Below are 167,486 nucleotides of genomic sequence, written 5' to 3' on the forward strand. Positions count from 1 at the left end.
CGTACCTTGTATTGTCCATGTTCGGGTCAAGCACCTCGATCCATGCATCCGCCGCCCGTTTGATGAGGCCATGCAACAGGATGTAATGCCCGCCCAGCGTAAAATGCCCCGGCCGCATCGAGGCGATGACAAGATGGCCGTCCTGCGCGAGCGCACGCTTGGCGTCCTCCCAGTCCGATGTCTGGACGCAGCGTACGCCGTGGACAGGGGCGATTTTGCCGAAAAAACCCCATGCTGTCCCGCTGTCCATCGTCCGAAAGCCATGGTCGACTGCGAATTTCGCCAATACTGGCGGAAGCAGTTGGTTGCCCGTAAGCGTACTAATCGCCATTGCCGCACAGGTCGGGCCACAGCCAGAGGTTCCGACGGTCTGGCTCGCATCCCGTCGATTGGAGTAGAGCAGATTGCGCCAACGCGCATCTTCCTGATTGTAATACACCAGCTTTCTGGCTGGGGTTGCTGGTGAGTCGCCACCGGTCCGGACGCCATCCGCATTCAACGCATCCGGCGAGAACAGTGCCTTCCATGTCTGCGGCCCGACTTTCCCCTGCGAAGCGCCGGTGTTGCCCAGCTTGTTAACGCCCTTGAAGGCGTTCACCGCATAGAGCGTGTTCGGCCCGAACTTGCCGTCGGCGACGAGCGCCTTCTGTGTCGAGCCCTTATAGCCCAAAACATTAAGCTGATTCTGAAGCTGCTGTACCTCCAGCTTGAACGTGCCGGGATCAAGCGACAGTACGCCTTCAGGCGGGTTATGCTCCGGTCGGTGAGGCATAGGCGACACTCCTTTTTCAATAAAAAATTAGGATTAGAGGCCGTTGAACTTATAATCTTTGCCATAGAGCAGCTTGAGCGCTTGCTCCGGTTCGCCTTTATTCAATCGGTAATACACGCCAGCCTGCATGGCCGCACCGTTTCTGGAAAAATGCTTCATATATTTCCCGTCAACCTCGTCGGCCATCGCTTTTACATTCTTTTCTTTGCTCTTCTTAATCGTATCCCCGTCCATCTTGTTGCTGGAGTCCGACGGCTTATCTGACGTCATTTTGCCGCTTTCCTTATAAATCGCCCGGATGATCTGCTCGTCGTTGGCGGTCGTTAGATCCATGCCCTCGAAGGAAGTAATGAGAATTTTGAGCAGTCCCTTATTCTTATTCCCGACGCCGTGCTGGACAGCCCTGGACCAGATCACATTTTTGAGCGCAAAGCTCCGTGAATTGATATCGAGCCCGAATTGGCTCTTAATGCTCGCGACCGACTTGTCGTAATACATTTCCTTCGTATATTCATGCTGCAGCTTCAAGAACGCTTTAGGCTGGTCTTGCCCCAGCTTCTCGAACGCCTCGTTAAATTTATCCCCGATCTTGTTGCCATCCGCTTTAAACCCGGCTTCCAGTATTGCGTAGGTTTCGGAATCATGGTTTTTGACCCAGGCATAGAAGTCGTCGATAACCTTGAACTTCGAGCTAAACTGATACGCGCCGTAAGAGCGGCCGCCGGAATCCCCAGCTCCGCTGGAGATTAGGCCCGGCTTGCCGTTCGACTCATACTTGGAGGACAGGACGCCAAGCTCCTGCTCATCGCCGCCGGCGGATTGCTTCGCAGCTGGCGCTGCGCCTGAAGCCGTCTTGCTCGCTTGATCGGCCGACACGACCGGCGATGACCTTGTTTCAGGCGCTTTCTTCGCCTCATGCTGCCCTTCATCACTGAGGAATGATTTCAAATATTTCACTACCGAGTTGTTCCCAATATAACGCTGCATCTGCTCCAGAACAGACGGCTCTGTCGCCTGCGGCAACGCTTCAGCTTTCTTCTGGGGGGTCGCTGCTTTCTGGGCTGTGCTTTTCGCCTTCGCTGCTGCGGCTGGCTTTTTCTTGCGTTTGCGCTTCGGCTTCTCGGCTACGCTCTTTACCATTTTATCAGCTCCGATCGTCTACCTTATGACTCAGCCGGCGGATCGCCCGGTGCAGGCTGCGTTGTTTCCTTCACTACTGGCTTGCGGACTCGCTTCGTTGTCTCCGGTGCAGGTTCAGTCAGCTTGATTTCGTCCGCTAACTTGTTATCCGCAACCGTCTCTTCCGAAACCTTCAGATCCGTCAGCCTCGCACTGGAAACACCGCCAACCAGGCTCGTATCGATGCCTCCAGAGCCTGTTCCTCCCCCTTGCACAACGATACCGCCTGTTTGGACCGTGCCAGCGAACGCCCACCATGTCACAATCCAATCGACAGATTCGTTCAACCCGGAGACAAATCGGCGATCCTGAAGCGTGATGGAGAAGCTGGACGACGAATTCGTTCGGTAAGAAGCAACAACAAGCGGCGATTCCGGCTCAAGCTCGGCAACATTTCCCATCTGCATGAGCGGGAATAAGCCAGGGAAGCTCGGCGGCACCGGACCTCCTGGACCTGGATCCGGATCGGGCTGGACAATGATCGGCGGGGTTGTACCGGTTCCGCCCCCTGTGCTAAGCGATGCCGAGAAGCTCTCGGCTGCATCCAGCTTTTCCACAGAGCCAAGCTTATCGATCCCTTCGGAAGATTGAACAAGCTGCGAGGACTCAATCCCGCCCCCGGACAAGAAGGATTGGGCCACGCCCAGTACGATGCCCACATTATTGGACAGCAGCTGATGCGAAATGGCAGGAGAGGTAAGCATTTGGCCCGGCGCGACGCCTTGGAATGTAACCGAGCCGAACGAAATAATCGCACCCGAACCGCCGCCTGATCCGCCGCCTGCAATAGTGACATTGATCCGATTGTTCGTCGGGTCATCCGTTGCAATGACGCCAGCGCCCGTAAAGTTGATTTTCGGCCGCGCCGTGAGCGCATTGCCTTCATCTTGGACAAGCACTTTCTGCGGATCGGCAAGCACACCGGACAAGTTATTTACGTTTAATTCATCGGCTCCGCCGTCTTGATGCGTCGCCGCATGGCTCAGTGAGGCGCCGCTGATCGAAACATTGATCCGGCTATTCGTTGGATCATCCGTAGCCGTTACGCCCGGCCCAACAAAATTGATTTTGGTGCGCGGCGTCAGTGCAACGCCCTCTTCCTGCACCGTAACCTTCTGCGGGTCAGCAAGCGTTCCGGACAGATTGTTCACGTTAATCTTATCCGCTCCGCCATCCTGATGGGATGCCGCATGGCTGGTCATGCCTGCGATCGTCACGTTCGTACGGTTGTTGACCGTGTCATCTGATGCCGTAACGCCAGCCCCGACAAAATTGATCTTGGTGCGCACCGTCAGTGAAGTCCCCTCATCCTGCACGGCAACCTTCTGCGGGTCGGCAAGCGTACCGGACAGATTGCTGACATTCAGCTCATCCGGCCCGCCGCTGCGGTGGGTCGCCGCATGCGTCGGCAACACTGGAGGACGCTGCTTCTCGCTAAGCAACAGCTGGAACAGCAGCTCGTTGTTGTACACGAACGGGCGGACCGATTCATCAATTTCCGTAATCAGCCCTTTGTTGCTAATAGTCAGTGCTGCGAGCACAATAGTTTCTTCGCTTGAACCACCGTTGCCTAGCTGCTTGTCAAAATACTGCTCCGCCAGCAATCGAATAACTGACCGGTCTGCCACAACAGCCAATTCAGACTCATGCTGCGAATTGAACAACACGCTATTAATGAAGACATTGCCCCCGATCGCCCCTCCGGCAGGCAGTTCCCCTGCACGCGCGTAGTAACGCTGCGTCCGGGTCGTATTCATCGGCAATCCCGTCATCACGAACGGAATTTTGTTATCCTTCCAGCTGCTCAGCTGGGTGAACAGGCTCGGCAGGCTTTCGACGATATCGACCTGCAGCATACCGCTCGGCGCCAGCTTAGTCGTCACGCTCAGCACAACCTCGATAATATCGCCCGGGTTAACGACGCGCGGCACGGAACGGTTAACAATAATTTGATCATTTTCAAAAATCGTAACGGCCTTCCGATACACAGCATCCAGATTAACAGAAGCTGCCGGAGCTTCCGTCGTCAGTGCGAAGCGGAACGTCTCACGTATCTTGTTCGTCTCGATGCCGTCCTGCCCAGGAATGGCGTTCGCAACTGCCGGAACAGGCTCCCGCGCGGTCTCGTCATACGATAGCGTTGCATACAGCACGCCACCGCCATAGACAGGAGGATACCCCGCAAGCTTGCTAATATCGGCAATATCCACGTTCGCAGCAACGACGATCTCGCGGCCGTTAGCATCAATAGCTGTGCCCGGCGTCAGCCGAATGCCCGTGCCATCGATGGGAGCCAGATGCAAGCCGCCGATTACGCCCGTGCCATGCACGAACCGATTGAGCAGATTGCGTTTTTCGTTCATGTAGCTCTGTTCTAGCTGGAAATCCCTTACTGTTAGAAGCTTGCCATAAAAATAATGATTGCGCTCAAATTGCTGCAGCTGCAGCTGACTATTCGTCACGACTCCATGCCCCCTATCATCACTCTCGATTAAACTAGCCTTGTATCTGCCCCTATGCCGGATCGGACTTGCACTTGCCCGAATGGCGTGCAGTCGGTCAACATCGTATCCCGCTGCAGGATCGAATCCTCATCCAATCGGGAAGACGGCTTGGTTAATAGGGTGTTCATCCCCAAATACGTGTGCCCGCCTAAGTAAATCCACGGCTGCAGCCACGTCACATCCGCGACGGTATGCGCCGGTTTGTCGAGCTCGATCATCCGCTTCACTGCCGTTAGCTCCGTTAACCCCGCAAGCTGTTCCGGCTTCAGCAGCACGCAAAACCGATAAGGATCATCACCGAACAGCTCCGCGTACACCTTCTTGGCTTCGGGATCCGGAATCGCGTTCAATTGATGGTTCTCGACGATGATCGGGCGCTCGCCCGTGTAGATTTCGACCAGTTGCTCCAGTCCCGCCTTCGTGCCCCGTTTACGATGCAGCTCCGGCATCTGCTTGATCAGCTTGCGAAGCTTTGCCTCCGGCCAACCAGGATCCGCTACTGCACCGATCCATGTCGCAAGCCATCGCAAGTAGTCGCCCTGCATCGCATCGACATCAAGCCAGCGAGGGGAGGAAGCGATTTTGCCATCTAGATCAGTCATGAACGATTCGACCAAAGCAAGGAACCTTTCCAACAAATCGCGGCTCGCCGCATCCTCCTGGTATACCGCGGGCAAATACCGCAAATACGATAATCGTGGAAAATCTGCGCGAATGCCTGCCACGCTTGGCGTCAGCTTATCGCTGCCATACAGCTGGATGCGCACCCACATATACCGTCCCGGCTCAGCACGGACAAGCACCTCTTGCGGGTTCACGCTAGGCTCTGACCAAGGCAGCTGCGATAGCGCCGCCACCTTCTCGCTTGACCGTAGCAGTGGATCCGCCAAATAATCATCAAGGCTGCGATCCGTCCCATCGATCTGGAACACCCGCTTGTCGGATATCAAATACGTGACACGGATGAGCGTATTATCCGGTATGCTCCGGTCTAACGCCAGCTTATGCCAGCGAATGCCTTCCTCCGTGCTGTCGAGACTATGCGAGATAAACTCACCTTTGGAAATCGGCGACCCGCTCTCGCGGAACAATGCTTCCTTGCGCTGCAGCAGCGTAATCGTTTGATTATCCCGGTGAAACAGATACATTCGCTCACGGCTAAACACGATGCGATGGGCAGCGCCGTGGTAAGCCGTCATCGGCCCGATCGGATCGCCTTGCGCGTTGAACAGGTGCAGCATCGGCTGTTGCATGCCTTCCAATGCTTCATTTTCCCCAATGTAGATCACGCCTCGGTTATCCACTGCGACGGCGTTTGGATTCATCGATGAATCCAACACAGCCTCGCGAAGCAGCTCGCCCTCCGGCGAATAAAGCCTCAGCACTTTAGCGTCGATGTCCAGTAACGCCAATGTGCCGTCATCGGCAGTTGCTGCCGTTAGCCGCCTGCCAGCTGGTTGGCCAAGTGAAGGCTCATCGGAAGGAGCTTCGGCCAGATTTGCAGCTTGCTCCCCGACTAGGCCGCCGAACCGCCCTCCAGGATCGAAACGTACGGCGAAAGCACCTTCCGCTTGCGTCACGAAACTCCAGCCCTTGCGGTCAATCGCGATGCCGTAAGGGGACCAGCTAACCGCTCCTCCTTGCTCCTGGGGCCCAACCGCCTGATGGTCTGCGATCCAAACTAACTGCCCCGTAACTTCGGAGTAAGCCGCTAACCGGAGCTGCTGCGCATCATCACGTTCCAGCACATAGATCAAGCCGTTCGTGCCTCGAGCCATGCGATACCCCGCACCCAGCAGCCTTAGCGTCCCTTCCGGCCGATCCAATTGCATCGTTAAAGGGTTAAAAGCATACACTTTGCGCGTCGCTTCATCCAATAGGAGCAGCATGCCGCTGGGCCCTTCCGCAATATCGGTAATGCGTGCGCCGCCAGGCAGCAGCGTTTCCAGTTGTATAGCCAGCTCCGTACTGTAATCGTTAGCCGATTGAATCCGAATGCCGGAATCGCTAAACTCCAACTGATGCAGCATTCCTTGGCGCCAGCTTAGTGGCGAGCGAATGACATGGTAGTGCTGTTCGTTACGGTCCAATGCGGGCATATGCGGCTCCTTCCGCCGCCGGGCGCCATGACCACGGAAGCTCAATTTCCACTTGATGATAATCTGAATACACAAGCGCGTTCGCGGCTATCACGACATTCCCCTGTTCGTCGAGCACTCCGCCACCGCCACCAGCCGTGAATAACTGCAGCCGCTCCACACTATCGACTCCTGGCACTTGATCAATCAAGGCATATAACTCAGAACGATAAACCGCTTGGCCAAAAGCCCAGCCCTTCCCGGCTGCGCCCCCCTCCAGCGGGTGAAGAAAACGCCCTAGCGCTGCCGTAACATCCTGCTGCACATTCACGCTGTCATATCCGTTTCGCATCGTAATAAGTGCATTAACCTGAACCTTCACATACTGCGGGGCAACGACTGTAACCCGCGTCGTCAGCAACCGATGCTGATCCAGATGCCTTGCCACCGTTTGCCGATACCCGATGCTTGGCTGCGGGTTAGGCTTATCGCTATATGGCACAACAACGACGGAAACGGCATTATCGTCCAACAGCAGCGCTTTGGCCCGGGCAACTCGAAGCCCCGGCGTCTGGCAGGCGAGCATCTCATAGTCACGGTCTGTAACCGCTCTTGTCAGTTGCTTCAATTCTTTGCCCGCACGGGTAACCGCGTCATCCAAACGCTCGGCATTCGCGCCTCCAGCTGCAGGCAACCGATGGTCGATCCGCAGTATCGATTCAAGCCCATTATCGCGATCAGCGAAACGGCGAATCGTTCCCGCTCCAACGTTGCTTGCGAGCCCTGCTGTTCGCTGGCAGGACACCCGGATGCTTTGCTCCTGCTCCGAGGCAGGCGGCACCATCCCGCGCAAGCCATCACCGAACTGAATCGAATGATTGTCGAGATCGAAGACAAAATGCCGGTCATCCGGCGCCGAAGCGTCCCAATCCTCCACACGTTTCCATGCCTGCCACGAGCCGGATAATGGCTCGAACACTTCAACCGCCATGCTTTCCGGCACAATTCCATCGCCGCTGCGAAGCGTATATGATTGGTTGCCAAGCCCATTGGACCTGCCCAGCCATTCCAACGAGGAAGCCAGCTGCACAGTAGATACTGCATTTAACGTAACGCTGTCGACTCGCGGAACTAGCTCGTAGCCGGCCTCTACGATCGTGCAGCGGAACCAGCAGCATGCTGCCGCCATAATCGGGAATACGCGCTGCAAGCCGCACTTCTCCGGCGTGCGAAACAATATTCTGCCGGTACGGGTTAGCATGGCCGTTTCATCCCGCTCCACTTGTAGCGGCTCCCACTCCGAATCTTCGTTCATATACTCCCAAACAAGCTTGACGGGCGGCGTCACTTCTCCCACACGCTCGTCGGCCATTGCTGCAATCGGAACAGGGTACTGGTCGTACAGCCGGAATAAAATCGAAAGCGGCATTTGTGGTGCCAACTTCCGGTCAAAGCCGAGGTAAAGGCTGCTGCCTGCCTCCGCTTTGTCCCCAAAAGCCATAAACGTCAGTCCCTCATGCCCCGCCGCTTCCGTCTGGTCCAACATTGCCGACCCGGCTAATGTCACGATTGCAGTGAGCGATGCTGCCGTAACCGCCAGCTCCTCCTCTGTCTCGAACGCCAGCTCGCCAGCCATCATCCGTGTGCCTGCTGGCACTTGAACGGGTTCATCCGTTGTGGCGCTCAAGCCGGCAAATGGCGATGTCGCCTCATCTTTAAACGAAAAAGACACCTCAGCCCGGGCCGGTTTTGGAGGAAGCGGCGCTGTGCCCAGCAGCTTCAAATATTTGCGGATATGGTCATCGCGCACCTGATCCAAGTAAAAGCGCTGGCTTTCGGCCAGCCAAGCGAACAGCTCCAGCATCGTAATGCCAGGATCATGCGCGTTATAATCGGTCCAATCCGGCGCATACCGCGGGATCTGCTTCTTCGCATCCTCGATCAGCTGCGCGAACGTCTTATCATCCAGATTAGGAATGGGCAGCATCGCGTTCACCTCCTCAGCTTCTGTGCTGCTTGCATATTTGTTAAATTAGTTTCCAGTTAGCCAAGCCGGTCCCAACCAGCTGCCTGTTGTTAGCTTGGTACTTGCCACCTGCCGGTCCCCATTGCAGTTTGTACAATGGCATCCATCGTTTCTGCTCGCTGGAGCGTTTCCCATTGCAATCTGTGCAATGAGTTTCCACGAAATAGCTCCTATACGAGTAAAATCAGCATTGTCAGCCGTATCCCATTGTACAGAATGCAATGGGTGCACTCGCTACTACCGGTTCACGCGGCCTCATTGTACAAATTGCAATGGGGAGACTTTTCCAAGTGTGTGGGCGTGCACTAAACTGCTCCATGCATCTGGTTTCTTGTAACTATGTACCAAACAACTTTACGCACCTAGCTGCTCCCATGAACCTAATTACTCCACACACTTGGATGCCACCTAGACGAAACGATTCCATTCACCTGAACTTACCAACTGTTGCTCCTAACGACTACCTGATGCTCCCCGCTGTAAATGAGCATATGCTGCGGAAAAGCGGCAATTGGCGCCGGTTGCGACGCATTAATCGTAATCTCATTGCCCTCGCTGTCGCGTATGAGCATCTCAAGCCGATCCACGTAGGCTAGGCCCGGCACTCCGCTTAACAGCGCGTATAGATCGGACAGTGCGGGCACTCTTCCGAACTCCCAGCCTTGGCCAACCGGGCCGCCTGTGAGCGGATGCAGGAACGATTGCAACCGCCCGAAAGCAAGCCGCTCTGCTTCGGGCACGCCTTCCATGCCATTGGCAACTAGAACGGCGTGAACGGCAACCTCAGCATACGCTGGTCCACGCACATGAATATGTCCACGGCCTGCGACGACATTCGCTGCCCGCTCCTGAATATAGTCCGTAACCAACTGCCGCAACGCAGCGCTCGGCTGTGGCAGTTGGCCTACTGACTGCGGCACGATCACGAGCGTCATTCGTCCCGGGTGCGGGAGCCCTTGCTCATTTACATTAGGCAAACATTTGACCCTCGCAATACCCCGCGCCGCCTCAAAAGCAAGGCTTTCATAATCAGCGGCCGTCACCGCCCGATTGCGATGATGAATCATCAACGGCCCCCGCGCCTTAGCAGCTTCAGTACCCTCGGTATCATAACCCCCAGCAGCAGCAACAGGGTTTATGACGCCATCTACATACGCGATCGAAGACTTCAGCATCGTAATGGCTCCTGCCGGCACATTGCCTCTTGCGCCGCCCCCGCAGCGATAATGCAGCATAACGTTGTTCGTGCCGATTGGCGGAATCATGCCATGCACGCCATCGCCGAATTGAATGCGGCCCGAGGTCCGGTCAATCGCATAACACCGCTCCTCTGAACCCGCAGCTGCCAGGGCGTCTGCCGCTTTCCAACGTACCCAAAAGCGCGTTACATTTCCTTTCTCATCCTTCTCTTCAACAAAAACCGCGCCAGTGTCCTGCAGCAGCAGCCGTTCGCGATCAGTGATCGACGACAGCTCGTCGATAAACAGCTCCTCGGCCGCGACAGGAACCTTAGGTACCGTAAATAGAGCATTCGGCGTACCGCTTGATGAACCAATTACTTCGTCCCGATAGCTTTCGGCTTGGTCGACCAAGGCCGTATTCCGATACAGCCCTTGAATAACTGGTGCCGGTGCGCCACTATTGCCCTCCGAATCCGCCGTATGAAACACGCCTAACGTATCGACTCCACGCAGCCAGTAACGCTGCCGGCCGAACAATGGCGCTTCCGTCCAATCCGGCAAACCGATGAACGCCAAGCAGCCGCTCTTGGCCAAATGGTCCGTGCCATCGCTCACATCCAGCTTCATCCATCGCGAACCGCCGCGCTTCTCTGCGTAATACTGCCACTCGATAAGCGGATGCCGATCCGGGTTATAGACTTGATCAGCCAAGTCTAGATATAAACTAATCGGCCCGCGCAGCGGCGCACGGTCAAAGCCGATATAGACCGCCTGTGTATCATCCGGTTCCGGCTCAAAGCCCAATTCCCGTCCCGAACCTGCCGTCCAATCCGAGTACTGCAGGTTGCGATACGCCAACACACGCTCAGGCGTTGCTTTAACCGCGTATGAAACAGCAACATCGCTAACCGCAAGCCGCTTGCCCGTTACTTCCAGCTCGCCGCTAGCATTGAACGCAATGAGCCGGCAACGTACCCAGTAGTTTTCTTGCCCTTGTACGGATGCAAGCGCAACGTCATCGCTATTGCGGAACCGAATTCGGCATATGCCCGCCGACTCCTCATAGTCTACCGATTGGCGCTCCCAGCGCAGCCAGCCGCCGCCGTTCCAATATTCCCAGGACACCGCTTCCGTCATGATCGACTCCACTTCCGACTCAAGCGACTCCTCGCCAATCACAAAGCTTAACGTTACCTCGCCGCCCCGCTTGGATAGCGCCTCCGCACTCGCTAGATAAAACGTGTCGCCCGTACGCGGGCTAGGGCCGAATAGATAGAACCCGCCGCTGCCGCCTTCGGCCGGCTCCACCGGATTATTGTTGCTGAACAACAAATCCGGCGGTACCGCATCTCCAGCCGTCTCGATCTGCCATTGCCGCATGCTTCGCGTGCCACCGCCGCCCGCAACGATGATCTGCCCACGCAGCCACCGGTTCGTTTCGCCGTTCACGGCTGTCATCCCAATCTGCATGGTGCCGGGCTTCACTCTAAAACGATCGCCATCGGGCAGCAGATCCTCCCAGCCTTCATTCCAATACTGCCAGCGAATGCGCACATCCGCTGCCGCCGGGGCTTCACCTGCTTCATTCACCAGCCGAATCGCGGTGCTTCTGCCGCAGCCAAGCACATTCCCATGCGCCAAATACAGCACATTGTCCTGTTTGTTCACGCCTTCGAACAGCTGGAATGACGTTACTCTGCTGATCTCAGTTCCGGCAGCATAGACCGCTTGCAGCGGAGACGCCAATGTAATCGTCTCTCCCTTGGCAGCTTGCACTTCCGCATATCCGCCCTCAACGCCAAGCGACAATAAATCGCCTGGCGCCAGCCCTTTGGCGTTATCGACAAGCAGCACAATATCCCCTTGACGAGCCGGCGCTGTAAGCACCGCCCACAATGGAGCAACCGGCTGCTCCGCCATGTTAGGCGGCGCCGGATAGATGCCGCCGCTTGCGGTTACGCTCAGCAGATCCGTGATGCGAGCAGGCGTCGCCAGCATCGGCTGGCCGGTCTCGAACACGATCGGCTTGCCGCCGTCCGATGGCGGCGCCGCTACTTGCGTCCGCGCTGGAATCAGCACCGCGTCCTTCAAGCCCGCGCTCAGCCTGAACGTAACCGGGGCGCGCGCTTGCGTCGCGGGAAGCAGCGAGATGCCGAGCTTGCTGAGGAATACGATGAAATTTTTGTCTGGAACCCGATTAAGGCGCTCCAATGTATCCACGTACTGGCCCGCAAAAATACGCAATACCGCGGCCGCAGGATCGCGCTCGTTGCGCATATTCCATTCCGGCACGTAATAGGGAGCCAGCTCCAGCAGCTGCTCGATAATCTGGCCGACATCCCGGCCATCCATGAGCGGAGCACGCATCGCAATACCCTCCTGACGCTATCCTTCTCGCAAATAAAACGGATAGACCAAATTGAATTCATTGTTCGTGGAACGAACCCGATAACGTATGGCAATGCCTAGCCTGCCAACCGTGCCGCGTTCAGGCTGCACCTCGACGGACAGCGTCTCAATTCGCGGCTCCCATCGGTTCAAAGCGTCGCGAACGCTCGCTTCCATCTGCCCCGCCGTCGAGACGCTCATCGTCTCGAACACAAAGTCGTGAATGCCGCAGCCAAAGTCAGGGCGCATAACGCGCTCCCCCTTTGCCGTAAACAAAATGATGCGAATCGCCTCCTGGATATCCGCCTCATCCGCCGACATTGCGAATGCGCCTGACCCTGGCTCTAGAGCGACAGGAAATTTCCACCCTGTACCTAGAAACGATTGATTCATGAATCTCCGCCACCTTCAACCGTTTTATGTAAATCGGTGAGCCATCTATCCAATCAGCACGGTCGGCTCGCCCATCATGATTGCATTGGGCCCTCCTGCTTCGGTAATCGTATCGCCCATCCGCACAGCGGGAAGCCCATTGATAAACACCGTCGCCGATCCAACCGCAACTACGCCCCCGGCATGCGGATTCGGGGTTGCCAACGGGCAAGCATGAAAATCCGAAGCAGCCCGCCAAGCTGGCTTGCCTCCGATTAGAACGTTCGCGCTGCCCGGTCCCGGGCTAAGCGGCGTGCCGTGGCTTGTCGGATCCCCCATTCTTGCTGCAGGCGGCATCACGCCACGCTCCTCTCTTTTTGCGAATAGGGCTGCATTAGTTAATCTGAACGATCGAGCCTTGGATCTTGAGCGTGCCACTGGACTTCAGCGTCATTGACGCATTCGCCTCCAGCTGCACCTCATTCGACTTGATCGTAATCTTCTGGCTGCTCTTGAGCATAATCGCATTGCTGGAACCGTCGATCACAACCTCATTGCCGTTGGCATCCTTCAGCTCGATAGCCGGGCCATCCGAGCCATCCGCTAACTTGATTGTCTGCCCGTCCTTGCTCGTAATCGTAATATTCTCCTTGCCATCTGTATCGTCAAGCACGATCTCATGCCCGCTGCGCGACTTGATGATGCGCTTATTGTTATTGCCATCGTCGTTGCTGCCGGGCGGCGTATCCTTGCCATTCCAGAGCGACCCGAGCACGTAAGGGTAGTTGATATCGCCATTTTCGAAAGCGACGAGCACTTCATCATCCACTTCAGGCAAAAAATAAAACCCTCGCGCCTTGCCTGCACTCGGCACTGCAATGCGCGCCCAATTGCTCTCGTCAGATGCGCCGCTCCCGCCGGTCCCTCCGCGCCAAGGGTACATCAGCTTCACTCTGCCTATCCCTTCGGGGTCCTGATTGTTCGTAACGATCGCAATCATGACGCCGTAGATACGCGTTCGATCCTGGCCGCTGCCTCCAAGCAGCCCCCCCAGATCCATGGTCATATCATGTTCCCCTTTACTTTAATCGTCGTCCGGTAACCTGAGGCATCCATGCTATGGCTTGTTTCTTCAATATAGTAAACCGTGCTGAACATTCGCCCGAGCCCCTGCAATGCAATTCGCGAGCCCGGCAGCAGATCGGGAATGCCAATCGCCTCCGCTCGTCCTGTGACAAATTGTTCCGCACGCTTATTCAGCATTGAACGGGCAATCCGGTCCGCTTCTGCCTGCGAAAAGACAGGGCGACGCACCGTTTCGACGACTTTGCCCCGGTGCAGCTGCTTCATATAAGCGCTTCCGCTCTTACGCCCTTTGCCGTCATCCGCAAGCTGTTCATCCCCTGATCGCGCCGTCCCGATGATCTCTTTCTTCTCCTTCGGGTCCCAGCCGCGAACCTCCACCTCCGACACTTGGCCGGTTAGATTGACATTAGGATGGAAGCTAAGGAGCGACTTGCGCCATTCCAGCGTGAGCATTGGTTCTGCCTTGATTGCCGGCGTTTTGAACATGAGCTTATCGCCTGCTATGTATAGGTCGTAATAATTTTGCTCGGCAAGCGACTTAAGAAACTGGTAATCGCTCTGCCCTTCCTGCTTAGCCAGCTTCGGATGAGTAACCGGCGTTGCTTCGCAATCAGCTTGGAGCCCATAATCGCTAGCAATTGCCGACGCAATATCGCTGTGCTTGATATTGTCCCACGACCGTGCTTCATTTCCTTTCATCATGGCATAGGTCGTGTCATACCCGCTGACCGTCATTTGGGGCGTGCCCGATTCGCCAAAATCAACCGAGATCGCCGTCACATGGCCGATCAGCATCACCTTCATCGCGTCTGCGTAACCGAATTTGATTTCGATTTTTCGGCCAAATGAAAACAAAGACTCCACGCTCCGCAAATCCTGGCGTACGTGATCAAACGCATCGTCGATGGTGAACGAGAAGTAGCCTGCCTCCTCTAGTGAATGCTCAATACTAATGCCAGCAATGACCATCCCTTGGCGAAGCAGGTCTTCGCCCTCGACCCGGATTTCAAAGCGCGGCGCGTAAAAATTGCGATACTGCTTCTCTAGCTGTTGAAATTCCATTTCATGCCTCCTGCGGCGGCAAAATGAGCGTTCGGCCCGCAGGCACCTTGCGCGGATCAGCGATGCCGTTCGCACGCGCAATCGTCCGCCATTTTCCCGGGTCACCATATACGCGGCCTGAAATCGACCATAACGTCTCGCCTTGCTTGACGGTTACCTGCTTTGTTTGATCCGCCTGATTCGTCGTCCGCTGCTGCTGCTCCGTTATCGTCCGATACTCCCGGAACGTGACGCTAAGCGTCGCCCGCACGGGAATGCCTGAATCCAGAAACATCGTAAATCGCTGCCCGACACGCTCAACGACGGCTTTGAACTGCATTTTGCCCCAGATCACCATACAAACTGGCGGCGCATGCAGATCCGGGTTCATGTCCATCAGCCCGGTTACTTGCCCTGTATGCTGCCGTACATCTACGCCCTGCTCATACGTATCGAAGAAGAGCTCCATCGACAGCGTCTGCCCGCCGCCCCCGATGAATTGCGTCACTGGCGCGGGCAAGCCCGGAATGACCGTGCTCTGCAGCTGATTGCTCTTATCGATGGCATACTCCGTCGGGTTGAACAGCACTTTGACCGCTTCGCCCTTCGGATTGCCCTCGTAATCGAGCGGCTGAATAAGCGCCTTCTCCAATGCCATGGCTTGCTCTCCCTTCTATTTCCCAACTAAATCATAAAGCTACAAACCCCGGCGTTCCTTCGCAACTGCAAGCTTTCGCTCCAACAGCCGGTACACCTGTTCCGTCAGCCGTTTCATATCTGCCGCAGATAGCCCGGCGCTTGGCTGTTGTGAACCCGCTTGGGGAGAAAATGGCGATGCGAAGTCGTTGCCGTTCGCAGATGCTTGCTGCGTAGGCGATGCTCCTGCCCCGGTTAGCTGCCCGCTATCGCGATTGCCAGCACTGCTTGATTGCTGTAGCGATTGCGGCTGCTGCGCTGGATGGTGGAGCTCCACGGCCGAATTTCCCCTGCCAGGAGCAGCCGACACTGCCGACGGCGATGGAGCCTTTAGTTCAGGTGCCGCTGCCCCGTGTTGCAAATGTGCTTGCGTTTGTGATTGTGATTGTAATTGCGCTCTATTCACATGTGCCGATGAAGCTAGTGCAGCCTGCGGCACTGCAGCATATAAGGGCAGTGATCCAGTATGTGCTGCCGTATGTGGAGCTGAAGTGCGTGATATTGCTGCTGCGGCATTTGTTGCTGCCGTATTAGTTGCTGTCGCATTTGATACGGGCGTATGCGATAGCGATGTTGCATCTGGACGCGATGCTGAAGTACGCGGCATTAACGTACGCGAAGTTGAAACGCCATGTGCTGCAGGTGGACCTGCTGCATTTGCCGCCGGGGCATTGGCTGGAACAGATGCTGTAGAAGCAACCGGGCGTGAATCAGCCGTACGCGACAGGCTGTGCTGCTGTACTAATGGCGAACGTGGCCTTAGCATGCCAACTTGTTTCTTCGATGTTGCCACACGCCTAGGTGCCGCATTTTGCGCTGGTGTGCGCTGGCCCCTTTCATTAGGAGCAGGCTGCATTGCATGCATAGATTCAGGCAATTGCTGCTGGCCTTGCACTGGTGCAAGCTGCGCCACGAGTGGCAAAGGCGATAGAAACGCAGAAACACGTTGCTGCATCTGAATCGTTCCTATAGCCCTACGGTGTGAAGCCAGCGCTGCGGCAGGTTGTTGCCGCTGTACTGGCGCTGCTGATTGCCACACGCCTGCCCCCGGTACACTTTCTCTCGATAGATGTTGTAAGCCATTTGGCTGTAATGTGACCGGCACTTGTTGCACTTGCTGTGCCTGCAACACGTGGGAAAGAGACATTGGCCAAGCTGCGCGTTCGTGCCTTGCGCTTGATGCCGCCATCGCCCCATTGAAGGGTGCATGCAGAGCGGATTGCTGCGGTGTTGCCGCGAATAAAAGCTGCGCAGTAACCTTAAGAGCGCTCGCCTCTGGCGTCACGCTCCCTGCCTTGCTAACCCTTGCTAGGTTCACCTGTGGCATATTCTCGTGCTGGATGTTCGCCCGTGACATGTTCGCCCCTGACATGTTCACCTGTGGCATGCGCGCCCGGTGCGCGGCTGGCTCATCACGTGCTTGCTCTCCTTGCAGCCCAGCAGCTGCATTCACATGCATTAACGCAGCCGCCGGTGCCGATACGGTTGGCGCTTGCTGAACCCGCGTTGCACGTAGTGTGCCAGCGCTTCGCGGCGCCAATGGGGCCGACTCAGGAACAGCAAATTGCCCATTTCTTTGCGCTGGCAACGCCGAGAGTGAACCCGCTAGCTCCTGCCTCCCCCGCGTCCCCACTGCTGCGCTTGATGCATGCTGCGCTTCCGATAAGCGTTTCGGTTGCGGAAGCCCGCGCAATTCACTCCACTTCTGCTGATGATGCAGGCCAAGCTGGCTAATCATCGGAAACTGCGAAGCATTGCCCACTTTCACGTAGGCTGCGCGTTCCGAATGCGGCTGGACCGCTGGCAACAGCAGCTTCGCATCACCCGCATCTAATTCGTTCCGCCTCATTACGCTCCTATATTGCGCCGAGAGCGAGCGCTCCGATGGTCCAGGCTGAGCTACAGGTCCAATTGCAACTGCAGCCCTAGCTCTAGTTGGCTCTTCGGCTTGCTCCCTCAACTTCGCAATCCCAGCCGCACCTTCCGCGGCAGGTCCCCCCGCTACCAATGCCGAACTTGGCTGCACCGCCCCCCGCCTCTGCAGTGCACTCCGCCCTTGTGGCAAGCCGTCATTTCCCATTGGCGTATGGGTTTGATTTGGCAACAACAGTTGCCTCATAGACAAACCGCTTGCAGCAGCGGCAACAAGTTGTGCTGCAAGCGAGTTGTCCTCTCGCATGCTTGCAAAACGGACAGCAGAAGCTGCCCTAGACAACACTGGCGAATGCTTCCCCGTATGCCTGGCATCCGCAGTTGCTGCATGCAGCCTAGTCCCCCGATTGCGTTGATCGGAAGAAGGTCGCCGGCCAGCATCTGCAGCTGCAGCTGCACCCGCTTGCTTCCTATCTTCTTGCACGGATCTCGGCGAAGCCAACAGTACCGAGGAAGGCAGCTCGCGTACCACTACCGTTCGTTCAATCTGGCGTTCCACCACCCGCTCAATAACCTTCTCGGTGCCCGAGGGTTGCTCCGAATCGTCCATCTCGTTCATCAAATAAACGAGTGCACGCATTGCCGGCGTACGACTGGCTTTGCCATCCGCATGCTTTTCAACCAACGCAGCAGCAAAGCCAGGGTCGCTAATAAGCCGCAACCGGCCGATCATAGCCCGAACACCGACAGGCCTTGATGGGCAAGCTCAATCGATTCGACAGCAATGCTGCTGCTGTCTGCGCGCAGCTCGGGACCGGTCCATTTGACAGGGTAAGCGCCGGCAAAATTCCACCGCCACGCTTCCTCGCCATGCTCATCGAGCAAGATGATGGAGCCGTCACGGCGGGACACCCAGCCATCGGACGCATCCTTGAACCAGAACCATAAGACGTCTGAGCCGGTCAAGCCGCGCTTCAGCGTCAAATTCGACTGGCGCGTCATTTTGGGCAGCCGATGAATGAATCCATTGACCCCACCTTCCCGATACTCCTCCGTCTCAATCTCCGCTTCAAGCCCCTGCACCTCGCTGAAGCCTCCGGCAATGAGCCCATCGAGCTCTACCAGAAACCGGAACCCCGCCAGCGGGTCTCGCCTCGCTCCTGTCGGCATGAACCGCCCCTCCTCTACGCACATCATCTGATGTCAAAAATATTTTTGGGCTCCTTGCTCACCTTCCGGTGAATGCGCGATACCTCCTCGCACCAGCGCTGGCGCTCACGATGGTCCATCGCCATAATGTCGTCATGCGGCCAATGCAAGTAATACGCAATGAAGGCTACCTCTTCATAGAGCCGATCTACTGGGTAGCTGCTTAGAACTCCCCCGCTGCCGCTACCTCCAGATGAAACTGGTGCTCGCATTTCGGGCATTCCGCCTCGATAGTCGCGCTGCCGTCATCGTTAATGCGTTTGTACAATTGCTGCAGAAAAGCGAGATCCGAAGAGAACAGCCCTTCGATAACCGCAGGGTTTATCATCTGCACATCGCCAAGCTTCGTAATGACGCGGGATAACAAAATAATCGTTAAGTAGGCCGGGTTTTGCTGAACGCGCGGGTCCTTGAGCGGCAAAATTTCATCCGCAGCAGTCGACAGCCGCATCGTCCCCTCACGGTGGAGGGTGCCTTGCTTATCGACGTACCCTTTGGGCAATACAAATTCAAATTCGGTTACAAATGCCATCGATGATCCATCCTCTCATTGCTGTTAATCAATCCGAATCGCTCGATTAGCTCTCGCGCGTCATGCCCTCATGCACGATCTCAAGCGATTCGATGCCGACATCGCTGCTCTTCGCGCTAAAGTCAGGCGCATCATACTTGGACGGCCAAGCATTAATGAAGTTCCAGCGCGACTTGTCGCTGCCCGTTTCATCCACAAGCACGATCGAAATGTTTTTTCGCTGTACATTGCCGTTCGCCACTTCGTTGTACCAGTTATAAATTTCAGCCGAATCGGTAATGCCCCACTTTAAGCTGATGTTGCCGTACTTCGTTAAGCCCGTCAGCTTGCGCGTCGTCGGCACCTCGTTGCCTTCGCGGTATTCAATGACGTCCACCGACGAATCAAACCCCGATACATCCGTAAATCCAGCCTGCTGCAAGCCATCAATTTCCACCCGGAACCGGAAGTTGCGGTATGGATCCTTTCTTTGCCCCGTTGCCATTGCTTGCTCTCCCCCATTCGATTAGATAAAAGTAACGTTCAACAATCTTACTCGGCTGCGTCTGCTCCGCCGGATACTTGTGCGATGCGGAAAATAACAAACTCTGCCGGCTTCACCGGCGCAACGCCGATCAGCACGATCAAACGCCCATTGTTGATATCATCCTGCGTCATCGTCGAACGGTCGACCTTCACGAAGAACGCCTCTTCTGGCTTGCGGCCTTGAAGCGCGCCATCGCGCCATAAGCGGGTAAGGAATTCCGTCACCGTGCGGCGAACGCGCGCCCACAGCTTATCATCGTTTGGCTCGAAGACGACCCATTGCGTGCCGTTGAAGACCGACTCTTCCAAGTACAGGAACAACCGGCGAACGTTTACGTATTTCCAAAGCGGATCGCTCGATAATGTGCGTGCGCCCCATACGCGTATGCCACGGCCAGGGAATGCACGAATGACGTTGACGCCCTTCGGATTCAGCACATCCTGCTCGCCTTTCGTAATCTGGAATTCCAGATCGACCGCACCGCGAACCGTATCGTTAGCAGGCGCCTTATGCACACCGCGCTCCACATCCGTGCGCGCATACAAGCCAAGCACATGCCCGCCCGGAGGCACGACGCGCAGCAAGCCGGATTCCGGATTAACGACCTTAATCCATGGATAGTAGAAGGCTGCATATTTCGTTTCATTCGCACTGCGAGGGTCAAGCGAGTCCACCTTCGCGTTCACTGGCGAATCGAGAATAACGAACCGGTCTCTCAGCCGCTCGCTATGCGAGATCAGCTCGCCGACCAAGCCTGTTACAACCGAAGCATTCGGTGAATAAAGCAGCGAAATGTCGTCAATCGCATCGAGCGCCGTCAAGCCTTTACGTTGCCCTGGCTGGTTCGAGTCTGAACGGATGAAATCCGCAAGCACAAGCTTGTTGGAGACGATCCGGTAGACCGATCCCGTCGTAGGCGTTGCCGATGCATCCCAGTTGCCGCCCGATACCGTCGCTACCTTCGTCGATCCGACATAGCCGGTAATCGTCCGCACTTGCCCTTTGGCAGGGCCATCGATAATGCGAAGCTCCATGCCGACATAGTCGCCATCCTTCGCGGAAGCCTCTGCGCTCAGCGTAATCGTATTGTCCTTAGCTGCCGTAGGGGAGCCATCCGCCTCATCCGAATCTGCGCCGCTTGCCAAATACGCAATCGCGCTCACATCGGGAATTTGAATCGTTTTGCCAGGAACAGCGCCTAGCGTAATGAGATTCGAAATGCCGTTTACTTTCTTCTCGTAATAGTCCGGCGATGCCGAATCGAGCGAGAGATTATCATATTGCTCTGCAACGGCTGGGCGCGGCAGCTTCTTCGTATCCGTCTCTGGATCGAACACGGCAATCTCTTGTTTCCAATAATAGACGGACAATTTAAAGCCGGAGAACGTGCCTTTCACGACTTTAACCGCGATACGGTTGCCCCATGAGCCTTCGCCTATCGCCTCTACTAGGAGCGCTTCAGCCGAGCCTTTCTTGAGGCGCAGCTCCGACCGGACAGCCGTCGCTCTCGTAACTCTAGCAATATATGCGCGTTGGCCGCCGTTATCGAAGAAGCCTTGCACCGAATAAGGCAAATAACCGGTGTCGCCAAAATACCCGCCGTACACACGCTGATAGTCAAGCCAGCTCGTTACAAATTGCGGCGTCGTCGGCCCCCGCTCCGTCTCTCCTAGAAAACCTGCTGTACTCGTCGACACGCCCTCAACGGGCTTGCTGCCGATCTCGATTTCTTCCACATAGACCCCTGGAGACAAATATTCAGGCATCGTCATTTCCTCCTCAACATGAATGAATGATGAATGGCAATTGCTAGTGCTATATAGACAACAGTGTAATGAGGCCTAACGAAGCCGTTCGGCCCTCGTCACACTGAATATCTCGTTCATATGGCAGATATCCCTCTTGCTTCACCAACAGCGACACTCGCGTTCGGCTAAGCGGCATGCGGGCAATCGGAAGCGCGACATCGCCCCGGCTATCTGTGCGGGATACGACGGTTCCAGCTTGTTTCACTGGATACACCGTTGTTCCGGCGGGATGCGCATACTGGAGGGGCTCCGCCAGCGGATAGCCATCCGCAGCAGGATCTGCAGGCAGTGTCTGTGCGAGCTGAACGTATTCCAGCCGCTCAACGTTATTGTTCTTGAGCAGCCATACCGAACCTGGAGCCGGCAGGTCGCCCTGCATCCCGTTCAAGTAGATGCGTGCTGCCCCCTGCACCACAGCAGCCGCCAACATGGCTGTATAGCTGTCGGCTGGCTCCAACCGTATCGCCTCTACTGCGGCGTTGTTTACCGGCGCTCCCGCTTGGTCTTTCACGACTCCCCTCAGCAGCGTCGCATGCGTGTCGAAAGGATAGCTGCTTCTTGGCAGCAGCGGCACATCAAGTGCAGAAGGATCAGAAGCAGGCTGGACCGTAACGGGCACTGCCGCATCCAAGTAATAGTCCGAAACGATCCGCGCCGTATAACTCCCGCTAGGCAAATCAACGAACACTTGCCAGCCGCCTCGGTTACGAATCGGCTTATGTACCGTGCCTTCCAGCGTAACCTGCACCTGCCCGATAGGCATTCGGTCCGCCACTAGCTCGTCAATTGGCCGAATCGCCACAGACACGCGGCTAACGAACGACTCGCCCTGTCCCGCCGAAGATAGGATGCTCATAAGTGCACCCCGCTGTTAACCGGATTAAACGCCAGCGAACGCTCTTTAACGGCCGCGGCTTGTGAATCAATGGCGGAGTCGAGCTTCACCGGCGAAACGACATAGCCGATGGATGGACGGTAATGCTGCTTTGGAATCGCATGCCAGATCGAGGTTAACTCGGTTAGCGCAAGTGGATTCATCGTAATGCGCAGCGTTTCGTCCGTTCCCCGCAGCGAGCCTTGCAGCCGCGAGCCGTGCAGCAAGCTGTTATCGTAGAGCAGCCTCATGGCACGGCCCAGTACGCGCTGCTCCTCCAGCGTCCGCTGCTGAATATCTTGCACCGGCGTGTATGCAGTAAGCAGATAGTACAGGTCGAGCGCTAGCGGCGGACGGTCCCTGCCGCTGAAGGGCTGATCATTTTTGAGATGGGGATTCTCTGCGATGTAGTAGAGGAAGAGCGTCAGGCTGACGTTCTGGCCCTCAACATCCGCTGGCGAGAGCAGCACGATCGAGCTTGGCTGGACCAAGTCGCTCATCCCCTCGCGCAGAAGCCGAAGCAATGAATCGCCGACATCGGCGATAGCTGTATCCGACGCCACTAGCACACCCTCCTTGAGATTGATAGTTTTGCAGCTGCAATATCGCAGTTTAACCCGCGTCTAGCAGTTACTCTAGTTAATCCAATCATAGTACGGGCCAAAATCCGAACGCAGGCAAAGCTTGCCGAGCTTATCCAGCTCCTGCTTGGAAGCGCGAATGAGATGGCGCATGCCGATTGGCGCGTCCTCTTCCGAAGCCAGATAAGCAGCTGCCAGCACCGCGTTCTTAATGTTGCCGCCTGCAAGCTGCAGGCTTCTTGCAAGAAACGAATAATCGATATCATCACTCCGTGGTGCCTCTGATGGAAACATCGCTTGCCACAGGCGGAACCGGTGCTGCTCTTCAGGAATCGGAAACTCAATTCGAAATGCCATCCGGCGCGCAAAGGCTTCGTCCATGTTATGCTGCAGGTTCGTGGCCAGAATCGACATGCCATCGTACTCCTCCATCTTCTGGAGCAAATACGCGACCTCCGTATTGGCGTGGCGGTCATGTGAATCTTTGACCTCGGAACGCTTGCCGAACAGTGCATCCGCTTCGTCGAACAATAGAATCGCATTGCTGTTCTCGGCTTCCGCGAACAATCTTCCGAGGTTTTTCTCCGTCTCCCCGATATACTTGCTGATGATCTGCGATAGGTCAATCCGGTACAAATCAAGCCCAAGCTCGCCTGCAATCGCCTCCGCTGCCATCGTCTTGCCGGTGCCAGGAGGCCCAGCGAAGAGCACGTTCGTGCCTTTGCCCCGAGACAGCTTGCCGTGAAAATTCCACTCCGTCAGCACGCGATGCCGCTGCTGAAGCTGCGCGATGATTTGCTGAATTTTGAGCGTCTGCTCAATCGGCAGAACGAGCTGGCCGACGCGGTGCTGCGGAATAATTCGCGTCGCGATGCCATCCAATCCATGGTGGCTCTGACGCTGGCAAGCTTCGCGAAGGTCCGCTTCGGTGATGCGAGCCACCCCTTGCTCATTGCCGCTAAGTTCTGCTGGCGTTGACGGCATGCTGCGCCACTGTGCCAAAGCGTGTGCAAGCTGCCATGCTTTGCCGATGCCGCCCGCCGTCAGCTTATATTGCTCGGCGATCGCCATCCATCGAACAGGCTCCGCTAAAGGAATGCCTCCAGCATGTTCCGGCTGCTGCTGCCAGAGTACGGCTCGCTCGCGAACATCCGGCAGCCGCATCGGCAGCTCGATCAGCGGCGCTGGGAAAGCTTCCCCGTTCGGCACGACACGCAGTGTGCTGAGCAGCAGCATCGGCAGCGTACCTGCCATCCTATGCGTGTACAGGAGCCGCCATTCCATCCTTTTATCCCCGTCTGCACGTTCTTGCAGCAGCTCTGCATGCATCAGGCCAAGCACGGCCGAACGGAGCATCGCTTCCCGGCAAGCGAGTTCCAGCAGCGCAGCACGCGGCGCCTCCTCATCCGGTAACTGGCTAAGATCAACCAGTACTAACGGCGCATTCGCTCTCTTGCATGCAGCAGCCGCTAAGGCGAGGCGCCCGCAGCCCGGCTGGCCGAGCAACAGGAAGGCTAGCTGTGATGGTGACGGGAGCATCTCCCTGTTCGCCACAATCGGTTGGGCCAACGCCGCGGCAAGCTTTTGCTCTAGCTTCACATGGTCTTGGCTCCACCGAAATTCGGCTGAAGAGGCGGCTGCCATCGTACGGCTATCCTCTGTAGCCAAGCGGGCAACGCCCCGGACACGCCCTTCCAGCTGGCCAGGCTGCATAAGAAACTGCATCACGCCTTCGTCCAGCTTCACATACGAAGCGAGCAAGGGTTCGCCGCCTATATCCGATTGGCGGGGCAACAGCGTGACAAGCCCATGCTGCCGAAGCCGGCCATTGGGCAGCCAGTAGGGCAACTGCCTGACGAGTTCCGAATCGCCTGTCCCTAGCAGCCTAAGCGTTAACGCAACGGTTGGCTGCCGGCTTGTCGCGTCGTCGAGCAAAAATCCGTACAATTTGCTGTACTTTTCATCCACCTGAACTGCCGCAGCGATGATGACCGCATCCCGCTCAAACCGATCCAATCCGTAACATTCGGCAAGCCGCTCAAGCGGCAACGCTAAACCCTCCGCAGCCGTTGCTCGCACCCGTTCGCGAATGTTTCGCTCTAGCGCTTGCAGCTCTTCCTCGATATCGAGCAGCCTCATCCGTTCATGTGCTGAAAGCTGCCCATTGAGTGGGCCGGCCTCATCCAGAAGCCGAGCCATCTCTTCGCGAGTCAATGCAATGCCCGCATATTGGCGTGTCAGCTCATCTTGGGACTCTTCCCGAATCGCCATCCGTTCCATCTCAATTCGAATGCGCAGATCCAACCTGCCCAGCTCATCAAGCAGATGCTCCCAATGGTCGGCATATGGCCTTATCTGAACCATACAGCCGGCACTCCTTGTGGGCACAATAAATAGCGCCGCACGCTATGTGTATACCACCTTGCCACGTTTCCTAACAAGCTGTAATTTGCCTCCTTATGGCAATTTTTTGTACAAATTGTATCACGAACCCTATAGGTAGGCAATGCAAAAACCGCCTTGTTTTTTCCAATTAAAGCGCTTCCAATCTAAAGTGTTTTTAAAGAGATTTTCCATGAGTGTCCTAATGCGTTGTGGGGTAACCTATAACAGCAGTTGGAACCTCTATCTTTATTATGCAAAAGGCGGCGATTACCAGTGAAGCGCAGAGATCCTGATTACGATGAAACGTATAACGAAACATCCAATACGGCGGCGGGCATTAATACCCCGAAGAACCATGAAGATTCAGGCCCGATCGACATGATTAGCGATGCCATCGAAGAAATTGTCGACAACGTGCAGCATACGTTCGATCACAAGGAGCATGGGCGGCATTAGCCTGCTTTCTTCACTAAAATAAAGGGCGGCGCAACAGTTTGCGCCGCCCTTTATTTCCATTTAAATGCCCCTCCATCTGACTTAACTTGCTTGCAATCGGCCTGCTATTCCGGATGGTTAACTGTCCCGCTTCCCACCTCATATGGGCTCGTAATGCCCTCATACATCAGGTGCATCGACATGCCTGCAGCCGCATGCTCTAGGTTGTGGCAGTGGTCCATCCATAAGCCGGGATTATCAGCACGAAACGCGAGCTCATAAGTTTCCCCCGGCTGCACGTCGAGCGTATCCGACCACCACGGGCTGCCATCAACATTGTCGCCGTTACGGGAAAGCACAAGCATATGATGGCCATGCAAATGCATCGGATGGTCTACGATGCTGCGATTAATGATTGTTGTATGAACGAGATCGCCCTCTTGCACCATGAACATTGGCGTATCAGGAAATACTTTGCCGTTAATCGTATATAGCTGGTTGAATGCTCCGTTATAAAAGCCTAGTTTGTTGTCCAGCAGCATCGTAAACTGCCGGTCAAAGATGCTGTCCGCGCCAAACGCCGTCGCAGTTGGCTTGCCATAGTGCGTCGGGATGAATACGTCCTCGCTTGAAGGCAACTCGCTCGGCGCTTCACCTTTTCCATCCGGCGTCATGAGCAGCCCTGTCTTCGTGCCGTTGCCTATTGCTAGAAATACGGGCTGATTCGGCATCGTGAAGCTAAGATCGTACCGTCCGCCTGTCGTTAATTCGAGCCTTGTTGCTGCCAACAAACCCGGTTCATTCACATCAGTGCCGTCTATTGCAACCACCCGGAACGATGTACCGATCACCGAGTAGCTCTGCCGTACCCAATCGTCAGTATTGATCAGCCGCAGGCGAACCTCCGTACCGGGCACGACCGTTTCTTTGCGCACGCCGGTCCAGCCATCAACAGCAAGGCCGACACGATCCCATATATGCGTCATGGCCGTGAATTCCTTTGCTTCAGGCGGCTCCCCTAATTCAGCATGCGCCTCCTGGCCGCCTCCCGTATTCAGTGGGACCGCGCCTTCTTCACTTGCTGGCTCAACGACCAATGGCCCGAACAACCCTCGGCTCACCGCCTCCTGAGAATCTTGATGCGAGTGATACCAATAGGTCCCTGTCTGCTCCGCCACAAATCGATACGTGTATGACTGGCCTGGCATGACCGCGTTTTGTGTAACACCAGCTACGCCATCCTCCGCATTCGGCACGTCTAGCCCATGCCAATGGAGCGTCACGCCTTCATCGACATTCTGGTTCACGAGCTTTACCTCGATCAGCTCGCCCTTCTTCATTCGAAGCTCCGGTCCCGGCAATTCGCCATTGAAAGCCCATGCATCCTTGATAACTTCACCCGATGCGAGCCTCACATCTTGGCGCTGCGCTACGAGGGTAAAGGTCCGGTCAGGCTTGCCATCTTGCGGTCCCGTGAGTTGGTCGAGCGAAACTGTCCCTACACCTCCCACATGCCGCACATCATGTTTCCTCATGCCGGCTGCTGTACTAGCGCCCTCTCCAACTCGCAATGCGGCTGCCGTCACCTCTACTGAACCTACCGCAGCCGCTTCTGTTGCAGCGATATGCCCGCCATGCTCACTGTGCGCATGCACAATCTCCGTCCCTATTGGCTGCTGCCCGCCTCCCCAATCCATCTCGCCAGCCATCATGCTCATCCGGGCTGGCAGCTTGCTGCTCTGTTGTTCAATGGCAATGCCGACCGCAGCAATCGCGCCAACCGCAGCTACAGTTCCCGCGAACCGTCCGAATCGTCCCCAAGCGTGATAACGCAACGGGGCAGCCAGCACGCTCACCTTCCGCCAGCGGTGAAGATGCCGAACATATAACAAACCGAGCACTCCGCCATAAGCTAGCAAGGGCATGATGGCATCTATGAACCGAAATGGAACGGGGGGCTCCATCGCGTAATAAAACGCTGTTAACGCACCTAAGGCTGATGCATGAAACGGCAGCACAATGCCTGGATGCGCTGCCTCCGCCCTTACCTCATAAGGCAGAGCGCCATCCAGCCCCTTCGCTTTAAGGCGCAGCTTGCGCAGCCGAGGCACCGTCACGAACCCTAGCATAGCTGTGGGCAGTACGGCCAGCGGCACTTGAAGCGCCAATCGGTCGACCCAGAATACAGGCGCCCTCGCCGCCGATAGCATTAAAGTAACAGCAGCGACTGCCCACGATGCAATGGCCGCGTATGCCGCCCATGCAATTAGCTTGCGTGAACGGCGCGCCAACTGCCCTGCTGACCCTGCATAAACAAGGCGGAACGCCTTCGTCCCTCCTGCCCATGCTAATATAGCGAGCAGCGGCAAGAGCCCCAGCCCGATTCCCGTTAACATGCCATACATGACAATAACCTCCCGAATGTTTCTGATACCCTCATCATAGGGGAAGCCGGTAACGATGCGGAACAGCCTCAAGGGCAATAGCATCCCCGACCGTAGACCGGGGAAGGCTCCACCCCAAAACCAAAAAAACGCCCACGCAAGCAGCCGATGAACGGCAATTGCGTGGGCGTTGTGGATCGCATATGATTTACACTTGCTCGATTTTGATCAGGTTCGTTGCGCCAGACTTGCCGCTTGGCACGCCCGCCGTAATGACGACCGTGTCGCCCGATTCGATCAGGCCAGCTGCACGGCCCGCTTCGATGGACGAGGAGAACAGTGCGTCTGTCGACTCGGATTTGGTGCCTTTGATTGCTGTTACGCCCCATACGAGTGCAAGGCGGCGTTGAATGCGCTCGTCCGACGTGATCGCAACGATTGGCGCTTTCGGGCGATATTTGGATACCATGCGCGCTGTAAAGCCGCCCTCTGTCGGCGACAGAATCGCTTTCGCTTCGAGCTCGAGCGACGAGCTTACAACCGCTTGGCTAATAACTTCCGTAATGGAAGAAGATTGGCCGAAGCCTTTCTTATGCAGGTTGCTGCCGTATTCAATCAGCGACTCCGCTTTGATTGCGATCGTGGACATCGTGCGGATCGATTCTACCGGGTATTTGCCGGCAGCCGTCTCGCCCGACAGCATAACTGCGTCTGTGCCTTGCAGTACAGCGTTCGCTACGTCCGTTACTTCTGCACGCGTTGGGCGTGGGTTTACTTGCATCGACTCGAGCATATGCGTAGCAACGATTACTGGCTTGCCAGCTGCATTACATTTGTCGATCATTTCTTTTTGGATCAATGGAACGTCTTCAACTGGAATTTCTACGCCGAGGTCACCGCGGGCAACCATGATGCCGTCGGACGCTTCGATGATCGCATCCAAGTTTTCAACGCCTTCTTGGTTCTCGATTTTCGACACGATTTGAATGTGGCCAGCGCCGCCCTCTTCCAAGAGGCGACGAATTTCGAGCACGTCTTCTGCACGGCGAACGAACGATGCAGCTACAATGTCTACACCCTCGCCGATACCGAACTCGATATGTTTCACGTCACGGTCCGTTACGCCTGGAAGCGTCGTGCGAACGCCTGGCAAGTTAACGCCTTTGCGCGGTTTGATCACGCCGCCGTTGATGATTGTGCAATATACGTTTGTTGCGTCTACCGAGTCTACACGCAGCTCGATCAAGCCGTCATCCAGCAAAATTACGCCGCCTGGCTCCATCACTTTCGGCAGGTCCGCATAATTAACCCACAGCTTCTCGCCGTCGCCGAGCTGCTCTTCCGTTACAAGCGCCAGCTTGTTGCCTGCTTTGAGCTCGTACGAAGCTTCCTTCAGCTTGCCGATACGGATTTCAGGCCCTTTAATGTCCATCAAAATCGACACGTTCGCGCCCGTTGCTGCTGCTGCTTCACGGATTTTGGCGATACGGTCGCTATGGTCTTCCAATTCGCCGTGCGCCATGTTCAAGCGCGCAACGTTCATGCCTTCATTCATCATTTCTTTCAAAGTGTCTACGGCTTCACAAGCCGGGCCCATCGTACATACGATTTTGGTTCTGCGCATTATTCTTTTTCTCCTCCTGATGTATGCTCTATGGTCCAATTGTACTGCTGAACCTTTCTTTCGCATATGAACTATAGTATTCTAAATGTACTATAGTATGATTCATTGATCGGAGGATTCGACATGCTGGAGCTGCTGGATGTAACGCTGGACCGGGGGATGAATTGGTATGGGCAGTGCGATGATTCAGATGATTCAAACGGAGTGTACACGCTCGTTCTAGTCAGCTACGGCAAGTGCGTCTACTGGATCAATGCGGACAAGCTTATTCTCGAAAAAGGCGACGTGCTCTTAATCCCGCCGCGTGCCGCCTTTTATGGCAAATCTGTGCCAACTGTGTTCCACGAGAAGCTCGTGGCCCAATTCAAAGTTGGTCCCGTCGCGATTCGTGAACTGCCGCTGCTGGCAAGGCAAGAGCCCGCCCAAGGCAGGCCCGGACGGTTCGAATGGATGCTGGAACGGCTTCGCGTGCTCCATGCCGAATGGTCAGATCGCACGCCCTATGCCGAAATCCGCGGCGCGGCGATTATCACGGAGCTGGTCGCGCTCTGGAACCGCGAATTCGATCAAGCGCCCATGGCGCCGGGCACGCACAAGCTTGTCGAGCGCATGAAGCAGCACATCCAGCTTAACTACAGGGACAAAGTGACCAAGGATGAGCTAGGCGCCTGCATTAACCGCACGCCCAATTATGCTGCAGCGCTGTTCCGCCGGGCGACCGGCCAGACGATCAGCGAGGCGGTTAACGCCGCGAGGATGAAGACGGCCATCTATATGCTGACAGACTCGCTGCTCACGGTGAATGAGATATCCGATTACCTTGGCTACCGCGATGTTTCCTACTTCCAGCGCGTATTCAAGCGGACGACTGGGCGTACGCCCTCTTCTTTCTTGCGTTAAATATACCCGCGGCTAACAAGCGTTTCATGAATGGGGAAGGCTTTAATGAATTTCTCGAGCATGCCGTTAACGGACTTAATTTCTTGATCCGTTAACAGTTGGTTGATGTAGCGGTACGCGTCTTCTTCAATTTCCTTGATGCGCTTTGCGATTGCCTGCCCTTCCGCTGTTAAGCGAAGCAATACGGCCCTTGAATCATCGGGGTGAACGACCTTTTCGATGATCCCATCTGCGACCATCCGGTCTACTAATCGGGACGGGCTTCCCGCTTCGCATATTAATAAGTTCCCCAGTTCCTTCAACGTTAAGGGCTGCCTGCTCTCTAGTATGCTTATAGCCTCCGCTTGCGAAGCCGTAATTCCCGTTTTTTCAAAATAATCATTCAATAAACGGCCGCCTTGCCGCTGGACCGCTAACATTAGATAACGGAACCTCTCCACTTCATTAGCAGCGAAATTCACCCATATCCTCTCCTGACTTACCCCACACAGTGTGGAATGATCTCAGGGTCATGATTCGTCAGCACCGCCCAACAATCCTCTCGTTTAGCGAAATCTCTTGCCCAATCTAACGAATGCTGCGCCTCTCGCTTGCTCGTGGTTACGCCTGGCAAAATGTTCTCCTCCAACGACCTTGCCGCATAGCCAACATCACCAGCTATTAGGACCCATCCTTGCAGCGTGCGAACCAACACCGAACAATGCCCCTTGCTATGCCCCGGCGTATACACCATGTATACCGATCCATCTTCAAAAAGATCAAGCCCGAGCTTGTAAGGCCCGTGCGGAATAGGCGCCAGCTCAAACGGCGTAATCGAAACATTCCGCCACATGGATGGAACGTAGCCTAGCTCTTTATGCGCCGCCTTCCATTCTGGTTGGCTGGCCAGTATTCGGCGAGCCTGCGATAATTGCTCTAGCCCGCTAACATGATCGTTATGCATATGTGTAAGCAGTACGTAATCGATGTCACTAGGCTGCAGCCCGTGGCTCGCCAACTGCTCGTGGACTGCTTTACCTTGGCTCAGCCTAGCTTTGCATAAGGAATAACCTAACCAACCTAAATGCTTCTTTTGGTTTTTCCTTACTTCGTCATGCCAGCCCGCATCTACAACGATGTTCCCTTTCGGATGCTCGATGAGGTACGCCGACACCGGAAACCAGCTTTTATACGATTGCGGCCTAAGCCAGCCCGTATAGGGCATCGGATGCCAGGATCTCTCGCGGAATGCGAGCGCACGGTCCATGTACACTTCTCCGGTATGCCACACATGCACTTTCGAATGAACCATCAGCTTCCCCTCCATTAAATGACATGTCATCAATAATAGATGTCACGTCATCTAATGTCAACATCTTTCATTTTTGCTAAAATCAATCCCATTCACCAATCCGCATCAACTAGCGCACGATTAATGGCGACGCCTGCTTCATAGCCTTCTCCCACTGCACCAGCGATGCCTGTGAATCCATGCTTCGCATCACCTACGATATAAAGCCCTTGGATTCGGGTGCGCCCGTGCCCTTTCGTTCGGTACTGGCCGGATTTATCCATCGTTATGCCTAGCTGAAGAGGAATGCCGCTCGCCTGATAAGCACCAGTATCAGCCATAAACCCGCCGCTTCTAGCCACTTTCTTCCCATCCGCAAACACGATATGCGCTAATTGCCCCTCGATCGACTCAAGTGCAGCAATAGGCTGCTCGATGAGATCGATCCCCCGCTGCGCGAGCTGCTCCCGTTCTTCCGCTTTCAATTCAGCCGGGCCATCCGAGCATACGATGAGATCATTTGTCCAGTTGTGGATAAGCTTAATATGCGCGAGCAGGCTTGCCCCTCCACCGAATAAAGCTAACGGTGCGTTGCGCATTTCCCATCCATCACAATAGGGGCAAGGAAATACCGAACGCCCATACACGTCCGCAAGCCCCGGCCACTCTGGCAGCCGCTCTTTCATCCCTGTCGCAAAAACGGCCACACGGCTATTCGCCACGCTCCCGTTGCTGGCCCTTACTTGAAACCTTCCCTCAATCAGCCGGACCTCCTCAACGGCATCATGCCAAATCTCTACCAACTCGTATCGGCGCAGCTCCTCCCTTGCAAGCGAACGCAGCGCCTCCGGCTCGATTCCGTCCCGCGATAGAAACCCGTGCGATCGCTTCGCGGCTGCATTTCGCGGGTTTCCAGCATCGACCACAAGAACCCGCCGCAACGCACGTCCCAGCACTAGCGCTGCGCTCAGCCCCGCCGGCCCTCCACCAATAATGGCGACGTCAACCGTCACCTGATCTCCCGTATTTTGACCCATTTCGCGGCGCCGCCCCTTTCCATCTCACATTAGCGTGCGCCAATTTTCGCTATTTCGTGCATGGATTTGCAAATAAAACGGCAAAACAAGGCGCACCCGCAGGTGGGTACGCCCAAATAGTTAGAGAAACCCGCGTTTTTTGAAACGGCGTGTTTCTCTTTTGTTATGAATCATGCTATAGCGCGTTTACGAGCTGAATAGGGCAAGGTTTTCTTCCCTATTCGTGCTCTAGTGCGCTAACGAGCTGAATAGGGTAGATTTTTCTTCCCTATTCGTGCTCTAGCGCGCTAACGAGCTGTATAGGGTACATTTTTCTTCCCTATTCGTGCTCTAGTGCGCTAACGAGCTGAATAGGGCAGATTTTTCTTCCCTATTCGTGCTCTAGCGCGCTAACGAGCTGTATAGGGTACATTTTTCTTCCCTATTCGTGCTCTAGCGCGCTAACCGGCTGAATAAGGCAGGTTTTTCTTCCCTATTCTCGCTATAGCTCGTTAACCGGCAAAATAGGGCAGGTATTTCTGCTCTGCAGACATAAAGCAGGCTGTCGAGATTTTCTCGACGGCCTCCCGGGGGTACACGCTTGCATGATTACAACTTGTTAGTTTATGTTTCACTGATCAACAAGCCATTTGGAAAAATTCACTTTTATTCACATCTGAGTTTAATTATACAGAACTCATCCACAGCCTTGTGTGTGAATAATGTGGATAAGTTGTGCAAAAGCTAGCATAACTATGCCTCAGCATCCACGCGATTACAATGAATGTGCATAGCCTCCCGCATAAACGAAGCAAGCCCTGGTGCGTACTTGTCGATATTTTTCGTAAACCTCGGGTCATTTACGTACATATCCCCAAGCCCCCGGTAGATCTGGGTGGAGCAAGCATAATAGTTATCCGTAATATGCTGGCGATGGCTTGCTATGATCGATTGCGCTTGCCCATCGTCTGGCCCATATGGCATACGCTCGATCAACCCCTCATAAATGCGCTGCTCTGATGCCTTAATTCGTTTCCAATCCTCTTCCTTATACTGCGCAGTCTTGCGGGCTGATTCCTTATAAGCGTCCGTATTGCCCCAACGCTGCTGCACCTCTTGCTCGTATTTCTTCTGATGCTCTTCGATTTCTGTCCTATCAAATGGCTCAAACATATCTTGCTTGCTCATCGCGTAGCCTCCTTCAATCGATTGAAGCGACTGCTCCACCGATTGGATGATTTGTTCGAGGCGATGCTTTTTCTTGCATAGAAGCTCCTTATGAAGGATCAAGGCCTGCTTGCGGTCATACCGCGAATCGTCCAATATGGCCCGCACCTCCTGCAGCGGAAGCTCCAGCTCCTTGAAAAACAAAATTTGCTGCAGCCGCTCAAGATCCGCTTCACTGTATAGCCGATACCCATTATCTCCAATCGCAGCTGGCTTCAGCAGCCCGATCTCATCATAATGGTGCAGCGCCCGAACGCTGACTCCAGCTAATGCCGCGACTTCCTTCACTTTGTACATCTTGCATCACCTCTTAGTTGCATCGTAAAGGATCACGTAACGTGAGAGTCAACTCTATTTTGCGCCACCCGCACCCGATATTCCTCAGGCGACATGCCTACTGCCGTCTTGAAGGCGTGGATGAAGTGCGCCTGATCATAATAGCCCAGCTCCATCGCCAAGGCGGGCCAGTCCAGCTCTGCGCCAACGGCCAGCTTCTCAATCGCTTCATGCAGCCTGTACCGTTGAATAACCCATTTCGGCCCGACGCCAACATATTGGCTGAACAGCCGCTGCAGCGACCTTTTGTTCATCGCTAGATCGCCCATCACTTGGCCAACCTTCGTAATGGACCGATCGGTCATCATCCGTTCTGCGATGTCTTGAATAACAGCGAGATTAGGGTCAGGCTCTGGCAATATCCCCAGTAAAAAACGGTCCACACATGCCGCCCTCTCCGAAGGGTGCTGCTGGCTGAACACCTCCGACTCCATCTGGCGGCTGTCGAAGCCAAATGCAGCCTCGAATGGAATGAACGTATCGGTCAACTCGCTAACTGGCTTGCGCCAGAACGGATAAAATCCGCCAGGCTGGAACAAAACGCCGACGACACTGCCCTTCCCTTGCAGCACTTGAGCCGTGCGTTGGTTCGAAATGCCTTGAACGCTCGTCGCCCCTGGCATGAACACGAGATTCACGCACGGAGGCTGAATCACTTCCTGCTTGAACGGATGCTGGTCCTCCAAATCCCATTCCACCACCCAATAATGCCGTACGAAAGGGGCAAGCGCTTCCGAGGGGAAGTGCCTCGTTATCGAAAATTTCTGCTTCCCTTCGCTCAGGTGCAGAATCGCTTTATCCGTTACGCTCAGATCATTCGCACTGTTGCTGTTGCGCAAGGCTGCTCCTCCTCTGTCCACTATCCTTATAGCTATAGTTAAACCAGAATGAGGAAACATTAGCAAGCTGGTTATACAGATGTTGTCCACAACTTGTTCTGTGAATACTGTGGATAAAATTCGGGATAACTTTCCTTTTTAGTTGAAGCTAGAAAAACAAAAAAGGAACTTGCTAGGCGAAGCAAGCTCCTTGATGTATAAGTTAAAATTTCATGCACATATAGCTGAGCGAGCCCATCTCATAGCTGCGGTGGATAATTTCCGGCTGCCGATCAGGATCACCACTGCCATATGCAATATACATGGGTACAAAATGCTCCGGCCGTGGAACGGCTAACCGCCCGTTAGGCGCCTGCGTATCATAGTGGAACAACGCCTCTAGATCGCGTTTGGCCATATGGTCGACCAGCCAATCGTCAAAATCGATCGCCCACTGCTCCGGCTCGCCGCCGCCCCAGCGAAGCTGCTGGAAGTTATGCACCGTCGCTCCGCTGCCGATAAGCAGCACATCCTCTTCACCAATGCCACGAAGCGCTTCGCCGACGCGATATTGGTACTCCGCCGTCTGGAACGGCTGAACGGATACTTGCACCACTGGAATATCTGCGTCTGGGAACAACCGGGACAGCACGACCCATGAACCGTGGTCGAGGCCACGTTTTTGATCATATTGAACAGGAATGCCATGCTCGCTCAGTCGGCGTCCTACGTCCTCAGCGAGCGAGGGCGAGCCCGGTGCTGGATAAGTTTTCTCAAACAGTTCGCGCGGGAAACCGCCAAAATCATAAATCGTATCGTAAGGGCCTTCCGTAGATGAAATCGTCAATACATCAGTTTCCCAATGCGCGGTAAAAATAACGATAGCCTTCGGCCGCCCAATCGTTGCACCATAGGAGGACAAAAACAGTCCGCATTCATTATCCTCAATCGCCATCATAGGTGAGCCATGTCCAATAAACAGTGCTGGCATCATGATTGTGAATCCCCCTCACTAATAGATAACTAATTACTTTATGTAAGTTAGTTTAGAATATGAACCACATTAAAGTCAACGGTGTCCTGATGAAACTAACTATATTTTCTTTAGTAAACTTGCTATAATACACATATCGAGGTGATAAGAGGATGAACGGGACCGCCCTATGCCCCCGCTTTGAGAAAGCTGTCAGCATGTTGAGCAAACGTTGGGTTTCGCTTATCGTATTTCAATTGCTTCCCGGACCGCGCAGGTTCTGTGCGCTTGAAGCCTCCCTTCCCAATATTAGCGGCCGGCTGCTGTCGGAACGGCTGAAGGAACTGGAGCAGGAAGGGATCGTTCGAAGAGAAGTATTCCCCGAAACGCCCGTTCGAATCGAATATTCGTTAACGAGCAAGGGACAAGCGCTTGCTCCTATACTCAATGAAATCGGCCACTGGTCCTCCAGTTGGCTGTAAGGGATTCATCACAAACTCCAAAAAGCCGTCCTCTTAGCTGATCGCATCAGCAGAGGACGGCTTTTTCACTCAAATGGCATAGCGTTGCGTTACAATGACACTTTCAGTGGGCCAAATGATTCGCCATGGAGCACAAGCATCAGTTCGTCCCCATCCTTAACCGAGCCAACCCCTGCGGGCGTACCCGTATAAATAATATCGCCTTCTCCCAAGCCGAACGTTTCGCCAATATACGTGACCAGCCGTTCAATCGGGAAAATCATATCGCGCGGGCTGCCTGCCTGCACCGTCTCCCCGTTGCACAGCAGTTGGAAATTCAGCGAAGCGAATGCTTCTGCGCCCGGGAACGGCTGAAACGGCGATAACACCGCCGAATGCTTAAATCCTTTGGCTAGCAGCCATGGATGCCGCTTCTCCTTCAATACAGACTGAACATCACGCGCCGTCCAATCGATGCCGATTGCAAGCCCATCGACAATTTGGCCGACTGGCACCCCCGGCTCATAAGCACGTCCAATGCGGACGACTAACTCTGCCTCATAATGAATCGCCCCAATTCCAGCGGGCAGCCTCAGCTCCCCTTCAGCCGGATGCAGCGCATGCGTCGGCTTAGAGAAAATCATTGGCTCCTCCGGCACATCATTGCCCAGCTCTTGGGCATGAAGTGCGTAATTGCGCCCTACGCAATAGATGTTTCGAATCGCCTCGAATGTGTTCGCCATGTTCGTCCAGCCCTTCCTTCCTTATTTAACAGATAATATCGAAGATAAACTATTGTAATAGGGTAAGTATGGCTCAGATCCACGACGTATAAACACGGGACATTTGGTACTTGTCAGAAACTAATAACCCCCTAGTGGCACGAGTTTCGATAAATTTAGGCATGATCTTAAAAAAGAAAATAAGTAAAAATTTACATATGTACCTATAAAGATAAGTATTGTAAAATTAATACAAATTCAGTAAATTTGTACTCAGGTCACAGATACTCCTTTATATGGACTCGAGTGACGAACTAAAATAGTTGTTGTGATGGGTGTGACGAGTAGGAATCCGGATATGAAATGGTGACCACTTGAAAAACAAAAATGTTGAATAGCTGGCCAGCTAACATAATCCCCACAACCACTATTAATTTGGGAGGAATTAAGTTATTATGAATAAAATGAAAAGTTTGTTACTTTCTGCCTTTGTTGCTGTAAGTGTTTTATCGGTATCTTCCTCTGCATTTGCTGCTACCTATACCTATAGCAGCAGCAATATTGGCTTTGCTCATGATTGGGAGTTAACAGCATCAGGTGGCAGCGGGGCTGCTACCTGGGAAATCGAGTATGGTTACGATACAGCTTGGACCAACGAAGACTATACTCATACTTACCATAATTCCCTGTCACATACAGCAAAAGTTCTAAATGGTGCTACCGCTAGTAATGAACATACGGACTCTGACAGTGCTGGAAGCTGGGCTGGCATTGAAGTTAAGCATTCAGGTAGTCTTGTTTACTACAAAATCGTCTTTTAATTAAAAGACTACAATCATGAGTTAATTCTATGTTGAAGATGTTACCGTTCAGTTGCCTTGCAATTGAACGGTAACATCTTGTTCTCTGGAGGTTACACTTTGAAAACAATCAAGTATATCATAAGCTTTTTTATTCTATTTGTAGGCTTACTGATTATAGGAGAGAGCCATACCTTTCGCCTTAACAACTTTTATACTGCCTTTGATTCTACTACTTTGTATTTGCAACCCAATACGACAGAAGAAGAAATGATTCAGGATACGCTCCAATCTGCTCGTCGAAATAACGTTGAAGTATTCACATATACAATGCAGCCTCGCAGTGCGAATTTAACGGAATTCGAGATTTACGCCACCACAGGCGTCCAAGCCTATTTCAAAAAAAATCTAGACATTGTGGCCAAAGAGTATCCCAGTCTGTTACTAGGAAATATAAGCTTCAAATTTCATGAACTTAGCAGCTTAAAGGACGTTGCGAATGTTCATGATTATTATGTGATTGGAAGCCATGATAAAGCAAAGCAGTTCAAAATTGATTTGATCAATAAATATGCTGGCAATCACCCTATACAAGGTTATGAAAGCAACGAGCTTAGAAATACGATCATCGGCATTTGGGTTTTAATCATTGCGATCATTTTACTATTATCCTTCTATGACGTGATCTATCAAAAGAAAGAAAGCTTAATCCGTGTCTCAATGGGCGAGCCGATCAGTAGAATCGTTTGGAAAAACATTGCCTATGATTCTATTGGTTTTATATTGATATTCGGATTGATTGTATATACCTTATCAAACTATACCCACGTTTATTTTGAATTTAAACTCTCTCTGCTATTCCTTCTCATCTTGCTCGTCACCAATGCCTTATTGTACGTCAACTTATATTTTTATAATCTCAAGGAAGTTTTCTCGAATGCAAAAGCCAGCTCAAATAAACTGCTAACGCTTAACTACGGCCTTAAGTTCGTCACGATTGTAATCACGATTTTGGTCATATCGGGCAATATAGCGTTGATGATTGAATCGTATCAACTTTATAAGCAAAAATCGTTTTTTGAGGATCATAAAGACTACTCTTATATAAGATTAGCATATAAACCACTTACTTCTAGCGATGGTACTGTCAATTTCAGAGACGGCGAAAAGGAACGGGTGAATTATGCCTTCTACAAACAGTTTTTCGAAAAATCTGATGGTATTTTGTTATCGACGACCGAAGGAATGACAAAGAATCGGGGAGGCATCTACGCCAACCGTAATGCCTTGGGCTATTTATCCGGCAAAATTGATAAAATAAAAAATATGGAACTAACGAAAGATATTTATTTCTTCCTGCCCAAAAAGCGTTCTACTGAAGCAGGTGTACTCGATGAGTTAAAGCTAACGGTTCGACAATTTGAAGGCGATCAATTTTCGTATACGTACGACATTATTTATTACGAGAGCAATATCGAAATGCTTCGAATTAATGAGGATTCGCTTTACGGCAGTGAACTTATTGAAAACCCAACAGTAATTTATAATAATCTACCCGCAAATAAGCTCGGATCTCATCCAAAATTCACATACCACTCTACCGAAATCATGTATAACATTACGGATCAAGAATTTAATCAATTCGTTCAAAATAACCAGTTGTCTGGTCTATCAGCAACAAAAACGAACGTACTAGATTACTTTAACAAAGGCTGGAATGCAGCAAAACGTATTTTATATATGAACCTTATCTTTAGTATGTTGGTATTATTTTTAGAATTCATTATTATTTCATCCATCATCAAATTGGAGTATGAGGTTAATGCCATTGAACTATCGATTAAGAAAGTATTGGGATATAGCGTATGCGCGAAAAACAGAAAAATTATTCTCATGACCATTATTACGACCATTTTAAGTATCATATCGGCTGTAATTGCCGCTCTTCTATCGGGGTTGCATGATGTGCAGTATTTAGCAGCGGGGGGAATTGTCATACTCGTGTTGGAACTGGCAGTTATCGGTTTCCGTATACGTCGAATTGAAAATGTGATGATCCAAAAGATTTTGAAAGGAGGAGGCTTATGATTGCGATTACGAATCTCACCAAAACATTTGAAGATAAAACACTGTTCTCAGATCTTAACTTAACGATCGAGGATGGCGATTTTGTCGTCTTCTCCGGACCGAGCGGTTGCGGGAAAACAACTCTGCTGAATATGATCGGTGCTATTGAGAAAATAGAGAAAGGCACCATTCTTGTTGATGGTGTCGATATCAAGTTAAAAAAGAACCATCTGCAGTATTTCAGAACAAAGATCGGCTTCTTATTTCAAAACTTCGCTCTCGTTGACAATAAGACTGTAAAGGACAATTTGAAGCTAATACGTAAGGACTGCAAAACCAGCCTCTCTATCGAAGAGGCACTGCGAATTGTAGGGTTAGAGGACAAGCTAAACAAAAAAGTGTTCACCCTCTCAGGCGGAGAGCAGCAAAGGATCGCCTTGGCACGACTGATGTTAAAGAAATGCGACATCATTCTAGCAGATGAACCAACCGGCTCTCTCGATCGCAATAACGCAGAAATTGTCATGAATAACTTAAAGCAATTAAACCAACAAGGCAAAACGATCATACTTGTAACCCATGATGAAGAACTTAAACGACAAGGAAACCGGGTGGTGAATTTATGCGCAAATTAATCAGGAACAAGTTTGTTATAGTCTTGCTAGTCGCCCTCCTCTTATTCGGCGCTTGGAATTTGGTCTGGCTTATTATGACGAAGAATCGCTATCATGGCTTTTTAGAGGCTGTACCTAAAAATGAAAGGGGAACTCACGTCATCTCTGATGATGAGGGATACTCCTATAATGTAAAAACCCCAGATTACTTACATTTTACCGGAAATTTAGGAGTCTCAAATTTCGAAAAGGGAGAAGCCCTAATTATATGGCCTTTAATTAATGGCGGCTATGAATTTGGATTCAGGCTGCAAAAAGACGGAAAAGCATTCGAAATATACGTAGACGAACATATGAATCCAATCGATACTTCAGATGAGAACATGGTCGAACTTGTCAAAAAATATAAAGCCGAAATCGATGCAATGTACGCAAGGGCCGAGAAAGTTTGGGACCTATAGCTCGCGTTCTATATTTCCATACGAAAGCAAATGGACGTAACTACTGTTACGTCCATTTGCTTATTTCTGCTAAACCTTAAAACTTTAATGCTCCTATGCCTTCAGTTTTACCTTAATATCAATAATCTCCGAGCGGCTGAGCAGCCGAATCGGCGGTCCCCATGAGCCGAAGCCTGATGATACGATAACGTGCATGAGACCTTTGCGCATATAGCCCCAGTCCAGTTCGAACAGCCGGCGGGTGAAGAAGTGGTTCGGGAAAAATTGTCCCCGGTGCGTATGCCCGCATACGAGCAAATCCACGCCTGCCTCTGCCGCTTGCGCGAAGCCATACGGCTGGTGGTCCATTGCGAGGATTGGCAGGGACGGGTCCAGCTTCTCGACAAGCTGCCCCATCGACAGCCGGCCCGGCCTTGCTTCCGCCGTCTTGTCCTTTCGGCCCGCCACATGGAATAATCCTGGCAGCGTCACCGTCTCATCTTGCAGCACTTGAATGCCAATCTGCTCCATCGCCTGTACATATTGTTCAATATGCCCGCCATAATATTCATGGTTGCCAAGCACGGCATAAATGCCATGCTTCGCCTTCAGTTGCTTCAACGTGTCTGCCATCCGGTTACGCAAGAAAGGCTCGATCACATCATCAAGGACATCGCCCGCGAGCAGCACCACATCAGGCTCCATCGCATTCATATGATGGACGAGCTTGCGCAGATGCCGATTGCCGACCATCGTGCCTAGATGCAGATCGGAAGCCATCGCGACGCGCAGCTCCTGCGGACCGCCTTCCTGCGCCGGTTTATCCACTTGCAGCACATGTTTGCGCACGATTGGAGACCATGCGTTATAGGAGCCTCTAACCATCAGCACAGCGATTATGGCAAGCACCGTTCCCGATAACAGCTGAATAACCGTGCCCGTTTCCATGCCCGACAGCTTCATAATCCATCCTGCCAGATCGGCAAATGGCAGCAGCAGCACTGCGAACTCGAAGAATGCAAGATAATATGCGCCGATATTTTTTAAGAGCCTGCCAGCAGCCCCTAACTTGGACACTCTGCCTGTCAAATAACCGAATGCAATAATAACGAACAACACCCAGTAAAGCACCGAAGGAATCCCGAAGCCTGAATGGCCAACAGCAAGCATGCCATGCCAACCGACATAGCCATTTAACAATAGAAAGATTGAGATCATGATAACGAATCGTTTGGCCATTGCGTACTCTCCTCTATGATCCTATCAAATTAGTTGTCTATTAAGAATGTATCATAGGAGGCTTCGTTATCCAAACAGGTGCCTGTTAATGGGTTTGATCCGAATACGCCTTCTGTCCCTGCTGGGGAATCCGCATCGCAACAGCGCGCATCGCTACCGTAATGCCTGCCGTCACGAGCAGCGTTCCTGTGGCAACGAATAGCCATTGGATGCCGAGAAACTTGCCGAGGCCTCCGCCGATTAACGGACCAAGCAGCGAGCCGAGCTGGTTCGCACTCGTCGTCATTCCGAAAGAACGGCCGCGGAATGCGGTATCGGTGCTCCTGACGACAAGGGTATTAACGACAGGAACGATCCCTGCGAGGAATAATCCGAATGTAAATTGAACGATCGTGAACAGCCACAGCTCGTGGACAAAATATTGCAAGCTAATGACGCAGCCCGACGCGATAAGGCAAATAATTAATACGCGCAAATAACCGCTCTTCTCGCCCATCTTGCCCCATTGCGGCGAAGCGAGGATGCCCGCGATTCCAATTAAGGACAGGACGAAGCCCGCTGTTGCTGCAACATCCTGCACATTGCCCCGCATATCTGCGATATGAAGCGTCAAAAGCGGCTGCACCATGTTGACCGACAACTGGAACAATAACAACAGCAAGAGCAGGTTTATCAATTGCCGATTATGCAGCGCTGCGCGGTAAGCCCCTCGTACGGCCGGCTCGGGAGAATTTGTTGATGGCGTCCCCGCCTTCCCCTCCTTGACGAACAGCATAACCGCGATTGTAGCTAGCAAAATAAAGCTTGCCGCAACGATAAACGATTGCCGTTGCCCAAAAGCGTGAGACAGCAACCCGCCCAGCAGCGGTCCCATAATGCTGCCTGTCATTGTCGCAGCCTGCATCATGCCAAGGCTCCAGCCCATCCGCCGCTCAGGCGCGATGGAAGCCACAATGGCCATCGATGCTGGCACGAAGCCGCCGACAAAGCCGTGCAGCAGCCGAATGCCAACAAGCTCCCACGGGCTGTGCACGAGCGCAGTTAAGGCATAGACGACGGATAAGCTTAGTCCGGCGCGAATGACCATTTTTCGTTTCCCATACTTATCTGCCATCGATCCCCATAACGGCGCCATGACCGCCCCTACCAAGAAAGCGGAGGACTGAACGACGCCAGCCCACCAATAAATCGAATCGTTCTCCACCCCAAGCTCAGGCAAGAACAGCGGCAGCAGCGGGATTACCATCGTATAGCTTGAGCTGCATAACAATACGCCAACCCACAAAATCCACATTTGGCGCTGCCAATTTTCCATTCACCACTCACTTCCATTCATTAAGTTTCCGTAAACACTGCGATGTTTCGAATATACGCCTGTTTATCGATTCAAACAACGGCATAACAAAAAAGACTTCCGCCACTCTTGTGCATAAAAGAGCATACGGAAGTCTCCAAAGGCATGGTCGACCACTTCTATTTTGATAAAACCAAGTAAGTTGATTATAATTATTTGCTTTAGAAAGCATAGCATGCGCTAAATTACACTGTCAAACATGTCGATTAGACAGCGTCTGAACCTGCCGTTAGGACTAGATGCCCGCCAACTTGGCGATACCAATATAATAAGCTGCTACGCAAACGTAGCCGGCGCCTTCTTAAGCATGCCTGCATAGGATGAAGGGCAGAGGTGAATGACGCGTGAATATAAAATTAAAGCATGCCAACGCCACGATGTTCGAGCTGTTTTTGCAGCATCAACGTGGCGAGGCACTAGAAGCCCGCTCGATTCGGGACCTTGAGCTGCAAAAGCTCGATATCTCACAGCCTAGCGACCTCATCGCCAATTCGCCCGTTTTACAACGGCTAGTGAGGAAACATTGGCAGTCGATGATCGTGCCGCTGCTTCGAAAATAATGAATCGAGAGTGAAAAAAAGCTCCCTATCGCGAAGCCATTCGCAGGGAGCTTATTGTATGAGTGCGATTAAATTAAAATCGTTTCGTATGATGGCATCTACTTCGACGCGTATCTTTTCACGAGCGGATCGTCTCTCTCGACTGTCACGTTTTTCATGGCATCCTTAGCCGTCTTCGCCGGAACGCGGGGTCCGGACAGAATGGCAGATGCGCGTTTGATTACGTCGGCGGCATTAATCGGCTTGCCTTTTTTGGCCATGTCCTGATCCCTCCATTCTTACCACTATTGTACCCACAGCCGGACAAGCTGGTCAACCGCCTTGCCCAGCCCAGATTGGAATAAGCTATGACAAATATTTGTCTATCCTGAGTGAAATGCCTATATGTGAGTTTGATCTCCCAGTTGCGCATGGAATTGCGATATAGGCATTTCACTCAGGGAAAAAGCTTTGTTGCAATAGGGAGGCCTGTTGGGCTCCTTGCCATGAAATCTCTCCTATCTTGTACCGCCGCGGGCATCCGGTGGATTCGGCGGGCTTGGTGGATTGGGCGGGCTTGGCGGGTTCGGTGGGTTCGTTGCGACGACCATCAGCTCGATGGACTCGATGTTTTTGCTAATCACGTTGTGAAGCAGGGGAAGCACATGCTTGTCGAACGCATCGAATTGGGTAGCGTAGCTGCTGAGGGCGGTAAGGATGAAGTTTGTATCGTTTAATGGATAGTAATAGACCATTTTATTCGTTTTGAAAGGATGATCATTCTCTGGCTTATTCCATAACGCCGATTGGCCCGTTTCCTTCGAATGCTGTGCCATGCGCATATATTTGGGCGGCACTTCGTCTTCGAACACTTCAATCGTAAAGCCTGCGTTGAACGTGTCGCGGTAGGCCGTTTGGATATCGTCGAGCAGCACTCGGAGCACATCCGTGAAGGTGATGACGTTCCCGTGCATGCAACCCAATGTTTTAATAAATGCATCCCTGCCCGTCAAATATTCCATCAACGAGGCTTTGCTTGTCGTAATGATCGCACGCTGAATGGCCGCACGCTCTCCCTCGACCTCGAACTCCACGTTGAAAAACTTGAACCGTTTCAGCCGCAAGAACGCGACAGGCACGACGAGGAACAGCATAACCCAGATAAACAGATAGAACAGGCAGCGAAAAATAATGCGGTTCACCTGCGAAGTGACGATCGGCTTAATAATAAGCGAGGTCATCGTATCGCTGGCTGGTGCACCCGCATTTCCTTGGTTGATCGATGGCGCCGGAACAGCCAAATGGGCCAGCGACCAAATGCCGTGCGCGATTATGAGGGCTATTCCAATGATATAGAGAGCCTGCATATATTTGATGCGCCCGAACATGATCTTCACCCGCCTGCCATTCTATGTATTTTTCAACCTAAACATGATGAGTTTACCACTTCCATCCTTCTTGCGTCTTGATGCTTACGTCACGATCCGAACCGCTATTCGTGTCGAAATAGGGGCTGCACCTTTGGGCAAATGCCGCATACGATGAAAGCGACAACTTTATCCGGAAAGGGTGTTTTGCCCCAATGCCGTGTTCATGTGAATCGCCGCGCATGCAGCCCGTTGTTTACTACTACGACCCACGCGCGTTTCAATTGCCAACTATGCCTGGCCAGGGCGGCGGTGGCGTTATGCCGATGCCGATGCCGGGCCAAGGTGGCGGCGGCGTTATGCCAATGCCTATGCCGGGCCAAGGCGGTGGCGGCGTCTTCCCTATGCCTCCGATGCCCGGCCAGGGTGGTGGCGGCATCATGCCGATGCCGATGCCAGGCCAAGGTGGCGGCGGCGTTCCAGCCCAGCTATCACCGGCTAACCTGCCGAGTGTGCTCGCCCAACATCCGCGCCCGGTCGGTCAGCCTCCGGCGGAAATGCTCCTCATTTATAATTATTTGCGGAGCAACCCGCGCATGCTTCAAGCTTTTATTCAGCAGCGGCCACAATCGCTGCAGCAAGCGGTCCAATTCGCGCAATTCGGCACGATGGGCCCTCGCGAATCGGTTGATCGGTTGCTGCCGGGCATTTGCTATAACCGCTGGTCATTAATTTTCACGTTCAATAACGTCTACTTGATGTTCCCGGTCACGAATCTGTTCGGCTTCGTCATCGGCTATTGCCACCCATTAACGCCTTGCATCGTGCCTGACTTCCAAATCCTATTCGCTTTCTGCTGAGGCAAGCTGCCCGGGGCAGCAATTCGCTCCCTATGCAGCAACAAGCCCGCTCCTTCTCCATTGCTGGGGAAAGGCAGCGGGCTTGCGTGTGTTAATAGAGTGTCTTCCACATATAGAAAGTAGCGTACGACTCCCAGCCGCTCCATCCCGTCGTTATTTCCCTGATTTGCTTGACAGGCGGCTTATCTGGGAGCCCCAGACGATGCTTAATGGCTAAGTGCAGCCCTACATCATCGATTGGAAAAGCGTTCGTCATCCGCAAGCAGCGCATAAGCGCATAATTCGCCGTCCACGGCCCGATTCCGCGAATGCAGACCAGCTGCTTCTCCGCTTCCCGCAAACCGCCCGCAGCAATAAGCGCTGATTTGGACAACTCGCCTGCTTCCATCAGCCCAGCGACGCCGATCATGTACTCCGCTTTGCGCGTCGTAATTTGCATCGCAGTCAAATCTTCTATTTGCAGCTCCATGACAACCGAAGGCTTAGGAAACAGCCATAGCGTATGCCCCTCCCACTCCGTATGGGCGCCGAAACGTTCGACGAATCTCTTTTTCAACGTGTAAGCAAACTTCAAATTGATCTGCTGCCCAAGAATGCCCCAGCAAACCGCCTCGAATAAGTCCGGTATGCCGATGAGGCGCAGCCCCTCAAACCGAACGGCCGCTTCCTGAAGCAAATGGTCCTGCCGCGCCATCGCATAGAACGGCGCCAAATCGCGGTCCATATCGAACCATTCCCGAATGAAACGAATGGCGCCCTCCCGCCCGGCGGGCGAAGGCTGTTCCCGAAAACGGATGCGCAAGGCTGCTTCGCCAGCCGCCTCGCTTATTTCAACTGCTATATGCTCGCCACCGGCATCAATCCATCGATAAATGGAGCCATTTTCGATGCGGTACAAGCATTCATCGGCTGAACGGGCTAAGTAGCTTAAATTTTGGGAGAAGGAGAAAAAGGGTGGAGTGGCTAAGATTACGTCTTCCATCGGCAACGCCTCCTTGCTTGATTCTACAAAAAAAAATAACATAATACGGCGGCTGGCCGCTTTCGTATTGTTGCTTTTATATTCTTGCGCCCTTTTATCTGGGTTAACCAGAAGCGTATACTAAAAACCGTGGAGGCGATAGAGCGTGCTAAGTGACCAACATTGGAATGCAATTGTGAGCAGCGATAGCTCATTCGACGGCTTGTTCTATTATGCGGTGAAAACGACCGGCATTTACTGTCGCCCTTCTTGCCGTTCCCGCGTGCCCAATCGGGCGCATGTCACGATTTTCCTACAAGCTGAACAAGCTATAGCTAGCGGATTTCGCGCTTGCAAACGCTGCAGGCCGGAGGGCCGGAAGCTGCCGGATGAAGAATGGGTCGACCAAATCATGCGGATCATCGAATCACGCTACGCGGAGCCTTTGACGCTAGACGTGCTAGCTGATGCGGTTCATGGCAGCCGATATCATCTCCAGCGAACGTTCAAGCGCGTGATGGGCCAATCGCCCGCAGCTTGCCTGCGGCAAATTAGATTGGCGGAAGCGAAGCGGCTGCTGGCAAACACGGATATGCCAATGGCGGGCATCGCTTCAGCGATCGGGCTGCCGAGCGCGGCGCATTTTGCCACATGGTTTCATAAAGAAGTTGAAGCTCCCCCTAGCGAGTATCGCCGAAATTACAGGAACTTAACAATAGATCAGCAGGAAGGAGCACCAGGCCATGAATAACGCAGCTACTAGCCATTCTAACGCCAACGCATCATTCGGAGCCGACAGCACGGAAGGCGTGGTTTACTGGAGCCCAGTGAAAGCAGGCCCTTGGACGCTGCATCTGGCCGCGACGGCACAGGGCATATGTTATATCGGCTCGGCCGATCAGCCACTTGATGAAGTGAAGGCGTGGCTCAGCCGCCGCCTCCCTAAGCATAGGTTAGTGCGTGATGACGATGCGCTTGTTCCATACGCCGAAGTGATCGGGCACTATTTGGCTGGCAAGCGGGAAGCACTGGATGTTCTCCAAATGGACCTGCATGGAACGCCGTTCCAGCAGGCCGTATGGCAAGCGCTTCGCGAGCTTCCGTATGGCTGCATCTCGACCTACTCGGACATCGCCTTGCGCATCGGGAAACCTCAAGCCGTCCGCGCGGTTGGCACCGCCATTGGGGCCAATCCCGTACTGATGGGCGTACCCTGCCACCGCGTGATCGGCAAGTCAGGCGCGTTGACCGGCTTCCGCGGCGGGCTCGCGATGAAGCGAGTGCTGCTGGAGCTGGAGGGAGTCGCCGTCGGCAAAACGTAGCGATAACAGCACACGGCGTTACAACTCAGGCGCTACTAGCACTAGTTCGCATCGATTCGCTAAGCTCGGCCGCATCCTCTGGGCGCTGTGATTGTATTCTGTGCAATGGCGAATCCAGCAGCACATAAAAAAGAGCTATAGCAGGCAACGCCCGCTATAGCTCTTCTTCACTCTTATCCACAATTGCAGCCGGCCATCAGGCCTGCCTTGACTGCCTCCAGGCGTTGCTGCCTAGAAACTAGCCGTAATATTGCCGATGTAGTTCGCTTTGAACGACGTCAACGTCGTGTTCATCGTTTTTACTGGCTGCGCCCATGTCCAGTAGTCGAAGGTCACTTTGTCATTCGCTTCGTCGACCGTGATCGGTCCTTCGAGCGTGATGACATGCGTGCCGTCGCCTGGCTGGAGCAGCGCTGTTTTGATCCAAAGCACGATATGGTTGTTGGCGTTCTTGGTGATCGCTTTGATCGCTGCTACGCTCTTATCCGTACTATTGGTTGCCGATTTGTAGAAGCCGGTGTCGGTGTACCACTCGCACAGTTCCTTGGTCGGCGTCTCGATTGCGGTGGACTCATCCGGCGCGCCCTCGTAATCGAAGAACCAGTTCTCGCTATCGCGCAGCGAGGACATAAGCATCCAATCTGCCTGCGGCGGCATGCCTGGGAATTTGGCAGCGAGCGCACTGTAATCCGCGTTGCGCAAGTCGGTGCCCGGCGCGACCTTCAGCTTGCCGAGGAAGCCGATGCCTCCGCCGAACAACGCCTTCGCGAATGACTCAAACTGCGCGGCGTCTTTTTGAATGATGTGATGATAGAAGCAAGCGGTCGTACACAGCCCGACGACGCCCTGATTAAACAAGTTCGCATCGCCCTTGAGATTGTTAATGCGCGTCAACACCGTATTGCTGTCGAGCTTCGGCCATGCTTTGCGCGTGTCTAGCGGGCTGCTCGAAGGGGATGCATCATCCCCGCCAGTCGCACCGGATACTTTATCAAGTATCCGGTTGACGACATTGGATCGCGGCTCGCTATCGCCCCATGTCGCGGCAAGCGCTGCTGGATTTTGCGAATAGCCGCCGCCTCCGCTGCTTCCTCCACTGCCGCCGGAGCCCGCACCGCCGCCAGACCCACCAACTGCACCGCCTCCGCCGCTGGATCCGCCGCCGCCAACAGGCGATACTGCCCCGCCGCTGCCGCCAGAGCCTGAACCGCCACTGCCGGATTGTCCCTGCGATTTATCAAAGTAGTTGATCTTCGCGCCATCCTGCGAATGGTTTCCCCCTCCGCTGATGCCGCCTCCACCGCCGCCTGCCAGGCCGCCGGTATATACAGATGCCGCTGTCTTGGCAAGGCTCGTGATCATCTCCGCCGCAATGCGCTGGCGCTCCGTATTCGCCGTCAGCAGGCTGTTCATATTGGTGCCTGCCTGCTGGCCTGCGGTAGCTGCTCCAGCCGATGTCGCCTGCAGCGCAGACTGCGCCAAGCCGATCGTGCCTTGCAATCCGCTCATATCGCGGAACATGTTGCCGTTCTGAATCGCTGCAAGAATTGCCGCCGTACCGCTTGGATCGGGCAAAGTCGTCGGTGACGTAATGTTAACGATTGGCGTGCTAAGCTGCCCAGGCTTCACGTCCTCATTCGTCGCTCGGCTGCCCGTCTGGATCGCCGCGATCTCGGTCGCTTGCATCGGAATCGGCGAGTCTTGCCAGTTCCAGAACCGTGTAATGTCGAGCTTCTCCGCACTGTTCGAGCGTCCCAGCACCGCTTCGGCGAACGTGCCGCCCGACGGCAGTGGAACGATATCCTCTTTGGCGCTGCCAAGCTGGATGCCATGCTCGCGCAGCCACTTCGCCCACGTCTCGTCGCTGGACGAGTCCGTGTTCATTTTGAAAGCGAGATAGTTGCCAATATACCGAATCGGCCTTGGCTCAACCACCTGCGAAACGGGCACGAGCTCCCCATTCAACTCCACGCCATAGCCCGATAACAGAAGCGCCAACTGCGTGCTGTCGAGCGAACGGAATACCGCTTGGCTGTAGTGCATTCGATTTTCCATCAAATGCGACTTCAAATTCGCATCTACGCCGCCAGGCTTGATTTGGACTACCAGCGTCTCCACGACTGAGCCTTTAGCAATTGTCACCTTCGGCAGCTCCAGCGGGAAACGTACGCCGTTGCGGTTGAGCGTAAGCACGAGCGTCGCCGACACGTTTACTTCCGGGCTGCTGCCAATCACGCCAATTCGGCTCACATCGCTCATCGCGAGCGGATGCGCTGCATCCACCGTCGTCACGGTTCCGCCCGACAACGTATGAAACACGAACTTCACAGCCGTGCCGCCTGCCCATACGACGCCGCCTTCGATGATGACGTCGGTCGGAATGAACATCGACGCACTGTTCTGGCGGAGCACCGCCCGGTTCAACAGGCGCGAGATGCGAGCCGATTGGTCGATCGACCACAAAGCATCGTTCACTTGCTGATAAACGGGAATCGTATACGACAGCTGGAATGATGTGCTCATGTTCATATTCATCGACGCATTGTTCGTTGGCTGGTTAGCGGCATTCGCATTCGTAGCATTGGCGGCCGCATCCGTTTCCTTATTCACCGCCAAATTAGGCTGCGTGCGTGACGGAATAGTCGGCGGCGGAGCCGCAAAGCCGGTTCGCGTAATCATCGCATCACGGATCAGAATGCTCAGCCGGTTCCCGATGGCGGTGAAATGCGTATCCTTCTCTGGAATAATTTCCAGTACATCGAGGTTCATAAGCGCTTCCCGAATCGGGTACGTCAACGCCGCACGCGACAGCACGCTGCGGAAACGGCGGACGAGCGCATCGTTTAGAAAATCGATTAGCTGAATCGGGATAAAGACGACCTTATCCGCCTTCACGATTGCAACCTCGACACGATAGACTTGCACAACCTCATAATATTGGATCGTTAGCGCATGCATATGGTTATAGTTGGCGATGACGCGCGTGCTGACGCCCTCATGCTCGCTTTGCGAAACTTCCTTCACGACAGAAGCGCGGCGGCTGCGGCTGCTATGGGCATGCTGATGCGTACGGTCATTCACATTTTGCATCATCGTGCTGCCGATATCGCGATGCCCGAACGACGTAGAATAGCTGTCCGCATGCGAGCTCGTCGATGCTGAGCTGCTCGTCTGGCCAAACGATGCGCTTGGGCCGCCGAACAACCCGCCTAGAGGAGCGGACAGCTCCTCCGCGGAGGATGAGCCTTCCGCACTCGATTTACTCTTCGCATTCGATTCGGAGAAGCCACTCTGCGCCTCGTTGGCTACCGCTTGCGTCACTTCGTTGATCGACCGGTTATGCGAAGCGTCATTGGTCAAGTCATCAATTTCGCTGATTACTTCGGTTTCGCCTGCACGGCTTTTGCGCGACCAATCCACGACGGCTATGCGCGTGCTCTCGCCCGGCGCGAGCGCCGTGCTGTGCAGCAATTGGCCGAGCGTGACGCCCTGTGCATACCACGATTGGTTGAAAGTGAGCAGTGCGCCAAAGGCGATTTTCTTAAATCCGGCATCGCTTGCTGCCAGAATGCCGATGTCGATCGGCTTGAAGATCGGGCTTACGATATCAATGATTTTCTCATCATCGCCCACGTGAATCTGATCCATCAGCAGCGTCGTATATTGAACACGCTCCGTCGGATATTCCCCCGTCTTAGGCAGCAAATCCGGCGGGCGTTCAGGGTCATAGGTCGAAACATTTTCGGGAAAGTACACAGCAGTCAGCAGCTTCGTCGCAGCGCGGTAAGGTGGATACAGCGCCAAATCCCGTACTGTCTGCACGTCCAGCACCTCGGAAATCGCATCTACCCGTCCCTCAGGCACGCTTTGCAAAACGCCAATCGCCAAAAACTGCAGCTCATTGACCTTCTTGCCTGCTGCTACCGCCTCCCGTACGAGATCAGCCGTAGGCGTTCCGTGCTGGTTCAGCGCAGAATGAATGTCCGAAGCAGCATTGAGCAGCTTCGTCGCAGCGTCGAACACGCCGGATGTAGCCAAGTCGAATACGGTCGTGATTTCCAGTTCCTTCAAAATGTCGGCAGCCTGTGGACTGACGCCAAGCAGAACATGGGGCGATAAGCGCAGCAGCTCGCGCAGCGGCAAATTGCGATATTCCGTTCGAACCAATACGAGTAGTTCATCGAGTGCATTTTGATTAATAATGGCGGACATGACACCTCTCCTTAATTCATCGTTTAGGATGAAGAAAGCACTGCTAATCCGTCTTGCCTACCTTGCTCCCGCAATGCGATACGTATTGTATCACGGAGTTTGCCCGGCTACAAGCGCCGTACGATAGGGGCCAAGACCCGAGTTTTGCTGCTGCGAAGCAGCCTTAAGGAACTATGCCGCTGGTCTTGCCAGCAGTGCTTGGCATGCTACAATAACATCACACCTAGCATCCGAACGTTTAAGCCCTTGCTCAGGGCGCGTTCAGCGAAGGTTCAGTTTGGCGGCGGATAATAACAGTCATAATAGAAGCAAGCTTTTGCACTTATACACCGTGATTCGTGCGATTAAGGAGGGCTTATGATGAAGCCAACACCTGGCATTCGAATAATGCTCGTCGATGACGAGCCTCATATTTTGCAATTTCTCGAACTTGGCCTGACGAATGAGGGCTTCGATGTCCGCACCGCGCCCGGCGGCATGGCTGCTATTAATCTGGCACAGGAGTTTGCGCCGCATGTCATCGTTCTCGATGTGATGATGCCAGGCATGGATGGGTTCGAAACTTGCCGGATGATCAAAAAAGGCGGCAGCGAGGTTGCGGTTATTATGCTGACCGCGAAGGACGAGGTCGATGACCGCGTGAAGGGCTTGACGCTAGGCGCCGATGATTACCTCGTGAAGCCGTTCAGCTTCGATGAGCTGCTCGCCCGCATTCGCGCTCGGCTGCGCAATCAATTTCCGATGCTGTTCGGCGAGGTTAAGCTCGGGCCGTTCAGCATTGATGACCGGCGCAAAGAAATCCAGTACGAAGGGCAGCCGCTGGAGCTTTCGCCAACCGAATATGAGCTGCTGAAGTACATGGTCGCCAATCACGGCATTGTGCTTAGCAAGTCCACTATTTTGGACAAGGTGTGGGGATATGATTTTGGCGGGGAGGAAAATATTGTCGAGGTGTATGTACGCTCCCTGCGCGATAAATTAGGGGACAAGGAGCATCGGCTTATTCGGACGCTGCGCGGCGCCGGCTACCGGGTTGACTTGTCATGAAACGCCTGATAAACCTTCAGGCATTCAAACGGCTCTTCCTCCCCCGCTCCCTTCGGTCGCAGCTGCTTGCACGGTCGTTATTCATTCTTGCTGCGCTGCTTATTCTAATTGGCGCGTTCCAGTACGTCATCATGCGAGACTTCTTGTACAAAAATCAAGCGGAGACGATGATGTCCGAGCTGCGCGGCATGCCTAAGGAGATTTTCGGGGAAAACCCTAATTTCCCTCGGCAGCCCCACGGGGAAGGACCGGACAAGGGCAATTATGGCCATGACAACGGCGGTTACTACGGCGGCCCTCTTCTGTTTATGCTGGATAAGTCGCTTGCGCTTATCGGCAGCGATGGCACGTTCACCGACGTGACGGCGGACAAGGGGATTGCAGCCCCTGAGCTCACGCAAGCGGAATATGCAGCTATTAGCGAGAAGGCGGGACAACGTGCACGCGGGCGCATCCCTTATCAAGTCGAAACCGCAGCCGACGGAACCGAGCAGTTGCTTGTCTTCGCCGATACTGTCCCTGGCCAAGACGCCATGCTGCAGCTCGGGCAAAAAACAGCGCCGCTCAAGGAGCTGCTGCTTCGCCAGCTCTCCATCTTCGCTGGGCTGTCGCTGATCGCGCTCGCAGGGGGGCTGCTGTTGTACTTGCCGGTCTTGCGGCGGACGCTGCGCCCACTAAACCGGATGGTTCGCGCCGTGGAGCAGACCGATGCCGGCAGCTTGAATGAACGGTTCCCCGCCAGCCAAGGGCAGCTGGAAATCGATCTGCTCGCCGAATCGTTCAACGGCATGCTGGAGCGGCTCGAAACCTCCTTCGAGGCGGAACGCGAAGCGAAGGAACATATGCGAAGGTTCATCGCCGACGCTTCACATGAGTTAAGGACGCCGCTGACGTCCATCCACGGCTTCATCGAAGTGCTGCTGCGCGGCGCGGCTGACAAGCGTGAGCAGTTGTACCCGGCGCTAAACAGCATGCATGGCGAATCGACGCGAATGAAGAAGCTCGTCGAGGATCTGCTAACGCTCGCCAAGATGGATCGTGCGGCGCAGTTGCGCATGTCGCCCATCATGCTCGATGAGCTGATGGAAGAGATGGAGCCACACCTACGAATGCTCGCTGGCGAGCGCACCGTCCAGTTCAAGCTGCAGCAGGCCGTTAGCGCCAATGGCGATGCCGACCAAATCAAGCAGGTTGTGCTCAATCTATTCCACAACGCTGTACAGCATACGGATGCGCATAACGGCAAAATCCAGGTGGCGGTCTCGCGTGCGGCAAGCGGCCAAGCTATCGTCGCCATTGCCGATAACGGTCCTGGCATTGCAGCCGAGCACGCATCGCATGTGTTCGAGCGGTTTTACCGCAGCGATTCATCCCGCACGCGCAAACATGGCGGCGCGGGGCTCGGCCTCTCGATCTCCCAATCGATCGTCGAAGCGCATGGCGGCGAAATCACGCTGGACAGTGCCATCGGGCACGGGTCAACGTTTGCTTTTAAGCTGCCGGCAGCTACACCGTAATCAGGTGTTCATTATGAAAAACAAGACCCTATTTTTTAGATGGGGCCTTGTTTTTTTATTGAAAATGAACCTTAAATGCCCTTAAATTCTAGTCAGCATTGGAAATGGTTGCTATACTATGCTTGTATCATTTTTTTACATTTTGATTGTTTTGGAGCGTGTATGCTTATGCGTAAGAAATTGCCTATGGTTATGCCAGAAATCACCTCATTCCAGCATCATACGACCATCCTGTCGATTTTAGGTGATGATGACTATGTCCAAGAATGGAAGTTTTCCAACTTCATGCAGCTGTTCGCCCTCGTGTACGACCACAATGAGACCGAGAAAAATGTCCCGTTCATGGACTTCTATTCCACGTCCTACATCCTTAAATCAACCCCGTGGGTGGCCAATCAAACCTTCTCGAGACACGCGCTGGACCAGACGGATATTGTCAAATTTGTAATCGATTGCATTGAGCAAAACAAATACGTCTACATGGTCGTAGAATGCCGCCATATCGCCGCACACGAGCATCCTGACGCATCGTTCTCCCATCCGCTTATCATTCATGGATATGATCGCGACCGCCAGGCTTTTCATATTGCTGACTTCTTCAACTCTACGTTTTCGTTTAAGGAAGCCTCCTTCGACGAGCTTCGCACCGCCTATCATGCGTATGAAAAAGGGAGCTTCTGGTGGGATGGCGCACAAGTCTTGGAAGTAACTGACGCCCAATCGGAAGTATCTATCGATCCGGACTACTACAAATCCATCCTCTCCGACTATCTCCACTCCACGGCAGTAGCCCCCTACGCATTAAAATACGGGATTGATATCGTACACCACACCAAGACCGTTCCGACCATCTATCATTCGATATTCGGCATGTCGATCTATGATGAGCTCATTGCTAACTTCCGAGGAAGGGGCCCCGTCGACTATACCGTCCTGCCCGTTCTGGCAGACCATAAACTCAACCTCCAGCAATTCATCGAATACATGAAGGCCAAAGGCGTTCTGCCGTCCGATTATCCCGATTTCTGCGAGATTCTTACGAAAACAAAAGCAGCCCGGAATACATTCTTGAAAAGCGTGTTGCGCGGAGATAACCGTTATCACGCACAGATCGCCGACAACTTGTCCGAGATCAAGGAGCTAGAACAGCGTGCGATTACGGATCTGATTGCGGCGCTATAAGCGAAGCGTATTCATTAGGGACTGTCCGACAGCCGACATGGCTTAGGGCAGTCCCTTTTGTGCCCAAATTGCCGGTATTCTAGCCAATAGCAAACTGGATTGCTATACTAGGTTTGTATCAAATTTTTACATTAATATTAATGTGGAGTGTGCCTGTTCATGCGTAAAATATTGCCCGTGGTTATGCCCGAAATCACTTCGTTTCAACATCACACTGCCATCCTATCGTTAATCGATGACGCGGATCATGTCCAGCAATGGAAATTCTCGCACTATATTCAACTGTTCGCTCTCGTTTACGACCATAATGAGGATGAGAAAATCATTCCGTATATGGACTTCTATTCGACGACCTACATCTTAAAATCGACCCCGTGGGTGGCCAATCAAACGATTGCGATGCACGAGCTGGACCAAGTCGACATCATTGATTTTGTAATCGCTTCCATTGATGAAGGCAAGTACGTTTACATGTCTGTAGAGTGCCGTCACATCAGCGCGCACAATACGGCAGGCGAATCGTTCCCGCATCCGATCATTATTTTTGGCTATGACCGTGAACAGCAAATGTTTCATATCGCCGATTTCTTCAACTCCGCTTACTCGTATAAAGAGGCCTCGTTCGGCGAGCTGCGTATGGCTTATGAAACGTACGTCGAAGGAAGCTTCTGGTGGGATGGGGCTCAAATTTTGCAAATCATAGATAACCAATCGGAAGTATCTATCGATTCAGCCTATTACAAAGCGCTCCTCTCCGACTACCTCCACTCCACGACGCATGGGCCTTATGAATTAGATTACGGCAGCGATCTCGACCATCACACCAAATCGGTCCCATCTGTGTATTTCACCAAATACGGCATGTCGATCTATGATGAGCTCATTGCGAATTTCAGGGGCAGGGGTCCGGTCGATTATACCGTTCTGCCTGTTCTGGCGGACCATAAACGAAACCTCTATCGTTTCATCGAATACATGAAAGCAGCAGGCACACTACCGCCTGATTATCCCGACTACAGCGAGATTCTCATGAAAACGAAAGCCGCCCGAAATACATTCCTGAAAAGCGTCGTACGCGGGGATACCCGCTATTATGAACAAATCGCCGATAACTTGTCTGAGATCAGGGAGCTGGAGCGGCGCGCAATTGCTGATTTAATTGAGGCGTTGTAAGAACATAACTTCCGGGCCAGGGCGGTAACTAAAAAAGACCCCCGTCGATGACGGAGGGCCTTTTTGGGGTTACTCTTTTTTGGCAAAGGGGTTGGTGGGTGTTCCTGGTTGCGATACCGCGCGGGCTCCCCGCTCACCCGCACGCTTCTGCTGTGCCATTGCAGTTTGTACAATGACAAAGCAGCAAATGACATTGTTCGAGGCGCATCATTGCAGTCTGTACAATGGGAGAGGTGGTGAAAGGCCTAATTTCCCACTTTTAGCGGAATATTCGGGGCCGCTCTGGCAAGCTAGTTGTACAAAATGCAATGGCAGCTCTACATATCGGCGCTCGGGCCGCTGCCATTGTATGAAATACAATGGCAGGCACGGCTGCGCTTAGAGCAGCAAGCAGCATGCATTGTACAACATGCCAGGCACAGCTACGCTTTAAGCAACTTTGCATCATGCAACGCGGCAAGCGCTACAGCAAGTTAGCTCCCGGTCTCCTTGATGACCGTCGGATCGATCATATTCAAGCCCTTAGCTACAAAGAAGGATTCCTTCTCAAGCCCAAACGCTTCGTTAGCCCATGCAAATTTGTACTCAAAATACCCGGAAGGGTACGCGCTTACGTACCCGCTGATCATTTTCGCCAAACGGATCGTTAATTTCCCATGCTCCCAAGCATGCGCTGCATCTACATACCACTGACCCGCCGTTATCGCCTGCCGCAACGTTTCTGGGTTATTCACAACTTTACTGTAAACGCCCTCTTCAGGCCGAGGCAAATTTTGTTCATAAGTGGTCTCCTAGCTTATTATGTGTTCACGTGCTACTTGATCCGAATGGAATAAGGTTCGCGAATATACATCGGATAGCCAAAAATAGTAAATGTCAACGGCTGCGGATATCGCTCCCGATTCAGGTAATACAGCAAATGCTGCTTCTCCCGCTCCTCGCTCCCGTTAACGGTATACCCGCTCATCACCTGCTGCAAGTTCGCCATGCTGTGTTCCTTCCCTGCCCCATCCGTAAACGTTCCTTCGAGTAACGAGTACATCATCTGGTCCGCAGGATCCAAGCCGCCTAGTGCAAAATCCAGCTTCGTGTATTCGGCTTCCCGCATCACTTTGCTTAGTTCAAGCTTGCCGTCCGGCGCACGCAGCAATTGCCCCTTGTCCGTGTCGACCGTAATATTCAGCTTATTGCGGTCAAGCGCACGGAACCAGCTGCCAGCTACCGTCAATGACTTGGGCTCCTTGAAATAAGGGCTCTCAAAATGATAGATCCGCCCGTCCTTATTAAGGCTCCCGTTCCCGCCCGAAATCATATGCCATTCCGTGCCCTCATCGTCCAAAATCCGCATATCGCCGGCATCGAAAATTTGCTTCGCATTAGCTTCATCATATGACACATACAGCTTCAAGCTGAGTGGCGATACGACGGCTTTGGTGAACGTAAGTTCTTGCCCTTCTATCACAACGGTTTGCCCGATGTTATATTCATGCTGGCGGCCTCTGGACAGCTCACGATCGATCGGCACCTTCACTGTAAAATGGGTACCAGTTGTCTGCTGGCTGCCAAGCTTCCCTTCCAATGGCGTTCCTTCCGTCCCAATAAGCGACTCCTCCCCTGCACGCTGGCCTGCTGCATTCGCATTCTGCGAATCTTCCTGCTTCTCTTCCAATAAGCTCAGCTTCAGCACAACGGCTTCGGGCATCGCAGTCCCCTCTGCCAATTGAATATCGATGGTTCCACGCTGAATGCCGGAATCCCGCCCCTCGATCTCTTGGTTTTCTGAATAGCCAATGGCAGCAGGAAGGTGCTTGCCCGATACATCCGATAGGCGCGGCTGGTCAATTCGTACGACGGTTTCCCCCTCGTTCGCCGGCTTGATGGCATACAGCATCACCAGCCGTGAATCGTCTGCTATAATGCCTTCGATGGACAGCTTCAATCCATCATGCTCGTCAGCCACCCCAACCGGTTGCACAAAATCGTTATCCAACGCCAGCCCAATTCCACGATCAGACGACTCCCGATTGATCAGGTCGACGAAAAGCGCCAAGCCTGGAATGTCGCGCGCGACAGCTGCCACTGCCGGCGATACACGAATGGCAAGCAGGCAAACAACCAGCAGCATGCTCATTATTGCAACACTAGACCACCGCTTCCTGAGCAACCTTCGCCGCCGCTTCAGCTGCTGCTCGCCCTTGCGAATGCCCGCCATAATCGCCGCTTCAATAGGATCAAGCGCTGTTTCGGTTTGATGCTCTTTCGCTTCCTGCCCTTCATGGTGTGCCATGCTTCCCCTCCTTTCCCAGAACAGCGCGGAGCTGCTTCAATGCGCGGCTCAGCCAGGTTTTTACCGTTCCCTCTGGCTTTTCCAGCAAACTTGCAATTTCCGGAAGCGTCATATCTTTGTAATATTTTAAAATAATAATGTGCCGCAGTTTGGGCTGCAGCGTATCAATCGCCAGCTCCATCGCAATTTTCTCATCCAGCTTGAGGTCAGCGGCAAGCGGCTCAGGCACGTGGAATAACGGAAGCAGTTTGCGCTTGCGCTTCTGCTCGTCAATGCAACAACGAATGAGAATGCGAATAAACCATGTATGAAAATAACGCGGCTCCTTCAGCTTCGCAAGATGGATATAAGCCCGGCATGTCGCTTCTTGGATCGCTTCCAGCGCCTCCGCCTCATTCTTCAAGTACGCCAGCGCGATTGCATATATTTTCTCTTTATCTGCGGCCAGCAGCTTGCGGAACGATTCCGAATCGCCGCGGAGCGTAGCAAGTATAAGCGCCTCTGTCGATGGTGTAGACAATTCCTCACCCCTTCTCTCCATGATTAGACGTTGGGAAGGCGGGAATGGTTTTGGGTAATTTTTGAAAATTAACAACGAGGAGGCTGTCCCGTAAGCTACTACTGCTTACAGGACAGCCCCCATTTTAGCGGCTATATCGGTTAACCCAGTCTTGCCTCCACACTTGAAAGGGCTTCGGTTGAAGCTCCTCCAGCGTTTTGCCTTCTATGGACCAGTAGCCTCCATACATCTTGCTGCCATGTGGGTACGAAGTTCCCCCTATGGGCTGGCCATCCACTACGTAAACATACACATCAACTTCCCCTTGCGATAACGGATGATTTTTTACAATAAACTTTTTAACGGTGATTGTTTTGCCAAAATACTTCGAAGGATCTTCAGGCTGCATTCCCCAATACATCATATACGGCAGTGTGACGATTTTTTGCTTGGTCAGCTCATAACTTTCAGCGATGCCTTCGTAAGAGATACTCTGGTAACCCTTATCTTCGAGATAGGTTCGTAAAACTGCTTGCTCGCTTGGCATTTCGTTTTTTGTTGTGCAACCCATTACGAAGACGAGCAACAGCAGCGGAATCAAACCCTTCAAGCCTTTCAAGCCATGTAATGTTGCAAATGATGGGGTTGACACCCGCGTCCCCCATCGCGCGCTGAAAACTGCGCTTCGGCGGCTACGCCGTTGGCGCGATCACCTCTGCACTTTGCCCGCTCCACTCCTCGATAACTCCCCCAGCTTCGCGCGGCCCAGCGGCGTAATGTGGAATCGGACACCTTGGGGCCGCAGCGTCTGCTCCACTAGCTTCTCGGTTAAGAGCGAGGCCAGCACTTTATTTACCGTGGCATCATCTAAATGGCAGTCTCCGCAAATGCCTTCCGGCGTGCGGAACGTGAAGCTTGAACTCGCTAATGCATATAAAACGTTTGCCCGGTTCTCCTCTTCCGGCTGCAGCATTAACGCCCTGAAAGCCGGCCCTGCGGCATTGTTCGCTCCGGCCGAATCCTCCGTCAGTGAATCAGCCACGGCATCCGCCGCCCGATTCGCCTGATCGACCTTATGGGACAGCGTTTCCAATGCGTTATTCGTAAGCAACTCAATAAACTTGCGCGACGAAATAGCCGCCATCAAACAAAATCCTGCAAAAACAAGATCATTGCTCGCATCAAAGCCACCTTTGCCCAGTTGATCGGCTGACAGCAAATCACTTGAAATCAGCTTTAAAAAAAGCGGGACCATAAACGAAGCCGCGATGCCGATAAGCATCGATTGGTACAGCCCCCGATCCTTCAGCAGCGGCGGGCTTCCCGGCTTAGCCAGAGGCAGTACATAGCTGACCGCCCCTCCCACCAATCCCGCTGCGATCATAATCAATATAAGGATGATTCCATGGTCCATGACAATCCTCCTAACGGGCTATTTTGGCATAAAAAAGGAAAATTATTGTCGATGTCGAAAACCAATCGTGTGAAGTTCAATAGAGATAGAGGGGGAACACCAAAGGTGAAGTTACAATCTATTGCGAAGTATATGCTTGTGCTAATTCTAATATCGCTCTCCTTGATGCCATCGCTGCAGAAAGAAGCCAATGCTGCTGGGACGAGCGCCGCGAGCTTTGCAAGCTACGAAGGCAAATGGGTGGATCAGGCGCTTGTAGAGGATGAGAACACGGACAATGACCTCATTTTATCATTCGACAAGACAGGGACGCGTGCGAACGTTGAGCTAGACATGAGCCAGATCGATCCGCATAACTACTACGCATTTAACATTGCCAAACGGCCTGCCGTTACGTTCAATACCAAAGGCGAGGGCACTTTCTCGTATGAGATGATCGATCTGGAAGACGAAGATTCAAAGCCCCTTAAGGGCACAGGCACCATTTTGCTTAAAAACAACCAAGTAAAACTAACATTAAGCAACGTGTTTGCTGGGATGAAGCCGTATTTTAAAACAACTCGAACGATGATCCGCGACCCATACGCCTATCGTAGCTACACCATCGTTGCTGCGGAAACGATCTTGTCCGACTATTGCAAATGCTCACCTGGAAACGGCATAAAATTTAGTTATCCTGGGTCCGATAATGATGATAACAAGCCGTGGGTTAAACACCTCGCGATCTATGTGAACGGCTCTATGATGGAGGAATATAAAATAAATTTGCATAAACGAACCGCTACGAAATTACCCGAAGAATCTTGGTATTACACAGATTATTCATTTAATGATCAATTTCTTAAAGCTGACAAAAATATAACCGCCTCTTCCACTCTGCCGGCAACGAAAACAGTCGATTATAGCGTCAAACAGCTTGTAGACGGCAATTTGAAGACATGCTGGTGTGAGGGAATTAAGGGTGATGGGGTTGGACAGAGCATTACCGTTGCCTTCCCCAACAAAATGACAGTAACAAGCTTGAGCATTGCATCGGGGTACACGAAGTCCTTATCCTCTTTCCTCGACAACGGCATGGTTCGTAAAGCTAGCATTGCGTTTTCCAACGGCACTTCAATCACCGTCGATTTGACGAAGGGCAGCAATATTAAATTAGCCGATTACGGCCTGAACAGCATCTCAACCTCATCCATCAAGCTGACCATTCTAGAGGTACGTCCGGGGGCGAAGTTCCATGATACGTGCATTTCGGAGATTTCTGCAAGCTAGCATTAGAGGTGGCGGGCAGTCCTCTCCCCTTATGACAAATTTAGTCGCAAGCATGCCGCAGCAAACGGCTAAATACACGATTAGGCCGGATCTGTTTCGGATTGACATCTATATCTCACGGGACCAAACCATTGTCATTAGGGCAAAAAAGGATCCAAATTATACCGAGTGGCTTTCCGTTGGAAAGTTAAATGTTGCGGATGCCGCCGCAGGAGCTTGCATCCGTTATCTGCTCAACAATACGCCTTTGCCTACGACGGCTTCTCTTTATTGGCAACCGTTTGAGGACGCTACACAGATGAAATACGATGAGCTTTTTGTCTTTTATCAACATGTGGCGATTACAAGAGAGAGCGATTCGCATTTCACTATGAATGGTGAGCATATCGAGAGAGAGGCTTCGGATGACGCTATTCAACAACACTTGCTTCAACTGTATGAAGATTATCGAAAAGGATGTGGCGCTACAGATGAACCCGGTCCAATCATCGATCGCATGCAGCAGGCTATAACTGAAATAAAGGCGATGGAGGACGAATGTCACCTCCCGGAGTATTTAGGTCCCGTTTCAGAGCATGCAAGAACCGCGTTTGTTGCATGTAAACACGAATATGCTTTCTCCCCACATGAAGAGGTTAAAAGCCTGTTGTATGAACTATTTAAACTTCAGTCATCGATCTACAATCGATACATGACGGCAGTCAGGTGATTGTCCATTAAGCCTTACTTAAGTTCCGCAGCAAGCCAAAAAGACAGCGAGCGCTCTAGCACTCGCTGTCTTCTTCGTCTATCCTTCAATAACAAGCTCCCGTTGTCCAGCATCAGGCACCGCGAAGCTTAACAGCCTTTGCCCCTCTTCAACCAACTCGATTGTTTCCTGTTCGGAAAGCGGCTTAAAAAGCTCAATAACTAGCGTCGCCTTCTGTTTTCCCCGCTCGATTCGCCATAAACCGCCGACGAAGCCGCCTATCAACACCGTGGACCGGACAATGCCATTATCGGTGATCACTCGCTTCCGGTACGCTTCGTCCATTATGCGGCTGCGATCCGCATAGGAGAGCAGCATGTTATCGAATTCGCCGAGAAACCGAATCGGCACTTCCCCATTCGCTGCAGGCCGAGGCGCATCTGGTAAGTCAAACAGTTCGCAGCCTTGCTCATCACGAAAGGTTATGAGCTGAGGGCGAAGGGCATTCACGGCATCCGCCATTCGCGTGAGCCCCGACCATGCCTGAATATCTTTCACAGAAGCCGGACCGAAGGCTGCCAAATAACGCTGTACGATGGCATGTGCGTCAGGACACGCTGCAAGCGGCTCGCCGAGCCAAGCTTCAGCCGTCGTATGCACTGCTTGCCCGCTCATGCCCCATAGGCCGCGCGGTGGCATTTGGACGAGCGGCAAGCTAGCCCGAACAGCTGCCGACAGCGCGGCCGGATCACGATCCGGCCACCGTAACTGCAACCGTTTCCCCAATGCGGCGAGGGTTTGCGGCTCATCCTCTACCAACTCACGCGCCACCGCGGCTACCTCTTGTAGATCCAGGCCGGCAAGACGCTTGCCGAACGCTCCTTGCAAGCCCCGTTCATGCACCGTTTGCCCCCACGGCCTCAATTCCAGGCAGTCCTTGGCGGAAACCAAATGCAAAGTCGATCGCATGAGCGCAAGCCTTACAGCAGAACGGTTCTCAATCAGAAGGGACAGCTCTTCCGGACGAAACGCTTCAAGCCGCGCCCATAGCGCATAATAAGGCGCGTGCGGCGACTGCGCCTGCAGCCCGACCAGCTGTTCGATTGCTTCAAGCGGTGAAAGCTTCACGCGATGAAGCAGCATTTGCCGCGCGAGCAGCGCCCGGTTTAATGCTCTGGTTCCCATGACTGCCGATTCTGCCGCTCCACTATCCATGCTTGCCTTCGTTCGATCCGTGCGCATGCGTGTTGCCCTCCTTCCACACGATTGCCCCGCTTCGGTCGATATACCCCGTCACATAGTTACTTGATTGAGGGATACGCACATACACCACCGCCAGATCGCCTGAGAAGGAATCCGCCCATTCGAATTGCGATTTGATAACGAAGGCACCAGATTTATTAATATAACCATAGGTTTGCCCTCTGCTTGCGGGAGCCAGCCCGCCTGAGAAAGTGCCGCCTGCTTTAATCGTTTGAATCACCTTCTTGCCCGCCTTGTTAATATAGAAGGTCACCCCGTTGCGTTCAACGAATGCCAGCCCTTCCGAAAAAGGCTGCGCCATCGTGAACTGAGGCGGCAGTATGTATCGGCCTTTTTTATCAATATATCCGTATTTGCCATTCACGCTCACGGCAGCCACGCCATCGGAGAACCCACTAACATAATCAAAACGCGGCGAAATAGCTAGCTTTCCTGAAGTATCGATAAATCCGTATTTGCCTCCCACAGTCAAGCTAACGGCAGCCATGCCATCGGCGAAATCGGCAGTTTGGCTGTACCGATACGGTGTAATAAGCTCGCCTTTCGTATTGATAAAGCCAGAAGCTTTGCCCAGATTGACGCGAGCGAAGCCTTCGGAGAAGTGAAATGCCCTGTGGTAGATCGGTTGAATGACTATCTTCCCTCGGCTGTCAATATAGCCATACCGAGTAACGGCGGTTCCGTCACTTGCTTTAACTGCCGCTATATACATCGCTAATCCGTTAGACATAATGCCGCATTTGCCAGACTCGCATTCGAACAGCTTCTCGCCCTTTGGGCTAAAGTAAATTTGCTTCTTGGCTGCGCGATCTTCCGCATAGACCGCGCCTCCTGGCTGAGCGGAATTGCCAAGGCTATCGTAGATTGGCTCGATGACAACCTCGCCTTTGCCGTTAATAAATCCGTACTTGCCATTTTCCTCGATGTAATACAACTGATTGCCCGACGAGGTCTCGGCAATCGCTGTCGCCGTCACTGTTGCTGCTGTGGCCGCGTTCGCCCTCTGCTGGCTGTCGCCCATCCCGGCAAGCCCGAACACCATAGCACGCCAATGCTAAAATTGTACCTGCTTTTCTAAGCAACACGCTCACGCTCCCTTATTAGTTGAACTATACTCGTTTAGACGGCAATATCTTTCATTTTGTTGCCCGATCGAGTGACTCTTGCGCCAATGTGCAGCTTCGCTCGGGCAGCCCGTTGGCTGCTGCGCAGCTCCGTTCGGACGCGCCATTGAAGTTTGTACCATGATAATCGGCAGGAAAGGGACATTTCCGCCTTAATTAGCGATATTAGGCTCATTCTGGTGTAAGACTGTGCACACATCCATAATGCCCGCTAGAACGATCTTCATTTCAATGTAAACAAAAGAGATGATCCCTGTCTAGATACAGGAATCATCTCAACAATGTTGCTCGACACCTTTTCAAATTGTCCTTGACTAATAAGTCCGGTTTACTGCTTCGTAAAGGAATAATCCATCGAACTATATCTAAATTTCCAATTTATTAACCATGATATATTTACTCATTATTTTTTTTGAATGGATCTTTTTCATTCAACTTTGCTTCTTTAAACTCCGCCTTTATCTTCCTCTCATTTTCTTCATCATTGATTAGTATCGTTCCATAAATCGGAACTACAGTAATCTGACCTGTTTTTGTATCAGTCCTGGATACAAATAAATATTTTTTGTTTTCAGCTAAATAATCCGCACCTTCGAATTTAAACAAAGCTTTCTTTTCATTGTCATAAGCAACTCTATGGGATATCTCAATATCTCCTTCTAGATTCCCTTTAATATTTTCGTGCACTGTAACAGTGTAGGTAGAATACGGGCTAACTTGATCCTTATCTTCCTTTTGCTTCTTATTTACAGTCCCTACAAAAACATTCTCTGCCCAACCTACTAACATCTCTTTATTATTCACATCAAAAGCATATTGAGCACTAGAAACAATTACATTGTCAGGCTTGTAAACATTATCATAGATTACGTAAGAACCTCCTACCAAACATAGTGCTCCCACTATAGCAAATATCACCTTTTTTTTCATTATCATAGTCCCTCCTATTATGAATGTATGTTGTTATAATCATCTTTTTCATGATTTTTAATAGTCGTTTCTGAGGTAGCAGCATAGTACATAATATTTGTATTATAAGCAGCTCCTTCATGGTCGCCAATCCCTAGAGCGTGTCCAAGTTCATGCATCGCGGTATTTTGGTTATGAGCTGCCGTTCTGTAAGAAGCATCCATATAGAATGTGTTGAACTCTAGTTCGTCGGCACCTATAGAATTTATATATTGAGCTGTGAATGGCTCATCTGACTCTTCACTAATATCACTAATAGTCAAATCTTCAATTGACCAAACAGTGTCGGGTGCAATAACCACTTTATTCAAAGCATTCCAAGCAGTTACTGCTGAACTCCAAGCTGTAGAATACTTTGTCGATCCCCCCCAACGAATTTCACTCGAATCAACCGCGGAGTACCCTAGTTCATGCACAGTAGCAGCACTTACTGTAGATGGAATCGTAAGTGCAGCAACCACGATGAGTGTTGATAACTTCTTTAGCTTCTTCACAAATAAAACCTCCATTTTAGTTATTTCACATGATCTACTCATTCATATCATGCTTCTCCATAGCATACACAGAATTGAAAAATAATTAAATTTTTATATTTTTTAACATTTCAATAGATATTTTGCTCGAATTCATCCCCACTTGATGCTCTGCGGAGTCGCGATCATCGGCGCAAATGATCAGTGCGTCCCTAGCTGCATAGTGAGCTCCCCACCCTGATAAGCATCGACCATGAACAACCTTTGCTCCGCGTTCCGTCCGATTGTTTACCATTATGGGACTACTATCTACTTTTTCAAATAAATGATAAACTCATACCGAATAGATCTTACACAAAAAAACCACTTCCCGGCAAGCCGGAAATCAGATTATCATTGAATACCGCTGCGAATAGATGCACATGTGGCTTGGTCTTGCTGCCGCTCACGTAACTTCGAACATTTGCCCAAAAGCGTACGTATTGGTATTCGATTTGCGAGCCGATGCAATAATTGATGTTTTCATCGGTAATCGCCGATCGTCGCAACCTTAATTTTAAGCCACTGATTAGCCCCTATGGTGTAAATTGCAAACTTCCCCCCATTCATCCATACAAAGAGCAGCACTAAAGTGATTAGGGTTCTTAATAGCATCATTGTACAAACTGCAATGGGGCTACCTAGTTAGTTAGGTTGGGATCGGTTCCTCTTTTTATCTGCACAAAAAATAGCTCCCTGCCATGAGGGAGCCATCGAAATCGTGCCCGCGGAACTATTCAAGCGAGCCGCCAAAGCCATCTGCTTATTCGCCTCTATCCACTCATGCAGGCTTGAGCGGCACCGGCTTCATCGGCGGTGACGGCTCGTTCTTCGTTAGCCCATACCCGAAGTCGAACAAAATTTGGCCCTCATCAAGGTTGCGCTTGCCAGGCTCTAGCGGTTTATACGATTCAGCGTAAAATGGCCAGCGAATCGGCAGCTTGCCAGTGAAATCGCGCTCCCCAAACAGCACATCTGCAACGCCGCCTCCTTCCGTACCCGGAAGCCACGCCTCAACCAAACCTGCCCAATCGTTGAGTTGGCCGGTGATAATCAATGGACGGCCGGAGACAAGGACGACGACAGTCGGGACACCCGATGCTTTCACATTAGCCAATGTCGCCAGATCGACATCGCTCAGCTTCAGCCCATTCAAATTGTCTCCCTCTACCTCGGCATACGGCTCCTCGCCGATAACTACGATTGCCACATCATGGCCAGCAGCGCCACGTCCCTCCTTGTCATAAGTAATCGTTTTGCCATCGCCAACAACTTCCTTTATGCCCTGCAGAATCGTCGTGCCTGGCGTCGTATCGCCCGCGGCGCCCTGCCACGTAATCGACCAGCCGCCAAGCTGCCTGCCGATATCATCGGCACTCTTGCCTGCGACGAAAATCTTGTCCATGCCAGCAAGCTGGGATAAAATCGGCGAGCCACTCACTTTATCGTTCTTGAGCAGCACAAGCGATTCCGAGACCGCTTGTCGTGCAAGCGCCTTATGCTCAGCGGAAGCAAACGTGCTGGCCAGCGACGGGTCTGTCTTAGGTTGCTCGAACACGCCCGATTCAAATTTGACGCGCAAGATACGCCTTACCGCATCGTCAATCCTTTCTTGCGAAATCTCGCCTTTGGCCGCCAAATCCTTCATGTGGGCAATCGTCTCCTGCCAAATAGCCGGCATCATCAGCATATCGACGCCTGCGTTAACCGTCGTTTTGATCTGGTCGCGAAGGCCGCTGACCGGATTGCCTTCCCAATCCTTCGTGATTTGCTGAATGGCGTTGTAATCCGAAACGACAAAGCCCGTAAACCCAAGCTGCCCTGGGCCTGTTCCTTTGAGCGCGTCCGTCAGCAGCCGCTTGTTCGCATGCATTTTTAACCCCTGAATGCTGCTATAGGATGCCATAACCGTCCGAACGCCTGCCTTAACGGCTGATTCGTACATCGGGAGGCTGATGTCCAGCACCTGCTGTTCTGTCAACGTCGTAATGTCTCCTTGATTGGCGCCATTATCCGTTAAGCCTTCGCCGAGAAAATGTTTCGCAGTTGCTACAGCCTTGCTCGGCTTGGCCAAATCTTGAATCGTATCGCCTTGCAGCCCTTTAATGGAGGCAACACCCATCTGGGCGACCAGCTCCTCATTATCGCTAAAGCCTTCATAGGTACGGCCCCACTTCGCGTTTTGCGGGTCCGCAATCATTGGCGCGAACGCCCAGTTCGTGCCCGAAGCTTTTACTTCCTCTGCCGTTGCCGCACCGATCTTCTCGGCCAACGCAACATTTCGAGTAGCGCCGAGCCCAATGTTATGCGGGAAAATAGTTGCTCCGACAATGTTATTTTGCCCATGAACAGCATCAACGCCATACAGAATCGGTATGCCGAGCCTGGTGGACAGTGCAGCATCCTGATAGGCGTCGACCATGGCTGCCCACTTCTCTCGGGTGCTGTCGGATTGCTTGTCATTAGGAAATGAGCCGCCTCCGGAGAAGACAGAGCCGAGCATATACTTTTTCACTTCCTTGGGCGTAACCGACGCTCGCTCTGCCTGTACCATCTGGCCAATTTTCTCATCCACTGTCATGCGCCCGAGCAGATCGTTTACACGCGCCTCAATCGATTGCGTTGCGTCATTAAAGACAGACCAGCTTTTGGTAACTCCAGTTGTGGTATGCGCCGGCTTCATGCCGAGGTACACGCCAATGCCCGCAGACAGCAGAATGGCTACAGCTGCCGTGACGGCGATCCTTTTTTTCATAATTGCCCCCCTAAAATTGCAATCGTTTTCAGCATAATTATACCAAACAACACGATGGGAAGCATTTTGTCCAGCTTATCCCAATCATAATATGGCCAACATGTATGAGAATATGTGAATGGTGCAAAAACAAAACCGCCTCCCCACTAGCCGGGAAGGCGGTTTGCCTGCTTATATTTATGCCTGCATCAACTATTGTGCTGATTGGTCCAAGAGTAATCCGGCGCCCAGCCGAGCACCTGCTTCGCCCGTTGGTTGCTGACGACCGCTTGCCGCCCGGAGAAGCGCTCCCGCACATCCGTTACTTCAGGATAAAAATGCGCCAGCAGCCGCGCCGTCTCCCAATCGCTGAGCGTGTCGTCAGCAGTGATGTTGAGGCAATGTGCGCCCGGCGCCTCCGCACCTAATGCTGCAATCGTCGCACTCACCGCGTCGCGTATGTCAATATAGCTCCACAGGTTGCGCGTATAGTGCTCAGGGCGATCCGTCGCTAACCCCGCGTATTCGTTCGCGCCAACGATCATCGAATAGCGCAGCGAATAAATGCGCATGTTGCTGCCGCTGCGCCTCGCAAACATCGCAGCCGTCTGCTCGTTTACGATTTTTGACAACCCGTAGCATTCCTGTGGCTGCTGGGGATGATCCTCATCGACAGGCACATAGCTCGGCGCGAACGGTGCGGGCGCCCATGCGAACCCGTACGACGATTCACTTGAGCCGAGTACAACCTGCCCAATGCCAAGAATAGACGCCGCCTCCAGCAGATGATACGTAGACAAGGCATTGTTAGCGAAAATCGTCGCGTTCGGATGCCCGAGTGGCGCCGGTATTGCGCCTAAATGCACAATCGCATCCGCCCCATGCAACGCGCCAACGACTTGGCCAAAATCATTCAAGTCCACCTTAATCTGCCTCACATGGGGCTGGTCCGACCGGGCCATATCGAGCGATACGACTTCAAAGCCGAGCTTTTGCAACGCTGGAATGAGCTGTTTGCCAAGCTTCCCGCTCCCGCCTGTAACTGCAATGGTTTTGCTTCGCATGCCACATGCTCCTCTCTCTAGCTGACTGGATTGTTATGGACGGACCAACGTGCCGTCCGCTTTACGATCAAGCGCATACGGCTGATGATACGTCGCCTTGTTCCAACCTTCCCCGACAAGCAGCTCCGCCTTCGCTTCGTCCAGCTCAATGCCAAGCCCCGGCTTATTAGACAGATACAAGTATCCGCCTTTGCGCACGACATGGCCTGGGAATGCTTCCAGCTCTTCCTGCTTAAAATGGTTAACTTCCTGAATGCCAAAGTTCCATACAGCCATGTCGAGATGAACGGCTGCCGCCTGATTAACCGGATCGTTCTCGCCACCCTCCTGCCACGCGGTCCGGACGCCGAACGCTTCGCATAACAAAGCGATTTTGCGGCATGCTGTAATGCCTCCTGCTTTGGATACCCGCACCCGGATAAAATCGATCAGCCGCTCCTGCACAAGATTGAGCCATTCTTGGCTGTTCACGAACAGCTCGCCTACCGCCTGCGGCGTCGCGCTCTGCTGGCGGAGCTGGCGATACCAGCCAATCTGCTCCGGCGCGAGCACATCTTCCAAGAAAAACAGATTGTACGGCTCAAGCCGCTTCGCCAGCTGGATCGCTGTAATTGGCGACAAATGCTCGTGTACATCATGCGTGAACGCAACATTTGAACCGAATGCCACACGCAGCTCCTCAAACATGCGCGGAATTGCGTTCAGGTAGGCTTGCTCGTCGAACACGGGACCTTTGCTCCATGCGCCTATCGGCAGCTTGGCCTGTTCAGGCGGAATAAAGCCGCCCCCGCCATAGCCGCCCAGTTGGGCGCGAATAACCGTATAGCCCTCTTCCATATAGCGGCTCACGTCTTCCTTCAGCTCCTCAATATCCATGCCGCCCGCGTGCCCATAGCAAGGAACCGCTGCGCGGCTTGCGCCGCCAAGCAACTGATAGACGGGCATGCCCGCCTCTTTGCCTTTTATATCCCATAAAGCCATGTCGATGCCGCCAATTGCAGTCTGCAGCATCGCGCCATTGCGCCAGTAGCTGCTTAAGTTCATCGTGTGCCATAAGTCTTCGATATTCGCCGCATCCCTGCCGATGAGCTGGGGAGCAAGCATTTGCTCAATAATCGCGATGACAGCTTCCGGATTATACATATCCGAAGCCGAGCCGATACCATATAAACCATCCTGATCCGTCGTCACCTTTACAATGGTCCATGTCCCGTTCGTTCTTGTCCGAATGCATCGAATGCCTGTTATTTTGGCCACGTCCAAGCCCTCCCTATTGCGGTGTCGTGTCCATTGTACGGGAATCCGCACGGGCGCTTAATGAGACATTATTAAACTTTCCACCGCATTATTGGCTTGTTCCGCCCAACCCGATGCCGCCCCTCCTCGAATGCGATAGACTGGCGTTGAGAGCGCGATTTTGGCATCGCCGTGACGCGCCTAAGACGATAGTTTGAGAACCAATGAGGAGGAATCCTGCGATGAGTGAGCCTACATTATCTACTGCCTTATATCGCAATCCCGAAGCGCCAATCGACGATCGGGCCCAAGACTTGTTAACGCGCATGACGCTGCAAGAGAAAGTGCGGCAGCTGGACCAATATTTCGGGACGTCGTTCGTCAGCGCGACGCATCCGCACATGATTACGGTAATGGCCGAGGACGCAACAGTCGACTGGGACAAAGTAAGAACCGTCATCGGCAAAGATGGCATTGGCTGTATCCACGACTTATACGGGACGGCGGACATGAATAACGCTTTGCAGCGGTATGCGGTCGAGGAAACCCGCCTCGGCATCCCGATCCTATTCAGCGAAGAGACGCTTCACGGCCTGCTGCGCCCAGGGATGACAGTGTATCCGCATGCCATCGCGATGGCATCGACATGGCATCCTGAGCTGGTGAAAACGATTGGTCGCGAGATTGCCGCCGAGACAAGAAGCTTAGGCATTCACGAATCGTTCGGTCCGGTGCTCGATCTAGCCCGCGATCCACGGTGGGGCCGCGTCGAAGAAACGTTCGGCGAAGATACCCATCTGGCGAGCCGCATGGGCGTTGCGATGGTTCAAGGGCTTCAAGGCGATTCGCTCGATGCGGCGGACAGCATTATTGCCGAGCCAAAGCATTTTGCCGTGCACGGCATACCGGAATCAGGCTTAAACCACTCACCCGTCTCCATCGGTGCGAACGATATTCGCACGTATCATCTGCCTGTGTTTGAAGCTGCTTATAAAGAAGGCGGCGCGATTAACGCCATGTGCGCCTATCACGCGATGGACGGCGTCCCGTGCGCATCTGACTACGATCTGCTCACGGGCATTCTGCGGGACGAATGGCAAATGCCAGGCTTCGTGCGGTCCGATCTCGGCGCTATCGCCCGGCTTGAGCATGCCCACGGCACGGCAGCTTCGGGCAAAGAAGCGATTCGGCAGGCGCTCGAAGCTGGAGTCGATATGCAATATTACGACTACCCGCATGATATCTACCAGACCGCAATCGTGGAGATGGTGCTAAGCGGCGAGCTGCTGGAGGAAACGGTCGACTTGGCTGTCGTTCGGGTACTAAAGGTGAAATTTATGCTCGGCTTGTTCGAGAAGCCATACGCCGTTGCGGGGCTGTCGGAGCGTGTCGTGCGCAGCGAAGCGCATCTTCAGACTGCGCTTTCGACGGCGCGCGAGGCGATCTGCCTGCTGCAAAATGACGGCGGCCTACTCCCGCTCCGCAAAGAGATTGGCACAATCGCAGTCATTGGCCCGAGCGCGAACAAGGCGCGGCTTGGCGATTACACGCCTTACATCGAAGGCTTCCAGCCAGTGACGGTTCTGCAAGGCATCGCGCATGCAGTTCCTGCTCAAACCCGCATCCTGTATGCGAAAGGCACAGGCATTCTCGACGGTGAGCTGGAACCGATTCCGATGGGAAGCTTCCGCGGCCCGGACGGCAACGAAGGGCTGCGCGGCGAATATTTTAACAACGAGGCGTTGGAAGGCGAGCCGACGCTCGTCCGGAACGACCCGCACATTCACTTCAACTGGGCGATCACCAAGGCCGATCAGCAGCTGAAGTCGCATGGCTTCTCGGTTCGTTGGAAGGGCAAGCTGGTGCCACAGATGAGCTTCTCCGGCTATATTGGCACGGTCACGCAGGACAGCATGCGCCTGTGGCTTGACGGTGAGCTGCTCATTGACGGCTGGGGCAAAGACAAGAGCGCGAACGTTAGCGTGCCGATCGAGCTGCAAGAAGGGCGCGAATACGACCTTCGGGTCGAATACGTAAAGGACATGAACGGCGTCGACATTACGTTCGGCTGGAGCCGCGGCGAGGAAGGCATTCAGGAGGCCGTCGAGCTGGCGCGGCAAGCGGATGTCGCCATCGTCGCACTCGGCGATTCCGAGCGTACATGTGGCGAAGGTGTCGACCGCTCCAGCCTCGATCTGCCGGGCAATCAGCTCCAACTGCTGAAAGCGATCCACGAGACAGGCACGCCTGTCGTGCTCGTGCTCCAGAACGGGCGGCCGATTACGCTGGATTGGGAATCACAACATATTCCAGCTATTGTTGAGGTGTGGTACGGAGGAGAGCGTGCCGGGGAAGCGATTGCGGAGGTGCTGTTCGGCGACTATAATCCGGCGGGCCGGCTGCCGATCTCGTTCCCCCGCACGATCGGCCAAATCCCGGTCTGCTACAACAAGCGGCGCGGCGGCCAGAAGCATTACGTCGGCGGGGACAACAAGCCGTTGTATGCATTCGGGCACGGGCTGAGCTACACGACATTCCGCTATGATAATCTGCGTGTAGACAAAAATGTCATCGCGCCTGACGAAAGTGTAGCCGTGACGTTGGACGTCACCAATACCGGGGACGTTGCTGGCGACGAGGTCGTACAGCTGTACGTCGTTGACCCGGTCGCCTCGGTCGCGCTGCCGGAGAAGCAACTGCGGCATTTTGCCCGCATAACGCTGCAGCCAGGCGAGACGCGCACCGTCACGTTTACGGTGACGCCTCGCGACTTGGCGCTAGTGAACAAGCACCTAGCATGGGTTGTTGAGCTAGGCGAGTTCACGCTGGAGATTGGCCCAAGCTCGGATCGGATTGAGCTGGAGGCGCGGATTACGGTAGCTTAGGTTTGGTCGAGTTTGTCGGCGGTTCGGCCTTATAGGGCAGGTTTATGCCCTATTCGCCGGGTTATTGACTGGCTGGCCATGCAAAAAAGCGGTGAAACATCAGTCCTGCCCCGCCTTTCCGTATTGTACGAACTACAATGAGCAGGCTGCTGTACCTTAAAATACGGCCGGCATGCTGCAACGCAAAAACAGGGTGTCCTCCAGCCATGATGGCTTGGGGACACCCCTCTTCTGCTTAAATGCTGCATCATACTGCAATCTACTGATGCGAAGTCGGATGGTTCGCCGTCGCCGGGATTTGGCCGCTGAACATGCGGGCAATATCGCCCGTCAGTCGCAGGTAGAAGTCTGACGAGAGCGCTACCCCATCGGCATCAAGCGATAGGAAATATTGATTGTTCGGAATCATGGAGCTGTTTTCCGCCGCTTTGGCAATCGCGGTTCCTTCATCATACTCATCGAACATAGCCACATAGCTCGTGTCGACGCCGATGCTCTTCAGGTTGTACGCCTGCCGCCACATGAAGTCGCCGTGCTGGCGGGGAATTTGGTTGCGCGGACCGCCCGTCATATTCGCCCAAGCGAAACCTGGGAAAATAACCGGCTGGTACGTAATGCCGTTCTGCTTCGTCCAGTCATAGTCCGGCTGCCACTGGTTCACCTTGTAGCTGTCCGCGTCAGCAAGCGTGCCGAATCGGCCGACAAACCAAGGGGACAGCATGTCGAGCGAGCGGTACACGTTCTCGAACCCTGCTTTGGAATCGTTGTTGCCTGTCCGCCAATACGTCGGAACGCCGCCGATGACGTAGATGCCTTGATTTTTGAACCACGAGATCAGCTCTGCCGATTCTGCCGCCGTACCTGGACGGTCGGTGAAGCCGATGCCCCAGATGCAGACGACCGGCTTGCCGTCCTGAATCGCATAAGCGCTCGACGACGTTAAGTTCATATTGGCTTTGACGTTAACCGTCCAGTCATGCTTCACTGCGTTCACCCAGTTGGATGCGTTCATGCCCGTAATGTCGTACATCACATAGAACTTCCGGCCGTAAGCTTCTGCGGCGTTTTTCACCTTGACGGCTACGTTGTCGCGATTCGCCCGCCAGCCATCGTACGCATCGCTCTCGCTAGCCCCGAACCGTTGGAGCGCCGCTCCGGAGATATTGTAATTCTGCATCCATTCAAAATGTTTGTTTACCGTCGACTGGTCATACGACGAGAATAGCTTCGCAGGCTGGCCATTGCCGAGATTGCCCAAATTCGTGCCATATTGCGCCGTATATTCGCGCATGTCCGGGTAAAGCTCGAATTTAATATTCGAATTCGGCGTCGGCGCGCTGTTGTTGGTCGTCCAGTGAATCCAGCCGTTGTTAGGCGAGCTGTCGCCCGTAGCGTTAAACCACCCTTGATAGCCTACGATCAGCTTGCCGACGACATCGCCGCCGGTCGGATTGCCGCCACCTGTCGACGTAGCGAATTTAAACCAACGAACGTTGAACAAACTGCCTGCGCCGCCGACAAATTTCAGATACAGCGTATGCGTTCCGCTAATCGTGCTGATGCTGCATGTGCGCGTCGTCCACGCCTGCCAGCCGCCGGTGCCCGGTATCGTGCAAGTGCCGGCTAACGTGCCGTTCACGCTATCCAACCGAACCTCAATGCTGCCGCCGCTCGTCGCGCTCGCCGTCCGGACCGAGAACGAATTCACGCCGGTGCCAAAATCCAGGTTCGCGAACGAAAGATAGTCGCCGCTGTCGATATACCCGACGTTAAGCCCGCCTTCGCTCGATGCTTCCGTTTGAACGCCTGACTGCGTCGTGAACGACGATGCTGCCGTTTCCGTGAGCGCTGACGCAGAAGCGCCGCCAAATGAGAACCAACGGATATTGAACAAATTGCCCGCTCCGCCTACAAATTTCAAATACAGCGTATGTGTTCCGCTAATCGAATTGATGCTGCACGAGCGCGTCGTCCACGCCTGCCAGCCGCCGGTGGAAGGCACGGTACAGCTGCCAGCCAGCGTGCCGTTCATGCTGTCGAGCCGAACCTCGATCGTCCCGCCGCTCGCCGCGCTGGAGACACGGGCGTTGAAGCTGCTTGCCCCGCTGCCAAAATCGACGTTCGCAAACGACAAATAGTCGCCGTTGTCAATAAACCCGACGTTGAGCCCACCTTCGCTCGATGCCTCCGTCTGAATGCCGGACTGCGCCGTGAACGACGATGCCGCCGTTTCGGTGAACGCAGAGGCGGCCGAGACGACTCCCGACTTCCCATACAGCTGCGGGAACGCCAGCGTGATGGCAAGCAGCATTGCGATCAGTATCGTGTGCCTTCTCTTGAAGCGTTGAACCTTGTGAACCTTCATCATTTTCATCTCCCCTTTCAAAATAAACGGCGAGCTGGACCTATCGCGCATATCCAAACTCGCCGGTGAAACCTCATGATGTCTCGCGCAGTGCTGCGTCTCGCGCAGTGCTGCGCCTCCCGCCTACTGCTTCGCAGGCGGAGCGCTACGTTATGTTAACGGATTGCCCGGTACAGCAGAACCGCTGCCTCCGCACGGGTAAGCGCACCCGCCGGATTCAGCTTGCCGCCGCTGCCCTGAAGCAAGCCAGCATCAAGCAGCGATGCCATTGCTTGAACCGCATAGGCCGATACCGAAGCGCCGTCCGCATAATCGGACAGGCTCGCATTCGAGCCCGCCGCCAGCTCCGCCTGCTTTGCTTTCAGCGCGCGGGCCAGCAATACGGCTGCTTCTTCTCTCGTAATGCGGGCATTCGGATCAAATGTGCCATTGCCGTTGCCCGTCGCGATACCCAGCTCGCGAGCGATGCCAAGCGCATCGTAATAATAAGCTGAGCGCGGCACATCGCTGAAGCTGCCGTCAAACGGAGCGGACAGCTCAAGCGCCCTGACGAGCAGCAGAACGAAATCAGCTCGCTTGATCGATGCCGAAGGCTGGAACTCGTTATCGTTTGCGCCTTGCACGATGCCTCTAGCGCTCAGCGCTTCGATTGCTTGCTTTGCCCAAGGCACGCGCGCCAAATCCGCAAAAGTTTTCGTCGCGTAAACGACAACGAAAGTGCCTGATTGTGCCGTTTTGAACGTCATTTGGCCCGTCTTGCTATCGTAGCGGCTGCTCGGGATCGGCGTCGCATGCCCCTGCCCGTCGATACGCCAGACGACCAGACGCTCGCTGTGCGCCAGCTCCGCCTCGGTTGCCTTATAAGGAAGCGCGACCGTGACAGCCGAGCTAAAGCCTCCCGCTACAGGCTTGCCTTGCGATTGCAGCGACAGCTCGATGGCCGGACGGCCACCCGCCGCGCCGCTCACTGTTGCACTCAACCCTTTAGCTGGTTGAACCGTCCATACGACTGTGCTGCCAAGATCCTTCTTGCCAGCTAGCAGATCGCTTGGCAGCTCCACGGAGCCCAGCGGCGTTACGAGCGTAATAGCCGCACCTTTGCCTTTGCCCTTAGCCTCCGCGATTGCTTGCGTAGGCAGCTCGACCGCATAGCCGGTTGCGCCCGCAGCCGCGAATACGTTAACGGTAATACGGCGTACGCCGTCCTTCCCTGGCTCAGCTTTCCCGATAGCTTGATCTAGTGACTTTGCATCAAGCACAGCTTTGGCGATGCCCGTTGCCGAATCGACAACTGGCGTCACGTTCAAGCCGCTGCTTGTATCCGGCGTTGACGGACCGGAAGGCCCAGTTGGTCCAGTTGGACCGGTCGGGTCCACCGGACCAGACGGTCCGCCGGAACCGGCCGCATCCAACTGCGTAGCAAGCGATTGCTTCAACGTGCCAGCAGGCAGTAAGCTCACGAAACTGCGCGCCGCATCAAGCTGCGTTTTCGCCAAGCTTTGTACAGCAGCGTTAACCGCTGCAGTCGCGGAGCTTTCCAACAGCGCAGTATAGCTCCCGCTGAGCAAATACAAATCGCCGAATGCAACCGAGTCCTTGCTCGTGCCAATCCCTTGGTTGTATTCCATGAAAGCAGCGCGTCCAGCGCCGTCGTTCTCGTTAGCAAGCAGCGTGAAGCCGATTGGCTTCGTCGGGTCGAACGAAACGCCCGGCCCGTGCAGCTCTGTCCATGGAAGCGTAATTGCGTAAGTCGTGACGCCGCTCGCGTCGTCGCGAACGATCGACGTATGCGCACCAGCAATATTGCCAGCAGCAAGACCCGAAGGCGCACGCCATCTCCACTGAGTCACCGTGCCTGTGTTGCTCAACGCAAAGCCAAGCTCGCTAACATTAGCGCTGCCTGCGCCCGCTTGGCGGGACAGATCAAGCGCAAGCTGGATGCTGTCGCCCTGCCAAATATCGCCGCCCGTCCACGACTGCGCGTGATGGTCGTCATGAACGTCGATCGCAATGTAAAGATTGTCGTCGTCCCACGTTACGTTGGATTGCAGGCTCAAGTCGTCTACGCCGTTCCATTTGCCGCCGAGGCTAAAGTACTGATCGGCTGCATTCAGCGTGATCGCTGGCGCATCAGCCGCAGAGCCGCGCTTCGACGCGAACGACTGCTTCGTTTTGACCGATGTCATATACGAATACCCTGAGTCGAGCACAACTTTAAATTTAAGCGCATCTGCCGCCAGATAAGGCAGCGGAACCGTCACGCTTTGGCCATGCCCAAGCTGCTCGAACCGAATCGGCGCCATAGTGCCTGCATAGCTCGCCGGCTGTACCCACTCGATTCGGCCGCCAACAGGCTGCGGATCGGTTGCATTCGTGACCGAGAGCTTCAAGTTCGATTCCGCCGGATGCGCCTCGTCGAACGTCCCTTTTACTAATTGCAGCGTAACGGGCACAAGGTTCGTTCCGACGACTTTATCCGCCGCCTCATTCGCCAGCTGCATGCCGCCCTTGAACACGTTGTTGCTCACATTCAAGCGCTCGATGTCCGAGCCTGCGGATACATGCGTCGTGCCCGCTTGCTGGAAGTACGAGTTATACAAGTCGACATCCCCGCCCAGCGCATTCACGCCGCGTTCGCCGACGTTCGTGAAGTTCGCCTGCTGGATGTTCAGCTTACCCGCATAAGCATCGATCGACCGCGTCGTATCGCCCCACATGGAGCTGTTGAAGAACGTTGCTTCCCCATCGAACGATGGTGCCGTCGTGATGTATACCTTATCGGTCGTGCTCAGCGAGACGAGCTCCGTATTTACGAAGGACAAGCCGTCCGCTCCTGCGCCTTCCAGATAAACGCCCTTCTTGCTGCCATCCGTGCCATGCCCGATGATGACGGCTTCCGGTCCGTTGCCGTTCTGCTTCTCAAAGTGAATGCCGTATTGGGAGCCATAAACGAAGGTATTGAAAATCGTCTCTCCGCTTACGTCGCCGACGCGGAACGCATCGAGATGCTCCTTCTGGTAATCCCATACCTTCTGGAAATCCGCATCCGTCGACGGATGGTTCGGATAATTGTTCCGCCCATAATAGTGCGGGTTAAACTGCACGTTGCGAACGATGCCGTCAGATGCTCCCCCGCCAATGACGATGCCTTCTTTCAGCGGTGATCCAGCAACGTAATCAATATAATGGCCGCTCGTATCGTAGCTCGCAAAATCAAGCCCCAAATACGAGTTAATCAGCGTCGTATCAATCGCATACACGCCATGGCCGCGCCCTTGAATCGTCCAAGCATAAGGCTTAACCGTGTCCCAGCTCTGCTGGTCGTAATAGACGGACAGCCCGCGAACGCCTGCCGATGCTTCCAGCGCGATCAGCGGTTCGCCGTCCGCGTCATTCTCGCCATGGTTTGTGAAAATCACAGTGCCGCCGCCGATCGTATGATGCGCGACATCCCATGAGCCGCGCAGCTCTACGCCGCTTGGCACCGAAATCGGCTGCTCAACACGGTAGATGCCAGCTGGCAGATAAACCGTGCCGCCGCCTGCCGCCGATGCCGCATCCAGCGCCGATTGCAGAAGGCCGGACACATCAACGCCGCCGCTCTTATCCGCGTTGTATGGCGCCTTCGTAAGATCAAACAATTCGCCGATTGCCGGCTTCGGCGCTACAGCGAGGTCAGTCGAAACCGCGGAAGGCAGCGGCTTCATCGTGTAACGAGCGTCCTGATGAATGTTCAGCTCCGCTCCGTCGCTCTGGTCGTCAACCTTCAGCTGCCCATTGTGCCCCGAGTTAAGCGAACGAACCTCCGCCACGCCCCCTGTCAACAGCAGATGATGATCCGCCTTCGCGAACGTGGACTGCCCCAGAATAATCGAGCCGCCTTCCGCCGCCAGCGCATAGCCGCCCTGCTGCTCATTCCAATTCTCGAACATGCTGTTCTCGAACGACAGCACGCCGCTACCTTCGCTCAGCACTGCATGCAGTGGCGCTCCGCCAACCGTAACCTTGTTGAACTGCACGATAGAATGGAACCCTTGCGTCGCATAAATCGCCTTCGGCGCATCGCCGACGCTTGCCTTAAAGCTGCTGTCTGATACGAGCAAGCCAAAATCATTGACCCCTTCGATCTTCAGCGCTACGTTACAATCTTCGATGTTCACGCGATACAGCTGTGCGTTCGCCGTCTCCAGCGATCCCGTCCGCGTCGTAATCCGCATGCCCGTCTTAAAGCCCGAGATGCTGATGTCGGACATATACTCCCAGTCCGACCGCCCCATGACGATGCCTTCTGCGTTCTCCGTCATGTACGCATGCAGCGATGCTGCATCTGGCGCGCCCGGAAGGCCGGAATTCGCCCAATAGCCAGGTGCGAGATGAATCCGTTCCAGACGGCCGATATCCGTCGTGAAATCAAGGAAAATGCCGGTCTTAAGTGCCGTGCCGTACAAGTTGTTCACATAATGCAGCTCGTTCCATACCGGACCGATCTTAATGCCGTTGTACGCATTGACGAGCGTGACGTTCTTCACTGTCGCGCTGTCGCCAGACAGCTGCTCAATTGTCCATGGGTAAGCGACCGGGCTGGCTGCTGATTGCTCTGGATACCAGATCGAGAGATTCGTCACGCCGCTGACCGGCTGCATCCGAATGAAGCTCTCCCCGTTTTCATTGCCGCGCCCGCCATAGGAAGCCAGCACTGTTCCCCGCACTGCGCCGACTTGCGATTCCGGGTTAGCCCAGTCGCCGCGCAGCGTTACGCCAGTCGGAATGATGAGATTGCCATTCACGCGATAGATGCCATCTGGCAGAAACACAACGCCGCCGCCGTTATTGCCCGCCGCATCAATCGCCAATTGCAGCGATTCCGTGTCGTCCGTCGCGCCATCACCGAGCGCGCCGAAATCACGGGCGTTATAATCAGCGATCACGACATCTGACGTTGGGTAAACCGTCGCATATACTTTCGCGTTCGCTGGGGCGCCCACTCGCTTCGCCTTCGTGACCGTCACCGCATGCACGCTCATATCCGGATTGTTCGCCGGCGCGCCATTGCCGCTAATGCCGATTCGGAAGTCCGCGCCATTCGTCCGATTCGCGAACTTCGCGTCGCTCAGCTTGAACGTATAGCTCTTCCACTGGCCGGAATCGCCGTACGTATAGGCAGGCGCGTCCTTAAAGCCCATGTTGTCGCCCTGTGCGTCATATTGCAGCACAATCGTGCCGCTGCCTTGATCGAGATATTCAACCGATACGTACACGTCTTGCGTGCTGTTATCGAACAGATAGCCGTCGTCTACGTTCATGTACAAATAAAGCGTCCGGTCACCCGGCGCAGCGCTATTCGTGCGCCAATAGCTTTTGCCAGCCGCCTCACCTTTAATGAGACCGCTTTCATTATCACCCGCTCTAGCCGTGATGCCCGACTCAACGGACGGGTCCCCAAGCACGATGCTTGCGCTGTCGGACGAAGCGCCCTTGAGCGTCTTCTTCACCGAGGCGGAAGCGAGCTTCAAGTCCGCGTTCGTCTGCCAGCTAGCTCCGCCGCCTTCGATGCCGACCCGGAAGTCGCCGCCGCCCGTCCGGTTCGCAAACTTTGCATCCGTTACCTTGAACGTATGGGTCTTCCACGTTCCGGTATTCGTGTAATTAAACAACGGAGCATCCTTGTATCCCGCTGTCTGCGAATCATATTGAAGAACGATGCTGCCGCTCCCTTGGTCGAAATAATCGACACTAACTTCGACGTCGTAATCCGCGCTATCGTACAAATAGGTGTCGTCCACATTCATGTAGAAATAAATAATGCGCGAGCCGTCTGTCTTATTCGTCTGCCAATACCCTCGATTATCCTGCGTCCCTGTAAGCAATCCCGTCGCATCATCGCCAGGCCTTGCCGTAATGCCATTCTCCACCGGCACGTCGCCAAGCGTAATGCTAGCGCTTTCATTATTAACCTGCGCAAAGGCGCGAGGCGGCAGGCTAAGCCCTGTAACAACGAGCAGCAGCGCAAGCGCCGCCGCGGCAATAATTCGAATTTGATCCCGCAATCGTCTTGCTTTCACGTGAGTATCCTCCATCTCTAGTTAGATTTATGGCATAGAGAAAGAGAGGCCTCGCTTTCAGCTTGCAAGGTCGGCCTCTCTCTCTTCGATGTGTGAATTACTTTTTGCTGGCCAAGTATGCGTCAATCTGTTTTTGCGTTTCAGCAATGACTTTATCCAAGCCGTTTTTCTTCTGCGTTTCAATATAATCGTTAACTGCTTTGTCTACGTTCTTAACCATGCCGTACTCGATTGGGCGGCTGATCTCGTCAGACGCTTGGTCGCGTTTCGCGATTTCATTGCGCATCGTGTCTTCGGCGATGAACAAGCCATCAATCGGAGAGTTAACGTTGTTCGGCTGGCTTGCGAATTCTGCTTCTTGGAGCCAGAAATCTTTGCCGTATGTCATCGTTGGGCGCATGAATTGCGGCTTCCAGAACGCCCATTGGCCGCCCCACTCCATGTAGTTGCTCGTCGTTGTTTGCATGCCTTCTGGATACTCGGCTGCGTCGCCTTTGAGCACATACGTTTTGCCTTCGATGCCGTATTGCACGAGATCATACAGCGTACGGTCCGTCTCGAGCATGTCGAGGAAACGAAGCACGCGATCTGCATGTTTTGCATTTTGGTTAATCGCCACAACGTTTGCGAGCGCCGTACGGTTCACGTAACGTTTGTCTGGGTAAAGCAGCGACATTTCTTGTTTGTAGGAACTGTCTGTGAAGCCAGGGTTCGCGTTCGCCCACTCATGAGACGTTACTGTAAACAGCAGCTTGCCGTTGCGCCATTGCGACTCGGCGCCTTCCTTGTCGATCATCGCGTCGCGGTTGATCAGCTTGTCGTCGTACCATACTTTGGCAAGCTTCGAAGCTTCCATGAAGAACGGCTGCTGCTCGATCGATTGAACCGTAATCTTCGGATCATTCAGATAGAAGCCCAAGCCATGGAAGTTCAAGTCGACCCACTCGTCGCGAATCATATAAATCGACAACGGTGTCGTACGGGAAATTTTTTCGTTCGGGAATGCTTTCTTCAGATCACGAAGCAGTTTGTCGATATCCTCGATTGTCTTAACGGAATCCTTGGAAACGTCAATGCCTGCTTGCTCCGCCAGGTCGGCGCGCCAGCCCGCGAATTTGCGCTCGTTCATCTTCATCGTCCAAGGCAATCCAACGATATTGCCGTTAACCGTTGCAGCGGTAAGCGTGCCTTGCTCTTGGTATTTCTTGTACAGGTTCGGCGCGTATTTCGGCAGCAGGTCATTCAGCGCCATGTACGAGCCTTTAGCTGCCATTTGTTTGTACGACAGCCAGTCGCCGTCGAAGTTCATGTCCCAATCGTCGCCGGAAGCGGCCATGACGAGCATTTTCTCTTTGAAATCGCCAAACGGAATGAAGTTAATGTCAAACTTGATGTTCAGCCCTTTGCCCTTCACATAGTTGCTGACCGCGGTCCATACTTCGTCCGTCGCTGCTTTCTTGTCGCCGCCGAAGTAGAACTTGAGCGTAACCTCGTCCTCCTGGCCTGCCGAAGAATTGCCCTCCGTTGCAGGCTTAGTGCCTGCATCTTTGCTCGGCTCGGATTCATTGCTGCTGCCGCATGCCCCAAGCGCGATGCTCAGGAACAGCATAATCGTGGTGAACAGGATCAGCCTAACTTTTCTGCTTTGCTTCATGCCAACCTCTCCCCTGTATAAAATATATATACTAAACGGCTGTATCGCGTCCGGTTCGGAGCTTGCCCTCCCCTTATTCTAGCCGATTTAGTCACCCTTTTACCGCGCCGACCATCAAACCTTTAACGAAGTAACGTTGAAGGAACGGATATAAGAAAATGATCGGGCCAATCGTGATTACGGTAAGCGCCATCTTAATCGATTCGGACGGCATCTGTGCCGATATGCGCTGCATAGCAGCCGCATTGCTAGAGCTCTTCAAGAACTCGATGTTGGAGATGAGCGTCCGCAGCAGCAGCTGCAACGGCTGAAGCTCTTGTTTGTCCACGAACATCAAGCCGAGGAACCAATCGTTCCAATAGCTAAGTGCCACGAACAAGCCGACGGTCGCCAGCACGGGAAGCGCAAGCGGCATGATCAGGCGAAGGTAGATGCGGAACTCGCCAGCGCCGTCGATTTTGGCAGACTCATGCAGGTCCTCAGGAATCGAGAGCATGAAGTTGCGAATGAGGAACATGTTGAAGGCGTTGGCCAGCGGCGGCAAAATGAGCGCCCACAGCGTATCCTTCAGGTGCAAATAATTAACGCAGATGATATACCAAGGAACAAGACCGCCATTGAATAGCATTGTGATGATGACGTAAATGGACAGCACATTCCGGTATTTGAACGAACGTCTCGCCATGACGTATGCGCCCATGCTCGTCAAGAACAGCGACAGCACCGTGCCGACGACAGTTACGATAATGCTGATGCCGTAAGCGTCGAAGATGCGATTGGACCCGAGCAGCAGAATGCGGTACGCGTCGAACGAAATATGTTTAGGCCACAGCGAGTAGCCGAAGTCCATAATGTCTTTCTCCGTGCTAAGTGAGCCGGAGATAACCATCAGGAACGGGAACAGGCAGGATAAGCTGAACAGGGTGACTAAGACGACGATCATCGTCTGGCTGATCGAGAACCGTTTGGCCATAATGGCTCATGACCTCCTTCTTTAAGTTAGAAAATAGCGGAATCCTTATCGACTTTGCGTGCAGCATAGTTGCTGAGGAGTACGAGCACGAAAGCGATCATCGACTGCATGAAGCCTGCCGCAGATGCCATGCCGATATCCCCCGACTTGCGCAAGCTCCGATAGACGAACGTGTCGATAACGTCGGTCGTTGGGAATAGGAGTGAAGCGTCGCCAACCATCGCATAGAACATCCCGAAATCCGCGTTCATGATGCGCCCGACCGCCAGCAGCGTCAAAATAATGATCGTCGGCCTTAGCATCGGAAGGCTGATATAACGAATCTGTTGCCAACGGGATGCCCCGTCGATGGAAGCTGCCTCGAAATACGAATTATCGATTGAGGTGAGCGAGGCCAGGTAAACGATCGTTCCGTAGCCGGTTACTTTCCAGCGAATCGCCATCGTCAGAATGAACGGCCACAGCCCTGCATTGCTATAGAAGTCGATCGGCTCGAAGCCCAGCCACATGACGAACCGGTTGACCGCACCGCTCTCAAAGTTCAACAAGTTGTAGGCGAAGACGCCGACGACAATCCACGAGATGAAAAACGGCAGAAACGTAAGCGATTGGGACAGCCGTTTGAAAAACTTATTTTTCATCTCGTTGAGCAGCAGCGCGAGCCCAACTTCGAACACGAGCCCGACAATAATGAACAGTGCGTTCAGCAGAATCGTGTTGCGAATGGCGCGGAACGCCGCGTCAGAAGAGAACAGGTAATCGAAGTTGTTGAATAGCGGATGCATCCAATCGCTGCCGAAAATCCCTTTTTGAAAATCGAAATCTTTGAAAGCAATAACTAGTCCGGCGAGCGGCAGGTAGTTAAAAAGAAAGAGGAGCACCGCTACTGGCAGGAACATCAGCAGCAGCGTCCGGTTGCGGATTAATTCTCGCAGCATGCCATTGGGTCTCATAACCATCTACCTTTCTTCGTTGTGATAGTTCTATCTTAGCGGTTAGGGGAGCCAGCCTGCCATGAGCCGATCTTAACGTTTGCAGGGCGATATTAGCGCGAGCGAATCTCCTTGTGAAACCGCTCTCATAATCATGCGCTCCTTCCGTAAAGTCTCGACCGAATAGGGCAGATTATCCTGCCCTATTCGCGCTCCTGCACGCTAGCCGCTATATTATGCTCGATCATGAACCGGTAAAAAACTTGTCCAGATAAAAGAAGAAAGCCGCCCCGATAACGGACGGCTTTCTTCTTTTATAGCATTATAGCTTAATTGGCTTAACCATTCATTCTATTAACGCAGCAGCTCGGAAGTAGACTCCGCCCCTTCCCTGAGTATCGGATGGCGAAGCGTGATGCGCGTGCCGATTCCTTCGCCGGTCTCGATGCTGAGCTTGTAGGCTGAGCCAAAATACAGCTTCAGCCGCTCGTTCACATTGCGCAGCCCGACTCCGCTTCTGGACGCGCGTGGAGCCGCCGAACGCGTATCCTCGTCTGCCTCCAGCCTCCGCAGCACTTCCTCAGGAATGCCATTGCCGTTGTCGGATAGCTCGATGACGACATCGCGCCCTTCCGTTCTGCCGGTCAAGACGATCTTGCCTTGTTCAAAATTTTGCCGAATGCTATGCTCGATCGCATTCTCAACGAGCGGCTGAAGCAGCAGCCGCAAGAACGGTACGGCGAGCGTCTCCTCGCCGAAGATATATAGGATGCGGACAGGCTTGCCCATCCGGGCCTGCTCGATGAGCACATACGCTTTGACCTGCTCGATTTCGCGCGCAAGCGTCGTAATTTCTTTGCCGGAATTCAAGCTTAGCCGCAGCAGATTGCCTAGCGCCGACACCATCTCGCTAATGTCGGTCCGCCCATGGTTCTCCGCCTTCCAGCGGATCGATTCGAGCGTGTTGTACAAGAAATGCGGATTGATCTGGTGGCTGAGCACCTGGAACTCAAGCTCCTTCTTCTTGCGCTCGGAATGGGACGCCTCTTCGACCAGCCCTTCAATCCGATCAATCAAGCTGCCGTAGCCGCGGTACAGCCATCCCACCTCATCCAGCCGCGTAGCAAGCGGAGGCGAGAAGCGGAAATCGCCCGACTCCGAGCGCCGCATGAGCCGAACGAGCTTCACGATTGGCTGCGTATAATTGACTGTAATATAAGCAACGACGCCTACGCAGCAGACCAGGTAAACGATCAGAATAATGACGAGCAGCCGCGTGATTTCATCAATCGTCCCTGTCAGCTGCTCCATCGGCGTCAAGCTGACGATTCGCCATGGCTCGCTGTCCATTCCTACGGATGTCGCCAAATATTTCTTGCCCTTAATCTCAAGCGACTCCGAGCCGTCCTCTCTCGCCTCAATATAGGAACTGGAGGGAAACGGCTTGCCTGTCCATTCATTCGCCGTTGAATCGTACAACACCGTGCCATCTTCCCCTAACAGCAGCAGCTTCTGGTCTTCAACTTGATCCGATGGAGAAAAATAACGTTTGATCTGGTCCTCCGAAAGATCCGTTGCGATAATGCCGCGCGGCGTCTGATCGTACAGTCCCGAAAATCGCTTCACATACATGAGCAGCGGACGCGCAGACTTTCCCCGCGCAGGTTCGGACAAATGCCATGTTGGGCTAATCGAAGCTTGGGAACGCTGAAACCATTCTTCGCCAACGACGGTCACCGACTCTCCGATCGTGCTCATATAGGTCGGATACGTCCGCGGATGAATCGGAAACAAGCGAACGCGGAATGCATCGACAAGCGGCGTCGCCTGATAAAGCACGGTCAGCATATTAACAGTAAAACTTTCCTCCTCGGCAGGGCTCTTCGGTTCGCGCTCCAGCAGTTCTTGAATGCGCTTGTTGCCAATTAGTACATTGATTTGGTCATTCACGTCATTTAAATAGATTTCAAAATTTTTGCGCGCCTGCAGCAGGTAGCTTGTCTGGATCGTCGTATTCGCATTCATGATGCCTTCGATTGACTTGATATGCGCATAGTAAGCGAACAGCAGGAACGGCAAAATAATGATGACGAAAAAGATCAGGATCATGCGGTTGCGAAACGACGATAGCATCTGAATCGGCTTCCTTCTAATCATCCGCGATTCCTTGCATATTCCGGAATTCCTTCGGCGTGCAGCCCATCTGCTTCTTGAACAGCTTCGTGAAGTGGACTGGGTCCTTGTAGCCGACGCGGGACGCCACCTGATAGATTTTGAACTGGACATCAGACAGCATCCGCTTGGCATGCTCCATGCGAACATCCGTCACATGCTCAAGAAACGTCTTGCCCTTCTCCTTCTTAAACAGCTTGCTCAGCCATACCGGCGTCACATGCACCTCTGCCGCCACGCTCTGCAGCGTAAGCCCATCCGAATAATGTTTGGCGATATACCGGTCCGCTTCTTGAATGATCTGGCTCGGGGATGACGCATAGCTGCGAAAATCACGAGCGACCGCCAGCAGCAGCTGCTCGGCCTTACCACGCAGCGACTCCAGCGTGTCGTACTGCTCCAACTGCTCCCATAGGGCAATCGGATTGCGTTCCCAGCTTCGATCCTGCCAGCCGAACTGCGCGGCTTTCTTATAAACATGGAGCAGCCATTCGAAAATTTGCTGATGAATGTCCCGGCTATGCGGCAGCGCCCATGATTGTACCATTTCGACGAAGCCGTCCATTAGTCCAGCAATGTCTTCGTCTGAACCGTACCGAATCAAATCGAGCACTTCGTCGGGATTGCGGACGGACGGATTGTCCTGGGTCGCCTCCTCCTCCCAGCCTTGGCTCGTCAACAGCCGATTGCCGCCGTAGACCGCCTTTTGCTCCAAAATGCCGCTGCTCTCCGCGAACAGCTCATGCAGTTGCTGATACGAACCGAAGAGCGAGCACAAGCCGACGCTAACCTTCGCCTTAACGAACCGGTTCACACGCTCGATGCACAGCTGCGCCAGCTCCTTGCACTGCTCCATCGACTGCTGGTCTGGGCAGCCCACCATGATGGCCCATCTCCCTCTCGCATCCTGGCACAGCGCCGCAGCAAGCGGTGAATCCTCCTCCAGCGTTTGTTTGACAACGTTTCCAATTCCAAACAGAATGAGCCCTTTCTCGCTTCGGTCCCGGCGGTTCTCAATCGCCTTCAGGTCATCGGCCTCCATCACCATGACAGCCATCTTCTCCCGGATCATCCAATCCAGCTGCAACGTCTGCAAGCGGTGGACAACCCGGCTTTCCCGGCTCGCGCTATGGGGGTGCTCCAGCATTTCCCTCAGCAGCTCCTCGCGCATAATCGTCATCGCATTCTGGACATGGCTATCCATGAGCGTCTGGTTTGTCCGCTCCAGTTGCTCCCGCTCCAGCTGTACAATCGCCTTGCGAACGACCTCGCCGAGCTCCGTTATGTTAATCGGCTTCAACACGTAATCCATCGCGCCGAGCTTCATTGCCTGCCTTACGATATCAAAATCATCATAGCCGCTAATGACGATTGACCGCCATCCCTCCGCCCGTTCCGCTGCCAGCAGTTGAATGAATTCAAGACCTGTCATTCTCTGCATTTTGATATCGGTCACGATAAGTTCGGGGTTCGATTCGCGGGCAACCGCCAATGCCATCTCGCCATCCTCGGCTGTCAAAATCTCTTCAATCCCGTAATCCGCCCATGGAAACTTTGCCTTCAGCCCCTCACGAATTTCCAGCTCGTCATCTACGATCAGAACGCGCATCCAGGCCCCCCGCCTTTCCATGATGAAATATCTTAATACGTAATTGTAGTGCCCCGCAGCAAAACAAGCAATGAGGCAATCTTAAATTGGCATGGGGCAATCCAATCCATCTATAACGGCGCGGAAGATACGATAAGCATGCCCGTGAAAGTTTGTATTTGCCTCATTGTGGGCATTGATGGGCGTTTCTTATAATTACAGCCATAACCGACTACTATCTATGAAACGAGGACTGCCCTATGAACGCAAGCAAGCCCGTCATTCACATCGTCTCCCACACCCACTGGGACCGCGAATGGTATATGCCTTACGAAGCCCATCACGTCAAGCTGATCGAAACGATGGATACGCTGCTCCAAACGTTCGAGGGGGACCCTGAATTCCGCAGCTTCTACCTCGACGGCCAGACGATTGTGCTGGAAGATTACTTGCAGATTTACCCGGAGAAAAGGGCGCTGCTTGAGCAGCTCGTCCAAGCAGGCAAGCTGTCCGCTGGACCTTGGTACATTTTGCAGGACGAGTTTCTAACCAGCAGTGAAGCGAACATCCGTAACTTGCAAATTGGCCACCGCGATGCCGAAGGCTTCGGCCCGGTTTCCAAGCTGGGCTATTTCCCCGATTCGTTCGGCAATATGGGGCAAGCGGCGCAAATTTTGCTTCAAGCTGGCATCGATACCGCCGTCTTCGGGCGCGGCGTCAAGGCAACGGGGTTTAACAATCAAGTTGAGGACAGCGCAAGCCTGGAATCGCCATTCTCCGAGCTCTATTGGGAATCGCCCGACGGCTCCCGCGTGCTCGGCATTCTGTTCGCGAACTGGTACAACAACGGCATGGAAATTCCAACCGATCGCGAAGAAGCGAAGCGCTATTGGGATCACCGAATTACGGCGGCGCAGCGCTATGCATCGACACCTCATCTGCTGATGATGAATGGCTGCGATCACCAGCCGGTGCAGACCGACCTATCCGAAGCGATTCGCGTTGCAAGAGAGCTGTATCCCAACTATGAGTTCATTCATTCGAATTTCGACGATTATGTATCAGCGGTTCAAGCTGCCTTGCCAGAGAAGCTTAGCGTTACACGCGGCGAGCTTCGTGGACAGCGGACGGACGGTTGGTTTACGCTTGCCAATACCGCATCTGCCCGCGTCTATATTAAGCAGCTGAATCAACAGAACCAGACAGCGTTGGAAAAGGTGACGGAGCCGCTTGCCGCAATTGCCCATCGCCTCGGCAAGCCTTACCCCCATGCCCTGCTCCAATACGCATGGAAGACGCTCATGCAAAACCATCCGCATGACAGCATTTGCGGCTGCAGCGTTGATGAAGTGTATCATGAAATGATTACTCGCTTCGCGAAGAGCACTGAGGTTGCTCGCGCCTTGACGGAAGAAAGCGCTAAGGCGATTGCAGCTGAAGCGGACACTTCCGCCTTCTCCGAATATGGGGATTCGGCCGTTCCGTTTATCGCGCTAAATACGAGCGGCTATGAAGGCAAAAACGTCGTAACCATTGAAGTTGAATGGTCGAAGCGTTACTTTAACCAAAGCGAAAATCCGATCGCTGTGTCACAGGAAGTGGCGGACCGAACGCATGCGCTAGGTTATCTTGTTAACGCGGAAGGCGAACGCATCAGCCATACGCTCGTCGATCTCGGCGTCCGGTTCGGCTATGACCTGCCGAAGGATAAATTCCGGGCACCCTATTATGCCCGTGCCTTGCGGCTTACATTCGAGACCGACACGCTCCCAGCTATCGGGTTCGCTAGCTATGCATGGGTGCCGGATCGCAGCGTGGGGACCGCAAGCGGTGATGATTCGTCTCTCGTCGCGGGCGAGCGGACGCTTGAGAATGAAGCCATTCGCGTCATCATCCAGGATGACGGCAGCTACGATCTATTCGATAAGCGAAGCGGCGAAGCCTACGCCGGGCTTGGCTCCTATGAGAATGTTGGCGATATCGGCAACGAATATATTTTCATGCAGCCGCATGGCGATGTCGCGATTACGACGAAAGGAGCTGCTGCGGAAATTCGGCTCGTCGAAAATACACCATATCGGGCAGCATTCGAAATCGTCCATACGATGATGGTGCCAGATTCAGCAGACGAGCAGCTTGCTGCAGAGGTGGCTACGATGGTGCCGTTCCAGGTACGGCACGCCGGCCGATCCGATCGGTTGGTTCCGCTGGGCATTACGACGAGAATCAGCCTCGACCGTTCAGGCAAAGGCGTCCGCCTTCGCGCCGGCATTAATAATCAGAGCAAGGACCATCGCCTGCGGGTACTAGTCCCTGCTGGCGTCGATGCTGCCACCCATTTTGCCGACTCCATCTTCGAAGTCGCGGAGCGCCACACGGTTCCTTCGCCGGAATGGCAAAACCCGAGCAACTGCCAGCATATGCAGGCTTTCATCGATGTGCATGACGATAGCCGCGGGCTCGTCGTTGCAGGCAAGGGCCTAAACGAATATGAGGTGCTGCAGGACGGAATGGGCACGATGGCGGTTACACTGCTACGAAGTGTCGGCGAGCTTGGCGACTGGGGCGTCTTCCCTACGCCGGATGCACAATGCATCGGCCAGCAATACGCCGAATGGATGATCATTCCGCATGGCGGCGACCAACGATTCGACGCTTATCAAGAAGCCTATCGCTTCCAAGTGCCGAACACGGCCGTATCGACAAGCATTCATGCAGGATCGTTGGGCGTACGTGAAAGCTTCCTTGATTGGAAAGGCGAGCGGCTTGCCTTCTCCAGCTTGAAGGTAGGCGAAGCGAGCGGCGATTGGATGGCGCGCTGGTATAACCTGTCCGAAGCATCGACCGAGCTCGCTCTAGCGAATGTGCCAGTTGGCTCCCTTTATGCGAGCAACGTGCTGGAGCAGCCGGGCGAACCGCTCGCTGCGCAAGCTGCTGCCATCGGCGGATACGCGATCTCAACATTCGGCATCAAAATCAAGCAACCGTAGGCCATCTGGCACCACACTACGGCCAACTTTGCAGAAAGTCCCGGAGCCATCAAACGCTCCGGGACTTTTTGGGCTATTCACTATTTTCCTGACGGCACGACCCGATACACCCTTCTTCCGTTCACGGAGCTGCGCTGGACGTTCGTGCGGATCCGTTTGATGCCCGTAAGGTCCGTACGCCCTTGTGCATCCTTATGAATGTTCAGCTTTAGTATGAGGCCCTGCTGTGTATAGGGATTTTTGCGAAGCTTCGTCGAAATAAAATTGCCCAGCGAATACGCCGCCACTCGCTGCTTCGTCACGCCGCGCTTATCTGTTACCTTCTTGAGCACGACGGGCTGCAGCACATGCGGGTGCGCGCCCAGCACCACATTCGCGCCATGCTTGAACAGCAACTGGACGACGCGCTTTTGCTTCGCGTTTGGCGTCCGCTGAAACTCCTTGCCAAAATGGACGCAAACGATGATGAAATCGGTCCGATAGCGAAGCGACGCAAGATCGGCGATCATTTTCTTCTCATAAATTTTATTTACCATATACGAATGCGGCACCGGAATCGAATTGGTGCCCATCGTGTACGACAAGACGCCGACGCGAATGCCTTTGGCTGTAATAATCGTTTTCTTGCGCGATTCAGTAGGCGTACGGGCTGTCCCCGTATGCTTCAGCCCATGCTGGTCGAGAATGCGGAGCGTGCGCCTTAGCCCTGCCGAGCCGCCGTCCATGCAATGGTTGTTGGCTGTCGTCATCAGGTCGAACCCGCAGTTCCTTAGCGTAGTGGCCAGCGAATCCGGGCAATTGAACGCAGGATATCCCGTCCGGGGCGCTCTCGTCTCGTATTTGCCCGGCTGCTTGGGCGAGCCTGAGAACGTCGTCTCCAAGTTGCCGATCATAATGTCATTATTTCGAAGCGATGGCGCGACCTTCGCGAACATCGTCCCGAAAGCGTACGTATTCGTCTTAGGCTTGCGTGCCGATGCAATAATTGGCGCTTTCATCAGCAAATCGCCGATTGCTGCAACCGTAATTGAAGCCACTTGTTAGCCCCCCATGGTGTCATTTTGTTATATATATGTCCCTGAAGCGCAGAGGTGAAGAGGTGTCATTGCATAATGCGCAATGGGAACCTTCCGTGCGGGCCAGAAAAAATCGATTCCGTGTGCAAACACTGACATACTGTTGTCGCAATCGCCTAGTATAGTTATTTATGTAAGAACCACATTGAGGAGGCGATGGCATGTTTACGAGCATCCAAAACTTTATTGAAGAGTATACGGTGGAATACGAAGGCACCTATAAGCTGCTTCAATTGATCAAAGATGAGGCGCTTCAACAACGCGTAACGCCAGAAGGGCGCACGCTTGGCTACTTAGCTTGGCATCTTGTGCCGAGCAAAAGCATTTTCGAACCGGCTGGCTTGCAATTCGAAGGGCCGCCTGACCGAAGCCCCGCACCGGAGTCGGCGGAGACGATTGCCCAGACGTACCTTGCTGCTGCGCAATCTTTGATTCAAGCGATCCAAACGCAACTGACGGATGAGGACCTGCAGCGTACGGTAATAACGTTCAACCAGCCATGGAAAATTGGCTATACGTTGTCAGCGTTCTTGAAGCATGAGGTGCATCACCGCGGGCAGTTGACGATTCTGATGCGCCAAGCGGGTTTGCCGCTCATCGGATTGTATGGGCCGACGAAGGAAGAATGGGCAGAGTACGGCGTTCCTGCACCGGTGTAACGTAATCGCGTACCACAAGCGTAACGCGAATCTTTGTTTAACCTAACAGCCGATAAACGCATGATCCTAAAGGGGAACCGCCGCGGTTCCCTTTTTTGCTATGGATGGACCAACTCCGCCGCTTTCCACGTTTGGCCCCATATCTTCACAGCATAACGGCATTCGTTCGCGGGGACATTAAGCTCGTCAGATAATCTCAAAATGAGGTGCTAATCCGATGAAAAAGGTTGTCGCAATCGTAAGTGTCATTCTTCTCGCAGCAACAGGCTCAGGCTGTTCCATGCACAAGGTCGATAATACGCCGAATTATACGACCAAATCGACGTTACCGCACGATATGAACAGGTCGGCGTCACCGAATTACACGCTGAAATCGACGCCGAACTCGTCCAAAACGACTCAAGCGTCATCCATCGCAACGAAGGGCTCGTCGCTTAAGTCATTGTCAACGCCGCAGTATGGGTCGCAGCAACGTTGGATCGTAATCGGCGGCAATGGCGCAGGCTGGGGCAACTTGGGCAACATCGGCAACTTTAACCCAAACAACCCGGGCTCATACCCATCATATCCGGGCAACCCGTCAGCTTCGTATCCAACGAACCCAACACCTAGCAAGCCATCTACACCATCTACGCCTGCACCATCGACACCATCTACAAATGCACCTGCCAGTGCAAATGCAACGAAAGTGCTGCAGTTGGTGAACACGCAGCGCAAAAATGCAGGCCTCCCTGCTTTAACGATGGACAGCGCATTGGCGAACATGGCTTTGGTCAAAGCCAAAGATATGATCAATAACAACTACTTCTCCCATAACTCGCCGACGTACGGCTCGCCGTTCGACATGATGGCGAAATTCGGCATCACTTACCGTACAGCTGGCGAGAACATCGCGAAGGGCCAGCAGAGCCCCGAGCAAGTTATGAACGATTGGATGAACAGCCCGGGCCACCGCGCTAACATCTTGAAGAATGGCTACACGAAGCTTGGCGTTGGTTACTACAACGGCGCTTGGGTGCAGGAATTTACGGGCTAACACTCGTTAATAAGCACAAAAAACCGAGCAGCACAAGGATTAGCTTCCCTGCGCTGCTCGGTTTTATGCGTTTCAGCTTGTCATTCCACAAAGCCATCCGTCATGCTCTTCAACAAAGCAGCGATGTCCGCCTGCTCATTGAGCTCCGCTACATCCCGCGCCGTTTGTCCATAATTATTGCGAACGGTAACATCTGCCCCTTGGTTGATCAAATATTGGGTGACTTCGAGATGCCCGTACATCGCAGCCTGATGAAGCGGCGCGCCGCCATCCCCGTCCTTATCAGCCAAACCGTCCACTTGAACGCCATGCTCGACGAGCAGCTTCACGAAATCTAGGCTGCCAATGGAGGCTGCCAGCACCAGCGCCTTTTCTCCATGCATATCCAAACGCAAGCCCGCTTCGAGCAGCAGCTCCGCTTCCTCTACGGACTCTCCGTACACCGCATGCCACAAAGCCGAATGGCCCAGCGGATTCGCCGCATTCACGTCCGCACCCCGGTCTAGCACATATTGCAGCTCATCCAACTTTCCCCGCCCTGCTGCACATACGATCGCCGGAAAGCTTGGATCGTTCAACTCTGCCCCATGCTCGATAAGCAGCTGGACCAGCTCAAAATCATAGCCGCCAAACCGCCCCCATGCCCAGCTCAAATACGTCCCTTCCGCCGAAAGCGGATTCAATTCCAAGCCTTGCTCGACGATAAGGCCACGTACCGTTGCCTTATCCTTTTGTTTAATCGCCAGCATCATTCGGTCTTGCAAAACTGCTGTTTCCATATCGGCAGCTCTCCCCGCATACGTTCGTTCTATCCATCATATCCGTTTTTTGGCACATTTACGACAGAAATTTGTGCAACTATATGCCTTGACAGGCATATTCCAAATGGGATACATTCAATCCATGCAATCAACCCTAACTGCTCTGGCTGAGCCTAACCGGCTGCACATTGTTGAGCTTCTGCGCGACGGCCCTCTCCCTGTAGGAGAAATCGCCGACCGGCTTGAACTCAATCAGCCTCAAGTATCCAAGCATCTGCGCGTTTTAACGGGTGCCGGCCTTGTCGAAGTGCAACCGGAAGCCAATAAAAGATTTTATAAGCTGCAGACCAAGCCCCTTCAGGAGCTGGATGAGTGGCTGGGCTCTTACCGGCGAATGTGGGAAGACCGCTTCGACCGGCTAGATGCGTATCTGCTCGAGCTGCAAGGCAAAACGAACAACCTGAACGCTAACAAGCAAGAACCTACACAACCGTAATTCCGCAATTCACAACAATGCGCTAAACGAGCAGCATGCAACATGGCATTTAGCCATATTTTCACGATTTGGAGGAATCGAAATGCCTGCCAACAACACAACCAGCTTAGACGAAGCCGCATTTGAACTTACACGCGTATTCAACGCCCCGCGGGAGCTCGTATTCAAGGTATGGACCGAGCCTGATCATCTGTCGCAATGGTGGGGACCGACAGGCTTCGAATTAGGCGTTGCCAAGATGGACCCAAGGCCAGGCGGCGTGTTCCATTACAGCATGCGTTCACCGGAGGGCTTCGAAATGTGGGGCCGAATCGTCTATCTTGAGATCGATGCGCCAGAGAAGCTGGTCTTCACCACTTCCTTCTCCGATGCAGATGGCAATATTACTCGCCATCCAAGCAGTGAAACATGGCCTCTGGTCGTCGAGAGTACACTAGTTTTCACAGAGCAAGATGGCAAAACAACAATCGCCATGCGCGGCATTCCAGTTGACGCGACTGAGGAAGAAGTTCGTACATTCCTTGAAGGCCATAGCTCGATGCAGCAAGGCTTCGGCGGCACGTTCGCACAGCTTGAAGCATACTTGGAGCGCGTGCAAGCGTAAGATACGCAAGTGCCAGCATCACCAATACGCACAACAACAAAAGGCCGAGACCGGCGTTCCCGGTTTCAGCCTTCTTGTTGTTCCAAATACTCCACCATTGATTTGATTGGGTAACGCATCAATTCGGTTACTTGGCCGATTGCTTCTGTTTGTGGCACATCGTTCACTCTCTTCGGTTAGTCATTGGCATGCCATTACTATGCACGGTTTTCTTCCGGATCATGAAAATAAAATGGCAGCCTCGGAAGGATATCCGAGGCTGCCGACTTATTTTTGAGCATGTAACCCATTTAAGAATTCTTGAAGATGCCATTCGAAGACGCCCTTGATATAGTACATGCTCTAGGTTTCCAAACAGCTTGCAATTTGCCCCTTATGATGCAAATCATGCTCCACAAATTCATGAATGATGTAAATCAAAGAGTACGGCGTACCTGTCTTCGGGCAATTGGCGACGCCGTTAGCTGGCACTTCCAGCCTAATTTCCTCCGGTTTCATCTCCCTCAGCATCTTAACTAGCCGCATTCGATCACTTGCGAATTGTTCAAGGAGTTGATCCTTGCGTATGCCAGAGTTCGCATATTCATAGGCTCTAGCATTATAAGCATCAAAATCGGGGAATTCCATGCCTTCGCCCCGCCTGACGGAAGGAATGACGATATCGATAAGATGCAGATCCCAATTTCTCAGATGGGCGATGACTTCAGCTACAGATGCTTTACCTTCATTAATGGGGCGACGCCACTCTTGATCACTTCGTTGAACTAACTGATTCGTCCAAACGGCGAATTGTTCGAATGCATCGATTGTACTGGATATATTCATTAAGCAGCCTCCTTATCACATGGATACATCGTAGCACAACTCTCTCACAATAGAAACGTACGTTCCCATTATAGTTGTTTAATAAATCCAGTGCTTTTCTCCGTGTACCCAGCTCGTCGGTAAAATAGATGGGCGGCTTCCCGTTCGCTTCGATTCCCGCTGTTCAAGGCTATCGCGACCAAGCCATTATCTCTTGCCCACCGTTCTGCCTCTTGGATTAACAATTTGCCTATGCCTTTATTTCGAAACCGCTCATCAACGACGAAAGCAACAATTCGCGCATACCCACCATTTTTTTCGTAAAATACGCCTGAACACAATCCGATCATCCCCACTACGCTCCCATCGGCCTCAGCGACCAACGTATGATAGTCCGGATAAGCTGAAATCCGTTCGAAACGTTCCTCCATTTCCTCAACAGATGTTGGATAACCCAGTTCACCCATTAAATAGGCTAGTGCACGGCTGTCGGTTCGTTCGGCCGTTCTTATATTCACAGGCTTCCCTCCCCATTAATGCGTTAAATCTTTTTTCAAATAATAATGTGAATGCTCCCTGCCTACATGATCGATGCTCCCAAAGACGCTATACCCATGCTTCTCATAAAATCCCCGCGCCAATTCCAGCATACTTCGCCCAAAATGCCCCCGCGGACACTTCCATCTCCGTCCTTAAGAAACACGCAAATCTCCTCGTATCTCCCTCCTAAATCAGCTGGGAAATGTTTTAAATTAAATCTATAAAGTTCGTCCTCTATATATTGTTTATTCTTTTGATTGGATTCTTTCGTAATTTGAAGTTTAAGATCCATGCCACTCTCTCCTTCTATTCACAAATATTATGTATGAGCGCCTAAAATAAGAGTTTACTGGAAAATGTTATAATCGTATAGAACAAGCAGGCCAGCTACGGTTTAATTTCATTTTGTTGCGTTCCAGATAATTGAAATTTATTTCTAATCATAGTATTATTAACAAGCAATATCTTAGGTTGCTTTAAGCCGAAGAAAGTGCCCTTCCTTCTACGAGGATAGGGCACTTTTTTGATCGAGACTCTAATTATGGGGTTATGCCAATAAACGATTAGCTGGGGGTATATGATATGAGCCGATTAGTAGAATTGCATGAAATGAAAGTTGAGGGCAAGCTACTGGCGGATGTATTTCCTAAATTTGTGGAAGAAATGTACCGCGTTAAGAAGAAATATAAACGTGAACTAATCATTGACCATTTTACTAGAGCGGTTAACGCAGTTATTCCTCAAGCCGTGGCGGAGCATGCACTAGACGCAGAGCGTTTACGCGTTCTCAACGGTATTTTTGATAAATATGTGGGCACTTATCTAGCCGCCGGCCCGGATATGGCGCAAAAATTCATAAATGATATTATAGGCAAGGACAACTAAGGATTGGGAGAACCGCCTTAACCTCGCATTGACATAATGGCCCCCACAACCTAGAATGAGTATCAATTAGCTAGCTAATGGAGGTTGTCACCATGGTATCGCATTCGTTCCAGTTCTCACAAGCGACGATGCATTTATTAATTCATGTCTACCGCCTGCATCGGCAGCATGTTGATGCCAGCGTTCAGCCGCTCGGCGTCTCTCCTGGCCAACCGCCTGTTCTAGCGAGGTTAACAGCGCAAGATGGGCAAGTGCAGAAGGATTTGGCAGCGCGAGTCAATCTCCAGCCTGCAACGCTGAACGTCATGATTGGCCGGATGGAGAAAGCTTCGCTGGTAAAGCGCCTGCCCGATGCGGCCAATTACCGCGTATCCCGCGTTTATCTCACCGACCAGGGAAAAGCGGCAGCTGAAGCCGTGAATGACGCGCTTGGCGAGATCGAACAGATCAGCCTTGCTGGTTTTTCTGCTGAGGAAGAGCAGCTGTTCCGCCAAATGCTGCAGCGTGTCCACTATAATTTGTCAGCGCATAAATCGCTTCATGCCGAGCCGTCACCCACGCCCCCCATCCAAGAAGGCAAGGAATGATATTATGAATACAAAATCCCCACGTCCAAAACGCCGGCTCGGCATCGTTCTCATTCTAGGATCATTGTCCGCATTCGGCCCGCTATCGCTCGATATGTATTTGCCTACGCTTCCGAAGCTCGCAGATGACTTAAACGCTAGCGCATCGCTCGGCCAGTTGAGCTTAACCGCATGCCTTATTGGCCTTGCCGTCGGCCAACTTATCGCAGGCCCAATCAGCGATGTGCGCGGCCGCCGATTGCCACTACTGTTCGGCTTGCTGCTATTTGCTGTCACCTCATTCCTATGTGCAATGAGCACCTCGATCGAAATGCTCATTGCGCTTCGCTTCGTTCAAGGGCTCGGCGGGTCGGCGGGCATTGTGATCGCGCGGGCGGTCGTCCGGGATATGTATAGCGGCACGGCGATGACGAAGTTTTTTGCAATGCTGATGCTCGTCAACGGCGTCGCGCCGATTGCAGCCCCGATCTTCGGTGCCCAGATGGCCAAGTTCACGTCTTGGCCAGGCATTTTCGTCGTGCTCGGCCTGATTGGCGTTATTATGCTCGCTTCGGTATTATTCGGCCTTGGCGAGACGCTTCCGCGGGATAAGCGCTCGAAGAGTGGGCTGGGCAACACCCTCTCCACCTTCGGCCGCCTGCTGCGAGACCGCAGCTTCATGGGTTATGCGTTAACGCAAGGGCTCATCACCGCTGCAATGTTTGCCTATATTTCGGGTTCGCCCTTCGTCATACAGGATTTATTCGGCGCATCGCCGCAGGCGTTCAGCCTTATCTTCGCGGTTAATGGCCTTGGCATCGTGCTGGGCGGCCAGCTCGTCGGCAAGCTTGCTGGACGAATCAGCGAATCGAAGCTGCTCTTATACAGCTTGCTGTATGCAGCAACTGGCGGCATTGCATTGTTCGCCATGATTGTGGCGCATGCCCCGTTAGGCGCTGTACTGCCGCCGTTGTTCATGGTCGTCTCCAGCGTAGGGCTCGTGAGCACGACTGCTTTTTCGCTAGCTATGCAAAAACAAGGGCAATCCGCAGGCAGCGCCTCTGCTCTGCAAGGGCTCATGTCTATGCTCGGCGGCGCGCTTATTGCACCTCTGGTCGGCATCGCCGGAAGCGGCACTGCGCTGCCGATGGGCATCGTCATTGCAGCGGCGGATGCCGGAGCGATATTGGTTTACTGGCTTATGATTGTGCGTGCAGGGAAGGAAATCCGAGTGTGAAAATTAAAAAGGAGGTGCCCCATAAAGCCATGTCGGCTGGGGACACCTCCTTGGAATGATAGGTACAATATGATGCTATTGGAGGGAATCTTATTTTTACATCAATCACCTATTTAAAATCCGGCAATGAAACGCAGCAGCGTGCCTATCATGTGATGAATGAGCTCGGAATCATGCATGACTTAGCCTCTTACCGTCCTGTTTTATGCGGAACGATCCCTATTGCCATTGATGTGGAAGGCTCCGATCTGGATATCATCATGGAGGTTCATGACTTCGATGCGTTTAAACAGCAGGTTTCCTCCTTGTACAGCAGTTATGGCAAGTATGTCTTGAAGGAGAAAACGATAAGAAACACGCCAGTTATCAAAGCAAACTTTGAATATAGCGGTCTGGAGTTCGAACTATTCGGCCAGCCGAAACCACTTGAACAACAGTATGCCTACCTCCACATGGTCATTGAGCATCACTTGCTCCTCCGTTACCCGCACATCAGAGCCGAAATCATTCGTTTGAAGCAAGACGGAATGAAAACAGAACCTGCTTTTGCCCAGGTGTTTGGATTAGAAGGAGACCCTTATGAGGCGTTGCTAGCGTACGGCAAGGAACTAGGCTGTTAACTGCCTGTGCTTGTAAAAGATTTCAGCCCTCTGTTCCAGAAGGAATAGGCGATCAGGCAACATGCTACAGCGACTAGCGGAGTAAGGTACGAATAATAACTAAACCCCGATTGATCGATAAAATAAGCTGCTGGGTAGAAGGCTGTAAAACCGTACGGAATAATAAACGTTAACACCAATTGAATGCCTTTTTTATAAATGGTCATCGGGTAACGCACGAACTCACTTAAATTATTCACAGCTTCCATAATGGGGAGGCTGTCCACCATCCAGAACGACAACGAGCCAAAAAACAAGTTAACGGACGCATAGATTAACCCGCTTGAAACGACGAATAAAATGAGAAGCAACAAGTTGGCCCCCGACCATTCCAGTTCAAGATGATTCGTCGCTGTAAACAGAACGATCGAAGCGACAATGAGCGACCCGAAGCCATCCTTGTGCAAACGATCAGCAACGATATGGAACAAAGGGCTAATTGGCCTTAACAAGATACGGTCAAAATCACCAGGCTTTACATACCTCCACCCGATATTCCACAGATTATCGAAGAAAATATTTTCTAAAGCCTTGCCTGAGAGCGCTATTCCATAAATAAATAGGACCTCATAATAACCCCAACCATGGATGCTATTGACGTGCTTAAACAATATGTTAATGAAAATAATAGCGGTTCCTTGCGTAAACAAATTCGCCAACACGCCAATCATAAAGTCAGCCCGATATTCCATCATCACTTTTAAATGCTGCTTCGCAAATTTGATATACAATTGAAGGTACCACATCATTCCCCTCACCCCCCGTTGATTGTTACTTTACGCAGTGCCACTGACCAAATCACCCGAATAAATGCCATGATGCCTACTAGCCATCCCAGTTGAATCAGAATAGCGATAATCGTATCTGTTATAGATAATGTCCCCATATAAACAGAGACGGGAACGTACACCATGTACTTGAATGGAAGCACGTCGGCAATGAACCGCAACCAATCCGGGAATAGCGAAATCGGAATTAATGCGCCTGTAAACAGCGCTAGAATGGCCCCTTTCATCATTCGCAAGCCAAACGTGTATTTAAAATAGAAAGCCAACACGCCAATAATCAGATCAATCTGTGAACCGAGCAAGATCGCTAACAATGTGCTCACGATAAACAACACAGCGTACAGGGCATTAGGGGGAAAGCCGATACCTAAAAAGATATAAGCGACAAGCAGCATCGGGAGGCTCTCCCGGAAAAAGGTCGTTACTTTCTGCCCAAGGTCAATCGAAACCAGTTTGCCAATGACATCATAAGGCCGCATTAGCTCAATTGCTACATCGCCTGTCCGAACTTGGGAAGCCAATAACGCCCCGACGCCTGCGCTGTAATTGTTAATAATGATAGCCATAACCGAGTAGGTAATCATCTGTCCGAGCGTTATGTCACTAATGGCGCTCGTATTTTCATATACGGCTGACCAGAAGTAGAAAATGACAATGAGCTTAAATACCATAGACGCTGTTTTGGACCAATACCACGCCGAATACGAAATGTCTATTTTGATTTGGGATTTCATCATTTGCCAATATGGATTCATGCTCATACCCCGCGTTCGTAAATTTCTTTCACGATGGTTTCGATTTTCACTTCATTAACCGTGAGGTCGCGCACCTGATAATGGTTCATCATATAGCCGACGATTTCGGAGGAAGCAATCTCGTCTTGTTTGAACGTTACTGTGATAGCGTTCGCGCTTTTATTTTCTACCACCTCAATCTTCTCTTGCATCGATACTGGAAACGCAAGCGTATCATAGGCATCCACTTCAAATTGAATGACCCGCTTATGCCCGAAATTCCGTTTGATCGACGCGAGGTCGCCATCGTACAAAATACTGCCCTCATCGATAATGATGATCCGATTGCAAATCTCTTCGATATCCTGCATGTCGTGGGTCGTTAAGAGGATCGTCGTTTTCTTTGTTTCATTCATTTCCTTAATGAAGGCACGTATATGGTTTTTGACGGACACATCCAAGCCAATTGTCGGCTCATCAAGAAAAACGATGGATGGGCTATGCAAAAAAGCGGCCGCCAGCTCGCATCTCATCTTCTGCCCTAACGAAAGCTGGCGCACGGGGATGTCTAGCAAGCCTTCTAGCTGTAGCTTTTCAGTAAAATAAGCTAAGTTCGCTTCGTATTCTTGGTCAGGGATGCGATAGATATGTTTGAGCAGATCGTATGATTCCTTTACCGCAATGTCCCAAAATAACTGCGTTCGCTGCCCGAAAACAGCGCCAATTTTTCTGGCGTTTTCCTTTCTGCTCGCATACGGCACTCGCCCATTTATTTTCACTTCACCGCTAGTGGGATGCAAAATCCCGCATAACATTTTGATCGTTGTCGACTTGCCCGCCCCATTGGCGCCAATGTAACCGACAGTCTCCCCTTGTTGAATCGTGAAGCTAATATCATTGACTGCTTGCTTGATCGTATATTCCCTTGATATCAACCCTTTGATGGCGCCCGAAAGCCCCGGTTTCTTTTTGACAATTTTATATGCTTTAGACAGCGATGATACTTCAATCACATGCATGCTCCTCACGTTGATTATTTATGTCGTTAAATGCCAACCTGATCAACAAACACCGAAAGCAGCGTTTCTGCAAACGTTTGCGCAAATGTCATTTATTTATATTAACAGAACAAATACCCACGGTAAATATATCCAATAACATTTATTAATTATGCTACGATAAGTGATATAAATAGAAGAGGGAGTGGATTCTATTGGAAATCATATTTATTCGTCATGGACAAGGCATTCATAATGGAATCCCATGCTTTGAGATGTGACGAAATTTGCTCCCTTGCGCGGCTGCAAAACGAGCATACGGACTTCATCATTACTGATGTGGACGACCATGCTTTGTGGAGCAGCGGCATCAATACAATAAGCGAGGACGAGTTCCATACCGTTGGGCACCGATTCCTCCAATGGGTCCAGACGCTGCACGCCAACAGGATTTTCGTCATCACACATGATGGCACGATCACGAATTATCGTATGTTATTAGGCGAGACTGGGCTATCAAGGGCCGATTTCTTAGGCGAAACCGGCTGGCACCGGTCCGCATTATAAACAAAAGAGCAGTCATATTGACTGCTCTTGAAGGTGGTTTGTTGGCCGTGTAAAGCGCGCATAGGCCAATGCCAAATGCCGCGCTCGGGCTTTGCCTCGAGTGAAGCACGCATGCTTGCCTCAGCGCTAACGGACTCAGGCGGCGCTATTTGGCATAAAACACGTCTTTTTGAAATGTAACGGACTCAGCGGCCGTTATTTGACCGAATGTGGCTACAAATAAGCTCATTTCTAACGAATAAAGGCTCCTGAGTCCGTTAGAATTTTTTTCGCGTACCATTTGGCCAAATAACGGCTGTACGGTCCGTTAGCCATTCACCGATCCTTCACCTGCGCTTTCGCCAGATTACCTATGGGTTGCATATACGGTGCGCTTAAAGGTGAAGCCGGACGCATACGGGTTTGCGCAAATCGCAGCCCTCTTCCGTCAATGCCGGGTATCCTTCGCCATCGATGGCGAGCACCGCAACACGATCTGATTCCTGATTCGCTGCCAACAGCCATTGGCCGCCGGGGATCAGTTGAAAGTGGCGCGGCGAATTGCCGCCAGATGGCGTATGGCCAATCGCCCTAAGCAGCCCGCCAGCGCCAATACGGAATGAAGCGATGCTGTTATGCCCGCGATTTGAACCGTAAAGATATCGCCCGTCTTCGGATACCGCGACCTCTGCGCAAGTATTCTCGCCCGTGAAGTCCGCCGGCAACGTCGTAACCGTCTGCTGATGCACCAAGCTGCCATCTGCGGCATGCAGCGCGAACACAGCGACTGCGCTCGTCAACTCCTCAATGACATACACAATGGGCTCCGATGGATGGAACGCCAAATGGCGCGGGCCCGTGCCTGGCGCAACTCGCGTACGCGCTTGCTCCAAGAGCGTTCCGTTCGTCCGGTCCAGCCGATAGGTGTAAACCGAGTCTGTGCCGAGATCGTTAACCAGGTACAGATCCGTATTCGGTACCGCAAAGATCGAATGCGGATGCGGTCCCCGCTGCCGATCCGGATTCACGCTGCTGCCTTCATGGGTTACGCTGCAGGAGATTGGCCCTAGTGCGCCATCTTCTCCAATCGGATAGACACTAATCGGGCCGCCGCCATAGTTAACAAGCAGCAGCCATTGTCCGGACGCGTCGAGTGCGAGATGGCATGGCGAATCGCCACCAGAAGGCTGGCGGTTAATCTCTACGAACTTGTCCACTAATGGCTCCGAGTCTGATTCCGCTCCCGGCTGCGAGCCGCCTGCGATTTGATAAGCTACAATCGCTCCCTCTCCTAGCTCGCTTACCGCATACAGCCTCTGCTTAGCGCCATCCAACGCAAGAAACGAAGGATTTTCAATGCCATCCTGGCCACCAGTGCGTTGCAGCTTGCCAGTTGCGGAATCGAAGGTTAGCTGGTGAATCGCGTCTTGATCTGCTGTGTTGTATGAGCCTACGACGATACGATGAATGTTAGCGTTCTGCATCTTGTTGTCCTCTCCCTATACGGTCGTTTTCTGCCAGCATACTCGGCGGGTCGGCGGAAGTCAATCACGGGGTGCGAAGCAGACAAGAGTGGCACGTAAAAAATGAACAATGGCAGTATAGGGCGTATGCCACCCCGCTTCGCGCCCTAGTCCGCCCATACTAAAATAAGCAGCAACACGCCGCCAAAGCGGTGTATTGCTGCTCTTCATAATCAATAATTAACGAGTAACTGTAAGTTGGGCGTTACGCTCAATCAGATCAATGCGCTGCTGCACGCTTGCGTACGAGCGCAGCCCGTCCTCCGGCGTATTCAGCACATAGTCGAGCAGTTGGCCGATCGAGCTCGTCGCCACATGGCAACGGGTATCGGAAGAAGCATAATAAATGAACACTTCTCCATTTTCGCGTGCAACGACGCCGTTGCAGAACAAGACGTTGGACACGTCGCCGATGCGCTCCTCGCCTTCTGGCGCCATGAAATGCCCGCTTGGACGATGCGTAATTTCCCATGGCTTGTTCAGATCCGCCGCGAGAAACGCGTACAGCACGTAACGCAGCCCAGCAGCCGTGTTGCGAACGCCGTGCGCAATGGTTAGCCAGCCTTTGTCCGTCTTGATCGGCGCAGGGCCCATGCCGTTCTTCACTTCTTTAATCGTATGGTACTGCTTTGGATCGATCACAATCTCTTCCTCGATAACCGCATTTTCCATATTGTCCGCCAAGCCCCAGCCGATGCCGCCCGCGCTGCCCACTTCGACGAATCCGTCCGACGGGCGCGTGTAGAACGCATATTTGCCATCAACGAACTCCGGATGAAGCACGACGTTTCGCTGCTGTGCGGATGGCGTTTTCAGGTCGGCAAGCCGCTCCCATGTTTTCAAATCCTTCGTCCGCGTGATGCCGCATTGTGCGACTGCGCTGGACATGTCGCCTGCCGGCGCATTCGGGTCTTTACGCTCCGTGCAGAACAAGCCGTAAATCCATCCGTCCTCATGCTGTACGAGGCGCATGTCGTATACGTTCGTGTCCGGCTGCTCCGTCTCTGGCAGCACGATCGGCTTATCCCAAAACTTGAAGCGATCAATGCCATTCTCACTCTCAGCGATCGCGAAAAATGATTTGCGGTCATTGCCTTCTACGCGCACAACCAGATATACATGGCCGTTAAGCTCAATCGCACCGGGGTTAAACGCACAGTTGACGCCAAGACGCTCCTGCAAATACGGGTTCGTTTCCTTATTAAAATCATACCGCCAGCTCAACGGCGCATGCTGTGCCGTTACGATTGGATATTTATAGCGGTCCACGATTCCGTTGCCCAAACCGTCGATCTCATTGTTGCGTTCGATTAGCTGTTGATGTTCATTATGCAAAGCCTCTAACCGGCTCTCAAAAGCTGCTGCCATATTCATCGTCTCCTATCGAATCGGAATGCGACGAGCTTTCTTGTCTTATTCCATTGTGATAATATCAATCTTAATCACGACAGGTACGATAATAAATGCCTTTTCCTTTTCTACATTTGCACTTTTGCATTGCATCCAACTAGCCACGGGAGGTGTGTTTCAATGTCATTCTCGTTCGAAATTCCTTTATTAGGCGTCGATACGCCTCACCATGTTGATTTTGTCATCGACCATACGAGGGGCGGCGGCGCCTATTTGCTGGCATGCTTCTCCACCCCCTTCTTTATTCGAACAATGAATGGCATAGAAAATGGGCAGCCCGGCGACTGCATTCTGCATGACCCCACATTTCCGCAATATCACGGCACGGCGCGAGGGGAACAAGAAGGGTTTCGCAATGATTGGGTTTATGTCGAGGGGGACGGCATGTTGGAGCTGGCGCAGACGTACGGCATTCCTTTTAATACGCTCATTCGAACGGGTGAAAAACAGCTCCTTGCCTCCCATATTCGGACCATTGAGTCGGAGCTGGCGTTACGCAAGCCATTTTGGAAAGAGCGAATTGCACTTGTTCTGCAAGAAGCGATGTTCACAATCGGCCGCCATCAGCAGCTAATTGTGGAGCTAGAGCAATATAAACCGTCTGAACGAGAATATCGCAAAAAATTTATCGAGGCCCGCTCCATCATCCATCAGCGGTATGCCGAGCCTTGGGATGTGCAGCAGATGGGCAACCTCGTCAATTTAAGTGCGGTACGATTCTCCGTGCTGTTCCAAACCTTTTTCCAAGCCAGCCCCAAGGAAGACCTCATTATAAAAAGGATCGAGGAAGCAAAGCTGCTTCTGCACACGACCAATGACAGCATCGAGCGGATTAGCGCCGCATGCGGCTTCAATAGCTTGTACTATTTTTCCCGCATATTCAAAATCAAGGTCGGCTGTTCGCCCGTCCACTATCGCAAGCGATTGGGGGGCTAGCCCCTACATCGATTCGATCCGCACCGCTTCATCTGGCAACCCCATTGCCAGCATCGCTTCAACTATAATGACGCACAATTCATCTTCACTGCGCAGTACAACGTTCATTTGGATATCCCGGAATAGCGCTAGCTTAGAAGCATCCGGCGCCCTGTCCAAATAGGACCGCAGCGCCTTCAAATCTAGCGTTTCATTCTTGTGAACAGCGAACGCTTCATGCGGCTCCCCCTCATGCAGAAGTGCCGTCACGCTAAGCCCATCCTGCGTCTGCACTGTCAAATGCTGCTCCCGCTCCGTATTCACCTGCTGGACGTAGCGATAAGGATGTGCGATATCGAGCAACTCGACTCTTCGAGCCAACTCCCCCCCGGATCTTCGCCTTGGTTCGCTTCTCCTCATCCGTCGGCGGATAAGGGGAACTGGCGGCTTTCTCCTGCCAGCGCTGCTTCGCCTCCCAGTAGCTCATTTCATTCGCAAAATAATTGTAGAACAACTCGCTATCGGCCTCGTTTACGCATTCCTCCATTCATAGGTTTTGTATTGCCCATTATCGGATGAGTGCCTTAATAGGTTTCCATCCTCCGGCATGCCTTGGAAATAAGCACCCATGCAACCTGTTGTACAACGATGTCCCGATATTAAAATGTTAGCCTTACTCAAGCCATACTGGCCTTCGAGCTCTTTCATAAATGCAAACACTCTCGCGATGAACAGAGGAACTTGTTCCACGCCTTTATACACCGTAGCGTCGGGAACGATCCCCGCCATTTTCACTTCAGAACGATGAAGCCGATCAGCTTCGCCTAGGTCAAATACGTCGAGCCTTGGATCTACGATCGCTTTCATGCCTGTCGCAATTTCTGCTGTTTGGATCGCTCTCTCTTGCGGAGATGAAAATATATAATCAAATGGAATCGCCTTGAGGCTCTCTCGCAACCGCTCCGCCTGCCCAATCCCATAGTTATTCAGCGGCATGCCGAGCCTGCCTTGCAATATTCCATCCTTGTTCAAATCCGTCTGTCCATGCCTCACCACATAAATCATGCCAACTCTCCTTTATACTTTTTTTGCATAAATACAACCTGTTGAATTCTATCCATCTATCGTTTATTGAGCGGCTTAAAATCTCACATATACATTCCATATATTAACATAAAATAGGAAGGGAATGTCTCAGCAAACCGAAAGAGCGCACTCGGCACAGCCACCAAATCGCCCCCACATCGAAGCTGTTATGGGACTGCTGCTTAGGCCGTTAATTCGCTATGCCATTGCAGTTTGTACAATGAAAAAGCACTTCCCGCCTCGCTTAACCCGCTCCCATTGTATTTTGTACAATGCGAGAAGCTAATTACATGCGCTGACCGCCCATTTGGGCTTCAGCGGCGATTTCCCATTGCACAGATTACAACGAGAGCTACTAAGAAGGGAGCGATTCCCTGTGTCATTGTACAAATTGCAATGGCATGATTACCGAAGGTCGGTCCGCGGTGCGCTGCCGCTGCAACATTGTTCTGGACGGATGATTACTGTAGGAGCTGCTGCAAACCTTCATAATAAGCGGAAGCATTGCCGTCCACGGCATTGGAATATGTGGCTAGTGCCTAACCTAATGGCGGGGGATGCCATTTGAACCAAATTCAAAAAGCATGATTTACTTTTAATAGAAATCGATGTATTCTATTGACGGGGAATGGAAACGTTTGCACAAAAAGTGCATAACTCCTTCGGGAGAAAGTGACTGCAAACGTTGGACTGGAGGAAACGATTAAACTGTATAGAAACAACAGGAACTGCGAGGTGATATCAGGTCAATATGAGGCTGAAAACCTAGAAGCGTTGAATCAAACATCTTGTTTCGATTCCTTTTAGCTTGCTTCAAGGTGAAAACGTTTGCACTGTTTTCAATCAAAGGAGGAGGAAAATCTACATGTTACGAAAGTGGTTAATCGGCACCATGTGCTTCATTCTCGGCGTTACCCTTTTCACCGATCTTTTGATCTCTAATCCAACAACGGCTAACGCCGCATCGAACACAGCAACCCTCTACTACTACACGCCTTACAAAAACTGGACGAACAACTATATCCATCATAACGGCAGCGGCTCTTGGACGACCGTTCCTGGCACAGCGATGGATGCAGGCTGTACGAACTGGACGACCAAGACGATCGACTTCGGCACGGCAGCAAGCTTCCAAGCCGTATTCACGAACGGATCGGGCGCATGGGATAACTACAACAACCAATCCGGCCAAAACTACACGTTCACGGCTGGCATTCACCAAGTGAAAAACGGCCAAATTATCGCAAATGCTGGCAGCCCTTGCGCACCAGCTGAAACGGTCGCGCCTAGCGTACCGGCTGGGCTGCAAGTTACGGCAGTAACGGCTTCCTCCGTCTCCATCTCTTGGACCGCTTCGACTGATAACGCAGGCGGAAGCGGCATGGCAAGCTACAGCATCTACCGCAACGGCACACTGGTGAAAGCTGACCAGGCTGCTGCTACTACCTCCTACACGGATACTGGCTTAGCCGCTTCGACGGCTTACAGCTATACCGTAACTGCCAAAGACGTAGCCGGCAATGTTTCCGCACAATCGGCTGCTCTGGCAGCAACAACGTCAGCTGGCAATACAGCTAGCGTTTACTACTACAAGAAAACTAAAGGCTGGAGTTCGGTTAACATCCACTACATGCCTACAGGCGGTACTTGGACGACTGTTCCAGGCGTTGCCATGAACGAAGTGGCGTGCACAGACTGGACGCTCAGAACCGTTAACCTCGGGTCCGCTACGGGCATGAAAGCCGCATTCAACAATGGTTCCACTTGGGACAACAATGGCGGCTCGGACTACACGCTGGGATCAGGCATCGTAACTGTAAAAGACGGCGTAGTTGTCAATGGCGCAGTAAGCCCTTGTACGCCGGTTGCACCGGATACGACGGCTCCATCTGTGCCTGCCAACCCTCTGGCAACAGCTAATGGGCTGCAAATCACGGTAACTTGGACTGCATCTACGGATAACGTAGGCGGTACAGGCGTTGGTGGTTATGAAGTGACGCGTACAGGCGGTACGCAAGGCACGCAAGTGTTCACGACGACGACGAACAGCTTGACGAACTCGGGATTGGATGCGACAACGGCTTATTCGTACACGATCAAAGCCTTTGACCTCGCAACGCCTTCCAACAAGTCTGCGAGCAGCACTTCTGTATCGGCAACGACAGGCAATGCGCCTCAACCGACTCCGGGCGGTACGCCAATCGGTACGGATACGCGCGAAGATTCGATCTATTTTGTTATGACGGCCCGCTTCTATGACGGCGATTCCTCGAATAACCGCGGTGGACAATTCAACGTCTCCAGTGGCAACGCTGCGAACAACGATCCAATGTTCCGCGGCGACTTCAAAGGGCTCATGGATAAGCTCGATTATATTAAAGCGCTCGGCTTCTCCGCGATCTGGATCACGCCAGTCGTGCTGAACCGTTCGGATTATGACTTCCATGGCTACCATGGCTACGACTTCTACAAAATCGACCCAAGGTTGGAATCCACGGGGGCTTCTTACCAAGATCTCATTAACGCTGCCCATAACAAAGGCATTAAAATTATTCAGGACGTTGTCTACAACCACTCCAGCCGTTGGGGAGCAAAAGGCCTCTTCACGCCGACCGTATTCGGTATTCGCGATGCGCAGTGGAGCTGGATGTATGACGAGAAAGTTCCTGGCTTGGAATACGATGGCTTAACGCCGAATACGGTGTCAGGCAAAGCGTACAACGGCGATCTTTGGTCGACAGCTGAACCTGCCGGAAACACGTGCCAAAACTGGGGAACGCCAACTAACTTCTACAGCAAAGAAGGATACCGGATCTACAACTGCCAATGGCCTAGTGCGACATCCGGCATGTTCCCAGCGCAATACTATCACCAATGCTGGATCGGCAACTGGGAAGGCGAAGATGCGCGCAGCTGCTGGCTGCACGAAGATCTGGCTGACTTCAACACCGAGAGCAAGCCGGTGCAAGATTACCTCATCGGCGCTTACAACAAACTGATCGATATGGGCGTGGACGGTTTCCGGATCGATACCGCGGTGCACGTTCCTCGCGTAACGTGGAATCGCCGCTTCCTCCCAGCTGCACAACAGCATGCAGTCGAGAAATTCGGCGATAAAGGCAAAAACTTCTACATGGTTGGTGAAGTTGGCGCATTCGTCAATGACAAGTGGAACCGCGGATCGGTTAACCACTCCGCACAGTTCTTTACTTGGAAAGAAAGAAAAGAATACACGCAAAACGACGTGCAAGCAGCACTCGACCAATTCAACTACGAGAATACGATGGGCACCAATAACCAGCCAACGTCCACGAACGCGTTCTTGAACGGCAACACGTATCATGCGCCAGACCATAGCCAATTCTCTGGCATGAACATTATCGATATGCGCATGCATATGAACTTCAGCGACGCGGGCAATGCCTTCTACAACGGCAAAGATTCCGACGACTCGACGAATGATGCGACGTACAACATGGTTTACGTCGACAGCCATGACTTCGGGCCGAACAAATCTTCAACGACTTATGCTGGCGGTACGGACGCTTGGGCAGAAAACATGAGCCTCATGTGGACGTTCCGCGGTATCCCTACACTGTACATGGGATCCGAAATCGAGTTCCAAGCAGGCAAACAAATCGATTGCGGCCCTACTTGCCCGCTCGCTACAACTCGCCGCGCTTACTTCGGCGACAAGCTGGAAGGCACAGTCGTAGCTAGCGACTTCGGCAAGACAGCTTCGGCAACGGGTACGGTTGCCCAAACGCTGAACTACCCGCTCGTTAAACACGTGCAGCGTTTGAACCAAATTCGCCGTAAAATCCCTGCGCTGCAAAAAGGCCAATATTCAACCGAAGGCATCAGCGGCAACATCGCTTACAAACGCCGCTACACGGATGCAGCAACTGGCGTAGACAGCTTCGCACTGGTTACGATCAGCGGTTCCGCGACGTTCTCCGGCATTCCTAACGGCACGTACAAAGATGCCATTACGGGTGACGTGAAAGTCGTATCGAACGGCACGCTGACGGCTTCCGTTTCCGGTAAAGCAAACATGCGCATCTACGTTCTTGACCTGCCAGGCAATGCTGCCCCAGGCAAGATCGGCGAAGACGGCCCTTACCTGAAATCGTAAGCTCATAATAGGAATGGCATTAACAAGGCATGCCCATGGGATTTAGATCCCATGGGCATGTTTTTTTATAGTGAAGTGTCGAATTTCTTTCTATTAAACCTTATCCATTCGTTGTATACTTCTCGATAACTGTATGCAACTTAATTGCAGTCATCCCCGTAGAGGTTAGTAATACATAACAATATATTGTAACGAGGAGCAACATAACGATATGCAAACGAATCAAGTGCTAGAGGAACGCGCCGTACTGGCTGCATTAGAGCAGTCGCTTGCCATGATCGAGTTTGACCTGCAAGGCACCGTCCTATGGGCGAATGACAATTTTGCCAAGGCGATGGGTTACCAAATTACCGAATTGCCTGGCATTCATCATCGCAAGTTTTGCTTGCCTGAATTCGCCAATAGCCCGGAATACGCGAAGCTATGGGCGAGTTTAAAAAATGGCACCAAATTTCAGGAAAAAATCGTTCGTGTCACGAAAAGCGGCGAGACGTTGTGGCTCGAAGCTACCTATATGCCCATCCGCGATGCTGCCGATCAGGTCGTTGCTGTTCTCAAAATCGCAACCGACATTACGGCTCGTGAGTTAGCAACCACGCAAGTAACAGCTGAGCTGCAGCAGATGGCCGCGGACCTTCACCTTCGCACCGAAGAAGGCATCAAACGGAATCAACAAGTCGCTGCAGCCTTCGAACGCGTTATGGCAGATAACGAAAATAATTTGGCTTCCCTTCATGACCTGGAGCAGCAGAGCGTCGCGATTAAACGGGTCGTCCAGACGATTCAAGAATTCGCGTCACAGACGAACCTCTTGGCTTTGAATGCTGCCATTGAGGCAGCACACGCAGGCGAGTACGGCCGCGGCTTCAACGTCGTCGCTACGGAAGTTCGCAGCCTCGCGAAGAATGTGCAAGAAGCCGCACAAGAAATTCAGAAAACTGTGCAGAACATAGCCGGGCAGGTCGACCGCGTCAATGCGGGAACGAAAACTTCGCAGCAAGCGATCATCGATAGCCAGCTTCAAATTCAACAAGCTGTCGGTGAATTCGGCGGCATCAGCGAAGCTGCTGGCAAGCTAGATGCGCAGGCGAAGGTGCTTGGCCAGATGCTTTAACGCAACAAGGAGCCGCTCACATCGAGCCGGCTCCTTATTTTTTCAATTCATGCTATGCGTTCCGTTCATTAGCCAGAAAAAGTATACGTCCGCGACCAAGATTTCGTCTCTCCCGGCGCTAGATCAATCTGGACGAATGCCTCAGGAGATACGACATGGCTCGTCCCCCACAATGCGTAATACGCAACCGGTTCGCTGCCGCTCTCCCGCAATCCCGCTCCACTCTGCTCGTCTTTTAGCTCCCAGTAAAAAGGAACCTGTCCCGCCGCCGCACGATACTGCGCATAAAATACTTCCGTCACCGGCTCCCATCTTATGCTGTCGCCTTCAATCCGCAGCGGCTTCACCAGCTCCTCGGCAGGCTCGTACCCTTCGCGGCTTTCGAACGCTAACGGCAGCCGAAGCACATAACCCGGCCCGATTGGCTTATCGTTAATCGCGACAAAATTATGGACGTACTCCGTCGTGGCAATGCGCTTCGTCCCGTTATTCGCCAACTGGTAAGCAATCGTTAGCTCTGGGCCCGCTACGGTTAATGTCTTCTCATACGTGTAGGCATATCCGTTCACCGCCGTTGACACCGAACGATACCGAATATAATTGTCGCCTTGCTCCGTCTCCACCGGGCTAAGCGCAATCGGATAAGCTTCCGCAAAATCGTAATCGGCTTCACTAAGCCGTGTCAGCGCGCCGACGCCGATTTTTAGAAACGGCTCTCCCGGAGCTGCCTCCTCGTACCCGTTCGGGCCTTCGATGCCAAACTCATTGCATAACCCGCCGCCGTCAGTTTCCTCTCCTGGCGCCAAACTCACCAGTGTACAAAAGGTATGCCCGCTTTCCGTCAGTTTGACTTGTTTCACAAATCCCGCCCAATCGAATCTTGCGCCTGCATATTGCCCGGGCTGCCCGCATTGCTCAATTTCCACTTGAAGCTGATCGCTAGTAAGAATAATTTTGGATTGCATTGGTGTTACCGCCTTTTCTATGTTTTGTTATTCATTAAATGGCTGTATTTTTTGTGCCATTCAGCATGACGCGCCTGTCTGTCTGCTTTCCTTGGATGACTATTTCTTTCTTAGATGGATCGGTTGCTTTGAATCGGACCAAAGAACTTGGTGTACCCGATGTGAGGATATACACCCACCCTTGGTCGGCCAGCACAATGCCGCTATAACCTGCCGTTAGCTTCTGCGGCTTGCCGCCTGTTAATTTCACGCGATAAGTCGGTCCCGTGGCCGAATAGGCATTTTTCTGATTAGGCTCCTGCCACCACTCGGAATAATAGATGAAATCTCCCTCTAATATTGCTGTTCCATACTTATTATTTGATATTACCTGTTTATGGCTGCCGTCGATATCTATACGGGCAATGCCTTTCTCGCTAATAAAATAAATGACATCGTTGATGATACAAAACGGATCAGCTATCCCTTTATTAAAATCATCATAATGAAGCTGTCCTGCAAGAAGACTATTCCGCTGATAATAAATCCCCCCAATATAGTCTCTTGCTAATCGTTTCAATCCCTTGCCGTCCAGCCCTACGCGGAATAAGGATCTGGCACGGTCAGGACCTTTAAACTCTTTTTGCGCGCAAATTGTAATCGATATCATTTATTCGCTGACTCCTGAATAGGATCAGTCTAACACTATAACTTCTCAGTTGAAAGAAAACAAATTTTCACGAAAACGATGCTAATAATAATAAAAATAAGTAACAGTCCAAAACGAAAATGCCGTTGGGTTTTCCGTAGCACTCATCCACAATGGCGGCGAATCTGAAGGCCATGATCTTTTTTTCATTGCGAACCCCCTGAATGATGTGTATATGTGGATGTTATAATATGGCAAAACACACCATTTATATTAAGCCGGAGACAGCAAAAACACAAGCGCAATGGCAAGCTGCTGCGCTTCAGCGGACAGGCCCCGCCCATTGGAAAAAACCCGTCCGAAAACAATTTCCGGCAGGCTAACGCTAATGATGCCGTTACTCTAAGCCTGTGGCTTTATCTCCTCATTCTGATCTCCCTTATGCTTCCCCCGAATCGCATGAACGGCAAGCAGCAGCAGCAGAAAGCCGATCACATAGGTAAGATCGTACAGCGACCAGTACGTCGCCAATTGATTGAAGTAGGTGATGTTAGGAGACACCGTAATCGAGCTTACCAGCAAAAGCAGGCCAATCGGGAGCATCAGAACACGGTATTCCTTCAACCCTGCCAGCTGCGCAAGCCCTAATGAAAGGCCATAGAAGTACAGCGTCAGCTTGAAATAAATAGAGAAAAACCAGAGGATGGCCATGACGGCCTCCACGCGTTCCAGAAAGTTCCCAATGTTGATCTCTTGCGCTAACGCATAACTGGGGTACAAATGCCGGGCTGTATCGCCAGCCCCAAGCACAAGAATAGACAGCGCCAGAACCAACGCGATTGCAAATCCGCCCAATAATCCGCCCAGCAGCATGCTCTTCCCAATACGTTCGGCTTGGCTGACATATGGAATGACCATTAACAGGATGACGAGTTCTACATAAGGATATGCAATCGCAGCCATCGTTCCGCGGAGCAACGGGCGGATGCCATCCTCGAGGAACGGTTGGACATTAACGAGATCTGCTTGTGGAGCCAGCGCGACGATAAAGAACAAGAACAGAACTACAAAAAACGGGAATAATAGCTCTCCCGTTCGCGCAATGACTTCAAGCCCTAGCTTGGCTCCCATCACGATAATGCACAGAAACAACAGATGAATGGATTGGATTGGCGTCTCTGGCATCATATGCATCGTCATGAAATCGCCGATTTCCCTAAGGAAGATCGAGGCATTAAGAAAGAGATGGACGGCAAACAATAGCGATACAGCCACGCCAAGCCATTTGCCCAAAATTTTGCGGCTCGACAGGAAAACGGTCATGCCGGGATACAGCTTGCCAACGGCCGCTATCAAATAGACGATCGGAAGGCCAATCGCCAAGCCGATCACGCCCGATAGCCATGCATCCTGCTTCCCTTGGATCGCCGCAGTGGCAGGCAGCGCTAATATCGAATCGCCTATCGTTACGAAAATAACGAGTATCGTTAATTGGCGCGCCCCGATCTTGCCTTTCTCCAGCATCTATGATTTCGCCTCCTCCCTTAAGATCCGAATAGGGCATCCCCGAGCGGTTTATAGGCCTTAATAATCCAGCCTGCTGAGCTTGGAAGCCTCACTTCCAAGCTCAGCACAATGTAAAGCCCTCCCCCAACTGCAAGCAAGATCGCGAACCACCATCGCTCTCTGGCCATATTCCCCAGCCTCAGCGTAGGGAACTCCGCCAGCACGATGGCAGCTATCCCGATAATAGCTCCAGCAATAGACCACATCGGCCGTCACTCCTTCTTATTCATTTCTTCCGGAATGAGTTGCTCTGTGTACCCAAATACCGGATCCTGATATCGACGTTCACCCGATACGCGAGTTTCTGGAATTGCGCATCCCAATCGTCCCGCACGGCCTTCCAATACTTCGGTTGCTCGCGATGCATCACTTCGCCGAAGCCGAATATGTCGACTTTATATTTGTTCTGAACCGTCGCGATGGCCTGCTCGATAAATCGCTGCACTTTCCGATTCCCGTTCTGCTCCAGCTGCTTGATCGAAGCTTCCTTGCTCAAGTCAATCGAACACCTCACTTCGCCGACATTGGCCCGCATGCGGACGGATATGTCAATAAAAGGCTTTCCATCCTCAAGCTTTCCTTTTACTTTCGTATCTGAGCGCATTACTTCCAACGCCGCATTGCCGCCATTAGGGCAATATACGACGCCAACCGTACTATCCACATTGTCTTGAATATAATTGTACGCCTTGCTCTCCTCTTCGTTCAGCCAGCCAAGCAGCTTATCTTTCTTAAATACGGCCAATCCGTTATATATCAATTGTGTGGAAGAAGCAATTTCGTTCACATTCTCCTTGCTTTCCCCAGCTGTCTGCGAGCCCTTGATTCGCAAACCGGTCACAGCCGGCTGCTTGCCCGAGCTTACGATATCATCGATCAACTCATCCAATGTAATAGCCGACGTTGGCGCCCATGACCGTTCGGACGCCTCCAGCGATGAAAACATCTGATTGGCAGGGATCGATTCCAGATGCGTTAATATTTTGAGCGTGTTGGCTGCGGTCGTATCCTTGGCGATGACAACGTAGAAATCTGCCCGATGCTCGTGATTGCGGGATACGAAATCAAGTACATTGCCTATTCCGTCAACTGCTACTTTTTCACTGATGACCAGCATCCGAAGATGGGAGTTATAGATTTTGCGGGGAGATACTTTCGTCAGCCTGCGCAACGCCTCGAATATCGTTTCACCTGTCGCTTGGTACGTCGTTACCGGTGTACGGTCGCTGCTGCCCTTCTGGGATGCTACTTCGCCCGGGTCAACGACCTGGACCGTTAACCGGTAATGATCTCCCGCTTTATCGATTCCATATGCAACAGCGATGGCAAGATCGTTCATCTCCCGGCGATTCCAGCATCCAGAGACGAACATCATCGCAACAACTAGACATCCCATAACCAACTTGCGCATCATCCCCGCCCGCGTTTCCTTTCGGATTGATTCCGTCCACGCACAACATTAATCTGATTAATTAATCGAGGGCGGGTTCGCATGGCCCATTGGGGCAGCCGGAACAGCGTATCCTTCTGGTCAGCAAGATTAAATGGCCCGAACGGGCTCATATATGGAATGCCGAATGACCGCAGGCTGCACAGATGAAGCATTAACGCAATAAGCCCGACAATAATGCCGAATAGCCCGAACGAAGCGGCAAGCCCCATCAGCGGAAAACGAAGCATCCGAATCGAAATCGACATATTCATCGCCGGCACTACGAAGCTAGATATGGCCGTAATGGACACCACGATGACCATCGCGGCCGATACAATTCCTGCATCTACAGCTGCCTGCCCGATGACAAGCGTTCCTACAATCGAGACCGCTTGCCCAATTGCCTTCGGCATGCGAATGCCCGCTTCACGAAGAATTTCGAATATGACCTCCATCATTAGCGCTTCGATAAATGCAGGGAACGGAATGCCTTCGCGCTGGGCTGCCAAGCTAATCAGAAGCTGCGGCGGAATCATTTCATGATGATACGTAGTTATCGCTATATAGAGAGCTGGCACTAACAATGCGATTAAAATGCCGCCAAAGCGGAGAATGCGCAGCAAGCTGCTAATATCAGACCGTTGGTAATAATCTTCCGCCGAGTGCATAAAAGAAATAAACAGCGCCGGCACAACCAGTACATGCGGCGTCCCGTCGACCAATATGGCTACCTTGCCTTCAAGCAGCTCGGCTGCAATAACATCCGGACGCTCCGAATTATAAATTGTCGGGAACGGCGAGTACGTCTCGTCCTGAATGAGTTCCTCAATATATCCGCTCTCAAGGATGCCATCGATGTCGATGCGATCGAGCCGCTCGCGAACCTCCGCAACCACTTTTTCGTTGGCGATGCCCTTGATGTACATGATCGACACATCGGTCTGCGTTACCTGGCCGATCTGCCTCGTCTCCATCCAGAGCTGCTTGTTCTTGATCTTGCGCCGGATGAGCGCTGTATTGGTACGAATCGATTCCGAGAACCCTTCTTTCGGTCCACGGATAACCGTCTCGCCCGTTGCCTCAGGCACCCCGCGGTCTTTGAAACTGCTCATCTCAATGGAGTAGGCTTCCCTGCTTCCATCAATCAAAAGGATGATATAACCGGACATTAGCCGGTTAAATATCGTTTCGAAATCCTCGCATTGCTGGCTGCCGCCCGCCAGTTTGCTGCCGATCAAATTTCTCGTTGCGTCGAGATTCCGCATATCAATTATGAGAATGTCTGCTATTAACTCTTGAACGGACCGGCTATCTGCGAGCCCCGCCGTGTAGATCACGACAGCGTTCACGCCTGCTCCGCCTACGTCAATGGCAAATGGCTTAAAAATAATGTCCGAGCTGTTGCCTAACTGTTCACGCATGATTCGTACATTTTCTTCAAGGCTCGCTTGTATCTGCTTGGTGTCGGATTCAGGCATGCGGCTACCTACTTTAGCTGGTTAATGACATACATAGCACCAGTATGAACTTCACGTTGGGCTTTTAAACGGTTGGTTAAGGGGAGGATAAACGTGAAAAAAGCTAGAGAAATAAATCATAGCAGCCCGCGCTGTGGAATATATATCTCGAAACCGAGGATTGCTACACTGGAAGGATTGAGGAGCATATGAATGCCAGCCAATTCATCTCTGCATGTCCTGAAGTTGCACAACCGATTCAATCGAACTGGATACCAATAACTTCGCTTGACGAGATGGAGCAACGCGAATACGACGTTCTCATTGTGGGTTCAGGTGCGGGGGGCGGAGCGGCTTTATGGCGCCTGTGCCAGCGATGGGGTGCCGATAAACGAATCGGCTTAATTGAAGCCGGTGACACTTTGTTGAGCACACATGCCCGCAATATTAGCACGTTGTCTGATGAATTCCGCTTTTCGAGCTATTTGCGAGCGATCAAGCAGCCGGTTGCAGGCAGCGCTCCAGACTTCTCAGGCGCAATGCAAGTGATTGCACTGGGCGGGAGAACGCTGTTCTGGACCGCTATCGCGCCTCGGCCGTATGCTGGCGCTCTGGCCGATTGGCCTGTACCGATGAACGAGCTGAATTATTACTATGGGGTTGCAGAGCGGTTTATGAACGTCCGGGACTACTTCTCTTTCCAATACCCGATGTGGGAAGCGCTGTTGAACCGGCTGCAAGTTAATGGCTTTCCACAGGCCAAATATGCACCTAGGGCACTTGATTTTGAACCGCTCAATTATAATGGTTCCATCAATTCCAACGTTTATTTCAGCTCTGTCCAATTTCTAGCCGAAGGCTTGAACTCGCATCCCTATGACCTGGCCGTACAGGCGAGGGCAACCCGAATTCTCACTTGCGGCGGCAGAGCATGCGGCGTTGAAGTGGCGAAACCGGACAAGCGTATCTATCGATTAAAGGCCAAAAATATTATTCTAGCAACCGGCACGTTGCAAACCCCGAGGCTGCTTCTGCATTCAGCAATTCCGGGCCCTAGCATCGGCCATTTTTTGTGGAACCATTCTTATTTGAAAGCCACCGTGCAGATGAGGCCTGACGGATTCGCGCGAGAAATCAGTTTCGCAGCCTTCCCTTACGCACTAATTATTCCCCAGACGGAGGGTCACCCCTATCAAATTCAAATTTATCCCTCGGGCTTGCCAGCTGAGAAGAAAATCGAATTGAACGCTTTTGGGACAGTTGAACCGCGGTATGTGAACCGTGTAACGCTTGATCCCTATAAGAGGGATGAGTACGGCGTTCCAATCATAAAAGTCGACTTCGCCTATAGTGACAGGGATTGGGCTGTAGTGGCTCAAATGTCACAAACGCTGCTCCATGCAGCCGCTGCTTGGGGAAGTGATATTCAACCTCCTGGCATATGCATGCTGCCTCCCGGTGCAGACAGCCATGAATCAGGAACATGCCGGATGGGCACCGATCCCTACACCTCGGCAACGAATCCGTACGGGCAAATTCATCACGTACCCGGATTATTTGTCGCAGACAATAGCGTGCTTCCAAGTACAGGCGGAGCCAATCCAACGCTGTCGACGATTGCGCTGGCTATTCGAACGGCTGATTATATTGCAGGACAGAATTGTACCTAACGGATGGCTAAATCCACAATTCCATCAAAAAAGAGGGCAGCCTGGCATTCATCCTCAGGTCTCCCTCTGCATGCAAACTACTACTATATTCCCCATGGTTATGTCTAAATAATGAAAGGGATTTTACTGCTTTTCGAAAACCGATCCGCATAGGAGGATGCCCCGAAGGAATCAGGTTTGATGACAGGAAGCCAACCCAGCGATTCAACTCGATCTACCATTTCAGACACATATAGCGCCGTTTTGCTAACTGACTTATCCCGACCGGCATCGATATGGATAAAATGATCAAGAGCAGCTCCATGGTACACATAAGGAAGTAGAATATCTTCTAATTGGCCCCGCTTCTGTTCATCAAAATAGCACGCAACTTCTTCGCTTAGGCTAGTTTCCGTGGACAGTTTATCGCGCACAGACGTGATCTCCCGAGGGATGATCACTTGGCGGTAGCATGCCCAAGCCCCTTTACTCTCACGCCGGATAATGATCCCGGTGATCATTTTGGTAAACCCCCGGTGTACATGCCCATCCGTGCCTATAATCAGATTGTAAGTTGCATGCGGCTCTTGCTTTAAGAAGGACTCGATGCGAGAGAAGACCGTATCGATCTCTATTCTACGTTCAGCTGTGTTCATGAAACTCATGTTATGAATCAATGGTATTTTCGGATTCCTCTTCATATATAATCACCTGTACCTCAACGGGTTCTCGTCCTTTCTGCCGAACTCGGCAAAGTTTATGTAATTTGGTGCGCCCCATGAGACTCGAACTCATAATCGTCTGATGACCACGGATTTTAAGTCCGCTGCGTCTGCCAATTCCGCCAGGGGCGCAAAACATATCCGTCCATCTTGCCTCTTGTTCCGATATCGCGTATCGAATGAGAGGAAATGGCAGGAGTCATGGGCATCGAACCCATCACAGCCTGTTTTGGAGACAGGCTCGCCAGCCGAGGACATGGACTCCTAAATGGTTTGTGGAACAGGGGAAACAGGATTCGAACCTGTGCTCACCGATTAACAGTCGGTTGCCTTACCGCTTGGCTATACCCCTTTAAAATATAGTGACGTGGACGGGGCTCGAACCCGCAGATCCCGGCTTGAAAGGCCGGTGTGTTAAACCAGTTTGAAAACATGGCTGCCCCTCCTGGATTCGAACCAGGGATCACGGTGTCAAAGACCGTTGCCTTGCCGCTTGGCTAAGGGGCAATAATAATTGGGGAGATCGACCAGAATCGAACTGGCATGTATCGGGATCACAACCCGGCGTGTTATCCATTTCACCACGATCTCCATATTGATGGTCGGAGCAGCAGGATTCGAACCTACGGCCACGTATTCCCAAAATACGTGCTCTGCCAAGCTGAGCTATGCCCCGGTGGCGGATAGGAGCGGCCTTGAACCGCTATCTGTTGTCCGGCGAATGTTCGACAGACTATTTGATAACGTCCCATCCATGTTGTTATTGTTGTGGAAATAATGACGGCAGCCAGATTCGAACTGGCGCATGCTGCTGTGAAAGAGCAGTGTGTTAATCCGCTTCACCATGCCGCCATGAGATGATTATCAAGAACATATGTTCTCATTTTCAGCATAATAAAAAGGCACCATCAACGTTCCTTTCTTCACTGGGCATGAAGAAAGACCACCTTGAGAGTAGCCTTTACGCACGGATCGATATTAAGTTCACGAACAAAGCCGATCAGTTGCAGTAAACCTGCAAGTGATTCCCTCGTCGTAACCTATATTTCCGCTGAAGCTCTGCGTAAAAGGCATGCGTTTGTAGTTGGATGAATTCGAGCCATTGTCCGAACCAATTCGGATTAATCTCGGGTAACTGCTGCTGCTCGTTATGCTCGGGATATAACTTAATCTCGTGTGTTGCCATCGTCGTTTCCTCCCTTCGTTCGGTTCATGTTTTGCATCGTATCACAGTATAATTTTTACTGTCAATACTTTTTTTTCAATTTATTTTTCGCTGTTTATGCATCAAAAAAGGGCTGCCGGATCGCATGTTCCACGATCCAGACAGCCCTTGGCGTGTTTGTGAGGATGCACATTGCACCTCAATAAACTACCGCATATTCAGGGAGTTCGGGATCGCGATATGTTCAAATAAAGGCTGCTCATAATTCTCGCATCCTTGCGGCTGATTGTTTAAATGCTGCTCGCTGCCGTTAATTTGCCACATATCGTTTTCCCTCCTCCTTCGTTCGTTGGTTTTGATGTGACTAATCATAAGTGCAGGTATTTCCAGTTGTCAAGCGTTTTTCAAATTTTATTTTGGATACTTTCGTGACCAGCCGAAGGCAGCATACGGATCACCGCATCCTCTATTTGCATTTTTATTCAGGATGAACACTTCACTACTTCTCGATAGGATGCTGTTCTTCCCCACTGATCTCCAACCCATTTTCAACTTTGAGATTGTTTCAATGGCGTATTAGAGGATTGCGCGTTCTGAGGCGGCCGAACCCCGATTTTTCTTGATAAATTCGTATCTAGTATTGCTAGTTATTACGTACGAAGAGTACAGAAATATCTCTTTGCTCGGATAGGATTTCTCCCCTTTTTATTCAGGCAAAATCCTTGGCTATGATGTCCTCCTACTCTCTTCCGCACATGTATCCGTTGTATAGAAATTCACAATATTGTATGTTAAATAAGCTGAAATAATCAATTTACTTTAGGGCTAAAGAGCTAGGCAGTTCTAACTTTGATCTTTATTTCAAATAAGGGCCAATGATCCGCATGCAGGAATCCTAGAGCTTTTGCTCGTTTTCGACCGAATAGTGTCCTCCAAAAATATGCATTATTCTGCATACCGAAAAGGATAAACATTGCGTTATTTTGCGCTATGCTCATCCTTCTTTTAAGCTTAATCTATATCTTCCTACTTACCGATTAAAGCATTTATCGTATCAATACATTTAACTAATCTCTTTCATCCTAGCAACGCCTAATTCAAATATGTTATCTCCGCACGCCTGAATCTGTTCAATTCGTCTTGTGAACTATCAGTCAAATCAAACATACCCATATCCCAAGGTAGACGTAGTCTTAATGTCTGTCTCTTTAATAAATAGTTTTGAAACAGGTACAATTTGTTGAGCAAAGCTTGAAGAGGTTATAGATATATAAATCGGTCTCTGTAGAATTCCATCAACTACCCCTTCACCATATACTCACTTATAGTTAGGTGAATAGCTCATAAGGCCAATAAAGCATTCTCGAAAATTGCATATTGTTGAATCCCTAAGACGTCATGTTTAAGTTTATTGTATGCTTTCACCACTTTGGTATATTATTGGGCTTTATCTCTGAATTTTTATCCCAAGTTTCAAGTAATTTAAATGGCTGCAGAATATTGCTATTATTAAATTCATCTTGCAAAGCGGGGGAAGATAAAATGCCTTCGCGTAGATTAATAAACGTATCAGGAGATAGAAAATTTTGTATATCTATTATTCCAGTTGATTTAACAAACAATTTAGTATATAAATCCCTTGAAATTATCTCAAATAGATTTGAAGCTTCCCTAATTATAGTTGCGAAGCGAACGGAAGTAGTTTTTATATTGGATAATATTGGATTAACAAACTCAAACGAATTAAGCATTTGTTGCTCTATCGAAAGATACTGGTTCTTTATACCAATAACTTCTCTCGATATTTTTCTAAGATAATTTTGCTGTTGATCTTCAATATTAAGTAGTTCTTGTCCATAAGCAAAAATCTCTTTATCGGGGATGTTATTCCTGGTCGGCAATGGATAGGATTTAATTTTAACCATTAGTTCCTCCTTTAATTACTTTGATAACATACTAGCATTCATATTTCTGTAAACCATTTATTCATTTTGTACGTCGTTCATTCCAATATAATCATCGAGACTTAGAGTCCTCAAATAACCCAATAACGTGCCTTAAGCTTAGTCCCTGTTATTCTTATATAAATCTAATTTCCCATCGTATCATCAACTTGTCTTTAATCTCACGAATGCGTTTATTATCATTTAAAATGAAATCCCCTCTTCCCAAATATATGTGCACTATATATTCCATCGCAATATAGGGTATAGTCTACGACTTTGATTTAACATTATTACCACCGAACATTGTACTTGTTCCACTAAAACTAAACAGTTAGGACTCATCATTTGAACATTCCATTCTAAAAAATCAGTCCCGATGATATTTATCATCGGGACTGATTTAGGTAGTTCCACAAACTATATACTGGTTCTAGACTGTTCATCACTTGACGAGATAGGTTTTTGATATATCCATGAAGTGCTGCAACGCCCGGCAGTCTTGTTCGCGCAAAATAAAGTTGGAAACCGCCAGTCGTTGATGCGACCGGCGGTTCTATTGTTACCTACGAGTACGTTATATAAATAAGTTGGAAACTGTTTATTTAGCAAGTGAAAAATAAAGTTGGAAACTAAACAGCCAGTGGAACAAACAAGAATGTATTAATTGCGAGTCTGATGAATTCTCACAATTATAAGGTTAATAGAGTTACAGGTTTCACATAAAGCTAATTATGGTAAGATGTAGATAAACATATACAGGGAGGTTCCGTGATTGAATCATTTTTATGTTTCCAATCTAAGAAACCAAGTAAGGAAAAATGCTACACCCAATGTCGCTATATTTATTGACTACGACAACATCTATCATGGGCTAAGAGATTTCGGGGAAAATGTTGCAGACGGTAATTCTGATCTAATTAATTTACTATGGAACATTTACCCTAGGGACACGGTACGAACCATTAAAGCCTATGCTGACTTTGAGCAATTAAAAGTAGATCTCAGGAAACTACATACAAAAAGAGTTCAAATAAAACAAGTGTACGGCAATGGACTAGGTGAACATCATAGAAAAAACGCATCTGATATAGAGCTTTCTATTGATGCAATCGAATCTGTTTATAAAGAAGAAATCGACACCTATGTTTTTGTAACAGCTGACAGTGACATGATTCCAATAATGAGTCGGATGATTTTTAAAGGCAAAAAGGTTCATTTGTATTACATTGGAACTAACACTTCACAATATCAGGATATTACTAGCTACGCTCATCTACATGCTGACCTTATTGATATATTTGAAATCAAAGGACAAAATGAAATTGAATACTGGATTGATAAATCTATCAAGTACATTCAAGATTGGTACACTGAACCCAAAAATAAATCAAAGCTATTGGGCGGTAAATGGTTAAACGATGGGTTACAGAATACATATTTCATTTCAAGAAATTTATCAAGTTCGATCATAGAAAAACTTGAACGAGATTTAACCATCAAAAAAATTACAGAAAGATCAGCGGAAGGTTACGTAATTGCTGCCGATGAGGCTAATATTCGTTCAAGGTTCAGAACGCCAGTAGGTTCAGCAAGATAGTCCCTTGACAACTGAATATAATCATGTTAAGATTTGGATACTTTAAGTCCGATTTATTTAGTTTCGATTTTTATTTAATTCGCTTTTATTTAATTCGCTTTGTTTATGTTTCGACCATTTCGAAGACCCTTTGCGTTCTACGTAAAGGGTCTTCTCATTTATCACTTAAACATTAAAATCCAAGAATAATTCGACACTCCCCTTACATATTATTTAAGATCAGATATCTTCGCATTGTTCTTGATCTACCGCAACCTGCGGAAGTGCGCTCTCAACCCACACCCGTTGAATATCCACCACTGGGGTTCTCCAAGATGCGCTAGCCTCTTTAAGCTCCGTCCATTCTGGTTTTGCAGCTAAATACAGCTGAATAAGCTCCTCGATACGATGTTGCATTGGTACCTCCAGCACTATCCCATAAGCAGCTTTAATTATATTAAGCAATCTGAGCGGCAACTCATCTAATTGTTTATTTTTAAAGTATTCATAAGCAGCGTACGACTTCGATGTTCCTTTTTCGTACGTGTCAGGCATTTCTGCTTCGAAAGTATGCTGCATGACAAACTTTTGGTTTCCTCGTTCATCAGCGAGCCTCTCCAACTTATAGTTTATCGTAATGGCTTGCTTCAATGTAGAGACGCTGCGTCTTCCGTTATCCTTCCCTAGTTCTGTTAAGTCGCAGTCGTGGACGACAGTATAAGGAATACCAAAGTTGTTCAACACATTCAAAATAACATACATCGTCGGTTTGCCGGCACAGTTGACTACTGTTGTTCTGTGATAGTTTTCAGCTGTAAGCAAGCCCGCTTGCACCAGCATCTCTCCTACATGTTTAAATGCTACAACCTCTGTATCACCTTCAACCAAAATAGCTCGTTTAGCAAAGAAGACCTCATTAATATGTGGATTAAATTTGAGCAAAGCTTGGAATCGTTCTTGTTCTTCAGTCGGTAAACCATATACATCAGAGGATACCTGGTGAGGATATACATCCTGTTCTGCATTTAAAGCAAAACGAATTAACGTTCGGTTCGGTTTGGAGAGATCAATGAAGTTTGATGAATGTGATGTGGCAATGACTTGGAAAAGTGGATCATCTGCAAGTTGGTATAACGTGTCTTTAAAAACACGGGCGATATGGGGGTGAAGATATAATTCAGGTTCTTCAATCGCCAATATGATGGGTCTACGTGCAGCAATTTCTTCTTCGTTAAACCGACTGTTATATTTTTTATATCCCTTAAGCATGGAAACGATAAATGTGCGCTGAACGCCGCTTCCTTGAAGATTAATATCTGTCTCGATGCCATTGTAATTAAATATAGCGTTTATCGATGAACTAATAAAATCATCCAACGGTTTAAAATTCACTTGAAAATTAACCGATGCAGAAGTGACTTCATTCAAAAACGATTGCACCTCTTGTTGAAAGAAGTTTATTTGCTCGTTTTCATGGGTATTGATTTTTCTCTGCAATTCCCTTGTTTTCTCAAGAGCTTCATCATATTCACTGATGTTTTGAATGATTTCCTTATACAAGGTGGATAACATTTTTACATTATCCGAACTGTTTTTCACTTCATCATTTGCGTCCTTTACAGCTGGGATATACAGTACGTCAGGAAATGCATTAAGGAACAAAGAGTTATTATTCCCTCCGCCAAGTCGCCCATCCCAACCTTCATCCCCCAGATCGTGAATTGGATCCCCCGTTTTTTTCGACGACCTAGCCACATCTACACCAAATCGATAAATGGCTCGTACAATGTATGTACCTGTCTCTTCATGCATTGAAGCACGTATACCCCTTAGCGCAGCTTCTTCCTGGGTGATGTCTGTAAAAGTGGCGTGGAACGATACAGGATTGTCAGTATTATACTTATAATAGTTGGAGTTATCTAGGCGCTTGTCCTTACTACCGAATTGTTTTATTGCCTGGAGGACAGTGCTTTTACTACAATTGTTCGGTCCTATAATGATGCTGATGTTCTCGAGATTCACTTCTAGTTCCTTGATGCCTTTAAAATTACGAATCGTCAATTTTGAAAGCTTCATTTTTTACTACCCCCCTTTAAGTAGACAACAACCAACAAATACCACCGATACTAATCGTATCTTTTTCCGCTGTTCTTGTCGATAATAGTTTCTATTTTTTTGGACGGGAGCTGCCTAAAGAAATCTTAAAGCTTTATTGTAGATGAATAAAACAAACGCGACCGGATAATATTAATCGGTCACGTTTGTTTTTCATTACTAACATTTGTGTTTGCGAAAAATAAAGTTGGAAACCTGAGGCTTCGTACAGCCCTGATCCGTACTTATTTTGTATCTCTATACAAAATGAAGTGCGTCGCCGGAATCAATTGGAAGCCATTGGCGATTGAAAAAGGTCGAGCTTAGATCAGCATAATGGGTTGTAATAGGGAGCCGACTTTTTAACAATGATCCGATATGCATAAATGATAGATTGTATATGTCCTGAATGATCGCTTCCATCGGTAGGCTTCCCTTTTTCTTTACGATTTTAATGGGTTGTGCGGTTCCAACACGTGGATGCGGATTTGTAGCAATGAGATATGCTAAATTATCTTTAACATAACAGAGTCCTGATTTGGTCTCCCATCCTTGCTTATCGACGTGTAATGCCATCCGCCGGTTTGTTTTCTTAATAATCTCAACCATGTCATATCCTACATCAAGACTGTTCATTACTTCATCTAAACTGTTTAAGTCTTCTCGGCAGAAACCGTCCCGATGAAATGTAATGTGCCTAGGCTTTTCATTATAATGGCTCTGATATTGATCCAGTGCTGAATATACAATCTGACACATTGTCTCATGACGAATTTTCTCGCCTGCTTCACTCGATGTGCTCGCTCTGCTTGATAAAACTCTGCCATCCTTGCCAACGACCTGAACAATGCCAGCAGAATGCCTACCCGCTTCATGGGAAACATCAAGTCCGATAAAACAATCAGAAGATAGCGATGAACTTAGCACCCACGGCTGAATACCAGATTTCGAGTATAGTCCAAGAAGTAGATTCCCAATGACATAGTCGTCCGCTTTTTGAAGGGTTTCCATTGTTATAAATTGAGTAGGTACGGCGGCATTTCCTCCGAATTCCTTTTTTATTGCGTCGTACCACATCCCTGCAATTTTCTCAGTGATAATAACGAGGGTTAGTTCTTGAAATGAACTCTTTGTAAGCTCCTTAAGCAGTACGGCAAACTGGTGCGGATTCGTAAAATCGATTGTTTTATTTCGATATGCGCCTGATTTCTTCATTATGGAGAGTGGGACACCCCATTTGTAGGACAATGCACTTAACTTTTCATTAAATGCTGTAATTGCATCAAGCTTCATATCGATTAATTCAGGATAAACAAGTAAATTAATCGATAAAGGTTGTGGCGCAACAACGCCGCCTTTGTCCAGACCCGATTTAAGCTGCGATTGTATAATACCTTTTCCGAATGCTAAGTTCGGGTTTAGTAACTGTTTTACGTCATATCCATTTTGCTGAACCAGCATCTTTGATTTGGAAAAAGTAAGCTTATCGTTTCGCGCCAGGATTTTCTGTATCTCTTCTAATAAAATCTTGATTTTTTGATTTGCGTTTTGTTTATATACATCCGACGTTTGACGCACCACGGCGGTCGGTAGCGATTCAAAGGTTAGCTCTTTTTGCAACATGGCAGGAGCATATGCAGCACGAAGACCATTGTTCATTTTTAGATAAACAACTGGCATCTTCGGATCGAGTTTTTCAACCTTCCATGCTTGTTTTCTTTCCTTTACGAAATAATCAATTACCGATTGATTAAGTTCCGGTATTACATCACTAATTGTAGCTTCTGATACTTCCTCGAGTTGATAATGTAAATTGTTGTATTTATCAACTACTCGTTCACCTATAACAATTGCATTCGACTTCATCAAATCATATATAGATTCGTTCGTTCTGAAGCTATGATTTAAATCGAATCCGATTGTGATTGTGCCTCTTATATTAATTGTAACATCAACCTGGATCACCCTATGGATTGAAACACCTTGTACGACTTTTTCAGCTTTCAGCCACGTAAACTTACGACTTCCAGCAGCTATTTCATTTCTTGGCTGAACATTCTCAAGCTTGCGTAGAATAAGTCGTTCTAAGATCGTACGTTCAGTTGGAATCGAAGGGTTTATAGGTCGGCATTCATGATTAGTGAACGTGTAGTCTCCCCAATCTTTAATAGGCTCCCAGCTTGCAATAAACTGTTCATAAAAATCAATAACGTGCGTCTTATTTAACCTCCGTAAAGCAGAGCATGCTTGCCCGTTTTCATTATGTTGTTCAAATACATTACGGACAGGCATTGTATATAAATGAATCGTAAGATTATTTGTATTCGTATCTGATTCCCATTCTGTAAGAATGTGATGTGTTGTTACGGTCTTTGTACTAATCTCTGTTCACTCTCCCTTTTATCTGCGCATGTCCATCTGTCATCTTTTAACTATACAATATATCCCAAAACACTTCTATCCCTATCATGCTCAATTAATGCTCGTCTTTATTTTAGGGCTGAAACAATAAAAGTGGACCGATATAATATCAGGTCCACTTTTATTTATGTTACTTCTATTATTGTCATCTGCGTTTTCTTTTAGAAGATGCTTCATAGCGGGTGGATGTCGCCTCAGACCTTAGATAATCATCATTGAGCGCTTTTAAAAAAACAAATGCATTGTCTCTTGTAAGTTCAAATTTACGATTCTGGTCGTCTATTGATATCTCGAGGCTGTAATTTTGAATTGTTTCTTTAATTTGTTCAAATCCTAAATTAGCGATAAGTTGGTTTTTCGAGATAGCAGCAAGCTTGCGCTTCTTACGGGAATCTGTGCCCACATATTCGGTGAGAAGGTTAATATCTACAAAATCATGTGCCGCAGCAATCTGTTGTAAAGCTGCACCTGAAGAAGCTTCGTAATGGTCGTCGAATCCGAAAATACGTTCAAAGTTTGTGTTTTGTAAAATAATTAGCTCTTGTCCTAAACAGAAAGTGTCGATGTTATTGTCTATTTGAAAAACGGTGGATTCAATTTGCGAGAACCTTCCGGCTTGGAAGAGTAATGCATCAAACGTGCCACTTTTAAGCACTTTACCGTTCGTGTATTTGCGATAGAATATGACAAACTGATCATCAAATTGTATTTTTACTGCGTACGCCCATAAATGCTTAAAAAACTCTTCGTCCATACTTCGGATTGGTTGAGTATTTATTGCATCGATGATAAATGAGTTGACTCTAGTAGCGTTTGCAACATCTGCGGTGGGAATGAACTGAAAACACTCTTCTGTATCGAGGTTTATGTCGTATGTGACAAACATAGGGTCGGACTCAACAAGTTTACCTAGATGGTACTCAAAAAGTGATATAAATGCTGTAGCTACCTGAGGAGTACATTCAGCCCGGTTTACATAGTACGGTTCTTCTCTGCGTTTGTCCTTAGAAATAAACAACAACTGTGCTTGTTTTATTGATGCAGTCGATATATTCATTCGTAGTTGAGTTAGATCGCCTATTGTTGCCACGTTATCTCTCCCCTAGGAAAACGTTATCTTGAATTGTATACATATCTAATTTCATCCCAACCAATATTGGAACCTTTGTAATGATTATACTATTTTCATTGATCTGATATACATGGTAACCAAATAAATTTAATAGCGGGTTAATAAAAAAGATGTTGGCGTTGACGTAGACTACGGTTAAAACTAACATAAGCACAATAAAAGATATTAGATCGTTTAGCTTGTCTGTATTAAAAGTTACAAAGGGAATTAAATATGTAGCGATATAATTAAGAACGTCACTGTTTTTTGCAGTAATGCTCGTTACTGTCGTTTGATATGATCCATACCTCTTACACCTCATAAAGACAATGAACAATATAATATTGGGTGAAATTGTAAACAGCATAAACGAAATGGCGATTATATTGTTCGAAAAAACATGATTAAGCTCATAAATGGCAGTAATGACTTGTTTCCATGACATTTTTTTCAGATAATCAAATTCAATGGTTTGAATCCACAATATAAAAAAAAGCGGAGAGAGAGAACTGAAAAATAACATGGCTCTAACCCACGATCGCATATCCTCCCCCCCCCCCTTATCACAATTGGAACATTTTAACTATACAATATTACGAACTTTTGTTCTAGTGCTTATTAAAAAAACGTCGTAGGGAGATCCTACGACGTTTCCAACTTTTATTCATTTAGTTGATTCGTGATTATTTCTTCAGCAAGTTATACACGATCTTTCCAACAGCATCACTAATCATCTTGCAGCCTTCGTCGCTCGTAGAGACAAACTGCACAAGCTTATTAAGCTGATCGCTTTCGTTCTCTAGCTGCTCACGCTGTTCTTCGAACGAATCGACGATGCCGTCGATAAACTGGTTTTCGAACGGGTATTTGAAGTCCTCATACGAGTTATTAACGACCTGCTCTTTCATGCCTGGTGCACCTACAAACTTCTCTGCGACTTCGTATAACTGTCCACTTATAATTTCGCCGTCGAGGTCGGTACCGAATAGCTCATTAATTTGCTTTACGATCTCGGATAGATACTTATAATCTTCGCCCTTTTTACCACCGACTCCGTTGCCGCCTGTCAAAGGATAATCCGCACCTTTTTCTAGGATAATTTGACCTTCATCGATTTTTTTGATGCGATAGTATTCAAGGTCAACAAGATCGCCATCGAGCTCCCAGCCCGTTTGTCCCATTGGATCGCTTATTTTTTTATAGAATAGACGAATGAACGTAAAGTAACGCTTCATCTCTTCGTCATACTCCACCATTTGAGACAGGAATAAGTAAAGGGAAACGAACTTTTTCATCTTCGCCTTTACATCGTCTTGTTCGTCTGGTCCCAGCTCTCGGAATCGTTTCTCCGGCATCTGCAGTACCTTATATATCTTCGCTTGATCATTCGCCGTCTGCTTTGTTTTTGGTTGGAAGAATACGTCACAAAGCGCTTCTACTTCATTGTCTTCATAAATCCGCGTCTCATCGAGCTGCCGCTTATAATCGTATAGCAGATTCGGATCTATTTCTTCGTCGATCGTTGTCTGTTCGTAATATGGCTGAAATGCTTTTTTGATCGTTTCGCGTTCATTAAAGAAGTCGAGTACGAATGTATCCGTCTTCTCCGGATGTGTTCGGTTGAGTCGCGATAACGTCTGAACTGCCTTGATACCTGTCAATTTTTTGTCGACATACATTGTGTGTAGCAGCGGTTGGTCGAAGCCGGTTTGATATTTATCCGCTACGATCATAATTTTGTACTCGTCTTCCTCGAATACCTCTGCTGTCGCTGTGTCCGGGAAGCCGTTCATACCCGCTTCGGTTACGGTCTCCTCGAGTTCCTGATCTTCAACATTACCAGAGAATGCGACGAGCACTCGCAGATCGGAATATGATTTCTGTGCTAAATAAGCTCTGAACGCATCCATATAGCGCTTTGCGTGCAAGCGAGACGAAGTAACGACCATCGCCTTTGCTTGTCCACCTATTTTATCTTTTGTGAACGTACGGAAATGCTCGATAATGATCTCTGCTTTTTGTGCTAAATTCGTTGGATGCAGTGAGACGAAGCGCGCGATGGCACGTTTCGTTTTCTTGGAATCAACCTCCGGGTCTTCCGTAACGGTCTTCGTAATTTGGAAATACGTTTCATAAGTCGTGTAATGCTTCAACACATCATGGATGAAGCCTTCCTCTATTGCTTGGCGCATGGAATAGAGATGGAATGCCCGATATTCTCCATCTTCATCTTTTATACCAAACGTCTGCATCGTTTTCTTCTTCGGCGTCGCCGTGAAAGCAAAAAGGCTCAAGTTCTGGCGTCGCTCATAAGCGGCAAGCACTTCGGCAATCTGATCGTCGACATCGAGCAACTCTTCACCACGTTCGTCAACGCTTTCCGCTTCTTCAAGCGAACGATAAGTGAGCATGTCTTTCATCTTGGTGGATGTCATACCAGTTTGAGAGCTATGTGCCTCGTCCATAATGATCGCGTACTTGGAGCTCTTGGGCATACCATTCAGTTTACCCATGACAAACGGGAACTTCTGAAGCGTTGTCACGATGACTTTTGCGCCTCGACTAAGAGCATCCGCCAGCTGCTGTGAACCTTTATCGATATAGGCGACAAAACCAGGCGTCGAATCGAACTGACGAATCGTATCTTGGATTTGGGAATCAAGCACAATGCGGTCTGTGATTACAACGACCGTATTAAAAATGGATTTCCCGCTGTCGTCAGCGAGCGACGCGAGACGATGCGCCGTCCATGCAATCGTATTGCTTTTACCACTGCCTGCTGAGTGCTGGATCAGATAACGTTGTCCGCTACCGTTTTCGAAGACATGAGCCGCGACTTTACGAACGGCATCAAGTTGATGATAGCGTGGAAAAATAAGCTGTTTCTTTTTCTTCCGTTTGTCTTTTTTGTTTTCTTCAATTTTGAGTTCAATAAATCGCTGTAAGATATCAAAAAAGCTATCTTTTTGCAGAATCTCATCCCAAAGGTAAGTGGTCTTGTAACCCGATTCGTGAATCGGGTTGCCTTTGCCGAAGCCATCACCTTTATTAAAAGGAAGGAAGTAGGTCTTCTCTTTTTTAAGCTCCGTTGTCATATGTATCTCGTCGGTATCTATCGCGAAGTGGACGAGGGAACGCTCATTAAATTTGAAAATTGGCTCCGCCGGGTCGCGATCATGCCTATACTGATGTATCGCGTTTTCAAACGACTGACCAGTTAACGGATTTTTGAGTTCCATCGTGATGAGCGGAAAACCATTTAAGTCGATGACGACATCCAGTGAGTTGTTATATTTAGTGCTGTAGTGAACCTGCCGTGTTACCGATAACCGGTTCTTCTTATAGTTCGATGTCGCGTCAGGGTTAAAATCGTTATCTGGCTTCATGAAGAACATTCGAAGTTCTATGCCACGGTCTTTATATTTGCCTTGCGCGCTGTCGCGTAGAAAACCGATAAGCCCTTTTGGATGCGACTGAATAGCACGTGTTATTGATTGGACGACGCTGTTCTCGACAGATGCGCCGTAGATAGTTTGAAGCGCAGCCCAGTGTTTGGGCTGCGTCTCTTGTAAAAACGAAATGAGGTGAGAACGGAACAATCCTATCGGCGCATCAAACCCAGCAGGATTTCCTTTCAGGTAACCCTGCTGAAGCAATGCCTGTTCGATGGCGGATTCAAATACAATTTCACGATAATCAATGGTCACTGCACGACCTCCTCTCCGTATTGTATAACATCAATGCCTGTGACGGCTTCACTAATCAGCGATTGGCGATATTCGATAAGTTTAACTATTTGTTTTTCAGTTAGATCAATTAGTTTATTAAGTTTGTTGCAAGTTTCATCAAGATTTGCATTTATTATTCTTTGCTCGTCAATAGGAGGAAGACACACAATTTGTTCTTTAATATTTTCAGCATTAATATTCGTATTAGCCCCTCCATGCAACGTTGAGAACAAATTATTTCTAAAATATGATGAGCTTAATGCATATTTCAAAAATTCAGTATTTACATTTTTAAATTTAAATCTAATTAAATATGATGCAAATACTGATTTTTCTGGATTTCTTACTATGCCAAATTTACCTATAGTTGCACCGCTTCTTACAAATAAGAAATCTCCCTCGTCAATTTTAAATGCTTTTTCTTCCTTCTTATTCAGATTTACAAAAGGCATGTTTTCAAATGATACGTTGTAACGGTCATCTATATCAGTAATTCGTGCAAGTTTAATACCTTCATCAACGTACCCATCACTGCCATAATAGCCCTGTTTGTGTTCATGAGTTATTCTTTTAATAATTTTAACTTCCCATTTCGCCGGAACGGTGCCAAGCCCCTCAATACCCGAATCTTTCATCGGTGCATTCGGGTCGAGACCTTTTGTGACGACTTCGTCAATGATTGCTTGGCGTTTTTCTTGTAGAAGATCGATGAGCTTCTGTTTTTTTGAAATCAAAAGATCAATGTTATGGGTTCTTTTATTAAGAAAGTCTACTATTGACTTTTGGATCTCTATTGTGGGAACGTCTACCTTAATGTTTCCAATATAGTCCCAACTAGCCCTTGGCATCTTAGCTCCATAAGTAGAAGAGTTTACGTCATCAATAAAATGGTCGGACAACATTAAATAGTTTAAAAAAACAGGTGAAATTTTGTCTGATGTTTGAAGCACTAAAAACTCCCCTGAACATCGACCTTCAAAGTCAGCTGTAAATCCTTTAGCAAGGTATGGTCTTAACTTACCAAAGAGCACATTGTGTTTATAAAATAGGTTACTCTGACCATCAACTTCAGTAGGAGCATTTTCATTAATAAGTAACCTAGAAGTTTTCGGTTCTACGTTTTCTAAGCCAATATAAATTTTATGATTATCAGCATCATTGGCTTTCTGGTTTATTAGCGTACTGAGATATTTTATTTTTTTACCATCTTGATTTACGAGCATTAGTAAATGACCTCCTTGAGCAATTCAAGGATATCGCTTTCAAGTTCTTTTATTTCATTATTTATTTCAATTGAGGAGCGCAGTTCTTGATACTTATAAAAATGACGCGTAAACGGGATTTCGTACCCTACTGTACCGACTGCACCATCTTTCTCATCACGTACATCCTCGTTGATCCATGCGTCCTCCACATGTGGTCGAACTTCTGCATCAAAGTAGTCATAAACACTTTGCTTCAGTGGCACATTTTCAAAATCGCGAAGTTCAGCATCCGCTTCTTTGTTGCCTTTAGCGTCATAACAGATTTCTGCATTCTCATCGCGTTCGGCTAAAGCGGTTAGCACTGCTTTGTAAACCGGCGCTTTCATGATGATTCCAGACTGCTTAAACAGCTTCTTTAGCGCTTTTTCAAAATCGTCGCGATACATGTATATTCGATCTGACGGAATGCCAGTAAGAACATCTTTAATCGCCTCTTGCTCCACTACGGAGAGCTTAACAAACGCGGTTTGCGAATTAAGTTGTTCAATACGTTCAGGCGAAGCCTGGAAGTTCAAACGCAGCGGACGCTCAATCGTAATACGGCGATAACCAAAATCTTCGTTGTCGAATACTTTGCTTTTTTCGCCCTCTTCGAAATAGCTATATAGCTTTAAGATATCATCGATATGTTCTTGTCCAAGTTCATTTCGTTTGCTGCCCAAGCTTTTACGCATCTTCTGGTAAAGGTCTATCGCATTGATTAGTTGAACCTTACCTTGACGATTCGCAGGCTTGTGATTGCTAAGCACCCAGATATAAGTGGCAATGCCTGTGTTATAGAACAAATCCGTCGGCAATGCGATTATCGCTTCCAGCCAATCGTTTTCAATAATCCAACGGCGAATTTCGCTTTCGCCAGACCCGGCTCCACCAGTAAAGAGTGGGCTGCCGTTCAGAACGATAGCGATACGACCTTCTCCGGGCTTCATTTTGGAGATCATATGTTGAAGGAACAATAGTGAACCATCGCTTACACGCGGAAGTCCGGCGCCAAAACGACCATTGTAACTCTTTTTCTTATGTTCCTCTTCAACTTCTTTTTGCGACTTCTTCCAATCAACACCAAATGGCGGATTGGAGAGGAAGTAATGAAACTCTTCGTTTTCAAGTCCGTCCTGCGTGAAGCTGTTGCCGTATTTAATGTTGGATACATTCAGCCCTTTGAGCAGCATGTCCGATTTACAGATTGCGTACGATTCACCATTAAGTTCTTGACCGAATACTTCAACGTTCATTGTCGGATTCAGCTTACGAAGGTATTCGTAAGCCACTGCTAGCATGCCGCCGGTGCCGCAGGCTGGATCATAGATTTTGCGTACAACCTTTTCACCCGTTAATGCTGCAGCATCTGCTTCGAATAACACGTTAACCATCAACTGAATGACTTCGCGCGGTGTAAAGTGTTCCCCGGCAGTCTCATTCGATTGTTCGGAGAAGCGGCGAATCAGTTCTTCAAAGATATATCCCATCTCGATGTTGCTAACGATATTCGGATGCAAATCAATCTTGAGCATTTCTTCAAGCACATTAAACAGGATATTCGATTCCTGTAGCTTGTTAATCTGCGCCTCAAAATCGAAATATCGAATAATCTCACGCGCATTCTCCGAGAAACCCTGTACATACTGCTTAAGGTTATCCGCTAGCATGCCAGGGAAGTCACGCATTGAACGCATCGTGAACGGGTTCGTATTATAGAACTTGGAGCCCGAGGCACGCTCAAGCATCCGCTGTTGAATCGTCGTTAGAGGTTCGTTCATCGTCTTGTAGCTTTCAAGCACTTTATCCTTTGATTCCTCTAATACGCAATCAAGGCGCCGTAGCACCGTAAACGGTAGAATGACTTTACCATAATCGGATTGTTTATAATCACCACGAAGTAATTCCGCAATATTCCAAATTAAACTGACTTTATCTGAAAAATTCATATATGCTTCTCCTTATGTCTTTTGTCCTATATATATTTTTCAACACCGAATATATCTGTTCCTGCTAAAAACATATCGTAACATATGTCACTATGCTGACCAACAGCTACAAATGACCAGCTAATAAAGCCTACATAATGAGAGCCTTGACGTGAATCAATCGTTTTAATCCCATAAAGAAATCCGTCGATAATTCTCGACGGATTTCATAAAGATAAACTCTCGACAAGGCATTGTTCAATCGCTTCATTTACGACAGCAGAGAATCCTGGTTTTAGCCCCGCTGCACGGATGATTTTCCACCTGAGCACTGTTTCACGTTCTTCATACATTTGATTTACGACATACTTCACGCGTCTCACTTGGAAATCATCGATTGATTCCGAGTATTCACCAATCACCTTAGCGGTGTCTGGTAATTTGTCGAGATGCTGCTGCAATAACGCCAGTTGCTGCATTTGCTTGCCAATGTAGCTAAGCGTGAGTCGTATCGGCTTATGGACGCCACTTATTTCTGTTCCAATGACGCTCATAGCGTGGTTCGCTAACTCCCTGTCTCTTGCTTTCCAATCCACTCGAGTATCATCCCACTTCTTTCGAGGTAATGACGCCGGCGAATGTACATCGAGCCATTCTTTATCGTTTCTATATAGCCATGCAAACTCTGCTGGCAGCGCTTTGCGCACTTCCTTTCGATTCATCTCCGGGTGCGAATCAACATAGCTCTGCCAGCGACCCCTACGTTCCTCCCTATCGTCCGGGGTTGGTTGATATCCTATCTTTACATTAGTAGTCATCCCTGCTTGAATGCGCAAATACTGCCTCTTCGCTGTGGTTGGATCGACTTTTAAGATATGAGCTGCCGCCCTGTAGGATTTGCGCTCTGTATTGATTAAATCAACCAACCGTTCTTCCCAAGTACGACCGAAGTTCTTGATCCGACCGATTTTGTAACAATCGTCTTTATCGGTATCTGGTCCTCTACGTGAGTACACGAAACCACAGTCACAGCTGAACGTGCCGACAGGAATTCCACGTGTTTCATAATCGCGCGTAATAATACATGTGGTCACGACACGTTGACGATAATGACTAGCCGCGCTATTCAAGCACATCCAAGGACCTTCTCCGAACGGTGGCAGTTCTTTCGAACGAGAGAAAAAATCCGCTAAATTGCTGTCAAGAAAATGAGCAAGAAGGATGTGCTTAATGGGATGAACACTTGTCCGCCCTTTTCTCAACAGCCTTGCAAGCCAATGACTTTCTCCTTCCAGCGAGCATCCCAAATACTGCAAATACTCTACGCCGTAGTATGTTTGGAAATCTGCCTTCAGTTCACTCTTCTTGATTCTCCCATTATAATCAGCGTAGCCCCTGTTTCTAAGCAGCGAATGATACTGTCCACTTAACTCTGTTGATGAGCAGGATCTTGGCGTATTCGTCAGTAACCAATTCACCTCTGATGCTATAACTTCTGAATATTGCCACAGCTTTAACGGATTGCCTACGCATTCTGCAACATCCTGGCTTATGTCGGAGAACACATGCTTATTGTCGCGTATGATTCCCGCCTCTCTTAGCGGGATACGATGAATATGACAACAATCCACGCCGTGTAGTTGATGAGAACGATGCCAATAAGGTTCACCGTGGCTTTCTGTATCAGCAGTTATACAGGATGAACAAAAGCGTAATGTCCTGATCATGGGGACACTGCTTGCCATAACACCCGAACGCGTGTGCAAGGCTCCTCCCGATCCTGATGCCATCGCTTGTTCCAGTTGAATAATTCGTTCTGGTGCAAGAAACGGTCTGTACACAGGGAACATCGAGTGATCGTCGATCAATCGATTGACCTCTAAATGCTCGCTGCCTATATTCCTGCATACCTCTTGCAAGTTGCCAGGCAAATCGAATACAGCCGATAGCGTCTGTCTGCCTAATAAATCTTTTACTGTATGCTTGTCCGCTGCATGCGTACTCCACTCATGATATCGAGCTGCCACACTATAGAACAGCTCATCATCATATGGAGCCGGAAAAAAAGGCAATCTCATTAATGGTCCCCTTCCAAATTGAAGTCTGCATTCGTCTCAAACAGTCCTGTTTTGCTAAGCTCCTCAATCGGGTTTAAGCCGTCGCTCGACGCTTTAGCCAATACGCCTCTCAAATCGCCTGGGAACTTAGCTGCATCCACTGGCAAACGTTTCGTTCTAGTGCGCTGCTTTGTCGGAGCCGTCTGTTGTTCAGATGCTTCTGGCATTGCGATATTCAACGCAAATGCGAAAGCCGCTTGCTTAATTCTTGCAATATCGGATTCGTTGACACTTCGCGCTATCGCCATTTCAGCACATTCGATGGCGCGTTGAGTGTCATAGCCCGCTTCCTGTAACCATTTTGCAACTTCCACTAACGGCGAATCATCTTCGTCTCGTGATGCCTGTTGTTGATTACGAATTGTATTTAGCGCGCCTTCTAGTTCAATGCGTTCTGTTGTTTGATTCAGGTATTTTGATATATCGCGGATTGGAGCATAAATGTCTGAAATCTCGCGAAGTTTGTCCGTGTCGTTAGCCCTTAAAGCATCCAATATCGGCTGTACTAACCGCAACGATTCCTTAGCCACTTGTCTTATGGTTTCGGCTGTAAACCTTTCTTCCTGACCGATTACCTGCCATTGCACAATTTGATAAAGCTTAATTGCAATGTCCGGTATACCTTGCGACTGTTCGTACAGCATGTCCCTTATTGCCTTAGTTAGGGGTACCCGTTCTTGCGTCCATTGATATTTCCATAAGTTATCAATGAAATACTCCCACAATTCATCCTGCTGATAATTCGTCCATATACAATCACCCTGTCCAGCACTACGCCGGGCTTGTGAAAATTCACTGCTCAACATGTTCATCGCCTTGAATGTCCCGACGAGAACGACTGGAACACCAATCGTATTAATTAACTACACGAAGAAGTTGAGCATTAACGCCGCCCCACCACTCCTGGCTTCATTCAGACGTTGGATTTCGTCAATAACTAGCACCCCTAAACCCAGACGCGCTGCCAATAACGCCATATGTGGGAGCAAATCATCCGTTGTTGAGCGGCTCTTATAAAACTTCTTGAAATACTCGGTTCCTAGCAGCTTATCAATTGCGATGAAGAACTCCTTGCAAAGTCCTTTAATCGATCCGTCGTGGGGGCATTCGAGCTTTAGCCATACGACCTGTTTCTGCGAAAACATCTGTCCATCATACTCGGTATGGCTGATTACTTGCGTATACAGCGACAAAATATAATCCACTGCAGTTGATTTCCCCATGCCGCTTGTACCAATCATTGCAAAACCTGCAGCCGTCGAGCGTACCATTGGCTGGTCCGACTCGAAGTTGCGAGGGTCTGCTTCTGGAAATGCAGATCGAAACTGCTTGAGCCATTGTGCTTGTAGTGGATTCCTTGCAAAATAACCATTTCGAATCATCCTTGAGAACCTCTGCTCCAATTCTAGATGAATTGGCATTGGCTCCATGAAGTTGGAGATACGCTGTACGGCTTCTGCTCGGTCTAGTGCACTTAACTCTCTTTCCTGCTCGGAATATACCGGGTGCCTGCGGATCAAGTTGGCTACGTCCTCGAGGTTCCGAGGTTTTGGTAATGCCTCAATATAGGGATTGTGACGGTACATCGGATCGGTGCTTTGTTTATAGACTGCGTACTGCTCTTGTACCATCATCAGCTTCCTCCTGGATTTTGTTTTTTTAGCATATCGAGGTACGAGCTTTGCTTGCTCGGCTTATATCCCTCTTGTACTTTCTGAACGATCGACAACTCTTCTGGTGGCTTCATGTCGCCTAGGTTCCACGCTTCTCTCCGACGCTCAGCTTCCTTGCTGACTGTGCGATTGGTACGAATCCCTTTTGTCCTCTGCGCATTGCTTAATGAGACGTTCTCATTGGCTTCCTCTGTTTGTTGCTTCGCTTCATTCACGATGCTCTCCCTTATCGCTCTGAGCTCGGCATCACTTTGAGCAGCATTTGATTGATACAGCTGAAGATCCAGCTTTTCCTGCTCCTCGATATCAAGGACCTCTTCGTGACGCTTACCAAGGTATTTATGGTCCCGCTCTAATAAGGTGCAAACTTCATAAGACATGCCGTCCTTCGAGATAAGATTTATTGTATCGGCTACATTACGACTATCGAAGGCGAATTCAACTTTCCAAGAGCCTCTATTTCGAGCCCGTTCAAACCATTGTTCATCAATAGCTTTCTGGCAGGAGTAATGACGATTTTTGTATCGGATTCCAAACGGCGTAACCGTCGCGTAATCACGCTCCATTAATGCCAGTTTAATGATTTCCGATGGTTTTTCTCTCAAATGCCCGCTTCGATTTTGAATCCCCCAATTCCACAACTGATCAGGGACCGGATTGACATGGTCTTGAATCATGAATTCATTACGGTTGTACCACTCCATCCAGTGGGAATTGTTATGATTCAATACCGTATAAATCATGAGTCTCGTAAACTGATGTAAATCTAAGGTGGCATCAAGGCGGTAGTCCCTCTCCCCTCTCTCAAGTGCTCGTTCTTTGACCGCCCCAGGCACCCATTTAATCGATTTCAGATTTGCAATTCGAAAGCTTTGTTCGACGATCCCTTTCCAATCACATCGATAGGGAGGTGTGTTCGATATGCGCATTTCTAATGACTCGACTACGTTGTCAGAATTGAACCCAATCAACTCCCCTCTGTCACCAAGTAGTGCCTGCGGCAAATAAGCACTATCCCAATCCTCCTCGTTTATGTGAATTCCGAATTCGGCGCAATACGAAACCTTCTCAGTAAAGGTGTTTGCTAGTGCCATCTTAGCTCCGTTCCAACTTGGTCCCTCCAGACCCACATATAGACCAACGATTCTGCGGCTAAATGCATCTTTCACATGATAAATGATTGGTCTACCTATGATTTGTGTTCGGTCCATGCTGTTCACCAGATATACGTCTGCGATCGTTGCATCAATCTGATATATAGAACCAGGTCCAAACGACATTTCCGTTGAAGTACCCAACACAGCACGGTGCTGCAGATGGCACCTCCGAACTCCTTCCCTAGCTTGAAGGGTTGCTTTTAGATCAAACTCCTTTTCGTACCAATATTTAAACTCTCCAAATGTAGGCAACTCGTGACTCGGTGGAAGAATCGGTACATTAACTCCATGTACCGACGCATACCCCAAATTCATGTGATTTTCTTGGATCATCTTAAAACAATGCCTCAGCGGATATCTCTCTTTCGTGTTGTAATATAGCCGAACACCCACTCGAAATAGTTGTTTCATATCCTCGTCAATATTGACACCTTGCTTTTCCGGATCGAATTTCCCAAGCCTACTTTTTCGACCTCTCTTTAAACTTGTCTCGGTTACTTTCTTTTCTTGTCCTGGATTTCCGCAGTTGTAGTAGCGTGGCAATAACGCATTTTTATTCCCACCTTGCCAGTACCGCGAAAGAGACCGATAAACGTATTTCTTACTTACCCCACTTTTGTCCACTATCTGAGCCACCATTGCTCCTCTTAGTCGCGGATCATAAATATCAGGTACATCGCTTACTATTGACTCAATGAGGCTCCACCACCGATCGCGAGTTTGCTTATCTTTCTCTTTGATTTGTGATTCGGAGATAAGCTTTGCATAAGGATCGACCGAACGTTTGATGACTAGACCATCTGTTACCGCCTTGTTTACCTGCGACATTTCTCTTTCTACAGGTAATGCGCCAGTCTTATCCAGGTCAATCACTATAAGCCTGTCATTACAAGGATCTATCCAAAGTACCCGCTCAAGCGAGCGTACTTGCAATTGGTCGTCTATCCATTCCAATACAGCGTTAACTGTCAACAATATTAGAACCCTTCCCTTCGTTGAACCTCCAATGGATACCCCGGATCTATTTTCTTGCTCATATTCACTTCCCAGATACGGTTTGCGATTAAATGCTTGATCACCCAGAGAGACGTACCACCTTCCATTCCTAATGCTTGGTCGTTTTCAAGCGCTACCTTGGCATATGAGGAATGCTGTTGCTGAAGCATTGTGAACAGCCGCTTCTCAATCAGCCAAAGCATTTGCGGGGATACCAGAGTATCCATCGATGCCTTCGCAGAATGAATAAATCCTACATTCCACGCCAGGTTTCTTTGAATCTGTTTCTCCGTAACAACCTTGAAGTCTATCCCCCTTTCCTTCCAGTAAAGTTGTTCAATCATTATCTTTTCGAGTGTGCGTTTCGATAAGAGATCAGACTCCGTTTTTATTGACCGAGCCAGTAAAACTGGTGAATCGTTGAAGACCGAATCAACCAGGAAATCAGTCGTCATTACTGCATACTCGTTGTATTTGTTAACGAAAGGATGCTTAATTCCCAATCGCTTAGCGATATCAAGCGTTTCATCAATTTGCAGTGGATACTGTTCTCGAATATCGGTGACATCTGCATTCCAATCCAGCGTATACAAATACTCCAACTCAAGATTAGAGAGAACATGATGCACTCTCCCCGTTGTCCAGCCCTTATCCCGCGTGGAGAGACCTCTTGAAGGTACATCTCTTACCGTTAGCCAAGGTTTATAATCTTGTCCACGCCCTTGTCCACGCCCTTCTTTAACTAACTGCGCCATTGTTGCTTCAGTGATTCTGCGATATCTCGACATGACTTTCCTCCTCGTCTGATGCCTGACCAAAACAACAAAAAAGGTCGAGTACATAGCTATCCCTATAGGGAATTGCTATGTACTCGACCTTTACGATTTAATAGGTCGACAAAAGACGAAACAAGAATACGATCATCGGTCACTTTTATGAATTCATGCTACACTTCTAATAATATACCCCTATATTATTCCATTCATACATCGTTTCACGACATTTTTTCGCGTTCTTCATTCCTCTTCTAATGAAATTACCATCTCATACGCTGCCTCTCGTGAACCAGGTACAAGTAGCTCATATGGTTGTCCATATAGATCCGCAATGCATTCTGCTTTATCACTAGTTGATTTCATGACAACTATCTCGTCGCAGTCATAAAAATTAATGACATGCCAGCACACTGGCTCGTCTACAGCTCCTTCAGGTTCATGTTCCATTAGAACATGCTCAATTGCAAAGAGTGGACAAGCGAACTCTATGCCTGCTTTCTTGTGATACAACGAACACTTTATCTTACAGAAGCTTTCAATCGAATTCAGCATCAGTTTAAAATTTTCGTTTGTAATTGTTACTCGATCAGACATCGTAATCGTCACCTTTGTTGTATTGCCCGGGCTATCCATAGCATATATCATCAGCCCCGACACCATCAATGAACGATTAGGGCTATAAAAACATACGAGGACAAAACAAAACATAGTTAGTCCATGCCAATCGTCTGAAATGCTTCCTGACGACAAAGTAGCCACTATACAGAAAATAGCCTGCCAGATTGCCCGGCAGGCTATTTCATCAGTTGCCATGTTTATTTGTTGGTTTCCAACTTTATTTGTCAGTTGCCAACTCTATTTTCTAGTTGCCAACTTTATTTGTCGGCATCAAGTCTAATTAGCTTCCCCCAACCACTACTCCACCGTCACACTCTTCGCCAAGTTACGCGGTTTATCCACGTCATTGCCGACAGCAAGCGAAGCATAGTAAGAGATCAACTGCAGCGGGATAACCGAGACAGCAGGCGACAGGATTGGCAGTGTTTTTGGAATAGCGAACAGCTCGTCGACCGACTTGCTGACTTCTACTTCACTGCCTGCGTTCGCGATTGCGAGTACGTGTGCGCCGCGTGCTTTGACTTCTTTAATGTTGCTAAGTGTTTTCTCGTACAGCTCCTCTTGCGTTACGAGCGCGATAACCGGGATACCGTCCTCGATCAGCGCCAGCGTGCCGTGCTTCAGCTCGCCTGCAGCGTAAGCTTCGGAGTGGATATACGAGATCTCTTTGAGCTTCAAGGAGCCTTCTTGCGCGACTGCGAAGTCGACGCCGCGGCCGATGAAGAACAGGTTTTTGTGTACAGCGATCGAATCCGCTACTTGCTTCAGTACAGCGGATTGTTCAAGCACCGCCTCAACTTGCTCAGGCAGCTCTTGCATAGCCGTCAAAATCTCCGTAATTGCCGCTTGCTCCATCGTTCCGAGCGTTTGCGCCAAGTAGACGCCGAACAGGTAGAACGCGATCAGCTGCGACGTATACGCTTTTGTCGATGCTACAGCGATCTCCGGTCCTGCCCATGTAATAAGCACATCGTCCGCTTCGCGAGCGACCGAGCTGCCTACAACGTTAGTGATCGCCAGTACGCGTGCGCCGTTGCGTTTTGCTTCACGCAGTGCTGCGAGCGTATCTGCTGTTTCACCGGATTGGCTCACAACGATTACGAGCGTATCCGGCGTGATGATTGGCGAACGGTAACGGTATTCCGAAGCAACGTCCGTCTCAACTGGAATGCGAGCCATACGCTCGATTACTGTTTTGCCTACGAGACCTGCGTGATAAGCCGTACCGCAAGCAACGATATGCACTTTGCGAATGCCTTTTACTTGCTCAGCCGTCATGCCGATTTCCGTTAACGACACCGACTGATTGTCTTCCGACACGCGACCGCGCATTGTGTCACGGTAAGCCTTAGGCTGCTCGTAAATTTCTTTCAGCATAAAGTGATCGAATCCGGCTTTCTCTGCCGTTACGAGATCCCAATCGACATGGAATATTTCCTTGGAAATAAATTCGCCCTCTGTCGTCATCAGTTCGACACCATCACGTGTCAGAACCGCCATCTCGCCGTCGTTCAAAATATACACATTACGTGTATGCTCGAGAATTGCCGGGATATCCGATCCGATAAAGTTCTCGCCTTCTCCGACACCAATGACGAGCGGGCTCGCAAAACGAACCGCAACGAGCTTAGTAGGCTCGAATTCCGTCAAAACGCCGAGTGCAAATGCACCGCGCATACGTTTAACTGCACGTTGTACAGCTTCTACGATGTTGCCGTCATATTCATCAGCTACCAGATGAGCAATAACTTCCGTATCTGTTTCCGACACGAAGTTATGGCCTTTTGCTGCGAGTTCGTCTTTCAGGTCCAAATAGTTCTCGACGATGCCGTTGTGCACGACCGAGAATTTCGAAGAATTGTCCGTGTGGGGATGCGAGTTCACATCCGAAGGCTTGCCGTGCGTTGCCCAACGCGTATGCCCGATTCCAACAGAACCAGCAAGCGGCTCCTCTTGAAGCTGGCCTTCCAATACAGCAAGACGGCCTTTCGACTTACGAATTTCCAAAGTATTGCCCGTGAATACTGCGATACCAGCGGAGTCGTACCCGCGGTACTCCAGCTTCTTCAGACCTTCGATCAAAATTTCTTGCGAGTTACGATTACCAATATATCCTACGATTCCGCACATATTAATATAGACCTCCGTTAGGTTCCAATTTCCCTCGACCTACGAATGCCCGCTGCGCGGCAGAACGGTATGAAGTTCAAGTTTCATTACCCTCCTGCCCATTCGATCGCACAAGCGGCATCGCGGACGCTAGGGTTATTTGTTATTTGTAAAGCTTAAATAAGGCAGACTGAACCTGTACTGTCTCCAAGGATGCTCTATCATCCGACGACACATGTAGATTCGCCTGTTCACGCATGTCTTGCTTTTCATTCCGCCGCACGATTGTCCGACCGGTCGCCCGCGTCGTTTTACGTAACGGCTTACGGTATGAATGTGTACCGGGAGGTCCCCGCCGAAAAACTCGAACGCCTCCACCTCGTCAGCTTGCACAGCCGCTCTTCCCTCCGTTGGGAATGGTTTGTTGCAGCAGCTTTCCATGTCGCAAGCTCTGGCGCTTGTGTTGCTTTATGAAAACCCCAACCCTCGCTTTCAATTCCAGAATCATAATCCCTATCATATTCACTTTTGCGACATTTCGCAACAAGTTTCTTTAGCCAAGGGCGACCCACCCAAACCCTCCCTCTTCAGGGAGGGCCCCGAGGGTTCCACCCTCTGGACACCGGAAGCTGCTTATGGTGGCTTTGGTGCTAGGAGCCGCTTTCGTCCCTTTGGGACACGCTCTACTTTTGCTTTACCCAGTTATGGTTGATTGTAAGCATCTGGCATGTGGCGTTCTCCCCAGCTTTGGTGCTGGGAGTCGCTTTCGTCCCTGCGGGACACGCTTTACTTCTCTGTAACACTACTTGTTCTACCAAAAACGGATGAACAGCGTGCTTGCTCCACCATTCATCCGCGTTTATTAGATCATCTATATAGTGTCGATTACAATTAGCCCAACTGCGTCTTCACAACGTCCACGATTCGGTGTACGTATGCTTCGACTTGATCCTTGTCCGGACCTTCCGCCATAACGCGGATAAGCGATTCCGTGCCGGAAGGGCGCACGAGTACGCGGCCATTGTCGCCGAGCTCTGCTTCGACCGCACTAACCGCTTCTGCGATTGCTGCGTTGTCGTTGTATAGCGTCTTGTCTGCTACACGCACATTGACTAGCACCTGCGGGTATTTACGCATGAGCTGCTTCAGTTCGCTCAGCTTCTTGCCCGATTGTACGAGCGTATCGACTAGCTGCATAGCAGTTAGAATGCCGTCTCCTGTCGTATTGTAGTCGAGGAAGATGACATGGCCGGATTGCTCGCCGCCGAGGTTGAATCCGCCACGGCGCATTTCCTCCATGACATAACGGTCACCAACTGCCGTTTGAGCCGTTTTCAGCCCAAGCTTCTCCGTCGCTTTGAAGAAACCGATATTGGCCATAACCGTCGTTACGATCGTTTCGCCTTGCAAACGGCCTTGGCGGCGCATGGCATCGCCACAAATGCACAAAATATAGTCGCCGTCGACTTCTTCCCCCTTCTCGTCGATCGCGATCAAGCGATCCGCGTCGCCGTCGAACGATAAGCCGAGCTGTGCGCCATGCTTAAGCACTTGATCGCGCAAATACTCAGGGTGCGTCGATCCGACGCCATCATTGATGTTGCGGCCATTCGGCTCTGCGCCAACCGTAATGACATCAGCGCCCAGCTCGCGGAATACGCGAGGTGCTAATTCATAAGCGGAGCCGTGTGCGCAATCGAGCACGACTTTGACGCCTTCGAACGACGATTGAATCGTCGTTTTCAAATATTCGAGGTAGCGGTACTTCGCCGTATCGTCGGACGTTACCGTACCGATATCGCCGCCTTCTGGACGAGGCAGCTCATCAACCTCTGCGTCCATGAGACGCTCGATCTCAAGCTCAGTCTCATCCGACAGCTTGAAGCCGTCGCCGCCGAAAAATTTAATGCCATTATCCGCTACCGGATTATGGGAAGCAGAGATCATTACCGCTGCATCAGCTTTCAGCTCACGCGTCAAATACGCAACAGCTGGCGTCGACACGACGCCGATCCGAACAACGCTAGCGCCGATAGACAAGAGGCCCGCAATAAGTGCAGCTTCCAGCATAGGGCCCGAAATGCGTGTATCCAGGCCGATGACGACCTTTGGTTTATCCACTTGGCCTGCGAGTACGTAGCCGCCGCAGCGTCCGATTTTATATGCCAGCTCTGGCGTTAGTTCACGGTTAGCAACCCCGCGCACGCCGTCAGTTCCAAAATATTTACCCATGAATGTCAATTCCCCTTCTGTATCTAAATATATGCAATAGCCCGGCAGTGAGTACCCCCGTGCTCTCCGCCTCAATACATGCAATTAGCCTTAGCCCCATTAATGATTGGCAGCATTAACTCCGTCAGTTCCACTGCTGTCACCATTAACAGCGCCAGTGTCCGTTACGTTCGTGTTATCGCTTCCGGCCTGATTGTTTCCGCCTGCACCCGCTTCAGTGCCGCTCACACTGCCTCCAGCGTCCTGTCCTGCAGCAGCGCCTGCGTCCGCATCAGATCCAGCACTTCCTGTGCCTGCCGCGCCATCAGTTGCTTCATCATCCTCTGGCTTAATCACAGGCGTTGAATCTACAGGCCCTGCTGGAGGCTCCTTGCCCGCCGGGTTCGTATCCTTCGGCTTCGCAAGCGCAGCCTTATCGTCAATTATATCGACTGTGACCTTCACTGGAGCCGTATCTGGGCTTAAATAGTTCGGCAGATGGATATCAAGCGTCACCTCATGCTGCCCGACACCGAGCGATTCCAGCCTTGCAACGGCCTGAACGTCGGCTTCTTTCAAAGCCGTCAGCAGCGTAGGCGCACCGCGAACGGTAACATCGACCAATCCATCCGTTGGGATCAGTACATTCGCTGACATGCCGTCCGCTAAGCCGCTCAAGGTAACCGGCACACGCTCGATTAAGCGGCTGCTCGTCTGCTCAACGGTTACGTTGACCGACACATTCTTCGGATCTACTGCAGCAACGCCATCAATTGGCTTGATGTCATAGGTATAAGTGCCCGAGCCTGTCACTTTGTCCAAATCTACCGTTACCCCATCATAAAACTCCAGCTTGTCCAGCTCGTTCTGTGGGCCGTAGACCGTTACTTGCTCCGTCGATAGCTCAAGCTTAGCAATACTTAAGCCTGCAGGCAGCTCACCTGTAAACCCGATCTGAAGCGGCAATTGCTTGAATGGCTTCGTAATCGGCACTTCAACCTCAACAACGCTTGGGCTGACGACCGCATTTTTCAGTTCCTTGCCATCATTGTCATAGACGATAACACGTGCACGCTTCTCGCTGACCGTTTCTTCCTCACCATTTACATTTACATTTACCGCTACAGCCCCGACTGTCTCCAGCTCGTCCTCTGGCAGTGTAACGTGTACCCGATTGTTCGGCTTCACGATTGGCTCTCCAGCCTTATAACCGTTCGCTGGCGCGCCTTCTGTCAGCACCTGGACTTCGAACTCCTTCGTCTGCATCGGTTCGATCTGTACGGTTGCTCGGTTAGGCGTCATCTTCACGAGCTCCACGCCACGCGGCAACTCTACTGATAATACCACCTCATGCCGCCCGTTGGGCACTTCAGATAAGTTAGCGGATACCACATAATCATCCGGTGACGCCGCAGCTAGACGGGCACGGGAACCGCTTACGACGAGCTTGACTGCACCTGGGTCGATCGAACGCAGCGCACGCGTTTTCTCATCCAGGCCAATCGTTTTGATCTTTACAGAATCAATGACATGCGATTCGTTCGTTGAAATCGCCGCATTCGGATTCGATTCCGGATCAAAATGTACAACCGCCCATAACATCAATGCAATGAGGACGGATAAAATTTTGAGAGCTGTCGGGTGCGTTAACCATTTATCCATTGTTCCCGTCAGCCCCCTTCCGCCGCCAGAACGAGGTCTTCGCTTTCTCTCCTTGGCTATTCGCAGGCATCAGCTCTTCGAACAGCTTCGAGATTAACGATTCTTCTTTAATGTCGCGAACGATCATCCCATTCAAACATAGCGACACCTGTCCAGTCTCCTCCGAGACGACAACGGAAATCGCATCGCAGCCTTCGCTAACGCCGATCGCAGCCCGATGCCGCGTACCGAGCTCCTTGCTGATGAATGGATTTTCCGAGAGCGGCAAATAACATGCGGCAGCCATTATTTGATTCGCGCGAACGATGACAGCCCCATCATGAAGAGGCGTATTCGGCGTAAAAATATTAATGAGCAGCTCCGCGCTTATCCGCGATTCCATCCCGATGCCCGATTCGATAAACTCATTCACGCCCGTCGTCCGCTCAAACACGATTAATGCCCCAATTTTGCGTTTGGACATATAGTTCACGGCTTTAATAATCTCTTTGATCCGCTCGTTAATCTGATCCCGCTCCAGCCCAGTCGACCGCCCGAAAAATTTCCCTCGGCCCAGTTGCTCCAGCGCACGCCTAAGCTCTGGCTGAAAAATGATCAACACGCTTAATACGCCGAAGGTGAACATTTGGTTCATCAGCCACTTGAGCGTACCCAAATTCAGCCAGGTGCTCAGCGCCCAAGTCGCGACCAGCACCAAGATGCCTTTCAGCAATTGAATCGCGCGCGTACCCCGTACGAGTAAAATCAATTTATATATGATGTAACTGACAGCCGCAATATCGATAAGATCTTTAATGCCGTTCTGCCAGCTTATGTCGTTAAAATAATTCATCAGTTCGCAGGCCCCCAAGCGACAATTACCCATCTGATGCCTATTTGACGCGAAATTTCAACACAATTTGCCCAAAATGGGCTCTTTATCTGTTATTTTTATCGGCCTCGCGCCCGTTAGACTGAATACAAGACGGCTATTCTGTAGCCATAACTGTTTTTATAGTCAACCTTATTATTTTCTAGAAAGGGAAATGTAAATCCTTCTTATGCAAGAAAAAAAAGTGCCCACCGTTTATCGGAAGGCACTTATCATCATTTGGCTATGTCAGAAACCGTCTCCGTCACTTTGTACCAGAACCAGTCGAGCGCCCGGTCAATCGTTCGGCTCGAGCCTGCAATGTGCGCTGTCGAGGCTAATTGGAGCGAGCCGTCTATGACGGTCAAATTGCCATCTACGTCGCCCTGCACCTCCGCAATTCCATTCTCAATGGTCAAATCGCCATGGACCTTCGTTCCCGCAGGAACAATGACTTTATCTCCTTGGATGACGACCGACTGCAGATCTTGGCCTCTCACGATCAACTCTCCGCCCTGATGCCACATCGATAAGAAGCTAGACAGCATAACGAAAAGGAAGAGTGCCGCGACCGTAGCTGCCGGATGGTTCCTTACCCAGCTAATCCACGGCGACTGCCTGCGCCGCTTCGGCAGGGCAGCCATAATCCGCTCATTCAAGCGTTCCGACTGCTCTGGTTCGATCGATCCGCGCGCATGCATCGCAGATGACAGCAGCGATTCTGTTCGATCTAGTTGTTCGAATTTCGTTCGACATGATGGACATTCCAACAGATGGGCCTTTAACTCACGAACATCTTGTTGAGGCAATTCGCCGTCCAAATAATCATGCATCCACACGGTGGCGACGTTGCAATTCATGGCAGCCATTCCTTTCCCCTTCACGCTTAAACATCAGGTCATTGCTATACAATACGCTCGGACCTGCCAGGACGTTTCAATTCCTGTACACTCCGCTTTTTTACAGTTTATGCTCTAGCCTTTTACGCAAAAATTCGCGCCCGCGATGCACCCGCGTCTTGATCGTCGTCACCGGCATGTCCAGAACGTCCCCGATTTCCTGCAGCGACATCTCCTGCAAATACCGAAGAACCATAACCGATTTGTATTTCGCGGGCAACGTTTCAATCGCTTGATGAATAATGCGCTGCGTCTCCGACAGCATCGTTTCGCTCTCCGGTGTCCGGTTATCGCTTGGCACCATCGAATAGCCGTCTAACCCCTCATGGTCGGCCGACTCTGCATCTAACGAATAAGTCGGCTTTCTGCGCCGCAGCCGGTCAATGCACAAATTCGTCGCGATTCGATAAATCCACGTTGAAAATTTGAGTGATTCATCGTAACGCTCCAGATTGCGATAAACGCGAAGAAACGCATCTTGCACGACGTCCTCCGCTTCTTGGCGGTTATACAGCATGCGGTAGGCCATATGATAGAGCTTATCTTGATACATATCCACGATCTCGGCGAATGCCTGCTGATCGCCTTTCAGCGCCAGCCTGGCTAACCTCGCTTCTACTGATATCACCGTTATTCCCCCAGACGTGACGATTGCTCCTCCGATCGATTGCCGGATCGCCGCTCGGCCACTACGATGCCGCACAAAATGAGTACGATGCCGAACGTCTGCCACATGCTAATCCGTTCCCCTGCTACGAGCCAGGCGGCGAACGCCGCTACAGGCAACTCCATCGAGCCCAGCATAGAAGCTAAGCTGCTTCCTATTCTTGGAATGCCGATCGTAAATAATACAGTCGGGATAACCTGTCCGAGTGTCCCTAACACCAAGCCGATTCCTGCCATCTGCAGCTCACGTGCCCCTGCACCCGCATGCCAACCATATAACAAGACAACGAGCAATAGCGAAGCTGATGTAATAAAAGCAGACTTCATAACGGGATCACCCGCTACTTCTACCCTGCCCGTTAGCCATAAGAACAAACTATAGGTTATCGCTGACAGAAGCCCGTACAACGATCCGATGGAATCGAGCCGATCAAGCCCATCACTCGTTACCCCAACTGCTAGCACGGTACCGGCTAGTACAATGGCAATAGCTACCCAATGCCATCGATTCGGCCATTTTCGGTTCCAAATGCTGTCTATTAGAATCGTAATCCACGTAAACTGAAAAAGCAAGACGATCGCGAGTGAAGCATCCAATCGAGCTAACGCCAAATTGTACAGAATGGTCGTTGCCCCCATGCCAAATATCCCAATTGAGGCTAACTTTATCCACGGGCCCCGAAATGGATTCGACCATGAACCGCGCCGTGACAACACCATTGTCCATAACAAAATTGCCCCGATTCCTACCTGGTGAACAGTGATTTGCTCGAATGTATACCCGTGATCATAGGTAAGTTTCACAATGGGCGATAACAATCCGTAGCTCGATGCCCCCAACAACACGAACAGAACCGCTAAGCCGTATCCTGGCGCTTTCAATTGCTTTCCCTCCTCAAACCGCACAAAAGGCCGGGCAGGACGGCTTATCGCCGCCCCTGATCCCGACCTTGCATTCCATTTCTATTGTATGCCGCAACAGCAAGCATGCTGTTAAGCATTAGCCCGTATTGCGAAGACCAGCTGCAATTCCGTTAATCGTAAGCAGCACTTCACGCAGAAGTTCTGCATCGCTGCTATCATCTGGAATCGAGCGAAGCTCAGTCAACAGCTGTACTTGCAGGTAGCTGAGCGGATCGACGTACGGATTACGCAGGCGAATCGACTCTTGAATAACCGGTACGTTATCCAAAATTTCCGATTGTCCCGTAATGTCGAGGATGAGGCGCAGCGTGCGCGCATACTCTTCTTCGATTTGTCCGAAAATACGGTCGCGGATCGTGCCGTCTTTGATCATTCCCGCATATTCGCGAGCGATGAGCAGGTCTGCTTTTGCTAGCGCCATTTGCAAGTTGTCAATAAGCGAACGGAAGAACGGGAAGCGCGTGTACATGTCACGAAGCTTCTGCATGCGCCCGTTGTCGCCTTGTACGAACTGCTCGATTGCATAGCCTGATGCATACCATGCTGGCAGCAAGTAACGGCTTTGCGTCCATGCGAATACCCATGGAATCGCACGCAGGTCTTCGAACCGGTCGCTGTTTTTCCGTTTCGACGGACGCGAACCGATGTTCAGCTCGCCAACCTCAGCCAGCGGCGTCGATTCCTTGAAGAACGTCATGAAGTCTGGATCGCGGAAGATCAGATCCTGATACTTGTTGAGCGCCGTCTCGGAGATGGTGCGGGCAATATCGTCCCAATCCGTTTCAACCTTCGGCATTTGCTCTGGGTATTTCGCCAGGCGTGCTGCCGTGATGAGCGCCCAAGTTGCTTGCTCAAGGCTGCGGTATGCAATATCATGCAAGCCGTAACGCGAGGACAATACTTCCCCTTGTTCCGTAATCTTGATGCCGCCGCCAATCGTATGGGGAGGCTGTGCCAAAATGCTGCGGTTCAGCGGCATGCCGCCGCGTCCAAGCGCGCCGCCACGGCCGTGGAAGAACTTCAGCTTCACGCCGAATTCGCCCGCCGAAGCCGTAATGTCGTTCAACGCTACGCGCAGCTCCCAGTTTGCCGTAACAACGCCGCCGTCCTTGTTGCTATCGGAATAACCCAACATGATTTCATGGACTTCGCCCATAGCAGAAACAGCTTCACGGTAAATCGGCAGCTCGAACAGCTTCTTCATAATGCCAGGCGCTGCATGCAAGTCGTCGATTGTCTCGAACAGCGGCACCGATTGCAGCGTGCAACGCACTGTGCCGTCTGCTTCCTTACGGAACAGGCCGACTTCCTTCGCGAACACCATGACTTCAAGCATGTCACTCGCAGCTTCCGTCATACTGATCAGGTAGCTCGAAATGCAGTTAATGCCGAATTCCTTTTGCGCACGGTATACCGTCGCATAGACATCCAAGCACTCACGCGTCGATTCCGAATATTCCAAATGCCCGCTCGTCAATGGGCGCGGATCGTTAAGCAGCTTCGCAAGCAACTCAACCTTCGCATCCTCTTCCAGCGCAGCATAGTTATCTACAATGTGCATCTTCTGCAGCACTTCAGTCATCGCATTCTCATGCTCTTGGCTGTGTTGGCGAATATCCAGCTTCGACATATGGAAGCCGAATAGTTCCACCTGGCGAACCAACTTGCGAATATGCGTATCTGCCGCATAGTCCGCGAAGTGATGGCGCAAGCTGCGGTCGATAATTTTGAGATCCTCAATAAGGCCTTCCGGGTTCTCGTAACGGTTCACAGCGCCTTCACGCGTGTTCGCCAGCTTTTGCAAAATGTAGCCCACTTTAATGCGATACGGCTCTTGCTCGTTGCGCCAAATGTCCACACAGTTAAGCTCGACGTTCTCGCGGTCTGCACGGATCGATTCCACCAGCTCAGGCGATACTTCGACGATGTTTGTGCTGAAGCTCAGCAGCCCCATCAGCTCTTGCAGCGCTTCGCTGTACTTGTCCAATGCCAACGCACGATGCAGCGTCAACGTTTCCCACGTTACCTTAGCTTTAACCGACGGGTTGCCGTCACGGTCGCCGCCAATCCACGAACCGAACCGGAGGTACGATGGCACATGCCAGTTCTCATCCGGGTAGTACTTCGCCAAGCAACGCTCCAGCTCTTCGTATACGTTCGGCAGCGCTTCGAAAAGCGTCTCGTCGAAGAAGAACAAGCCGTTGCGCACTTCGTCGATAACTGTCGGCTTACGGCCGCGAAGCTCATCCGTCTGCCACAGCGTGAACACTTCGTTCAACAGCTTCTCACGCAGCTTCTCGCGTTCGCGATGCGTCAGCGTAGGATCGTCGAGCTCCATCACGTCGCTTGCGATCCGCTTATGGATGTCCAATACTGCACGCCGCGTTGCTTCCGTTGGGTGCGCCGTCATTACAAGCTCCAACGAAATGCCGTTAAGCATATCTTTAACGTCTTCAATCGCGATATTGCGTTCCTTCAGTACCTTTACGGCATCCTCGATTGATCCTGGTTGAGCACCTTCGCCTGCTGAGCGCTCGTAATCGCGTTTGCGGCGAATACGATGGTTTTGCTCGGCGATGTTGACGAGTTGGAAATACAACGCGAATGCCCGAATGACCTGGTGGCGAATATCAGGACTTAAGGAAGCGATTGTTGACTTAAACTCATCATACAGCTCCGGGATGTACTCCGCGCGAAGCGACTTACTCATCTCACGGATTTTCTCGACGATCTCCAGCAGCTCTTCGCCGCCTTGATGGACGAGCACCTCACCCAAAATGTTGCCTAAGAAACGAACGTCGCGGCGAAGTAAAGAGTTCGCATTTGCTTTGTTCGCTGTCAGGCTCGTTGCAGTCTGTTCCGACATACCTGTTCCTCCTTCAGATCACATCGTTTCTGCCGTTCCCGGCCGGCCGTTCTTACGATGCCATCTTTGTCTGTAAGGTTTTCCATTACATTTTGCACAAACAAAATCAACCGCGCGGGTTAAACGCTTCATGCCAGGCTACAATCCCATCAATCTTATGGACGTTGCTGCTTCAAGCACACACAGCTGATTTTGCTGTACAAAATGGTTCGCGACGATACGCCATAAGCGGACGCGCTTCAATACACTTTTCTTATCATACTACAAAACGGTGATGTGTTGAAGTGCTTCCTCGTGAAACTCAACATCTGCCAGAATAACAAGAAAGCTCCTCACCAGTGAAGGCAAGGAGCTGATTCGTTCTATCAAAGTAATGAAATGGCGTGCCCTGAGAGATTCGAACTCCCGACCTTTTGATTCGTAGTCAAACGCTCTATCCAGCTGAGCTAAGGGCACATATGGAGCGGAAGACGGGAATCGAACCCGCGACCCTCGCCTTGGCAAGGCGATGCTCTACCGCTGAGCCACTTCCGCATGTATGCCGGTTGCTGAACGTCGTTGTTCTTAAGCAACAGAAATGATTATACACCTTTTCAAACCGCAATGCAAGTGTTTCTTATTCAGAACTGAATTTAATCGTTCGGCTTACATTCCACTAGGTCTTTTCGCCACTTCCTGACCAAACTTGCCGTAAGAAACAAAAAAACTCCATATCGGAGTTTGTGTTAAAAGTTGGAGCGGGTGATGGGAATCGAACCCACGCTATCAGCTTGGAAGGCTGAAGTTCTACCATTGAACTACACCCGCAAATAAGGAAATGGTCGGGATGACACGATTCGAACATGCGACCCCCTGGTCCCAAACCAGGTGCTCTACCAAGCTGAGCTACATCCCGTTATGCGTAAATGGCGTGCCCTGAGAGATTCGAACTCCCGACCTTTTGATTCGTAGTCAAACGCTCTATCCAGCTGAGCTAAGGGCACTAATTATGGAGCGGAAGACGGGAATCGAACCCGCGACCCTCGCCTTGGCAAGGCGATGCTCTACCGCTGAGCCACTTCCGCATGTTGTTTGTCTCTGCCGTTTCATCAGCGGCGACAAGAAATAATATAACAGATAAATAAAACGAGTGCAACCCTTTTTGCAAAAAAACTTAAATTCTTTTTTATATCGCTTATTTCCCCTATCCAAGCCGGCTGGTTTCACTGACTAAATGATTGATTTCTCCATCAAAAAAAGCCGTACGATCCATGCCCTGATTTACACGGCATAGCCCATACGACTTATTGACTAATCAATTAATCCGTTTAACTAGCCGTCACGCAACTACACATCGGCTGCGGCTGACTGCCCTATACCACAGCCGCCTCTAATATCCGGCTGTCCCGTTGCTGTGTTGCCTCCGAATGCGAGTTTACAAGCGCATATGGCAAGCATAGCGGCACGCCAGAACGAGGATCCCGTACGATATCTGCCTCAATGTTGAATACTTCTCGCAATATTTGAGGCGTCATTACTTCTTCGGGCGAGCCTTCGCCTTTGACCGTCCCTTTGTTAATGGCGATCATATGATGCGCATAGCGTGAAGCATGATTAAGATCATGGACAACCATAACAATCGTCCGGTTATTCTCTTCATTCAGCTTCTGCAGCAGCTGCAGCACCTCAAGCTGATGTGCCATATCAAGGAATGTAGTCGGCTCATCCAAGAATAAAATATCGGTTTCTTGTGCCAAAGCCATTGCAATCCATGCCCGTTGGCGCTGGCCGCCAGACAGTTGATCGACTGGACGTTCCGCGAACTCCATCATCCCAGTCGCTTGAATTGCCCATTGGACAATGGAACGATCTTCTTTCGTCAAGGAGCCAAACCCCTTTTGGTAAGGGAACCGGCCGTAGGAAACGAGTTCTGAAACAGTCAAGCCATCAGGCGCTGTTGGGTTTTGTGGCAAAATTGCAAGCTGCTTCGCAACTTCCTTAGTCGATTGCTTATGAATCGATTTTCCATCCAACAATACTTGCCCATTAGAAGGAGACATAATCCTCGCCATCGTTTTCAGTATCGTCGACTTTCCTGATCCGTTCGATCCGACAAGTGCAGTGATTTTGCCTTGCGGAATCGCGATATTCAAATTTTCTACGATCAACCGGTCTTCATAAGAAATATTCAACTGGGACGTCGTAAGCCGAATCATATTCTAGTCACTCCTTCTTCTGAGCAAGCACGCAGTCTAATTCCCACGAAAGGGAGGATATTCTTGTAGGTAATCATCAACTGGCATACAATGGATGATAACGATTATCACTGTTCTCTACTAACGATGATAATCGTTATCAGTTCATTCGTCAATCATTTATGTTTCATCTTCTTCATTTGTGGCACTAAACTGCTTCAACAACGCTTCTTTAAATAAGCGCGCCGCTGTGCTGAGCGTTCGTTCCCGATGTGTAATAATTCCATGCTTTATTGTCACAGGTTTATTCATTGGCAAAATAACGATCCGGCCTTCAGCTGCATCCTGTTCGATGGTTCGGCGCGGCAAGCATGCAATGCCCACTCCTGATTTAATGAGCTGCTTTACCATATCGAGGCTAGGCAGCGCCATATGCTCCACAGCCTGATGCTGCTCTTGCAGCCACCGGTGCCCAACCGTATGGTAGATGCATTGTTCACCGAATGATAGCAGAGGTGCACCTTCAAGCGCTCCCCAGCCCTCTACAGCCCATTTGCGCCCCCAGTTTTGCGATACGGCGATTACAAGCTCATCTTCTATTAAAGGCTCGAATAAGAGCTCCTCTGCCTCTGGCTGCAGCGGAACGATGCCTAGCTCAATCCGATGGCGCAGCACTTCGCGAACTGTATCCGTTTGGAAGCCTGTTTCTATTTTGACTCGAATATCAGGGTACTCCTGTAAAAATCGTCCAAGCCAATTCCCCCATTCTGAAACGTAAAACGACTCCAACAACCGAATCGATACGATTCCCTTCGGGCTATCGCTCCCAGCCATCGCTTCCTCCATCATCGAAGCCAACTGCAGGAATCGATACATAAATGGCGCTGCTTTCTCCCCTGACTCAGTCGGTGTTATGCCGCGTGAACTTCGAACAAAAAGCTGGTGCCCCAATTGCTCCTCTAACAGTTTTAAATGTACGGTAACCGTCGATTGCACATATCCAAGGCGCTCCGCAGAACGGCTTATGCTGCGTTCCTCCCATAAAGCCACGAAGGTTTTTACAAGCCGCCCCTCCATCCGGTCATACATCAACATCATTCCTAACTATTTTAATTAGCGATAGTATATATTGAATCCATTCATTATTCAAATACTTCTTTCAATGATATGCTGAAATCAGTTAAAGGGCAGTGGCGCAGGCAGGAACAACAAAAGCAACCCGCTGCCTCCACTTCATTAAGGATGAGAATTTGTGCAGGTGAGTGAGGTTCCTAAAGCATTAAAAAAACGAGAGGTGTGCATGAGATGGTTAAACAGGGGTTTCGGATTGGCATTTATGTATTCAAAGATGCAGAGGTACTCGATTATTCCGCACCTATCGGTGTCATTAGTGTAGCTAGACGGTATGACCCATCATTGGATGTGTTCACGATCAGCGAATCGATGCGCCCTATTCAGACATTAACAGGCTTAACAATCATGCCAACCTATTCCTTCAGCGATAAGCCTGCGATGGATGCATTCGTTATCCCAGGCGGCTATGGGACGAGACAAGAAATGTACAACCGCAATCTTCATCAGTTCATAAACGCATTAGGCGAAGAGTGTCTTCTTACGAGCGTGTGTACAGGATCTTGGGTGTACGGTCAAATGGGACTGCTCAATGGGCGCACCGCCACCAACCGTAAAGAGCCGGACGCCTTAGAGTCCTCTTCTTTAGGGCTGACACCAATTGACCGGCTTGCTCAAATCGCTCCTGCCTGCCGTATCTCGCGATCACGCATCGTCGACAGTGGGCAAATTATTACCGCCGGCGGAATAGCCTCAGGCATGGAGCTTGGCTTCCACCTACTGCGCAGAGCTGGCTACAATGAAGCTTTTGTACAAAGTGTAGCTCGAACGATGGAATACAGCCTTGCGTACGAAGGATACAAAGATGACATTCATTACGACGCATAGAAACAACAAAAAAGCTCTCGAGAATGAACTCGAGAGCTTTCTGCTAGATAACATAGTGCGCGTAGAGGGACTTGAACCCCCACGGTTGCCCGCTGGAACCTAAATCCAGTGCGTCTGCCAATTCCGCCATACGCGCATAAACTGAAAAGTGAGCCATGTAGGACTCGAACCTACGACACCCTGATTAAAAGTCAGGTGCTCTACCAACTGAGCTAATGGCTCATAATAAATGGCTGGGGATCCAGGGATCGAACCTGGGAATGACGGAGTCAAAGTCCGTTGCCTTACCGCTTGGCTAATCCCCAATAAAACGATGGTGGAGGCTGACGGGATCGAACCGCCGACCCTCTGCTTGTAAGGCAGATGCTCTCCCAGCTGAGCTAAGCCTCCGTAATGGTGACCCGTAGGGGATTCGAACCCCTGTTACCTCCGTGAAAGGGAGGTGTCTTAACCCCTTGACCAACGGGCCTAATTAATAGCATGAAAGTTGAAACTGGAGCTCTCAACCGGGATCGAACCGGTGACCTCATCCTTACCATGGATGCACTCTACCTACTGAGCTATGAGAGCGAAATGGCTCCCCGAACAGGACTCGAACCTGTGACAACTCGATTAACAGTCGAGTGCTCTACCAACTGAGCTATCAGGGAACAGAACAAGGTGCAATTGCCACCTTCAAAACTGGATGCGAATGATGAATCCTTAGCTTTGTTATACTCACGAAGTTGCTTCTCTTAATAAGAAGCTTAGGATAAGCCCTCGACCTATTAGTACCCGTCAGCTGCACGCATTGCTGCGCTTCCACCTCGAGCCTATCAACCTGGTCGTCTTCCAGGGGTCTTACGAATTGGGAAATCTCATCTTGAGGGGGGCTTCGCGCTTAGATGCTTTCAGCGCTTATCCCGTCCGCACTTGGCTACCCAGCGATGCTCCTGGCGGAACAACTGGTACACCAGCGGTGCGTCCATCCCGGTC

The 167,486-nt window shown here is 50.9% G+C and carries 134 protein-coding genes, 20 tRNA genes and 1 rRNA gene (1 of these 155 cut by a window edge); 36 read left to right on the forward strand and 119 right to left on the reverse strand.

From position 1 onward, the window contains the following. From GON22_RS02985 to GON22_RS03080, 20 genes are all read right to left on the reverse strand, one after another. Nucleotides 1-772, reverse strand: partial view of a peptidoglycan-binding protein gene (locus GON22_RS02985; protein ID WP_160394642.1) — the 5' portion only. Its footprint begins 113 nt before the window's first position; only the first 772 of its 885 coding nucleotides appear in the window; the start codon lies at nucleotides 770-772; the stop codon falls past the left edge of the window. Nucleotides 773-805: 33 nt separating this feature from the next. Continuing rightward, nucleotides 806-1,912 (reverse strand): hypothetical protein, encoded by a 1,107-nt coding sequence (locus GON22_RS02990; RefSeq protein ID WP_160394643.1) that lies wholly within the window; start codon nucleotides 1,910-1,912, stop codon nucleotides 806-808. Nucleotides 1,913-1,935: 23 nt separating this feature from the next. Beyond that, nucleotides 1,936-4,413, reverse strand: coding sequence for a hypothetical protein (locus GON22_RS02995; RefSeq protein WP_160394644.1), 2,478 nt, complete (start codon nucleotides 4,411-4,413; stop codon nucleotides 1,936-1,938). Nucleotides 4,414-4,442: 29 nt separating this feature from the next. Next, nucleotides 4,443-6,554: a phage tail protein gene (locus GON22_RS03000; RefSeq protein WP_160394645.1), complete on the reverse strand. Its 2,112-nt coding sequence runs from the start codon at nucleotides 6,552-6,554 to the stop codon at nucleotides 4,443-4,445. Then, entirely contained in the window at nucleotides 6,535-8,520 is a 1,986-nt protein-coding gene (locus GON22_RS03005) for a putative baseplate assembly protein (protein ID WP_160394646.1), read from the reverse strand. The genes GON22_RS03000 and GON22_RS03005 overlap by 20 nt, the downstream gene beginning before the upstream one ends. Nucleotides 8,521-8,996: 476 nt before the next feature. Then, on the reverse strand, nucleotides 8,997-12,107 hold the full coding sequence (locus GON22_RS03010) for a putative baseplate assembly protein (protein WP_160394647.1): 3,111 nt from the start codon (nucleotides 12,105-12,107) through the stop codon (nucleotides 8,997-8,999). 18 nt (nucleotides 12,108-12,125) lie between these two features. After that, nucleotides 12,126-12,521, reverse strand: coding sequence for a GPW/gp25 family protein (locus GON22_RS03015; protein ID WP_160394648.1), 396 nt, complete (start codon nucleotides 12,519-12,521; stop codon nucleotides 12,126-12,128). A 45-nt stretch (nucleotides 12,522-12,566) separates the two neighbouring features. Further along, on the reverse strand, nucleotides 12,567-12,857 hold the full coding sequence (locus GON22_RS03020; RefSeq protein WP_160394649.1) for a PAAR domain-containing protein: 291 nt from the start codon (nucleotides 12,855-12,857) through the stop codon (nucleotides 12,567-12,569). 37 nt (nucleotides 12,858-12,894) lie between these two features. Beyond that, nucleotides 12,895-13,566: a phage baseplate assembly protein V gene (locus GON22_RS03025; RefSeq protein ID WP_202113058.1), complete on the reverse strand. Its 672-nt coding sequence runs from the start codon at nucleotides 13,564-13,566 to the stop codon at nucleotides 12,895-12,897. Then, nucleotides 13,563-14,648, reverse strand: a complete 1,086-nt coding sequence (locus tag GON22_RS03030) for a phage late control D family protein (protein ID WP_160394650.1) — start codon at nucleotides 14,646-14,648, stop codon at nucleotides 13,563-13,565. The genes GON22_RS03025 and GON22_RS03030 overlap by 4 nt, the downstream gene beginning before the upstream one ends. A 1-nt stretch (nucleotide 14,649) precedes the next feature. Continuing rightward, complete coding sequence (locus GON22_RS03035; protein WP_160394651.1) at nucleotides 14,650-15,285, reverse strand: CIS tube protein; 636 nt, start codon at nucleotides 15,283-15,285, stop codon at nucleotides 14,650-14,652. A gap of 39 nt (nucleotides 15,286-15,324) precedes the next feature. Continuing rightward, on the reverse strand, nucleotides 15,325-17,928 hold the full coding sequence (locus GON22_RS03040) for a hypothetical protein (protein ID WP_160394652.1): 2,604 nt from the start codon (nucleotides 17,926-17,928) through the stop codon (nucleotides 15,325-15,327). After that, nucleotides 17,925-18,365 (reverse strand): phage tail protein, encoded by a 441-nt coding sequence (locus tag GON22_RS03045; RefSeq protein WP_160394653.1) that lies wholly within the window; start codon nucleotides 18,363-18,365, stop codon nucleotides 17,925-17,927. The genes GON22_RS03040 and GON22_RS03045 overlap by 4 nt, the downstream gene beginning before the upstream one ends. 23 nt (nucleotides 18,366-18,388) lie before the next feature. Next, entirely contained in the window at nucleotides 18,389-18,616 is a 228-nt protein-coding gene (locus GON22_RS03050) for a DUF6760 family protein (RefSeq protein WP_160394654.1), read from the reverse strand. Further along, nucleotides 18,568-18,936 (reverse strand): phage tail assembly protein, encoded by a 369-nt coding sequence (locus GON22_RS03055; protein WP_160394655.1) that lies wholly within the window; start codon nucleotides 18,934-18,936, stop codon nucleotides 18,568-18,570. Before GON22_RS03055 ends, GON22_RS03050 begins: the two co-directional genes overlap by 49 nt. Before the next feature lie 46 nt (nucleotides 18,937-18,982). Further along, nucleotides 18,983-19,420: a phage tail protein gene (locus tag GON22_RS03060; RefSeq protein ID WP_160394656.1), complete on the reverse strand. Its 438-nt coding sequence runs from the start codon at nucleotides 19,418-19,420 to the stop codon at nucleotides 18,983-18,985. Nucleotides 19,421-19,467: 47 nt separating this feature from the next. After that, a complete protein-coding gene (locus GON22_RS03065) occupies nucleotides 19,468-21,228 on the reverse strand; it encodes a phage tail sheath family protein (RefSeq protein WP_160394657.1) in 1,761 nt (586 codons plus the stop codon). Between the two features lie 49 nt (nucleotides 21,229-21,277). Then, entirely contained in the window at nucleotides 21,278-22,126 is an 849-nt protein-coding gene (locus GON22_RS03070; protein WP_160394658.1) for a hypothetical protein, read from the reverse strand. Continuing rightward, complete coding sequence (locus GON22_RS03075) at nucleotides 22,123-22,707, reverse strand: Pvc16 family protein (RefSeq protein ID WP_160394659.1); 585 nt, start codon at nucleotides 22,705-22,707, stop codon at nucleotides 22,123-22,125. Before GON22_RS03075 ends, GON22_RS03070 begins: the two co-directional genes overlap by 4 nt. Nucleotides 22,708-22,779: 72 nt before the next feature. After that, nucleotides 22,780-25,089, reverse strand: a complete 2,310-nt coding sequence (locus GON22_RS03080; RefSeq protein WP_160394660.1) for an ATP-binding protein — start codon at nucleotides 25,087-25,089, stop codon at nucleotides 22,780-22,782. 294 nt (nucleotides 25,090-25,383) lie between these two features. Between GON22_RS03080 and GON22_RS03085 the strand changes: the two genes are divergently transcribed. Continuing rightward, complete coding sequence (locus GON22_RS03085) at nucleotides 25,384-25,566, forward strand: hypothetical protein (protein WP_160394661.1); 183 nt, start codon at nucleotides 25,384-25,386, stop codon at nucleotides 25,564-25,566. Between the two features lie 104 nt (nucleotides 25,567-25,670). On the opposite strand, the gene GON22_RS03090 is transcribed toward GON22_RS03085, so the two are convergent. Both GON22_RS03090 and pyk read right to left on the reverse strand, forming a co-directional pair. Continuing rightward, complete coding sequence (locus GON22_RS03090; RefSeq protein WP_237178992.1) at nucleotides 25,671-27,950, reverse strand: multicopper oxidase family protein; 2,280 nt, start codon at nucleotides 27,948-27,950, stop codon at nucleotides 25,671-25,673. Between the two features lie 187 nt (nucleotides 27,951-28,137). Beyond that, nucleotides 28,138-29,553 (reverse strand): pyruvate kinase, encoded by a 1,416-nt coding sequence (gene pyk, locus GON22_RS03095; protein ID WP_160394662.1) that lies wholly within the window; start codon nucleotides 29,551-29,553, stop codon nucleotides 28,138-28,140. A gap of 123 nt (nucleotides 29,554-29,676) precedes the next feature. Between pyk and GON22_RS03100 the strand changes: the two genes are divergently transcribed. Next, nucleotides 29,677-30,453, forward strand: a complete 777-nt coding sequence (locus GON22_RS03100) for a helix-turn-helix domain-containing protein (protein ID WP_160394663.1) — start codon at nucleotides 29,677-29,679, stop codon at nucleotides 30,451-30,453. Here GON22_RS03100 and GON22_RS03105 read toward each other — a convergent pair. The 6 genes from GON22_RS03105 to GON22_RS03130 all read right to left on the reverse strand — a co-directional run bounded on the left by GON22_RS03105 (nucleotide 30,450) and on the right by GON22_RS03130 (nucleotide 36,114). Further along, the gene (locus GON22_RS03105; RefSeq protein ID WP_160394664.1) at nucleotides 30,450-30,914 is read right to left on the reverse strand and encodes a winged helix DNA-binding protein; all 465 of its coding nucleotides are present in this window, start codon (nucleotides 30,912-30,914) and stop codon (nucleotides 30,450-30,452) included. The genes GON22_RS03100 and GON22_RS03105 overlap by 4 nt on opposite strands. Before the next feature lie 17 nt (nucleotides 30,915-30,931). Next, nucleotides 30,932-31,744 (reverse strand): N-acyl homoserine lactonase family protein, encoded by an 813-nt coding sequence (locus GON22_RS03110; RefSeq protein WP_160394665.1) that lies wholly within the window; start codon nucleotides 31,742-31,744, stop codon nucleotides 30,932-30,934. Between the two features lie 92 nt (nucleotides 31,745-31,836). Further along, nucleotides 31,837-32,760 (reverse strand): NAD(P)/FAD-dependent oxidoreductase, encoded by a 924-nt coding sequence (locus GON22_RS03115; RefSeq protein ID WP_160394666.1) that lies wholly within the window; start codon nucleotides 32,758-32,760, stop codon nucleotides 31,837-31,839. Nucleotides 32,761-33,492: 732 nt separating this feature from the next. Beyond that, on the reverse strand, nucleotides 33,493-34,263 hold the full coding sequence (locus GON22_RS03120) for a MerR family transcriptional regulator (RefSeq protein WP_160394667.1): 771 nt from the start codon (nucleotides 34,261-34,263) through the stop codon (nucleotides 33,493-33,495). Between the two features lie 32 nt (nucleotides 34,264-34,295). Continuing rightward, nucleotides 34,296-35,141 (reverse strand): helix-turn-helix domain-containing protein, encoded by an 846-nt coding sequence (locus GON22_RS03125; protein ID WP_160394668.1) that lies wholly within the window; start codon nucleotides 35,139-35,141, stop codon nucleotides 34,296-34,298. 202 nt (nucleotides 35,142-35,343) lie between these two features. Next, nucleotides 35,344-36,114 (reverse strand): dioxygenase family protein, encoded by a 771-nt coding sequence (locus tag GON22_RS03130; protein ID WP_160394669.1) that lies wholly within the window; start codon nucleotides 36,112-36,114, stop codon nucleotides 35,344-35,346. Nucleotides 36,115-36,266: 152 nt separating this feature from the next. Between GON22_RS03130 and GON22_RS03135 the strand changes: the two genes are divergently transcribed. Next, the gene (locus GON22_RS03135; RefSeq protein ID WP_160394670.1) at nucleotides 36,267-36,575 is read left to right on the forward strand and encodes a winged helix-turn-helix transcriptional regulator; all 309 of its coding nucleotides are present in this window, start codon (nucleotides 36,267-36,269) and stop codon (nucleotides 36,573-36,575) included. 89 nt (nucleotides 36,576-36,664) lie between these two features. Here the strand turns inward: GON22_RS03135 and GON22_RS03140 are convergent, their stop codons facing one another. After that, nucleotides 36,665-37,297, reverse strand: coding sequence for a fumarylacetoacetate hydrolase family protein (locus GON22_RS03140; protein ID WP_160394671.1), 633 nt, complete (start codon nucleotides 37,295-37,297; stop codon nucleotides 36,665-36,667). A 434-nt stretch (nucleotides 37,298-37,731) separates the two neighbouring features. On the opposite strand from GON22_RS03140, the gene GON22_RS03145 reads away from it, so the two are divergent. The 4 genes from GON22_RS03145 (at nucleotide 37,732) to GON22_RS03160 (ending at nucleotide 41,218) form a co-directional block, all read left to right on the forward strand. Continuing rightward, nucleotides 37,732-38,097 (forward strand): mediterrocin family bacteriocin, encoded by a 366-nt coding sequence (locus GON22_RS03145; RefSeq protein WP_160394672.1) that lies wholly within the window; start codon nucleotides 37,732-37,734, stop codon nucleotides 38,095-38,097. Between the two features lie 99 nt (nucleotides 38,098-38,196). Then, nucleotides 38,197-40,164, forward strand: a complete 1,968-nt coding sequence (locus GON22_RS03150; protein ID WP_160394673.1) for a DUF1430 domain-containing protein — start codon at nucleotides 38,197-38,199, stop codon at nucleotides 40,162-40,164. Further along, the gene (locus GON22_RS03155) at nucleotides 40,161-40,778 is read left to right on the forward strand and encodes an ATP-binding cassette domain-containing protein (protein ID WP_160394674.1); all 618 of its coding nucleotides are present in this window, start codon (nucleotides 40,161-40,163) and stop codon (nucleotides 40,776-40,778) included. Before GON22_RS03150 ends, GON22_RS03155 begins: the two co-directional genes overlap by 4 nt. After that, entirely contained in the window at nucleotides 40,766-41,218 is a 453-nt protein-coding gene (locus GON22_RS03160; protein ID WP_160394675.1) for a hypothetical protein, read from the forward strand. The genes GON22_RS03155 and GON22_RS03160 overlap by 13 nt, the downstream gene beginning before the upstream one ends. Before the next feature lie 93 nt (nucleotides 41,219-41,311). On the opposite strand, the gene GON22_RS03165 is transcribed toward GON22_RS03160, so the two are convergent. Both GON22_RS03165 and GON22_RS03170 read right to left on the reverse strand, forming a co-directional pair. Further along, a complete protein-coding gene (locus tag GON22_RS03165) occupies nucleotides 41,312-42,436 on the reverse strand; it encodes a metallophosphoesterase (protein ID WP_160394676.1) in 1,125 nt (374 codons plus the stop codon). 85 nt (nucleotides 42,437-42,521) lie between these two features. After that, complete coding sequence (locus GON22_RS03170) at nucleotides 42,522-43,751, reverse strand: MFS transporter (protein WP_160394677.1); 1,230 nt, start codon at nucleotides 43,749-43,751, stop codon at nucleotides 42,522-42,524. Nucleotides 43,752-44,134: 383 nt separating this feature from the next. Between GON22_RS03170 and GON22_RS03175 the strand changes: the two genes are divergently transcribed. After that, nucleotides 44,135-44,350: a hypothetical protein gene (locus GON22_RS03175; protein ID WP_160394678.1), complete on the forward strand. Its 216-nt coding sequence runs from the start codon at nucleotides 44,135-44,137 to the stop codon at nucleotides 44,348-44,350. 98 nt (nucleotides 44,351-44,448) lie between these two features. Here the strand turns inward: GON22_RS03175 and GON22_RS03180 are convergent, their stop codons facing one another. Further along, nucleotides 44,449-44,610 (reverse strand): hypothetical protein, encoded by a 162-nt coding sequence (locus GON22_RS03180; protein ID WP_006037811.1) that lies wholly within the window; start codon nucleotides 44,608-44,610, stop codon nucleotides 44,449-44,451. A 237-nt stretch (nucleotides 44,611-44,847) separates the two neighbouring features. Continuing rightward, nucleotides 44,848-45,717 carry a hypothetical protein gene (locus tag GON22_RS03185; protein ID WP_160394679.1) on the reverse strand — a complete coding sequence of 290 codons (870 nt, stop codon included), beginning with the start codon at nucleotides 45,715-45,717 and terminating at the stop codon, nucleotides 44,848-44,850. Between the two features lie 194 nt (nucleotides 45,718-45,911). Here GON22_RS03185 and GON22_RS03190 point away from each other — a divergent pair, with 194 nt between their 5' ends. Beyond that, nucleotides 45,912-46,556: a hypothetical protein gene (locus tag GON22_RS03190; protein WP_160394680.1), complete on the forward strand. Its 645-nt coding sequence runs from the start codon at nucleotides 45,912-45,914 to the stop codon at nucleotides 46,554-46,556. Nucleotides 46,557-46,647: 91 nt separating this feature from the next. Here GON22_RS03190 and GON22_RS03195 read toward each other — a convergent pair whose 3' ends face one another. After that, nucleotides 46,648-47,538: a DNA-3-methyladenine glycosylase family protein gene (locus tag GON22_RS03195; protein WP_160394681.1), complete on the reverse strand. Its 891-nt coding sequence runs from the start codon at nucleotides 47,536-47,538 to the stop codon at nucleotides 46,648-46,650. Between the two features lie 145 nt (nucleotides 47,539-47,683). On the opposite strand from GON22_RS03195, the gene GON22_RS03200 reads away from it, so the two are divergent. Both GON22_RS03200 and GON22_RS03205 read left to right on the forward strand, forming a co-directional pair. Further along, nucleotides 47,684-48,268, forward strand: coding sequence for an Ada metal-binding domain-containing protein (locus GON22_RS03200; protein ID WP_160394682.1), 585 nt, complete (start codon nucleotides 47,684-47,686; stop codon nucleotides 48,266-48,268). Beyond that, nucleotides 48,261-48,839 carry a methylated-DNA--[protein]-cysteine S-methyltransferase gene (locus tag GON22_RS03205; protein ID WP_160394683.1) on the forward strand — a complete coding sequence of 193 codons (579 nt, stop codon included), beginning with the start codon at nucleotides 48,261-48,263 and terminating at the stop codon, nucleotides 48,837-48,839. The genes GON22_RS03200 and GON22_RS03205 overlap by 8 nt, the downstream gene beginning before the upstream one ends. A gap of 231 nt (nucleotides 48,840-49,070) precedes the next feature. Here the strand turns inward: GON22_RS03205 and GON22_RS03210 are convergent, their stop codons facing one another. After that, a complete protein-coding gene (locus tag GON22_RS03210; RefSeq protein ID WP_160394684.1) occupies nucleotides 49,071-53,051 on the reverse strand; it encodes a hypothetical protein in 3,981 nt (1,326 codons plus the stop codon). Between the two features lie 360 nt (nucleotides 53,052-53,411). Here GON22_RS03210 and GON22_RS03215 point away from each other — a divergent pair, with 360 nt between their 5' ends. The 4 genes from GON22_RS03215 to GON22_RS03230 all read left to right on the forward strand — a co-directional run bounded on the left by GON22_RS03215 (nucleotide 53,412) and on the right by GON22_RS03230 (nucleotide 57,970). Continuing rightward, nucleotides 53,412-54,098, forward strand: a complete 687-nt coding sequence (locus GON22_RS03215) for a response regulator transcription factor (RefSeq protein ID WP_160394766.1) — start codon at nucleotides 53,412-53,414, stop codon at nucleotides 54,096-54,098. Next, complete coding sequence (locus GON22_RS03220; RefSeq protein WP_160394685.1) at nucleotides 54,095-55,615, forward strand: sensor histidine kinase; 1,521 nt, start codon at nucleotides 54,095-54,097, stop codon at nucleotides 55,613-55,615. The genes GON22_RS03215 and GON22_RS03220 overlap by 4 nt, the downstream gene beginning before the upstream one ends. Before the next feature lie 168 nt (nucleotides 55,616-55,783). After that, entirely contained in the window at nucleotides 55,784-56,797 is a 1,014-nt protein-coding gene (locus GON22_RS03225; RefSeq protein ID WP_237178993.1) for a hypothetical protein, read from the forward strand. Between the two features lie 159 nt (nucleotides 56,798-56,956). Next, nucleotides 56,957-57,970 (forward strand): hypothetical protein, encoded by a 1,014-nt coding sequence (locus tag GON22_RS03230; protein WP_160394687.1) that lies wholly within the window; start codon nucleotides 56,957-56,959, stop codon nucleotides 57,968-57,970. Between the two features lie 473 nt (nucleotides 57,971-58,443). On the opposite strand, the gene GON22_RS03235 is transcribed toward GON22_RS03230, so the two are convergent. The 5 genes from GON22_RS03235 to GON22_RS03255 all read right to left on the reverse strand — a co-directional run bounded on the left by GON22_RS03235 (nucleotide 58,444) and on the right by GON22_RS03255 (nucleotide 62,170). Then, a complete protein-coding gene (locus tag GON22_RS03235; RefSeq protein WP_160394688.1) occupies nucleotides 58,444-58,704 on the reverse strand; it encodes a hypothetical protein in 261 nt (86 codons plus the stop codon). A gap of 80 nt (nucleotides 58,705-58,784) precedes the next feature. Continuing rightward, nucleotides 58,785-60,257 carry a DUF4179 domain-containing protein gene (locus GON22_RS03240; RefSeq protein WP_160394689.1) on the reverse strand — a complete coding sequence of 491 codons (1,473 nt, stop codon included), beginning with the start codon at nucleotides 60,255-60,257 and terminating at the stop codon, nucleotides 58,785-58,787. Continuing rightward, the gene (locus tag GON22_RS03245; RefSeq protein WP_237178994.1) at nucleotides 60,244-60,777 is read right to left on the reverse strand and encodes a sigma-70 family RNA polymerase sigma factor; all 534 of its coding nucleotides are present in this window, start codon (nucleotides 60,775-60,777) and stop codon (nucleotides 60,244-60,246) included. The genes GON22_RS03240 and GON22_RS03245 overlap by 14 nt, the downstream gene beginning before the upstream one ends. A 124-nt stretch (nucleotides 60,778-60,901) precedes the next feature. Next, on the reverse strand, nucleotides 60,902-61,408 hold the full coding sequence (locus GON22_RS03250; protein WP_336604258.1) for a hypothetical protein: 507 nt from the start codon (nucleotides 61,406-61,408) through the stop codon (nucleotides 60,902-60,904). Nucleotides 61,409-61,465: 57 nt separating this feature from the next. Next, complete coding sequence (locus GON22_RS03255) at nucleotides 61,466-62,170, reverse strand: YEATS-associated helix-containing protein (protein WP_160394690.1); 705 nt, start codon at nucleotides 62,168-62,170, stop codon at nucleotides 61,466-61,468. A 105-nt stretch (nucleotides 62,171-62,275) separates the two neighbouring features. Between GON22_RS03255 and GON22_RS03260 the strand changes: the two genes are divergently transcribed. Next, nucleotides 62,276-63,439, forward strand: coding sequence for an NADase-type glycan-binding domain-containing protein (locus tag GON22_RS03260; protein WP_160394691.1), 1,164 nt, complete (start codon nucleotides 62,276-62,278; stop codon nucleotides 63,437-63,439). Between the two features lie 31 nt (nucleotides 63,440-63,470). Next, nucleotides 63,471-64,148: a hypothetical protein gene (locus GON22_RS03265; RefSeq protein WP_160394692.1), complete on the forward strand. Its 678-nt coding sequence runs from the start codon at nucleotides 63,471-63,473 to the stop codon at nucleotides 64,146-64,148. A 78-nt stretch (nucleotides 64,149-64,226) separates the two neighbouring features. Here the strand turns inward: GON22_RS03265 and GON22_RS03270 are convergent, their stop codons facing one another. The 7 genes from GON22_RS03270 to GON22_RS03300 form a co-directional block, all read right to left on the reverse strand. After that, entirely contained in the window at nucleotides 64,227-65,369 is a 1,143-nt protein-coding gene (locus tag GON22_RS03270) for a winged helix DNA-binding domain-containing protein (RefSeq protein WP_160394693.1), read from the reverse strand. After that, on the reverse strand, nucleotides 65,335-66,432 hold the full coding sequence (locus GON22_RS03275; RefSeq protein ID WP_160394694.1) for a WG repeat-containing protein: 1,098 nt from the start codon (nucleotides 66,430-66,432) through the stop codon (nucleotides 65,335-65,337). The genes GON22_RS03270 and GON22_RS03275 overlap by 35 nt, the downstream gene beginning before the upstream one ends. Before the next feature lie 478 nt (nucleotides 66,433-66,910). Then, the gene (locus GON22_RS03280; RefSeq protein ID WP_160394695.1) at nucleotides 66,911-67,444 is read right to left on the reverse strand and encodes a hypothetical protein; all 534 of its coding nucleotides are present in this window, start codon (nucleotides 67,442-67,444) and stop codon (nucleotides 66,911-66,913) included. Nucleotides 67,445-67,461: 17 nt separating this feature from the next. Next, entirely contained in the window at nucleotides 67,462-67,977 is a 516-nt protein-coding gene (locus GON22_RS03285; protein WP_160394696.1) for a hypothetical protein, read from the reverse strand. 799 nt (nucleotides 67,978-68,776) lie between these two features. Beyond that, nucleotides 68,777-70,750 carry a glycoside hydrolase family 3 protein gene (locus GON22_RS03290; protein WP_160394697.1) on the reverse strand — a complete coding sequence of 658 codons (1,974 nt, stop codon included), beginning with the start codon at nucleotides 70,748-70,750 and terminating at the stop codon, nucleotides 68,777-68,779. 188 nt (nucleotides 70,751-70,938) lie between these two features. Continuing rightward, nucleotides 70,939-71,793: an NAD-dependent epimerase/dehydratase family protein gene (locus GON22_RS03295; protein WP_160394698.1), complete on the reverse strand. Its 855-nt coding sequence runs from the start codon at nucleotides 71,791-71,793 to the stop codon at nucleotides 70,939-70,941. 33 nt (nucleotides 71,794-71,826) lie between these two features. Beyond that, nucleotides 71,827-73,050 (reverse strand): enolase C-terminal domain-like protein, encoded by a 1,224-nt coding sequence (locus GON22_RS03300; RefSeq protein WP_160394699.1) that lies wholly within the window; start codon nucleotides 73,048-73,050, stop codon nucleotides 71,827-71,829. Nucleotides 73,051-73,271: 221 nt separating this feature from the next. Here GON22_RS03300 and GON22_RS03305 point away from each other — a divergent pair, with 221 nt between their 5' ends. Next, nucleotides 73,272-75,914 (forward strand): glycoside hydrolase family 3 N-terminal domain-containing protein, encoded by a 2,643-nt coding sequence (locus GON22_RS03305; RefSeq protein WP_160394700.1) that lies wholly within the window; start codon nucleotides 73,272-73,274, stop codon nucleotides 75,912-75,914. 259 nt (nucleotides 75,915-76,173) lie between these two features. Here GON22_RS03305 and GON22_RS03310 read toward each other — a convergent pair whose 3' ends face one another. From GON22_RS03310 to GON22_RS03340, 7 genes are all read right to left on the reverse strand, one after another. After that, entirely contained in the window at nucleotides 76,174-78,282 is a 2,109-nt protein-coding gene (locus GON22_RS03310) for a carbohydrate-binding protein (protein WP_237178995.1), read from the reverse strand. Nucleotides 78,283-78,434: 152 nt separating this feature from the next. Beyond that, the gene (locus GON22_RS03315; RefSeq protein WP_160394701.1) at nucleotides 78,435-84,341 is read right to left on the reverse strand and encodes an S-layer homology domain-containing protein; all 5,907 of its coding nucleotides are present in this window, start codon (nucleotides 84,339-84,341) and stop codon (nucleotides 78,435-78,437) included. A gap of 97 nt (nucleotides 84,342-84,438) precedes the next feature. Beyond that, complete coding sequence (locus tag GON22_RS03320) at nucleotides 84,439-85,995, reverse strand: extracellular solute-binding protein (protein ID WP_160394702.1); 1,557 nt, start codon at nucleotides 85,993-85,995, stop codon at nucleotides 84,439-84,441. 91 nt (nucleotides 85,996-86,086) lie between these two features. Beyond that, on the reverse strand, nucleotides 86,087-86,968 hold the full coding sequence (locus tag GON22_RS03325) for a carbohydrate ABC transporter permease (protein ID WP_160394703.1): 882 nt from the start codon (nucleotides 86,966-86,968) through the stop codon (nucleotides 86,087-86,089). Nucleotides 86,969-86,994: 26 nt separating this feature from the next. Beyond that, nucleotides 86,995-87,921, reverse strand: coding sequence for an ABC transporter permease (locus GON22_RS03330; protein ID WP_160394770.1), 927 nt, complete (start codon nucleotides 87,919-87,921; stop codon nucleotides 86,995-86,997). A 333-nt stretch (nucleotides 87,922-88,254) separates the two neighbouring features. After that, nucleotides 88,255-90,033, reverse strand: a complete 1,779-nt coding sequence (locus GON22_RS03335) for a sensor histidine kinase (RefSeq protein ID WP_237178996.1) — start codon at nucleotides 90,031-90,033, stop codon at nucleotides 88,255-88,257. 16 nt (nucleotides 90,034-90,049) lie between these two features. Continuing rightward, complete coding sequence (locus GON22_RS03340; RefSeq protein WP_160394705.1) at nucleotides 90,050-91,681, reverse strand: response regulator; 1,632 nt, start codon at nucleotides 91,679-91,681, stop codon at nucleotides 90,050-90,052. A 239-nt stretch (nucleotides 91,682-91,920) separates the two neighbouring features. Here GON22_RS03340 and GON22_RS03345 point away from each other — a divergent pair, with 239 nt between their 5' ends. Next, nucleotides 91,921-94,650 (forward strand): alpha-mannosidase, encoded by a 2,730-nt coding sequence (locus GON22_RS03345; protein ID WP_160394706.1) that lies wholly within the window; start codon nucleotides 91,921-91,923, stop codon nucleotides 94,648-94,650. 80 nt (nucleotides 94,651-94,730) lie between these two features. Here the strand turns inward: GON22_RS03345 and GON22_RS03350 are convergent, their stop codons facing one another. Then, nucleotides 94,731-95,687 carry a CapA family protein gene (locus GON22_RS03350; RefSeq protein WP_160394707.1) on the reverse strand — a complete coding sequence of 319 codons (957 nt, stop codon included), beginning with the start codon at nucleotides 95,685-95,687 and terminating at the stop codon, nucleotides 94,731-94,733. A gap of 200 nt (nucleotides 95,688-95,887) precedes the next feature. On the opposite strand from GON22_RS03350, the gene GON22_RS03355 reads away from it, so the two are divergent. Continuing rightward, nucleotides 95,888-96,385, forward strand: coding sequence for a DinB family protein (locus GON22_RS03355; protein WP_160394708.1), 498 nt, complete (start codon nucleotides 95,888-95,890; stop codon nucleotides 96,383-96,385). A 217-nt stretch (nucleotides 96,386-96,602) separates the two neighbouring features. Beyond that, nucleotides 96,603-97,421, forward strand: a complete 819-nt coding sequence (locus GON22_RS03360) for a CAP domain-containing protein (RefSeq protein ID WP_202113062.1) — start codon at nucleotides 96,603-96,605, stop codon at nucleotides 97,419-97,421. A gap of 80 nt (nucleotides 97,422-97,501) precedes the next feature. Here the strand turns inward: GON22_RS03360 and GON22_RS03365 are convergent, their stop codons facing one another. Continuing rightward, the gene (locus tag GON22_RS03365) at nucleotides 97,502-98,200 is read right to left on the reverse strand and encodes an ankyrin repeat domain-containing protein (protein WP_160394709.1); all 699 of its coding nucleotides are present in this window, start codon (nucleotides 98,198-98,200) and stop codon (nucleotides 97,502-97,504) included. A gap of 124 nt (nucleotides 98,201-98,324) precedes the next feature. Here GON22_RS03365 and GON22_RS03370 point away from each other — a divergent pair, with 124 nt between their 5' ends. After that, nucleotides 98,325-98,678: an ArsR/SmtB family transcription factor gene (locus GON22_RS03370; RefSeq protein WP_160394710.1), complete on the forward strand. Its 354-nt coding sequence runs from the start codon at nucleotides 98,325-98,327 to the stop codon at nucleotides 98,676-98,678. An 82-nt stretch (nucleotides 98,679-98,760) separates the two neighbouring features. Then, nucleotides 98,761-99,282: an SRPBCC family protein gene (locus tag GON22_RS03375; RefSeq protein WP_160394711.1), complete on the forward strand. Its 522-nt coding sequence runs from the start codon at nucleotides 98,761-98,763 to the stop codon at nucleotides 99,280-99,282. Between the two features lie 342 nt (nucleotides 99,283-99,624). Here the strand turns inward: GON22_RS03375 and GON22_RS03380 are convergent, their stop codons facing one another. From GON22_RS03380 to GON22_RS03390, 3 genes are all read right to left on the reverse strand, one after another. Beyond that, nucleotides 99,625-100,107 carry a DinB family protein gene (locus GON22_RS03380; RefSeq protein ID WP_160394712.1) on the reverse strand — a complete coding sequence of 161 codons (483 nt, stop codon included), beginning with the start codon at nucleotides 100,105-100,107 and terminating at the stop codon, nucleotides 99,625-99,627. A 68-nt stretch (nucleotides 100,108-100,175) separates the two neighbouring features. After that, on the reverse strand, nucleotides 100,176-100,604 hold the full coding sequence (locus tag GON22_RS03385; protein ID WP_336604259.1) for a GNAT family N-acetyltransferase: 429 nt from the start codon (nucleotides 100,602-100,604) through the stop codon (nucleotides 100,176-100,178). 62 nt (nucleotides 100,605-100,666) lie between these two features. Next, nucleotides 100,667-100,918: a hypothetical protein gene (locus GON22_RS03390; protein WP_442954348.1), complete on the reverse strand. Its 252-nt coding sequence runs from the start codon at nucleotides 100,916-100,918 to the stop codon at nucleotides 100,667-100,669. Between the two features lie 290 nt (nucleotides 100,919-101,208). Between GON22_RS03390 and GON22_RS03395 the strand changes: the two genes are divergently transcribed. From GON22_RS03395 to GON22_RS03410, 4 genes are all read left to right on the forward strand, one after another. Further along, entirely contained in the window at nucleotides 101,209-101,511 is a 303-nt protein-coding gene (locus GON22_RS03395) for a hypothetical protein (RefSeq protein WP_160394713.1), read from the forward strand. Nucleotides 101,512-101,603: 92 nt separating this feature from the next. Further along, a complete protein-coding gene (locus GON22_RS03400; protein ID WP_160394714.1) occupies nucleotides 101,604-102,098 on the forward strand; it encodes a MarR family winged helix-turn-helix transcriptional regulator in 495 nt (164 codons plus the stop codon). A gap of 4 nt (nucleotides 102,099-102,102) precedes the next feature. Beyond that, a complete protein-coding gene (locus GON22_RS03405; protein WP_160394715.1) occupies nucleotides 102,103-103,314 on the forward strand; it encodes a multidrug effflux MFS transporter in 1,212 nt (403 codons plus the stop codon). A gap of 92 nt (nucleotides 103,315-103,406) precedes the next feature. Next, the gene (locus GON22_RS03410; RefSeq protein ID WP_160394773.1) at nucleotides 103,407-103,934 is read left to right on the forward strand and encodes a DUF4269 domain-containing protein; all 528 of its coding nucleotides are present in this window, start codon (nucleotides 103,407-103,409) and stop codon (nucleotides 103,932-103,934) included. On the opposite strand, the gene GON22_RS03415 is transcribed toward GON22_RS03410, so the two are convergent. From GON22_RS03415 to GON22_RS03425, 3 genes are read right to left on the reverse strand one after another with little or no spacing between them, the layout of a single operon-like run. Continuing rightward, nucleotides 103,931-104,722, reverse strand: a complete 792-nt coding sequence (locus GON22_RS03415; RefSeq protein ID WP_160394716.1) for an ABC transporter permease — start codon at nucleotides 104,720-104,722, stop codon at nucleotides 103,931-103,933. The two genes, GON22_RS03410 and GON22_RS03415, sit on opposite strands and share 4 nt — an antisense overlap. Nucleotides 104,723-104,727: 5 nt before the next feature. Beyond that, nucleotides 104,728-105,516, reverse strand: a complete 789-nt coding sequence (locus tag GON22_RS03420) for an ABC transporter permease (protein ID WP_237178998.1) — start codon at nucleotides 105,514-105,516, stop codon at nucleotides 104,728-104,730. A 2-nt stretch (nucleotides 105,517-105,518) separates the two neighbouring features. Continuing rightward, nucleotides 105,519-106,514, reverse strand: a complete 996-nt coding sequence (locus tag GON22_RS03425; RefSeq protein WP_202113064.1) for an ABC transporter ATP-binding protein — start codon at nucleotides 106,512-106,514, stop codon at nucleotides 105,519-105,521. Nucleotides 106,515-106,748: 234 nt separating this feature from the next. Here GON22_RS03425 and GON22_RS25660 point away from each other — a divergent pair, with 234 nt between their 5' ends. After that, nucleotides 106,749-107,060, forward strand: a complete 312-nt coding sequence (locus GON22_RS25660; RefSeq protein ID WP_202113065.1) for a hypothetical protein — start codon at nucleotides 106,749-106,751, stop codon at nucleotides 107,058-107,060. A 374-nt stretch (nucleotides 107,061-107,434) separates the two neighbouring features. Here GON22_RS25660 and GON22_RS03435 read toward each other — a convergent pair whose 3' ends face one another. Together GON22_RS03435 and GON22_RS03440 are read right to left on the reverse strand one after the other, a co-directional pair. Further along, nucleotides 107,435-108,523 (reverse strand): lactonase family protein, encoded by a 1,089-nt coding sequence (locus GON22_RS03435; RefSeq protein ID WP_160394719.1) that lies wholly within the window; start codon nucleotides 108,521-108,523, stop codon nucleotides 107,435-107,437. 219 nt (nucleotides 108,524-108,742) lie between these two features. Further along, nucleotides 108,743-109,930: a glycoside hydrolase family 130 protein gene (locus GON22_RS03440; protein WP_160394720.1), complete on the reverse strand. Its 1,188-nt coding sequence runs from the start codon at nucleotides 109,928-109,930 to the stop codon at nucleotides 108,743-108,745. A gap of 162 nt (nucleotides 109,931-110,092) precedes the next feature. On the opposite strand from GON22_RS03440, the gene GON22_RS03445 reads away from it, so the two are divergent. Continuing rightward, a complete protein-coding gene (locus tag GON22_RS03445; RefSeq protein WP_160394721.1) occupies nucleotides 110,093-110,908 on the forward strand; it encodes an AraC family transcriptional regulator in 816 nt (271 codons plus the stop codon). Nucleotides 110,909-110,911: 3 nt separating this feature from the next. On the opposite strand, the gene GON22_RS03450 is transcribed toward GON22_RS03445, so the two are convergent. Together GON22_RS03450 and GON22_RS03455 are read right to left on the reverse strand one after the other, a co-directional pair. Then, nucleotides 110,912-111,268 (reverse strand): hypothetical protein, encoded by a 357-nt coding sequence (locus GON22_RS03450; RefSeq protein ID WP_160394722.1) that lies wholly within the window; start codon nucleotides 111,266-111,268, stop codon nucleotides 110,912-110,914. A gap of 150 nt (nucleotides 111,269-111,418) precedes the next feature. Beyond that, nucleotides 111,419-111,952, reverse strand: coding sequence for a histidine phosphatase family protein (locus GON22_RS03455; protein WP_160394723.1), 534 nt, complete (start codon nucleotides 111,950-111,952; stop codon nucleotides 111,419-111,421). A 397-nt stretch (nucleotides 111,953-112,349) separates the two neighbouring features. Between GON22_RS03455 and GON22_RS03460 the strand changes: the two genes are divergently transcribed. The 3 genes from GON22_RS03460 to GON22_RS03470 all read left to right on the forward strand — a co-directional run bounded on the left by GON22_RS03460 (nucleotide 112,350) and on the right by GON22_RS03470 (nucleotide 117,222). Next, nucleotides 112,350-112,541 (forward strand): hypothetical protein, encoded by a 192-nt coding sequence (locus GON22_RS03460; RefSeq protein WP_160394724.1) that lies wholly within the window; start codon nucleotides 112,350-112,352, stop codon nucleotides 112,539-112,541. A gap of 297 nt (nucleotides 112,542-112,838) precedes the next feature. Beyond that, the gene (locus GON22_RS03465) at nucleotides 112,839-116,108 is read left to right on the forward strand and encodes a carbohydrate binding domain-containing protein (RefSeq protein WP_160394725.1); all 3,270 of its coding nucleotides are present in this window, start codon (nucleotides 112,839-112,841) and stop codon (nucleotides 116,106-116,108) included. A gap of 211 nt (nucleotides 116,109-116,319) precedes the next feature. After that, a complete protein-coding gene (locus GON22_RS03470) occupies nucleotides 116,320-117,222 on the forward strand; it encodes a methyl-accepting chemotaxis protein (protein ID WP_160394726.1) in 903 nt (300 codons plus the stop codon). Between the two features lie 68 nt (nucleotides 117,223-117,290). Here GON22_RS03470 and GON22_RS03475 read toward each other — a convergent pair whose 3' ends face one another. Together GON22_RS03475 and GON22_RS03480 are read right to left on the reverse strand one after the other, a co-directional pair. Further along, nucleotides 117,291-118,187, reverse strand: a complete 897-nt coding sequence (locus GON22_RS03475) for a hypothetical protein (RefSeq protein WP_160394727.1) — start codon at nucleotides 118,185-118,187, stop codon at nucleotides 117,291-117,293. A gap of 34 nt (nucleotides 118,188-118,221) precedes the next feature. Beyond that, nucleotides 118,222-118,836, reverse strand: coding sequence for a DUF5050 domain-containing protein (locus tag GON22_RS03480; protein WP_160394728.1), 615 nt, complete (start codon nucleotides 118,834-118,836; stop codon nucleotides 118,222-118,224). 230 nt (nucleotides 118,837-119,066) lie between these two features. Here GON22_RS03480 and GON22_RS26390 point away from each other — a divergent pair, with 230 nt between their 5' ends. Next, on the forward strand, nucleotides 119,067-119,198 hold the full coding sequence (locus GON22_RS26390) for a hypothetical protein (protein WP_272898765.1): 132 nt from the start codon (nucleotides 119,067-119,069) through the stop codon (nucleotides 119,196-119,198). A 19-nt stretch (nucleotides 119,199-119,217) separates the two neighbouring features. On the opposite strand, the gene GON22_RS03485 is transcribed toward GON22_RS26390, so the two are convergent. Genes GON22_RS03485 through GON22_RS03500 form a run of 4 tightly spaced genes read right to left on the reverse strand, consistent with a single transcriptional unit; the run spans nucleotide 119,218 to nucleotide 123,291 of the window. Further along, entirely contained in the window at nucleotides 119,218-120,339 is a 1,122-nt protein-coding gene (locus tag GON22_RS03485) for a GerAB/ArcD/ProY family transporter (protein WP_160394729.1), read from the reverse strand. Nucleotides 120,340-120,359: 20 nt separating this feature from the next. Further along, the gene (locus tag GON22_RS03490; protein ID WP_160394730.1) at nucleotides 120,360-120,587 is read right to left on the reverse strand and encodes a hypothetical protein; all 228 of its coding nucleotides are present in this window, start codon (nucleotides 120,585-120,587) and stop codon (nucleotides 120,360-120,362) included. Between the two features lie 20 nt (nucleotides 120,588-120,607). Next, on the reverse strand, nucleotides 120,608-121,795 hold the full coding sequence (locus tag GON22_RS03495; protein ID WP_160394731.1) for a Ger(x)C family spore germination protein: 1,188 nt from the start codon (nucleotides 121,793-121,795) through the stop codon (nucleotides 120,608-120,610). Beyond that, nucleotides 121,792-123,291 carry a spore germination protein gene (locus tag GON22_RS03500; protein WP_160394732.1) on the reverse strand — a complete coding sequence of 500 codons (1,500 nt, stop codon included), beginning with the start codon at nucleotides 123,289-123,291 and terminating at the stop codon, nucleotides 121,792-121,794. Before GON22_RS03500 ends, GON22_RS03495 begins: the two co-directional genes overlap by 4 nt. Before the next feature lie 188 nt (nucleotides 123,292-123,479). Here GON22_RS03500 and GON22_RS03505 point away from each other — a divergent pair, with 188 nt between their 5' ends. Beyond that, on the forward strand, nucleotides 123,480-124,940 hold the full coding sequence (locus GON22_RS03505; protein WP_160394733.1) for a GMC oxidoreductase: 1,461 nt from the start codon (nucleotides 123,480-123,482) through the stop codon (nucleotides 124,938-124,940). A gap of 104 nt (nucleotides 124,941-125,044) precedes the next feature. On the opposite strand, the gene GON22_RS03510 is transcribed toward GON22_RS03505, so the two are convergent. The 10 genes from GON22_RS03510 to GON22_RS03555 form a co-directional block, all read right to left on the reverse strand. Continuing rightward, the gene (locus GON22_RS03510) at nucleotides 125,045-125,620 is read right to left on the reverse strand and encodes a ribonuclease H-like YkuK family protein (protein WP_160394734.1); all 576 of its coding nucleotides are present in this window, start codon (nucleotides 125,618-125,620) and stop codon (nucleotides 125,045-125,047) included. Between the two features lie 66 nt (nucleotides 125,621-125,686). Beyond that, a tRNA-Leu gene (locus GON22_RS03515) sits at nucleotides 125,687-125,773 on the reverse strand. Between the two features lie 58 nt (nucleotides 125,774-125,831). Continuing rightward, nucleotides 125,832-125,907 (reverse strand) — tRNA-Trp (locus tag GON22_RS03520). Between the two features lie 15 nt (nucleotides 125,908-125,922). Beyond that, nucleotides 125,923-125,993: transfer RNA gene (locus GON22_RS03525), tRNA-Asn, on the reverse strand. Nucleotides 125,994-126,074: 81 nt separating this feature from the next. Further along, nucleotides 126,075-126,148: transfer RNA gene (locus GON22_RS03530), tRNA-Gln, on the reverse strand. An 8-nt stretch (nucleotides 126,149-126,156) separates the two neighbouring features. Further along, nucleotides 126,157-126,232 (reverse strand) — tRNA-His (locus GON22_RS03535). A gap of 8 nt (nucleotides 126,233-126,240) precedes the next feature. After that, nucleotides 126,241-126,317 (reverse strand) — tRNA-Pro (locus GON22_RS03540). A gap of 102 nt (nucleotides 126,318-126,419) precedes the next feature. Beyond that, a tRNA-Glu gene (locus GON22_RS03545) sits at nucleotides 126,420-126,493 on the reverse strand. A 148-nt stretch (nucleotides 126,494-126,641) separates the two neighbouring features. Beyond that, on the reverse strand, nucleotides 126,642-126,827 hold the full coding sequence (locus tag GON22_RS03550; RefSeq protein WP_160394735.1) for a hypothetical protein: 186 nt from the start codon (nucleotides 126,825-126,827) through the stop codon (nucleotides 126,642-126,644). Nucleotides 126,828-128,227: 1,400 nt separating this feature from the next. After that, nucleotides 128,228-128,731: a hypothetical protein gene (locus tag GON22_RS03555; protein ID WP_160394736.1), complete on the reverse strand. Its 504-nt coding sequence runs from the start codon at nucleotides 128,729-128,731 to the stop codon at nucleotides 128,228-128,230. A 793-nt stretch (nucleotides 128,732-129,524) separates the two neighbouring features. On the opposite strand from GON22_RS03555, the gene GON22_RS03560 reads away from it, so the two are divergent. Next, nucleotides 129,525-130,349 (forward strand): NYN domain-containing protein, encoded by an 825-nt coding sequence (locus GON22_RS03560; RefSeq protein ID WP_160394737.1) that lies wholly within the window; start codon nucleotides 129,525-129,527, stop codon nucleotides 130,347-130,349. A 219-nt stretch (nucleotides 130,350-130,568) separates the two neighbouring features. Here GON22_RS03560 and GON22_RS03565 read toward each other — a convergent pair whose 3' ends face one another. The 29 genes from GON22_RS03565 to GON22_RS03700 all read right to left on the reverse strand — a co-directional run bounded on the left by GON22_RS03565 (nucleotide 130,569) and on the right by GON22_RS03700 (nucleotide 165,641). After that, entirely contained in the window at nucleotides 130,569-132,404 is a 1,836-nt protein-coding gene (locus tag GON22_RS03565; RefSeq protein ID WP_160394738.1) for an ATP-dependent nuclease, read from the reverse strand. Nucleotides 132,405-132,680: 276 nt separating this feature from the next. Further along, nucleotides 132,681-134,714 (reverse strand): Piwi domain-containing protein, encoded by a 2,034-nt coding sequence (locus GON22_RS03570; protein WP_160394739.1) that lies wholly within the window; start codon nucleotides 134,712-134,714, stop codon nucleotides 132,681-132,683. Between the two features lie 274 nt (nucleotides 134,715-134,988). Then, nucleotides 134,989-135,933, reverse strand: a complete 945-nt coding sequence (locus tag GON22_RS26510) for a Kiwa anti-phage protein KwaB-like domain-containing protein (protein WP_160394740.1) — start codon at nucleotides 135,931-135,933, stop codon at nucleotides 134,989-134,991. Between the two features lies 1 nt (nucleotide 135,934). Beyond that, nucleotides 135,935-136,498, reverse strand: coding sequence for an anti-phage protein KwaA (gene kwaA, locus GON22_RS26675; RefSeq protein ID WP_442954349.1), 564 nt, complete (start codon nucleotides 136,496-136,498; stop codon nucleotides 135,935-135,937). 139 nt (nucleotides 136,499-136,637) lie between these two features. Continuing rightward, complete coding sequence (locus GON22_RS03580; RefSeq protein WP_160394741.1) at nucleotides 136,638-139,661, reverse strand: type I restriction endonuclease; 3,024 nt, start codon at nucleotides 139,659-139,661, stop codon at nucleotides 136,638-136,640. After that, nucleotides 139,658-140,905 carry a restriction endonuclease subunit S gene (locus tag GON22_RS03585; RefSeq protein WP_160394742.1) on the reverse strand — a complete coding sequence of 416 codons (1,248 nt, stop codon included), beginning with the start codon at nucleotides 140,903-140,905 and terminating at the stop codon, nucleotides 139,658-139,660. The genes GON22_RS03580 and GON22_RS03585 overlap by 4 nt, the downstream gene beginning before the upstream one ends. After that, a complete protein-coding gene (locus GON22_RS03590; protein ID WP_160394743.1) occupies nucleotides 140,905-142,875 on the reverse strand; it encodes a type I restriction-modification system subunit M in 1,971 nt (656 codons plus the stop codon). Before GON22_RS03590 ends, GON22_RS03585 begins: the two co-directional genes overlap by 1 nt. A gap of 206 nt (nucleotides 142,876-143,081) precedes the next feature. Further along, nucleotides 143,082-144,932, reverse strand: a complete 1,851-nt coding sequence (locus tag GON22_RS03595; protein ID WP_160394744.1) for a TnsD family Tn7-like transposition protein — start codon at nucleotides 144,930-144,932, stop codon at nucleotides 143,082-143,084. Continuing rightward, nucleotides 144,932-145,783 carry a hypothetical protein gene (locus tag GON22_RS03600; RefSeq protein ID WP_160394745.1) on the reverse strand — a complete coding sequence of 284 codons (852 nt, stop codon included), beginning with the start codon at nucleotides 145,781-145,783 and terminating at the stop codon, nucleotides 144,932-144,934. The genes GON22_RS03595 and GON22_RS03600 overlap by 1 nt, the downstream gene beginning before the upstream one ends. A 51-nt stretch (nucleotides 145,784-145,834) precedes the next feature. Further along, nucleotides 145,835-146,605 (reverse strand): ATP-binding protein, encoded by a 771-nt coding sequence (locus GON22_RS03605; RefSeq protein WP_160394746.1) that lies wholly within the window; start codon nucleotides 146,603-146,605, stop codon nucleotides 145,835-145,837. Then, complete coding sequence (locus GON22_RS03610) at nucleotides 146,605-148,776, reverse strand: Mu transposase C-terminal domain-containing protein (RefSeq protein WP_160394747.1); 2,172 nt, start codon at nucleotides 148,774-148,776, stop codon at nucleotides 146,605-146,607. Before GON22_RS03610 ends, GON22_RS03605 begins: the two co-directional genes overlap by 1 nt. 2 nt (nucleotides 148,777-148,778) lie before the next feature. Then, entirely contained in the window at nucleotides 148,779-149,585 is an 807-nt protein-coding gene (locus GON22_RS03615; RefSeq protein WP_160394748.1) for a TnsA endonuclease N-terminal domain-containing protein, read from the reverse strand. Between the two features lie 228 nt (nucleotides 149,586-149,813). After that, entirely contained in the window at nucleotides 149,814-150,386 is a 573-nt protein-coding gene (locus GON22_RS03620; RefSeq protein WP_160394749.1) for a hypothetical protein, read from the reverse strand. A 102-nt stretch (nucleotides 150,387-150,488) separates the two neighbouring features. After that, nucleotides 150,489-152,321: a glutamine--fructose-6-phosphate transaminase (isomerizing) gene (glmS, locus tag GON22_RS03625; RefSeq protein ID WP_160394750.1), complete on the reverse strand. Its 1,833-nt coding sequence runs from the start codon at nucleotides 152,319-152,321 to the stop codon at nucleotides 150,489-150,491. A gap of 870 nt (nucleotides 152,322-153,191) precedes the next feature. Continuing rightward, nucleotides 153,192-154,532, reverse strand: coding sequence for a phosphoglucosamine mutase (glmM, locus tag GON22_RS03630; protein ID WP_160394751.1), 1,341 nt, complete (start codon nucleotides 154,530-154,532; stop codon nucleotides 153,192-153,194). Between the two features lie 99 nt (nucleotides 154,533-154,631). Next, entirely contained in the window at nucleotides 154,632-156,173 is a 1,542-nt protein-coding gene (locus GON22_RS03635; RefSeq protein ID WP_160394752.1) for a CdaR family protein, read from the reverse strand. Beyond that, on the reverse strand, nucleotides 156,166-157,005 hold the full coding sequence (gene cdaA, locus GON22_RS03640; protein ID WP_160394753.1) for a diadenylate cyclase CdaA: 840 nt from the start codon (nucleotides 157,003-157,005) through the stop codon (nucleotides 156,166-156,168). Before cdaA ends, GON22_RS03635 begins: the two co-directional genes overlap by 8 nt. Before the next feature lie 254 nt (nucleotides 157,006-157,259). Beyond that, on the reverse strand, nucleotides 157,260-157,883 hold the full coding sequence (locus GON22_RS03645) for a zf-HC2 domain-containing protein (RefSeq protein ID WP_160394774.1): 624 nt from the start codon (nucleotides 157,881-157,883) through the stop codon (nucleotides 157,260-157,262). A gap of 100 nt (nucleotides 157,884-157,983) precedes the next feature. After that, entirely contained in the window at nucleotides 157,984-158,550 is a 567-nt protein-coding gene (gene sigW, locus GON22_RS03650; protein WP_160394754.1) for an RNA polymerase sigma factor SigW, read from the reverse strand. A 2-nt stretch (nucleotides 158,551-158,552) separates the two neighbouring features. Beyond that, nucleotides 158,553-159,470 (reverse strand): EamA family transporter, encoded by a 918-nt coding sequence (locus GON22_RS03655; protein WP_160394755.1) that lies wholly within the window; start codon nucleotides 159,468-159,470, stop codon nucleotides 158,553-158,555. 118 nt (nucleotides 159,471-159,588) lie between these two features. Then, the gene (ppc, locus tag GON22_RS03660; protein ID WP_160394756.1) at nucleotides 159,589-162,378 is read right to left on the reverse strand and encodes a phosphoenolpyruvate carboxylase; all 2,790 of its coding nucleotides are present in this window, start codon (nucleotides 162,376-162,378) and stop codon (nucleotides 159,589-159,591) included. 379 nt (nucleotides 162,379-162,757) lie between these two features. Further along, nucleotides 162,758-162,834, reverse strand: a tRNA-Arg gene (locus tag GON22_RS03665). Between the two features lie 3 nt (nucleotides 162,835-162,837). Next, nucleotides 162,838-162,912 (reverse strand) — tRNA-Gly (locus GON22_RS03670). A 199-nt stretch (nucleotides 162,913-163,111) separates the two neighbouring features. Next, a tRNA-Gly gene (locus GON22_RS03675) sits at nucleotides 163,112-163,185 on the reverse strand. 11 nt (nucleotides 163,186-163,196) lie between these two features. Next, a tRNA-Pro gene (locus GON22_RS03680) sits at nucleotides 163,197-163,273 on the reverse strand. A gap of 11 nt (nucleotides 163,274-163,284) precedes the next feature. Beyond that, nucleotides 163,285-163,361 (reverse strand) — tRNA-Arg (locus GON22_RS03685). 6 nt (nucleotides 163,362-163,367) lie between these two features. After that, nucleotides 163,368-163,442: transfer RNA gene (locus GON22_RS03690), tRNA-Gly, on the reverse strand. A gap of 288 nt (nucleotides 163,443-163,730) precedes the next feature. Beyond that, nucleotides 163,731-164,573, reverse strand: coding sequence for an ABC transporter ATP-binding protein (locus tag GON22_RS03695; protein ID WP_160394757.1), 843 nt, complete (start codon nucleotides 164,571-164,573; stop codon nucleotides 163,731-163,733). Between the two features lie 159 nt (nucleotides 164,574-164,732). Beyond that, nucleotides 164,733-165,641, reverse strand: coding sequence for a LysR family transcriptional regulator (locus GON22_RS03700; RefSeq protein ID WP_160394758.1), 909 nt, complete (start codon nucleotides 165,639-165,641; stop codon nucleotides 164,733-164,735). 216 nt (nucleotides 165,642-165,857) lie between these two features. On the opposite strand from GON22_RS03700, the gene GON22_RS03705 reads away from it, so the two are divergent. Further along, on the forward strand, nucleotides 165,858-166,511 hold the full coding sequence (locus GON22_RS03705) for a DJ-1/PfpI family protein (RefSeq protein ID WP_160394759.1): 654 nt from the start codon (nucleotides 165,858-165,860) through the stop codon (nucleotides 166,509-166,511). 56 nt (nucleotides 166,512-166,567) lie between these two features. Here GON22_RS03705 and GON22_RS03710 read toward each other — a convergent pair. From GON22_RS03710 to GON22_RS03745, 8 genes are all read right to left on the reverse strand, one after another. Further along, a tRNA-Leu gene (locus tag GON22_RS03710) sits at nucleotides 166,568-166,647 on the reverse strand. Between the two features lie 13 nt (nucleotides 166,648-166,660). Further along, nucleotides 166,661-166,733 (reverse strand) — tRNA-Lys (locus GON22_RS03715). Between the two features lie 8 nt (nucleotides 166,734-166,741). Beyond that, a tRNA-Gln gene (locus GON22_RS03720) sits at nucleotides 166,742-166,816 on the reverse strand. A 9-nt stretch (nucleotides 166,817-166,825) separates the two neighbouring features. Then, nucleotides 166,826-166,901 (reverse strand) — tRNA-Val (locus tag GON22_RS03725). 4 nt (nucleotides 166,902-166,905) lie between these two features. Further along, nucleotides 166,906-166,980, reverse strand: a tRNA-Glu gene (locus GON22_RS03730). 25 nt (nucleotides 166,981-167,005) lie between these two features. Then, a tRNA-Thr gene (locus tag GON22_RS03735) sits at nucleotides 167,006-167,081 on the reverse strand. 4 nt (nucleotides 167,082-167,085) lie between these two features. Beyond that, nucleotides 167,086-167,161: transfer RNA gene (locus GON22_RS03740), tRNA-Asn, on the reverse strand. Between the two features lie 97 nt (nucleotides 167,162-167,258). Next, nucleotides 167,259-167,486: ribosomal RNA gene (locus GON22_RS03745) — 23S ribosomal RNA — on the reverse strand; the annotation flags it as partial.

The organism is Paenibacillus sp. MMS18-CY102, assembly GCF_009789195.1.
In the GTDB taxonomy this organism is placed as follows: Bacteria; Bacillota; Bacilli; order Paenibacillales; family Paenibacillaceae; genus Paenibacillus_T.

Coding starts and splice junctions, on each gene's coding strand:
- GON22_RS03620 (WP_160394749.1), bottom strand. CDS start 150,386: ATGGCAACTGATGAAATAGCCTGCCGGGCAATCTGGCAGGCTATTTTC.
- GON22_RS03155 (WP_160394674.1), top strand. CDS start 40,161: ATGATTGCGATTACGAATCTCACCAAAACATTTGAAGATAAAACACTG.
- GON22_RS03475 (WP_160394727.1), bottom strand. CDS start 118,187: ATGCAATCCAAAATTATTCTTACTAGCGATCAGCTTCAAGTGGAAATT.
- GON22_RS03060 (WP_160394656.1), bottom strand. CDS start 19,420: ATGGCAACGGGGCAAAGAAAGGATCCATACCGCAACTTCCGGTTCCGG.
- GON22_RS03345 (WP_160394706.1), top strand. CDS start 91,921: ATGAACGCAAGCAAGCCCGTCATTCACATCGTCTCCCACACCCACTGG.
- GON22_RS03305 (WP_160394700.1), top strand. CDS start 73,272: ATGAGTGAGCCTACATTATCTACTGCCTTATATCGCAATCCCGAAGCG.
- GON22_RS03205 (WP_160394683.1), top strand. CDS start 48,261: ATGAATAACGCAGCTACTAGCCATTCTAACGCCAACGCATCATTCGGA.
- GON22_RS03180 (WP_006037811.1), bottom strand. CDS start 44,610: ATGGCCAAAAAAGGCAAGCCGATTAATGCCGCCGACGTAATCAAACGC.
- GON22_RS03615 (WP_160394748.1), bottom strand. CDS start 149,585: ATGTCGAGATATCGCAGAATCACTGAAGCAACAATGGCGCAGTTAGTT.
- GON22_RS03165 (WP_160394676.1), bottom strand. CDS start 42,436: ATGGCCAAACGATTCGTTATCATGATCTCAATCTTTCTATTGTTAAAT.
- GON22_RS03370 (WP_160394710.1), top strand. CDS start 98,325: ATGCAATCAACCCTAACTGCTCTGGCTGAGCCTAACCGGCTGCACATT.
- GON22_RS03045 (WP_160394653.1), bottom strand. CDS start 18,365: ATGCCGACAGGAGCGAGGCGAGACCCGCTGGCGGGGTTCCGGTTTCTG.
- GON22_RS03705 (WP_160394759.1), top strand. CDS start 165,858: ATGGTTAAACAGGGGTTTCGGATTGGCATTTATGTATTCAAAGATGCA.
- GON22_RS03190 (WP_160394680.1), top strand. CDS start 45,912: ATGCCGTGTTCATGTGAATCGCCGCGCATGCAGCCCGTTGTTTACTAC.
- GON22_RS03065 (WP_160394657.1), bottom strand. CDS start 21,228: ATGCCTGAATATTTGTCTCCAGGGGTCTATGTGGAAGAAATCGAGATC.
- GON22_RS03270 (WP_160394693.1), bottom strand. CDS start 65,369: ATGCGCACGGATCGAACGAAGGCAAGCATGGATAGTGGAGCGGCAGAA.
- GON22_RS03440 (WP_160394720.1), bottom strand. CDS start 109,930: ATGGCAGCAGCTTTTGAGAGCCGGTTAGAGGCTTTGCATAATGAACAT.
- GON22_RS03495 (WP_160394731.1), bottom strand. CDS start 121,795: ATGATGCGCAAGTTGGTTATGGGATGTCTAGTTGTTGCGATGATGTTC.
- GON22_RS03225 (WP_237178993.1), top strand. CDS start 55,784: ATGCGTAAGAAATTGCCTATGGTTATGCCAGAAATCACCTCATTCCAG.
- GON22_RS03070 (WP_160394658.1), bottom strand. CDS start 22,126: ATGAGCATCCTATCTTCGGCGGGACAGGGCGAGTCGTTCGTTAGCCGC.
- GON22_RS03415 (WP_160394716.1), bottom strand. CDS start 104,722: ATGATGTGGTACCTTCAATTGTATATCAAATTTGCGAAGCAGCATTTA.
- GON22_RS03510 (WP_160394734.1), bottom strand. CDS start 125,620: ATGAAGAGGAATCCGAAAATACCATTGATTCATAACATGAGTTTCATG.
- kwaA (WP_442954349.1), bottom strand. CDS start 136,498: ATGCGATCGTGGGTTAGAGCCATGTTATTTTTCAGTTCTCTCTCTCCG.
- GON22_RS03505 (WP_160394733.1), top strand. CDS start 123,480: ATGAATGCCAGCCAATTCATCTCTGCATGTCCTGAAGTTGCACAACCG.
- GON22_RS03130 (WP_160394669.1), bottom strand. CDS start 36,114: ATGATGCCAGCACTGTTTATTGGACATGGCTCACCTATGATGGCGATT.
- GON22_RS25660 (WP_202113065.1), top strand. CDS start 106,749: ATGGAATCCCATGCTTTGAGATGTGACGAAATTTGCTCCCTTGCGCGG.
- GON22_RS03405 (WP_160394715.1), top strand. CDS start 102,103: ATGAATACAAAATCCCCACGTCCAAAACGCCGGCTCGGCATCGTTCTC.
- GON22_RS03220 (WP_160394685.1), top strand. CDS start 54,095: ATGAAACGCCTGATAAACCTTCAGGCATTCAAACGGCTCTTCCTCCCC.
- GON22_RS03055 (WP_160394655.1), bottom strand. CDS start 18,936: ATGGCATTTGTAACCGAATTTGAATTTGTATTGCCCAAAGGGTACGTC.
- GON22_RS02990 (WP_160394643.1), bottom strand. CDS start 1,912: ATGGTAAAGAGCGTAGCCGAGAAGCCGAAGCGCAAACGCAAGAAAAAG.
- GON22_RS03455 (WP_160394723.1), bottom strand. CDS start 111,952: ATGATTTATGTGGTGAGGCATGGACAGACGGATTTGAACAAGGATGGA.
- GON22_RS03145 (WP_160394672.1), top strand. CDS start 37,732: ATGAATAAAATGAAAAGTTTGTTACTTTCTGCCTTTGTTGCTGTAAGT.
- GON22_RS03275 (WP_160394694.1), bottom strand. CDS start 66,432: ATGGTGTTCGGGCTTGCCGGGATGGGCGACAGCCAGCAGAGGGCGAAC.
- GON22_RS03555 (WP_160394736.1), bottom strand. CDS start 128,731: ATGGTTAAAATTAAATCCTATCCATTGCCGACCAGGAATAACATCCCC.
- GON22_RS03135 (WP_160394670.1), top strand. CDS start 36,267: ATGAACGGGACCGCCCTATGCCCCCGCTTTGAGAAAGCTGTCAGCATG.
- GON22_RS03425 (WP_202113064.1), bottom strand. CDS start 106,514: ATGCATGTGATTGAAGTATCATCGCTGTCTAAAGCATATAAAATTGTC.
- GON22_RS03340 (WP_160394705.1), bottom strand. CDS start 91,681: ATGCGCGTTCTGATCGTAGATGACGAGCTGGAAATTCGTGAGGGGCTG.
- GON22_RS03215 (WP_160394766.1), top strand. CDS start 53,412: ATGAAGCCAACACCTGGCATTCGAATAATGCTCGTCGATGACGAGCCT.
- GON22_RS03420 (WP_237178998.1), bottom strand. CDS start 105,516: ATGAATCCATATTGGCAAATGATGAAATCCCAAATCAAAATAGACATT.
- GON22_RS03115 (WP_160394666.1), bottom strand. CDS start 32,760: ATGGGTCAAAATACGGGAGATCAGGTGACGGTTGACGTCGCCATTATT.
- GON22_RS03465 (WP_160394725.1), top strand. CDS start 112,839: ATGTTACGAAAGTGGTTAATCGGCACCATGTGCTTCATTCTCGGCGTT.
- GON22_RS03700 (WP_160394758.1), bottom strand. CDS start 165,641: ATGTATGACCGGATGGAGGGGCGGCTTGTAAAAACCTTCGTGGCTTTA.
- cdaA (WP_160394753.1), bottom strand. CDS start 157,005: ATGAATTATTTTAACGACATAAGCTGGCAGAACGGCATTAAAGATCTT.
- GON22_RS03080 (WP_160394660.1), bottom strand. CDS start 25,089: ATGGTTCAGATAAGGCCATATGCCGACCATTGGGAGCATCTGCTTGAT.
- GON22_RS03240 (WP_160394689.1), bottom strand. CDS start 60,257: ATGGCACACCATGAAGGGCAGGAAGCGAAAGAGCATCAAACCGAAACA.
- GON22_RS03160 (WP_160394675.1), top strand. CDS start 40,766: ATGCGCAAATTAATCAGGAACAAGTTTGTTATAGTCTTGCTAGTCGCC.
- glmM (WP_160394751.1), bottom strand. CDS start 154,532: ATGGGTAAATATTTTGGAACTGACGGCGTGCGCGGGGTTGCTAACCGT.
- GON22_RS03390 (WP_442954348.1), bottom strand. CDS start 100,918: ATGGATCTTAAACTTCAAATTACGAAAGAATCCAATCAAAAGAATAAA.
- GON22_RS03030 (WP_160394650.1), bottom strand. CDS start 14,648: ATGGAATTTCAACAGCTAGAGAAGCAGTATCGCAATTTTTACGCGCCG.
- GON22_RS03645 (WP_160394774.1), bottom strand. CDS start 157,883: ATGAATTGCAACGTCGCCACCGTGTGGATGCATGATTATTTGGACGGC.
- GON22_RS03290 (WP_160394697.1), bottom strand. CDS start 70,750: ATGAAAAAAAGGATCGCCGTCACGGCAGCTGTAGCCATTCTGCTGTCT.
- GON22_RS03595 (WP_160394744.1), bottom strand. CDS start 144,932: ATGAGATTGCCTTTTTTTCCGGCTCCATATGATGATGAGCTGTTCTAT.
- GON22_RS03585 (WP_160394742.1), bottom strand. CDS start 140,905: ATGCTCGTAAATCAAGATGGTAAAAAAATAAAATATCTCAGTACGCTA.
- GON22_RS03375 (WP_160394711.1), top strand. CDS start 98,761: ATGCCTGCCAACAACACAACCAGCTTAGACGAAGCCGCATTTGAACTT.
- GON22_RS03565 (WP_160394738.1), bottom strand. CDS start 132,404: ATGAAGCTTTCAAAATTGACGATTCGTAATTTTAAAGGCATCAAGGAA.
- GON22_RS03320 (WP_160394702.1), bottom strand. CDS start 85,995: ATGAAGCAAAGCAGAAAAGTTAGGCTGATCCTGTTCACCACGATTATG.
- GON22_RS03310 (WP_237178995.1), bottom strand. CDS start 78,282: ATGATGAAGGTTCACAAGGTTCAACGCTTCAAGAGAAGGCACACGATA.
- ppc (WP_160394756.1), bottom strand. CDS start 162,378: ATGTCGGAACAGACTGCAACGAGCCTGACAGCGAACAAAGCAAATGCG.
- GON22_RS03035 (WP_160394651.1), bottom strand. CDS start 15,285: ATGGCATTGGAGAAGGCGCTTATTCAGCCGCTCGATTACGAGGGCAAT.
- GON22_RS03120 (WP_160394667.1), bottom strand. CDS start 34,263: ATGTACAAAGTGAAGGAAGTCGCGGCATTAGCTGGAGTCAGCGTTCGG.
- GON22_RS03330 (WP_160394770.1), bottom strand. CDS start 87,921: ATGAGACCCAATGGCATGCTGCGAGAATTAATCCGCAACCGGACGCTG.
- GON22_RS03015 (WP_160394648.1), bottom strand. CDS start 12,521: ATGAATCAATCGTTTCTAGGTACAGGGTGGAAATTTCCTGTCGCTCTA.
- GON22_RS03480 (WP_160394728.1), bottom strand. CDS start 118,836: ATGATATCGATTACAATTTGCGCGCAAAAAGAGTTTAAAGGTCCTGAC.
- GON22_RS03040 (WP_160394652.1), bottom strand. CDS start 17,928: ATGATCGGCCGGTTGCGGCTTATTAGCGACCCTGGCTTTGCTGCTGCG.
- GON22_RS03020 (WP_160394649.1), bottom strand. CDS start 12,857: ATGCCGCCTGCAGCAAGAATGGGGGATCCGACAAGCCACGGCACGCCG.
- GON22_RS03400 (WP_160394714.1), top strand. CDS start 101,604: ATGGTATCGCATTCGTTCCAGTTCTCACAAGCGACGATGCATTTATTA.
- GON22_RS03635 (WP_160394752.1), bottom strand. CDS start 156,173: ATGGATAAATGGTTAACGCACCCGACAGCTCTCAAAATTTTATCCGTC.
- GON22_RS03325 (WP_160394703.1), bottom strand. CDS start 86,968: ATGGCCAAACGGTTCTCGATCAGCCAGACGATGATCGTCGTCTTAGTC.
- GON22_RS03550 (WP_160394735.1), bottom strand. CDS start 126,827: ATGGCAACACACGAGATTAAGTTATATCCCGAGCATAACGAGCAGCAG.
- GON22_RS03470 (WP_160394726.1), top strand. CDS start 116,320: ATGCAAACGAATCAAGTGCTAGAGGAACGCGCCGTACTGGCTGCATTA.
- GON22_RS03100 (WP_160394663.1), top strand. CDS start 29,677: ATGCTGGAGCTGCTGGATGTAACGCTGGACCGGGGGATGAATTGGTAT.
- GON22_RS03255 (WP_160394690.1), bottom strand. CDS start 62,170: ATGGACCATGGAATCATCCTTATATTGATTATGATCGCAGCGGGATTG.
- GON22_RS03295 (WP_160394698.1), bottom strand. CDS start 71,793: ATGCGAAGCAAAACCATTGCAGTTACAGGCGGGAGCGGGAAGCTTGGC.
- GON22_RS03210 (WP_160394684.1), bottom strand. CDS start 53,051: ATGTCCGCCATTATTAATCAAAATGCACTCGATGAACTACTCGTATTG.
- GON22_RS03195 (WP_160394681.1), bottom strand. CDS start 47,538: ATGGAAGACGTAATCTTAGCCACTCCACCCTTTTTCTCCTTCTCCCAA.
- GON22_RS03365 (WP_160394709.1), bottom strand. CDS start 98,200: ATGGAAACAGCAGTTTTGCAAGACCGAATGATGCTGGCGATTAAACAA.
- GON22_RS03355 (WP_160394708.1), top strand. CDS start 95,888: ATGTTTACGAGCATCCAAAACTTTATTGAAGAGTATACGGTGGAATAC.
- GON22_RS03445 (WP_160394721.1), top strand. CDS start 110,093: ATGTCATTCTCGTTCGAAATTCCTTTATTAGGCGTCGATACGCCTCAC.
- GON22_RS03395 (WP_160394713.1), top strand. CDS start 101,209: ATGAGCCGATTAGTAGAATTGCATGAAATGAAAGTTGAGGGCAAGCTA.
- GON22_RS03110 (WP_160394665.1), bottom strand. CDS start 31,744: ATGGTTCATTCGAAAGTGCATGTGTGGCATACCGGAGAAGTGTACATG.
- GON22_RS03695 (WP_160394757.1), bottom strand. CDS start 164,573: ATGATTCGGCTTACGACGTCCCAGTTGAATATTTCTTATGAAGACCGG.
- GON22_RS03010 (WP_160394647.1), bottom strand. CDS start 12,107: ATGCGTGCTCCGCTCATGGATGGCCGGGATGTCGGCCAGATTATCGAG.
- GON22_RS03000 (WP_160394645.1), bottom strand. CDS start 6,554: ATGCCCGCATTGGACCGTAACGAACAGCACTACCATGTCATTCGCTCG.
- GON22_RS03485 (WP_160394729.1), bottom strand. CDS start 120,339: ATGCTGGAGAAAGGCAAGATCGGGGCGCGCCAATTAACGATACTCGTT.
- GON22_RS03380 (WP_160394712.1), bottom strand. CDS start 100,107: ATGAATATATCCAGTACAATCGATGCATTCGAACAATTCGCCGTTTGG.
- GON22_RS03230 (WP_160394687.1), top strand. CDS start 56,957: ATGCGTAAAATATTGCCCGTGGTTATGCCCGAAATCACTTCGTTTCAA.
- GON22_RS03600 (WP_160394745.1), bottom strand. CDS start 145,783: ATGAACATGTTGAGCAGTGAATTTTCACAAGCCCGGCGTAGTGCTGGA.
- GON22_RS03360 (WP_202113062.1), top strand. CDS start 96,603: ATGAAAAAGGTTGTCGCAATCGTAAGTGTCATTCTTCTCGCAGCAACA.
- GON22_RS03280 (WP_160394695.1), bottom strand. CDS start 67,444: ATGAAAAAAAAGGTGATATTTGCTATAGTGGGAGCACTATGTTTGGTA.
- GON22_RS03050 (WP_160394654.1), bottom strand. CDS start 18,616: ATGCGAGCACCAGTTTCATCTGGAGGTAGCGGCAGCGGGGGAGTTCTA.
- GON22_RS03335 (WP_237178996.1), bottom strand. CDS start 90,033: ATGCTATCGTCGTTTCGCAACCGCATGATCCTGATCTTTTTCGTCATC.
- GON22_RS03140 (WP_160394671.1), bottom strand. CDS start 37,297: ATGGCGAACACATTCGAGGCGATTCGAAACATCTATTGCGTAGGGCGC.
- GON22_RS03185 (WP_160394679.1), bottom strand. CDS start 45,717: ATGTTCGGGCGCATCAAATATATGCAGGCTCTCTATATCATTGGAATA.
- GON22_RS03005 (WP_160394646.1), bottom strand. CDS start 8,520: ATGCTGCCCATTCCTAATCTGGATGATAAGACGTTCGCGCAGCTGATC.
- GON22_RS03435 (WP_160394719.1), bottom strand. CDS start 108,523: ATGCAGAACGCTAACATTCATCGTATCGTCGTAGGCTCATACAACACA.
- GON22_RS03570 (WP_160394739.1), bottom strand. CDS start 134,714: ATGCCTGTCCGTAATGTATTTGAACAACATAATGAAAACGGGCAAGCA.
- GON22_RS26390 (WP_272898765.1), top strand. CDS start 119,067: ATGGCAAAACACACCATTTATATTAAGCCGGAGACAGCAAAAACACAA.
- GON22_RS03490 (WP_160394730.1), bottom strand. CDS start 120,587: ATGTGGTCTATTGCTGGAGCTATTATCGGGATAGCTGCCATCGTGCTG.
- GON22_RS03605 (WP_160394746.1), bottom strand. CDS start 146,605: ATGATGGTACAAGAGCAGTACGCAGTCTATAAACAAAGCACCGATCCG.
- pyk (WP_160394662.1), bottom strand. CDS start 29,553: ATGCGCAGAACCAAAATCGTATGTACGATGGGCCCGGCTTGTGAAGCC.
- GON22_RS03025 (WP_202113058.1), bottom strand. CDS start 13,566: ATGACCATGGATCTGGGGGGGCTGCTTGGAGGCAGCGGCCAGGATCGA.
- GON22_RS03500 (WP_160394732.1), bottom strand. CDS start 123,291: ATGCCTGAATCCGACACCAAGCAGATACAAGCGAGCCTTGAAGAAAAT.
- GON22_RS03590 (WP_160394743.1), bottom strand. CDS start 142,875: ATGAATTTTTCAGATAAAGTCAGTTTAATTTGGAATATTGCGGAATTA.
- GON22_RS03090 (WP_237178992.1), bottom strand. CDS start 27,950: ATGTATGGCATGTTAACGGGAATCGGGCTGGGGCTCTTGCCGCTGCTC.
- GON22_RS03170 (WP_160394677.1), bottom strand. CDS start 43,751: ATGGAAAATTGGCAGCGCCAAATGTGGATTTTGTGGGTTGGCGTATTG.
- glmS (WP_160394750.1), bottom strand. CDS start 152,321: ATGTGCGGAATCGTAGGATATATTGGTAATCGTAACTCGCAAGAAATT.
- GON22_RS03265 (WP_160394692.1), top strand. CDS start 63,471: ATGACAAATTTAGTCGCAAGCATGCCGCAGCAAACGGCTAAATACACG.